The organism is Ruegeria sp. AM7 (genome assembly GCF_056535965.1).
In genome coordinates this window covers 507,675-732,755 of record NZ_JBQFJE010000003.1, presented here as the reverse complement: position 1 = coordinate 732,755, position 225,081 = coordinate 507,675, and the positions used below count along the sequence as shown (strand labels likewise).

The following is a 225,081-nucleotide window of genomic DNA, read 5'->3' as shown; positions in this document are numbered from 1 at the left end:
TTCATCACGCAACCTTATTGGCCCGACCGCCCGAAACTGCGCAACTGGCCAATGATCGCGGAATATATGCTGATTGTGCTGTGGGATATCGTTGTTGCCAACGTCACAGTGGCCATGATCATCCTGTTTAAACGTGACGCGGACCGGAAACCGAGCTGGATCAGTGTCCCGCTGGAGTTGCGCACACCCGAAGCGATCACTGTGCTGGCCAGCACCATCACGATGACGCCCGGAACCGTCAGCAGCGACCTGTCCGCTCAGGGTCACTGTCTTCTGGTTCACTGCCTGGATGCGCCAGACCCGGAAGCGGTTCGCGACCAGATCAAACAACGTTACGAGCGGCGGCTGAAGGAGATTTTCGAATGATCGACGCGGCGATACAATTTGCCTTTGTCTGTTTCGGGGCCGCAATCATGATGTGTCTTTGGCGGATCATCACTGCTGATGGCGTGGGTACCCGGGTTCTGGCCTTGGATACGATGGTGATCAATACGATCGCTTTGATTGTGCTGTACGGCCTGTATCTCGGCACCGAGATCTTTTTCGAGGCCGCCATGATCATCGCCATGCTCGGCTTTGTCTCAACCGTGGCCTACGCACGCTTTATGCTGCGCGGCAACATTATTGAATGAGGGCGGAATGACATTCATTTTCGAACTGTTGATCGCCTTCTTTCTGGTTATCTCGGGCATCTTTGGATTTGTCGGCTCGTTTGGGATGATCAAGTTAAAAGACCCGATGTCGCGCCTGCACGCACCGACCAAGGCGACCACTTTGGGGGTAGGCGGCGTTTTGCTGGCCTCAATCTGCCACTCGGTACTTCTGGAAGGCAAGCTGTCCCTTCATGAACTGCTGATCACTCTGTTTTTGTTCCTGACCGCCCCGATCACGGCCCTGTTCATTGCCAAATGGCATATTCACCGCCATGAAAAGCCTGACGATCTGCCGGATGCTGGCGAGGATGAGCTTTGGGCCACCCACGCGGTCGAACAGGTCGAAGACGTCCCGGACCACAGCAAGACCTGATAACCATGCACATGCCTCCGCTGCCCCTGACCCGTGATCTGGTTCTCATTGGCGGAGGCCACACGCATGCGCTGCTGCTGCGTATGTGGGGGATGAACCCCCTGCCCGGCGCGCGGATCACTGTGATCAACCCCGGCCCGACTGCGCCATATTCCGGCATGCTGCCGGGGTTTGTCGCCGGTCACTATGAGCGTTGGGAACTGGATATCGATCTTGTTAAACTGGCCCGTTTCGCAGGCGCGCGAGTTATATTGGGGGCCGTTCAGGGCATCGACAGCAAAAACCGTACCGTCCATGTCCCCGGACGTCCTCCGGTCGCGTTCGATGTGGCGTCGGTGAATGTAGGGATCACCTCTGACATGCCGGCACTGCCCGGTTTTGCCGAACACGCCATCCCCGCGAAACCGCTTGGCCCCTTTGCTGCACAATGGGCGGCCTATCTGGACGGCACCGGCCCTGCCGCTGTTACCGTGATCGGAGGCGGCGTCGCAGGGGTCGAACTGATCATGGCAATGGCCCACGCCCTAAAGGCCAAAGGTCGAACGGCGCAGGTCACCCTGATCGACAATGCGAAAGCTCTGACCGCGACTGGGGAAAAGGCAGCCGCCACTATCCGCCATACCATGGCTGAGCTTGGCGTCGACGTGATCGAAGACGCCGAAATCGACAGGATCGCAAACGATCATGTCGCACTGAAAGACGGGCGCACTGTTCCCGCAGGTTTCGTGACCGGCGCAGCAGGCGCACGCCCTTACAGCTGGATCGCCGACACAGAGCTTGATCTGCAAGACGGGTTCATTTCCGTAAACGGCCAGTTGCAATCCAGCGATCCCGCTATTTTTGCGGCCGGGGATTGCGCCCATTTGTCCGAAAACCCCCGCCCCAAGGCAGGTGTCTATGCAGTCCGCGAGGCACCAATCCTGTTCAACAACCTCCGAGCCGCGCTTGGGGCCGGAACAATGCGCCGCTATGCACCCCAAAAAGACTATTTGAAACTAATCTCGTTGGGCGGAAAATCCGCTCTGGGGGAGAGGTTGGGAACATCGTTCAGCGGCCCGTTGATGTGGCGTTGGAAAAACCACATCGACCAAACTTTCATGAACAAATTCCGCAACCTGCCTGAAATGGCAAAGACTGCTCTACCGGCACAGCACGCGGCTGGACTTGCCGAAGCCGCTGGTGACAAACCCATGTGCGGTGGCTGCGGAGCCAAGATGGGTCGTGGCGCATTGCGGTCTGCCCTGTCGGCGCTGCCCCGGTCAGAAAGGCCAGACGTCTTATCGCTGCCCGGCGACGACGCCGCAATTCTGACAACCGGTGGCACGCGCCAGGTGATGACCTCGGATCACCTGCGGGCTGTGACCGATGATCCGGTAATGATGACCCGTATCGCTGCGGTTCACGCGTTGGGGGATATCTGGGCGATGGGGGCCGCGCCGCAGGCTGCGACGGCAACGCTTATTCTGCCTCGTATGTCTGCTGACCTGCAGCACCGCACGATGGCCGAGATCATGGCGACCGCCGATGATGTGATGCGACAGGCCGGAGCCGAAATCGTTGGCGGACACAGCTCGATGGGGGATGAAATGACCATCGGCTTCACGTTGACAGGGCTGTGCGAGCGCGATCCGATCACTCTGTCCGGCGCCCGCGCGCAAGACGCCTTGATCCTGACCAAGCCACTGGGCAGCGGTGTCATCATGGCCGCGGAAATGGCGGGGTTGGCCAAAGGTGAATGGGTGGCGCAAGCCTTTGACCAAATGGTTCATCCGCAGGGTGAAGCCGCCCGACTGCTGGCCGACGCCCATGCAATGACCGATGTGACGGGGTTTGGGCTGGCCGGGCATCTGCTGGGTATGTGCGAGGCCTCGGAGTGTGGCGCGATACTGGATTTGGACGCAATTCCCTTGATGAAAGGCGCGCTGGAACTGTCCCGGACAGGCGTGCGCTCGACCCTGTTTGCAGATAATCGCGTCGCGACCCCTGATTTACCCGAAGGCGGCAAGGCCGACCTGCTTTTTGATCCGCAAACCGCCGGAGGCTTATTGGCCGCCGTCCCCGCCGACCATGCCCATGGAATTTGCGAGCGCCTGCGCGCAGCAGGGTATCCAGCTGTGGTGATCGGACAGATTACGGAAACGGCCGGCGTGCGGCTTTCATAGCTGGTCCAAAACCGCTTTGATCTGATCCGCTGCATCGCTCAGACCAACAGCGTCCAATGACGCAGCATCGATACTTGCGATCACATTCGACACCCGAGTACGGCTGGACTTGGTATAGGCCGGGTCATAGTGCTGCTGCATCAAAGCGCTGGTCAAAGCACGCTTGTCTCCGGCTTCGATCAGTTTGATCCAACCATCGACCACGTCATGGCCCCGGTGGAACCGCAATGGCGACAGGCGATCCTTGAGCCGTTCGGTATCTGCCAGGACATCCTCATAGGCGGACACAAGATAATCCGACCGGGCCGCGATCGTTGCCCGCACAAGTATGCGCGATGCGTTGCGCAATGCAGACCAGACCGAAGGCGGCAGGATCAGAGTTCCGATTTTGGACGATTCCGCCTCAACAACGACCGGGCGGCTTGGATCCAGATTGCACAGAGCACCGGCCAGCACGGATTCGAAGGCCTTTTGACTGGGTTGTCCTCCGGGCATCTCGCCCAGCAAAGATCCACGATGATTGGCCAAGCCTTCAAGGTCCAGCACTTGAACGCCCTGGGCCTTAAGAAGCGTAAGCAGCTCCGTCTTGGCAGTTCCGGTATATCCATCCAGCGCATATAGGCGGTGGGGCAACGGTTCATCATAGAGGTACCGCTTCACCAGCCTGCGATATGTCCGATAGCCGCCCTCAACCACCTCAGCCCGCCAACCGATCTGTTGCAACATCCAAGTAAACGACCCGGATCGTTGACCGCCGCGCCAGCAATAGACCAGCGGCTTCCAACCGCCTTCGTGATGCGACAGGCTGTTTTCGATATGATTTGCGGCATTTCGAAAGACCAGGGCCGCCCCCAGTTTACGCGCCAGAAATGGGCTTTGCTGCACGTAAATTGTACCGACGCGTGCGCGCTCTTCATTATCCAGAACCGGAAGACTGATGGCGCCCGGCAGGTGATCCTCGGCGAATTCAGCGGGGCTGCGCACGTCGATCACAGTGTCGAAGTCGTGCGCGTAGAGATCGGGCAAACTGTTAAATGTCAAAGCCATGCCAACGATCTATCTTGCGCAAGCGGGCTTGAAAAGGACAGCCGTCATTCGACCAGAGGCTCGATCAGTGAAGACCCGCTGGCCCGGTTCGAATTCACGACCGGGTCAACGCGGTGGTATGTCAGGACATCTTCGGCACCCGGCGTCATAAGTCGCGCGGCCCCTTTCCCGGTCTCACCCAGCCACAGTGGCCAGTCCTGTTGTTCAAGGATCAATGGCATACGGTGATGAATGGCCCCAAGACGCGTGTTGGCGGGCGTGGTCACGATGGCGCATGTCCCTTGTCGGTTCTCGTCAGAGCCCCAATTCTGCCAGACCCCCGCAAAAGCAATCGGCGCTTGATCCTGACGATGGATATACCATGGCAGGCGGTCACCGTTCGGAGTTTTCGTCCATTCGTAAAACCCTGTCGCCACAATCAGACACCGCCTCTCGCGGCAGGCTGCGCGAAAGGCAGGTTTTTCAGCCAGGGTTTCTGACCGGGCATTGATTAGCAACGGCCCGGCCGTTTCAGATTTGTACCAGTGCGGGATAAAACCCCAGCGCAAGGGATCAAGGGTGCGCCCGGCCTGATCAGAGCGGACCACATGCACTTGATTTGTCGGGCAAACGTTAAAGTTGGGCACTGCGGGCAACGTATTCGCGGGCCGCGCTGAAAACAGCTGCGCCATAGCGTCGTTTGGAAGAGTTATTGCAAACCGTCCGCACATAGGAGATGAACCATCAATATTCGTTTCGTTCGGGCAAAGGTTCTCACGGGGTCTCATGCAAAATCAAACAGCGAAAACCATAAAAGGCAAGGCTGTGGCCGCTTTAGAGGCTGGCAAGCTTCAACAGGCACTGAAAAAGGCGCAGTTGGGTCTGAAGAAATTTCCAGCTGACACAGATTTTCACGCCATTTCCGGGTTTGTCCTGACCGAGCTGAAACAGTATCGAAAATCCATTCCGCATTTCGTTGAGGCATCCAAACGAAAGCCAAACGATCCCCAGTTTGCGGAAAACCTTGCAAACGCTTTGATGCAGACCGGGCAAATTCCAAAAGCATTGGAGTATGCCGAGCAAAAACTGCAGAAATTTCCCAATAACAAGGAGCTGAGCCGGGTTATTGACGAAATTGAGCTTAAAGGCAGCAACTGGCGTGCCATCATCGACAACGCAACCAAGAAGTTAGAGAGCGACCCGGACAATGCCAGCCTGTTGTCGTCTCGCGCCAGAGCTTATGGGCGCATTGGCTTTGTTGAAGAAAATACGCGCGACATTGCCCGAGCTTTCGAGCTTGCTCCGGACAACGAGAGCATCGCGTTCCAAAAAGCAATCAATTTGCACCAGAGCGGCGACAAGGAAACCGCCGGTGAAATCCTGCGTAAGATTACAGCACAAAACCCCGAGCACGTTTTTTCACTTCTTCAGTTGTCGACAATGGCTAACAAGGACAGTGCGCCCGACTTAATCGAGAAGGTTGAGACAGCCATTGCAAATAGCGAACACAAGCTGTCCGAGCTTGAATTTGCGAAGGCACATTTGCTGTCCAAAACTCAGGGGCTTAACGCTGCGCTGCCTCAATTCGAGCGCGCGAACGCAATTCAACACGAAACAATCCCGTACGATTTCGCGGCAGAAGAGCAAAAGTTCGAAGTGATCACCGAGCAGTTCCGTGAAAACACCGATCTTCCGTCCTCTGATATAAGCGAAAGCCCTGTACCAATCTTCGTTCTGGGACAGCCTCGTTCGGGTACGACCTTGATGGAGATGATGCTCAGTTCTGCCCCCGGGGTTGCAGGATGTGGCGAGCTGACGGTGGCCGCCGATCTCTCGCGTGATTTTGAGCAGGCGTCTCATGCTTTCAGCTCGCAGAATGCAAGCGAGTTCGCACGGGACTTTCGCGCCCTAATGCCCCCAATCCCAGAAGGATCGGTCGCGTTTGTCGACAAGATGCCACACAATTTCCAGCGAATTGGATTCTTGCTGGCAGCATTTCCGAACGCAAAGATCATTAACATGCTTCGGGATCCGCGGGACGTCGGTTTGTCAAAATGGATCAGGCGCTTTCCAGCGGGTGGAATGCGGTATGCCTCGAACCAAAAGGCGATCGCGCATACCGCGAATATGTATCGACGCTACATGACGCATTGGAACACGGTGTTTGGCGACCGAATACTGACAGTCCAATACGAAAAACTGGTTGAAGACCCAAAGACTTACAGCCAACAGGTTGCTGCGTTCTGTGACCTCGAGTGGACCGAGACGATGATGCATCCGGAGGAAAACACCAAGCAGGTCAGGACGGCTAGCATCGATCAGGTGCGTAAGAAGATTTCAACTAAGTCGATCGGCGGCTGGCGCAGCGTATCCGACCACCTTCAGCCGATGTTGCAATGCCTCGATCCCGAGCTTTGGCCAGAATACGATTTTGACTGACCAAAAAAGGCCGCGCAGCATGGCGCGGCCTTTGCCAATAGAATAACGGGTTACTTCTGCTTGATGCGCCCGTCCAGGTACGGCGTGTAAGGCGCGTTTTCCGCAAGATATTCAGCAGTTACATCCGCCAGATCCGGGCCAAAATCATAGGCGTTCTTGTCGTCACCCTCGAACATTTTGTATCCGTCGCCGCCGTTGCGAACATAGTTGTTGGTCACCACAAGGTAAGTCGCTTCCGGATCAATCGGAATATAGCCGCCATCCTTGGCCACCATAACTTCGGTGATACGTCCCTCGTTAGGCGCAACCGATGGGTCCCACGTAAAGGTCATACCGGCCACCTGAGGGAAACGACCTTTGACCTCTTCGACCTGGCTCACACCGTTTTCCAGCGCATCGATGACACCCTGACCACTGATCTCGAAAGTCGAAAGAGTGTTCTGGAACGGAAGAACAGTCAGGACTTCGCCCATGGTCACTTCACCCTCGTCGATTGACGCGCGCAGGCCGCCTGAGTTTGCAATCGCAATCTGGGCACCCTGATCCGCGACGCGCGCCAGCATTGCATCTGCAACGAGGTTGCCCATTTCACACTCCTGAACCCGGCATACATCGCGATTGCCTTCGATCGACGCAGCTGAGTTGGCGACGACCCGTTTCTTCATCTCTTCAATCGGTGCGCCCATCTCGGAGACTCGTGCAGCGACGTCGGGATCGGGCGTCACAGACGCATCCAACAGGATCGGTTCGCCTTCTGCCGAAACCAGGTTTCCATCATCGTCAAAGGTCAGAGTAACCTCACCCAGATACTTGGAATAAGCGTAAGCCTGAACCACGGGCACATCACCTACCATCAGAGGATAAGATCCGGCGGCCCCTTCCTGCGTATTCGACAGCAACGTATGCGAGTGCCCGCCGATGACCAAATCAAGACCCGGGACCTTCTCGGCAATTTCGATGTCCTTGGCCAGACCGACGTGATTCAGCGCAATGACTATGTCGACACCTTCGGCCTGCAACGCCTCTACATCTGCTTTCAGGCTGTCGATTTCATCTTGGAACAGAACGTCCTTGCCGGGGCTGGATGTATCTACGGTATCGGTTGCCAAAGCGGATACTATACCAACCTTTTGCCCGCCGACATCCAGAACCAGATGCCCTTGTACGCGGTCTTTCAACTCTGCCGAAGATGACAGATCAAGGTTGCCGGAGATTACAGGAAAGCTCACCGCGTCAACGAAAGCCGCCAGACCTTCGGGGCCATCGTCGAATTCGTGGTTGCCGACCGCCATCGCGTCGTAGCCGATGGCCTCCATGAACTCTGCCTCGGCTGCACCTTTATAGGTAGTATAGAAAAGCGAGCCTTGAAACGGATCGCCTGCATCCAGCACCAGAACGTTTTGTCCGTCCAACGCATCGCGACGCCCGTCAATTGCCGTCTTCAACCGCGCCATACCGCCAAAGCACTTACCCTCGGCTTCGTCCTCGGCGTCACAGGTTGAATCGTATTTGTTGATCGATTCGATACGACTGTGGATATCATTGGTGTGAAGAATGGTCAGCTTGTACTCGGCCGCAGCCATGCCTGCGGTCAGGCCCAGAACGGCGGCCGATGTCAGCAAACGGGTGAACATATTCAAACTCCCTATTGTTATTTGCCGTGATGGTGCGCCGTGTTGCGGGAAGAGTCAAAGGGGGAAATCCGGCTTGATTCTACCTGCTGCGCGGGGCATCACGGCCCTATGCTGATTTATAAGATTTTCCGGTCCGACGAATGGGCCGCGTTGCAATCCAACGGGGCGACAGATGGCGCTCCGATTGATGTTTCCGACGGATATGTCCATTTCTCGACAGCGGAACAGGCGGCCGAGACGGCCGCCAAGCACTTCGCTGGGGTCGACGGTTTGACATTGCTGGCTTGTGACGCCGAGGCGATGGGGGACGACTTGAAGTGGGAGGTCTCGCGCGGGGGCGCGCTGTTCCCGCATCTCTACCGACAGATCAGGATGACAGATGTGCTTTGGGCTAAACCTTTGCCCTATGACGGGCAGGCCCACCAGTTCCCCGAGGAGATGGAATGACCCGCTACATCGACCCCGAGCGCGCTCAGTTCGAGGCGTTCAAGAATCTGGACCGTAATCATCCGATCGAAATGCTCAATCTGGTGAAATTCCGCGCCAAGGCCGCGTACCCGGATGACCATGATCTGGCCGATGCCGGTCTGACCGGCGCGCAGGCCTATCGCAACTACGGGGCCGAGACGGCCCCGATCATCGCTCGTATCGGCGCGCAAATTCTCTGGAGCGGCGCGTTTCAAACAACTCTGATCGGCCCGCAAAACGAAGTTTGGGACGCAGTCTTTATCGCCCGCTATCCCACCGCCCATGCGTTCATGGAAATGGTCACAGACCCGGATTACCAAAAAGCGGTCGTGCATCGTCAGGCGGCAGTTGAAACGTCGCGCCTGATCCGTTGCGCTCCGACCCAAGGCAGAGAGAGCTTCGGATGAAACTGACCGAGAAACTGGGCCTTGCCGCCCTGCACCGGATGGATCCGGAAGCCGCGCATGGGATGTCGATCAAGGCGTTGAAAGCGGGGCTGGCCCCCGCGCCAGGTCCTGTGACCTCGTCCCGGTTGCGCACACAGGTGGCTGGGCTTGACCTTCCCAACCCGGTCGGGCTGGCCGCTGGGTTCGACAAGAACGGCGAGGTTCTGACACCTCTGTCCCGCGTGGGTTTCGGGTTTATCGAGGTCGGCGCCGTGACCCCGCGCCCGCAGCCCGGCAACCCCAAACCGCGCCTGTTTCGCCTGAGCGAAGACAAGGCCGCCATCAACCGCTTTGGCTTCAACAACGAAGGCATGGCGGTCATGGCCCAACGTCTGGCGGATCGTCCCAAAGACGCGGTGATCGGCCTGAACCTGGGTGCAAACAAGGACAGCGACGACCGCCCCGGCGATTTTGCCAAAGTGCTGGCCCATTGCGCGGCACATCTGGATTTTGCGACTGTCAATGTTTCGTCCCCCAATACCGAGAAACTGCGCGACCTGCAGGGCAAGGCCGCGCTAAGCGCGTTGCTGGCGGGAGTGATCGAAACCCGCAACGCCCTGCCCCGTGCCCTGCCTGTCTTCCTGAAGATCGCCCCCGATCTGACCGAAGACGAATTGCAGGACATCGCCGAGGTCGCGCAGGAAACCGGTGTGGATGCGGTGATCGCCACCAATACCACCCTGTCCCGCGACGGTCTGCGCAGTGTTCACAAGGATCAAGCCGGAGGTCTGTCCGGAGCACCTCTGTTCGACAAATCCACCCGCGTATTGGCGAGATTGAGCCAGTTGACCGACGGCCAGATCCCCCTGATCGGTGTTGGCGGGATCAGCACGGCGGAACAGGCCTATGCCAAGATTTGCGCCGGAGCCTCTGCCGTGCAGTTCTACACGGCGATGGTTTATGGCGGCATTTCACTGGCCGCTGAGATCGCGCAAGGGTTGGACAAACTTCTGGCGCGCGACGGGTTCGACACGGTCGCACAGGCCGTGGGCAGCAAACGTGAGGACTGGCTATGATCGAATATTGGCACAACCCCCGCTGTTCCAAATCCCGCGCAGGGCTGGCGTTGCTTGAGGAAAACGGCGCTCAGGTCGAGGTGCGGAAATACCTTGAAAACGCGCCCTCGGCGGATGAGTTGCGTGCAACACTGACCCTTTTGAACGTACCCGCCATCGACATGATGCGGACGGGTGAGAAACAGTTCAAGGAACTCGGGCTGACCAAAACCACGTCCGAGCACGCACTGATCGCGGCGATGGCAGAACACCCGATTCTGATCGAGCGTCCTCTGGCGATCAATGGCGACAAGGCCGCCATCGGACGCCCGCCCGAGAACCTGCTGGACCTGCTTTAAGCGATCTGCGCCTCAAGCCGGGGATAGCGCCAGCCCAAGGTCAATCCCCGCGTGATGTTCAGAACCATCAACGCGGCCCAAAGGCCGTGGTTGCCCAGAGACGGCACCAGTAAGAACAGGGCAACCACGTAGATCGCAACCGACTGGATCATCGCGTTGCGCATATCCCGCGTCCAGGTTGCCCCGATATAGATGCCGTCGAACATCCAACTTGCCACCCCGATCACCGGGGCCAGCGCCGCCCAGATCAGGTATTCTCGCGCGGCCAGACGGACCTCGGGCGAGGTAGACATCAGGTCGATCAGCGCAGGCCCTGCAAAATAAAATACTGCGCCCAAGGCAAAGGCCCCGCCCACACCCCACTGCGACGCCATGACCGAAGCCCGCCGCACCTGATACCGGTTCCGCGCCCCCACTGCGCCGCCCACCAGTGCCTCGGCTGAAAAGGCAAAGCCGTCCAGCGCAAAGGCGGTGATCTCAAGAAACTGCAGAAGGACCTGATTGGCCGCCAGATTGACGTCGCCCAGATCGGAGCCCACGAACAGGAAAGTGGTGAATGAGCCCGTCAACAGGACCGACCGGATCATGATATCGGTATTCACCTGAACCATCCGACGCAAACGCACAGCGTTGAATATCCGGGGCCAGTCGCGCCACTGATTGCCACCGAACGCGCTGCGGCATAGCCACAGACCCAACGCCAGACCAGTCCACTCGGCGATCAAAGTGGCGATGGCGACACCTTCGACACCCCAGCCCAGCCCCAGAACGAACCAAAGGTCCAACAGGATGTTCAACCCGTTCATCCAGATCTGAAGAAGGAACACGCCGCGGGTGCGCTCGATAGCAATCAACCAGCCGGTCACGGCATAAAGCGCAATCGTCGCGGGCGCACCCCAGATACGAATTTCAAGGTATGCGCGGGTCAGGGACTCGACCTCGGGACTGGCCGGGGACAGCGCGAAGGCCCCCCAGAACACCCACACTTGCGTAACGATAAAGACAAGACCCGCCGCACCGCCCAGAAGCAGGCCGCGCATCAACAGCGCACCGGTCTCGGCCGTGTCGCCCGCCCCGCGCGCCTGCGCTGCAAGACCGGTGGTGCCCATGCGCAAAAACCCGAAGATCCAATAGATCGCAGACAAGAAGACTGCACCCATGCCGACGGCTCCGATGGGGGCCGCCTGCCCCATCTGGCCCACAACGCCGGTATCGACCGCGCCCAAAATCGGAACGGTTGCGTTTGACAACACGATAGGAAGGGCAATCTTCAGCACCCGTCCATGCGTTATAGGTGCCGAAGCGTCTTGCATGGTGTTCTAGCTGTCCTTGGCCTTAGGTTGCGGCATCAGGAAATGCCCCGATGCCTGCGCATAGGGACGCGCGTGGTTGTCCTGCCACGCTTCGACCCGAACCGATGCATAACGCCGCCCCGATCGGCTGACAAAAGCGCGGGCATAGGCGTCGCGTGGCAAACCCGATCGCAAATAGTCGACCGTGAAATCGACCGTTTTTGGAAACCGGATCGACTCGTCCTTGACGATTGCATCGGCGTCCAATTCACCGCTTTCGATACTGGGCAGGAAGTACTCCCAACTCAGCGTGATAACGGCCGTCACTTCGAGAAAAGCGGCGGTGACCCCGCCGTGCAGGGCTGGAAGTAGGGGATTTCCGATCAACTTTTCGTCAAAATTCAGCACTCCGGTCAGCTCGTCCCCGCGCCGGTCGAAGGCAATATTGAGGAACCGGATGTAGGGGACACCATCGACAATAGCGTTCAGCGCCGCATCCCGCCTGTGCTTGACCACCTGCATGGGTTCGGGACGTTGCCGCGCCATCACAAACCCTCCACCGTGAAAGACCCCGAGGCAGTGGCAACAGGCAACTCCTGATCCTCGTCCATCGCGGTCGCGCGCACAAAGGCGACATTGCGGGTCAAGTGGTAGCATGTGGCGTGGGTCGTGATGCTCTGACCCGGCGTCGCAGCCCTCATATAGTCTATTCTCAGGTCAATCGTAGCCGTACCGCCGGGGGCGGCAGGATGGCTCATGACGGCGGCTCCGCAGCACGTGTCTAGCACCGCAAAAACCGCACCTCCGTGAATGACACCAGTGCGCGGATCGCCGACCAGTTCGGCATTATACGGCATCGTAATTTCAGCCTCGCCATTCCCGATTTTGTTCAGCTTCATACCCAACGCGCGCGCATGCGGAATCGCTTCGATGAACTGGCGCGCAATAGCGGCTTTGTCGACCATCTGCTTGTGTCCTCTTGATTTATCCCTTTATGAGCGTGTGACCCGCAAAAGAGCAAGCCCGCCTGTTGCGCTTGAAGCCGACAGGTCATAGGCTGCCGCAGAGGAGATCAGGAATGTCCGACGACCGTTTGTCATTCAAAGAGATGTGTGCCGAGTTCGATGTGACCCCGCGCACCCTGCGTTACTATGAATATATCGAGCTTTTGCAGCCCGATCGTGAAGGCCGCTCGCGGTTTTACGGTCCGCGTGAATGTGCGCGTATGACGTTGATCATGCGGGGGCGCAAATACGGGTTCCCTCTGGAAGACATCCGGCAGTGGTTGCTGATCTACGAAGATCAGGGGAATCAGGCGCAGATGAAGACGTTTGTCGAGATGGCTGACCTTCAACTGATCGAGCTGAATTCACAGAAACAACAGCTTGACGATGCGATCGACGCCCTTCAACAGATGCGCGATCAGACTGCGAATTCTCTGAACTGATCGCGGCCACCCAGCCCTTCGATATAGTGCTATTCCTTTCGACCCTGCTGTCGCGCTGTTGACTGGCAGGGTTATTTTGTTGCGCCTCCACGCCCCAATCTGGTTGTTTCCGACACTATTCGTGACGTGACGTTACGGCCGTCCGACCTCAAATCCACTTGACGCAAACGGAAGTTACGTCAACTTATTTGTGACGTAGCGTTTGGATTACGCGAACGCCATCTCCGTGTTGTAAGTGGCGCACAAACTGCGCAACTGAACCACATCAACGCCAGTGAACAAGAGTGCTGAAGCCATGACCGAAGATCTGATGACCATTCGTGAAATGTGCGAGACTTATGATGTCACGCCGCGCACTTTGCGGTTTTACGAGGCCAAGGAACTGCTGTTCCCGATCCGTGAAGGACAGAAACGTCTGTTCACCAAACGTGACCGCGCCCGTCTGAAACTGATCTTGCGCGGTAAGCGTTTTGGATTCAGCCTTGAGGAAATCCGGCAGTTGCTGGACCTGTATCATGTGGGTGATCAGCAGATGACCCAGATGACCCGCACATTTGAGATCGCCCGTGAACGCTTAGCCGACATGGAAGCACGCCGGGAAGAACTGACCCAGGCGATAGACGATCTGAAGGAACAGTTGCGTTGGGGCGAGAAAGTGATCGCCTCGATGAAAAACGACAAAAAAGCCGCCGAGTAACTCCCGGCGGTCCCAATCACCGGACATTCGAATTTTAAAGGGAGCTTCAAATGCCCGTCTACAACGCGCCAACCAAAGACATGCAATTCATCCTGCACGAAGTGCTGAACGTATCGGGATCGGACATTCCCGGTTACGACGAACTGGACGCGGATTTCACCGCTGCCGTGCTGGAAGAGGCAGGCAAGATTTCATCAAACGTTCTGCATCCGCTGAACGTGGTTGGCGATACTGAAGGCGTTCGCCACGAAAATGGTGTCGTCTACACCCCTACAGGGTTCAAAGACGCTTTCGAGCAGGTCAAAGAAGGTGGCTGGACCGGGCTGGACATGCCCGAAGAGTTCGGCGGCCAGAACATGCCCTACGTGATCGGCAGTGCGGTGGGTGAGATGTTCTCATCCTCGAACCAGGCCTTCACCATGTATCAGGGTCTGACCCACGGTGCGGCCTCGGCCATTCTGGCGCACGGCACCGACGAGCAGAAAGCCACCTATCTGCCCAACATGGTCAGCTGTGAATGGACCGGCACCATGAACCTGACCGAGCCGCATTGCGGCACCGATCTGGGCCTGATGCGCACCAAAGCTGAACCGCAGGACGATGGCAGCTATAAGGTGTCGGGTCAGAAGATCTTTATCTCGGCCGGTGACCACGACATGGCCGACAACATCATCCACCTGGTTCTGGCCAAGATCCCTGGCGGCCCCGAGGGCATTAAGGGCGTGTCGCTGTTCATCGTGCCCAAGTTCATGGTCAACGAAGACGGCTCGCTGGGCGAACGCAACGGCGTTTCGGTCGGCAAGGTCGAAGAGAAAATGGGCATCCACGGCAACTCGACCTGTGTGATGAACTATGACGAAGCTACCGGCTTCTTGCTTGGCGACCTGCACAAAGGTATGCGCGCCATGTTCACCATGATGAACGAAGCGCGTCTGGGCGTGGGTATGCAGGGTTTGGCACAGGCCGAGGCTGCCTATCAGAACGCAGTAGAATATGCCAAGGACCGTCTGCAGGGTCGTGATGTAACCGGCGTCAAGAACCCCGACGGCCCGGCCGATCCGCTGATCGTCCACCCCGACATCCGCCGCAGCTTGATGGATCAGAAAAGCTTTACCGAAGGCGCGCGTGCGTTTGCCCTGTGGGGTGCCACGATGATCGACAAAGCGCACCGGTCGCATGACAAGGATGCGGACGGCCTGATCTCGCTGCTGACGCCGGTCATTAAGGGTTTCCTGACCGACGAAGGCTATGACATGACCGTCAAGGCACAGCAGGTCTACGGCGGCCACGGTTATATCGAGGAATGGGGCATGTCGCAGTATACCCGCGACGCTCGCATCGCGATGATCTACGAAGGTGCAAACGGCGTTCAGGCGCTGGACCTTGTGGGTCGTAAGCTGGCCACGGATGGCGGCAAGCACGTGATGGCCTTCTTTGAGATGGTCAAGAATTTCTGCAAGGAAAACGGTGGCCAGAACGAAGCGCTGGACAAGGCGTTCATCGAACCGCTCAAGGCGGCCTCGAAGGATCTGCAGGCAGCTGGCATGTACTTCATGCAGAACGGCGCAAAGAACCCCAACCATGCGCTGGCCGGTTCGAACGACTTCATGCACATGTTCGGCCATGTCTGCCTGGGCCTGATGTGGGCACAAATGGCAAAAGCGGCTTATACAGCCCTTGACGGCGGCACTTCGGATACCGAGTTCTACCAGACCAAGATTGCCACCGGTCAGTTCTACATGGCCCGTCGCCTGCCGGCTACTGCGCTGCACCTTGCACGCATTCAGACCGGTGCCGACACCGTCATGGCGCTCGAGGCGGCAAGCTTCTGATCTGAAACCGGCTGCGGGGCCGTTCCCGCAGCCGGGTTTTCGAAAGGATAGACATGCCGAAACGTTTTCGACTGACCCGCCGTTTCCCGGTTGCCATGACCGAAGACGGATATCGCCGCCTCAGGGCTTTTTCCCGCGAGGCCGGTCTGGACGAAGGTGAAGCACTGTCTTTCCTGTTTGAAAACTTCAACAGCGTCATTCACGAGGAGAACCTGACGCACCGCTTGCGTATCTTCAATTCGGAACTCGAAGCGCGCAAACGTTAAAGAACCGCAACCGCCCGACACAGGGCGGGCGAAAGCCATCGGCACCACTAGGTCGGGCATACGTCAAGGGAGGCTAAGGATGACCATCAAACTGCACTGTTTCAGCGTCAGCGGAAACTCGTACAAAGCTGCGCTGGCTTTGGAGATGTCCGGGTTGGACTGGGAGCCAATCGAAGTTGATTTCTTTAACGGCCAGACCCGCACACCGGAATACAGGGCAAATGTCAACGCGATGGGCGAAGCGCCCGTCTTGGTAGACGGTGATTTCAGCACCAGCCAGTCTGGTGCCATTCAAGCGTATGTGACCGAAAAGACCGGAAAGTTTGGTGGTAATTATCACGCTGAGCGGTACGAAGTTCTGCGCTGGGTTTTGTGGGACAATCACAAGCTCAGCTCAGGAGCTGGCATGACACGATTTTTGATGAATTTCCTCCCCGCAGAGCATCGGAATGCTGACGTCATTGCCTTTAATCAGGGCCGTTTGAAGTCGGCCTATCAAATTCTGAACGCACATCTGGATGGCCGCGACTGGATCGTGGGCGACGGCGTGACAAACGCCGATCTCAGCTGCTGCGGATACCTGTATTACCCCGAGCCCTTCGGCTTTGACCGTTCCGAATGGCCCAATATCGACAAATGGCTGACGCGGCTGTCTGAACAGCCGGGTTGGCAACACCCCTACGACCTGATGCCCGGCCAAGTGCCGGATCGAGCTTAAGGAGAGCATCATGACCGAAGCTTACATCTACGACGCCCTGCGCACACCGCGCGGAAAGGGCCGCAAGGATGGCAGCCTGCACGAGGTAACCTCGGTGCGACTGTCCGCCGTCGCCCTTAACGCCATGAAAGAGCGTAACAACCTGGAAGGCCACGCCGTCGAAGACGTGATCTGGGGCAACGTCACGCAGGTGATGGAACAGGGCGGCTGTCTGGCCCGTTCTGCAGTTCTGGCCTCGGATTTGGATGAATCGATCCCCGGTCTGGCCATCAACCGCTTCTGCGCCTCGGGCATGGAAGCTGTGAATTTGGCCGCCAACCAGATCAAAGGCGGTGCCGGTGACGGCTACATCGCCGGCGGCGTCGAGATGATGGGCCGCGTGGCCATGGGGTCGGACGGTGCGGCGATTGCCGTTGATCCCTCGCTTGCGATGGACACGTATTTCGTGCCGCAGGGGATTTCCTCGGACATCATCGCGACCGAATACGGCTTCAGCCGCGATCAGGCAGACCAGCTGGCGATGGAATCGCAGCGCCGCGCCGCGCAGGCGTGGGAAGAAGGCCGCTTCGCCAAGTCGATTGTCCCCGTCAAAGACCGCAACGGCCTGACCATTCTGGACCATGACGAATACATGCGCCCCGGCACTGACATGCAGAGCCTCGGCAGCCTGAACCCCGCCTTCCAGATGATGGGCGAGCAGATGCCTGGCTTCGACAAGGTCGCCCTGCTGAAATACCCGCACCTGGAAAAGATCAACCACATCCACCACGCGGGCAACAGCTCGGGCATCGTGGACGGGGCTGCGGCCGTTCTGATCGGCAACAAGGAATTTGGTGAAAAGCACGGCATCAAACCGCGCGCACGGATCAAGGCCACTGCCAAGATCGGTCTGGACCCGACCATCATGCTGACTGGCCCGGTTCCGGTGACCAAGAAAATTCTGGCCGACAATGGCATGCAGATTTCGGACTTCGACCTGTTCGAAGTGAACGAAGCCTTCGCTTCGGTCGTGTTGCGGTTCCAGCAGGCATTTGATGTGGACCCCGAGCTGGTCAACGTCAACGGCGGCTCGATCGCGATGGGTCACCCGCTGGGTGCAACCGGCGCGATGATCATCGGTACTCTGTTGGATGAACTGGAGCGTCAGGACAAAGAAACCGGTCTGGCCACGCTCTGCATTGCGTCGGGCATGGGTGCCGCGACCATCATCGAGCGGGTCTGATGCCCAAGCTGGATCTCTCTCAGATCCCGTTTATTGGGGGATCGTCCTATCCTGGTAAGCTGGCCGAGGCGACCGCAGGTCGTTTCGTTCAGCGGCTGGGGGATGCGGGCGGTCTGACCCAATATGGGGTCAACATCGTGCGGTTGGAGCCTGCGGGGATGTCCTCGCTGCGGCACTACCACATGGAGCAGGACGAGTTCGCCATTGTGCTTTCCGGCACCTGCACCCTGATCGACGACGATGGTGAGCATGAGATGCAGCCCGGTGATTGCGCGGCCTGGCCCGCAGGTGAGCCCAACGGCCACCACCTTGTAAACAAAACCGATGCGCCCGCGACCTTTCTGGTGGTGGGCACGCGGACCCCGACCGAGACCGGCTTTTATAGCGATATCGACATGATGGTGAAGGACGACGCAGATGGCGAATCCTTCACCCGGAAAGACGGCAGCCCGCTGACGGCTGACCAGATTGGAGACGACGGATGACAGAGTTTACCCTGACCAAAGACGCCGACGGCGTCGGCACGATCACCTGGGATGTTCCCGGCAAATCAATGAACGTGATGTCCTTTGACGGACTGACGCAACTGGACGCCTGTATCGATCAGGCGCTGGCCGATGACGAGATCAAAGGCATCATCATCACCTCGGGCAAGAAGGGTTCATTTGCCGGCGGCATGGACCTGAACCTGTTGGCCGTGATGAAGGAAGAGGCCGGTGACGATCCCGCCAAGGGCCTGTTCGAAGGCACGATGAAAATTCACGCCCTGCTGCGTAAGATTGAATTGGCAGGCATGGACTTCAAAACCAAGAAGGGCGGCAAGCCGATTGCAGCCGTTCTGCCCGGCACCGCCGCCGGGATCGGCATGGAACTGCCCCTGTCGACCCACCGCATCTTTGCCGGTGAAGATCCCAAAGCCAAATACGGCCTGCCGGAAATCATGGTCGGCATCTTCCCCGGCGCGGGCGGCACCACGCGCATGATCCGCAAGATGGGTACGATTGCTGCAGCTCCGCTGTTGCTGGAAGGCAAGATGCTGGACGTCAAAAAAGCCAAAGGTGCTGGCTATATCGACGAGATCGCCGCCGACCCCATGGCCGCCGCGAAAGAGTGGGTTCTGAACGCCAAGGAGACTGATCTGGTCAAACCTTGGGACGCCAAAGGGTACAAGATGCCCGGTGGTGCCCCCTACCACCCAGCCGGTTTCATGAACTTCGTCGGTGCCTCTGCGATGGTGCACGGCAAAACTCAGGGTGCTTACCCAGCAGCCAAGGCTTTGCTGAGCGCGGTTTATGAAGGCGCTCTGGTCGATTTCGACACCGCCCTGCGGATCGAGGCTCGCTGGTTCACCACTGTGCTGATGAACCCGTCATCTGGAGCAATGATCCGCTCGCTGTTCCTGAACAAAGAGGCGCTGGACAAAGGCGCCGTGCGCCCTGCCGGGATCCCCGATCAGTCGGTCAGGAAAGTCGGTGTTCTGGGTGCAGGCATGATGGGGGCCGGTATCGCGCTGGTCTCGATTCAAGCCGGTATGGAGGTTATCCTGATTGACCGCGATCAGGCTGCCGCGGACAAAGGGAAAGCGTATTCCGAGACCTATCTGGACAAGTCGGTCAAGCGGGGCAAGATCTCAGAAGACAAGAAAGACGTCATGCTGGGCCTGATCACTCCGACACCTGATCTGGAAAAGTTGAAAGGCTGCGATCTGATCATCGAAGCCGTGTTCGAAGACCCCGCCGTCAAAGCCGACATGACCAAAAAGGTCGAGGCGATTATCTCGGACGACTGCATCTTTGCCTCGAACACATCGACCCTGCCGATCACCGATCTGGCCAAGGCCAGCGTGCGCCCTGATCAGTTCATTGGTATCCACTTCTTTTCGCCGGTCGAGAAGATGCTGCTGGTCGAGATCATTAAGGGCAAGGAAACTGGTGATCGTGCGGTCGCCAAAGCGCTGGATTATGTGCGCCAGATCCGCAAAACGCCCATCGTGGTCAATGACGCGCGGTTCTTCTACTGCAACCGTTGCATCATCCCCTACCTGAACGAAGGCGCCCGTATGGTGACCGAAGGTGTTAGCCCCGTGCTGGTCGACAACGCCGCACGTCAGCTGGGCTTCCCGGTGGGACCAATTACCCTGACCGATGAAACCTCGATCGATCTGGGGGCCAAGATCGCCCGCGCCACCAAGGCCGCGATGGGCGATGCCTATCCGGCAAGCGCCGCAGATGATCTGATCTTCTGGATGGAGGAAGAGGGGCGTCTGGGTCGAAAGTCCAATGCCGGTTTCTTTGACTATGACGAAAAGGGCAAGCGTCAGGGATACTGGAAAGGTCTGCAGGACAAATTCCCGCTGGCCGAGGACCAGCCCGATCTGATCGAAGTTCAGGAACGCCTGATGTTCGCTCAGGTTCTGGAAGCCGTCCGTGCGCTGGAAGAAGGCGTAGTGGAAGACATCCGCGAGGCCGACGTTGGCGCGATCCTGGCTTGGGGCTTTGCGCCCTGGTCCGGTGGTCCGCTCAGCTGGGTCGACATCATCGGCGCACCTTATGCGGCCGAGCGTTGCGACCAACTGACGGCGAAATATGGTGATCGGTTCGCCTGCCCGCCGCTGCTGCGTGAGATGGCCGAGAAAGGCCAGACCTTCTACGGCCGCTTCGACCCCGAAGCGAAAGCAGCCTGAACTAAAAAACTGGCGCATGTTCTGCATGCGCCAGTTTTCCTGTCTGCGGGTTGGCGCAATGTTGACGTCAAATCAACCCCTGATCATATCCCGAAATCATCAAAGCCGTAGCCGAACCTTTCGATATCTTCGGCACACGCCGCAGCAACAGCAGCGCGCGTCTTTGGCGTGAAATAACCTCGGTAGTCTGCCACACGTTCGGAACGGTTTGATTGTGGCAGCGACAGCCTGAACCCGAGATGTTCGAACAAAGGCTCGGCGTCTTTCTCGAACTGTTCCAAACGGATATACGCGCTGCAATGCTCGACCCCGTTCGCCAGTGTCATATAGCGTCGCGCCGGGTTGGCTGCGAAAGACCGCGCTGTGTCAGCGTGCAGAACGAACTCTGTGAACGGCAGTTTGCGAGCCAGCCCGACCGCAGGGTGCTCGAAGGTTTGATCCCTTAACCAGTGATAGTAGCTGACCATCCGGTCCCAAGGATTCCGAACCAGAGTGAAGGTGAACATCGACCGAAGTTCGTCCGCGGATACTATCCCGTCGATATCAGACAAAACGCCGTGTTTCCTGAGACGTTCTGCGCCCGTCATCGCCTTTAACCGCTTGCGGCGTCGCAGCGCCTTGGGTGTATCGCCCACAAGGATGTCATCTTTCATAGCCCGGTCCTCCAAAGCCAAAGACAGCGATGTCCCTCCGCTTTTGGGGATATGAACAAACACGTATCGCCGACCCCTGGAAATGATCATGCGATGGCGTTCTCGGGGGATGTGCGCCCGGCTCTCCAGCCCAATACGGCGCCCGCCGTCGCGATCAGGGCAATCCCTGCGATCTGCATGACGCCGATCGACTGGCCAAAGGCAACCCAGGCGAACAGGGGGCCAAAAATCATGACCGAGTATTCGAATACCGCAACATAGGACGGCTCTCCGATCTGATAGGCTTTGATCAGCATGAAAACAGCGATAGTCGATCCAACGGCCTGAACGACGATCCAGGGGATCGCCGGTTGCATCTGCCAAACCCAACCGCGCGTGACGAACCCCGCAGGCCCCTCGGGCGATGCCAGCGGGAACACCGTCAAGGCGATCACACCCGTTGCCCCCGCCAACCCCAAAGTGACGACCATGGCCGCTAAAAGAGCGACGGTGCTTTCCCCTGCGCAATGACTGCGCGTGATGACAGCGCTCAGCGCGTAAAACAGCCCCCCGGCGACAGGTAGAAGGGTCTTTACATCGAATTCATACGGGTTCGGTTGCAGTACGCATAAAATGCCGGTGAACCCCAGAAAAACAGCAAAAATACGCCAGGGTCCGATCTTTTGCCCCAGCGCCAGCGTCGATATCAGAAGCACAAAGATCGGCGAGGTAAACAGCCCCGCCAAGGCCTGTGCAATGGGCATCAGGGCCAACGCGCCAAAATAGAACAACATCGCCAACGTGATCAGCACACTGCGTAACATCACAGGCCCCAGACGATTTGGGCGCAACTTCCCGAAACCCAATAGCGACAATCCTACGATCAACGGCAGCATCAACGCGGCGCGGCTTAGGTGGAACTGCCAAAGGCCGATCGTCTCGGCCAACAAGATCACCACATTATCCACCACCCCAATGATCGCCATCGAGCTTATCATCAGGATCGAGGCTAAAATCGGTGAGGTCTGCGTGTCGGGCGACATGATAAGCCTTGTTGTAAAATCAATAACGCCTTGCCCCCAAGGCCCTGCACCATCCAGCACATTTACAGAACCAGGCGCAACAGGTTTGCGCCACTGGATTTTTGCGTGCTAAACTGACCTCAATCAATAATGAGCAGTTCCCACCGTGATGACGGCCCTGAAACAGTACCAACGGATCGAGGCCACCGGTCTGTGGCGTCCTTCGCCCGACGTTCAACGGCGCGAGGTCGTGGTTTCCATCGGCGAAGCCACGCTGACGATCTCGGATTTCAATGACAAGGCGCTGACACATTGGTCCCTCGCGGCGCTGGAACGGCAGAACCCGGGTAGTTATCCGGCGGTCTTCAACCCCGATGGCGACCCGGACGAGACGCTGGAGCTGGAAGAAACCGAAACCACCATGATCGAGGCGATAGACCGTTTGCAACGCGCCATCGACCGCGCGCGCCCGCATCCCGGGCGTTTGCGGTGGTTCAGCGTTGCGGGTGTCGTTGTCGCTGTTCTGGTCTTGCTTTTGCTTTGGGTTCCGGTTGCGCTTCAGAACCACGTGGTCGCGGTTGTTCCCGAGATCAAACGGCATGATATTGGTGGCACAATCCTAGACCGGATCGAGCGCGTATCGGGGCGGGCCTGCACGTCCGAAGATGCGCAAGAAGCGTTAGATCAACTGGCCGCACGCACAGGTGTACGCGAAGTCGTCATCCTTCCGGCGGGCGTGCAAAGCAGTCTCAGCCTGCCGGGCGGGATCGTGTTGTTGAACCGAGCGCTGGTCGAAGATCACGAGGATCCTTCGGTTGCCGCAGGGTACATCATTGCAGAACGCGCACGAACGCAGGCGCAGGATCCGCTTGAGGATCTGCTGGACCGCACCGGAGCGGGCACTGCCTTTAGGCTGCTGACAACCGGCGAACTGACGCCCGACATCGTGGATGCCTATACCGAAGAGGTCCTGTCACAGCCCCGCCCTTCCCTGCCGGATGATGACCTGCTGGAGGTCTTTGCCCAAGCCGCTCTGCCCTCGACACCTTTTGCCTATGCCAAGGATGTAACCGGTGAGACGGTGTTGGGCCTGATCGAGGCTGACCCAATGGCAGGACGTCCCCAACAGCAAGTCCTGCCGGACCGCGATTGGGTCCGGCTGCAGAATATCTGCGGCGGATGATCCGACTTACTTGGTGCCGAACATCCGGTCGCCCGCGTCGCCGAGGCCGGGCATGATATAGCCTTTGGAATTCAGTTCTCGATCCAGTGACGCCGTGACGATGTGCACGTCCGGATGCGCCTCTTTCATCCGCGCAACGCCTTCGGGGGCAGCCAGCAGGCACAGGAACCGGATATCGGTGGCGCCTGCCTCTTTCAGCAGATCAATCGCCGCGGCCGAACTGTTCCCGGTGGCCAGCATCGGATCAACCGCGATGACCAGACGATCTTTCAGCCCCTCGGGCGCTTTGAAATAGTACTGAACAGGTTTCAGCGTTTCCTCATCGCGGTAGAGGCCGACAAAACCCACGCGGGCCGAGGGCACCAGCTCCAGCACCCCGTCCAGCATCCCGTTTCCGGCCCGCAGGATCGACACCAGCGCCAGTTTCTTACCAGCCAGAATGGGGGCGTCCATCTCCTCCATCGGGGTTTCGATGTGGCGGGTGGTCAGCGGCATCTCACGCGTGACTTCATAGGCCAGCAGCTGCGTGATCTCGCGCAGCAATTGCCGGAACGCCGCGGTCGAGGTGCCCTTGTCCCGCATGAGCGTCAGTTTGTGCTGCACCAGCGGGTGATCAACGACGGTCAGGTGTTCGCTCATGTTCTCTCCAGTCTTGTCCGGACCCGCGCGCGGGTCTTGTCATCGCAAAAGGCCGCCGTAAGGGCGGTTTCGTTCAGCGCGGCGAAATCCTCGGCCTGCCAGCCGAAGGCGTGCGCCAACATCTCATATTCGCGCCGCATTGTGGTGTGGAAAAACGGCGGATCGTCCGTGGAAATTGTGACCTTCACACCCGCATCGCGCAATTTGGCAATCGGATGCGCCGCGAAATCGGGGAAAAGCCCCAGTACCACGTTCGAGCCGGGGCAGACCTCAAGCGTGATGTCCCGGTCGATGATCTCGCGGATCAGATCGGGGTCTTCGATAGCACGCACGCCGTGGCCCACACGTTCGACGTCCAGATCGCGGATGGCATCGCGCACGCTTTCGGGGCCGCCGAACTCTCCGGCATGAGTGGTCAGGCGCAGACCGGCCTCGCGGGCGCAGTCAAAGGACCACTTATAGTCCCCCTGAGCTCCCATAGCCTCGTTCCCGCCCATGCCAAAGCCGGTGATCCAATCACCAGCGGTTTCCGCTGCGCAATGGGCGCTGAGCTTTGCTTGCTCCGGGCCGAAATGGCGCACACAGGTCACGACCCCACGCAGGGTAATGTCGTATTTGCGCTCGGCCTCATCCGCCGCGTCCTGAATGGCGGTCAGGTAGTCGCGCCAGGCGTGCAGGTCTCCGCCGCCGCAGAAATCGGGGCTGAGGAAGGTTTCCGAGTAGACCACCCCGTTCGCCGCGCTTTCTTCGAGGATGGCCAGTGTCAGGCGGCGGAAATCCTCGGGTGATTTGAGCACCTCACAGGCGGCCTCGTACACGCTGAGGAAATGCGCGAAATCGCGGAAATCATAGCTGCCGTCGGGCTTGAAAATCCCGCTCAGGTCGATGCGCTTTTCATGGGCCAACTGCCGGATAAAGGCGGGCGGGGCCGCGCCTTCATGGTGCAGGTGCAATTCGATTTTGGGAAGGTCTGCGACGCTCATAGAAAACTCCGCCCCGGCCCCTGCGCCGGGATGTTCAGGTGATGTGCGATGCTGGCTGAGACATCGGCGAAATTGACCGCGCCGATCTGGCCCGGACCTTGCCCGGCGATCAGAACGGGCACCTTTTCGCGCGTATGGTCGGTGCCGATCCAGCTGGGGTCATTGCCATGGTCGGCGGTCAGCAGCATCAGGTCTCCGGGCTGCAGGCGGGCGATAATCGCACCGATCTCACGATCGAACCATTCCAGCGCAAAGGCATAACCGCTGATGTCGCGGCGATGGCCGTAGAGGCTGTCAAATTCGACAAAATTGGCGAAGGTCAGGCTGCCCTCTTCCGCCTCATCGACCAGATCGGAGAGGTGCCGCATCAGGTCCGCGTCCGAGCCTTTGCGCAGCGTGTCGATCCCCTGCATCGAGAAGATATCACCGATCTTGCCCACCGCATGCACCCGCCGCCCGGCATCCTGCGCCCAGTTGGTCAGAACCGGGGCGGGTGGCAGAATCGCAAAATCCTTGCGGTTGGTAGTGCGGGTAAAACCCTGTTCCGGCGTGCCCACGAATGGTCGCGCGATGACCCGGCCCACTTTCATCTCGTGCAAGCGCGGGGCGAGCGTGCGGCACATTTCCAGCAAGCGGTCGAGGCCGAAATGCTCCTCATGCGCGGCAATCTGGAACACGCTGTCAGCCGAGGTATAGCAGATCGGCCAGCCGGTGCGCAGATGTTCGGCGCCCAGGTCTGCAATGATCGCCGTACCCGAGGCGTGGCAATCGCCCAATATGCCGTCGGTTCCTGCAGCCTCGGCGGCGGCCCGGCTGAGGTCGGCGGGAAAGGCTGGCTGCGTATCCGGGAAATAGTGCCAGTCCCAAGGCACCGGCAGCCCGGCCAGTTCCCAATGGCCTGAGGGCGTGTCCTTACCCGGCGAATGTTCCCGCGCGCAGCCCCACAGGCCTGTAGGTTCCGCCGCCAACCCCGGCGTGTCTGCGCCCGAGGCCAAACGGGCCGCCGCCCCCAGCCCCAACGCATCCAGATGAGGCAAGTGCAGCGGGCCCGAGCGCCCATCCTCGGCCCGCCCCTCGGCGCAGGCCTGCGCGATATGTGCCAGCGTGTTGGCCCCGGTATCGGGCCGATCGCCGTTGAAAAAGTGATCCGCATCCGGCGCGCCACCGATGCCGACCGAGTCCATCACGACCAGAAACGCGCGGGTCATGCGGTGATCCTTTCATGCACGATCCCCGGCAGCGAGGGGCTGTCCGGCCCAAGGCTGACCGCTTGCAGGACGGCCTGCGCCGCCTGTTGCGCCGCGTCCTCGCGGGCGGCGTGGATCACGGCCAACGGCGCACCCTTGTCCAGCTTGTCGCCCAGCCGGACGATATCGGAAATCCCCACGGCGGGGTCGATCACGTCGCTTTCAACTTGCCGCCCGCCGCCCAGAGCGACGACTGCCAAGCCCAGCGCCTCGCCATTCATCGCGGTGACATAGCCCGTGCTTGGCGCAGGAACTTCAAGAATCACGCTGGCCTCGGGCAAGTACCGCGACCAGTTGTCGACGAAATGCAGCGGCGCGCCGACGGCGGTCATCATGCGCCCGAACCTTTCGGCCGCGCGGCCAGAGCGGATAATTTCGGCCAGTTTCTCGCGCCCCTCATCCAAGGTTGCGCACATCCCGGCATCAACCAGCAAAACGCCGCCCAACTCGGCCGAAATCTCAGTCAAGGGCGAATTCTGCCCGCTGGTCATGGCTTTCATGACCTCGCAGATCTCTAACGCGTTGCCCAGCGCCGGGGCCAGAGGTTGGTTCATATCCGTGATCACCGCCGAGGTCCGACACCCCGCAGCATTCGCGGTCTGGGTCAGAGCCCGTGCCAGATTACGCGCATCTTCGTGGGTTTTCATGAACGCGCCGCTGCCCACCTTGACATCCAGCACCAGAGCATCAGGGCTGGCGGCCAGCTTCTTGGACAGGATCGACGCGGTGATCAGGTCCAGGCTTTCCACAGTCGCCGTCACATCGCGGATTGCATATAGCCGCTTGTCCGCAGGGGCGATCTGCCCCGTTGCGCCAACGATGGCGGCACCCGTTTCGCGCAAGATCTGCGCCAGACGATCTTCGCTGATCTGAGTGGTCACGCCCGGAATCGACTCGAGCTTGTCCAGCGTCCCGCCGGTATGGCCCAACCCACGACCCGAGATCATCGGGACATAAGCCCCCATCTCGGCCAGTGCAGGCGCAAGCACCAGACTGACACTGTCACCCACCCCTCCGGTCGAGTGCTTGTCGATCACCGGGCCATCCACGTCCCATGTCAAAACGTCGCCGCTGTCACGCATTGCAACCGTCAGATCAGCACGACCCTGCGCGCCCAGACCGCCCATACAGACGGCCATCGCGAAGGCCCCGGCCTGCGCGTCACTGACGCCACCATCAGCCAGACCTTGCGCGAACCAGCGCAGTTCCTCGGCCGTGGGCACCTGACCGCGGCGCAGCTTGGCGTTGATCGAACGGGCGTCCATGGCTCACTCCATATGCGAGGCGCCAAAGGCCCCCGGCAGCAGATCGCCGATGGTAGTTTCCATCTCAGACCCTTCGACCGAGGCCAGTGTTACCTTGACCTCGCGCTTGCCGAACTCGGCCAGTTTCTGACGGCAGCCCCCACAGGGCGGCACGGGCTGAGGCGATGAAGCAACCACATAAACCTCGGTCAGTTCCTGCTCACCTGCGGCGACCATGGCGGCAATCGCCCCGGCCTCGGCGCAGGTGCCTTCGGGATAGGCCACGTTTTCCACGTTGCAGCCGGAAAAGACGGTGCCGCTTGCGGACCGGACCGCCGCACCGACCTTGAAGTTTGAATAGGGTGCATAGGCGTTTTCGCGGACAGAGAGGGCTGCGTCTTTCAAGCTCATGGCGATTCCCCAATTTTTTATCATCTGGTCAGAAAAATACTGTTCTAGTGAAACGGCGCGCCAAGGTGAAGCCCCGCGCGCCGCAATTCTTACCCCAGCCGTGTGTTGAACCTGCCGGGCAGTGTGACCTCAAGCAGTTCCACATCATCCGACGGGTCCGACAGGCGCGTCCGCATCCCCGGAGGGATCACGAACGCGTCGCCCTGTTCCAGCGGGTATGGCTCGCGCCCTTCACCCTCTAACGTGACCGCGCCGTTCATTACAAAGGTGAAATGGATATCTGTGTCATGGGCAGCCCATTGCGGATCACCCTGCCCTTTGCGCACCACCTGCACCCCGGCCACGCCCTTGGTGTTTTCCGCAATCGTGGTGTCGCGGCAGATATATCCCGGCAGACGGAACGGCACCCAATCCGCACCCTCGGCCTGATTGAAGACGAACTTTTGACCCTGCCATTCCCGATCCGGGCGGTAGTGCGGGGTGGGCAGGTCCATGTCGTGGTCAATCTCGGTGACGTGTTCAGCAGGCACGCCGATCTCGATCACCTGCACATTGTCCGAGGCCTCAAGCACGCGGTGACGGATTTCGGGCGGTTGGATAAAGCAATCGCCAGCAGTCAGGCGCATCTTGTCGCCCTGATCCTCGTAGACCACATCCACCCAGCCGTAGATGCAGAAGATCAGTTGGAACCCGACCTTGTGGAAATGCACCATGTCCGGCACAGGCCCGCCATCAGGAATGCGGATATGGCTGGCGATGATCGACCCGCCCAGCCGGTCAGGCACCAGATCGCGGTAATGCATCCCGGCACGGCCAATGATCCATGGAGCCTGATCCTTGAGCCTGCGCACCACGAAGGAATGAACGGTCTCGGGCATGACCATGGGTGGATTCAGCTCATCAATCTCGACCTTTGTTCCGTTCGGGGCCACAAGACTGCGTTGCCCGTCGGCAAAACTGTCGGGGTCATCGGTCAGGATGCGCAACGTTCCGGGGCTTTCCGGCGCGTCCTTTTCGATACGCAACCGCAGCCCATGGCCGGAAAACACCGCCACCCGAGGGTCATCGGCGGGATAGATCATATCCATCCGCATCCCCAGCACCTTGGTAAAAAAGGGGATATCGTCGCGCAGCTCCTGCGTAGGCAGGCGGATCTCAGCTTGGGTCTGACTTTCGGTCATTCACTGTCTCTTCAGTATTGGCTTTCGGCCATCCGATCAGAACAGCGGCCAGAATGCCAATCGAAAAGAACATCTCAAGCGTTTCTTCCAGCACAAACAGGCGCAGTATCATGGTCTGAGACATATCCGCGCCGATCATCCCGGACACCTCTTCCAGCAGTTGCGCGACCACTGCCGACATCCCAGCTAGGAAAAACACCAGCAAAAACGGCGCGCGTGCCTTCAAAGCACGCCAACCCGTCGGGACACCGTGCCAGATCACCCCCCCCAACACGATAACCGCCAGCACAATGCGCACGGCAGTCATGTCCAGCATCACGTCCAAACCACTGAGGATCGTATGAGGAAAGGTTCCAACCGAGTAAACATCCGCTTCAAGCTCGCGCTCGGCCAACAGAAGACACACGACGCCGATATACAGGCGCTTGACGCCGGGAAAGCGGTAAAACGCTGCAAAGCCCGCCGCCAGCAAAGCAAAAGCCGAGCCGGTCTCGATCACGCCGCCCTCTTGGTTGAAACGCGATGCCTGTTCCGGCCAAATAGAGATAACGACCAACACAAGCGCCATTGCGGCCAGAGCAGCAGGAAGCCCGAAGTGAATATGCCCTTTGGAACCAGTCCGGAGATCTTCATTAAAGCTCATGTCTGGCCTTTGTTCTTGCGTCTGAAAGACAGGTTTTCGAAGATGCTCGAAACTAGTTACTTTGAATTGAAATGCAACTCACGCGCTCATGTCGCCGAAAACATGCTGCAAAATGACGTAACGTAGCCAAGCCGGAAAAAATGGTTTAACGGTCAATCAAATTTCAGAACGGAGATAAATCGCCAATGTCTGACACCCCCAGCCTGCGGCAGGCCGCGCTTGACTACCACGCCCATCCAAAGCCCGGAAAGCTAGAGGTCAAAGCCACCAAGCCGATGGCCAACGGTCGCGACTTGGCGCGCGCCTACTCACCCGGCGTGGCCGAAGCGAGCCTTGAGATTAAGGCCGACCCCCAAAATGCCGAGCTTTATACGGCGCGCGGCAACCTCGTGGCGGTAGTCTCGAACGGGACGGCAGTATTGGGGCTGGGCAACATCGGTGCGCTGGCCTCAAAACCAGTGATGGAAGGCAAGGCCGTCCTGTTCAAGAAATTTGCCAATATCGACTGTTTCGATATCGAGGTCGATCAGCCCGATCCCGAAAAGCTGGCTGATATCGTCTGCGCGTTAGAGCCCACTTTTGGTGCGATCAACCTTGAAGACATCAAAGCCCCTGACTGCTTCGTCGTTGAGAAAATCTGCCGCGAGCGGATGAATATCCCCGTTTTTCACGACGACCAGCACGGCACTGCCATCGTTGTAGGGGCGGCCGCCAAGAACGCGCTGCACGTTGCCGGCAAATCGTTCGAAGATATCAAAGTCGTCTCGACCGGCGGCGGGGCGGCGGGGATTGCTTGTCTGTCCATGTTGGTCAAGCTAGGCGTCAAGCGCGAGAATATCTGGCTGTGCGATATTCACGGTCTGGTCTACGAAGGCCGCGCCGAGGATATGAATCCGCACAAGGACCAGTTCGCACAGAAATCCGATCTGCGCACGCTGGATGACGTGATCGGGGATGCGGACCTGTTCCTTGGCCTAAGCGGGCCGAATGTGCTCAAGCCCGAGATGGTCGCGAAAATGGCCAGCCGCCCGATCATCTTTGCGCTGGCCAACCCGAACCCGGAAATTCTGCCCGATGCCGCGCGCGAAGTTGCGCCGGATGCAATCATCGCCACGGGCCGCAGCGACTTTCCCAATCAGGTGAACAACGTCCTGTGCTTTCCCTTCATCTTCCGCGGCGCGCTGGATGTTGGCGCAACCGAGATCAACGATGAGATGCAGATCGCCTGTGTCGACGGTATCGCCGAAATGGCCCGCGCCACCACCAGTGCCGAGGCCGCGGCCGCCTATAAGGGTGAACAACTGACCTTCGGTCCCGACTATCTGATCCCCAAACCCTTTGACCCGCGCCTTGTGGGCGTGGTGTCCTCCTCGGTGGCTAAGGCCGCTATGGCGAGCGGTGTGGCCAAACGCCCGATTGCCGATATCGAAGCGTATAAAGAACAGCTCAACCAAACCGTTTTCAAATCGGCGCTGATCATGCGACCGGTGTTCGAGGCCGCCTCGGCCGCGTCCCGCAAGATCGTCTTTGCCGAGGGCGAAGACGAGCGCGTCCTGCGCGCAGCCCAAGCTATTTTGGAAGAAACCACCGAGACCCCGATTCTGATCGGTCGTCCCGATGTAATCGATGCCCGATGCGAAAGGCTGGGTCTGACCGTCCGGCCGGGTGAGGATTTCCAGATCGTAAACCCGCAAGACGACCCGCGCTATTATGATTATTGGAATACATATCACGGACTGATGCAGCGCCGTGGCGTTACGCCTGATCTGGCCAAGGCGATCATGCGGACCAACAACACTGCGATTGCCTCGATTGCCGTGCATCGGGGCGATGCAGACAGTATGATCTGCGGAACCTTTGGGGAGTACCGCTGGCACTTGAACTATGTGCAACAAATCTTGAGCGACGGAGACTTACGTCCGCACGGGGCGCTGTCGCTGATGATCCTGGAAGACGGGCCGTTGTTTATTGCTGACACCCATGTACATCAGCTGCCCTCACCCGAGGAACTGGCCGAAAGCACAATCGGGGCAGCGCGTCACGTGCGCCGCTTTGGGCTTGAACCCAAAATCGCCTTTTGCTCGCAATCCCAGTTTGGCAATCAGGCGGAAGGGTCAGGCAAACGTCTGCGGGCAGCGCTGGATATTCTGGACTCGGAGCCACGTGACTTTACCTATGAAGGCGAGATGAATCTTGATCTTGCGCTAGACCCCGAGCTGCGCTCGCGCATCTTCCCGAATTCCCGCATGGAGGGTGCCGCGAATGTGTTGATCTTCGCGCATTCCGACGCGGCCAGCGGCGTGCGAAACATTCTGAAAATGAAAGCAGACGGGCTGGAGGTTGGGCCGATCCTGATGGGGATGGGCAACAAGGCCCATATCGTGACGCCATCAATCACCGCGCGCGGGTTGCTGAACATGGCCGCAATAGCGGGTACGCCCGTCACCCACTACGGGTAGGCGTGTAACCTGATCTCTCAATAATTCGAACCGGGCGCCAGCTAAGGCGCCCGGTATGATTCTGAGACTTGTTTGCTCAGCCCTCTTTGCAACTTTGCAAAAATTTCCTACGGCACCCACCATACTGCGTGTCAAAAGTGCATTTGCAAAAATTTGCACCTCAACTTCCAAAGATATGCAAATATTTTGCGATAAAGTGACGCTCCGACTTAAGCGTCGCTTGTCCGTTACCCTTCGGCCACTTTACACAAAGCGCACTGAACTATCGGAGGAGATCATCGTGGCTTACCAGGACGTTTTCGACAGCTGGAAATCCAACCCAGAAGAATTTTGGATGGAGGCCGCCAAAAGCATCGACTGGGTTCGTCCACCGACCAAAGCCCTGTTCGACGACAATGCTCCGATCTACGAATGGTTCTCGGACGCCCAAGTCAACACATGCTGGAACGCCGTGGATCGCCACGTGGAAAACGGCCGCGCCGAGCAGACGGCGATAATCTACGACAGCCCTATCACCCACACCAAGCGCGAGATCTCGTATGTCGAGCTGCGCAATCGCGTCGCGATGCTGGCAGGTGCATTGCGGGCCAAAGGCGTGGAAAAAGGTGACCGGGTCATAATCTACATGCCCATGATCCCCGAAGCGTTGGAGGCCATGCTGGCCTGCGCCCGTCTTGGGGCCGTACATTCGGTGGTCTTTGGAGGCTTTGCCAGCAACGAGTTGGCTGTTCGGATCGACGATGCGAAACCCAAAGCAATCATCGCCGCCTCGTGCGGGATGGAGCCCGGGCGCGTTGTCCACTACAAACCCCTATTGGACGGGGCCATCGATTTGGCCGAGCACAAACCCGATTTCTGCGTTATTTTCCAACGCGAGCAAGAGGTTGCACAACTGATTGAAGGTCGCGACTTCAACTGGCACGGCTTCCAATACGGTGTCGAACCCGCCGAGTGTGTTCCGGTCGCCGGTAACGACCCGGCCTATATCCTCTACACTTCGGGTACGACAGGCGCGCCCAAAGGTGTCGTTCGCCCCACCGCAGGCCATTTGGTGGCGCTGAACTGGACGATGAAGAATATCTACAATGTGGACCCCGGTGACGTGTTCTGGGCAGCATCCGACGTGGGATGGGTCGTGGGTCACTCTTACATTTGTTACGCGCCACTGATCCACGGAAACACCACGATCGTGTTCGAAGGCAAGCCGGTGGGCACACCTGACGCCGGTACGTTCTGGCGTGTTATTTCCGAACACAAGGTCAAAAGCTTTTTCACCGCACCAACAGCGATCCGTGCGGTCAAACGCGAGGACCCGCAAGGTGAACTGATCAACAATTACGATATGTCCCATTTGGGCGCGCTTTACCTGGCCGGTGAGCGGGCTGACCCGGACACGATCGTCTGGGCGCAAGATGCACTGAAAGTGCCGGTGATCGATCATTGGTGGCAAACTGAAACCGGCTGGCCCATCGCAGGAAACCCGCTTGGGATCGAGGAACTGCCGATCAAACTTGGGTCACCCGCCAAGCCAATGCCTGGATATGACGTGCAGATCCTGGATGAAGGCGGCCACCCCATGAAAGCCGGAGAGCTGGGCGCCATCGCAGTAAAGCTTCCCCTTCCCCCCGGTACTTTGCCGACACTGTGGAATGCTGAAGAACGGTTCAAAAGCGCATATCTTGAGCATTTCCCCGGCTACTATGAAACCGGCGACGCGGGCATGATCGATGAGGACGGGTACCTATACATCATGGCGCGCACCGATGACGTGATCAACGTCGCGGGTCACCGCCTGTCTACTGGCGGCATGGAAGAGGTTCTGGCCTCTCACCCCGACGTAGCGGAATGCGCCGTGATCGGCGTAACTGATCAGTTGAAGGGCCAGATGCCGGTTGGCTTCCTGTGCCTTAACGCAGGCTGTGATCGTGACCACGGTGAGGTCGTGCAGGATGTGGTCAAGCTGGTGCGCGACAAGATCGGCCCGGTCGCAGCCTTCAAACAGGCTGTTGTGGTGGATCGCCTGCCCAAAACGCGGTCGGGCAAGATCCTGCGCGGGACGATGGTGTCGATTGCCGACAGCAAAGACTACAAAACGCCCGCAACCATCGACGATCCGGCCATTCTGGATGAGATCACAGACGCCCTGCAAACACTCGGCTACGCCCAGAAATAGAGCACAGTGCAGCGCTGCTGCACCCCTGCCCTTGCAACCCGCCTTGGGGCCTCTACAGTCTGACCCAGACAGTGAGGCCCCATGACAATACGTGACTTATGGCGTCTGAACGCCACCGACCTGACAAACCTGACCCGCAAGGGTGAGATCAGCGCGGAAGACGCCATAAAATCCTCGATCGACAGGATGCATCAGGTCAATCCCGACCTGAATGCCGTCGTCGAAGACCTCAGCACCGAGGCCGTCAGCCATGCGCGTGAACTGGACAATGCAGTCGCCGGGGGTGCGGAACCCGGCCCACTGCACGGCGTGCCTGTCACCATCAAGATCAACGTCGATCAAGTAGGGCATGCAACCACGAACGGCGTCGTTGCTTTAAAGGATGTGATTGCACCCGATGATGCCCCGGTCGTCCGAAATCTGCAAAACGCAGGCGCTATTGTGATCGGCCGCACCAATACACCCGAGTTCTCGTTTCGGGCCGACACGGATAACGACCTACACGGCCGCACGCATAACCCTTGGGGACGGCATATCTCGCCGGGTGGATCTTCGGGTGGGGCCGGTGCGGCGGTGATGGCGGGGATCGGGGCCTTGGCGCATGGCAATGATATCGGTGGCAGCCTGCGCTTTCCAGCGGCCGCCAACGGAGCTGTGACCGTTAAGCCAGGCCTGGGCCGCGTACCCGCCTTTAACCCAAGTCAAAAGGTCGAGCGGGGTTTGCTGGCGCAATCCATGTCAGTGCAAGGGCTGATCACCCGTTCGGCTGCGGATTTGCACCTGTCGATGCCCAGCCTGATCGCGGCTGATCCCCGCGATCCGTTTCATGTTGCCATGTCGTGGCGCGGAGATAAGACCGACGGGCCCATCAAGGTTGCCTTCACCAAGGACACCTACGGCTATGATTTACACCCCGAGGTCGACAAAGCGCTGGACACCGCCCGTGACGCGCTGATGGACGCGGGGTATGACGTGCAAGAGGTGAACACACCCGACGTGTTCGAATGCGGGCGCAGTGGGTATCGCGCGTTGATGGGTGAAGTTCTGACCTTGTTGAAAACGGATATCGAGGCCGCCGGATCGCAAACCATCCGCGATATCTTTGAAGTATACTTCCAGGAATTTCCGCCCATCACCGGAACCGAGTTGATCGGTATGTTGGCCAAGCGAACACAGTACGCGCGTGAATGGGCATTATTCATGCTGGATTATCCGCTGATTCTGTCACCGTTTCTGCCGCAACCCTTTTTCGGCCCCGACCGTGACACCGAAGGCCCCGAGGGCGTCCACGAAGTTCTGGGCTGCGCGGTCTATTCCTACGCGATGAATTTCCTTGGCCTTCCCGCCGCCAGTGTTCCAGCGCGTCTGGCCGATCTACCAAACGGGCCACAACCGATAAACGTCCAGATTGCTGCAGCGCGCTGGCGCGAGGATATGGCTGTAGATGCTGCCGCCGCGATAGAGGCACGTGTGGGGCAAATGTGCCTACCGCTGTGGGAAAGGATGGATCAGGTCAACTGACCCTTGCCAAAGGAAATTGACCCCGGGGTTTTGTACCCGGGGCCCACTTTCTAAAATATGCCCGGAGATCCGATAACAAGCGTAGCACCACCTACCCTTGCCAGCGCGAAAACTGCGCGTTCATTTCGAAAACACCGTTGGCGGCCACTCACTCCCGCCGTTGATGTGTCTCCGGGCAAGTTCACATTAATCCATGGTTAATCAATCTCCTGTGAACTGGTTCACATAAGAGCGAAAAAAATGCCAACAGCCCGCAAAATCAGGTGAATTGTTCCGAGATCAGCCGCTCTTCCAGCCCATGGCCGGGGTCGAAAAGGATGCGATGCTGGATCGAAGGCTCGGACCTGATCTCGACCCAGTCGATATCCGGGAACGAGATCGAATCGGCGTCCGCCATGACCGGGCGTTTATCCGCGTCCAGCACATCGAACCGAACTTTGGCGATCTTGGGCAACAAAGCCCCCCGCCACCTGCGCGGGCGAAACGCGGCGATCGCGGTCAGGGCCAGAACATCGGACCCAATCGGCAGAATCGGACCATGGGCCGAGTAATTATAGGCCGTGGACCCCGCAGGCGTGGACAACAGCGCCCCGTCGCACACCAGTTCATCCATGCGAACCCGTCCGTCCACACTGATCTTGAGGCGTGCGGCCTGCGGACCGGCCCGCAGCAGGGATACCTCGTTTATCGCAAGCGCCTCATGCATCTTGCCGGACTGGTCCATCGCGCGCATGGCCAGTGGGTTGATGACCTCTTCTACCGCTACATCAAGGCGTTCCATCAGGTCAGTCTCATGGAACTCGTTCATCAGAAATCCGATGGTGCCACGGTTCATGCCGTAAACAGGCGTATCCAGATGCTGCATGTTGTGCAGCGTGTGCAGCATGAAGCCATCGCCGCCCAGCGCAACGACCACATCCGCATCACGCGGCGCTGCGTTGCCATAACGCCTGACCAGCGTGTCGCGCGCGGTTTGCGCCACTTTCGCGTCGCTGGCAAGAAAAGCGATTCTCTGAATCATCTGTTGCGGTTTCCGGTGCTGCACATTTGGTTCCGAAACAACCATACCTTTCCCCGATAGGCCAGTCTTGACGCCGCAGTTGGCCAAATCGTCGCTTTAAGCCTTTTGCCGCTGGTCAGTTTCCGATAGGAAATTCGCAAATTACCCCCCAGTATGTGGAGCCCCCATGAACGCCAATCTTCGTGATACCGGATTTTTCACCCAATCCCTCGCTGACCGTGATCCCGAGCTGTTCGGCTCGATTACATCCGAGCTGGGACGTCAGCGCGACGAGATCGAACTGATCGCATCCGAAAACATCGTCTCTGCCGCGGTGATGGAAGCGCAGGGTTCTGTGATGACCAACAAATATGCCGAAGGCTATCCGGGTCGTCGTTATTATGGCGGTTGTCAGTTCGTTGATGTCGCCGAAAATCTGGCCATCGATCGCGCCAAAGAACTGTTTGGTTGCGGATTTGCCAACGTTCAGCCGAACTCGGGCAGCCAAGCCAACCAGGGTGTGTTCCAGGCGCTGATCCAACCCGGCGACACCATTCTGGGCATGAGCCTGGACGCAGGTGGCCACCTGACCCACGGCGCGGCCCCGAACCAGTCCGGCAAGTGGTTCAAGGCTGTTCAATACGGTGTGCGCCAGCAGGACAACATGCTGGACTATGACCAGGTCGAGGCGCTTGCGAAAGAGCACCAGCCCAAGCTGATCATCGCAGGTGGCTCGGCCATCCCGCGCCAGATCGACTTTGCCCGCATGCGCGAGATTGCCGATATGGTCGGCGCTTACCTGCACGTGGATATGGCGCACTTTGCCGGTCTGGTTGCAGCAGGCGAGCATCCGAGCCCCTTCCCGCATGCGCATGTGGCCACCACCACCACCCACAAGACCCTGCGCGGTCCCCGCGGTGGCATGATCCTGACCAATGACGAGGCTATCGCCAAGAAAGTGAACTCGGCCATCTTCCCCGGCATTCAGGGCGGCCCGCTGATGCACGTGATCGCTGGTAAAGCTGTCGCCTTTGGTGAGGCGCTGCGCCCCGAGTTCAAAACCTACATCCAACAGGTCGTGACCAACGCGCAGGCGCTGTCGGACCAGCTGATCAAAGGCGGTCTGGACACGGTCACCCACGGCACCGATACCCATGTAGTTCTGGTCGACCTGCGCCCCAAAGGCGTTAAGGGCAACGCGACCGAAAAGGCCCTGGGCCGTGCGCACATCACCTGCAACAAGAACGGCGTGCCCTTCGACCCCGAAAAGCCAACCATCACGTCGGGCATTCGCTTGGGCTCGCCTGCAGGAACCACTCGTGGGTTTGGTGAGGTCGAGTTCCGCCAGATCGCGGATTGGATCATCGAAGTGGTCGACGGTCTGGCCGCTAATGGCGAAGAAGGTAACGGCGCGGTCGAAGCCAAGGTCAAGGCCGAAGTGGCCGAACTGTGCGCGCGCTTCCCGATTTATCCGAACCTGTAAAGTGTCAGGATATCAAATAGCTGAACGGCGCCCCAGCGGCGCCGTTTTTCATATGAAGCCCTGCCACCGCAGAAACACAAGCAGCAGAACCGACAGGGCCAACAAGTTGAAAGCCAACCCACCCAGCATTCCCAGAAACCAGCCCAGCCTGCGGTCGGCCAGATTTATGCCGGTCAGATGATCCTGCACCTCTTCTGACGCGCGGGCCAGTTTGGGCGTGTCCAGCACCAGCCTCAGCTTGGGATGGGCCGCCATCTGTTCGGCATCGGCCAAAAGCAGCGCCTGTTTGTAAATGCGTCGGGGCAATTGACGTTTGGCTTTTCTGACCGAGGCCGTCAGAGTCTTGTCCTGCACACCCAACTTGTCGCGCAACAACTGCACCGTCTGCGCGATTTGAGTTTGGATGTCGGGGTTTTGCGCCATATCGGGGCCTCCTGCCGCGGCACCATATCCGGGCCGGGCACGCGCCACAATGGGGCTGGCTGTTTGTCGGCACGACAGGTATCACACGGACATGCTGAACACGATCATCCATGGTGAACCGACTTCAAATCCGCCTTTGCTGATTGCCCATGGGCTATATGGCTCGGGCCGAAACTGGGGTGTCATTGCACGCAGGCTGTCTGATGAGCGACAGGTCGTGGCCGTCGACATGAGAAACCACTCCAACAGTAAGTGGACGACACAACATGACTACCCGAGCATGGCCGAGGATCTGGCAGAGGTGATTGACCATTTTGGTGGACAGGCGGATGTGCTCGGTCATTCGATGGGCGGCAAGGCAGCCATGACGCTGGCCTTGCTGCATGGCGAGAAACTGCGCAAGCTGGTGGTCGCTGACATCGCGCCCGTTACTTATACGCATAGCCAGATCCAGTTCATCGAGGCAATGCGCGCCGTTGACCTGTCATCTGTCACGCGTCGGTCAGATGCCGAACAGCAACTGGCCGAACAAGGTGTCGAGAAAGCCTTGCAAAGCTTTTTTACCCAGTCGCTGGACATCAAGGGTCAGCGGTGGTTGCTGAATCTGGATACTCTGTCTGCCGAGATGCCGAAAATCATGGGCTTTCCCGAGCTGACAGGCACATGGGACAGGCCGACCCTGTTTCTGTCCGGGGCTGAATCTGACTATGTGCTGCCCGAATACCGACCCGCGATCCGGGCGCTGTTTCCAACTGCGCGCTTCGCCAAAATACCCGGTGCGGGACATTGGCTGCACGCCGAAAAACCCCGTGAATTCGAGGCTTCGGTTCGGGCCTTCCTGAACGCTTAGGAGAAAGTCCGCAAAAGCGACCGGCGCGGCTGCTACCGCGTCGATCTTTTAACATTCAGCTTCAAGTCATTCGCTTCAGGAGCCCGCGACGTCGCCGCCACCTTCAACCCAGTCTTTGAATCCACCAAGATTATAAACCTGCGCGTATCCCATATCCTTTAGCAACTTGCCTGCCAGCGCCGCGCGCCCTCCGGCTGCGCAATATAGAACAATAGGACGATCCTTTCGCAGCTCGGGGTCATGAGATTGCATCGCATCGTCGGCATGAAACTCCAACATACCCCGTGAGATGTGATGCGCGCCTGCAGCCCGACCCGTTTTCTGCAATTCAGCCCCATCACGTACGTCCAGCAGTAACCCACCCTGCCCCAGAACCTCGGCCGCGCGGGCCATATCTATCCGTTCAACAGCGGCGTTCGCGGCTTCCATCATCTCTTTCACGGTTAAGGACATAGGCGTTTCTCCTGTTGGTGTTCGCAACAAGATAACATGCGAAAACTGGAAGGTGTAGGTTGAAGACCCTACACCCCTGATCAATGTTCGCGGAAGGCACGCGACATACTGTCCGTCACCGGTTTGGCGATATAAGCCGCAAAAGTGCGTTCTTCGGTTTGGATCATGATCTCGGCAGGCATACCCGGCGTCGGGATAAATCCCCGCACCCGGTCAATCTCGTCCGGCGCTAGCGAGACACGCGCCAAGTATACCTCTTGAGGGGCCCCTGATGATTCCTCAACTAAGGCGTCGGCTGATACATAAAAGACTTCCCCACTGAGAACCGGCGTCGTGCGTTGATTCAACCCAACCAGACGCACCGTCGCGTTCTGACCCGTCACGACGCTGTCAATTTCGGTCCGGGGAATCTGCGCCTCGATGATAAGGGGCGCATCGGCAGGTAGGATTTCAGCAATAGGCTCGCCAGTTTCGATCACGCCCCCAGGTGTGTGATAGTGAAGCCTTACAACAGTCCCAGTGACTGGTGCGCGAACAACGGCACGATCCAGAACACTACGCGCCTGACGTGCCTTTTCGCGGACACTTTCCAGGTCGGCTGCAATCACACCCAACTCATCCAACGCGGCTTCGCGATAGGCCGAACGTGTCCGCGTGATCTGTTCGTCATACTTCAGCAACATCTGGTTGATTTCCGCCGTCTCAGCCGCCAGCCTCGCCTGCTGTCCCTCCGCCTCAGCCTGCACGCGGCGGATCGTGTTCAGATCCCCCTTGCGAACCAAGCCTTTGTCAAACAGCGCCTTTTTGGTTTCAAATTCTTCCTGCAGGATTTCCGCGCGACGTTTCATACTGTCCAGTTGCGCCTCGAACCCGCTGGACCTGATCCTGAGGGCCTCCATGTTGCGTTCCAACAATGCGATATCATTCAGCAGGGTTTTGCGGGATACTTCGAAGCTGATCTGCTGGCCATCAAGAATGGTCATGACTTCGACATCGTCAGTGGCTGAAAGCAACTCGGCGGAAAACTCCAACTGATCCATCTCATTGTGTTCGGCCTCAAGACGTTCAGACATGGCTTGCAAGCGGATTTTGCGGATGAACAGTTCTCGTTCATTGGCCTCGGCCGAGGTTTGGTCCAGCGTCATCAGCACTTCCCCCGCCTGAACAGACTGGCCCTCGATAACTTTGATGTCTTCAATAATGCCGCCCTCAAGATGCTGGACGATCTTGTTGCGACCAGTGGCCACGAAACTTCCCTGCGCAATCACCGCGGCAGCCAGCGGTGCGCTGAAAGACCAGACGCCAAAGCCGCCGAAGCAAACGACCAACATGACTAAACCAATTGCGACCAACCGGTTGATCGAGCGCGGAACTTCAGCATACCAGACAGTTGGGTCTTTGGGGTCATTATTGACCGGCACGAGATCATTCATTACGCATCCCCTTTCTGCTGGCCTTCAAGCCCAGCCTGTTTGCGCGGGCCGTTCAATTGCTGCAGCACCTGTTCGCGCTGCCCGAACAAAGCAACACGTCCATCCGTCAGCAGCATGATCTTGTCGACCACGTTCAACAGCGTTGGCTTCTGCGTAATCACAACGACCGTAATCTTGTTTTCCTTGGCCTGCGCGATGGCCCGTGCCAGCGCCTGATCTCCGGCCACATCAAGGTTCGAGTTCGGCTCATCCAGAACCACAAGCCGCGGATTTCCAAAGAAGGCACGCGCAAGGGCAATCCGCTGCTTTTGACCGCCGGACAGTGGCGAACCATCGGCGGCCACAACGGTCTCATACCCTTGGGGCAACGTGGCGATCATGTTGTGGACATCGGCTAGAACGGCAGCATCGTGGATCTGTTCGTCCGTTGCATCTTCGCGCATACGGCCAATGTTGTCCTTGATGGTGCCCGGAAACAGCTGCACATCCTGCGGCAGATATCCGATGCTTTCGCCAAACTGGCGCGGGTCCCAGTTGCGGATATCCATCAGGTCCAGACGCACGCTGCCGGATGTCGGCAAAATCGATCCGACCAGTGTTTTGCCCAACGTGGTCTTACCCGCGCCCGAGTTTCCAATGATCGCCAGGGTCTCACCCGGATTCAGCGCAAAGCTGATCCCGTTCAATACAACGCGCTTGGTGCCGCCGGGGACAAAAAGCAACCGTTCCACATCCAACCGACCTTCTGGCCGCGGCAAGCGCAGTTTCTCGAACTGAAGCGCCGAGTTGGACAGCAAGTTCTTGATCCGCCCGTAAGCCCCACGTGTCAGCAGGAAGCCGTTCCAGCCTTCGATGGAGCCTTCGATGGGCGCAAAAGCCCGCCCGGCAATGATCGACGCCGCGATCACCATCCCGCCCGTGATTTCGCCCTGCAGGGCCAGGAATGCCCCCCACCCCAGAATGGCTATCTGTGTCAGCAAACGCACCGCTCGCGAAATAGCGGCGAAAATAACGTTCCGGTCCTGTGCCCGCACTTGCCACGTCAGTGACTGCGCTGTGTCTTGGCCCCAAATACGCACGGCCTCGGGGATCATGGCCAGAGCATTAATAATCTGGCTGTTGCGCGACATCGAATCCAGATGCTGGTTGGCCATGGATTGCGCCCGGTTGGCCTCGGCAAAGGGTCCGGCGGTCATACGTTGGTTGATAAGGGCAATGACCATCAACAACACCGCCGTGACGATCACGATCATACCCAGCTGGGGATGAACCAGAAAGATCATAAGGATGAACAACGGTGCAAATGGCACGTCCAGAAACGAGATCAAAGTCCCCGATACAAGAAAACCCCGTACCTGCTGAAGATCACCCAATGTCTGATATTCGCGCCCTGTGCCGTGCAACGAAGCATGGGCGGCTGCACTGAGGACCGGAGCACCCAGCCGTGCATTAACCTCGACCGCAGTTCGCATCAGCATGAAGCGACGCACCGCATCGAAGGCCGACTGAAAGATGACAGCGCCAGCCACGATCGCGGTCAGCATGATCAACGTATCCAGCGATCGACTGGTCAACACGCGGTCACTGATCTGGAACAGGTAAATCGGGATCGCCAGAATAAGGATGTTCGTCGCACAGGTCAGGACCAGAACAAAGGCAAGGTTGCGCAAAATAGCACGCAGCGAGACTTGCAAAGTACGCTGAAAATCCTCGGGCGGGGTGCGTTTGTGAAAGGTCTGGGGTGGCCCGCTACCATCTCCGCCGCCGCTTTTTTTCAACGGCAAAGGTTGGTTCGCCTTGGCCTCGATAGTGGTGCCAATACTCGCACCGCCTTTGGAGCGCGACAGGGGGGGGACCCGCGCGGTCTCCTTTCTGGCGGTTTCAGGACCGAGCCCTTCAGCATCGGCCACCCCAGCATCGCAGCCCTTAGTACCGTGACCTTGATCAGGCTGCGACGTAGCGCGCCGAAGGGAATATTCAGCGCGTTTCTGAATTTCGTCAGTTTCGGACCTTTGATCGGGGTCCACTCTGATTTTGTTTGCTTCCGGTTTTTCAGGCCCTTTTTTCAAAGGCCGCACACGCATGTCTTCGCTTAATCGTAACTCGGGCAATATGCCGGACGCCGTCGCCGTTCGTGCGGCAACTGATTTGACTGGATTGGCCCCACCCCCGCCGTCCATAGGACTGGCAAAGAGAGAGCGACGCGACGAAAACGTTCTCGACATACTCAGACTTTCGGTTCACTCGTAAAAAAACTGGGAAATTAGGCTAACATTGAGGACAGCGCATCATCCACGCTGGCCATTTCAGAGGGCGTCAGTTTGTTGTGCCCCGGGGCAAGGTCTGACTTACCCGGTCCAGATGTTTCCTGCATCAGGATCGCGATGGCTTCATTGGCCAGTTCTGTACCCAGATCTTCGTCTTGGGTGTCAATCAGGCTCGCCTGATGCAGAACGACGTCCGAATATTCGCCTTCCGATGCCATAACGACCGAGTCCACTCCGATGGTCGAGATACTCGCCGCATTCAGCACCGCATTTCCAGCACCCAGTGCTGAAGCGATGGCACCATTCCCTCCTTGTACGTGAATATCATCCTGGTCCTGCAGGGTAGTCACCTGTTCGACGACGTTGACCTGCACCAGATCACCTTCGATTTTCAGAACCCGCACCTGCTCCATCCCCGCAAATTGAGGATCATTCAGCAGTGCATCTTCCAAAGCGTCGGTGTCCATCTCTTGCAGAGGTAAGACTTCGGCCAGCGTTTCTGACAACTCTTCATGAGTGTCTTCCCCAATGGTCGTCAGTTCCACGTGGTTCATGACAAGGTTGTCATTGTCTTCCTCGGCGACCACCCCCGAGACCACATCGTCATCGACCAACGCAATCGTCTGATGGACAAAATCCACCGAAACCATGTCTCCGCCGATTAAAACCAGATCGTAATAGCTGCCGAGCTGAACGACGCTGACCTCATTCACCAGATCGTTGTCACCCAACACAAACAGGCTGGTCGTGGCGTCGATCTGGGTTTCAATATGGTCGATATCAGTGGCGTTGATTTCTTGTTTTACGAAATTTGTGACGAACAGATCACCCGAAATCCAAGTGATCGCGACAAGAGGATCTTGTCCCTCTTCCGAGACATTGTCATCAAGCCAGGACGCCTCATTGGATTCCACTGCAATACTGGACGACTGAACCACCGTGGTTTCGCTTTGACTATCCTCGGGCCCTTCGTCGACATCCGAGACAATTGCCACTTGGCTTACGACGGTTAGGTTTACCGACTGCCCACCGACCGCAATTACCGGAGCATCGACCCAACCGACGGTAATGGCGACCTCGTTTATCGCTAGGTTGCCCCCCGCGATAACGGTGTGACCATCGCCAAAATCGGCATCGTCTGACTGATCCCACTCAGTTGGCAACAAGTCAGGGTGGTCACTGTCGTCTTCTTCATCAGGAAGATGGTGACTTGGCACCAATTCCAGAAAATCCGGAAGTTCCTCGACATGTTCACCGTTCACAATCGTTCCCATGGCTTCTTCGCCTTGGAACTGGTGGACAGTCACATCCTCAGACGGGGCTTCGAATGGGGCCTGTATCTCGGCAACAATCGATTCGAGGTGCTCGATCGACTGATAATCGGAAATGCTAAAGGATGGGGACGATACCGCGTGTAGAGAAAGCGCAACATCAGCCAGTTCCTGACCTTGCTGCACCAATGAGTCCACATCGCGGAAATCCCCCTGACCGATGGTGTCGTTGTCGTTCAGGTCCAATGTCTGAATCGCATAGGTGACAGCCGAGCCGATCAGTTCGGGGATCAAAACCGGTTTCGCGACCAAGATCGGTATCGAGGTCGACGCGATCGCCGCATCGGGAAGCACTTGGTCGGGACCCGGGCCAGTTTGCAATGGACCATCGGGAATCGGCCCCAACGGTTGCGGGTTTGGAGCCAACGGAATGTCAGTATGACTAACCGATGGCGCATAGGGTAAAGCGTCGTATTTTCCGGGGTCAAGGTTAAGGTCTGCCCGCACTTTCACGGCAGCACCTTCTTCCAGCTCTTCCATCTCAGCCTTGCGCCTGAGAGCAGTAAATTCCTGATATTGATCTCGCAACCGAGCTTGCTCGGTCGTTAGATCAAAAGTTCCGATGAAATGGGCAATCGTCTCACTGATACTATCAAACGACATTTCAATTTCCTTTCCCGCGGCGTTCAAAATCAACTGCCTTGGGTTAAGTTGAGTCGGGGCCATCTGTCCTTGGCCCCGACAGTTTTTCAGAAGTGGTCAGAGCCTGGAAACCCAAGCTCTGACCCTGCCACCACGCAAGTTACGCGTCGGCGTCGTCGCTGGCGAAGCTGGAGGTCATCGAGCCACCGACCATGGTCGTGTCGACCGTGTTGCCAAGAACGTTGGCGCCCATGACAATCGACTGGTTGAACGCCGACGTGTCGACCACCGCTGCCGCCGAGGCATAGGACTCGCCGTTCACAATGCCGTCTCCGCCGTTGCCGGAGCCCCACTCGCCCGCATGGCCACCGGTCCCGCCAGCACCCGAATAGGCACCCGCAGCGTCACCGCCGTTGACCATTGCGCCGGTCGTCGCACCCGAGGTCGCAGAGCCGATCGCGTCGCCACTGGTTCCGCCGTTACCGGCACCAGCGCCGCCGCCGCCACCAAAGCCGGACATGGCCGACCCGGTCGCGCTGCCCGCGCCCGTCGAGGTTGCGTCATTGTCGGACATCGCGTCACCGCCATACCCTGCAATGGCACTTGCCAGACTGTCTGCAGACCCGTCCGTATCCGCGACCGAGAACAGACCAGAGTCGCCGCCCTCGCCTGCGGTGTTGGTTGCATCAGCAGACCCTGCACCTGTGCCGCTGGACATCGCATCCTGCTGGATCGCGCCGCCACCGCCACCGAAACCATCGGCAGTCGCGGTTCCGGTACCGGTACCTGTTGCCGACCCGTCGGTGGTGTTGCTACCGGCCGCGCCACCGTCACCGCTGTTGTTCTGCGGCAGGCTCGCGGTTCCGTTCACATCGCCGGGCGATTGGGTGACGTTCGGGCCAGTCGTGGTTTGATCACCAACGCCTTGCGCGCCAGAAGTCGCACCCGCGGTGCCTCCGGTTGCCATTCCGCCCGAGCCATCGCCGCCCGAACCAACGCCACCGGTCCCGTCACCGCCACCAGCGCCACCGCCAGTTCCGTCGCCACCCGAACCGAAGGCACCTGTGCCATCGCCGCCAGAGCCGACTGCGCCCGAACCAACGCCACCGGTGCCCGGATTACCGTGATTTGTGTCTCCGCCACCATTGCTGGCATCAGCATGACCAGCATTCAGTCCCAGCAGACCATTCTGCTGATTCAAAGCTGCCAGAGCTGCGTCAACCTGACCCGAGTCACCACCGGTACCCGCGCCGCCAGTTCCAGCACCGCCAGTTCCAGCTGCACCATTACCGCTGCCGCCCGTTCCGGTTGCACCGTTGCCGTTGCCGCCGGTACCACCACTGCCGTTACCGTTGCCACCAGTGCCACTTGCACCTGTGCCATTCCCGGTATCCGCATCGGCCGCACTGCCAGCCAGGCTTCCTGCAAGCCCAAGGCCCAGATTGCCGGCGTCTGCGTCATTGGCCTCGGTGTCGCTGCTTCCGGCGTTGATCGCGACACCATCGGTGTCGGCATAACCGTCGCCACCATTTGCACCGTTTGCGTCAGAGTCATTGGTCCCCTGACCAGCACCCAGCGCACCAGCGTGCGATACGTTATCTCCGCCGCTGGACAGACCGCCGTTCTCGGCACCCGAGAGACCCAGGCCCAGGCCCAAGCCGACGGATCCGGCATTACCGCCTTCTCCGGCTACGCTGGTGCCATCAGAAACCGAAGCGCCGCTGTTGTGCGCGGCCGAGTCACTGATAGCTTGACCACCTGCGCCTGCACTGCTGCTGCCGTTGGATTCCGCACCAGACAAGCCCACGCCCAAACCGACGTTAGACGCATCACCCGCGTTACCACCGTCACCACCGACACCGGTACCATCGGCATCACCGGTGTGACCACCCAGTGCGTATGCATCGCCGCCAGTCGTATTGCCCGAGGCATTCCCCGCATGGGTGCTGCCACCTTGGCCCGAGTTGCCGCCGTCGGAATGCGTGCTGATGCCCTCATCGGCTGTCGCTGAGCCGCCGCGCGCGTTGCCGTTCTGGTCAAAGCTACCGGTATTGGTTACCGCAGCCGATCCCAGATGATCATCGTCGCTGAGGTTGGCGTACTGGTGGTTGATCGCGGACATGTCGTTGCCCTCACCACTCAGATCGATATCCAGGTTCAAATCGTCGCCCGGATCGTAATCGAAATCGTTTCCAACAGTGATCACATCATCAATCGACGACCCGCCGGATACGTCGACGTCGACCAGATCGTCGTCACGGCCCAAAGGCTCGGCATCGCCAAAGTCGATGTTGACCCAGTTCGAATTGTCATTGTTGCCATTGGTCTGGCTTTGACCCTGGCCCTGGTCCTGACCTTGACCCTGGTCTTGACCTTGACCCTGATCCTGGCCCTGACCCTGATCCTGACCCTGTCCATTCTCGACCACGGTCGCCTGACCCTGGATTTGATCCTGGCCCTGACCCTGTTCATTTTCGACATTGGTGTCCTGATCAGTCAGATCAGCTTCAATATAGGCGTCATCTACGTGAACATCTGCGTCCACGGGAACATATGCCGTACCGATGTTAACTTCATCAATGTCTGTGATGCTGTTATGCGGTTGTTGACGTTTACTCATATCAAAAATTCCACTTACTGAGCGCACGGACCGTCATTCATCTCCAAAACGGTGACTGGCGCGTTGAAACAATGAGGCACGCAAGCGCAAACCGCGCATGGGTGCGTGTCTTTTCAGTGATTCCTCTCCCACCCTCCTTTCTCGGCCAAGCCGAAACTACGTCTGAAGAAAAGCGTCGCGAAAATGCGCGATGTGCAGACGCAATAGGAAATTCAACTCCGCAAATTGGAGTGCAATCATGGTTGCAGCAGTAAGGTGATCTGGATAGCTAGCCGTAAGCGCTAGAACGGGTAACTCTATATTTTATATAGTAAAAAATTCAACCTACCATCAGCGAGTGGTCGAGATGAAACAAAAAATTGGTTTAAAACCTGCAAGTTACTTCCTGCAAATATCCAGATTTAATTTGGAAAATCGCACCGAAGACGCCTAGCCGAAAGTTCTAGAACTCTTCACAATTGGACTACCGGACACGGAAGAAAATTCTACTTTCTTCTATGGTCATCCACCCAAGTGCATTAATATTCAGTTAATATTAATCTAATGTTCAGTTAATGATTTCGCCGCTTGTGTGGCGTGGTAGTGATAAGGGGGAGGTTATGAACATTCCGCTTCAGGATAATACCCTGAATAGTAAATATTTATTGGAAGAGTTCTCTATCAATTTCATCGGCAAGGAACTGTTTTATTCAGAGCAGACCATTGAAAGTGTTCAATCTGAATTTGGTGTCTCTACGCATCGCTTCGAATCGATTGCGTCCCTGCCAATTTACGAATCAGAAAACAATGGGCCAGGAAGAATTCTGATTGTTGACCAGATGTTGACAGAAGATTTTCTAGCCCGCCCGCAACATTATAAGGACAGTGCAGGGCTGGGTAGTCTCGTTTTTGCGTATCGCAAGGAAGATGCGGCTCGGTTTGTGTTTGACCGTTGGGATCCCGGTGCACACGGGGACATAGGTTACCTTCCGATGAATATTGCACCCGACGCGTGGCGGTCGATCCTTCGCCTTCTGTTACATGAAGAACTTTATCTTCCCAGTTTTCTCGCCAACTCAGTGTGCAACACAACCACTCCAACGCAGAAACATTCGGTTGAGTCGACAGACCCGCACCCGCTTTATTCCAAACTGACGCGAAGGGAAAAGCAGGTGTTGCGATTGGTCTCAAAAGGTCAAAGCAACAAGATTATTGCATCAAATCTTGGGATCACTGAACATACGGTGAAGTTACATATACACAATGTCGCGGGAAAAATCGGTGTCAGCAATCGAACTGCGGCGGCACAGTTCTTTTTTGAGGTCGCCCCGCAAGAGGCGCAGCACACGACAATTGACTGAAGATTTTGAAGCCCGTTTCGATCGTCTCATCCTGCTTGTCGGCAGGCTGAATTACATGTGGACCAACACCGAAAGCCTTTTGATCCATTTGATCGCCGGCCTGTCTGGCACGCCCAAAGACACGGCCGTCATCATCTTTTTAACCTTGAACACAACAAGGGCGCGCATCGACCTTGTAGAACGTCTGGCCAAGATGGAAGGGCGGCCTGCTGAAATACGGGACCCGATACTCGAGCACACACACCGCCTGTCTAAACTGTCTGGCATCCGGAATCGGTATAATCACTGCATCTATTCCTTCGATCCAGACAGCGGGAATCCGAAAACGATTCTTATGCGCATCGCTGACCGAAAAACCGACATCAGACTGGGACGTGAAGACACAGTCGATGACGAGGCCATGCGGGAAATTGAAAAAGTTGTCACCCAATTGTCCGAAGCCAACCGCGATATCTGGCGACTTATTGGGCAGCTTGGCTTTCCGGTATGATAAACAAATGGTGCGAATGGCTGGGATCGAACCTGAAAGCCTTAGGGCGATGGAATTTAAGTTACCGAGTCCGACATAATTTATGCAGCAACAGTACCTATTGAAGGTCCGCGAAATCCAAAAAAACAAGACCTAAAGAACAAGGCATCGTCGCCTCATAGCACGTCCTTAGACCTCTCAGGGCCCAATCGAAACATGGCCTACGCCGGAGATCAAAGATGACAACGAAAATCACTCAGACGGCAGTGCACCTACTAGCCGAGAACCATCCATCGGGCACCCAGATTTACGACAGCGAAGCGAAGTGCCTCAGGCTGGTCTCAGGCATGCGCAAATCTTGCTGTCGCCTAAGAAGTTGGTACCCGCGGCCGGACTCGAACCGGCACGGCCTTTCGGCCCAGAGATTTTAAGTCTCTTGTGTCTACCATTCCACCACGCGGGCGAGCGTGTCGGGCCTAACTCGGTCCTGAAAATCTCAATACGGCCACAAGGCTATGAGTACAATGCGCTTTCGGCGACCTGAAGTGTTAAAAGACGCACCCTCAAGAATATTGCTTCAAACATCTCGCAATCTGAATCGATTTGACCAGGCAAAGAATTTCAAGTTGCGCACTCGAACAGACCGCTCTCTTCGTTTGCTAATGCGCCGGGAAATCATGGCCGAGACGCGCATTCGGGGGATTGAGGCAGATACCGAGATCATCAACCAAGACCGCATGGACATCGCCATGACCTATGATTCCTTGGCGCGGCGGGTCGAAAAACTGATCACCAAGGCAGAGCAGAACGAAGATGACGAGTTTGCACTGGCCGCGATGGAGGGGTTGCGGAAAGTCCTGCGCGATATTGCGACCATGCAGGGCAAACTGGCCCAAAACCTGACGGTCAACGTATCTCTGGCCGAGTCCAAGGAATGGGTCACGCTCCGCACCATCCTGCAAGAGGTTTGTGACGAGGTGCCCGCCGCCCGCGAACCGCTGCTGCGCCGGATGCGCCACCATGTTCTTTCCGTCAGTCAGGAGAACGGCGATGCCATTTGATGCCTTTCATGACTGGTGCCTTGGCCTCGAACGTGATCTCGACCCGGCGGCGAAGATGGCGCATTTCCTGCAACAGGAAATCCCGAACGCCTTGCCGGACCCTTGGCAGGTCGAAGCGATCACATAAGCCGCTCAGACCGTTGCCCTGCTGGTTTGTCGTCAGGCAGGTAAATCCTGCGTTCTGGCAACGCGCGGTGTTCGTGAACTTGAGCGCGGCGGCACAACCATATGCCTCGCGCCCGCAGAACGTCAGACACGCGAGATAACGCGCAAAGTACAACTGTACCTGCGTGCGACCGATCTCGTCGTAGAGCGCGCAACACAGACAGAGATTGAGTGTAGCAATGGCGGGCGGTTCATCGCCGTGCCTGCATCCGGGGCGACGATCCGGGGTTACACCGCCGATCTGCTGCTTGTTGATGAGATGGCGTATCTGCCCGGTGCCAATGGTGGCGAGGATGTTGTTGTCGCCTTGCTGCCGATGCTCAAGGACAACGGGCAGACTTTCTACGCCAGCACACCCGCCGGGAAGAACAACCTGTTCGCCAGCCTGTTCCTCGAACTCAAAGACAGCGTGCATCGGATCAAGGTGCCCGGAACGTCGATCCCTCGCCTAGCGCCCCGTGTCGAACGTCTTCGATCCCAGCTATCGGCTACACGGTTCAGGCAGGAGGTCATGTGCGAATTCCTGTCAGACGGTATGTCCTATTTCGACCTGTTCATCATTGAAAACGCGACCAGCATGGAGGGCGCGGTATGCCCGAGGATTTGAACTTGATCTATCGCCCAATGGCGATGTGGTGAACGAAACGAACCAAGACCCTGCCATTCCCCGAGTGAAAGGCTATGTGCGCTATTGGATCGGGGCCGATCTTGGACAGGCCAATGACTTTAGCACCGTCTGCGTGATCAAGGATCAGCAATTGCCTAACTACGACGGGTGCCAAGTCACCCTAAGGCAGCGCGACCGCACGATTGTCTATGCCGACAAGTTTCGTGGTGTGTCTTACGTCGATGTGGTCGATCACCTGATCAAGCTGCGCAAGCTATTTTCCTTATGTGGCAGGACTTTGGCGCGAAGTTGGCAACAGTGAGTGAGTCGAGTGCCCGTTTAAACAAGGCGGCAAACAAATCACCGCCGCGTTTGAAAAACGTTTGAAAATTCGAATCGCACATCGCTGGCGATGCGAAATTATTTGTTTATTTTCACTTAGTTCAATTGGTGCCCCCACACGGACTCGAACCGCGGACCTACTGATTACAAATCAGTTGCTCTACCAGCTGAGCTATAGGGGCATTGCGTGTCGATTAATGGCTCTGGCGAGGGACTGCAAGCCTCAAATTTCATCCTTGCTTAAGGAAAGTCCGTTTTCTTCCTGTCCAATCGGGCGAGCGCTTTGTAATAGCCCGGGTTTGACTGTACCACGCTCAGACTGTAATCCGGCAGACAAGGCCAAAGACGTAAGGAAGTATACCAACGATGCAGGTTGCCATCCACGCCGGTGCTGCTTTTACCGATGAAGGCCGGCTACTTACGTCTTTACAGACCAACAATACGACTCTGTCCCAAACAGGAACCCGTTTTTTTGGCCCTAGAAGATTTCGGCAAGTTTTTAACCCGGTGTTTCAGGCGTTGCACTCGGGCTCTTTGACCCCAAAAGGCGAGGATCGGTTGCGACATGTGCTGCCCTCGGACGAAAACGCTCAACGCGCGATCTTCCTGAGCAACGAGTTCGCTGGTGATCGCAAAGCAACTCTTTTGGACGGGCAGCTTTACCCACGCGCGGGCGAAAGAATGGCCCTGCTCGAGCACGCATTTCATGGCCATCAGGTCGAGATCTTTTTGGCCCTAAAAAACCTTGGGAGCTTTATCCCCAAGTTGTTAATGTCATTGCCAGAAGCGGAACGCGCGGCGGTTATCGACAACACTGACCTGAGCTGTCTCAGTTGGATCGGTATGATTGACGATATTCGCGACCTTGCCCCCAACGTGAAAATAACGCTTTGGTGTAACGAAGACACGCCGTTCATTTGGGGCGACATTATCCGCGCGATTGCGGATCTGCCGGACGATACTCCGATCAACAAGGAATTCGATCTGCTTCTGTCTTTGCTGACGGACGAAGGAAAGCAGAAGGCAGCAGATTTAACGCAGCCAGATTCAAACCTGACTCGGGGCGAGATCACGGACGCCCTTGCACTGATTCTGACAGAGAATGCGCAGCCGGACAAAATCGAAGAAGAACTCGACCTTTCTGGCTGGAATTCGGATATTGTGGACGCGTTTTCAGAGCTTTACGAACAGGATATCGACCGGTTGGAGACCACAACCGGCGTCCGCTTTCTTCGACCGTAGACAAGAAAATCGATAAACGTATTCTTTGCACCTCAATGATCGAGATGCCACCTCTACTGCCCCTACAATTTCGGTCAAATAGGGACCTGTCGCCCGCTAAATTAGCCTGTAAGTTGCCCGGACTTACTCAGCTCATGCCCAGCGCTTCTTTGTACATTTCAAGTACAGCTTCTTCCTCGGCAATATCATCCTGGTCACGCTTGCGCAGAGCGATAACCTTACGCATGACCTTGGTGTCGTAGCCACGCGCCTTGGCCTCGGCCATGACCTCTTTTTGCTGCTCAGCAATGTCTTTTTTCTCGGCGTCCAATCGCTCGAAGCGTTCAATGAACTGGCGCAATTCACCCGCTGTCACACGATAGTTGGCGGTGGCCTGATCTTCGGTCATATCTTCCATTTTCGTCTCTCTCAGCGATTGCGGTTTGATGCTTTAACAGCGGCTTTCGCGGGATACCTTGCCTCTGCACCTACCGCAAGCGCACAATCCATGGTCAGGCTTGTCTGACGCAGCACGATCCGATAAGCGCTGAGGAAATCAGTGAACCGTTTGTGGGGAACCATGTTTCAAATCATCACATGGGGCGGTGCTGCCCTCTCGCTCGCAGGCCTTCTGGGATTGGTCTGGTGCATTTTACGGGTGATGAAGGCGCGCAAGTCCGGTTTGTCGGATGATGAGTTGCGCGCCGTTGTTCAGGGCGTTCTGCCTTGGAACCTGGGCTCACTTTTCCTGTCGGTTCTCGGGCTTATGCTTGTGATACTTGGAATTTCGTTCAGTTGAGAATGTGCCTTAGACTGGCAGATTATCAAACCGCGCTTCCATCGCGTCTTCGCACAACGCCGCATCCAAACGCCGCAACCGCGATGGGATGTGGACACCTTGCTGACGCATACGCTCGATGATTTTGGTCACGCTGGGTTGAAGAGCCAGCCGCGTCTCAAGACAGGCACCCTGCAACTTCGCTTCAAGCTGCTCAGCTTCGGAATACAAATTGCTTGTAGACATGTTCATCCTCCCAAATGCTGTCTGATTAACCTCATATAGGTAACCGTTTTAAGACTTACCGATCTTAGTCCGATTACGGGCGAAAACTCGCCTGCCAAGTACCCGGTCATCGCGTGGTTTTGCGGATTGTTTAAATTCTATGCCAATCCAGCCTAAGCTGCCTTGACAGACATCAAGTCACGAACTGTTGATTGCCTTATATTCCGCATTTAATATATGAATACTGAGGCACGGACGGAGAGCAAAATGACACCTAAGGTGAAAGCGTTTTTTGATACAGACACATTCACAGTGTCCTACCTGGTTCAGGAACCCGAAGGTCAAGCTTGTGCGATCGTCGACAGCGTTCTGGATTTCGACCATGCCTCGGGGCGGACAAACACGAACTCGGCCGATATGATCATAGACTTCGTCCGAAAGCACGACCTCAAGGTAGAATGGATCTTGGAAAGCCACGTGCACGCCGATCACCTTTCGGCTGCTCCATATTTGCAGCGGGAACTTGGTGGCAAAATCGGTATCGGCGACCAAATCGTGACCATTCAGGAAACCTTCGGCAAGATCTTCAACGAAGGGACCGAGTTTCAGCGCGATGGCAGCCAATTTGATGCCTTGTTCCGCGAAGGTGACAGCTTTCACGTTGGCCAGATGCGCGGAGATGTGTTGCACACACCCGGCCATACACCAGCCTGCCTGACCTATGTGATTGGAGACGCGGCCTTTGTCGGCGACACGCTGTTCATGCCGGATTTCGGTACTGCGCGGTGTGACTTCCCTGGGGGGTCTTCTGAGATGCTGTATGCATCGATCCAAAAAATATTGTCTCTGCCGGATGAAACCCGAGTGTTCGTCGGTCATGACTACAAAGCACCCGGTCGGGACGAATACGCGTGGGAGACAACAGTGGGCGAGCAAAAAGCTCTGAATGTGCATATCGGTCAGGGACGACCGGTCGAGGAATTCGTCGAGATGCGCGACGCGCGTGATGCGACCCTTGGTATGCCACGCCTGATCCTGCCGTCTCTGCAGGTCAACATGCGTGCAGGTCAGATGCCGCCTGCGGACGAAAAAGGTGATGTTTTTCTGAAGCTTCCCATCAACAAGCTTTAGCGTCGAAAGGGGGCGAACAATGCAAATCGCGTGGATTTGGGGATTGGCGGGGGGCCTACTGATCGGCTTGGGCGCCGCAGTTTACCTGCTTGGGAACGGTCGCATAATGGGGGCCAGCGGAATCCTCGGGGGGCTGGTCGACAGCACGGATCGCACCGCCGAGCGGCTGGCTTTTGTCGCGGGGCTGATCGGAATGCCCCTGGTGCTGTGGCTGTTCATGTCCCCTGCCCCGCAAACTCATCTGACCGGCAATCTGCCTGTCGTTATAATCGCAGGAATCTTGGTTGGTGTCGGAACCCGGATCGCGAATGGCTGCACCTCGGGGCACGGAGTTTGCGGTATTTCGCGGTTCTCGCTTCGCGGTATCGTGGCAACGCTCATCTATATCGGTTCAGGTGCTGTAACTCTGTTCCTGCTGCGACACATGTTGGGATGGGTTTGATGCGTGTTCTTATCTCTTTGCTGGCTGGGTCACTGTTCGGAGCGGGTTTGTTGATTTCGGGCATGACCGATACGACGAAGGTGCAGGGCTGGCTGGATGTGTTCGGCAACTGGGACCCGACGCTTGCCTTCGTAATGGGCGGAGCGATCCTGCCGATGTTGGTCGCCTGGAAAATCGCCGCGCGCGGTCAACCATTGACAGGGGGGCAGTACCCGCAAGCGTCCGCGCCCGAGCTGGATCGTCGACTGGTCGCAGGTTCCGTGATGTTCGGTATGGGATGGGGTCTGTCCGGCTTATGCCCCGGTCCCGCGATTGCCTCTGTCACCTATGGTGGCATCGGTGGAGTGGTGTTCCTGATCGCCATGATTGCCGGGATGTTCGCCGCACCCGTCGTCGGGGCGCAACTGGACAGATCCGCAAACCCGGCCTAATCAATTGTCATGGAGATTCGACCAATTACCCCCCGCTACGCTGTCTCGCCGCAAATTTCGGTCGAGGACGTTCAGACCATTGCTGATTTGGGCTTTGTGCGGGTTATCTGCAACCGACCCAACAGCGAAGTTCCCATGGACCTGCAATCTGACGCGATTGGACAGGCGGTTCGCGCGGCTGGAATGGAATACGAAGTGCTGGAACTGACCCACCAGACGATGACGCCGGAAAACGTCGCCCTTCAGCGCGAACTTGCCGAACGTTGCAGCGGCCCGGTTCTGGCCTATTGCGCTTCGGGCACGCGCTGTTCGGTTGTCTGGGCCCTTGGGCAATGTGACCGGATGAGCACGGATGACATTCTGGATGCAACCACCAAGGCCGGTTACGCGCTTGAGAACCTCAGATCGGCGCTGGATCAACTTCGCAGCGTGAGCGACTAGGCAGCATTAGTCAGGTTTGCCATCCAGCCCCGCAAGCTTTGAAATCTCGGCTGCAATTTGATCTGAGTCGCCCAGGGTCAACTCACCCTCAATCGTTTCCAGTGCCTTTGGGGTGATCGGAACAATATCTGTTTCAAGATCATGCTCGGGCTTGGATTGCGCCATTGGTGACCGGGCTTCAAGAAACTCATGTTCAGCCGCGTTTAGCGGGCTGGGTATAGTTTCGTGTTCGTTCAATCGCACCGCACGCATTCCGCCACATTGGCCCAAGCGACCCACAGCAGCCCGTGATCGGTCAATCGTCAAGACTTCGGCCTTGTCCACACGCGCCCCGACCAGCGGAAGAACATCACCTTCCGACAACCCAGACAATGACGCAAAGGGCAACGACATACGGCAGATCACCGTGTTCAGTTCCGCTCGCAATACGCCCGTCGACTGCTCGAGATTGGGGCCTGCGACCTGTTCGTCGGGGTCACCAAGGTCACCCTCTTTTTGTCGATCCGGCAGAAACAGGGAAATCTGTCCCTGTCGCACACCTCCGCCAAGCTCGACCGTCAGTTCGTATACGTCATAAATTTCTTCGACCATAGCCAGTGTCAGCGTGCGCTTGTCCGGCAAACGCGCCTTGTATTCATACCCCGTCAAACCGGCCTGATCGCCCGAGGATTCGACGATACGGGACGCGCGGGTAAGTACCTCTTCGATCAGAGGTGCGACCATAGCCGCATCCGTATCCGTGCACACGCGCGCGGAAGGCGGGTCCGACATGACCTGCCCAAATGTCTGCACCTGAACGATTGCAGACACTGCGCCAGGATCAAGGCACACGGCCGCTGAAACACCACCCCCATTTCCCAACAGCACGAAAAGCGAGTCATCCTTGGCAACTTCAGCCAATGTATCCGCCGGTCGACATGATTGTTTTGCGCCGATCACCGTCAGGGGCAGCTGCATCACATCCCCTGCCGCTCGTGCGAATGCCAATCGCAGAGCCCGCAGAACAGAGCGCGGTTTGTCACCCCGCTCCTCCTGACTTGCCGAGAGCTTGCGCGCCAACGCCGTGCCGACCGGTTGCGTCATTTCCAAAACCGCCCTTCGTTCCTGTGCCTGACATCCGGTCTAACCCAGCGGACGTTACGAATGTCTTTACGCACCCACTACTGAGCTGCCTGACGGTAGGCCAATGGAACACGAACCCGGAACGCAGCGCCGCCCTGACCGGGAAGATAGGTGATCTCGCCCCCCAGCCGCTGCATGATTTCGCGGCAAATCGCCAGGCCCAGGCCCGCGCCTCCGGCCTTTTCACCGCTCACACGGGCAAATTTCTCGAACACCATTGAACGAGCTTCCGGAGGAATGCCGCTGCCGTTATCGGCAAAATCAACAACCACTTGCCCACCAACGTCATGAGCCGAGATGGTCAGAACAGGTTCATCCGCGTCGCAGTATTTCTGCGCATTCGAGATAAGGTTGATAAAGACTTGCCCCAACCGATCCAGGTCGGTGTGAAGCGGAATACGTTCAGCCGCCTTGGATCGCCGCACCTCGATACCAGCGCTTGATCCTGCAAGGGCACTAGAGACGGCCCGGTCCAGAACCGAGCGCAGCGTATCGCCCCCCATGTTCAGGTTCACCCTGCCACTTTCCAGCACGCTCAGGTCCAGCAGATCATCCAACAGGCGAGTCAATCGAAGCGCCTCATCGTGGATGATCGCAGCATAGCGCGTCTGTTCCTCGGGACTTAATCCGTCAGTGTCGCGCATGATTTCGGAAAAAGCCCGGATTGAGGTCATGGGCGTGCGCAATTCATGGCTGACCTGGCCCAAAAAATTGTCTTTTTGCTCAGAGATTTGAGTCAGTTTTGTGTTCGCATCCCGCAACTGGCGCGCCGTGCGGGTCAGCTCGGCCGACTTTGTCTCCAACTGGCTGGAGTATTCCAACAGTTGCGCCGATTCATCGGCCACAGCCAGCAGGTCTTCGACCGAGACCGACGAGCCGCCCACAATCTGCCCAATCATCGCATGTGCCGTCGCCGCGCCGACAGAGCCGCTGAGCTCTCGCTCAAGCCGTTCCAGAAAGGCAGGTGTCGGCTCCGGCAGACTGGAACGTCCACCCTGCCGTTCCGACTCGGCCTGAAAGAAGTCCTGCGCCGGCCCCGGGCCCAGAATACGCTGGGTCATGATCATCAGATCTTCGCTCTGCGCCACAAAGCCGCTCCAACCGCGAGGCGCTACGGAATGGTCGAAAACGTTTACGAACTGCGCACCCTGCAAGCGCTCCAGCGGGCTGGGAAAACTCAGCAACGACGCCACGCAGAACGCCACCGTGTTCAGAGACAGTGACCACATGACCGAATGCACGATCGGGTCCATATCTTCGATCCCGAACAACGCCTGAGGACGCAGCCACTCCAAACCGAAAGGACCGTTCTGAATGATGGTACCGGACATGAACCCGCCACCCATCTCCGGCAGCAACAAGGTGTAGATCCACAACACAAACCCAACGGTCAACCCGACAAGAGCCCCTGTCCGGGTCGCCCCGCGCCAGAACAAACCACCCACAAGGGCCGGCAAAATCTGGGAAATTCCGGCAAAAGCTATAAAGCCAATAGACGCCAGGGCCGCTCCGCCACCGGACAAACGGTAGTAAAAAAAACCAAGCGCCATCACGACTGCAATGGATATCCGCCGCGCCATAAGAACAACATGCCGGACATCCCCCGATACCGATCCTGCCCCCCCTTGCGTGCTAAGCCAGATCGGCATGACAACATGGTTCGACACCATCGTCGACAACGCCATGGCGGTCACAATCACCATGGATGTAGCGGACGAGAACCCGCCGATGAACGAGAGCATCGCCAGCCACTCATTCCCTTGAGACAGAGGCACGGTGAGTACGAAAAGGTCAGGGTTGGATCCTTCGGGTAAAAGGTCCAACCCCACAACTGCGATGGGCACGACAAACAAACTCATCAGCAGCAGGTACAGAGGAAACGCCCATGCGGCTGTCCTCAGATGCGCCTCGTCCGAATTTTCGACCACCATGACCTGAAACATCCGAGGCAAGCAGACGAAACATGCGGCCGACAGAAACACAAAAGTAGTCCAGCGCCCCGCATCCACGTTCCATTGACCGATTTCGGACGAATCAATCTGATCCAACATGGGACCAAGCCCGCCCGCGACGCCCCAAACCACAAAGATCCCAACAGCCAGAAGGGCAAAGAGCTTGACCACCGACTCCAGCGCGATGGCGGTCACAACCCCGTGGTGCCGTTCATTGGCGTCAAGGTTCCGTGTTCCGAACAGAATCGCGAAGACTGCCAATCCGGCAGCGACCCAAAACACACTGGATCCTTCGCGATAAAGACCTGTCGGATCGGCCTCGGCAAAAATCGAGAAAGACAGGGTGATGGACTGAAGCTGCAAGGCGATGTAGGGTGTGCCCCCCAAAACGGCCAACACGGTCACACAAATAGCCAGGGTGTTGGATTTTCCGTAACGCGAAGAAATAAGGTCTGCGATCGAGGTCACCCTCTGGCTGCGCCCCACCCTTACCAGTTTGCGAAGGCCCCACCACCAGCTGATCATGACCAGCGTGGGACCAAGGTAGATCGTCACGAATTCCAACCCCGATCGCGCAGCGTTCCCGACCGCGCCATAGAATGTCCAGGCGGTGCAGTAGATCGACAGCGACAGCGTATAGAACAAGGGGGATCGCAGCCACGCCCCACGGCCTGCAGCTGCCAGCCTGTCGGCCGCAAAGGCCACACCGAACAACAGTACAACATAGCCCAAACACACCAGAATCAGGACGTTTAGCGTTGCCATCAGTCTGGTCTCTGATCGGTTTCGTCTTGAGTGGCCATACGTCTGGCTGCAAAACCAAAAACCAAACTGATGCCAATCAGAACGGCCCAGCATACGAAGATATAAAGGATGGCCGACGATAGCCGGATGCCGTCTCCTGCCTCATCAGACCCCGGCCACAGCAATGGGATGGCAAACAAAGCGGCGCCTAGAATCGGCAAAAAGCGGGCAGCATCCGACAGCCGGCGACGGCGATAGCTTTGACGTTCCAAAAACAGCGAAGGCCGAACACCCTGAGGCCGTCGATCTTCGCTAATGCTCATGACCGCGTAGCCTGAGCGTGCAAGTCCCGCACCGCGGTCAAAACCTCGGCATTCGAGAACGGTTTGGTCATGAAACGACTGACACCGGCATTTTCGGCCATCTCGCGATCCCGCAGCTGTCCGCGCGCGGTCAGCATCAGAACCGGCAACGTCTTCAGGTCTTCAAGCTCGCGCAGGTCGCGCAGGATTTCCATCCCGCTCTTGCCCGGCAACATAACATCCAGAATAACCAGATCAGGGTCGGCGCTTTGGATAACCCGCAATGCGTCCAACCCTTCGGCATGCGTTTCAACCTGCCAACCCTCGCGCGTCAGCAAAAACCGAATAGCCTCGGCAATGTTCGGCTCATCCTCAATTAACAGAACCTTACGGCTCATTTGTAGTATTCCTCCCCGTGACGGGCTACCCATCCGTAAACCTGTCTAGGCCAGCTTACGCCGTCTGTCAGGAAACTGTCAAAAACCTTCGCTCAGAATTGACGGTTCACGACGAGATTCACATTCAGCGTTCGGACACACGCGACAGCTGGGACCAACACGAGCCACATTCTGCGTATCCTGAGGGCCTTCATCCACTGATCGCACCAACATCACAGAACGATACACTGGTGCGTCGTCATAGCCCAAAGCCTGCTGAGGCCATGCATAGGCAAAACAGTCAAATTCGGCCGCTGAACGCCCCAACTGAACAATCCGCTTTCGGATGGGCACAAGAGGTCTGTTTAATGCCTGAAACAAGGGCCACAACGGGCACGCCTCGCCAAAGCGTGGCATCGCAAAGCCCGGCACCGCCTTGGTGAACAAAATACTGCCTGAGGCATCACATATCACCAACCCAGTCGGTCGCGACAGAACGCCCGGCGGCAAAGCAGCCAACCGGCGCAAGACAGTCGCGATATCCACCGAAAACTGCCGCGACAGCTGCAGCGGGTCAGGTTCAGACCCTTTAAGTGCAGCCTTTACAGCCTCCAACGGCATCGCCAGCGCATCCTGTGCATACACATCCAGAAACGCGCGGGTCACGCTTTTTACCGCGGCGGAATCAAGCGCCTCAAGATCGACTTCGCTGCTGCTGCCGCCGCTTTCGATTTCAGGAAAATGGTGACTGCGCGCCTCGAAAAAAGCCTCCGCCTCCTCCAATGGTACGCCGCGCCGGTCATCCGCCGAGTCAGCATCGTCCAGATAAGTCACCAACGATTTCGAACTGTCTGCGAGCCGTTCTGCATCCTGATGCAGGTTGCGGTGAAAACGGTCCTGCCATTCCGGCTCGATTTCCTGAGTTTCAGCCAGAATTGCAGCGGTCGAACGAATGGCGGCGGCGGTCGACAAGACCTCATGCATCGAAGCCGCAAGATGCGGATCATGGGTTAGACGGTCCGACAGCGTTTCGACGGTGCGCTCCAGCGAGACTACGCGCCGATGCATCTGTGCTAGCACACCTGCCCAACCGGAGAACCGCCCCGCGAACTCCTCAACCGCATCAATCTCGGCGTTTTGTCCGATTGATTCCGCCGCCGCTTCCCGCAATGCCGAGATCAAGGTGGCTTCGACCCCCTGCGTCAGCACCGAAGGTTCGACAGCAAGAGCCGATGCAATGTCAACAAGCAGCTTGCCCCCGATCCTTCGGCGATTATGCTCGATAAGGTTCAAATAAGACGCTGATATCCCGACCTTTCGGGCCAATTCCGCCTGCCGCAACCCCGCGATCAGACGCCGCTCGCGAATTCGGCTACCTGTGAGTGTATCGCGCATGTTTCGGCCCCTCCCCAAAGGCATGTTCCGCAACTAAACTACCTTCTGTTTTCAGAACTATTCAATAAATACTTTTACTTAAAGCCCAGTTTTCAAGCTCTATTTACATAGTTAACAATTCTGACAGAACGCACGCTCGCGCCCCAACCGTCAGTTTCTGAGCCCAACCCCTTCAATTCCGTGTCAATTCCCGGCACGATGCAAGAATGAGTGACCCTGCGTTCGAATACGCCCCCATTGGCCTTGTAGAGCTGGAGAACCGGATCATCCGGCGCTGCAACCTGCAATTCGCGCGCACGTTTGGCGGGGAAGAGACAGAGTACCGCAATATGCCGCTGCTGCACCTTTACCCATCAGTCGCGGATTGGGAGAGGATCGGCGCGCGCAGTCTGCAGGTGATGCGTGGGACAGGCTACTACACGGATGAACGAGTCATGCGTCGACGCAGTGGCGATCTGTTCTGGTGCCGCGCGCGTGGACGATCCTTGACCCCTGACGACCCGTTCCGCCACGGGATCTGGAGCTTTTCCGACATCTCCGAGGAACGCCCTCTGGTCGAGCTAACTCAGCGCGAACGCGAGGTTGCTATTCTTTCATGCCGCGGCTTATCCGCCAAGGAAATCGGCGTCGAACTGGGCCTGAGTTACCGCACTATAGAAGCCTACCGCGCTCGTCTGCTTGAGAAATTCGGCGCCCGCAAACTACCTGAACTTGTGGCGAAACTCTCTGGAATGCCGCTTTAGCGACTTTTTGCTTGAATTACTCGACCAAAACCGCACCGCGACAGGTCGAGACGCGCTTTTCATGGCAGTGCGCTTGGCTTATAACGCTGCGTAATCAGACCAAAGCCCGCAACGCACAGACGGGCCAAAGGGGAACCGTCGAGGACACTCATGACAGACACCAAACACGAAGCGGACGTGGCATTCATCAAAGCTCTGGCTGAACTGCTGCGCGAAAATGACCTGACCGAATTGCAGGTCAAACGCGAGTATGGCGAAGAAGACAGCCTGAACGTCCGCGTCAGCCGTATGACCCAGGCTGCGGCCGCGCCGGTTCAGATGGCCGTTCCCGCTGCTGCACCCGTAGCAGCCCCTGCAGCAGCAGCCCCTGCTGCACCCGAGGCCCCCGCAGCGCAGGAAGATCCGGCCAGCCATCCTGGCGCCGTGACCTCGCCCATGGTCGGTACGGTCTACTTGCAGCCCGAACCGGGCGCGCCTTCGTTCATCTCGGTCGGCGCATCGGTGTCAGAAGGCGACACGTTGCTGATCGTCGAAGCGATGAAAACCATGAACCACATCCACGCGCCCAAATCGGGCACCATCAAGCGTATTCTGGTCGGTGACGGCGACGCTGTGGAATTCGGCACCCCTCTGGTCATCGTTGAGTAAGGCGGGCCCATGTTCGACAAAATCCTGATTGCCAACCGAGGCGAAATCGCCCTGCGCGTCATCCGCGCCGCGCGCGAGATGGGGATTAAAACGGTCGCCGTGCATTCAACAGCCGACAGTGACGCGATGCATGTGCGCATGGCGGACGAATCGGTGTGCATCGGCCCTCCGCCCAGCCCGCAAAGCTATCTGTCCGTGCCCGCCATCATCTCGGCCTGCGAGATCACCGGCGCACAGGCGATCCACCCCGGCTATGGCTTTCTGTCCGAGAATGCCGAGTTCGTGCAGATCGTCGAAGACCACGGCATCACCTTCATCGGCCCCACCGCTGAACATATCCGTGTCATGGGTGACAAGATCACCGCCAAGGACACGATGAAAGCCCTTGGTGTTCCTTGTGTTCCCGGCTCCGACGGCGGCGTTCCGACGCTGGAAGACGCCAAGCGCATCGGTGAGGAATTCGGCTATCCCGTCATCATCAAAGCCACCGCCGGCGGCGGCGGGCGCGGTATGAAAGTCGCGCAAACCGCAGATGACATGGAAAGCGCCTTCATGACCGCGCGCGCCGAAGGCAAAGCCGCCTTTGGCAATGACGAGGTCTATATCGAAAAATACCTGACCACGCCGCGCCATATCGAGATTCAAGTATTTGGCGACGGTAAAGGCAAAGCCGTTCATCTGGGTGAGCGCGACTGCTCGCTGCAACGTCGCCATCAGAAGGTGTTCGAAGAGGCCCCCGGCCCCTGCATCACCTCCGAAGAACGCGCGAAGATCGGCAAGATCTGCGCCGACGCTGTGGCCAAAATCGACTATATCGGCGCGGGCACCATCGAGTTCCTATATGAAAACGGCGAGTTCTATTTCATCGAAATGAACACCCGTCTGCAGGTGGAACACCCGGTGACCGAAGGCATCTTCGGCGTCGATCTGGTGCGCGAACAAATCCGCGTTGCCGCTGGCGAGGACATGTCCTTCGGCCAAGACGATCTGGAAATCAACGGCCACGCCATCGAGGTACGGATCAACGCGGAAAAATTGCCCAACTTCTCACCCTGCCCCGGCAAGATCACGGCCTATCACGCGCCCGGCGGTCTGGGCGTGCGGATGGATTCGGCGCTCTATGACGGATACTCGATCCCGCCCTACTACGACTCACTTATTGCCAAGCTGATCGTACAGGGTCGCGACCGGGCCGAGGCGCTGGCGCGACTGGAACGTGCCTTGGGCGAGCTGATCGTGGACGGTATCGACACCACCGTGCCTCTGTTTCACGCCCTGCTGCAAGAGCCTGATCTTCACAGCGGTGACTACAACATCCATTGGCTGGAAAAGTGGCTTGCCGAGAACATGGCCGACTAACATACTAAGGGCGAAGGGTTTTTACCTTTCGCCCTTTGAGATTCCAGTATGAGCCTGACCCCCGACCTCTTACTACATGGCTACTCCATCGGCATTTTCCCGATGGCTGAGCACCGCGATGACCCCGAGTTGTTCTGGGTCGACCCCAAATTTCGCGGTGTGTTCCCGCTGGACGGATTCCACATTTCCCGCAGTTTGGCGCGGCGCATACGCAACTGCGGGTTTTCCATCACGATCAACCGGGACTTCGCTGGGGTCGTCGATGGCTGCGCAGACCGCGCCGACACGTGGATCAATGACGAATTGCGCAACCTGTACCAACACCTACATCACACGGGCCATGCACACTCGCTGGAAGTGTGGGAGAAATCGGCCCTGATAGGCGGCGTCTATGGCGTTTGCCTTGGGGCAGCGTTTTTCGGCGAAAGCATGTTTTCGCGACGTACGGATGCGTCAAAGATCGCATTGGCCTATCTGACAGACAGGCTTCGCAGAACAGGATTTCATCTGTTCGACACCCAATTTCTGACAGCGCATCTGGCCTCTTTGGGTGCGATAGAAATACCCCGCACGCAATATCGGCAAGAACTGGAAGAGGCGATCAGCGCCAGCGCGGATTTTACCGCCGACTTAACTCAATCGCCGGATGGCGTTATACAACGAATAACCCAAACGTCGTAGCGCGAATGGTCCAGCGCATTCAGCGCTGGTGACGTGGCGATCATCCAACCGTCAAACAGTTGGTCAGTCTTGCCATTTTCCCAAATCGTGAGATAGGCAAAAGCATCACCTGTCGGGTTCTCGGCCGGATAGCGGCAATCGCCCAACGCGACGTCCAGACCAAAAACGGGCTGTGTTTCACCGTTTCGCATCTCGACGTCAACGGTTTGGCCGCTGACCTTGTCCAACCCACGCAGCATCGCACCCGGCCCCGACTGGACTTTTTGCTGCGCCGATGCGCCCGTGGCGGCCAGCATGGCAAGCACAATGGCGAGACGCCGCATTAGCTGCCATCCCCGGCGACAAACTTGACCAGAAGCGAAATCAGGCTGACCGCGCCTTGTGTATCCGTGACCTCATCACCAGGCTCGAAATAGAAGGGCGAACCGCCCGGCATCACTTCAACGAAGTTACCGCCCAACAATCCCTCGGACGAAATTACAATCGCGCTGTCATCCGGAACCAGAATACCGTCCGAGATCGAAAACGTCGTATCCGCCCGGTAGGTTTCGGAGTTGAGCGTTACGTCCGTAACAGTGCCGATCTTGACCCCGGCCAATCGTACATCCGTTCCAACATCGACGCCTTCAAGCGACCGGAAAGATGCGCCCAGTTCATAACCCGTACCACCTTGCGACAGGCCGGTGGACTGGCTGGCATAGACCCCAAAAGCAATTGCACAGGCCAAAACGGCGCCGCCAACCAGGACTTCGGAAACATTGTAGCTCGACATAATTTGCCTCGTTTATTCGGGGCTCCAAGCCTCGTAATCGGAACGTTCAATCGGGTCCGGGCGACGCAGGGACCCGGCAGGAGTATAGGCAAGCGCCGAACCGGTCAGGTTTTCCTGATGTGGTTTTTCCCACGATTTGTGCGGCAATGGTTTGTCAGTCGGGGGCTCGTCCCATGTACGGTGCAGCCAACCATGCCAGTCAGGGTCGACGCGGCTCGCCTCGGCTTCGCCATTGAAAATGACCCAGCGCTTGCTGTCATCCGCATTGCGGTAGAAGACATTGCCTTGGTTATCTTCACCGACCTTTTCACCCTTGCGCGCAGTGTAAATCTGCGTGTTCAGAGTGGCCCCGTTCCACCAGGTCACGGCACGCAAAAGACTGTTCAGGATACCCATGGGCTGCCTCCGGCAATTCTGTTTCCGCAGATATGGACCAAAGGCGCGCCAAGGTCCAGTGTCACAAGGACCGCACCCCCTATTCCGGCAAATACGCGGTCACTTCTATTTCAATTCGGTATTTCGGGTCGATCAAATCGCATTCGATCATTGTTGCGGCCGGAGGATTCGCACCAAATGTCTCGCTCAAAATTGGCCAACATGGCTCGAACTCAGCCTTGTCGGGTAACATGTAAGTTACACGAACGACGTCTGAAAAGCCTGCACCAGCTTCGGTCAGCGCCTTTCCAATCACCGTCAGTGCCGAGCGGCACTGCTCGACCACGGTATCACCCTGCCCGACCGTACCAGAGACATGCACCCAACCTCCGGCAACAACGGCGCGGCAATAGCCTAGCTTAGGTTCAAATTCGCCACCTGATGAGATACGCTTGATCATTTCAGTATCCTCATAAGAAAACGGCGCGGAGAACCGCGCCGCATGGATCAGATCTGTTCGGGCTTAACCCGCCGAAGCAGATTCGGCTGCATCCGCATAAATGATTAGAGGCTGCGATTCCGATGTCACGGCCTCTTCGTTGACCACAACTTCGGTCACGTTTTTCAGACCCGGAAGCTCGAACATCGTATCCAGCAGGATGTCTTCCAGAATCGAGCGCAAACCACGTGCCCCGGTTTTCCGTTCGATGGCTTTCTTGGCAATCGCCTTGAGCGCGTCATCGGTAAAGGCCAGCTCGGCATCTTCCAGTTCAAACAGGCGCTGATATTGCTTGACCAGCGCGTTCTTGGGCTTGGTCAGGATCGTGACCAGAGCATCCTCGTCCAGATCCTCAAGCGTTGCCAGAACCGGCAGACGTCCAACAAATTCAGGGATCAGGCCAAATTTCAACAGATCCTCAGGTTCCAGATCCTTGAAAATCTCACCGACGCCACGCTCATCATTGTCACGCACGTCTGCCCCGAAACCCATGGCCGAGCCCTTGCCACGCTGCGCAATGATCCTATCCAGACCGGCAAATGCACCGCCGCAGATGAACAGGATGTTGGTCGTGTCCACCTGCAGGAACTCCTGCTGCGGATGCTTACGCCCGCCCTGCGGCGGAACGCTGGCCACGGTACCTTCCATCAGCTTCAGCAGCGCCTGCTGTACGCCCTCACCCGATACGTCGCGCGTGATCGACGGGTTTTCGGATTTGCGCGTGATCTTGTCGACCTCGTCGATATAGACGATGCCGCGCTGCGCACGTTCGACATTGTATTCGGACGCCTGCAGCAGTTTCAGAATGATGTTTTCGACGTCCTCACCCACGTATCCCGCTTCGGTCAGAGTCGTCGCATCCGCCATGGTGAACGGTACATCCAGAATCCGCGCCAGTGTCTGGGCCAGCAGCGTCTTGCCGCAACCCGTGGGGCCAATCAGCAGGATGTTGGACTTGGCAAGCTCAATATCGCTGCCCGCCTTCTGCGCGTGGTTCAGACGCTTGTAGTGGTTGTGCACGGCCACCGACAGGACCCGCTTGGCCGTGGCCTGACCGATCACGTAATCGTCCAGCACTTCGCAGATATCCTTGGGCGTCGGCACTCCGTCGCTGGATTTCAGGCCGCTGGCCTTTGTCTCTTCGCGGATGATGTCCATGCACAGTTCGACGCATTCGTCACAGATAAACACTGTGGGTCCGGCAATAAGCTTGCGCACCTCATGCTGGCTCTTGCCGCAGAAGCTACAGTAGAGCGTGTTTTTGCCGTCACCGCCTGAATTCGTCGCCATGTTCTACCTTTCGGGCTTCGTCCCTGCGGCCCCGCCCGGGGCCGCGCTTGCCGCATGTTGCTGCAGCTTAGGCCACCACTGAGGCGGCTACAATCTCAAAAATGTACCTCGCGCACGTGACGCGAGGACTTATTCTCAGCTCTCGTCGCCGTCCATTTTCGCACGGTTTTCGACGATTTCGTCGATATGACCCCAGTCTTTTGCTTCTTCCGGGCTCATGAAGTTGTCGCGATCCAATGCTTTCTCAACAGCCTTTTTTGTCTGCCCTGTATGACGCACATAGATGTCATACAGTCGATCTTTCAGCTTTTGCGTCTCGGCGGCGTGGATCATGATATCGCTTGCTTGTCCCTGATACCCACCGCTGGGCTGGTGAACCATAATGCGGCTATTGGGCAGCGAAAAGCGCATTCCTTTCTCGCCCCCGGCCAGCAGAACCGACCCCATCGAAGCCGCCTGACCGATCACCAATGTCGAACACTTAGGTTTAATATACTGCATTGTATCGTAAATCGACAAACCGCTTGTCACGACACCGCCAGGCGAATTGATGTAGATCGAGATTTCCTTGTTCGGGTTCTCGGCCTCAAGATGCAGCAATTGAGCCACCACCAGATGGCTCATTCCGTCATGGATCGGGCCATTGATGAAAATGATCCGCTCTTTCAACAGGCGCGAGAAAATATCATAAGCGCGCTCACCCCGGCTGGTCTGCTCAACGACCATGGGGACGAGCGTATTCATGTAGGTATCAACGGGATCAAACATTAGGAACCTGCCTGCTTTGCTATGGATCGGGACTTTACCCGAAGAAACGTTACCCGAGTCTTAGTGCTGCCATAGAGGGGCTGCAAGGGGGGCCGGAGACTTCTGATCAACACATTGCTTTTTGTCCGCCATCGGCAGTTGTTTCGGCGTGGCGCGACGTCGCCACTGCCCGTTTTCAACTAGGGGCCCCTTTTGTCTGCGGACGCTCTCTTTCCCATCACGTCATTTTGATTCATGCATATGGACATATTTGGTCAGTATGTGCACCTAAGCGGCTCGAGTAACCGAGTCCGGATTTTACGTAGACCATCGCCCGACTGGGCATAGAGGACAAGATAATGGCACTGGCGCAGGTTAAGCAGGACATACCAAACGATAACATCGAGCTCATTGCAGGAAGCGCGACGCGGGCTTCGAATTTTCTGAAGGCGATCAGCCACGAAGGACGGCTGATGATCCTGTGTCATCTTGTATCCGGCGAAAAATCTGTAACAGAGCTGGAAGAGTTGCTGTCAGCGCGTCAGGCTGCGGTGTCGCAACAGTTGTCGCGACTTCGCCTTGAAGGGCTTGTTATGCCGCGCCGCGAGGGCAAGGCGATCTACTACCGCCTTGCTGATGACCGCCCCAAACGTATGCTCGAAGTGGTCTATGAATTGTTTTGTGAAGAACAGACAGCCTGAGCCGAACTGTTAAATTCACGACCCGTTTGCGCAAACCAGAAAGCTCTGTGCCATAGCCTGCAGCAACGTGGGATAGAGCTTCGGACCTGGATCAACAGTGATTCCGACAGGGTCCAGATCAAGGATCGTGGCGCCTGACCCCTCAATCGCGGTCTCTATCAGCCGGGTGTCGTATTGAGGCTCGGCAAAAGCGCAGTCTATTTGATCTGCCGAGACTTTTTCCCGAAGCGTTGCCAAGCGCGCGGGACCGGGGTTGGCCGCGTCCCCCAAGCTGACAGAGCCTGATGTTTCCAACCCAAAATGCTTTTCGAAATACTGATAGGCGTCATGGAACGTGATGAAACGATGCGCCTTCATGTCGGCCAAATCTGCGTTGATCTGGTCACTAAGCAGAGCCAATTCATTGTCGAACGCCTTGGCATTGTCTTGGTATGCCTGCGCATTTTCGGCGTCGACCTCGGCAAGAGTATTGGCAATCGCAAAAGCCCATGTCCGCGCATTCTCCGGATCAAGCCACGCATGTGGGTCTACTCCGTCGTGGTCATGAGCATGATCATCATGACCATGGTCGTCGTGGTCCTTGTGACCAGCATGGTCATCATGATCCGCGTGGTCTTCATGATCATGGCCGTCATGCTCTTTGTGACCAGCATGGTCATCATGATCCGCGTGGTCGTCGTGACCACTCTCATCGACAACATCGCGGTATTCATGCAGGATCGTACCGTCGACATCTAGCAACGAGATCTTTTGTGATCCTGCCGACAAAGTGCTCAGCGGTTTGTCCATCCAAGGCGTCAATTCCTCACCAACCCAAAAGACAATGTCAGCAGATTGCAACGCGCGCGCCTCGGACGGGCGCATGGCGTGGCTGTGAGGCGATGCCCCAGGCGGCACGATCAGTACCGGCTCCGCGACACCATCCATAACGCGCGCAACAAGCGAATGAACCGGCGCAATATCAGCAACTACTTTGGGGGGTTCCGCAACAACCTGACTAGCCATAACAGCGCCAAGAACGCATACCGTGGAACGCAGCATAATGCCTCCTGAATGATATGTTATTACATTTACTGGTCGCTTGATATGCTTCACGTTATAACATATCAAGCCACAAAATGACGGAGCCCCTAATGAGTACAGTCGGTTTCAGGCAACATGATCACACGCATTGCGTTCAGACTGCCCTTGCGCAAGCCGAGGCCAAATGCAAAGCGAAACGCTTGCAATTTACGCCTGTCAGGCGGCGCGTCCTAGAGATCCTGCTAGAAGAACATAAGGCCATGGGAGCCTATGAAATCCTTGCAGTGCTATCCACCGAAGGGATGGGGTCGCAACCGCCTGTCGCGTATCGAGCCCTAGATTTTCTGGTTCAAAACGGGTTTGTCCACCGTATCGAACAACTTAATGCATATGCTGCCTGCGCACATCCGACACACGACCATGTACCGGCCTTCCTTATATGCCGGGCTTGCAAGGCCGTCGCGGAAACAGAAACTGAACTGACTCAGGGCAGGCTGGGCGCTGCCGCGAACACTTCGGGCTTCCAGATCGAACGCGTCGTTGTCGAAGCCGAAGGTCTGTGCCCCGAATGCATAGGATTGCAGGCGTGACAAGAACTCTGATTACGCTGAAAGACCTGTCGATCCGCGCGGACGGCAGAACTATCCTTGAACATGTGAACGCAACTGTTTCAGAAGGTGAGATCGTAACGATTGTCGGGCCAAACGGATCAGGTAAGTCCACGTTACTACGCGCGATGATCGGGGCGGCTTTGCCCGCACATGGGACTGTCAAACAGGCCAAAAACCTGCGGATTGGTTATGTTCCGCAAAAGCTGGCACTGGACGCGGCTTTGCCCATGACGGTTCAACGGTTCCTCAGCCTGCCCCGCCGCGTTTCCGCACGTGACGCCATAACCGCGTTGGACCATGCGGGTGTACCTGACTTGCGAAACCGTCAGATGACCAAGCTGTCCGGCGGCCAGTTCCAGCGTGTCCTTTTGGCGCGCGCGTTGCTGGAGAAGCCGCAATTGCTTCTTCTGGACGAGGCAACCCAGGGGCTAGACCAGCCGGGTGCCGCCGCATTTTATCAACGTATAGAACAGGTTAGACACGATCTGGGATGCGCGATCGTAATGGTCAGCCACGACTTGCATGTCGTTATGGCAGCCTCAGACCGGGTGTTGTGTCTGAACGGGCATATCTGCTGCGAGGGCTCTCCGCGATCGGTTGCAGACGCACCGGAATACCGCGCCTTGTTCGGGAGTGGGACCAAGGGAACAATGGCGCTTTACCAACACCAGCATAGTCATTCACACGACCATGATCACGGCTCGACACTCTCGCAGGAAAAGGCAGACTGATGCTGGATGATTTTATGGTGCGCGCGGCCCTCGCTGGTGTCGGAGTAGCCATCGCAGCCGCTCCGCTTGGATGTTTCGTGGTTTGGCGCCGCATGGCTTACTTGGGCGAAGCAACCGCGCACGCTTCTGTGTTGGGAATTGCTCTGGCCCTCGCATTTTCCCTGCCAATTTTGCCCGCGATCATCGTTGCGGCCCTTACAATGGGACTAACCGTAACGCTGCTGAGGGGAAAAGGCTTCGCGATGGATACTCTGTTAGGAGTCATCGCCCACACCGCACTGGCGGCCGGGCTGGTGAGCGTCGCACTTCTGTCGGACGTCCGGCTTGATCTGGATGCTTTTCTATTCGGCGACATTTTGGCCGTGGCAAAAACAGACTTGCTGACGATCTGGGTCGGTGGCGCTCTTATTCTGGCCGTGATGGTTCAGAGATGGTCTGCCCTGCTGGTTTCCACACTTAATCCAGACTTGGCCTATGCGTCTGGTATTGATCCCAAACGCGAGGAACTCTGGCTGACATTGGCTATGGCCCTGGCTGTGGCCGTGGCGATCAAAGTCGTGGGTATTCTGCTGATTGCGGCGCTTCTGGTCATCCCTGCAGCGGCTGCGCGATCTTTGGTCCGAACCCCCGAAGCCATGGCTGTCTGCGCTGCGATCCTAGGCTCTTTGGCGGCGTTGGGTGGGTTGGCGGGGGCTTATATGGCCGATACGCCCGCCGGTCCCAGCATTGTCTGCGCCGCGGCCCTGGTGTTTCTGGTAACCGGGGTCAGCGGCCCCTATCTTTACCGAAACTGAAACCGCCCAAACCGCTGGTTACATATGGGAAAAACTGCTACGACGCTCAGAGAACAAAACCTATGGAGCAAACGATGATCCGCACTCTACTGATTGGGGCCGCCCTATTGACTTTGACAGCGTGTGAAACGGCAAAAGGTGTCGGGAAAGACATCGGCAAAGCTGGCGACGCGATCAGCAACACTGCAAGTGACGTACAGCAGGCTATTTAACGACCGCGGCTTGTGACCTGAAGCCGGTGATACGGCAGCGCATTCTCTATACTCGGTGACGCGATTGCCGGGGCAACCAAAAATCTGGCGAACGCGCAGCCGCACCATTTTCAGGATTTTCAACAAGTTGGGTCGGACAGCGGCTTCGTTTCGCCACACGAGGCTGCGCTGAAGGTCCGCACGGGTTAGGAAACCGATGCCGGGAACACATTCCGACATCGGACCATCCTGCCCTTATCGCGAGCGATCCAGCCACCGCCCGACCCGTCTCCTCCCTGTGGAGACCAATTTGAGAAGCGCTCCGACCCGACCGGGATTACCTACTAAGCGCTGCAGATTAACTACAGCCAGTACCCCCTACAGCCCAACCGGGCCAGAGACGCTTCAGTTCACCTGACGTTCCAGAACGGTGCTGTAGGTCGTTCCGCGACGCAGGCTACGGAAATCCGCATAGATCTTTCCTTCCTCATACCGAGCATCGATCAGCGCATTCACACCGATCTCGGGATTGGCCGAGCTTTCGACGATGCTGATCCGGGTCGGGTCATCCAGACTGATGGTCCCGGTGGCATCCAGCATCCGCCAGTCACCGCTTGGAGTGGACCGCCACTTACTGGGCCCCCAGAACACATTGTCCTGCTGCTTTTGGATATCCAGCACCCACTCGGCGTTGTTGAACCGGGGCACATCGCCGGTCGTTGTCCGGTTTGGGCCGACGGCAGTATAGCTGCCCACCCACGTGCCGCGCAGGTCCGGCGTATCGGCTGCGGCTGCGGCGACAAGGCTGAGGCTCGTGGCCAGAGCGGCTGCTCCGGCAGTCATAAATCTGGTCATGGTCTCTTCCTCCGTTTGTGTCCGGGCCGGTGCTGGCCTGCTGAACAGATTGGGAGGGCGCAGACGCGTTACAACATTTGTGAAGGAAGCTTCATGAAGGGTTTAGATTGCGGTTAATCAGGCCCAGGCCAAGGCGGTTCCGGCGACAACCAACGCAATCCCGACCCCTTCGCGCATCGAGAAGTTTTCACCGAACAAGAAGAACGAGGCGATGGCGATCAGCACAACCTCGGCCCCCAGAATGCCGGTATAGATGATGCCCAACCGCTCCTCGCGCAGCGCGGCGAGTTCCAACGTTGCGGCTGCCAGCAGAGTTGCCACGATCAGCAAGCCAAGGCCGAGGCCGGGGATTTTCCACCAGAACTTCATCGAGATCATGGCAATGGAATAGAGACCCGCCGATCCGAGGGCGATGATAGGGACCATGGACATAGGGGCCTCCTGCCGAAGTTGCCGTAGGGTCAACACTAGCATTAGGGAGAAAGCGAGACTGTGAGTTGGGTCACAGTTATCCCATCAACAGAATGGAGGGCCGCGACCGACCCGAGGGGAGGCGCAAACGCGCCGCCCGTTTTGTCGAAGGCAAACCTTTGGTTTGACGGGGGCGGGTCATGCCGGAGGCATGCTTTCAGCATGACGCGGCCCGGCGGTGCCGCCGGGCGGGTGCGTTCCGCGCAAAGTAAATTGCAACCGCGCATCACTCTGTGTTTTCAAGCAAAGAAAAACCTACTATTGGCACAATTTCGTTTATCGTTCTGCAAACAGAAAAATGTGAGGGCACAATGAAGGAACTATATACCATCGGATATGAAGGTTCCTCAGTCGAGAACCTTATCGAAACGCTTGTCGCATTGCAGATAAAGGTTCTGGCAGACGTTCGTGAGTTGCCGATTTCGAGAAAAAAAGGGCTTTCGAAGAACAAGCTTGCAGAACGTTTGGGTGAAGTAGGCATTAAATACATACACTTCAGAGCATTGGGAGACCCCAAGGAAGGTCGTGAGGCAGCCAAATCCGGTAACTTTACTAAATTCGAATCCATTTTTCTTAACCATTTTGAAACTCAAAATGCGCAAGATGCATTCAGTGAGCTTCTCATGATTGCTGCCGACGAAAAAACTTGCATGATGTGCTTTGAAAGATGCGCAACCCATTGCCATCGCTCCTACATTGCGGATGCGGCTGCATGTGAAAACTTTGAAATATTTAATTTAGTCGCAGACAAACCAGAGCAGTATCAACAAGATGGAATTCAAATCCCGCGTTACCATCCTCGTCAAAGCCTCGCCGCAGCCGAGTAAGAAACACTCAGAAACAGTTTGCTGTGCGGGTTTGCGCGAAGATGGGACTTGGAAGAGGCTTTTTCCCATTCGCTTTAGGCGCCTAGCTGGCAGTCAAGCTTTTTCGCGGTGGGACATCGTGGATTTTACCTATAGCCCTCCAAGAGATGACAATCGGACCGAGAGTTGCAGGGTGCACGAAGAAAGCATCAAAATTGTAGGCAAGTGCAAACGATCAGAAGAAAAATCTAGTCTCATTGAAAGAGCTATTCAGCCTTCGGAAAAGTCGGCGATTGAGCGCGGCCATTCGTTAGCTCTCGTTCGGCCAACCGATGTTTCGCTATCTTGGGAGCGCCTATCCAAATCTGAAATTGAAGCTGACCGGCAGAAGTTTGCAGATCAAGCTAAGCAGCTATCGCTTTTAGAAGAAGAGCTTGCGTCCTACGAACCTTGCCCTTTCAAGTTTAAGCTTCGGTACAAAGATGCCGATGGTGAACATACCAAGACCTGTGCAGATTGGGAGACATCAGCCGCATATTTTAGCCTTCGCCACTTTTACTCTGAACTCGAAGTTCTCCAGCATCTACAACGAACCTATTGCGAAGAATATGTCGGCACCGGATTGGTGTTGGCGCTTGGGAACATGAAGAGACGCCCCCAAACGTGGCAACTTCTTGGAGTGTTTCCAGTTAAGGAACTAATTCAAAAAGACCTGTTTGACCTCTGAACACTCTCGCGGTCGGACAGCCCTAACTATCCATCTTCAACGCAGAGATGAATGCCTCCTGCGGGATATCCACCTTCCCGAACTGGCGCATCTTTTTCTTCCCCGCCTTCTGCTTGTCCAGCAGTTTGCGTTTCCGCGTGGCGTCGCCTCCGTAGCATTTGGCGGTCACGTCCTTGCGCAGCGCCGAAAGGGTCTCGCGGGCGATGACCTTGCCTCCGATGGCGGCCTGGATCGGGATTTTGAACATATGGCGCGGGATCAGGTCTTTGAGCTTTTCGCACATCGCCCGGCCCCGCATCTCGGCCCGGTCGCGGTGAACCATGGTTGACAGGGCGTCAACGGGTTCGTCATTCACCAGCACCGACATCTTGACCAGATTGTCCTCGGTATAGCCGGTCATCTGATAGTCGAACGAGGCATAGCCCTTGGTCACCGATTTCAGGCGGTCGTAGAAGTCAAAGACGACCTCGTTCAGCGGCAGGTCATAGACGACCATCGCGCGGCTACCTGCATAAGTCAGGTCCAGCTGAATGCCGCGGCGGTCCTGACACAGTTTCAGCACGTCGCCAAGGTATTCGTCCGGTACCAGAATGGTCGCCTTGATGCGCGGTTCCTCGATATGGTCGACCTTCGAGGGGTCGGGCATGTCGGCGGGGTTGTGCAGCTCGATCATTTCGCCGTCTTTCATGTAGACGTGATAGATCACCGACGGCGCAGTGGTGATGAGCTCGATATCATATTCGCGTTCGATGCGGTCGCGGATGACCTCAAGGTGCAAAAGGCCAAGGAAGCCGCAGCGGAAGCCAAAACCAAGTGCCGCCGAGGTTTCCATTTCAAACGAGAACGAGGCGTCGTTCAGCGCCAGTTTGTCGATCGCATCGCGCAGGTCTTCGAATTCGGAACTGTCGACGGGGAAGAGGCCACAAAACACCACCGGCTGCGCGGGTTTGAACCCGTCCAGCGCGTCTTCGGTGCCGTTGCGGTCATTGGTGATCGTGTCACCGACGCGGGTGTCGCGGACCTGTTTGATGGACGCCGTGAGAAAGCCGATTTCACCGGGGCCGAGCGAGTCCACCATCTCCATCTCGGGGCGGAAGACGCCGACGCGGTCGACATGGTGCAGGGTGTTGTTCGACATGAACTTGACACGCATCCCCTTTTTCAGCGTGCCGTCCATGATGCGGACCAGAACGATGACGCCCAGATAGGCGTCGTACCAAGAATCCACCAACATCGCCTTGAGCGGCGCGTCCAGATTGCCCTGCGGTGCGGGCAGTTGCTGTACGATAGCCTCGAGCGTCTCGTGGATGCCCTGCCCCGTCTTGGCGCTGACCTGAATGGCGTCGGTGGCGTCGATGCCGATCACATCCTCGATCTGTTCGGCCACGCGGTCACAGTCGGACGCGGGCAAGTCGATCTTGTTCAGCACCGGCACGATTTCGTGGTCGGCGTCGATGGCCTGATAGACGTTGGCCAGCGTCTGCGCCTCGACCCCTTGGGTCGAGTCCACGACCAGCAGCGACCCCTCGACCGCGCGCATGGACCGGCTGACCTCATAGGCAAAGTCCACGTGGCCGGGGGTGTCGATCAGGTTCAGCACATATGCCTCGCCATTCTCGGCGGTATAGTCGATGCGGACCGTGTTGGCCTTGATGGTGATGCCGCGCTCACGCTCGATATCCATGCTGTCGAGCAGCTGTTCCTTCATGTCGCGATCCTTGACCGTTCCGGTCTCTTGGATGAGCCGGTCAGCAAGGGTGGATTTGCCATGGTCGATATGCGCGACGATGGAGAAATTGCGGATATGAGCGAGGTCTGTCATGGGTTGGGGATATGTAGAGATTTTAGGGTTTGGTCAATGGATGAAAGTACACAGGGGGTGAACCCGTCAAGCGGATGCTGAATAAGTATTACTATAGGTGAGACACGGTCTCCGCATGAGAACGTAAACAGACTAAGTGGCTCTTTTCTTCGCCCGCGCGACAGCTTGACGGGAAATACAAGGCATGCATTCTGCCATAAGGTGATTTTGAGCGTTACGCTCACAAGCTAATTGGCCGATTGGCACAACCAAGGAAACGAAGATTTTGCTGCAAAGAATACCTAGCTTTATTGTTCGCATGGCGGCTATTTCCGTTGTGGGGCTAGCTGTTTTCTGGACCCTCCTCACTCAAAACCAGCGGGCAGAACAGACGCAAACTGCTAGCGCCTTTGAGCCGTGCATCAACCGCAAGCAGGACCCCAACCTGATAATTGATATTTGTTCGCGCATGATTGCCGAGGGCGTGAAGTCTTCAGATCTGCTCGCCACCCTTCATGTACGTCGGGGGTACGCACTGTACAGGTTGGACAAGTCTGGAGAAGCACTCATCGACTTTGATCGGGCTATCGAATTGAACCCCGAAGACTTTGAAGCATGGCAGGGCAAAAGCTTTGCCCTCGATGGGCTGGATGAAGACTTGGCTGCATTGGAAGCAGCCGAACAATCCTTGGCTCTAGCGCCGACCATGAGATACAGTGTGAACCGTAAATTCCGTCTGCTCACTAAGCTTAAACGATTTGAAGAAGCGGATGAGTATTATTCACAACTCATGGTTCAGTACCCGGCATTAAACGATTCCAGAAGGTACTGGATGCCGCAAGAGCTGGGGAGAATGAGGCTTGCTCTCGGCCACGCTGAAGCTGCGGCGGAGGTTTTGCGAATTGCAGTGTTGAGCAAGCCTAGTGATCAGAAAAGTCGAGAGTTGTTCTTTCGCGCGTGTATAGAGCTTGGCCCTGACTGCCCTAGACTTTTCCCAAACACTGACGCGGTCGTTTTAGAAAGAGACTGCGATGCAACAGTCAGCCAATTGGAAGCGAGGTTTCCTGAATTCTGGGAAACCGTCCGTTCGGATCCCCCTAAAGGCGATGCGGCCATTGAAAAGCAGACCAACAAGGCACGAATGACGCTGATAGAGACCGCGTACATCACTTATGCGGTCGGCCTCCAAATGGGGAAGGAAGGGGAAACCCCAGAGGAGAACTTTCTTTTGTTCGAAGAGGTGCTGTCTTGCGTTGAAACAGGCAACCTTTTCAGCCTCACGGAAACCGACGGACTTTCCCAAGACGCTGAGGCCTATTTTGGCGGTATTGTCCGGAAGAATATGATCGATATGGCCAATTACATGCAGACGAAAGCGGAATAATTGATACATCACAGGTGTTCTGTCGGTGCGCAATCACATTTTCGCCCCCCCGATTGATCCCGAATCCAGTTTGATTCATACTCTGTCAAAAGCCGAGAGGGGCGCAAGATCCCTCCGGGCAGGCAAAAACGAGGCATGAGCATGAAAAAGTTCTTCCTAATCGCATTCTGTGCTGCGTCCGTGGCAAGCTCTCCGTTGGCGGTTGAGGCCGCGCAAATCAAGCGGGCGTGTCTGGCGTCGGACCGGTCGGCAGCGACGCGGGATCGGTGCACCTGCATTCAGCGCGTGGCCGATCAGGCGCTGACGCGCAGCGACCAGAAGACCGTCTCGAAATGGTTCGCTGACCCACATCAGGCGCAAGAGCTGAAGATGTCGCGCACCGCGCGGGACGATGCGCTTTGGGATCGGTATCAGAATTTCGGCCAGATGGCGCAGGCGATCTGTAGCTAAACACCTCAGCATCCTTGACCTGACCCGTCCTGCGCCCCAGAAAAGGCGCAGCGAAAGGGATGTGCGATGGTGATGAAAGGGCTGACTTTGCGGGGCCTTGAAGTGTTCGAGGCCTTGGCGCGCACCGGTTCGGTGGCGCAGGCGGCCGAGATCACCGGGCTCAGCCAGCCATCGGTCAGCCAGCAATTGCGTAATCTGGAAAATGCGTTGGGCACCGAACTGGTCGACCACGGACGCCGCCCAATGCGGCTGACCCAGGCCGGGCGCAGCTTTCTGGCACGTGCCGAGACCGTTTTGGCCGAATTGCAAATTGCTCAGAGTGAGTTGACCGTGATGGACCTTGGCCATCTGACCACCCTGTCCATCGGTTTGATCGACGATTTCGACAATGACCTGACGCCCCGCCTGGCGACATTGCTGGCCGACAGCCTGACGCGTTCGAAATTCAAGCTGATCACCCTGCCCAGTCTTGACCTGTTCGCCGACCTAGAAGCCCAGCGCCTGCACATGGCCGTATCAGCCCATTCGGGTGAAGTGCTTGAAGGCGTTGCTGAATACCCTCTGGTGCAGGATCCGTTCATTCTGGTGACCCCTAAAGGAGCGCAGGATGCAGTGCAGACCCTACCCTTTCTGCGTTATGCCCGTGAACAGCTTATCAGCCGCCAGATCGAGGCACATCTGGCTCGCCAGAAATTAGAGTTCGAGGAACGGTTCGAGATCGGTTCGCACCTCGCTTTGATGGCGATGGTCGCGCGCGGCCTTGGCTGGGCCATCACCACGCCCTTAGGGTTCATGCGCGCCGCCCGGTTCCACGACGGGCTTGAGGCGCACCCTGCCCCATTTGGGGACTTTTCTCGAATGATCTCGCTGTTCACCCGCACCGACTGGTCCGATCAGGTTCCGCAAGAGGTGGCCGATATGATGCGCCGATTGATGCGCAGCCAGATCGTGGACCCGGCCTTGACGCAACTGCCTTGGCTGGACGGTCGGCTTAAGGTGATGCCCTAACCACGCAGATGAGCGGCGAGGCCTTCCACAGCGGCCTCGATCAAGTCCAAAGCTCCGTCAAAATCACGGGTGTAATAGGGGTCGGGCACATGGTCCGCGCCGGTTTCCGGGACAAAATCGGTCAGCAAGCGGACCGGAGTGTCGCTGCCCTCGGGGCGCAGATCCTCGATATTGGCGATGTTGTCGGCATCCATGCCAAGGATCAAATCAAACCGGTTGAAATCCTCGGCCAAGAACTGCCGGGCGCGCAAATCGCCCAGTGCTACCCCCCGTGCCATTGCTGCCTTCTGCATCGGCCCATAGGGCGGGTCGCCGACATGCCAGCCCGAGGTCCCCGCGCTGTCAGTCGCATAATGTGGTGCACGGGCGCGAAACACGCCCTCGGCAGCGGGTGAACGGCAGATATTGCCCAAACAGACAAACAGGATACGGTGGCTCATGCACCAAGGTGTAACGTGTGAGGTAGGAATGGAAAAGATTGTCATCCTGACCGGAGCCGGAATCTCGGCCGAAAGCGGGTTGGGCACATTTCGGGACGAAGGCGGGCTTTGGTCTCAGCATCGGATAGAAGATGTCGCCACCCCCGAAGGGTTTGCCCGCGACCCGGCCTTAGTACAGGGGTTTTACAATGCGCGCCGTATTCAGGCGGCGAACGCGCAACCCAATCCGGCCCATCAAGCGCTGGCTCGCCTTCAGCGCGACTGGCCCGGTGATGTTGTGATCGTGACCCAAAACGTAGATAGCCTGCACGAAGCCGGCGGGGCCAAAAACGTTCTTCATATGCACGGAACCCTTGCAGGGGCGCTTTGCGCCGCGTGCGACCACCGCTGGGTTGCCCCCCCGGAGATGTCCGTGGGTGAATCCTGTCCCGCATGTGCCGCACCGTCCGCCAGACCCGACGTAGTTTGGTTCGGAGAGATGCCTTATCACATGGAAACCATCTACGATCACCTTTCCGAGGCTGCGATCTTTGCTTCGATCGGCACTTCTGGGCAGGTCTATCCGGCCGCCGCTTTCGTGCACGAGGCTGCCAAAGCTGGTGCACGGACCGTCGAATTAAACCTTGAACCCTCGGATGGCGCGTCCAGCTTTGAAACGGTCATTCTCGGCCCGGCGTCGGAGACAGTGCCACGCTGGGTCGACGACCTGCTGGGGCAACAATAGACGCCAGATACAAAAGAGATTTATTGTATACTGAACCCGCGACCACAACCGGAGGCCCACATGACCGACCCTCATACGCCGCACGAAGAAATCCTTGATAGCCACAGCCTGGACGGTCGCGAAGCGATGGGAGAGCAGCTGGCCAATCTGTGGTGGACTTTTTTGTTGCGCGGCATTCTCGCCGGTGCGTTGGGGGTTGCAGCGTTGTTCTGGCCGACGGGCAGCATTTCGCTTCTGTTGCGTCTATTCGGTCTGCTACTGGTGCTTGACGGCAGCGTCACCCTGTTTGGGTTCGGCCGACGCGGCCTGATCGGAGGGTTCGGAATAGGCGCTTTGCTTATTGGGCTGGTCCTTCTGATCTGGCCCGAGGGCGTGGCGCGACTGACCTTCTTCCTTTTGGGTGCATGGGCCCTGATTGTTGGCGTCGGTTCGCTGGCGGCGTGGCGACAAATACCGGATCAGCATCCAGATTCGGCAACCTTTCGCAATTCAGGGATCGTTGCGTTGCTGATTGGGCTGGTTCTGATGTTCTGGCCAGGCAGCGGAATGGTGGCACTGGGCTGGGCCATTGCGTTTTCGGCGCTGGCCTTCTCGGGGGTCATGATCTTCCTCGCATTGCGTTTCAAATCCGCCCGCGACCGCGTTTCGATGCGCGTCGTCAACCGCTAGACTCGACGCAAGCAGGCCGGGCTCAGCCCGGCCTGACGCGTGGATGACCGCCGCAAAGCGGCGCGAAGACGCGCGTAGCCTCAGTGCGAATGCGACCCGTGCCCACCAGCGTCGTGACGCTTCAGATCAACCGGAATGTCAACCTCGACCTCGCCTGCCTTTTCGAAGATCAAAGTGACAGGGACAGTGGATCCTTCTTCGAAAGGCGCCGTCAGCCCCATGAACATGACGTGGTCCCCTCCGCGTTTCAGCGCACGAGCTTCACCCGCCGGGATCACGAACCCTTCCTCGACATGGATCATCTTGGCAACGCCGTTGGCATCAACCTCATGCGTGTGCAGTTCAACCCGCGCTGCAGCCTCAGATTCAACGGCGATCAACCGGTCATCTGCGTCACCGGTGTTTTCGATCATCATGAACGCCGCACCGGCTTTGGCAGTCTTGCCGGAGGAACGCGCATAAGCGTCTTCGACTGCAATCGAATCCTGTGCCACCGCAGCGGTTGCAATGGTGGCGGCGGCCAGAGTGGCCAATAGTTTGAATGAAAAGCGCATCTGGCTTCTCCTGCTTTAAGTGTCTGAGAATAAGTTGATTGTCAGAACACGACAGGAGGAGCCCGCGCAGGGTGATGTGGAATTGGTGCCGCAATCAGGTTGCGGCGTGTCCGTGCGGGTTGAACCTGATCGGGCTTTGGCGCTTCGGGCACGCGGGACGAAACATCAAGGACCGCCCCAAGCAACGTCATCGCATAGTCCGGACAGAAATGCGGAGGCTGCGTGGGTTGTCCATCCGCATCCGTATAGACGACCACAGGGCCGTCTCCGGTGCACAAGACCATCTGCCCAACGGCAGTTTCCATGCCCCTAGACGCGGCTACTCCTTGCCCGGTGAGCAAGACAAGCAGCGACAACACAAAAGGCAACGTCTTATGCAGAACAGCTTTCATTTCGCCTTTGATATAGGCCGGACGTTAAGAGGGCTTCAAGCGCAATCGAATATGCTTGAAGCCCGTGGGTCAGGAGGAAAGTATCAACCGTCCCGCTCGGTACGCTTGACAGACCCTTTGGTCAGGCTTGTATGCAACCTGTTCACCTGACGTTGCATCCGAAAACATGTCCCAAAGGTTTTGCCGAAAAAAGCGGCCAACAGGGAGAAAGATTCGAGAGATTTGAAAGACATGAGAATGATCTCCGTCGGATGAATATGCTTAAACATAACTTCATTCAGAGCGGAGGTATGTGAACAAAATCACTCCATATCCACGGATTGTCACCAAATCGCGCTTTTTGACTTTGATGCAATAGAAAAGGCCCTGCGCCATCATGGGTACAGGGCCGAATATTTAACATGTGAAAAAGGCTTAGGCCGAGGCTTGTGCCTTGGCGATTTCCTTTTTCACTTTCAGCGCGTTAGCCGACAGTTCGTCGTCCTTGGCTTTGGCCAGGAACGCGTCCAGACCACCGCGGTGGTCGACCGAGCGCAGAGCAGCCGCCGAGATGCGCAGCTTTACGCCACGACCCAAGGTTTCCGACTGCAGGGTAACGTCGTTCAGGTTCGGCAGGAAACGACGACGAGTTCTGTTTTTGGCGTGGCTGACATTGTTGCCAGTCATCGGGCCTTTTCCGGTCAGTTCGCAACGGCGCGACATGGTTTCTTCCTTCGTTTCTGGAGGCCCGGCATAACACCTCGGCCAAATCACAAGGGGCGCAACCCGAAGTCGCGCCCGAAAACTGGTTGGATGCGTGTAGTGGGAATCGCCGGAAGGGTCAAGACGGATCGCGCGGATTCTTTACGCCATCTTCGTTTGTTCATCCAGCAGGTCCCGCTTGCGACCACAAAAGCGGTTTAGCGTTTTTACGATGGCGTTCCAACAACCGGGCTTGCTGCCGTGCCTCAGGTATCAATCTGGCGGTTTCTCGCGTGGGAAGACCCTTGGCCAAGTCCGGGAAAATCTCGAAAATCTCACGCCGCGCATTGGGGTCCAACGCCCGCAACGCCTCAACACCGGTGAAAAGGCTTTCAGTCGGCGCTCCTCCGGCAAAAACAACTTGATGCTCATCAAACAGCAGGTGGAAATACTCTACCTCATCCACGTTCTCGTCAACGTAAATGCCGGGCGTATCAACAAGTCTGATTGCGGCAACAAGAACTTCGGGCGCACCAAACATCCGCTGCGCGATCCGGGACCGCACTAGCATTCGATGCTGTCGCGATACCAAAAGGTCTTCGTGCGGCAGGCCATCACCAAGCGCCCCTGCTGATATACGAACTGGTCGCAGACGAGGGTTGGCCTGTAAATCTGCCTTGAAAATGCTGCGTCGCCCAATCCATCTCAGCGCTTGCACGCCTTGTCCCAGGGTCAGAACTTCGTCCCCAACCCTCAGCGTCTGGATGCAACGGTCACCTTTGGTCGTCAAAATCTTGGTGTCTCGAGTAAAGCACGGCACGCCCGACCCGTTTTCGAAAGCACTGTATGTGACGGTTGCGCCCGACGGCAGCGTGAACGTGCCGCTGGACACCGAATAGGCAACCCCGGCCTCAACCGTGAACGTACCGAATGTGGCGTCGTTAACGACCGTGCCTTCCGGTAGGTTCAGCGTGTCTGTACCGCTTCCGCCGACGACGTCATCGCTGACGGTCGTACTGCTGAAATTGAGCGTGTCATTACCCGCCCCAAGCCTGATAGAGCCTACATTAGACCCGCTGACTGTTATCGTATCGGAATTTGCGCCGCCCGACACTCGTCCCACCACAGTACTATTGGAAATGACGATGTTGTCGTTACCCGTATTTCCAACCACGTTGTCGGAAATCGTGCTGTCCGTGACCGTGATATCGTCATCGCCGCCTCGACCGCGAATGTTATCAATAGGAGACCCTTGAGGAGTGCCGTTCAGCGTCCCGCTGTCGTTTGTGACGTCAATATCATCGCCACTGTTGGTCCCATTGATACGAGGCATAGTCTCAGGTCCTGCGATTTATACGATCAGGATACCATCTTTAGGCGCACTCGACAGCCCCCCGCACGCAGTGCGGGAAACTCGGTTTAACATAACGCAATTCTTGTCTTCAGGAGTATCCCTGGCCCGGCATCAGGTTCGATAACAGTGTTTCTGCCGCCACTGACGGGCTTAGTCCCTCTTCTCGAACCGCGTTGCCCAGCCGTTCCATCTCGGCGCGGGCCTGTGGGGTCGCAAGCCGCGACAAGAGCGCATTGCGCACTTCCTGTTCAAACCAGAACTGCGCCTGCTCCGCTCGGTTCGTGGACCAATACCCGCTTTCCTTGCGCCAATTTGTTAAAGAGCGCATTTCGTCCCAGGATTGCTCAAGCCCATGCTCTTCAACCGCAGAGACCGTCATGGCCTTCGGGAAACCTTCAGGGTCCTGCGGGCGCTTTCTCAGCAAACGCAGCGCTCCGGCATAGTCGGCACAGGTCCGTGTGGCCGTTGCCTTGAGATCTCCATCCGCCTTGTTGACAAGGATGATGTCGGCCATCTCCATAATACCGCGCTTGACCCCTTGCAGCTCGTCCCCACCTGCAGGGGCCAGCAGCAAAAGAAACAGGTCTGACATCTCGGACACCACGGTTTCCGACTGCCCTACCCCAACTGTTTCAATCAAAACCACGTCAAACCCAGCTGCTTCGCACAGGGCGATGGCTTCGCGCGTTCGACGCGCAACACCGCCCAAATGGCTTTGGCTGGGGGAAGGTCGGATAAAGGCGGCAGGTTCCCGGCTTAGGCGCTCCATCCGGGTCTTGTCGCCCAAAATCGAGCCCCCAGAACGGGTCGAACTGGGATCGACGGCCAGAACCGCCACGCGCAATCCTTGACCGATCAGCATCATGCCAAAGCTCTCGATGAACGTGGATTTACCGACGCCCGGCGTACCTGACAGCCCAATCCGCAATGCTTGTCTCCCTGCGCCTGCGAGACGCGCCAGTAATTCGCTGGCCTGCGCTCGATGATCGGCACGGCCGCTTTCTACCAAGGTTATTGCACGAGCCAGCGCGCGCCGATCCCCGTTTAAAATCCTGTCACTCAGGCTGTCTATTTCCATTTTAACCCCGATCTTTTGCGGCACGACTACTTGCCGTCGCTGAAGCCGATTTGTCCAGACCGGACTGCGCCGGAGTCCGTCTGGATGTAAGCAGGTCGTCACCTGCAAACCACAGAACTGGACGCCGCCCGATGCTTGGCGGATAAAGCCCGCATGACTCGCCTGCCCATTGAAGACGCCATCCCCGATCTGCTGGACGCCCTAAGAGCTTCGGGGCGCGCCGTGCTGCAAGCGCCTCCGGGTGCGGGCAAAACGACTCGTGTGCCTTTAGCAATGCTCGAGGCGGGCCTGTGCGCTGACAAGATCGTGATGCTGGAACCCCGTCGGCTGGCTGCCCGTGCCGCAGCGGAGCGCATGGCCGAAACGCGGGGCGAACGCGTGGGGGAGACTGTCGGCTACCGGGTGCGTGGCGAGGCAAAAGTTTCCAAATCCACCCGGATCGAGGTTGTGACCGAAGGCATTCTGACCCGGATGCTGCAATCCGACCCCGACCTGCCCGGCGTCAGCGCAGTGATCTTTGATGAATTCCACGAACGGTCCTTGAATGCCGATCTAGGGCTGGCGCTTTGCCTCGAAGTGATGGGCGCGCTGCGCGACGACCTGATCCTGCTGGCAATGTCCGCGACGTTGGACGCTGAACCGGTCGGACATTTGATGGGCGCTCCGCTAGTGACGTCTGCAGGCCGCAGTTTTCCGGTCGAGACACGCTGGCTGGACCGCCCGCTTGGTCCGCAAGCACGGCGGGTGGACGCGTTGGTCGATCTGGTGGTTCAGGCCGAGCGTGAAACGGCAGGTGGGATGCTTGTGTTCCTGCCCGGGGAAGGTGAAATACGCCGCGCCGAGACCGCTTTGGCCGGACGCTTGCCTAACGGATGCACGCTGCGCCCCTTGTTCGGCGCAATGCCCTTTGCAGCACAACGCAAGGCCATAGCTCCGATTGAGGACGGGCGTAAGATCGTTCTTGCCACGTCGATTGCCGAGACCTCTCTAACCATTCCAGATATTCGTGTTGTGGTCGATATGGGGCAGGCGCGACGCGCGCGGTTTGATCCGGGCTCGGGGATGTCCAGGTTGGTAACCGAACGCGTCACACGTGCCGAGGCCACCCAGCGCGCAGGCCGCGCGGGGCGCGTGGCAGAAGGGGTCTGCTATCGCCTTTGGTCCAAAGGGGAAGAGGGCGCGCTTGCCGCCTATCCCCCAGCCGAGATCGAAGCCGCCGACCTAACTGGTTTGGCGCTGGAGCTTGCGCTTTGGGGGGCTGAACCGAACGACCTCGCCTTTCTGACCCCTCCGCCCGAAGGCACCATGGCCGAAGCCCGCAGCTTGTTGACCATGTTGGGCGCTTTGGACGGTAAGGGGCGGATCACCGCTCACGGACGCGCCCTATCGGCCCTGCCCCTGCATCCCCGGCTAGGCCACATGCTAGAGCGTGCCGGGCCGGACGCATCCTCTCTGGCCGCGCTGATTGCCGAACGAGACCCGCTGCGCGGCGCGCCGACCGATATGTTGCTGCGGCTTGAAGCGCTGCGCGATCTGCGCGCTTTTCAACGCAATCGCATCTGGCAAGTGAATTCGGGAGCGATTGACCGCATAAAGGCCGAAGCCAAGCGGCTGCGTCGAAATGGAAAGCCATCTGATCTGAGCCCCGCAGCCATGGCTGCGCTGGCCTACCCCGACCGTATCGGCCAGCGTCGCAAGGGTGACGATCCGCGATATGTTTTGTCTGGCGGAAAAGGTGTGGTGTTGGACAGTGCCGACACTTTGGCAGCAAGCCCTTATCTGGTTGTCACAGACACCGACGGCAACCCACGTGAGGCGCGTGTTCGCATGGCCGCGCAAATATCCGAGCGCGAAATTCGCGATCTGTTTGCGGATCAGATCGACTGGGTAGATAGCTGCGTCTGGTCCAAACGGGACCGCCGCGTTGTTGCGCGTCAGCAAGAGCGGTTGGGTGCCATAACTCTGGACGACCGCATTTGGAAGGACGTGCCCGAAGACATCGTGGCAGAGGCGATGCTGGACGGAGTGCGCGATCTGGGTCTGCGGTTGAACGGCGCATCGGCGCGTCTGGCCGCGCGGGTCGAATTGGTCAGGGCCGAGGGCGTTGACCTGCCCGATTTCTCGCCTGACGGGCTGGCCGCGTCGTTAGAGGACTGGTTGCTGCCGATGCTCTCCGGCGTGCGATCGGCTGACGACTGGAAAAAGTTCGACCTGCTACCTGCATTGCGCGCCCGGTTGGATTGGAACCAGACACAGGAGCTGGACCGACGCGCGCCCGGATCATTCGAAACACCTTTGGGTCGGAAAGTGCCGATTGACTACGGCGGTGCGGCCCCCGAAATCTCGGTCCGGTTGCAAGAACTGTTCGGAGTAACCCGCCATCCGATGGTGGGCGGCGAGCCCCTCAAGATCACTCTGCTGTCCCCTGCCCAGCGCCCAATCCAGATCACACGGGACTTACCGGGGTTCTGGGCCGGCTCGTACGAAGACGTTCGCAAGGATATGCGCGCCCAGTATCCAAAACACCCGTGGCCAGAGGATCCAACCCAAGCTGATCCGACACTGCGCGCAAAACGCCGACGTTGATCCGCTGATGACAGTCTGATCATTTTCCGGGCACAAAGACCGCCAACACCTATCAAACCTTCACCCCTTCATTGAACATATACCATTTCGTTGTTATGTGCTGCTCTGAGGAGGCGCCCTGACCACAGGGCGTAAGAGCATGACAAAATGGCTGCACAATATTTGGGAAGAGGTCGCAAGACCTCTGATCCTGCGCCCGCGCAGGGTGCAATTTGCCGCGTTGTGCACTCGGAATACAAACGAGGGCGTGCAGGTTCTGCTGATTACAAGCCGCGATACCGGACGTTGGATCATACCAAAAGGTTGGCCGATTGACGGGCTCAATGGTGCGCAGACCGCAAGACAGGAAGCCTGGGAAGAAGCCGGGGTAAGGGCGCGAACCGTTCAGGAAAAACCCGTCGGGCAATTTGCATATGAGAAAGTCCTCAAGGATGGCTCGGCACAACCCGTTCTGACGACGGTTTTCCGCATCGAGGTTCAGGACCTGGCCGAAGACTTCCCAGAAAAAGATCAGCGCACACGCGAGTGGGTATCGCCCACGACCGCAGCCAAGAGGGTGCACGAGCCCGAGTTGCGTGACTTGCTGAGGCAATTGTAACAATTAAGCGACAAATTGATGACAACGGTGTTGTCCCTGAACCGGAAACCGGATAGCGGCATGCGTCGATCCGATTTTCGGTATGAAACACTATGTCAGACCAAAGCTCAAAAACCCGATGGCAGACGCTGGACAGCGATCTGAATCGTATCTCGCGCGTTGAAACCGCAAATGTCCACGTGGCACGCCCCATGCTGGCACCGGGGATTGCGTTGGCCTTTATTGCCCTTGCCGGTTTGTCGGCGGCAGTTCTGTTTGGCCAGGCAGATGGTGGACTAATCGTTATCGCAGCAGCCGCGTTCGGCGCTTATATGGCAATCAACATCGGCGCCAATGACGTGGCCAACAACATGGGCCCAGCCGTCGGCGCTAATGCGCTGTCCATGGGTGGCGCCATTGTTATCGCAGCAATTGCCGAAAGCGCGGGGGCATTGCTTGCCGGAGGAGACGTGGTTTCCACGATTTCCAAAGGCATCATCGACCCGGCCTCGGTTCAGACAAGCAACGTGTTTATCTGGGCTATGATGGCTGCGCTGATATCTTCTGCGATGTGGGTGAACCTTGCCACTTGGGTTGGCGCTCCGGTTTCGACCACACATTCGGTCGTTGGTGGGGTTATGGGCGCAGGTATTGCCGCAGCCGGTCTAAGCGCCGTCAACTGGGCAACCATGAGCGCCATCGCGGCAAGCTGGGTCATCTCTCCGGTATTGGGTGGGGTGATTGCTGCGGGTTTCCTTGCGTTGATCAAGGCCAAAATTCAATATCAGGATGACAAGATCGCTGCTGCACGGCGATGGGTTCCCATTCTGGTCGGCGTCATGGCCGGAGCATTCGCGACATATTTGGCCGTTAAAGGGCTGAAGCGGATCGTGAAAGTCGATCTGGAAATCGCACTGCTGGTTGGGCTGCTGTCGGGAATTTTGGCGTGGTCGGCAACTATTCCATGGGTGCGCCGCAAATCCGAAGGGCTGGAAAACCGGACCAAATCACTGAAATCCTTGTTCGGTTTGCCGCTGGTCATCTCGGCTACATTCCTGAGCTTCGCCCACGGCGCCAACGATGTCGCCAACGCAGTCGGCCCCTTGGCCGCAATCGTGCACGCGGCCGAGTTCGGTGACTTTGCCTCGAAAGTTGCGATTCCGGCATGGGTTATGGTGATTGGGGCCTTCGGGATATCTTTCGGCCTGTTCCTGTTCGGCCCCAAGCTGATCCGCATGGTTGGCAGCCAGATCACCAAACTGAACCCGATGCGTGCCTTTTGCGTGGCCCTATCGGCTGCGATTACCGTGATCGTGGCAAGCTGGCTGGGTCTGCCCGTCAGTTCGACACATATCGCTGTTGGCGCCGTGTTCGGCGTTGGTTTTTATCGTGAATGGCATTCAGATCGCCGTTGGAAAGCCTCGAACCAGCAGCGACCGCCCCAGCGTCGTTTGGCGCGAGAAGAGCATAAACGGCGCAAACTGGTGCGGCGTTCGCATTTCATGACCATTATCGCGGCATGGGTTGTTACGGTTCCGGCTGCTGCAGCTATGTCAGCCGTGATCTTCTGGATGCTGACAGCCTTTCAATAAAGTAATGCTCAACCCCTGATTTGCCGTGGGGTCATCGACGTTGTGGGTCGACCTTCGATAAGGTCGCGAACCTTCTGGCAAATCGGCGCAGCCCGGCCCTGGACAGCTGCGAGGCGAATGATCTCACCTTGCAGGCTGTCAATCTCGGTTGGTCTGCCGTCCATCAGATCATAGGCCATGGATGTGCGCGCCGAAGGGTCAATCGTCAACATCCGGGCGGCTATTCGACTAAACAGCGGGGTCGGCAGGCGCAGGATGTAAGGCGTCATCCAAGCTGGCAGCGGCGTGGTCGAGGCCACGGAAAGACCTGCTGATTTCAGCACCGCCTGGGCTTCGGCCATCTGATCGGCCATCAGCTTGCGCCATTCCCGATCCAAAAGCTGGTCCTTCAACGTCAGTCCCGACAAGGCATTCAGCGCATTATTGAGGTTGATCAGCAACTTGCCCCATTGCACCGCCTCGATCTGATCGCTTTCAACAACTGGCAGGTTCGGACTGCTCAGCTTTTGCCCCAGCGCGCCGGCACCACTCTCGATCACAATCTCTCCCGAAGTCGCCCGGTGGAAACTGCCGGGGTCGGTCGGGACCACATTGAACGGAACCATCCCGGCCCGCACATCCCGCCCCGGCAGGGCCGCGCGCAAAGTCCGGGTGTTTTCCATCCCATTCTGCCATGACAATATTGGCGCTGACGACGGTGCGTATCGCGCGATCAATTCAGCCATCTCGGCCGTCGCCGGGGTTTTGACAGTCACGATGACGGCTTCGGCATCTGCAAGGCAGGCTGGAACCTCGGAGAGGGTCAGGTCCGAGACATGTTGCTGCAGACCCGAGAAATCGGTGACCGTCAGACCTCGGTCCTTGATCGGGGCAAAGATGCGCGCACGTCCAAGCAGTGTGACATCGTGGCCGCCCTGAGACAGCAAAGCCCCGCAATAACACCCGATACTGCCCGCGCCAGCGATCACGATTTTCATGGCGACCCTCCCCTTTCGGTAAAGATCGCCGGGATCGGAGTCGTGGACAAGACCCCCTGACGCCTCGTCAGCGCGCAAGCCTTGGGCGGGTGCGTTCCAGCTCGACCGAGATCGGAATGTACTCTTGATCATCGCCGGGCGGCAGGTGGAACGCCCCGTTCGCCCAATCTGCCGTTTTCCATTCCCGTGTCGCGACCTCGATCTTTTCTTTCGAGGACGACACGAAGTTCCACCAGATGTAACGATCCTCGTTCAGCGTTGCGCCCCCCAGCAGCATCAGGCGCGCCCCTGCCGGCCCGGCCTTCACAGACAACCGGTCGCCGGGGCGGAACACCATCATGCGGCCCGCATCAAATGTATCGCCTGCGATCTCGACCGCGCCTTGGGTGACATAGACCCCTCGGTCCTCATGATAATCTGGCAAGGGAAACGACGCGCCCGGATCAAGCTGCACATCCAGATAAAACGTTTCGGACAGCATCGTCACAGGGCTGGTCTCGCCATAGGCCGAACCCAGAATCAAGCGGGCGGACACGCCGTGATCCTGGATATGGGGCAGCGCGCCTTGCTTGTGATGTTCAAAATCCGGGGCCATATCCTCGTGTTGTTCAGGCAAGGCGATCCAGGTCTGGATGCCGAACAGGCTGTGACGTGTACCGCGAGTCTGGTCGCTTGTCCGCTCGGAATGGGTCACGCCGCGCCCGGCCACCATCCAGTTGACCTCACCGGGATAGATCATCTGATGGGTGCCCAGACTGTCGCGATGTTCAAATTCGCCCTGATACAGATAGGTCACGGTGCCCAAACCGATATGAGGGTGCGGACGTACATCGATGCCGCCATCGGTTATGAACTCAGCCGGGCCCATCTGATCAAAGAATATGAACGGCCCCACAAGCTGCCGCTTGACCGAGGGCAAAGCCCGGCGCACCTCGAACCCGCCCAGATCACGCGCGCGAGGAATGATCAACGTCTCAAGAGAGGTGTTTTCGGACAGGCATTCGGGGCTGTGGGTCGGATTCCAACTCATGGCTATGCTCCTGCGATCTGTGTTTCGTGCATTTTTGCAATGTATGACACATTAACCGGCAATAATATCAACATATACGCACACCACCAGTGCGCTGGCCCCCAACCCAGTTGATGAGATCAGCTAACCTGACGAGGCCACAACTGCGGAAAAAACGGCCCCGCGATGCGATCACCCTCGCGATATCCTGCGGCCTCGAACTGTGCGCGTTCGCCTTTGGCCCAGTCCCCACGATACCGGATCACCCCGTCCGGTGCCGTCATTCGCAAAGTAAACCGCCGAACCGTCTGGGTTGGTGTGACCGAGGACAGCCCGCCATGCAGGGTTCGCATGTCAAAAAAGATACAATCCCCAAGCGCCATATCCCATTGCAACAGCTCAAAAGCATCTGGGTCCGCGTTTACGTCGGGCGGTGGATGGTATGTACGTCCAGCAACTTCGGTCGGTTCATAACTTGGGTGGCCGTCAGCAAAACGAACGCGCATGAACAGTTTGTCCCATAAATGCGAGCCTTTGACGAAGGCAATACCGTTTTCCTTGGTGACGGGTTCAAGCGGCAGCCACAAAACGCACATTGTCCCTTCGAAATCGAAATAGGACAAATCCTGATGAAACGGTGGGCGCGAGGTGGATCCCGCCTCTCGCAGGAACCAGTTGTCCATGACCAGATTGATCGCTTCGGCGTCCAAAAGCTGTGCAGCAAGCGACGCACAGGGCGAGTTATGGACGAAATCCCGGAATTGAGGAATCTTGTTCCAAGCCCAGTAATCCTCGAAATACGCGGGCGCGCGCAGGTCTTTGGTATGACGGGCAAAATTGTCGGTCGGGTTGGCCAGATCGGCATCGATCCCGGCGCGCAAAAGATCAAGCCAATTGGTCGAGAACTTGGATCTAAGAACAACTGCCCCATCGCGCTGAAAAGCGGCAATTTCGTCTGGGGTGATGCGATCTGTTTGGGTCATGTGGCGGGTCTCATGGGCAACAACGTCCTGTAGGTCAGGATTACAGCCGACTGGCCATCCGTCAAAGGAATTCACAATTCGCAAACACCCCTCGGAATGGATGGCAAGCGTGCTATCTATTACATGGTTGCAGGCTTCAGGAGGTTTCCATGACCCGTTCATCATTCACCCGTCGCTCTCTGATCGCGGGCGGAGGGGCCGTGTTGGCCTCGGGTCTGTTTGTGCCTGCTCGGGCAAAGGGCTTGGCGGCAACACCCTCCATGCGGGGCGGGTCCAACAACTATCGCGCGGGCGCGCCGATCGTTGAACTGATCGGAGGCGGTGGTTTCTGGATGACCGGAACTGTACGCCGCGCGGGCGATGGCGCGCCTTTACCCGGCCAGCGCATCCAGATCTGGGCCCACACAACCGAAGGCCATGAACGTGACCCTGAAAGCCACGGGGCCACGTTGACAGATGCCAACGGAGAGTTTCGGCTGGAGATGCCGCAGATTGTGCCTGCATTTGGCCAACCGCATGGCCATCTGGCCTATGACAGCGGTGAATTCAAAACGGTGTTCCTGCGCCCGGTGATGTCCAGTGCGAGGGACAAAACACTTGCCGCACATTTCGTACTTCAACCTGCCTGAAACATGCGTCAGATCACGGCGATTTGGGCGGTTCTGATCGCCGTCGTATTGATCCCGGTCATTGCCGCTGGGTTCAGCCCATACCTCGCGTGGCGGGATCCGGTCTATATCGCGGCAGGTTTTGCGGGTGTCGCCTGCCTGAGCCTTTTGTTGTTGCAGCCACTATTGGCCGCAAAAGACTTACCCGGTCTTACGCCTGTGTTCAGCCGCCATCTGCATCGCTGGGTTGGGATGGCATTGGTGGGCGCGATTGTGATCCACGTCGGAGGGTTATGGATCACCAGCCCGCCGGACGTCGTTGATGCCCTCACCTTCACGTCGCCCACGCCATTCTCGGCTTGGGGCGTGATCGCGATGTGGACAGCATTCGCGGCCGCTGCGCTGGGGATATTGCGTCAGCGCACAGCGCTTCGATTTCGGGTCTGGCGATTGACGCACACCACGCTGGCATCAGTAACTATCGCAGGCAGCATAATCCACGCTCTACTGATCGAAGGCACGATGGAGATCATGAGCAAGATCATACTATGCGTTTTGATCTTACTGACGAGCGCGCGAACGCTCGTCAGATTACGCGTCTGGGATGTTTCCATACGTTAAACGCCCAAACACCAGCGCATGACTGCCTTTTGCGCATGCAGGCGATTCTCGGCCTCGTCGAAAATCACCGAATTCGGGCCGTCCATGACCTCGGACGTGGCTTCTTCCTCACGGTGGGCCGGCAGGCAGTGCATGAAAAGCGCATCCGGCTTGGCATGAGACATCAGTTCGGGATTGATTTGATAGGGGCGTAGCAGATTGTGGCGACGCTCTTTGGCGGATTGGCTGTCATGCATCGAGACCCAAGTGTCAGCTACGACCAGATCGGCCCCCTCAACCGCTTTGAACGGATCACGTTCCACAACGATCCGCGACCCCTTCTGACGGGCAAATCCCATAAATTCTTCCTCGGGATCAAACTGCGCAGGGCCAGTGAAGGTCAGGTTGAAGCCGAATTGACCCGCCGCGTGCAGGAACGATGCGCAGACGTTATTGCCGTCGCCGGTCCAGACCACTTTTTTACCCGCGATGGGGCCACGGTGTTCCTCAAACGTCAGGACATCGGCCATGATCTGGCAGGGGTGGGTACGATCGGTCAGGCCGTTGATAACGGGCACGTCCGAATACTCGGCCATTTCGGTCAGGATCGTCTCGTCAAATGTACGGATCATGATCATGTCCACATAGCGCGACAACACGCGGGCGGTGTCGGCGATCGTTTCGCCATGGCCCAGCTGCATATCCTTTCCGGACAGCACCATTGTCTGCCCGCCCATCTGGCGCACGCCCACATCAAAGGACACACGTGTCCGGGTCGAAGGTTTTTCAAAGATCAGCGCAACCATCCGGTCTTTGAGCGGTTGTTCATCATCCAGCGCCGCCTTGGGTTGCCCAAGGCGCGCCTGTTTCATCGCGCTGGCCTGATCAATCATGCCACGCAGCGCGGCGGCGTCGGTTTTGTGGATATCAAGGAAGTGGTTCATATCATGTCACTTTTTATTCAATTATCTCTCAGGCCGAGGCCATGTTTGCAGCAACCTGCGCGGCCGCTTTTTCCAGACGGATCACGGCCTGCGCGATGTCGTCCTCGGTCAGGGTCAGCGGTGGCAGCAGACGGATCACATTGTCGGCGGCGGGGACGGTGATAACTTCGTTGTCGTAGCCTGCGTTGACCACATCGATATTGGTGGGCTTGCATTTTAGACCCAGCATCAGGCCAGCGCCACGCACCTCTTCGAATACATCAGGATGATCGGCGATCAGCCCTTCCAGCTTTTGCCGCAGCAGGCCCGCCTTGCGGTTCACACCCTCAAGGAATGCAGGCGTCGATACTTGATCAATCACCGCGCACCCCACGGCGCAGCCCAGCGGGTTACCGCCATAGGTCGACCCATGTGTGCCCGCAGTCATACCGTTGGCCGCAGCCTCGGTGGCCAGAACGGCACCCAAGGGGAAGCCTCCGCCAATGCCTTTGGCAACCATCATGATATCCGGCGTCACACCTGCCCATTCATGGGCGAACAGTTTGCCGGTGCGGCCGACGCCGCATTGTACCTCGTCAAAGATCAGCAACAGGCCGTTGTCGTTGCAAATCTGGCGCAGGGCTTTGAGTTCTGCATCTGGCACGGGACGAATACCGCCCTCACCCTGCACCGGCTCGATCATGATCGCAGCAGTTTGGGCGGTGATTGCGTTGGTCACACCGTCGAGATCGCCGAACGTGACATGTACGAAACCGGGCAGCAGAGGGCCAAAGCCCTTGGTCATCTTCTCGGACCCGGCCGCTGCGATCCCGGCCGAAGACCGACCGTGGAACGAGCCGTCAAAGGTGATGATCTCGACCCGCTCGGGCTGACCTTTGTCGTAGAAATGCTTGCGCGCCATTTTTACGGCCAACTCGCACGATTCCGTCCCGGAATTGGTGAAGAACACCGTATCGGCAAAGGTATGTTCAACAAGCTTGTCGGCCAGCGCCTGCTGTTGCGGGATGTTATAAAGGTTCGAAACATGCCACAGCGCGTGCGCCTGTTCCGTCAACGCATTGACCAGCGCCGGATGCGCGTGCCCCAGCGCATTCACCGCGATCCCGGCGCCCAAGTCCAGAAAACGTCGGCCATCCGCCTCGGTCAGCCAAGCGCCTTCGCCCTTCACAAAGGTCAGGGGCGCACGGTTATAGGTCGGCAGAACGGACGGGATCATCGGATCATCCTTTTCGATATGTTAAGCCCCGTGAGTGATACACGAAGGCCCTTGTCGTCAACTGATTTGGTGAGGTTTGCGCGGATTTACAGCGCAATAGATCAAACGGGCCGGTTACGCAGCGATGCGTCGGCGTCGGAGTTGCAGTATATGCGCGTTTTTGATCATGCCCGTCGTATAGCGGGGCGCGCCCGGTCAGGGAACCCCAAAATTGCGCACGACTCAAAATGCGATTGTTGTGTGAAATTGACACTTGTCATTTGACCAAGAGTGCCCCACCGCTTGACCATGACACCTGCGCGCCACAACCCGCCCCTTGCGGCCCTTCTGATCCTTGCCGCCAGTGCGCTGTTGGCAGGAACAACCCTGCTGGCCAAAGCCCTTGGAACCGACGAGCTTGGCCCGCCTCTGCACCCGATGCAGATCAGCCACGGCCGCTTTCTGTTCGCATTTCTGGTGATCGCCTGCACAGTTGGCGTTTTGCGTCCGCGCCTCAGTCGTCCACATTGGGGTCTACATATCGGGCGCACCAGCTTTGGGTGGGTCGGCATCACGCTGATGTTTGCTTCCGTTGCGTATATACCAATCTCGGATGCCACAGCGATCTCGTTCCTGAACCCGGTTTTTGCGATGATCCTGGCCATTCCACTCCTAAAAGAGAGCATTGGCCCCTGGCGCTGGCTCGCCGCCGCCGTCGCTCTGGCGGGGGCTCTCGTTCTGCTGCGCCCTACGCCCGACAGCTTTCAATCTGCAGCCTTGCTGGCGCTGGCAGCCGCGGCATCTATCGGGATGGAACTAATATTCATTAAAAAACTTGCGGGTCGCGAGGTGCCATTGCAGATCCTGCTGATCAACAACGCGATGGGACTAACGATCGCCTCAGTCGCAGTCAGTTTCGTTTTCCGAATGCCTACATCAGAACAATGGGCCGCATTGGCGGGAATCGGCGTGCTGATGGCCTGCGCGCAAGCGTGCTTTGTCAATGGCATGGCACGTGCCGATGCGTCGTTTGTGGCGCCGATCAGCTATGCCACCCTGGTGTTCGCTGCGCTTTACGATTTTACCGTGTTTCACGTAGTGCCGGATCATATCAGCCTGACCGGTTCTGCCATCATCCTGTCCGGTGGACTGGTGCTGGTCTGGCGCGAGGCGCGTACCACCCCCCCGATCACCTCAAGGAAAGATCCAAACCGCTGATATCCGTGGCGCGCGGGCTGAGCCAATGCGCGACCTTAGGTGGGTGGACCGGGTCAATTACATTGACAACAAACTGGCCAATCTGCGCATCCGGGAAATTGTTTCTTGCGTCTGAAAGAGCAACTTCGCGGTATTGGTCAGTCAAGACCTCAACAATTTTCAGGACTTGAGCGACAGAAATCGCACCATCTTTTCCAATCTTTGCCCAGAACAGATACTCGGGGCCATGCTCGGCCTCGGCCGCACGTGTATAGGCCTGCTCGATTTCGCCAATGGCGTCCTGTGCCGACATCCTTTGTTTCTCGGCGAGCTTGGCAGCCAAGGTCAGCAGCGTCCGGTCCGTCTCAAGCGTTATGGTGGTGCCGCCTTCGACAAGAGACGATGTGGTCATCGCGCAAGCTCCACCGCCGGTTTCTGGTTTTGCACAAGCCGCAGGCACATCTTTTCGATTAGCTTGCCGCGCGAGTGCAATGGGCGTGCAGGTGTCGGTTGGGTAACGGTCAGTTCCGGGAAAAGGAATGCCAGCTCTTCCAAAGCGTCAGGACCCAGCATCTTTAGCGCTTCGCTTCCGGTGTACAGCGACTCGGTGTAGGCGTGTTCAGCAATGACGATCGAATGCTCTTCCAGGACAAAATGAAAGTATTGGACTTCAGTGCAGTCCGCCTGAACGTCGATATCGGGCAGGTGAGTTAGCTTTTTGGCAGGAACCAGCGCTTCCGCGTCGCCCAAAACCCGTTGAGCCACCTTGGATCGCAACATCAACCGGTGCTGTGGTGACACCTTCAGATCATGATTGGGCATCCCCTGCCCCAGAGCGCCCTGGCGGATCAGAACCGGACGCATGTGCGGATTGGCCAAAAGATCAAACCGATCCAGGGTTCTGGAGCCAATCCACCGGATAGGTTTTGCTTCACCTTCCAACGTCGACACAAGATCACCGACCCGCAAATCTTCGACCCTTACATCACCGTGCGGCGTTTTGATCCGCGTGCCGGCGGCAAAACAGACCATAAGCGAAATATTATCGAGGATGCTGCCAAGGCTGTTGTCATCCCCCCCTTCGGTAAATCGCAAAGTATAGTCGCCTTCGGCACCAAAATCGAAATTGAACTCTACCCGTGTGAATGACCCATCAGAAGTGGGCGTCACGGTCTGCGTAAAAATAACGTTGTTATTGGAGTCGAGAACTTCGACCAACACAGGATCATCAAAAGGACCACCGCTGCCGGTTTGACGAGCTGCGATATCGAAGCTGAGTGTTGCAGATTTGTTGTCACCAGTGACTGTAAAGGTTTGTTCCGCGACAGAGGTTTCGTTTCGGTTACCATCAAGCTCCAGAACCAAGTTCGTCGTATCGCCTGTGTTCAGAAACAGGTTTTCGCGGCCAATCTCAATTTCCGTGCCTGTCCATGACCCATAGGATCCGAAAATCTGGAAATTGCTGGCATCCGAAATACCGGGGCTTTCAAAGTCGCCCCCAACAATCAATTCCTGCATGTTCAGCCTTTCAGACCGCGCCCTGTTATCTGCAACGACCGTCTAACACACAAGCCGTTAACATTTAACCAAATTTTCTCACTTTAAGGATTTTTCCGCTTCTACGATTTCAATCTGTAGCCTGTCCGCAGCATTGTCCACGCCGAACCGCCAATCACGAGCGTAGCCACACCGCAGATCACCACCCCTACCCATACTGGGCTGTCAGAAACCCCGATCATTCCAAAGCGCAATCCGTCGATCAGGTAGAAAATCGGGTTTGCATGGCTGAGGACATTCAGCACTGGTGGCAATGCCTGAACCGAGTAAAACGTGCCTGACAGGAAAGCCAAAGGCGTCACAATAAAGTTGGTAATTGCGGCCATCTGGTCGAACTTGTTGGCGAAAATCCCAGCCACTAAGCCCAAAGCACCCATCAATGCTCCACCGAAGACAACAAATACCAGCGCGATCAGAGGATATTTCGGCACGATTCCCAACACCAAAGCCAGCGCGACGGCCACGACCGATGCGATAAGCACCCCGCGCACGATGGCTCCGGCCAGATAGCCCAGAAGGATTTCAAACGGCGACAGAGGCGGCATGAGGGTGTCAACGATGTTGCCCTGTACTTTAGCAACCATCATCGAAGAGGACGTATTGGCAAACGCGTTCTGGATCACTGTCATCATCATGATCCCTGGCGCCAGAAAAGTTAAAAACGGAACCCCCATCACTGCTGCTCGACTGGGGCCGATGGCAATATTGAAGATCAGCAGAAACAATCCGGCAGTGACCAATGGGGCAAGTAAAGTCTGGGTCCAAACGGACATGAACCTCAGGGTCTCACGTCTGGACAGCGTGTAAAGACCCATCCAGTTGACCCTGCCAAAGCGACGTTCGGTGTGTTCTGCGGGAATCTGCATGCTCTGCCTCTGACCTGATTCGAAGACCGCTTGTAACTCGGGCGGCAGTGATTAAAATAGGGGGCTGAGACGATTTCCCAAGGCGGCCCGAATCCGGGGCCGCTTTCCGCTTTTGAAAGGCAAATGATGTCCTGGACTGACGAGCGTGTAGAGCTGCTTAAAAAGATGTGGGGCGAGGGCCAGTCGGCCAGCCAGATCGCCAAGGAACTGGGCGGTGTGACCCGCAATGCGGTTATTGGCAAGGTCCACCGTCTGGGTCTGTCGAACCGCGCCACCGGAGCCACCCCCGCCAAGGCCGAGCCCAAGGAAAAACCGGCCCCCGCAGCGCCCAAGGCCGAGGCCAAGCCGAAACCTGCACCAAAGACCGAACCCGCGCGCCCCGCACCTGCCCCAGCTGCTGAGGCGAAGCCCGCCGTGCCCGCCCGCCGCCAGATCATCCCCGCCGGTCAGCCACTTCCGCCGCAGCCCTCGGCAAACGAGATCAGCCCAGAGGCGCTGGCCAAGGTCAATGAGATCGAGAAGAAGGCCAAGAAGCTGACACTGATGGAACTGACCGAGAAAACCTGCAAATGGCCCGTCGGCGACCCCGCGACCGAGGATTTCTGGTTCTGCGGCCTGCCGGTTGAAGCAGGCAAACCCTATTGCGAGGCGCATGTGGGCGTGGCGTTCCAGCCCATGAGCTCACGTCGCGACCGGCGGCGGTGATTGGGAACGCCAGAGCCTAATTCATTATTGCAGGGGTCAAAAGAGCGCGGGCGTTTTGCGACGCCTGTTGCTGGAAGCGTTGCATAGTCAAGAACGACACAAGGCGTAACGAGCTCTGACAGAGAACATCCCTCGCGGAAAGCTGCGAGGGTGTTTTAGACCGGAGCGTTGGCTGTGCGGACAAAGCGAAACTTTGCCGTCTAAACTAAATCGACTACAAAGCACTGCAAATCACCGGATACAGAGGCTGGTTCGTGGCAGAAATTCCGATCAGATCGTTCCTTGCATCGCTCGTAGCTGTTCGAAAAACGGACGCACAGTACGAAGTTCTGCTCCTAAAGAGAACACAGTCACTGATAGGCGAGTGGTGTCAAGTTGCGGGCGGTATCGAAGATGGTGAAACGGCCTTTCAAACGGCTGTACGAGAGCTTTTCGAAGAGACTGGATTGAAACCCAATGATCTGTATTCAGCCGATATATGCGAGCAATTTTATGAACCAGATCGCGATGCGATTACTATAGCGCCCGTATTTGTCGCATTCGTGGATGCTTCCGCGACGGTAGTACTGAATCATGAACACAGTGACTACCGATGGGTTAGTTTCCACGAAGCTATTGAGATGGTGGCCTTTGGTGGCCAACGGCGCGTACTTCGCTGGATAGAAGACGAATTCGTCAAACGAACCCCAAGCAAACACCTTCTGATTGCAGGAGTCTAAAACATATTAGGTTCGGCTCAATGGCCTCAAACCTGACATTGAAGTTTCGGTGATCTTAAAGCCACTGGCACATGACAGCCATTCACTGCGCCGGATGTGACGGCAAATCCGGCATGGGCATCCAGCGGGGCAAATCCTCTGGCGAGACCGACACATGCAGCCGCTCGGACCGGTCACGCCCCACTTTTCGGTACTTACGCAGCAGGAAAATCTTGCCCCAGCCGCGCCATGTGCCCACTGACCGCGCCGATGTATCGGTCGGGAAGCGGTCGCGCCAGCCTTCGGGCAGGGGCAGGCCGTGCATCTCGGCCTTGTCCAGCATCCAGATCAGAGAGATGTTGCTCAGCGGACGCGCCTCTTCAAACCCGTTCAATTGACCGCCGACATCCCCATGCGTGCCCCGGAACCAGACTTGTTCCACATGACCCTTGAAACCCGGGGTACACTTCCAAAGCACCGGCTCGAACACTTCGCGGGTCTCGTCCAGTGCCATGGCGTGATAGCCGTGGCGCGTGGCGGGGCCGAGCTGATGGTTGTGAAAGGCGTGGCGTTCTTCGGCCCAGCGCCACAGCAGCGGCAAGCGCAGGCCCAGCGCTTTGACCGTGTCCCAGACGCCGACCATTTCGATCGCCACATCCTCGTGGCAGAAGGCTTGCCTAAATTCAGCCGCCGCCTTGCCGTTGGCGTTGCATTCATAGTGGCGATAGGCCTGTTTGATGTTCCGCTCGGTCGCGTGTTCAGCCTTGAGCAACCCGATCAAATCGATCACCCCGGCAAGGCTGCGCACGCCGTATGCCCCGCGCGAATAGCCGATGAAGTAAATCCGGTCGCCGGGCTTATAACGCGAGGCCAGATAGCCGTAAGCACGCCTGATCTGGCGGTTGATCCCCCGCCCCATCATCACGTCCAGCGAGGACTTCCAGCTTTCCCACTGAACCCCGGATTCGTAAAAGACAGAAACCTTGCTGCCCATTTCACAACACAGGCGCAAGGTCTGGCCTGCGTGGGTCTCATACCCCGGTTCCAGCGTCGACATGGTCCCGTCGAGGATAATCACATGGCTGATCGGTTCACGGTGGCGCGACTCGGCTGAGTGTTCGGACCGCAGTGGCCGTCCGAGCCATCCCAGTACCTTTCTACTCAGCCGCGACAGATCCATGCGTCAGCAACTCCCATACTCTTTGAGGTGTGAAAGGCATATCCGCCTGTCGCACCCCGTGATCCCAGAGCGCATCCTGAACCGCATTTGCCACTGCAGCCAGCGCGCCCACGGTGCCGGCCTCACCGCATCCCTTCATCCCCATCGGGTTTGAAGTTGACGGAACCGGCGCCGAGGTAAACTTAATCATGGGTATCTCGGCGGCGCGCGGCAAGGCATAGTCCATCAACGAAGCCGTGAGCAGTTGCCCCTGCGCATCATGCACAACACGCTCGGTCAGCGCCTGTCCGATCCCCTGAACCACACCGCCATGCACCTGCCCCTCGGCCAGCATCGGGTTGATAAGGTTACCAAAATCATCGACCACTGTATAGCGGTCAACCCAGGTTTCTCCGGTGTAAGAATCAATAACGATTTCGGCAACATGTGCGCCATTGGGATAACTGCGCGCATCCAGGTTGGCGCGGGCGTGATGTTGCAGCAGATCAGTGCGGCCATCGGCGCGCGCCATCTCCGCAGCCTCGGTCAGGGTGGGCGTCATGTTCGACCCCGGCGCGCGGAAGGTTTCGTGGTCAAAACGCACATCGCTTTCCTCCACCCCCATTTTATCGGCCAGATAGGGCGTGAATGCGGCGATCATGACGTCGATTGTCGCCAGTGTGGCCGTGCTTTGCACCGTAACGGACCGAGACCCCCCAGTACCGCCACCATGGGGCAGTTGATCGCTGTCGCCCTGCACCACATTGATCCGGCCCACCGGAATTCCGGTCTGATCGGACAGGAAATGGGCATAAACCGTCTCATGCCCCTGCCCGTTCGATTGGGTGCCGACATAGAGGTTCACGGTGCCATCCTCGCAGAACTCCACTTTCGCGTTCTCGGAAGGGTCCCCCAAAATACTTTCGATATAGTAACACAGGCCCTGCCCCCGGATCAGGCCGTGTTCGGCATCGGCGGCCTTACGGGCTGCAAACCCCTCAGTCTGTTCGCCCGCGCGGGACAGGATCATGTTGAAGTCGCCCACATCGTAGGTCTCGCCCGTGGCAGAAGTGTAGGGAAACGCCTCGGGGCGGATGAAATTCTTGCGGCGCAACTCCCACGGGTCCACGCCCAGTTCGCGCGCGGCACGGTCCATGACGCGCTCTAGCACATAAATCGCCTCGGGGCGGCCCGCGCCGCGATAGGCATCGACCTGTGTGGTGTTGGTAAAGAACCCTTCGACCCGCAGATAGGTCGTCTGGACGTCGTAGACGCCCATCAGCACCTTGCTGAACAGGCTGGTCTGAATCGCCTGCCCGAAATGGCTGTTATAGGCCCCCAGATTGATCTTGCTGTGAACGCGATAGGCGGTGATCCGGTGATCGGCATCAAAGGCCAGTTCAGCCAGAGAGGTCAGGTCGCGGCCATGATGATCGGACAGCATCGCCTCGGACCGGTCGGACATCCAGTGCACGGGTTTGCCCAGCGTCTTCGCTGCAACGGCCGTACAGAAGTATTCCGGGTAGGGCATCACCTTCATACCAAAGCCGCCGCCTACATCCGGAGTGGTGACGCGGATGTCTTCAGGCTCAACCCGCAGCTTTTGCGCCAGTTGAGCGCGCATGGCCCAAACCCCCTGCCCGCCATAGGCAAAATGCAGGCGGCCATCGACCCAGTTGGCCTGACAACCGCGCGGCTCGATCGAGGCAATTATGACCCGATTATCCACCACATTGAGCGATACAGTATGCGCCGCAGCCTGGAACGCGGCCTCGGTCGCGGCCTCGTCGCCCAGACCCCAGTCAAAGGCGCGATTGTCCGGCGCTTCGGGGTGCAAGGTCTCTCCGCCCGCATCCACGTCCAGCTTGGCGGGGCATTCGTCAATCTCGACCAAGACCAGTTCAGCGGCGTCGCGGGCCTGAGCTTGGGTGTCAGCGATAACCACCGCGATCGGTTCGCCAACAAAGCGCACGCGGTCGGTCGACAGCATGTGACGCGCAGGCGCCGCTGCGGGCGAGCCGTCCCGGTTCTTGACCGTCGCCGCATTGATCACGGTGTCAATCCCGGCCTCTTTCAGATCCTCCAGCGTCATCACCAGCCGAACCCCATCAGCCGCGCGCGCGGCGTCCAGATCAAGCGCCGTGATCACTCCGTTTGCCACCTGCGAGCGGACAAACACGGCGTGCAGGGCACCTTCTGGTACAACATCATCCATGTAGTGCCCCTGCCCGGTCAGAAACCTCTGATCCTCGGTCCGTTTGACGGGCTGGCTTCTGCCGAATTTTTCCATGGGGCGACCCTCCTGCGCGGTTCCGAAAGCGACCCTAGCCCGCGTGTGGGCGATGTCCAGAAAAAGACAGGGGTTTGGACTTTAAGTTCTGCGGGATTCCGATAGCCTCAGACCCCATGACCTGGACACATGATACCGTTTTCCCTTTCTCTGCCGCGATGACGAGCGGTAAGACCGCAACCCATGACGTTTATGCCGGGGGCGAGGGTCCACCCATCCTGATCCTGCAGGAATTGCCCGGGATCGGGCCGGAAACGCTGGATCTGGCCAAACGCCTGAACGGGGCGGGGTTTCGTGTCTACCTTCCGCATATGTTCGGCACCTATGGCAAAGTCACAATGGGCCGCAACATGGCCCGACTGTTCTGCGTCCGGCGCGAGTTCAACATGTTCCTCAAAGGCCGTCAGAGCCCCATTGCGGGCTGGATGCGATCGCTGGCGGCCGAAATCAAGTCCCGCGACAACGCAGCAGGCGTGGGTGTCATCGGTATGTGCCTGACCGGAAGCTTTGCCCTGACCATGATGGCTGAGGACGCGGTTCTGGGCGGCGTCGCCAGCCAGCCCGCTCTGCCGATCTTCGGCGGCGATGAACTGCACATGAGCCCCGATGATGTCGCGCAAGCCCGCGCGGGCATGGCTGCCAAAGGCCCGGGGCTTGCAATGCGTTATGCGGATGACAAGCTGGCCCCGAAACGGCTGATGTGTGGGCTACAAGACGCATTTGGTGACGACCTTGAAACGCAGGAATATGAGGGCAAGGATCACTCTCTGCTGACGCTGGATTTCCACGAACCGGCCTATCAGAGGGTGCAGGATTACTTCCGTGCCCGATTTGCACAGGCCGGATAGCACACGCACCCTTCCCCTTCCCGCCTCCATTCGCTATTGCAATCGCTGACCCAAGATTGATGACGCAGGACGCACCCCATGGCGATGGAAAAGACATTCAACGCGGCCGAGGCCGAGGCCCGCATCTACGAGGCCTGGGAACAGGCCGGAGCCTTCAAGGCAGGCGCGAACCGCTCGCGCGACGAAAGCTTTACCATCATGATCCCGCCGCCCAATGTGACGGGTGCGCTGCATGTAGGCCACGCGTTCAACAACACGCTGCAGGATATCCTGACCCGCTGGCACCGGATGCGCGGCTTCGACACGCTGTGGCAGCCCGGACAGGACCACGCCGGTATCGCCACCCAGATGCAGGTAGAAAAGATGCTGGCTTCTACCCAGCAACCCGGTCGCCGCGAACTGGGGCGCGAGGCGTTTCTGGACAAGGTCTGGGAATGGAAAGGCGAATATGGCGGCACGATCATTGAACAGTTAAAACGGCTGGGCTCCAGCTGCGACTGGTCGCGCAACGCCTTCACCATGGCGGGCGCACCGCGTGATCCGCGCACCGGCCACGAAAACTCTGCGAATTTTCACGACGCGGTGATCAAGGTTTTCGTCGATATGTACGAAAAGGGCCTGATCTATCGCGGCAAGCGGTTGGTCAACTGGGACCCGCATTTCGAGACTGCGATCTCGGATTTGGAAGTCGAGAATATCGAAACGCCCGGCCATATGTGGCACTTCAAATACCCGCTGGCCGGCGGCGAGACCTATACCTATGTCGAAAAGGATGAGGATGGGAATATCGTGCTTGAGGAAGAGCGCGACTATATCTCAATCGCCACCACGCGACCTGAAACCATGTTGGGCGACGGTGCAGTTGCAGTTCATCCATCGGATGAACGTTATGCGCCAATCGTCGGGAAACTCTGCGAAATACCTGTTGGTCCGAAAGAGCACCGCCGCCAGATCCCGATCATCACCGATGAGTATCCCGATCCCGATTTCGGCTCGGGCGCGGTGAAGATCACCGGCGCGCATGACTTCAACGACAACATGGTCGCCAAGCGCGGCGGCATCCCGATGTACCGCCTGATGGACACCAAAGGCGCGATGCGGGCCGATGGCGCGCCCTATGCCGAGGCAGCGGGTTTGGCGCGGGAATACGCCCGCGGCAAAGACTTCACCGAGAACGAAATCGACACGATCAACCTGATCCCCGATCACCTGCGCGGCCTCGACCGGTTCGAGGCGCGTGCGAAAGTCGTTGAGGAAATCACCGCCGACGGTCTGGCCGTGATGACCCGCGCCGATGACCCGCGTCTGGGCACCAAGCTGGGCGAGGATGACGACCCGGCGGCGCTGGTCCCGCTGGTCGAAAGCAAACCGATCATGCAGCCCTTTGGCGACCGCTCGAAGGTGGTGATCGAGCCGATGTTCACCGATCAGTGGTTCGTGGACGCCGAAAAGATCGTTGGCCCCGCGCTGGATGCGGTCAAGGACGGCACGGTCAAGATCATCCCGGAGTCGGGCGAGAAGACCTATTACCACTGGCTGGAAAACATCGAGCCCTGGTGCATCTCGCGCCAGTTGTGGTGGGGGCATCAGATTCCGGTTTGGTATGGTCCGGGCGTCAAATCAGACAAAGCGAATGAGATTGACGGAGTCGTTGTTCGCAAGACGGAATGGGATTTCGATAGCCCGGTGTCGTTCTGCGCCGCAAACTTCAAAACCGCGCAAAAATTGGCAACCGATTTCTATGGTACTGAGCGCGAAAACGGGGTCGGCAGTTTCGCCCTTCATCGAATCCATGAAGTAGATGATGCGGGCATCGCACAGAGGCAGCTTAAAAGGCTTGATCCCCATGGAAGCGAGGCGGACGATTTCTTTTTGTGGCGCGACCCCGACGTCCTCGACACGTGGTTCTCCTCCGGCCTTTGGCCTATCGGCACGCTGGGCTGGCCCGAACAGACCGAGGAGTTGGAGCGCTACTTCCCCACCGACGTTCTGATCACCGGTGCGGATATTCTGTTCTTCTGGGTCGCCCGGATGATGATGATGCAACTGGCCGTGGTGAACGAAATCCCGTTCCACACCGTCTACCTGCACTCGCTCGTCCGTGACGAGAAGGGCAAGAAGATGTCCAAGACCACTGGCAACGTGATCGACCCGTTGGAGATCGTGGACGAATTCGGCGCCGACGCGCTGCGGTTCACCAACGCCTCAATGGCGGCCATCGGTGGCGTGCTGAAACTGTCCAAGGAGCGCATCACCGGCTATCGCAACTTCGGCACCAAACTGTGGAACGCCGTCCGCTTTGCCGAGATGAACGAGGTCTTCACCGACGCCGTCCCGCAGCTGGACGTGGCCGACCTGAAGCCCAAAGCCGCCGTGAACCGCTGGATCATCGGCGAAACCGCCCGCGTGCGGGCCGAGGTTGACGCGGCGCTGGAAAGCTATCGTTTCAACGATGCGGCCAACGGGCTGTACGCCTTTGTCTGGGGCAAGGTCTGCGACTGGTATGTGGAGCTGTCGAAACCCCTGCTGCAAGGCGACGACGCCGAGGCGCAGGCCGAGACCCGCGCCACCATGCGCTGGGTTCTGGATCAGTGCATGGTCCTGCTGCACCCGATCATGCCGTTCATCACCGAAGAACTGTGGGGCCTGACCGGCGACCGCGCGAAAATGGCCGTCCACGCCGACTGGCCAACCTATGGCACCGAACTGGTCGACGCGGAAGCGGATCGTGAGATGAACTGGGTGATCTCGGTCATCGAAAACACCCGCTCGGCCCGTGCGCAGATGCGGGTTCCGGCGGGGCTGTATGTGCCGATGCTGGTGACAGAGATCGACGCCCATGGCCAAGCCGCATGGGACCGGAACGAGGCACTGATCAAACGACTGGCCCGCATCGACAGCCTGACCAAGGCCGATGAGCTGCCAAAAGGCACCATCTCGATCGCCGCTCCCGGCGCGTCCTTCGGTCTGCCCCTGGCCGATATCATCGACATTGGTGCCGAAAAGGAACGGCTGGAAAAAGCCAAGGGTAAACTGGCCAAGGAGTTGGGCGGCCTGCGCGGGCGTCTGAACAATCCCAAATTCGTGGCCTCGGCCCCGGAAGAGGTAGTTGAGGAAGCTAAAGCCAACCTCGCCGCCCGCGAGGAAGAAGAAGCCAAACTGAACGAGGCGCTGGCCCGGCTGGCCGAGATCGCCTGATCTTCAGGCATATACGCTCAAGCAGACCCCGCCCCTTTGGCGGGGTTTTCTTTTGCCATCAAAGGGCTTGCCGCGTGGTTCAAAGGCTTGTTAGCTCTGGCACAGGACAACGCCCGAGGCCCAGATGACACGCGCAGCCCCTCCGCTCCAGACCGTCTCGACCGGGTTGGTCGTCGCGATTGTCGGCTTTTTCAGTTCCTTCCCAATCGTGTTGCAAGGGCTAGCCGCGATGGGGGCATCAGCGGCGCAGTCGGCGTCCGGTTTGATGATGGCCGCGATTGCGATGGGGCTGACGGCAATCGGGTTGAGCCTATGGTACCGGCAGCCGATCAGCGTGGCATGGTCCACGCCGGGCGCTGCGCTGCTGGCCGTATCCGCCATGCCTGCCGCCGGGTTTGCCGAGGCCACGGGGGCCTTTCTTTGTGCAGGCGCGTTGACGGTACTGGCCGGACTGTGGAGACCCTTGGGCCGGCTCGCCGCCGCGATCCCCACAACACTGGCGCAGGCGATGCTGGGCGGTGTGTTGCTGCCGTTGTGTATCGTCCCGTTCAAAGCCGCTGTCGAGTTGCCCTGGCAGGCGCTGCCCGTAATCCTGACATGGTTCATCGCCGGTCGGATCAACCGCCTGTTTGCCGTGCCCGCAGCTGTGGTGGCCGCAGCGATCATGGTCATCTTGAGCGCGGGTGAGGCATCGGTGGCGCCAACGCAATGGGTGTCGGCCCCGGTGTGGACAATGCCCACAGTCTCGCTGGCCTCGGTCATCGGAATCGGCATCCCGCTGTTCATCGTCACCATGGCCACCCAGAACATCCCCGGTATCGCGGTGATGCGCAGCTTTGGCTATAAGCCCGCATCGGGTCGGTTGTTTTCGTCCGTTGGCGCGTCCAGCATCCTGTCGGCGCCGTTTGGCGCACCGGCCACCTGTCTGGCTGCGATCACCGCTGCGATGTGTTCGAACGAAGACAGTCACCCCGACCCTACCCAACGCTATTGGTCGGCAGTGATGGCGGGCGTGTTCTATTGCATCTTCGGCGTGTTCGCTGTGGCCATAACCGGCTTTGCCTTACACGCTGATCCGCTGCTGATGGGTACCCTGACCGGAATTGCGCTGATCGGAGTGCTGGCCAACGCCACCGCCGCCGCACTGGAGATTCCGGACGAGCGCGAGGCCGCTATTCTGACCTTTGCGATCACGGCCTCGGGTATCTCGGTCTTTGGTCTGGGGGCCGCGGTTTGGGGCTTGCTCGCAGGGGGGCTCGCCTATCTGGTGTCGAACCGCATCCGCTAGCGCTTAGCCTTGCTCTGACCTATAATCAGCCCATGTTTGGATCGTTTGGAAAACTCATTGAACGCCAGATCAGGAAGGCGCAAGCCGAAGGGCAATTGCGGGGCCTTGAAGGGGAAGGCAAACCTCTGCCTGATCGTTCGTCCGAGGCGCAGTGCGATCCAGCCGTCGCAGCTGGTCACAGGATTATGGCGCAGGCGGGTGTTCTGCCCCAGGAATTTGCGATCAAGAAAGACCTCGATACCGCCCGCAAGGACTATGCCAAGCTGACCGATCCGAATGCCCGCAAGCGGGCGATGGCGCGCATCGCTGATCTGGAAATGCGCTATAACATGGCCCGAGATGCGCGACGCACCTTCATGCGGTGATCACTTGAAGACCGGCTTGCGGCCTTGTATCTGGGCTGCGATGACCTCCATCTGCTCGGGCTTTCCGATCAACTCAACCTGTTCTGAAGATTCGGCCAAAAGCACCTCGGCACGTGGTTGAGTTTCGGCTAAGTCGATCAGGCGCTTTGCAGCGCGCACGGCTGAGGGGCTTTGCCCGGCTATGTTTTCAGCCAGCGCAATCGCTTCGGTCAGCGGGTCATCTGAAAGCTTGGTTACCAGTCCCCATTCCTCCGCCTGCGCCGCGCCGATGGGTCGCGCAGTATAGGTCAGCAGGCGCAGCACATCCGTGCGCACCAGTTTGGGCAGCAACACCATCCCCCCCATGTCGGGAATAATGCCCCATTTCATCTCCATCACCGCCAATTTGGTGTCGGGATGGGCAATCCGGATATCTGCGCCCAGCGCGATCTGCAAACCACCGCCATAGGCCACGCCGTGGACCGCACAGATCACCGGCATGGGCAAACGCCGCCAGATCAAAGCGAGTTCCTGCATCTCATTCGCGTCTTCATGGCTGCGTGTCATCAACCATTCCGACGGATCCATATGCGCCATCTTGGCAAAACTGGCCATGTCCAACCCGGCGCAAAAGCTTTTGCCTTCACCCGACAGGACTACCGCCCTCGCGTCCGAGGCGGCCACTTCCTGACCCGCGTTCAGGATGGCTTTGATCATCGCATCATCCAACGCATTCATCTTGTCGCCGCGCGTCAGCGTGACGTGGGCGATATGATCTTTGTATTCGACGGATACGCGTGACATGCGGGCCTCTCAATTCAGGTTTGCACAACAATGCCCCGAAGGATCGTCAAGTTCCAGATCAACGTGGGGGCAGGTCTGATGCAGACATCCGACCAAACCACGGCGAATCCAGCGTCATGACATAAAAATCTTCCCCCACGACCCGTCCACCGGTCGTGATACCCAGCCGCCCGCCCGGATCTTGCAGGTTCTGAAGGATGTTTCCTTCACCGTCGAACTGAATCAGCATTCCCCTGTGAATCGGTGCCGGCCTTACCATTGGCCCAAGTCGCCAGATCACCTTGCGCAGAAATGGATAAGGCATAAGCGCCTCGGTTGGCACGCGCGGGCTGGCGAACGCCATCCAGTAGGTCCCGTCGCCCTGCGCCTCGATATTGTCCGGATAGCCCGGCAGGTTATCCAACAGAACCTCGCGCTGGCCAGATTTCGGACCCTGTAGCCACAGCTTGTGGACGCGCGCGCGACCGGTTTCGGCGATCAGCAGAAAGTCTTCGTCCGGGGACAGGGCGACCCCGTTGGTATAGACAAACCCCTCAGCCACTTTCTCGGTGCTGCCGTCAGGATTGCGTCGGGCCACATAGCCTGTATCCGACTGCTCCCAAATGGTCAGTACCGAGGTTGGCTTGGTGCCGCCCATTGTCTCGGGGTCGAACCGATCGGTAGAATTCGAGAAATAGACCGTGCCGTCCTGCGCCACATCCAACTGATTGGCATAAACCACCGGCGCACCCGCAATCTCGGAAACCAGCGTTTCCAGCGTACCGGGGCCGGTCCAGCGCATCAGGCCACGGAAACTGTCGGCAATGTAAAGCGCCCCATCCGGTCCCGCCTTCAGCCCCAGCGGGCGACCGCCAAGATCATCCACTTTTTCCGGCGCATCCCCATCAATGCGGTACAGCGCACCGGACAACGCAGTCGTGTAGATCGCCCCATCTTCCGTGATTGCAAGGTCTTCAGGGCCTTCTGCATCTTCGGGCAGGCGGATCAGCTCCAGCTTATCCAGCGCGTTATTTTCCGCAAATTCGCCGGAAAATTCCGGGGCTTTTGGGGGCTCCCATGCGACGGGATCAACATCAACCGGCCAGAATACCAGATAGGCAAGCCCGATCAGAATCAGGCCGAATACGATGCGCATGAATGTTCCTCCCGCTGCCTTGCAAGCAGACTGCGCGGCGACAGCTTGGAACACAAGCTTGCCTGACGGGTGACCTTACGTTTATCTGCCCACATGACCCAACCTCGATACACTCCTCTTGCCCTGTCTTTGCCTGCCACAGTGCCGTTCGTCGGCCCCGAAACGCAGGAGCGGCAGCAGGGCGCAGCATTTGTGGCCCGATTGGGTGCGAATGAAAGCGTTTTCGGCCCCTCACCACGGGCGATCGAAGCGATGGCCGACACCGGCATCTGGATGTACGGCGATCCCGAGAACTATGATTTGCGGAACGCTTTGGCCGACCATCACGACGTCGCGCCTGAGAATATCGTCGTGGGGGAAGGAATTGACGGTCTTCTTGGATATCTTGTGCGCTTGTTCGTTGATCACGGCGATGCGGTGGTGACCTCGGACGGGGCGTATCCGACTTTTAACTATCACGTGGCCGGGTTCGGAGGGATCCTTCACAAGGTACCCTATTGTGGTGACCATGAAGACCTTGACGCGTTGTTTGCAAAGGCGGCAGAGGTTGACGCCAAGTTGGTTTACTTGGCCAATCCAGACAACCCGATGGGCAGTTGGCACATGGGCGCAGACATCGTTTCTGCAATGGAGAAACTTCCCGCAGGATGCTTATTGGTGCTGGATGAAGCCTACGTAGAATGCGCGCCAGAAGGTACTGCTGCGCCGATTGATGCCGGTGATCCTAGGGTGATCCGAATGCGCACATTTTCCAAAGTCTATGGCATGGCGGGTGCGCGGGTGGGATATGCGATTGCTGCGCCCGGTTTAATTTCGGCGTTCAACAAGGTTCGCAACCATTTCGGGATGAATCGCGCGGCGCAAGCCGGTGCGCTGGCGGCACTGCAGGATTCCGAATGGTTGGAACATGTTCAGGCGAAGATCACCGACGCGCGCGATCGGATTGGACAGATCGCGCGGGACAATGGGTTGAAAGCCTTGCCCTCGGCCACGAATTTCGTGGCAATCGATTGTGGCCGGGATGGGGCTTTTGCCAAAGCTGTGCTGGAGGCACTGGTCGCTCGGGGTATTTTTGTTCGAATGCCATTTGTGGCGCCCCAGAACCGTTGCATTCGGGTCTGTTGTGGCGCGGTTTCTGATCTGGATTTGTTTGCAGCCGCGCTGCCAGAGGCATTGGCCGTAGCGCGGGGCGGCTGATCGCATAGGGGGGCTGTCTGCCCCCCATCGCGCCTATGCGCGATTCCCCCCGAAGGTATTTTTGGCCAGATGAAGAGCGGACCCTCTGTTCACGCAGCCAAGATCGTAGCAGCAGCCTCCAGCGCGCCTGTGCCGCGAGGAATATTGAGGGCTGCCATGGCCGTTTCCATCCCGCCAAGCATCGCCATCACCATTTGGCCATTTACGTGACCCATATGGCCAAGGCGGAAGCAGCCGTCCCAATCCTCCATCCCCAACCCGATTCCAAGGGTGAGGCCAAGTTGGGTTTCGGTGAACTGACGCAGCGGGGTTCCCTGCCCGTCGCTCAGGCGCAACGCGGTGACGGCATGGCTGCGGTAAGTGCGGTCGGCGACGTTGAGGTGGAGGGTTCCACCATCGGCCCATGTCTCGCAGGCCGCCCAAATGGCTGTGGCGAGACGTTCGTGGCGGGCCCAGACATGTTCGATCCCTTCGGCGTGGATCAGATCGAGCGCCGCGCGTAGGCCATAAAGGTGGTGCGTCGGTGCCGTGCCATTGAAATACTGGTAGAACAATTCAGGCTGGGTGCGGGGTATCCAGTCCCAATATTGCGAAACACGGGGCATGGTGGCGCGTTTGGCGGCCGCTTTTTCATTGAAATAGACAAAGCCGATGCCAGCCGGGGTCATCAACCCTTTCTGGCAGGCGGTGACCATGACGTCGACACCCCATGCGTCCATCTCGAACCGGTCGCAGCCCAGCGAGGCGATGCAATCTGCCATCAGCAGCGCCGGGTGGTTCAGGTCATCCAAAAGGGCCCGCAGAGCCGGGATATCATTGCGGATCGAACTCGACGTATCCACATGCACCGCCAGTACGGCCTTGATCTCATGCGCTTTGTCGGCGCGCAGGGCCTCGGCAATCAGGTCGAAGTCCCACGCCGAGGATGTGCCGAAATTGATTACCTGCGCCGTGGCCCCGATCCCTTCGGCCATTTCTGCCCAGCCATAGGTGAACCGACCCGATGCAGGGGCCAGCACCGTTTCGCCGGGGGCGATCACGTTGGACAAGGCTGCCTCCCACGTACCGTGACCGTTGGCGATGTAAATCGCCACATGGTGGTCGGTTCGGGCCACACGTTTAAGGTCGGCGGTCAGGGCGGGCATCATCTCGATCAGTTCGCCATCGTAGATATTGGGCGAAGGCCGATGCATCGCTTGCAACACTGCGTCGGGCATTACTGAGGGGCCCGGAATGGCCAGATACTCGCGCCCCTGCGCGAGAGAGATGTGGTTTGTCATGGGGTCAACCTGTCTGAATTGACGCCCAATTTAGTGACGTCCGGCGCGGCGTCAATCCATCAGCTGCGACGCTTCACGTGCAAGTTTTTCGATGCCGGTCCAGTCGCCATCCATGACCATCTGTTTGGGTGCGACCCAGCTACCGCCTGCGCAGGCAACATTCGACAAGGACAGGTAGTCGCGTGCATTTGACGGAGACACGCCACCTGTTGGGCAGAATGTGATTTGCGGAAGGGGCGCGCCAATAGCCTTAAGCGCCGGGGCGCCCCCGGACGCTTCGGCCGGGAAGAATTTAAGCATGTCGTAGCCCTGTTCCAGCAGACGCATCGCCTCTGAGGCGGTGGCGGCACCAGGTAGTAGCGGCAAGCCCTCGGCCTCACACGCTGCGATCAACGCATCGGTTGCGCCCGGTGAGACACCGAATTGAGCACCTGCCTCTTTCGCGGCGCGGACGTCTTCGGGGGTGATCAGCGTGCCTGCGCCGACCACACCGCCCGGCACCTGCGCCATGGCGCGGATCGCACTGAGCGCCGAGGGGGTGCGCAATGTGACCTCCAGCGCGGGTAGGCCACCTGCGACAAGCGCCTCGGCCAGAGGCCGTGCTTGTGCAGCGTCATCGACGACCAGAACCGGGACGATCGGGGCCAGTGCGCAAATCTCGCGGGTGCGTTGGGTTTTGGACATGTTTTACACTCCGAAAATGCTGGCGCCGGTGTCGGCGGACCCGACATTCTGGCGGAAGGCTCCGAACAGGTCACGCCCGACGCCGTGCTGATTGGCGCTGAGGTCGGCGGTGGCGGGCGGGCGATCCAACACGCCGGGCGTCAGGATTTCCAAATCGCCTTTTACCGCATCAACGCGCAGGATATCGCCGTCTTGCAGGCAGGCAATGGGACCACCGTCCAGCGCCTCGGGAACCACATGGATCGCAGCGGGGACCTTGCCGGAAGCGCCCGACATGCGACCATCTGTGACAAGCGCGACCTTGTGCCCGCGGCCTTGCAGGATCGACAGCATGGGCGTCAGAGAATGCAGTTCGGGCATTCCGTTGGCCTTTGGCCCTTGAAAGCGAACGACTACGATGGTGTCGCCAGTGAAATCTCCTGCCTTGAAGGCGGCTTTGACAGCATCTTGGTCGTGGAACACGCGGACCGGGGCCTCGACCACCTGATGTTCCGGCGCGACAGCCGAGACCTTCATGACGCCCGTTCCCAGATTGCCCGTCAGGCGTGACAGGCCACCGGTGGGTTGGAACGGGTCGCTGGCCGGACGGAGAATTTTTTCGTTCAGACTTTGGCCCGCGCCTTCTTTCCAGACCAACTCGCCATCTTTCAGCTTGGGTTCCTTGGTGTAGTTATGCAGCCCCTGCCCTGCGACCGTCAGCGTATCGGGGTGCAGCAGGCCGTCCTCCAACAAAGTGCCGATGCAATAGCCAAGCCCGCCTGCGGCGTGGAAATGGTTCACATCAGCCAAACCGTTGGGATAGACCCGCGCGACCAAAGGCACCACGGCGGAAATGTCAGAGAAATCCTGCCAGTCCAGTACGATCCCGCCCGCACGTGCCATGGCGATCAGGTGGATCAGCAGGTTGGTAGACCCCCCTGTGGCCATCAGGCCGACAATCCCGTTCACAAAAGCGCGTTCGTCGAGGATCTGGCATACGGGGGTATAGTGATTGCCCAGCGCGTTGAGAGACAGGGCGCGGCGCGCGCCTTCCTCGGTCAGCGCGTCTCGCAGGGGGGTATTCGGGTTGACGAAGCTGGAACCCGGCAGGTGCAGGCCCATGAACTCCATCAGCATCTGATTGGTGTTTGCGGTGCCATAAAAGGTGCAGGTGCCGGGGCCGTGATAGGCGGCCATTTCGGCTTTCATCAGTTCGTCGCGGCCGACTTCTCCGGTCGCGAATTTTTGGCGGACCTTGGCCTTTTCATCATTCGGCAGACCGCTGGTCATGGGACCGGCGGGTAGGAAGACAGCGGGTAGATGGCCAAATGCCTGCGCGCCAATGATCAGGCCGGGGACAATCTTGTCGCAGACGCCGAGGAAAACGGCAGCGTCATAGGTGTTGTGGCTGAGCGCCACGCCGGTGGCCAGCGCGATCACATCGCGCGAGAACAGCGACAGTTCCATCCCCGCCTCGCCCTGTGTGACGCCATCGCACATGGCGGGAACGCCACCCGCGACCTGCGCCGTACCACCCGCTGCGCGGATCGCATCGCGGATCAGGGCCGGGTAGCGCTCGAACGGCTGATGGGCCGAGAGCATGTCATTGTAGGCGGTGACGATGCCCAGATTGCCAGCCGTGCCGGTAGCCATTGATTGTTGGTCTTCGCCCGCGCCCGCATAGGCATGGGCCTGACCGCTACAGGACAGGTGCGCGCGGGCCGGGCCTTTGGACTTGGCCTGTTCCATCCGTTCCAAGTGAGGGCCGCGCAGATCGGCGCTGCGGTCAATGATACGTTGGGTGACGTCGGTGACTACAGAATGAACCATGTTTATCCTCCGATCTGACGCCAACGGCGCCCGTCGCGATGCATTAGCATCAAGGCTTCTTCGGGGCCGGAACTGCCCTGATCATAGCGTGCAGGCCGGTCACCGCGATCTTCCCAACCCTGTATAATGGGATCAACCCAAGCCCAGGCGGCCTCGGCCTCGTCCCCACGCATGAACAGGGTCTGGTCGCCGCGAATGACGTCCATGACAAGCCGTTCATAGGCGTCCTGTGCCCGTGCATCCGCGCCCAGCGCCTCGGCAAAGCTCATGTCCAGCGCCACGTCGGACAGACGGAACCCACCCGGACCGGGATCCTTGATCGTGGTGCGCAGGGTGATGCCTTCGTCCGGTTGAAGGCGGATCACCAGCACGTTGCCGTGCAGAGGGCCAACATTCGGGAAAATCGTATGCGGCGGGTCGCGAAAGAACACCGCAATCTCGGATTCACGCGCGCGCAGGCGTTTGCCCGTGCGCAGGTAGAACGGCACGCCGGCCCAGCGCCAGTTGCCGATATGAACCTTCAACGCGATATAGCTTTCGGTGCGGCTGGCCGGATCGCCCACATGATCGACATAGCCGTTTTTACCATCCGAGGCGCGGTACTGACCGCGAGCGATGTCTTTGGGCTCGACCGGTTCCAGCGCCTCGATCACCTTGACCTTTTCGTCGCGCACCGCGTTGGGCGCGAATTTCGAGGGCGGTTCCATCGCGGTCAGACACAACAACTGAACCAAGTGGTTCTGGATCATGTCCCGCATTGCACCGGATTGGTCGTAATAGGCCCCCCGCCCCTCGACCCCCACGGTTTCGGCCACGGTGATCTGGACGTGGTCGACATGGGTGGCATTCCACAGCGGCTCGAACAGGGAATTGGCGAAACGCAAAGCCATCAGGTTCTGCACGGTCTCCTTGCCCAGATAGTGATCAATCCGGTAAATCTGATGCTCTTCAAAGCAAGCCCGCAACCCTTCGTTCAGCGCCCTGGCCGAGGCCAGATCATGCCCAAACGGCTTCTCGACCACGATACGGCTGTCCGGCGTCGCAAGTCCGTGATCGTTCAGGCGTTGCGCAATCCCGGAAAACAAGCTGGGCCCGACGGACAGGTAGAACGCGCGCACCACATCGGGGCGCAAGGTCTTGGCCAGATCCGACCACCCCGCATCACCCAACGCGTCCACCGGCACATATTCGACCTTTGCCAAAAATCGATCCAGAACATCCTTTTTGAACCCGGGTGCGAATTCCTGCATCGAGGCTCGAAGCTGTTCGCGGAACCCGTCACTGTCCATGTCAGACCGCGCTGTACCAATCACCCGTGCGTCAGGCGGCATCTGGCCAACCTCGAATCGATGGTAAAGTCCGGGCAGAATCTTGCGCTGCGCCAAATCCCCGGTCGCGCCAAAAAGCACCAGATCAAAGGGGTTAACGGGAATAACGCGTGAAACCATCGACGGGCTCCTTCAGATTCAATGGCATCGCCAGGCATGTTATCGCTAACATTTACCGTGGAACTAGTCAAAACCAGCGTCAAAATCAACACCGGATTTGAATTATGCCCCCTGCGGCGCTGCGATCACCCCTGATTACGCAGCCATTCCATCACTGCGGGTCGCACGGATTGTTCACCACGGTGCCGGGCATCCGCGATGATCTTGCGCAGCGATTGCAGATCGGCGCGTAGCAACACGCTTTTGACCGGACCAATCGAGGCCGGGCGCATCGACAACGACCTGATGCCCATAGCGGCCAGGCACAAAGCCTCGACCGGGCGACCGGCATCCTCACCGCAAAACGAAAGTGGCGTGTTCGAGATATTGCAGCGTTCGACGATACGCTCGATGAAGCTGAGGAAACTGACGTTCAGAGTATCATAGCGGCGGCGCACCAGCTCGTTTTCGCGGTCAGCGGCGAAGAAGAACTGTTTCAGGTCGTTGCCACCGATCGAGACGAAGTCCACCTCGTCAAAAAATTTCTGCGGCGCAAAAGCCAACGAGGGCGTTTCCAGCATCGCCCCGACTTCGATCTTTTCCGGCAGGACGTGACCCAGGCGCTTTTCGCGTTCGATGGTTTTGTTGACCTCCCAACGGGCTTCGCGGAACTCATCGGCCTGTGCAACGAAGGGGAACATGATCGACAACGGGCGGCCATTGGCGGCGCGCAGCAGCGCTTGCAACTGCATGCGCATCACGCCGCGCTTGTCCAACCCCACTCGGATCGCGCGCCAACCCAGCGCAGGATTGGGCTCGGCCACGTGTTTCATATAGGGCAACACCTTGTCCGAACCGATATCCAACGTTCGGAACACGACCCGCTTTTCGCCCGCCGCATCCAGTACGCGCTGATATTGCGTAACTAATTCGGATCGTTTGGGCATCTGCGTGCGGATCAGGAATTGCAGCTCGGTCCGGAACAGGCCCACACCCTCGGCCCCGGAATTGTTCAACGACGGCAAATCGGCCATCAGCCCCGCGTTCATCACCAGATTGATCCGCTCACCATCGCGGGTCACGCACGGGGTTTCGCGGATCGAGGCATAGCGTTCCTGCGCCTTCGCCTGCATCGCGATCTTATCGCGGAAGGCCGAGACCACCGTATCTTCGGGGCGCAGATGCACGGTGCCGTTGTCGCCGTCGACCAGGATATGATCCCCATTCAGCGCCTCGGTCGTGATGCGGCCTACATGCACCACAAGCGGAATCGCCAGCGCGCGGGCGACGATGGTGGCGTGACTGCCGACCGACCCTTCCTCAAGCACGATGCCCTTAAGTGACCGGCCATATTCCAACAGATCGCCGGGGCCGATATTGCGCGCAATCAGGATAGGATCAGGGGGCAGATCTGCGCCATTGGTATTGCCCTGCCCCGTCAGAATACGCAGCAGACGGTTCGACAGGTCATCCAGATCGGCCAGCCGTTCGCGCAAATAAGGGTCCGTCACTTGGCCCATGCGAGCGCGGGCCTGAGACTGCTCTTTCTCTACGGCGGCCTCGGCGCTGAGACCACGCGCGATGTCTTCCTCCATCCGGCGCATCCAGCCTTTGGAATTGGCAAACATCCGATAGGCTTCCAGAACCTGCAACTGCTCGGTATCGCCATCCTTGGAAATCTCGAGCATCTTATCGACGCCCACCCGCAATTCATCCACCGCTTCAATCAGGCGTTCACGTTCGCGGTGTGGATCTTCGGCGATCGGGTTGGTGACAACGACACGAGGCTCATGCAACCAGACATGACCCTCGGCAGATCCTTCCTGCGCCGGCCCTCCGGTCAACTGTACAGATTGCTGATGACGGGGCGACAAGGCCGCGCCTTCGCCCACAAAGGCGCCAAGCTCGGCCATTTCGGCCAGAACCATGGCCACCACTTCCAGCGCGTAGACCTCATCGGCTGAGTATTCCCGCGCGTCCCGCGACTGAACCACCAAAACGCCCAGCTTTTCGCCTAGGCGCTGGATCGGCACGCCTAGGAAGGACGAAAACCGCTCCTCGCCCGTCTCGGGCATGTACCGAAAGCCTTTGGCCGAAGGTGCATCCGCCGTATTGACGATCTGGCCGGATTTGGCGACCCGCCCAACCAGCCCCTCGCCCATGCGCATCCGGGTCTGGTGAACGGCTTCGGGTGCCAGCCCCTCGGTCGCGCACAGTTCAAGCGTGTCCTCATCGCGGAACAGGTAAATCGAGCACACCTCGGCCCTGATGCTATCCGCAATCAGGCTGGTGATCCGGTCAAGACGTTCCTGACCGGCGGCCTCGCTCGCCATCTCTTCGCGCAGCCGCCCCAGCAGCTTACGAGATTCTGTTTCGGTACCGTCCGCCATGGCCCACCCAAATTAGTGCGTCAGGCAAGACCCTTGGCTGAAACGCTCAGGCCGCCTTATCCAGTTCAAAGGCATCATGCAGTGCCTGAACCGCAAGTTCCATGTATTTCCTGTCTACAAGCACGGAAATTTTGATCTCGGAAGTTGTGATGACCTTAATGTTGATCCCCTCATCCGAGAGAATTTTGAACATCTTGGCTGCAACACCCGATTGCGACCGCATGCCAATGCCAACCACCGAAACCTTGCAGACGTCTTCGTCAGCGACCAGTTCGGCGTAGTTCAGCTCACCAGCATCCTTGATCGCCAGCAGGGCCTTTTCGGCGCGCGCCACCTGATCGGTGGGGCAGGAAAAGGTCATATCCGTGCGCCCCTCGTCCGAGATGTTCTGAACGATCATGTCCACATTCACGCCCTCTTCGCTGAGCGCGGTGAAGATGATCGAGGCGATGCCGGGACGGTCGGCCACGGACACGACGGTCATTTTGGCTTCGTCGCGGGAATAGGCCACACCGGCCACAACATTGGATTCCATGATATCCTCCTCATCGACGACCAGCGTGCCGGCCTCGTCGGATTGTTCTTCGAAACTTGAGAGAACGCGCAGTTTCACCTTGTAGCGCATCGCCAGCTCGACCGAGCGGGTCTGCAGAACCTTGGCCCCCAGCGAGGCCAGTTCGAGCATTTCCTCGAACGAAATCTTGTCCAGCTTGCGCGCCTTTTCACAGATGCGCGGGTCAGTGGTATAGACGCCGTCCACATCGGTGTAGATGTCGCACCGCTCGGCACCAAAAGCTGCGGCAAAGGCCACCGCCGTCGTGTCCGACCCACCGCGGCCCAGCGTGGTGATACGACCCTCGGGGCTGATGCCCTGGAACCCGGCGACCACGGCTACCCGCATGCCTTCGCCGAACTTCTGATTCAGATTGTCGGTCGGGATTTCCTCAATTCGGGCCTGGCTGTGGGCGCTGGTGGTCATCAGCGGCACCTGCCAGCCCTGCCAACTGCGTGCAGGGATATCCATCTCTTGCAGCGTCAACGCCATCAGACCAGCGGTCACATTCTCGCCCGAGGACACAACAGCATCATATTCGCGCGCATCGAACAACGGAGAGGTCTCGTTCACCCAGCCCACCAGCTCGTTGGTTTTGCCGGACATGGCCGAGACGATGACGATCACGTCATAGCCTTTTGCCACTTCAACGCCGATACGCTTGGCCGCGCGGCGGATACGGTCCAGGTTGGCGACGGATGTGCCGCCGAATTTCATCACGAGTAAGGGCATGGGGGCAGTCGTCTCCGCGCCTTGGAATTCAGATCCCGTGCGTCTTAAGTCAGGGGGGCGTTAAGGGCAAGTGTTCAAAACCTGTTCGGTCGCGTCGTACGGTCGCTTTACAACCGCTCCTAGCGGTGTCAGCTTGCTGTCATCCGTTATTCCAGGAAGTCCAACATGCCCCGTCTTGCTCTTGTCTTTGCTCTTTTGTCCACGCCAGCGCTGGCCCAGGTTTCAACACTGGCCGGAACGGACGGGAAAAATGCTTTGGGAACTGTCCCTTGCGCAACAAATGCCGGAGAACCGCTGCGCAGTTGCAATGCCGAGCTGCGCCGCCATGACGATGGGCAAATCACTCTGGCTGTTGGAATGGGCAACGGCGAAGTCCGCAACATCTATTTCACCGATGGCGTGCCGGATTCAACAAATTCAGCCGCGCGCCTTAGCTATGAGACGCAAGGCAATGTCATGGTGATCTTCGTCGATCCCGGAGAAGTTTATGAGATACCGACGGCTGCCCTGACCGCTCAGTAAGCATGGGCCTGGCCGTCAAAGGTGTCAAAGCAGCCCGTATTTTCCAAAGTTAGGTCTTTGAACCGAGCCATCAGGCCATCCACGGCCTGATCTACGGTGATCTCAGCGGCGGGCCCGCCCATATCTGTCTGTACCCAACCCGGATGATAGATTCCAACAGCAATGCCGTCATGACGAAGGTCCGTTGACAGGTTGCGACCCAAATTCAACACAGCCGCCTTTGAAGAGCGGTAAATATAGCTGCCACCCGGCGCCCGCGTGTGCGAGGCCATCTGCGAAGACAGGATGGCGATTTTCCCCTTGGCCTTGCGCAGATTGGGTAAAAGCGCCTGAACTGTCAGAAATACTCCGGTCACATTGGACGCAAATGTCTGGGCCCACATTTCAGCTGGGTAACCCGCGATGCTTTCCGACTTATCCAGATAGACACCAGCATTGCAGATCAGCAGATCGACGGCAGTGTCTCCAAGCTGTGACGCCATCTCACGCTGCTGATCAGGCTTTGTGACATCCAAAACGATCTCGGCACTGCCATCACGAGAGGTTCCGGTCACCCTATGCCCCTGCGCCCGATAACGATCCGCCAAAGTGCGTCCGATTCCTCGCCCTGCTCCGGTGATCACAATATGCATGGGTCAGTTGGTCTTTCGCGTTGGAACAAAGGGCAAAGGCGCCACCGGAACGCCGTCATCTATCAGGGCCTTTGCCTCTTCGGGTTTGGCCTCGCCGTAGATCGCCCGCTCGGGCGCATCACCCAAATGAATTTTGCGAGCCTCACTGGCAAAGTCCTTGCCGACATAATCCGAGTTCTCTTCGACCTTGCGACGTAGTTCGGCCAGCGCCTGCTCAACACCCGGTGTAGGTGTCGCCATATCCACCGACTTTTCCGAACGTTCAGAGGGTTCCGAGCGCGCCTCAATGGTTCGGGCTGACCGGACACGCGGCGTCATAATCGCTTTTTCGACCTCGCTGTTACCACAAACAGCACAGCACACCATCCCTGCAGCTGCCAGCTTGTCGTAAGCTGCAGCCGATTGAAACCAACTGTCAAAACTGTGACCGTTACTGCATTTAAGCGCGTATTGAATCATGATCCGTCCAGACTTCAGATGCGGAATAGATACCGCCCATCAGCGCAATATCAATACCTCTATGGCTGCAGGTAACCGTATGGGCACAGCTGTCGCATCACGGTTAAGCGATGCGCTGTCCAATATCCTACATTCGCGCAGAGAGCTTACGTAAAAGCTGATCGTGAGGAATGTCGGCGTCAACGGCAAGGCGGCGCAAGCCAAAGTGAACCCGAGCGATTTGTTGGTAATACCGGCTGTACACGAAGTTCGCCCCGCCGCCAGCCAACGCCCCTAGGACAGGAATAGATTGCGTCGCAAGCTTTTGCCCCAGAACCACTGACAGTTTCGGCGCGACCGCAGCAATCAGCTTTTGCATGGCCGGCCCTGTCAGAGTCAGGCGGACCGAGAAAAAGCCCAGATCGGCGCCGTCATCGTATGAAAGTGGCCCGGCAGCAGAAAGAACGCGAACACAATCAAACTTCACTCCGTCCTCTGAAGGATCGAACCCCTCATACGCGGCGGCACCCTGTATCGCACGAAGCAGCATTGTTGTGGTCGCTGGCAGCTCCATCAATGCGGACGACACACCGCCCATCCCACCTGCCGCGCCCATTACTGTGGTCACCGCTGTGTTTACCCAGGGCTTTTGATCCGGCACCGCACGCCGCGAACCTTCTGCCGCGTGCATAGCAACCCATAATGCCTGTTCAGTCGCGCCTGTCAGCCCCCGCCTGACCGGGTCTGGCAGCTGATCCAGCAAGGTTTCAGCCGATCCGCCAAGACTGTTGAGCAGTTTGACGCCAGCACCCCCTGCAGATTTGTAATGCGCGGCAAGCCGATCCAACTCGGCTTCTGTATCCAGTTTTTCTACAAGAGCGATGTCCTGCATGAAATCCTCCTGACAGAAACATCGGAACTTGTTGACTGATTTTCAATAGCTCAGCGAGACCATCGGGTCACCGAACCGGTGACTCCGAACCATGCCGCTTCAGTCAGCTCCGCGCCCAAAACCCTATCTGGGTTGGTTGGCGGAGGCATCTTGATGTGTTCCAAACGTGAGAACCCGAACCTTGCGTAGTAAGGCGCATCACCAACCAGCATTACGCGCTGCCACCCCTTTTCGCGCCCCGCTTGCAGGCCTTCGTGAATGAGGAATCCGCCCAAACCCTCGCCCTGGTGTGTTGGGTGCACGGCGACGGGTCCTAAAAGCAGGGCATCATGACCCCCGACATGCACGGGCCAGAACCGGATCGCACCTGCCAAAATCCCCTGCCCATCCCGTGCAACCAATGAAAGCCCGGAAACAGGTGGCACATCATCACGCAAACGGTACGAGGACAATGCCTCGCGCCCCGGCGCGAAACACAGGTCGTACAAAGCCTCGACCTCCCACCAATCGTCCGGTTCCTCCGGCTTGATCGCGAATTGCTGCACCCCTGCCCTCTTTTCCTTGCTGGAATTCGCCCTAGCACTTCGTTACGCCTTGGGCAAACGCTTGGAGTACATATGTTCTATCGCCCCGAAGACGGCCACGGTCTGCCGCATAACCCTTTCAACGCCATCATCACGCCACGCCCGATCGGCTGGATATCGTCCCGCGACATGGATGGAGTGAACAATCTGGCCCCGTATTCGTTTTTTAACGGCGTCGCATACACTCCTCCGCAGGTTATGTTCGCCACGACGGGCACGAAACCAGATCAGGACGGTGGCAAAGACAGTATCGCCAACATCGAAGCCACAGGTGTTTTTTGTGTGAATGTCGTGGCGCATGCGCATCGGGATGCAATGAACGCAAGTTCTGCGGGATTGCCGAAACACGTGGATGAATTCGACCATGCAGGTTTGACTGCAATAGAGTGTGAAACCATTCCTTGCGCCAGAATTAAAGGGGCGCCGGCAGCCCTTGAATGCAAGCTGACCCAGATCGTGAAGCTGCCCGGAGAAGCAAACCGCGTTGTCTTCGGAGAAGTAACTGGCGTGCATTTAAGAGACGACTGTTTGAAAGACGGTAAATTCGACGTCACCACATTCCAGCCACTGGCACGGCTAGGGTACCGCGACTACTCGGTGGTCACGGAACTGTTTTCCCTCAACCGTCCCGATGACTGATCGCAAAAGGGGCTCTGCCCCCGCCGCCCTGCGGGCGTCTCCCCCGAGGTATTTTTAGCCAGATGAAGCTAGGGAACCTATACCCATCTGGCTGCAATTATCCCGGAGCGCGAGGCAGAGCCTCCCTATAGCGTCAGTGGCCACCCAGAATGCCGGTGCGGACCGAGTAGTCCACCGCGATTTCATAATCCGGGTCATCATCACTATCGACCATCAGATGGCCCGCCTTGTTCAGCAGTTTGTGGCAATCGCGGCTCAGGTGGCGCAGCATGACCCGTTTGCCTGCGGCTTCGTATTTTCCAGCGATGTTCTCGATGGCCTGAAGTGCTGATTGATCAACCACACGGCTTTCGGCGAAATCCACAATGACGGTTTCAGGATCGTTCGAGACATCGAAGAGTTCGACAAACCCGTCGGACGACCCGAAGAACAGAGGGCCCTGGATTTCATATACCTTGGCACCTTTCTCGGTCGCCGAGTCCCGAGTAATCGCGTGGATGCGTTTTGCGTTGTTCCATGCGTAAGCCAGCGCCGAGACGATCACGCCAACTACGACTGCGACCGCGAGGTCCTCCATCACCGTCACAACCGTCACCAGCACAATGACGAACGCGTCCATCAGAGGCACTTTTCGCATGATGTTAAACGAATTCCAGGCGAAGGTGCCGATCACCACCATGAACATCACTCCGACGAGTGCAGCCAGAGGAATCTGTTCGATCAGTGGTGAGGCAAAAAGGATGAAGATAAGCAGGAATAGCGCAGCGGCGATCCCGGCGATGCGAGTCCGCCCCCCTGATTTCACGTTGATCATCGACTGTCCGATCATCGCACAGCCACCCATGCCGCCGAAGAAACCGGTTGCGACGTTGGACACGCCCTGCGCGATACATTCCTGCGATGCACCGCCGCGTTTGCCCGTGATCTCACCCACAAGGTTCAGGGTCAGCAGTGATTCAATCAGGCCGATAGCAGCCAGAATGACAGCGTAGGGAAGGATGATCTCGAAGGTTTCCCAAGTCAGCGGCACCATCGGGATGTGGAAGGGCGGCAGGCCACCTTCGATCGAGGCCAGATCACCGACGCGCGGCACGTCCAGACCAAAACCGATCACCAGCGCGGCAACGACGGCAATCCCGGCCAGCGGGGCTGGAACAACCCGCGTGATGCGCGGCATAACCCAGATCACCGCCATGGTCAGCGCAACCAGACCCAGCATGGTGTAAAGCTGCAGACCCGAGAGCCACTCACCTCCGCCCATGCCGTGGCCGGTGTTCTCCATGGTACCGGGCACCTTGAACTGGCCCAGCTGCGCCAGAAAGATCACGATAGCAAGACCGTTCACAAAGCCCAGCATCACCGGGTGCGGCACCAGACGGATGAACCGCCCCCAATGCATCGCCCCTGCGATCACCTGCAAAATTCCCATAAGAACGACGGTCGCAAACAGGTACTCGACCCCATGTTCTGCGACCAACGCCACCATTACCACCGCAAGCGCCCCGGTCGCGCCCGAGATCATACCCGGACGCCCCCCGATCAGCGCCGTGATCAAACCGACCATGAAAGCCGCGTACAACCCCACCAGCGGATGCACACCGGCAACAAAAGCAAAGGCCACAGCCTCGGGCACCAGCGCAAGGGCCACGGTCAGGCCGGACAAAAGCTCGATCCGCAAGCGCGAGGCGGTCAACCCCTCATCCGGCACCCAACGCAGGTCGGGTTTGGCGATACGGTTGGCAAAGCTTGCCAGCATGGCTCGGGGCATAAGATGTCCTGTCGGTTGGTGCGCGCGCGAAAGGGGCTTTCTACCCGTCATCGAACCTTGGAGCCACCGCATCAGGTGGGAGGCTGCTATGCAAAAATCGCATACCGAGCGATCGCAGAGTCGTGAGTTGAACCGGGCGTCACGGGTACGCACCTATTGGCCATGCGATGGTTGATCCTTTTCCTACTAGCCCCGATGGCTGCGTTCGCACAGGACCTGCAGGGCAATGACACGGCCAGCAATTGGCGCGTGACCCATTATGAAGCGTTCGGCGTGTGGAACTCGATCTGCGACGAGCGCGAGGAATACGGCGCGCTGAAGCAGCGCTGCTATATTCGCCGGGCCGAGGTCTTCTCGTACCGCCCCAAATTCGGCGCACAATACGTCTTCATTACCCCTGCCCCAACCGGAGTTCAGGTCGAATTCGGAATAGAACCCGGCACCTTGTTCTGGCCGTCCGGCTTCCGCATTGACGGCAGCGAGGGCGTTGTCTGGCGCACCCGCAGCCCTGGATGTCTGACCGGCCTTGGTTGCACCTTCGACGGAAGCGGCGCGGATGAGATCATCGCTGCCATGTTGGACGGAGACGCTTATCGCTTTGTTTTCCGTGACCGACATGGACAAGCACAGGACCTGACATGGCCATTGCAGCAATTTGATGCAGCGTGGAGCGATTTTCAGCAGCAGGCGCAAACCCGTAACCTTTTGACGCTGCAGTAACTCGTATTGACCCTTGTCAAACCCGAAACTGCGGCGCACAAATCCCGGATCAGGCACCACAACCCGGAGAGAACAAGTGACCCAGACCAAGATTGCGGTTATCGGCGGATCAGGCATCTACGACATTGACGGGCTAGAGAACGCTGAATGGGTTACGGTTGAAACACCATGGGGCGATCCGTCAGATCAAATCCTAACGGGATCACTGAACGGGGTCGAGATGGCGTTCCTGCCACGCCACGGGCGCGGCCACGTGCATTCCCCGACCGAGGTTCCATATCGCGCGAATATCGATGCGCTGAAGCGGCTGGGCGTGAGCGATATCATCTCGGTCTCGGCCTGCGGGTCATTTCGCGAGCATATGGCGCCGGGTGATTTCGTGATCGTGGATCAATTCATCGACCGGACTTTTGCCCGCGACAAAAGCTTTTTCGGTACCGGCTGTGTAGCCCATGTCAGCGTCGCCCACCCGACGTGCCCCCGCCTGTCGGACGCATGCGAAACCGCTGGCAAGGCGGCAGGGATAAACATCCACCGGGGCGGAACCTATCTTGCGATGGAGGGACCGCAATTCTCGACGCTGGCGGAATCCAAAATGTACCGCGAACACTGGGGCTGCGACGTGATTGGAATGACCAACATGCCCGAGGCCAAGCTCGCCCGTGAGGCCGAGCTGTGTTACGCCTCGATCGCGATGGTCACCGACTACGACAGCTGGCACCCGGACCATGGCGAAGTCGACGTGACCGCAATCATTGCAACTCTGACCGGGAATGCCGAGAAAGGGCGCGCACTGGTCAAGGGGCTGCCCGATCTGCTTGGGCCGGACCGAGCGCCTTGTCCGCACGGCTGCGACCGGGCGCTGGAATATGCGATCCTGACCGCGCCTGAAAAACGCGATCCGGCCCTGCTGGCCAAATTGGATGCTGTGGCTGGTCGGGTATTGTAATCCGGCCTACCGCAAAAGGGCTGTTTGCACCTCATCCCACAGGCCATGTGACCATAGGTCGTTATGCGTACCGCCCGTGATGACGAACAACTGAACGGTCTCGCCTGCCAGTGCGGCCAAAGCCTGACCGTGCGCAACCGGAATGGTCTCATCCAGAGTTCCGTGGAAGATCAGAGTTGGCACTGTAACACGCTCAATCAGGTCCCGAGTTCTAAACTGGTCTTTCATCAGGGCAGAGACAGGCAGAAAAGGATAGCGCTCGGCCGCGATGTCCACTGTCGCTGTGTAAGGAGCCTCAAGCACCAGCATTCGGGCATTCGGGCGTTCGGCTGCTACGGCGGCTGCAATTCCTGTCCCTAGGCTTTGACCATGCAAAATGACCGAGGCACCATCGGCCTCTAGCCGGTCATACATCAAAATCGCATCCGCGATCAGCGCCTCCTCTGAAGGTTCGCCTGCACTTCCGGGAAAACCACGGTAACTTGGGGCGAACAGGCCAAACCCACTGTTGAGAATTTCGCGCAACCTGTCGGATCGGTCGCTCAGGTTCCCGCTCTGACCATGAAAGAACAGCACCGTCGGCGCACCTTCTCGCACCGCAGGGGCTGACCATGCTGTGACCAAAGTGCCATCAGCCATGGGCAGTGACACAACCTCCATGTCCGCCAACCCGACTTCAGATGGTTTCAGCAATTCACCATCGGGTTTGAAAACCAATGATTGCTGGTTGAAATAGATGTACCCAAGCACGCCTGAATAGAGCACTCCGACCAACAGAAAAGCCACTACAAAGCACAGCTTCAGCCGTCCGAACCCGGACCGCGCAGAATTTGTGCGCGCGTTCGTATCGGTCGTATCGGTCACCATTTTCAACTCCTTTGCGCAGCACGTGGTTTCGTCTGAGGTCGTGAATCACGTGCCACGTTTCAAGGCGCAACTCGCGAGTTTAATCCATTCTTTATCTGCGGCGGTGGGGCAGGTCTCCTCTTGTGTACCGAACCCAAAATGAACCGTTGCCCGCGCTCGCGATTTGTTTATCCCGGCCGGGGATTTAAGCCGCAGTTGCGCCACAATGGCGTGTCAGACTGCGGTCGAGACCGCATCAGAGGGCAGTATGCAAAGATACGAGGCTTTGGACGCAGCCAGGTTTCTGGCCTATTGCGGCATGGTGTTGGTGAACTTCCGCATCGCAGCACAGGTCGTTCCGGGTCAGGATTGGGCCTCTGGTGTTGTAGACGCATTGGAAGGGCGCGCGGCGGCCTTGTTTGTCATTTTGGCAGGCATTGGGATCGGGTTGGCCCGGCTTTCGGTCAGCGTGTTGCTTCGACGCGCGGCGTTTCTGTTTGTGCTCGGCCTAATCAACATGACGGTGTTTGACGCCGATATCCTGCATTTCTACGCGTTGTATTTCCTGATTGGAGCCGCATTTCTGGCATCCTCTCCACGCGGTTTGTGGCTTGGGGCACTGGGAATCGTTGGGCTATCTGCTCTGGCGCACCTGATCTTCGATTATGATCGGGGTTGGGATTGGAGCACACTGACCTACACCGACCTTTGGACCCTGCCCGGCTTTCTGCGCAACGCTGTTTTCAATGGCTGGCACCCAGTGTTGCCATGGGCTGCTTTTCTTTTGATCGGCATGGCCATCGGGCGGTCGCAACTGCATACGATCTGCATTCAACACCGCCTGATCATGTGGGGATTTGGAGCCGCAGTGTTGGCCCTGTTTCCCAGGATACTGGTCTCGGACCCATATCTTGGGACCGCGCCGATACCACCCGGCCCGTTCTATATCCTGGCAGGAACCGGATCATCCTGCGTCGTGATCGGGTTGCTGCTGAAGCTTTGGCCCCGCATTCAGGGACTGGGAATTGCTGCAGCCCTAACAGCACCGGGACGCATCAGCCTGACGCTGTATGTGGCGCATATTCTGATTGGCATGGGTATTCTGGACGAAACCGGATTGCTGAACGGTTCCCTGAGCGCGGTTCAGATTTTAGGGTATGGCGTCGGGTTCTGTATCGCATCCTCCGGATTTGCATTGGTTTGGCGTCGGCGCTTCCATCGTGGTCCGCTTGAAGCGTTGATGCGCTTCGTGACGGATCGTTCGAGGACTTGACCTGACGCCAGCACACGGGCTTTGTGGTGCGAAACGTTTAACAGGATGCCCTATGTCCCTTGATCTCTGGCTTGCCTTTGTGGCTGCCTCGACCGCTTTGCTGCTGATCCCCGGCCCGACCGTTCTGCTGGTTCTCAGCTATGCGTTGTCCAAAGGGCGCAGCGTTGCTGTCGCCTCGGCCACGGGGGTCGCGTTAGGCGATCTGGTCGCGATGACAGCGTCATTGCTTGGGTTGGGGGCGTTGGTTCTGGCATCAGCAACCTTGTTTTCGGTGCTGAAATGGGCAGGCGCGGCTTATCTGATCTGGCTTGGAGTAAAGCTGTTACGCAGCGCGCCCGTGGGCGGCGTAGAGACGGTAGAGACCGGCCGCGATGTTACAACGCGCAGTGTCTTTGGGCACGCTGCAGCTGTCACGGCCCTGAACCCGAAATCCATTGCGTTCTTCATCGCATTTGTCCCGCAGTTCATTCGTCCAACAGACCCCCTGGGCCCGCAATTCGCCATCTTAATCGCGACATTTGTCGGCCTCGCATGGCTGAACGCTCTGGCCTATGCGTTGATGGCTGACAGGTTGCGCATGATGATCGGACGCGCAGGCGTCCTGAATGCCATGACAAAATTCGGAGGGTTGACCCTGATCGGAATGGGCGTGGCGACCGCAGTCCTGCGACGCCCGGCCTAATCCTCGGCGTTTTCCTTCATGAAACCGCGGATGAACCGCCGGATTTCCCGAGCGGCCGAGGTATCCAATTCTTTGCACAGCTCAACGAAAGCATCACGCTCGTCTTTGTCTAAACGCAGAACCAATTGACTGTTTTTCTTGGTAGAACCTTTACCGTCTTTCTTAGCCACGCGCCCTATCCCTGACAGACCCTTGATTCTCTTTGCGATGCAATGTATATACATAGCATAGAAATTGTAGTTATCGAGCACCTAACAATAAAAAAGGATTATGGCAATGAATCTGCATGCTGCTCAGGCATTTCTTTTGCGAGACCAACGCAATTGGCGCAAACCCCATTTGTCGTGGCTGCCTTCGTCTCTGTACCGATACAAGAGCTTGCCGAACGTTCTTTTGAAACGCCGCAAATAAGATCACACAATCAATCCTTGCATGACTGACCCCAATGGGCCAAACAGCCCAGCGTATTCTGACGCCAAAGGGGTCCGCCATGTCCAGAAACAAGTCGGTCAAGGATTACATCCGCACCATCGTCGACTTCCCACATGAAGGGATCATGTTCCGCGATGTGACCACCCTGTTCGCAGACCCGCGCGGGTTTCGCATGGCGATTGATCAGATGCTGCATCCCTATGCGGGCGAGCGCATCGACAAGGTCGTGGGCCTAGAGGCACGTGGCTTTATTCTGGGTGGCGCGATTGCTCATCAGCTTAGCGTTGGCTTCGTTCCAATCCGCAAGAAGGGCAAGTTGCCCGGCACCACGATCAGCCAAGACTACAAACTGGAATATGGTGAGGCCATCGTCGAAATCCACGATGACGCGATCCAGCCCGGCGAAAAGATTTTAGTCGTGGATGACTTGCTGGCCACAGGTGGCACCGCGGCGGCCGGCATCAAACTGATCGAACGATTGGGCGGAGAGATCGTGTCCTGCTCGTTCATCATCGACCTGCCCGAGCTAGGCGGCCGCAAAGTTCTGGAAGATCTGGACATGGATGTGCATGTTTTGTGTGAATTCGAAGGTCTTTGACGTCTCTTCGATCACAAAAACGTGAGTGGAAATTCCAACCCGCGTCGTCTTAGCGCAGATCACTGCACATTCAACAACAATTTATCGACATATTCAGTGATCTTGTTGTGATTGTGCGCCGTACCCCTTGTCGATGCCACTGACGGCATTCCAACAAGGGAATCTGTTACCATGTTTCGCAAACTCGCTATTGCCGGTGTGTCCGGCGCTCTGATCGCATCGGCTGCATTCGCCGGAGCCAAGAAAGACATCGTGGACACTGCTGTCGGCGCGGGCAGCTTTGAAACTCTGGTCGCCGCCGTTCAGGCCGCCGAACTGGTTGATACGCTGAAAGGCGAAGGCCCGTTCACTGTCTTCGCCCCGACCGACGAAGCCTTCGCAGCACTGCCCGAAGGTACCGTCGAGACACTGCTGAAGCCCGAGAACAAAGATCAGCTGATCGCCGTTCTGACCTATCATGTGGTACCGGGCAAGGTGATGTCGGGCGATCTGTCCGATGACATGACGGCTGCAACCGTTCAAGGCGGCGAAGTGACGATTGATCTGGACAATGGCGTGATGGTCAACGATGCGTCTGTCGTTCAGGCAGATATCGAAACAACGAATGGCGTTATCCACGTCATCGACAAAGTGATTTTGCCGGCCTCGTAAAACGGCCACAAGCGGCTCGGGGACACCCGAGCCGCATCTATGACTTCAGAACAGCCCCGGGGTTCATAATTCCCTTTGGATCAAGCGCTGACTTGATTGCCCGCATGGCGGTCAGCTTGGCCGGATCCCCATACCTTTCAAGATCATCCGTTTTCAGGCGGCCGACCCCATGCTCGGCGCTAACTGAACCGCCGAACTGATCCACCAGATCGTGGATCGCGCGTTTTATTTGTCCGCGCTGCGCATCATAGTCCGACCTTTGGCGCCCGGCCGGAGGGAACACGTTGTAGTGCAGATTCCCATCACCCAGATGCCCAAAGCAATTGATGCGGAACGGTCCAATACGCGCAATTTCGCCCGGACCCTGCCGGATGAACTCGGGAATATCCGAAATCGGCACTGAAATATCATGACTAGAAACCGAGCCGATCAGCCGGTTCGCCTCGGGGATACGCTCGCGTACTGCCCATAAGTCCGTCCGCTGAGCCTCGCTCTGTGCGATCACGGCATCCATCACAAGGCCCCGTGTGTCCGCAGCAGCGTAAAGCGTCTCTAGCGCTGTCTGAGGGTCCAATCCGCCGAACAAACCAACCTCGATCAGCACCGACCATTCGGGTGAAACCGCGAAAGGCTGGCGAAGGTCCGGCAACACCTCGGACAAAAACTGCAACCCCTGCCTGTGGATCAGTTCGAACGTGCTGACACCATCGCCCAACTGATCCCGCGCCAGAGCCAGCAGATCTATGGCCGCCTCGGGCGACGTAACCTGTACCATCGCCGTTCCGACCCCAGCCGGACGCGGGGACAGCTTGAGAGACGCCGCCGTGATGATGCCCAACGTCCCCTCGGACCCGATCAAAAGATTACGCAAATCATAGCCGGTATTGTCCTTGCGCAACCGGCTGAGCCCGTGCCAGACATCACCATTCGGCAAGACCGCCTCAAGCCCCAGGCACAGATCGCGCGCATTGCCATAGCGCAGCACATTGACCCCGCCCGCATTGGTCGCAAGATTGCCGCCTATCCGGCACGATCCTTCTGCAGCCAAGGATAAAGGAAACAGGCGGTTGCTACTCTGGGCGGCGGCCTGCACATCAGCAAGGACCGCGCCTGCCTCGGCAATCAGGATATTCTCCGTCGGATGAACAGCGCGGATCGCGGTCATCCGTTCCAGCGATATCAAAAGGGGCGCAGGTCCGGCGGACATGACTTGTCCTCCAACCAATCCAGTCCCGCCTCCATAGGGGACAACAGGCACCGACGCGGCAGAAGCCAGCTGCACCAGGGCCGCGACCTCTTCTGTTCTGCGTGGGGCCGCCAATAGACCGACCTGCCCTGAAAACCTGCGACGCGGCTCCTCAGCATAGCGCGGCTCGGGCTTGCGCAAGACCTCGTCGCCAAGGGCGTCACGGACGGAATGGGCAAAGGCGTCATCAGCGGGATTCAAAGTCATAGGCTTTCCTTGCCCAACTCCGGCAGACCCGACAAGCTTTATTCGATGTCAATCAGGTATTGAGGCTCCAAAACCACGACCGTTGGCCGGTCCGGAAGGGTGCGAAGCGAAACGACCAACTCAGAAACACCTTCCCGCTCGACTGGAAATTCGTCCCGGATATCGACGAGAAACCGATCCAACGAAAAGCCTGAGAACCAATGCATCGGAATAATGACCGAACTTTTCAACCGTTTCAGCACCTGCACCATCTCGGGCAAAGGCATGGTCGTCCCCCCATCCACGGCTGCCATGACCACATCCAACCGTCCCAAGGCCGCAAACTGCGCATCTGACGGGATATGGTGCAAATGCCCCAGATGGCCGATACACAGCCCTTCAATCTCGAACACAAAAATAGAATTGCCGCGCTCTTCGACCCCGCCATAGACAGATCGGATATCGGTCGAGACATTGCGCACCAGCATCTCACCCAGATCCAGATGATGCTCGATCCCTTGCCCGAACTCTCCCCAGCCTGGGAGCACATGGGGAATCGCCGGATCCGGGTTCGCGGTCCAATGGGTGCTGTGTGCATGGTTCATCGTGACCACATCCGGGATCAGGTCCGCACCGCCAATGAAACCCGTGAAGTCCGTAACCGCGTTCAGCCCCCCCTGCGTCTGGATCAGAAACGAAGCATGAGCGACATAGCTGATCCGGACCGAGAACTCAGGCACCGGATCCGTCCAAGCCGCCTTGTGAACATATTCAATGCCGGGCACCGCATCGGCAATAGCAATGCAATGGCTCGGCCGCCGCTCCTGCGCCGCAGCCCCGCCCGAGATCAAAACCAATACCGCAACAACCCAGCGCATGAGGAAAGTGTAGCGCAGCGTGTGCGTATGTCACGCCTTCAGATTCATTATTGGGAAAAACAGCGGGTTAGCCTTGGCAGGCGATCAAATCACGATGCACTTGCGCAGTTTGAATGCACGAGAGACCTTCTCGGCCCGCAACGCTTGGGTCAGCGCGTCACTCACAAAAAACGCGTCGCGCATTTGCGGGTCCATCCAAAGATCCGGCCCATCAAGTGCCGAGGCGCTGACCGCGATATCGTTGTCCTTCATTCCCCCTGGTGGCTGCCAGATATCGTATTTTGGATAAGGCTTATCAATGCGGGGCGATTGGTCCGTCAGAACGGCGGTTTTTTGTGCACCAAAGTTCAGGCAAAAGTAATTGCCTTCTACCGGTGTGGTGCGGTCATGTTGAAACAGTTTGACTGGATAGAGATTTCCTTCGCCGAGATCAAACTGACGCAAAACGGTGGCGCACTTTTCGGAAACAGTCCAGGTCCCTCCAGCATTAAACAGGTCAGGCTGTTTCTTTTCTTTTTTGTCTTTGTATTCCGCGTACATTTTCTTGGGAAAGCGATCCGCCGGCAAAGATTCTCCAACGTTGTTCCGTTTCATGGCATCGACAGCAAGCTCGTTGTTTTCAAGATAGTTGTCTTGGTCAAACCCCTTGATGTTTGAGACGCTCACCATCGCATAGCTGATCCAAACCATGGGCTTTTTTGTCCGCGCCATACCCCTACCCCGCGTCCGTTTTGCCGCGCCGGTCGGACCGCAGGCTGGCATACAGAACATGCGTCCGCCAACGCCCATTGATCTGCAAATAGGATTGCGCCACGCCCTCATATTTGAAGGCAGACCGCTCCAGCAACCCGCGCGACGGCTTGTTTTCAGGCAAACACGCCGCCTCGATCCGGCTCAGATCAAGTCGCGTGAAAGCATGGTGAACGACCGCCCCGATGGCCTCGCGCATATAGCCGTTGCGGGCATAGGCCTGCCCGGTCCAATACCCCAACGTTCCCGCCTGCGCCGGGCCGCGCCGGATATTGTCCAGCGTGATCGCGCCGACCAGCCGGTCATCCTCGCGCCGGAACAGGAACAAAGGGATCGCGGTACCACCTGCTACGGATCGTTGCGCCCAATAGACCCGGTTGGTGAAAGACTTGCGGCTTAGATGATCCTTAGCCCAGATCGGCTCCCACGGGGTGAGAAACTCTTTCGAGGCCCGCCGCAGCGCCGCCCAGTCGTTGAAATCCGAATGCACCGGCGGGCGCAGGCTGAGGCGCGCTGTCTCAAGTTTCAGCTTGCGTCGGCCCAGAAGCATCACGCCGCGCGCCTCTCCTGCAATTCCACCAAAGTGGGCGCGCCCGAGACCGGACCATACAGCGCCAGCGCCGCCGGGGCCTGCACCGCCATGGTTTCGGCAAAGGCGCGCACGTCCTCGGTGCTAACCGCGTCAATCTTGGCGACCGTATCCTCAAGCGAGGGCACCCGGCCCCAAATCTGCACCAGCCGCGCCAGACGTTCGGCCCGGTTCGATGGGCTCTCCAACCCCATCAGCATCCCGGCTTTCATCTGGGCACGGGCGCGGGCGACCTCTTCGGGGCTCATGTCCTCGGCAGCGCGCTTCATCTCGTCGATGGTGATCGTCGCCAGCTCGCCCACCTGATCGGCCGAGGTTCCTGCGTAGATCGTCGTCGTGCCGGTATCCGCATAGGCCCCGGTCTGAGCGAAGATTGTATAGCAAAGCCCGCGGCTTTCGCGCACCTCTTGGAACAGCCGCGAAGACATGCCCCCGCCCAAAGCCGTGGAATAAATCTGCGCCGTATAGATCGCATCATCACGATAGCCTGGGCTTTCGATTGCCAGCGCGAAATGCGCTTGCTCCAAATTCTTTTCCTGCCGCGCTTCGCCACCGGTGAACTTCGCGGCCTCGGCAATCAACCCTTTGCGCGGTTGCAGATGACCGAACATCTCTTCGGCCATTTTCATCAGCGCATCATGATCCACAGCACCAGCCGCCGACAGGATCATCTGCTCGGGGCCGTAGTGTTCAGACACGAAACCCGACAGGTCTTCGCGTGAAAACGCGCTGACCCGCTCGGTCGGACCCAGAATGGTGCGGCCCAGGGGCTGATCGTGATAGCTCTGTTCTTGCAGCCAGTCGAAAATCACATCGTCGGGCGTGTCATAAGCCTGACCGATTTCCTGAAGGATAACGCCGCGCTCGACCTCGATCTCGCGCGGGTCGAAGATGGGGTTCAGAACGATGTCGCCGATCACATCCATCGCCAGCGCTACGTCGTCCTTCAGAACACGCGCGTAATAGGCCGTCACCTCGCGCGAGGTATAGGCGTTGATATAGCCGCCCACATCCTCGATCGCCTCGGCAATTTGCAGCGCAGACCGCCGCTCAGTTCCCTTGAACGCCATGTGTTCAAGGAAATGCGCGATCCCGTTCTGTTCGATCCGCTCGTTCCGCGCACCCGCGGTCACCCAGATGCCGATGGCCGCAGATTGCAGCCCCGGCATGTTCTCACTGACGATCCGAAATCCGTTCTTCAGTTGGTCTTGTCTGACAGTCACTCGGCGATATGCCCTTTGATATGATCCTCAAGGGCACCCAGATCATTGGCAATCCGCGTCACCCGTTCCGGACGTTCATACAGATCAGACATGCGGGATGGAAGAGGCGGATGTTCCCCGCTCGCCTTCTCGACCGCCGCCGGGAATTTCGCTGGGTGGGCAGTGGCCAGCGTGATCATCGGTACATCCACCGTACGGTGATCTTCACCCACCTTGATGCCGATAGCCGAGTGTGGGCAAACCAGCTCAGCGCTATGGACCAGCGTGTGTTTGATCGTCTCTAGCGTTTCATCCTCGGAGACACGACCCGAGTCGAAGCTTTCGCGCAAGGCTTCCATTGCGCCCTGACTGACATTGAAGCCACCGCTTTTCAGCTCATCCATCAACTGCGCCACAGCGCTGCCATCCTCGCCATAGGCATAGTACAGCGCCCGTTCAAAGTTCGAGCTGACTTGAATATCCATCGACGGGCTGATCGAAGGGATGGTGTCGCCCTTGAAATACCCCTCACCCGACAGGCAGCGATGCAGAATGTCGTTCTGGTTGGTGGCCACAACCAGACGATCTATGGGCAAACCCATGCGCTTGGCCAGATAACCCGCGAAGATGTCGCCAAAGTTGCCGGTGGGCACAGTAAAGCTGACCTTGCGATGCGGCGCGCCAACACTGACAGCCGCCGAGAAGTAATAGACGATCTGAGCCAGCACCCGCGCAAAGTTGATCGAGTTCACACCGGCCAGTTTCACCCCGTCACGGAAATCGAAATCGTTGAACATATCTTTCAGCGCGGCCTGGCAATCGTCGAAATCACCATCCACGGCGAGCGCATGCACATTGCTGTCCGCAGGCGTCGTCATCTGGCGGCGCTGCACCTCGGACACGCGGCCATGCGGAAACAGGATGAACACATCCACCGCGTCCAGCCCGCGAAACGCCTCAATGGCTGCGGAACCCGTATCGCCACTGGTCGCACCCACGATGGTCACACGATCATTGCGCCGCTTCAGGGCCACCTGGAACAGCTGACCAATCAACTGCATGGCAAAGTCCTTAAAGGCCAGCGTGGGGCCGTGGAACAGTTCCAGCAGGAAGTGGTTCTCGTTCAGCTGCTTTATCGGCGCGCGGGCGTCATGACCGAAACCTTCGTAAGCGCGGGCAATGATGTTCTTGAACTCCTGCCCGGTGAACGAGCCGCTGACATAGGGCCACATCACGCGAAACGCGATCTCTTCATAGGGCAGACCGGCCAGTGCGGCGATCTCATCGTGGCTCATCACCGGGATCTCGGCCGGCAGGTACAGGCCGCCGTCACGGGCAAGGCCGGTCAGCATCGCCTCTTCAAAGGTCAGTTCCGGCGCTTGGCCACGGGTCGAGATATATTTCATTGCTCTTCACTCTGTGCAGGGGCGCGGTTGCGCCACAGGAAATAACCGGTCATTGCGGCCCAAACCAGAGCCAGACCAAACCATGTGATTGCATATTGTAGGTGATCGTTGGGAATGCCCGCCGTGTCCACCGGCAACGGTGTGATACCCGGGTCGGTTTTCGACCGGGCGATCAGCAGGATGGGTTCGGCGCCAAGCGCGGCGGCCAGATTGGGCACGTCCCGCGCGAACCAGATGTTGTCGTCGATATCGGGTTCGGGCGTATAACTGTCGATCTCATCCGGCCAATGCAGGTTGCCGGTCACGGTCATCGGCCCGGCAAGACGCTCGGCCTGTTTTGCCGTGGTCGGCACAAAGCCGCGATCCACCAGAATGGTGCGATCGTCAGTGCTGAAAGACTGGATGATCCGATAGCCCGCGCCAACCTGCTTGACCGAGACCAGAACATGGATTTCCCCCGGCTCCATATCGCCCGAAATTGTCACGGGAAGGTATTTGTCACCATCTTCCGATACGCTCTGGGGCAGGCTAACAGGTTCAGCCTCAATACGCGCGTCGATCTCGGCCAGAACACCTTCTTTCCAGGCCAGCCGCTGCACCTGCCATATACCCAGCGAGACCAGCACGCCCAGACCGGCAAAGCCAAAGATCAGCAGGAAAAGAATGCGGCGCATAGTCAGGTGAAACCTTGTTACAGAAACCGGCGTCTTGTTAAGGGCGGAGCGGTCCCGATTGCAACCGCGCAATTGTATCGGGCGCAATCTTGCGCCCCTGATAGAGAAAAAGCCGCCCCAACGGGCGGCTTTTGCAATTTACCTATCTGAGCGGATCAGAACAGCGGGGCCTGACCCCAGATGTAGACGGCAAAGAACAGGAACAGCCAGACAACATCGACAAAGTGCCAGTACCAGGCAGCCGCCTCAAAACCCACGTGTTTCTCGGGCGTGAAATCCCCGCGCAAGGCCCGGATCAGGCAAACCGTCAGGAAGATCGTCCCGATGATCACATGCGCGCCGTGGAACCCGGTTGCCATGAAGAAGTTCGAATAGAACTGGTCACCACCAAATTCCCAACCTTCATGGGCCAGCAGTTCATAGTATTCGTAGCCCTGCAGCGCAGTAAAGAGGATACCCAGCACAATACCGATGGCCAGACCGTTGATCAGCGCCTTGCGGTCATTGTCATGTACCAGAGCGTGGTGCGCCCAGGTGATCGCGCATCCCGACAGCAACAGAACGAGCGTGTTGATCAGCGGCAGGTGGAACGGGTCCACCGCGTGGATGTCGGGCTGGATGTACTCGGTGCCCGCATAGTCGTACATCGGATACATGCGATGTTTGAAGAACGACCAAAACCAGGCAAAGAAGAACATCACCTCGGACATGACGAACAGGATGAAGCCATAGCGCAGGCCGATGCGCACCACCGGCGTGTGGTCGCCCGCGCGGCTTTCGGCTACGACCTCGGACCACCAGGCGAACATGGTGTAAAGAACGGCGACCAGACCCATCCAGAACATGAACGATGTGACGCCGTGCATCCAAAGGACAGCACCGAACAGCATCACAAAGCCACCAATGGCCCCTATCAGCGGCCATACCGACGGCGGCAGAATATGATAATCGTGGTTTTTAGCGTGTGCCATCAGCGTCCCTCACCTAAAGGCGTTAGTTCGTGTTTGTATCAGCCTGCGCATCAAGGGCGGCATAGCCCTCGGGCAGGTCAATTTCGTAGAATGTATACGACAGAGTGATCGTATGCACATATTTCGCTTCCAGATCCTCGACCATTTCAGGGTCGACAAAAAAGCTTACCGGCATCTGAACCCGTTCGCCGGGTTGCAGCACCTGTTCTTCAAAGCAGAAACAGGCGATTTTCTGGAAATACCCACCCGCCGAATAAGGCGCGACATTGTACGACGCCTGCCCCGCAATCGGGCGGTCGGTCGGGTTGTACGCCTCGTAGAAAGCCAAGCCAGTTTCGCCGATGCGCACTTCCATTTCGCGCTCGACCGGTTTGAACTCCCACGCCATATCCTTGGCTTTTGACGCGTCAAAGCGGACTGTGACAGTGCGGTCCAGAATATCCTCGGGCGCAGTTTCGGCCACGCCAGTCGTGCCGCCGAATCCGGTGACGCGGCAGAACCAATCGTAAAACGGCACAGCCGCCCAGGCGAGGCTGCCCATCAGCACCACGACGCCCACGGTCTGCGCAACCGTCTTTTGAGGACCGGACAGAGCCATCAGTTCTGCACCTCCTGCGGCGCCATGTTGAAATCCGTGCCCGAGACTTTCACGATCGTCAGGCCGAAAATGATCACAATGAACGCAGCCAGCGTCAGGCCTACGCCCAGATTGCGACTAAAACGACGTTCGTGCAGTTCATGGCTTTTGCGCAAGCTCATGACCAACCTCCCAGCCCGTAGGGTTTCAGCAAAGCCTCGGCCAGAATCGCACCGAAATGCAGGAACAGATACAGCAGCGACAGCTTGAAGAACGACCGCTCGACCTTGAAGTTGTCCGCCTCGGAGTCTTCCTCGGTCCGGCGCGAGATCTGCCACGCGCCGCGCAGGAACAGCGCGTTCATCACCACGGCGACGGTCAGATAGATCGGACCGCCAATGCCCGAGAACGCGGTGCCCACGGCCAATGTGGCAAGCAGAGCCGTGTAGACCAGAATGTGCCAGCGCGTCGCGCGGCGGCCATGGGTCACGGTCAGCATGGGCACGCCCGCATCGTCATAGTCCGAGCGCATGAACAGAGCCAGCGCCCAGAAATGCGGCGGGGTCCACATGAAGGTCAGGGCGAACATCAGCCAGGGCTCGATCGACATCGTCCCAGTGGCCGCGACCCAACCGATCACCGGAGGGAAAGCCCCTGCCGCACCGCCGATTACGATGTTCTGCGGCGTCGAGCGTTTCAGCCACATCGTGTAGACGACGACGTAAAAGAAGATGGTGAACGCCAGAAACGCACCGGCAAACCAGTTGGTCGCCAGCCCCAGCATGATCACCGACAGGCCCGACAGCGCCAGCCCCAAAGACAGCGCCTCGCCTTCCTGCACTTTACCCGCCGGAATCGGTCGGCCCTTGGTGCGCTTCATCACCCGATCAATGTCCGCATCCCACCACATGTTCAGCGCACCCGACGCGCCGCCGCCGATGGCGATGAACAGAATGGCACAGAACCCGACAAAAGGGTGCACCGGCACCGGCGCGGCCAGCAGACCCACCAAGGCCGTGAACACGACCAGTGACATCACGCGCGGCTTCAGCAGGGCGAAATAATCGCCAAAGCTGGCCTCATCCGCGTGCGCCTTGGCAGTCACTTGGCTGGCATTGATGCTTGCGTCGCTCATGTTCGGTCCTTTGGGGGCAGAAGCTGCGCGCTCCCCGCGCAGCCTGCGTGTTTCAACCTAGGTCGCGAAGGGCTTAGTTCGAGGCAACTTGGTACGAGACAGGCTGGCCAGCATACTCTTCCAGAGCACCTTGCAGCCATTCCTCATACGCTTCTTCGCTGACCACTTTGACGGTGATCGGCATATAGGCGTGATCCTTGCCACACAGTTCGGAACACTGACCGAAATAGATGCCTTCTTTGTCGGCCTGGAACCACAGCTCGGCCAGACGACCCGGTACACCGTCCTGCTTCACACCGAACGAGGGAATGGTCCACGAGTGAATCACATCTGAGGCCGTAACCTGCATCACGATCACCTTGCCGACCGGGACGACAACGGCCGTGTCGGTTGCCAGCAGCCACTCGTCATCGCTGTAACCCGCGTCAGCCAGTTTGGCGCGCATGGCATCATCCAGAACGAACGGCGTCACATCAGCATCAGCCGGGCGCGCACCTTCGTCCAGTGTCGCAGGATGGCCCAACAGGTAGCTGTCGAAGGCGAAGTCGTGATCGACATACTCATAGGTCCAGTACCACTGGTTACCCACGACCTTGATGACCACATCGCCTTCGGGAATTTCCTGTTGTTTGAACAGAACCGGCAATGAAAACGCACCGATGAAAACCAGAATCAGGATCGGGCCAAGCGTCCAGGCGATCTCGACCGGAGTATAATGCGAGAACCGCGCCGGAGTCGGGTTGGCACGTTGATTGTAGCGCACGATGCAGTAGACCAGCAGGCCCGCAACAAAAATACAGATTGCGGTGATGATCACCAGAATCATCCCGTCCAGCCTTTGGATTCCTGTTGCCAAATCCGTCACAGCGGGCTGGAAGCCAACACCGCCTGCGACCGGTTTGCCAATAATCTCAAGCTCCTGAGCCATGGCGGGCAGGCTGGATAGGGCTGTCATAAAGCCCGAAAGCATCAAAGCATTCTTCATATTCTGTCCTGATCGTTTGATCTTTGCGTCCCTGGCGAAAAGGTGTGAATCAGTCGCACCTCTCCCGTTGTCTTTAGCCGCGTTAAAAACCATATTCCGGTGGGTAGATAAAGCAAAATGCTTGCGTCAAACAGACGCTATTTTTGATCTGGATCAAACCCGAAAGGTCCCAACCCATGCCCAACGACCCGTTTCGACCATTTGAAAGCGCTTTACCACACGACGAAGCGCTTGCGGTTTTGCGCTCTGCCACTGCCGGCGCCGAGGACGGAGAATTGTTTGTCGAACGCAGGAAATCCGAGTCTCTGGTCTTTGACGACGGGCGTTTGAAAACGGCATCCTACGACGCCTCCGAAGGATTCGGCCTGCGCGCCGTGCAGGGCGAAGTGGCCGGTTACGCCCATTCGACTGATGTCTCGATTGGTGCGTTGAAACGGGCCGCAGAAACGGCACGCCTGGCGGTTGGCGATGGCGGCGGCACCCTGGCAGATGCGCCTCGGGCCACCAACACGCGGCTTTATACGGACGAAGACCCGATCGAATCCGCCAGCTTTCCGGTCAAGATCGAAACGCTGCGCGAGATTGATGCTTTTTCCCGTGATTTGGACACGCGGGTCGTACAGGTCAGCGCCACTATCGCCGCTTCAGTACAGGAAGTCGAGATTCTACGCCCCGACGGCGTGATCGTTCGGGACGTGCGCCCTATGACCCGTCTGAATGTCTCGGTCATCGTGGAACAGAACGGACGGCGCGAAAGCGGCTCGTCGGGCGGAGGAGGTCGCGTGGGCCTGGACGGTCTGATAGACCCCGCCGACTGGCAGGACAAAGCACGCGAAGCGCTGCGGATCGCATTGGTCAATCTGGACGCCGTCCCTGCCCCGGCAGGTGTAATGGAAGTCGCGCTCGGCCCTGGCTGGCCAGGCATCCTGTTGCACGAGGCGATCGGCCATGGACTAGAGGGCGATTTCAACCGCAAGGGCAGCTCGGCTTTTGCCGGGCTGATGGGGCAGCAAATCGCCTCAAAAGGGGTCACGGTTGTGGATGACGGCACGATTGTGGATCGGCGCGGCTCGATCTCGGTTGATGATGAGGGCACGCCCAGTTCGCGCACCGTCCTCATCGAGGACGGCGTCCTGACCGGCTACATGCAAGACCGCCAGAACGCGCGCCTGATGGGGGTTTCGCCAACCGGCAATGGCCGCCGCCAAAGCTATGCACATAAACCCATGCCACGTATGACCAATACTGTGATGCTGGGCGGAAATGCCGACCCTGCATCACTGGTGGCCGAAATAAAAGACGGCATCTGGGCCGTCGGTTTTGGTGGTGGTCAGGTCGACATCACCAATGGTAAATTCGTGTTTTCCTGCACCGAGGCGTATCGGGTGGAAAACGGCAAAATCGGAGCGCCGGTAAAGGGCGCAACCCTGATCGGGGATGGACCATCCGCGCTGAACCGCATTCGAGGGTTGGGCAATGATATGGAATTGGACCCCGGCATGGGTACGTGCGGCAAAGACGGTCAGTGGGTGCCTGTAGGCGTTGGACAGCCGACTGTCTTGATGGATGGGCTAACCGTCGGCGGATCGGCGGCATAGGTCAGAATCAAAACGGTTTTGTCGGGATGCAGGGTTAACACTGCGCCCCGAAAACCGCTTATTGGCTCCAGAAAAACTTCGGTTCATCGCGCAGGGACACGAAATTTTTCCCCTTATTTTCATAGTACTATATCATATTCACGACTCAATTCGAAAAAATATTGGGAAAATTTGAAGCGATTCAGAAGCTGTTAACTCCTGCAGTCGTAAACCAGTTCTGCAATCAGGCGGAGCAACGGATGACCGAAGAGCAGCTTTCTTCCTATCACCCCACACTCCCACCCACCACGGAAGAGGATCGGTTTTCCTGGCTTCGTCTGTTGCGCTCTCGCAAGGTTGGTCCGGCGACGTTTCGTCGGCTGCTGCGGGAACATGGCTCAGCGCAGAATGCGCTGGCCGCGCTGCCCGAAATGGCACGCGCTGCCGGTATTGAAGGGTATGAAACGTGCCCGCCCGGCGTGATTGAGGCGGAACTCAAGGCCGCAAAAGCTGCCAAAGCGCAGCTTTTGTGCTTTGGGTCCGCTGATTTTCCTGACGCTTTGAACGATCTCAATGACGCCCCGCCGATGCTGTGGGCAATTGGCGACGTGTCGATCTTGCACCGGCCCTCGATAGCCATGGTAGGGGCGCGCAACTGTTCATCACTGGGCGCGCGGATGGCGCGCGGGTTGGCGACGGATCTGGGCAAAAAAGGACATGTCATCGTTTCTGGCCTGGCACGCGGGATCGACACTGCGGCGCATAAGGCCGCTTTGGATACAGGTACTGTTGCTGTTATGGCCGGTGGCGTCGATGTGATCTATCCCGCCGAGAATACTGATCTTGCCCATAAAATCGCCGAATCCGGGTTGCGTGTATCGGAGCAGCCCATGGGCGTGACACCGCAAGCCCGGCATTTTCCGCGCCGCAACCGGATCATCTCGGGTCTGGCGCAAGCGGTTGTGGTGGTCGAAGCCGCCGCAAAATCCGGCAGCCTGATCACCGCGCGCGACGCGCTGGATCAGGGGCGCGAGGTTCTGGCCGTCCCCGGCCACCCTTTTGATGCCCGCGCGGGTGGTTGCAACCTGTTGATACGCGATGGCGCAACTTTGGTGCGATCGGCTGAGGATGTGATAGAAGCTCTGCCAAAACGCGATCTTCTTTCCGACCACCAACCCAAAGAACCGCCTGTTCAATCGACAACCCCCACGACGGTTGCAGCGTTGCACGAGGCGATTCTAACATGCCTTGGCCCCTCGCCCATGGCCGAAGATCAACTTATCCGCGATATCGCCGCGACGGCGGGAGAGATCGGCCCCGCGCTTGTCGATCTGGAGTTGGATGGACGCATACAAAGACAACCCGGCGGGTTGTTGTCCCTCTCGGCCTGACCTGCCGGACGTACCGTTATTCTGTGCGTATCAATTTGAAATTCCCGCTAAATTCCTATGCCTCAAGGAACGCATTGACAATTCGCTCTTGCCCTCCACATTTTGCACCATCATAGAAGGCGCATAATCCGTCGAGCGAGGTTTCACCTTAAATGCCTGTAGTTGTTGTAGAATCCCCTGCCAAGGCCAAAACGATCAATAAATATCTTGGCCCCGACTACACGGTTCTGGCGTCTTATGGCCATGTGCGCGACCTTCCACCCAAGGATGGATCCGTCGATCCCGAACATGAATTCGAGATGAAATGGGAGGTCGGCAACGACAGCCGCAAGCATGTCAAAGCCATCGCCGACGCGCTGAAAGAAGACAACGCCCTGATCCTCGCCACTGACCCCGATCGCGAGGGCGAGGCGATCAGCTGGCACCTGCAAGAGGCGCTGACCAAGCGCCGCTCGATCAAGAAGGACACGCCGGTCAGTCGCGTGACCTTCAACGCCATCACCAAGGACGCCGTGACCGAAGCGATGCAGAACCCGCGTCAGGTCGACATGCCGCTGGTCGAGGCTTATCTCGCCCGCCGCGCGCTGGACTATCTGGTGGGCTTCAACCTGTCCCCCGTCCTGTGGCGCAAGCTGCCCGGCGCGAAATCGGCAGGCCGCGTGCAATCTGTCTGCCTGCGCCTGATCGTCGAGCGCGAGATGGAGATTGAGGCGTTCAAACCGGTTGAATACTGGTCGGTCAAAGCGCTGTTTGAAACCCCGCGCGGCCAGACTTACGAGGCGCGTCTGGTCACTCTGGCCGGAAACAAGCTGGACAAGCATGATCTGAAGAACGCCACTCAGGCCGAACTGGCCGTTCAGGCGATCACCAGCCGCGCGCTCAGCGTGACCTCGGTTGAGGCGAAACCGGCCGCGCGGAACCCCTCGGCCCCATTCATGACGTCGACCCTGCAACAGGAAGCCAGCCGTAAATTCGGCATGGGTGCCCGTCACGCGATGCAGGTGGCGCAGCGGCTGTATGAGGCTGGTTACATTACTTATATGCGGACCGATGGCATCGACATGGCTCCCGAGGCGGTGGCCGCCACCCGCGATACCATCACCGACCGGTACGGCACGGAATACGTACCAGACAGCCCGCGCATCTATAAAAACAAGGCCAAGAACGCGCAGGAAGCGCACGAATGTATCCGCCCTACGGATATGACCCGCGATGCCAGCGACTTGAAGGTCACGGATGAGGATCAGCGCAAGCTCTATGACCTGATCTGGAAACGCACCATTGCCTGTCAGATGGCCGCCGCACGGCTGGAACGCACCACGGTCGAGATCGGCAGCGATGACGGTCAGGTCGGCCTGCGTGCCACTGGCCAAGTGGTCATGTTCGACGGCTTCATGCGCGTCTATGAAGAAGGCCGCGACGACGTGGCCGATGACGACGACAAGCGCCTGCCGCAGATCACGCAAGGCGATCCGGCACGGTTCGCCAAGACCTTGCTGAAGGATCAATTCGTCAAGGCCACCAGCGACGACAAACAGGCCGTGCTGGCCGAAAACGAGGCCGTTCTGGCCCTGCAACACCACACACAGCCACCCCCGCGCTATACCGAGGCCACTTTGGTCAAACGGATGGAGGAGCTGGGGATCGGGCGCCCGTCCACCTATGCCAGCATCGTGACCACGATTCAGGACCGTGAATATGTACGCAAGGACAAGAACCGGCTGATCCCCGAAGAAAAGGGCCGGATTGTCACGATCTTTTTGCTGAATTTCTTCCGGCAGTATGTGGGCTATGAGTTCACCGCCAATCTGGAAGGTGAGCTGGACGATGTCAGCGCAGGCGACCGCGACTACAAAGACCTCTTGGGCAAATTCTGGCGCGACTTCTCTGCAGCGATCGGCGAGACTTCCGAACTGCGGATTTCCGAAGTGCTGGACAAGCTGGATGAGGCGCTGGCCCCTCAGCTGTATCCACCACGCGAGGATGGGTCAGACCCGCGCGTCTGCCCGAAATGCGGTGTGGGGCAGTTGCACCTGAAAACCTCGCGCACCGGCGGGTTTGTCGGCTGCGGCAACTACCCCGAATGCACCTATACCCGCCCCATCGCGGGCGAAGGGGCCGAAGGTGACGAGCGCCTGCTGGGCGAGGATGCGGGCGATGAAATCTGGCTGAAATCCGGCCGGTTCGGGCCTTACGTCCAACGCGGCGAGCCCACGCCCGAGAACAAGAAACCGCCCCGCGCCTCTCTGCCCCGTGGTTGGAGCAAGGATGACATGGATCTGGACAAGGCGCTGACCCTGCTCAGCCTGCCGCGCCAGATCGGTGATCACCCCGAAGGCGGCATGATCAGTACGAATTTCGGACGGTTCGGACCGTATATCATGCACCAGATGCCGGAAGAGGCGAAGCCGGTCTACGCGAACCTCAAAGACCCCAATGACGTGTTTGAAATCGGCATGAACCGCGCGGTTGAGATGCTGGCCGAAAAACGCGCCAATCCGGGGCGTGGGCGGCGGGCGGCGGCCAAACCGCTGAAAGAGCTGGGTGATCACCCCGATGGCGGCGTGATGCAGGTGCTGGACGGGCGCTATGGGCCTTATGTGAAATGGGAAAAGGTCAACGCGACCATTCCCAAGGACATCAAGCCCGAAGACGTGACGCAGGAAATGGCCATCGAACTGGTCAACGAACGCGCGGCCAAGAAGGGCACCAAAAAGAAGGCTGCCCCCAAGAAGAAAGCCGCGCCAAAGAAAACCGCAGCCGCTAAAAAGACGACCAAAAAGGCGGAATAGGTAGAAATACCACCACCCCCTTGGTTTCATTGACTTCCCCGTGACGTGGCGGCACAACTCGCCCAACACCATGTCATTGGGGGAGTTTTCCATGAAGAAAATCTATGCCAATGCCTCTGAGGCGCTCGACGGAGTGATCTCGGATGGCATGTTGATCGCGGCGGGCGGGTTTGGCCTGTGCGGTATTCCCGAACTGCTGCTTGAGGCGATCAAAGCCTCGGGCGCGAAGGATCTGACCTTTGCCTCGAACAATGCGGGCGTCGACGATTTCGGTATCGGCATTCTGCTGCAGACACGTCAGGTCAAGAAGATGATCAGCTCGTATGTCGGCGAAAATGCCGAGTTCATGCGTCAGTACCTGAGTGGCGAGTTGGAGCTGGAGTTCAACCCGCAGGGCACACTGGCCGAGCGGATGCGCGCAGGTGGCGCGGGCATTCCCGGCTTCTACACCAAGACAGGCGTAGGCACCGTGATCGCCGAGGGCAAAGAGCATAAAGACTTCAACGGCGAGACATATATCATGGAGGAAGGCATTTTCGCCGATCTCGCCATCGTCAAGGCATGGAAAGCCGACGAAACCGGCAATCTGGTGTTCCGCAAGACAGCGCGTAATTTCAACGTGCCAGCGGCCACCTGCGGCAAAGTCTGTGTGGTCGAAGTCGAAGAGATCGTGCCCACCGGGTCGTTGGACCCCGACAGCATCCACCTGCCCGGCATCTATGTGCACCGCATCATTCAGGGCAGCCACGAAAAGCGCATCGAACAGCGCACCACCCGCAAGAAGGAGGACGCATAATGCCTTGGGATCGTAATCAGATGGCCGCCCGCGCGGCGGACGAGCTGGAAGACGGCATGTATGTGAACCTCGGCATCGGTATCCCGACGCTGGTGGCAAACTATGTGGGTGACAAGGACATTACCCTGCAATCCGAGAACGGGATGCTGGGCATGGGCCCCTTCCCTTTTGAGGGCGAGGAAGACTCCGACCTTATCAATGCAGGTAAGCAGACGATCACCGAACTGTCTCGCACCGCTTATTTCGACAGTGCGACCTCATTCGCCATGATCCGCGGCGGCAAGATCGCAGCGGCCATTCTGGGCGCGATGGAGGTGGACGAGAAAGGCGATCTGGCCAACTGGATGATCCCCGGTAAGCTGGTCAAAGGAATGGGCGGCGCGATGGATCTGGTGGCTGGCGTAGGCCGCGTGATCGTCGTTATGGATCACACCAACAAACACGGCGACTCGAAAGTGCTGAAAGAATGCACCCTGCCCTTGACCGGTCAGGGTGTGGTCGATCGCATCATCACCAATCTGGGCGTGTTGGACGTGGTTGAAGGCGGCCTGCGGATCGTCGAACTGGCCGATGGCGTCAGCGAAGACGAGATGCGCGCTGCGACTGAGGCGACAATCGTCGCCTGAACCAAAGAAGGCCCACCAACCTGCGTGGGCCTTTTTTAGTTTGCCGTCTGGAAAACGCACCCATCCGAGATGAGCTGCGGAGGGGTCAGACACAAAGCCCGCGCGACCTGAAACGCAGCAAGTACTTTGGGCACGTAGTTGCGCGTCTCTTTATAGGGCGGTACGCCGCCATGTTTGCGGACGGCCCCTTCACCTGCATTGTAACCAGCCAACACAAGGATCGGGTCGTTTCCGAACTCTTCCATCAACCAGTTTAAATACTTCACCCCGCCCGAGATGTTCTGACCGGGCTGGAAGCTGTCCTCAACGCCAAACCGCCTTGCCGTTGCTGGCATCAATTGCATCAACCCCTGAGCGCCCGCGTGGCTGACCGCGTCAGCCCGGCCAGCAGACTCAACCGATATCACGGCCAACACCAGCGCGGGCGAAACATTCGTACCAACTGTCGAACGCAGGATATCGACCCCCTGCTGCTGAGCGATGTTCTGCAAAGTCTGCAATCGCGGAGAGGACACGTTGACGGCCGCCAATGCCTGTATCGCTTGATCAAGACGTCCTGCGCCGGCTTGCTCTAGCGCGGGCGACACTTCTTCCCAAAAAGCCGTATAGGATCCAGCGGGTTTGTCGGCCCCGCCCGGCAAACTCGGCGGCGCGACTCGTGTACGTGTAATAATCTCAGATTCCTGCAGGTCCGCACCAGTGCTGGGCGCCGAAGGTCGGGCTGCGTGTTCCTCTGGCGATATCTGCACGGTGATCTTGGGCCGCGACCCAGATTTCGGCGGCTTCACCCTTTTATAGACGCCGCGTGGTTCAATTGTCTGAGCAACAACAGAGCCCGGCCCTGTTAACAGCATTGCCACCGCACCGGCGCAGAGTATTGCGTCCCGCAGATTCATTTTGCCCGCCTCATGAATTTTATCTTTTGACTGATTTGAACCAAGAATCTGCGTTCAAAGCCATAAAAACAACGTGAATTGGGGCATTTTCGCCTCATTTGCCGTAAAATTACATCGGGACAGTGAGGTCGACCTACGTTTTTCTATTTTTTATTTGTTTATTTTCAATGTGTTACTAAAACTCCTGCGAAAAAGTTAAACTTCCGCGAAAAAAAATGTGATTTGGCCCAATTCCTGCCACGCCTGACCGTCAAACATAATGCCATACCGAGACGGTCGAGAGCGGACTGAGAGAGAAAGCTCTGAAAGACGCCAAGGTTTAATTGACTTTTTTGATCCTTTAGGAGGGACGTAACATGATCAAGTTCATCAAGAACTTCCGCAAAGACGAAGACGGCGCAGTAACAGTTGACTGGGTTGTTCTGACCGCAGCCATCGTTGGCCTGGCAGCAGTTGCTTACACCCAGGTTGGCGAAGGCACCAACCAGCTGGCAGACACCGTCGAAGGCGCGCTGTCGGGCACCGCAGTTTCGACTCCGGTAACGACAATCACGCCGGCAAGCTAAGTTTAGTACTTAACGTACTTGAAGGGGGCCACGGTTTAAGAGCGTGGCCCTTTTTTTTTAGACTTTCTTTATATGTTGGGTCTCTCATGATGCACAGAATTGCAAACTTTGCTGCAGACGAAGATGGGGCCGTTACCGTTGATTGGGTGGTTCTAACGGCCGGCTTGGTTGGTTTTGGATCAATCATTTTCCTGAACCTTTCAGATCCGATTCAACACGTTGATTCGGAAACAGGAACTGCGCTTTCTTCGATGGAAGTTCATCAACCTGAATTCAATATCAGCTACTGACTCATCAGTCGGTGACCAAATCCGTGATTTGGCATGGACGAAAAAAAAATCAAAGATTGTCCCCCTTTTCGACACAATTCGTCGATAGCTGTGATTGAGATTAGCTGCGCATGACGGCAGCAAAACCAAAACAGAAAAATACGAGGGTACGCAAATGCGCGCAGTATTTGGACTTGTCCTGATTGTCGGGGTCGCTTTGGCCGGTGGCGCTGTTTATCTGGCGCAAGACTACATCGCACAAACTCAAGCCCAGCTTGAACGAGAGAAAAAAGCCGCGCAAGACGCGATGGCAAATGCCACCAACATCGCCACCGTGGACGTTTTTGTATCGAACCGCCCGTTGAAATACGGAGAGCGCTTGGTTCAAGAGGATGTCCGACTTGTCAAATGGCCTGAAGACGCACTTCCAGAAGGTACCTTCCAGGAACTGGCCACATTGTTTCCCGAAGACGCAAAAGGCGACAGGTATATTCTGAGAGCCATGGAGAAAAATGAGGCTCTGCTGGAAGTCAAGGTCACCAAACCCGGAGAATCTGCTGGACTGACCTCGCGCCTTCAAAAGGGAATGCGGGCCTTTGCTATCAGAGTCGATGTTGCATCAGGAGTATCCGGCTTTTTGCGGCCAGGTGACAATGTCGATGTTTACTGGACAGGTTCAGTTTCAGGGGCCCTTACGGGTGAAGGTGGTGAAATTACGCGTCTGATCCAAACCAACGTCGAACTGATTGCCGTCGACCAAACGGCAGGGTCTGATCTGACGGGCGCAAGCATCGCGCGTACGGTGACCGTGGCCGCAACGCCTGAACAGATTGCGTCTCTGGCGCAGGCACAAAACACCGGGCGGATGTCTCTGGCCTTGGTGGGTGTTCAGGACGAAACGGTCGCCAGCGCGATTGAGGTTGATCAGCGGAAGCTATTGGGAATCAAGGAAGCCGCGCCTGTCGAGGCAAAGGTGGAAGAGCGCAAGTGCTACACTAATATCCGGCGTGGTGCAGAAATTGTTCAGAGTCAAATTCCCTGCACAAACTAACGTTAAATCAGGGCTTTACTGGCACAAGCCGCGCACCCAGCGCGGCTTGTTTCATTTTGGTTGTTGCGAATTGTCCACATAAGGAAAATTCCAGAAACCATTGATTATTGCAATAAATTAGCAATTGACGCAGTGTTATTGCACATAAGGCATTAGCCCTAAAACGAGGCGTGATCGGAGAGGCAGGTCACATGAAAATACATTCTTGGATTAGCGCAACCCTTCTGGGGTTGGCGCTTGTAGTGAGTTCCGTCGGCGATGCCGCCTGGGCTCAAAATCTTCGTGTGGTAAAGAAGGGCACAGCGGAAACGCTGGACGTCCCGATGAACCGCGCAATTGTTGTTGAGAGTGAGGAACCGTTTGCCGAACTCAGCATTGCCAACGCGGGAATCGCTGATATTTCGTCGCTTTCGGACCGTACCATTTATGTATTGGGCAAGGCGCCCGGTCTGACCACTCTGACATTGTTCGACGGTGCTGGCAATTTGCTGGCAAACGTGCGCGTTCGGGTTTCCCCGGATGTATCCGAATTCAAAGAGCGGCTGCGGCAGATCCTGCCGAATGAGCCGATCGAAGTGCGGACCGCAAATGATGGTATTGTACTGTCGGGCACCATCTCTAGCTCAGCTAAACTGGCGCGGGCATTGGAACTGGCCGAGCGCTACGCGCCCGAGCGTGTTTCCAACCTGATGTCAGTCGGCGGCGTCCAGCAAGTTATGCTGAAAGTGCGCTTTGCCGAAATGAGCCGATCAGTGGCAAAAAGCCTGACGGCGTCGCTTGGCTTTGCTGGAAGCGACGTAACCGGGGGCTTCAACACACTAAACTCTGCCGGTGCTTTGGCTAACGCGTTGAATAATAACATTCCTCTGCAACAAACCAACACAGGTGCGATTCTGTTCGGGTTTGGCGCAGGCTCCACACAGGTTCGCTTGTTGCTGGAGGCGCTCGAAGCTAAAGGTTTGGCGCGTAGCCTTGCGGAACCGAACCTGTCCGCGCTGTCGGGTCAGGAAGCAGAATTCCTTGCTGGTGGCGAAGTTCCGATCCCGGTTCCTGCGGATGACGGCAACATCGCGATTGAATACCGCGCATTTGGTGTTCAGATCCTGTTTGTTCCGCGCGTTGTGGACGGCGACTTGATCAACCTGGAAATGGGTACGTCAGTGTCGGCCATCGACAACAGCTCGGACTTCACGATTGCGGGGAACAACGTACCATCCTTCATCACTCGCCGAACCAGAACCACAGTTGAACTGCGGGATGGTGAAAGCTTTGCGATTGCTGGTCTTATTCAGGATGACTTTACTGACCTGAACAACCAGGTTCCGTGGCTCGGAGATGTTCCGGTGTTGGGTGCGTTGTTCCGCAGCGCCGAGTATCAGCGTCAGCAAACCGAGCTTGTTGTGATCGTGACCGCCCATCTGGTTTCGCCCACACGTGGTGAAGCGCTGGCTCTGCCGACGGACCGGGTGAAACCTCCTAGCGAGTTTGATCTGTTCATCAATGGCAAAACCGCGCGTACCGAGCGTGTTGGCTCGGGTGGTGCATCTGAAGTCGCCAAGCAGGACTTTGGTAGCTCATACGGCTACATCCTGGAATGATTAGGAGGATAGGACCAATGCAGAAGTGGATAATAGCACTGGGTCTTTCGGTCGCTGTCGCCGCCTGTACGCGAGAGGCAGGATACGAGATCGACCAAGGTGCTTTCGGAAACGCGACCCTCAATAACCAGCAGGTACTGACAGGTGAACTCACCTATGCTCAGATCCTGGGTCGGAGGTTCGCTGCCGAAGTACCAACACAGATCAACTTTGCGTTTGACAGCGCACAGCTTGACGCAAACGCACAGCGTGTACTGTTACGGCAGGCCGACTGGATCAAACAGTTCCCCGAAGCGCGCTTCCGCGTGTACGGCCACACGGACCGAGTCGGTTCTCAGTCGTATAACCAAAGCCTGGGCCAGCGTCGCGCCAATGCAGCGGTCGCGTTCCTGACACGGCAAGGTATTTCGCGGTCGCGACTAGAAGCTGTTGTTTCCTTTGGTAAAACGCAGCCTCTGATCGACACGCCGAACAGGGATCGCCGCAACCGCCGCACGATTACAGAAGTGTCTGGCTTTGTAGATCGCAAACCTCAGTTGCTTGACGGCAAGTACGCGGAAGTCATCTACCGCGAATACGTTGAGAGCGCCACAACTGAAAGCGCGATTCAAGATGCGGATGCTGCTGAGGCATCTGAACAATAATAACGCGAATTGGGCGACATCGTCGCCCAATTCCCAACAATTGGTTCTTTTGCGCCCCATTCTCGCCTAAGTTCCAAGCCAAATTCTCAACAATTGGGTGTAGTGCGGCAAAAAAAGCCGCAACCGGGCATCAGCTCGCCGAGGCAAACCTGAACGGTTCGTCGCGGTTTGCTGCCCTCTGGACGAGGATTTTGTTAATGACGAACGCCACGACAAACGAAGACAACAACGCCATTCTGGCCTGCACGATCAGTCGTGACGTCCAGAACTTTGATCTGCTGATTGAAGATATGGAAGCGGCACTGGGTGAGCGTTGGGGCGATCTGGGATTCGCAGAAGCTCTTGCGTTTTTCGGCCAACCTGAAGCCGAAAGTTTAGAATTCGTGGCCCTAGCTATTGATGGTGAGGACGAAGATGACCTGACCATGATGGGTGAAATCATCTCTCGCGCGAAGGAAAAGAGGATCAAAGTGGTCCTGATCGCCGAGGACGTGTCTCCTGCAGCGTTGCACCAACTCTTGCGGAAAGGCGCTGACGAATTCGTCCCCTACCCGCTTCCGGAAGGTGAGTTGCAGGAAGCCATTGCGCGTATGAACAAACCTGATCCCGCGGTTGTTACACAGGAAACGGCCGTGTCTCTGCCACAAGGGGCATCAAAGGAAGGTGCCTTGTTTGTGGTTCACGGATTGGCTGGTGGAGTCGGATCTACCACCATGGCCGTGAACCTGGCTTGGGAACTTGCGACCACGTCGGACAAGACTTCTCCCAAGGTATGCCTGATCGACCTGGATCTACAGTTTGGTACGGTCTCGACTTACCTGGATCTACCGCGCCGAGAAACAGTGTTCGAAATGCTGTCTGACACGGCGTCCATGGATGACGACATGTTCTCGCAGGCGCTGCAGTCCTACGAGGACAAGATGGAGGTGCTGACTGCGCCGTCTGACATGGTGCCGTTGGATCTGATCACTCCGGAAGATATCCAGCGTGTTATCGACACCGCGCGCAAGCATTTTGACTATGTGATTGTCGACATGCCGTCGACCTTGGTGCAATGGTCCGAGACCATCCTGCAAGCGGCCCATGTGTATTTTGCAGTCATCGAGCTCGACATGCGTTCGGCACAAAACGCCCTGCGTCTGAAGCGCGCTCTTCAGGCGGAAGAGCTACCGTTCAACAAACTGCGTTTCGCGTTGAACCGAGCTCCGAAGTTTACCGATTTGAACGGGAAAAGCCGCGTCAAGCGGATGGGTGAAAGCCTTGGAATATCCATCGACCTGCAATTGCCGGACGGGGGAAAACCCGTCATGCAAAGCGGTGACCATGGTTTACCGCTGGCAAGTTCAGCCGCCAAAAACCCGCTGCGCCGTGAAATCGCAAAGCTGGCAAAATCGCTCCATAGCCTTGGCAGCAGCGACGCAGAAGCTGCGTAAGACAGGTCCGAAAGGGGAACCGCCGTGTTTTCAAGATACAAAAAACAGCCCGAAGCGCAGCCTGTTCAGGCCGAGGTCAAGGCGGCAACGCCCACCTCTACAGCCCAACAGACACCCACAGCAAACGCGATGATCCGCAAGCCTGTGGCAAAAAAGGCCGCTGAGCCGACAGCATCCGATCGCGAGCGCAAGCGCAAAGAGCGGTTGAGCGAGATCAAGATCGAGTTGCACCGTGAACTACTTGAAAACCTGAACCTTGCTGCACTGGAAAACGCCAACGAATCCGACCTTCGTTCAGAAATCAGTGCCATTGCCAGTGAAGTCCTTGAGACCAAAAACATTGTTCTGAATCGGGACGATCGTTTCCAACTGAACAAAGAGCTTTATGACGAAGTTACCGGTCTTGGCCCGCTTGAGACCTTGCTGCAAGACGACACTGTCAACGATATCCTGGTGAACGGTCCGCAGCAGATTTTTGTGGAACGTGCCGGCAAGCTGGAAATCAGCGACATCACCTTCAAGGACGAAAAGCACCTGATGCGGATCATCGACAAGATCGTATCCGCTGTGGGTCGCCGTGTTGATGAATCCAACCCTTATGTTGACGCCCGCTTGGCCGATGGGTCGCGTTTCAACGCCATGGTGCCGCCGATTGCGGTTGATGGATCGTTGGTGTCCATTCGTAAGTTCAAAAAAGACAAACTGGGCATCGACGACCTGGTCAGTTTTGGTGCGTTCACCGAAGAAATGGCCGCCTATCTTCAGGCTGCCGTGTCGACCCGCCTGAACGTGATCGTCTCGGGCGGTACGGGTTCTGGTAAAACGACCACGCTGAACGCTCTGTCCAGCTTTATCGACGATGCCGAACGCATCCTGACCATCGAGGATACGGCGGAACTTCAGCTGCAGCAAACCCATGTGGGTCGGATGGAAAGCCGCCCACCAAACGTGGAAGGCAAAGGCGAAGTCAGCCCGCGCGACTGTCTGAAGAACGCCCTGCGTATGCGTCCCGACCGCATCATCGTGGGTGAGACGCGTGGCGCCGAGGTGATCGACATGTTGCAGGCCATGAACACTGGCCACGATGGTTCGATGACGACAATTCACGCCAACTCGGCCCGTGATGGCATTTCGCGATTGGAAAACATGATCGCAATGGCTGGTATCGAAATGCCGATCAAGGCGGTCCGCAGCCAGATCTCAAGCGCTGTGAACCTGATTGTACAGGCCAGCCGTCTGCAGGATGGTTCACGCCGAATGACCTCGATCACCGAGATCACAGGCATGGAAGGTGATGTTATCTCAATGCAAGAAATCTTTAGATTTCAGCGTGTTGGCCTTACACCCGACAACAAGATTATAGGCCATTTCACGGCCACCGGTGTGCGCAGCCACTATTCCGAACGCTTCCGGTTGTGGGGCTTTGACCTGCCCGCCGCCATCTATGAACCAACTACGATGTAAGGAGAACCTGAGATGCAACTGCCTATTGAGGCTCTCATATATGTCGTGATCTTCGTCGCCGTTCTGGCTCTGGTCGAAGGTATTTATCTGGTCGCATTCGGAAAATCCATTAGCCTGAACAGCCGTGTAAACCGGCGTTTGGACATGTTGGAAAAAGGCGTCGGTCGAGAACAAGTGCTTGAGCAGCTGCGCAAAGAAATGCAGCAGCATATGCAAACGCAGTCCATCCCGCTTTATTCACTGCTCGCGGATAAGGCGCAGAAGGCCGCGATTGCGTTCTCGCCGCGCCAATTGATCATGATAATGGTGCTGGTTTCTGCTTTCGCCTTTGTCGGGCTTAGTATCGGCACCGCAACTGCAACATTTCTGAGGATAGCAATCTCGATCGCTATCGGTGTTGGTGGCGTTTATGCGTGGGTCAATCACAAAGCCTCGAAGCGCATGGGTTTAATGGAAGAACAGCTGCCTGACGCTGTGGAACTGATGGTGCGTTCATTGCGGGTCGGGAACCCATTTGTCTCGACGATTCAAATCGTTGCCAATGAGGTACAAGACCCGTTGGGAACCGAGTTTGGCATCATCGCGGATGAATGCGCCTATGGTCGCGACGTGGGTGAAGCCCTGAAAGACCTAGCACAGCGGCTGGATATGCAGGACCTTCGCTTTTTGTCTGTTGCCGTCGGTATTCAACAGCAATCCGGTGGTAACCTTGCAGAAATTCTCGCCGGTCTGGCGCAGGTGATCCGCGCACGTTTCCGCCTGTTTCGCAGGGTCAAAGCCATCACTGCCGAGGCCAAATGGTCGGGCAAGTTCCTGTCCGGTTTCCCTGTCTTCTGCCTTGTCTTCATCCTTGTAAAAGACCCCGGCTATTATGACGAGGTGATTGACCATCCGTGGTTCATTCCGGCCTGCTTCTTTGTCGGCATCATGCTTACGTTGAACTTGATCGTCATGCGCATTTTGACAAACATTAAGGTCTGAGGGCAGCACCATGGAAATTTTGACCCAAATCAACACCTTACTGACTGAAAATCTTGGGCAGTTCGGTCCACTTATCGTCGTCGGTGTCCTCGGCCTGATCATGATCCTGGTCGCGGTTCCTTTGATGATGAACCAACCAGAAGATCCGCTGAAAAAGCTGCAGCGTTCGACAGCCGCTCCGAAAAAAACGAAAAAAGGCAAGCAGGATCGCCTTCGCAACGCCGGTCGTAACGAACAGCTTGAAAAGTTTTCTACGTTCCTGGAGCCGCAAAACCAGGAAGAACTGTCAGCGATGCAGCTCAAATTGAGGCAGGCTGGGTATCATTCCAAGGACGCGGTAAGGTTCTTTCATTTCGCCCAGTTTGCTTTGGGAATGATCGGCATTCTGATCGGTGTGATGTTGGTGACGGTCTTGGCCGGCGACAACGAATTTACCGGCCAACAGATGGCGATCCGCATTGGTTTCCCCGCCATCGCCTTGTATTTCCTTCCACGGTATTGGATCACGCGCCGTGTGGCAGAACGCGAAGAAGCCATCGTTGCCGGTTTTCCTGATACCCTTGACCTGATGCTGGTCTGCGTCGAAGCAGGTCAATCACTGGATCAGGCCATCGTGCGGGTGGCCACCGAGATGAAAGCGTCTTATCCAGACATTGCGCAGGAATTCGAAGTTGTCGCCCACGAAATGAAGGCTGGTAAGGACAAGGACACCGTTCTGCGAGATTTCGGAACACGGTGTGGCGTTCAGGATGTCAGTTCGTTTGTGACAGTTATGATCCAATCGGCCACGTTCGGCACATCGATTGCAGAAGCCCTACGTGTTTATGCCGGAGAAATGCGTGACAAACGCGTGATGCGTGCAGAAGAAGCTGCTAACAAGTTGCCAACGAAAATGACACTTGCCACAATGATGCTGACGGTGCCGCCGTTGCTGGTCATTCTGGTTGGACCTTCAGCAAAAGGTATCGCAGAGTTTGCAGGCGGTAATCCAGGGGGCTGATAGCCTTATGAATTCAAAGTTCAGGTGTGTCCGGCCTAGGATTCGCCACGTGATCGGGGCCGCCATGGTATTTGCTATGGTGGCCTCTTGCACAGAAACCCTGCCTGGTGATTTGGATGCTCCGGGCATTGATCCACAAGGCCAAGGTCAGGATCCTTTGGTGGTCGGGAACCGACTGCTGCGGGCCGGCGAGTATGACTTGGCACTGGATTCCTTTGCCCGCGCCGCGCTGAACCAGGGCATGACCGCCGAAATCATGGCTGCCATGGGCACTGCCAACCTGGGATTACGCCAGTTGAAGCCCGCCGAAACTCTGCTGCGTCGCGCCGTTTCCGAGGAACCCGACTGGCCGGTTGCATGGAACAATCTGGGCGTCATTCTGATGGAGAAAGGCGAGTATCCAGAGGCGGCTCAGGTGTTTCGACGGGCTTTTGCGTTAGACAATGGCGAAAGTGACGCAATTCGGGACAATCTGCGCTTAGCACTCGCAAAAATGGAAAATTCTGATAATACTGAGATCGAAGAACAAGAATACACGCTGGAGCAACAAGGCGACGGGCAATTCAAGCTTCGCAAGCTCCGGGAAAACAGGCAAGAGCAGTAAGGGACGCAAAATGCGCCAACAATTCTTGATTCCGGCAGTGCTGACATGTGGGTTGATCCTATCTGCCTGCGCGAAAGAGACCGAAGAAGAAAAAGTCGAAAAGACGTTTCAGGAAGTGAACGTCATCGACGAAACCAACCTGAACGAAGTGTTGCTAACGGCTGCCGATCCAAACGAGGCCGTCACCTATTTTCAGGGTGCTGCAGCCAAAAATCCCGGTCGCATAGACCTGCAAAGAGGGCTGGCGATTTCACTGGCACGGGCAAAGCGCACCACCGAGGCAGCAGCCGCCTGGAAAAAAGTGACCACCATGAAGGGCTCGGCCAGTGTTGATCGGGTCGAATACGCCGACGCACTGGTTCGCGCAGGAAACTGGACCGAGGCGAAAAAAGTACTGGATTCCGTTCCGCCGACTTTCGAGACCTTCAAAAGGTATCGGTTGGAGGCTGTTGTCGCCGACTCAAACCAGGATTGGAAACGGGCGGATCAATTCTATGAAACGGCGATTGGCCTGACCACGCGGCCTGGCGGCGTGATGAACAACTGGGGCTATTCCAAACTGACACGCGGTCAATATGAAGAAGCCGAGCGCTTGTTCGCTGAAGCCATTCGACAGGACAAGTCTCTGTTCACAGCCAAAAATAACCTCGTTCTTGCGCGCGCGGCGCAGGGTAATTACAGCATGCCGGTCGTGCCGCTGACTCAGGTCGAACGGGCCATGCTGTTGAATACTATGGGCATTTCCGCAGTCAAACAGGGCGATGTAACAACCGCCAAGAACCTGTTCCGCGAAGCAATCGCAACGCATCCGCAGCATTTCGAAGAAGCCGTCCGCTCGTTGCGCGCGCTCGAGGAAGCCTAAATTGATGCAAATTCCGGCAGCCGCGGCAGGGTGGTTTTTGCCTTTCGTTCTGCCGATCTGCTTCTATGTCGCGTTCACCGATATGCGCGACATGTTGATCAAGAACCACGCGGTCATTGCCTTGGCCGGAGTATTTGTGTTTGTAGGTCTGATCGTCATTCCGCCATGGACGACCGATTGGTCCGAAGGCTGGATCGGCCCCTTTGCGGTAACGCTTCCGCCCTACCTTTGGCAGTTGCTGCACATTCTTGTCGCTTTAGTAATAGGCATTCTTGCCAACGCCGCCGGGGTCATGGGAGCGGGCGACGCCAAATTTATTGCGGCTGCTTCCGCGTTCGTTTGGGGCGGCGACTATGTGACGATGATGTTCATTCTAATGTCCACAACGCTCGCAGCGTTTGTAACGCACAGGCTGGCCAAAAACACTGCTTTGCGCGCTATCGCACCTAATTGGGAAAGTTGGTCCCGCGACAAACAGTTTCCCATGGGATTTGCACTTGGCGGCAGCCTCGCCATCTACCTGATCCTTGGGACTGTTTACGGCTCGTAAACTATCATTACTCCGCCTTGTCCCTGCCTTGGTGATGCCACAAAGCGGGACCAGATTTTTCGCAAGCGGCCCGAATGGGCCAATGGCGTGAATACTGGATGGATGAGCACCCCTCATGAATATGCAGACGACCTCGGTAATGGCCCCCCCTGCCCCCAAAGGCTTGGGCGAAATGCAATTGCCCATCGTGATGATGCGGGACATTTTGTTGAAAACCATTTTTCGCAAGAACGTTGATACGGTCTCGGAAGTGGCGGAAGCGATCTGCCTGCCGGGCTCGGTGACTCAAGAACTGATCGATATCTCGCGCGAACAGAAACTGATCGAGGCGACAGGTACTCTGAACGCCAACAGCGGTAACGAGATGGGCTATCAGCTGACAGATGCAGGTAAAGCCCGAGCATTGGACGCGCTCAGCCAGTCGGAATATTTCGGTGCCATGCCAGTTCCACTGGATGTCTACCGCGAACAGGTCAAACGCCAATCCATCCGAAACATTCAGGTCACCCGCGACCAGCTAACCGGGGCAATGGGGCATCTGGTTCTGCCCGACAGTCTTTTGGATCACCTTGGTCCCGCAGTTAGCGCAGGCCGTTCGATCCTGATGTATGGTCCTCCGGGCAACGGTAAGTCGTCCATCTCAAACGGTATTCGTGACGCGCTTGGCGACAATGTCTATGTCCCGCGCGCAATTGAGTATGCCGGTCAGGTGATCACTGTTTATGATCCGATCGTTCACACAGCCATCGAGCAAGAGGCCGACGACCCCAACAGCATTCGCCGCCGCAAACGGTTCGATTCACGCTATGTGCAATGCGAACGCCCGACCGTTGTGACCGGGGGTGAACTGTCGCTCAGCATGCTGGACTTGGTCTACAACCCCACTGCGCGCACCTATCAGGCCCCACTGCAGCTGAAATCGACCGGCGGCATCTTTATCGTGGACGACCTTGGGCGCCAGGCCGAACCCCCTCAGGCCCTGATCAACCGCTGGATCGTTCCGCTGGAAGAGAGCAAGGATATCCTTGGCCTACAATCGGGTGAAAAGTTCGAGGTTCCGTTCGATACGCTGGTCATCTTCTCGACCAACTTCCACCCGAATGAGATTTTCGACCAAGCGGCCCTGCGCCGGATTTTCTTCAAGATCAAGATCGACGGGCCGAACCAGGAAAACTTCCTGAAGATCTTTGCAATGGTGGCGCGCAAACGCGGGATGCCGCTTGATGAGGCCGCGCTGGTGCATCTGCTGAAGGTCAAATACCCGACCATCAACAATATCTATGCGAACTACCAGCCGATCTTCCTGATCGACCAGATGATCTCGATCTGTGAATTCGAGGGCATCCCCTATCAAATGAGCCCCGACCTGATCGACCGCGCCTGGGCCAACATGTTCGTGCGCGAAGAAAAGATCGTTCACTAGGCCACTGTCATTTCGATGCCGGGCAGGTAGTCTGCGCCCATGACGCAGATTCCCGCCCGGATCACCGACTGGTTCACCGCCAAAGGTTGGTCGATCCACCCTCATCAGCGACAAATGTTCGACCGGGCTGCCGATCCGGCGACGCTGCTGATTGCGCCGACGGGTGGGGGTAAGACCATGGCCGGATTTCTGCCGTCTCTGGCGCAGCTGGCCGAAGGCGCGCATAGCGGCCTGCACACGATTTATGTTTCGCCCCTAAAAGCGCTGGCCGCCGATATCCGCCGCAACCTGCGCGGCCCTGCTGACGAAATGGGCCTGCCCATCCGGATCGAGGATCGCACTGGCGACACCTCGGCCACGCAGAAAAAACGGCAGCGGGTGGACCCGCCGCATATCCTGCTGACGACGCCGGAAAGCCTGGCCCTGTTGACCTCGTATGAAGACGCGCCACGCATGTTTGCAGGGGTGCAGCGGGTGATCATTGACGAAATTCACGCGCTGGCCGAAAGCAAGCGTGGCGATCAGTTGGTGCTGGCGCTTGCGCGTTTGCAATCCTTGTGCCCTGATCTGCGCCGGGTGGGTCTGTCGGCCACGGTCGAAGACCCGCAGGCCATCGCGCGCTTTCTGGCACGCCATCCCGACCTCTGCCAGATCGTGCAGGCTGATCCCGGCCCCGACCCCGACATTCGGATGCTGGAAACGCAGGAGCTGCCCCCTTGGGCCGGGGGCGGTGCCGCCTATGCCATCCCTGCCGTTCTGGAGCAGATCAAACAGCACAAGACTACGCTTATTTTTCACAACACCCGTGCGCAAGCCGAGATATTCTTTCACAATCTCTGGCTGGCCAATGACGATGCGTTGCCCATCGGTATCCATCACGGCAGCCTTGACCGGCAACAACGCGAGCGGGTCGAGGCCGCCATGGTGCGCGGCGATCTGAGCGCCATCGTCTGCACCGGCAGCCTTGATCTGGGCATCGATTGGGGCGACGTGGACCTTGTGATCCAGATCGGCGCACCCAAGAACGTCAAACGGCTGGTCCAGCGGATCGGGCGGGCCAATCACCGATACAACGCGCCCTCCAAGGCCCTGCTGGTGCCGGCCAACCGGTTCGAGGTGGTAGAATGCGTCGCAGCGCTTGAGGCCGCCCGCGCGCATGATCTGGACGGAGAGCCGCGCGGCGCTGGCCCCCGTGACGTACTGTGTCAGCACATCCTGATCGCAGCAGCGGCGGGGCCGTTCGATGCGGATGCGCTCTATTCGGAAATGACCGCAGCCGGGCCTTTCGCCGACCTTACACGCGCGCAATTCGATGATTGTCTGGAGTTTTGCGCAACCGGCGGCTACGCCCTGCGCGCCTATGACCGCTGGCAGCGGCTGCAACAACGCCCTGACGGTCTATGGCAACTGCGTGACCCCCGTGCCGCGCAGCGTATCCGCATGAACCTTGGCACCATTCAGGACACCGATACGCTGAAAGTGCGCCTGAAACGCAGCCGGGGCGGCAAACCTCTGGGCGAGGTCGAAGAGGCCTTTGCCGCCTCGCTCACCCCCGGCGACACCTTCCTGATCGGCGGTCAGATCGTGCGCTATGAGGGGCTGCGCGAGATGACGGTCGAGGTCAGCCGCCGCGCAGACAAAAAGCCTAAGATCGCCACCTTCTCGGGCACCAAATTTGCCACCTCAACCCAGTTGAGCGATCGTATTCTGCGCATGTTCGCGCAACCCAATTGGCCGCAACTGCCCGCGCATACGGCCGAATGGCTGACGCTCCAGCGGCAGGTCTCGCGCCTGCCCCGCCGTGACAGGCTACTGATCGAGAGCTTTCCCGATAATGGGCGCGAACATCTGTGCGTCTACGGTTTTGCGGGTCGCAACGCGCAGCAAACACTGGGCTTGTTGCTAACGAAACGAATGGAAGAAACCGGCCTTGCCCCTTTGGGCTTTGTCGCGACCGACTACGCAACGTTGATTTGGGGGTTGGATGCCGTAACGGACCCCCGCCCACTGTTTCAACTAGAGGCACTGCGCAATGGGCTTGAAACTTGGTTGGCCGGGAACGCCGTTATGAAGCGGACCTTCCGGGCCTCGGCCACCATTGCCGGGCTAATCGAGCGCAACACAGGCGGACAACGCAAAAACGGTCGTCAGGCAACGTTTTCTTCAGATATTTTGTACGACACATTGCTGAAATACGACCCCGATCACCTGCTGATGCAAATTACCCGTGAAGAAGCCATGCGGGGTCTGGTCGACTTCGGACGGATCGAAGCCATGATAGCGCGTATCGGCGACCAAATTGACTTGAAACGGCTGAACCGGGTGTCGCCCCTTGCGGCACCGCTGTTTCTTGAGGTTGGAAAGGTTCCAGTCAAAGGATCAGCCGAAGAGCGCCTGCTGGCCGAAGAGAGCGCGCGTTTGCTGCAAGAGGCGGGCTTGGAATCACTTGCCTCGGGCGCGTAAACAAGCAAAGAACGTACCATGAACGAATTGTCGTTTTCCTTCGCCGGTCATGACCTGCGCGCACTTGGAACCGGGGCTTTGTGGTGGCCGGAAGAAAGCCTTCTATGCGTGTCGGATTTGCATCTGGGAAAGGCAGAACGCATCGCACGGCGAGGAGGCGCTTCACTACCGCCCTACGACACGCTGGACACGCTGGTACGGTTAGCAAACGATGTAGAATACACCAAAGCAACCACAGTGATTTGCCTTGGTGACAGCTTTGACGACCTAGATGCGGCCTCGGCTCTTGGAAATCGGGAAAAACTGCAAATCGCGGCGTTGCAAGCCGGTCGGTCCTGGATTTGGATCGAAGGCAACCATGACCCCGGCCCGGTCGAATTGGGTGGCACCCATCTGGCTGAGCACAAGCTGCGATCGCTTGTGTTCCGGCACATAGCCCTACCGGACGGTCAAGCAGAGGTTTCAGGTCACTACCATCCCAAGGCACGGTTCCGGCTGCGCGGACGAACAATCACGCGTGCTGCGTTTCTGGTCGACGAAATGCGCCTACTGTTGCCCGCGTATGGTACATACACCGGCGGTCTATATAGCTCTGACGAAGCGCTAAAAGGACTAATGAGCGACCGCGCCATGGCGATTCTAACGGGCCAATCCCCGCAGATGATCCCGATGCCTCGCTGAGGCGTTTAGATCACGCCGTCTTTTTCAAGTATGGGTTTGTACTTGCGACTGACTGGGACCAGTTCGCCATTTGTCAGGCGTAGAAACGTTTTTCCGTGACTCTTTTCAATCCCGGTCACAGCAGCGTCGACCACCCAGTGCGAGCGGTGGGTGCAATGCCCACGCTCGGGCTCCATCTCGGCAATGGCATCGGTAAACCTTGATCGGATGGTGAAAAGTCCCTCGGTGGTGACGACGTCAACGGAATGATCCCGGACCGCCAAACGCAGAACCTGCCCCGTGAACTCTTGCGGCAATCGTCTGTAAAGTCGTGGCGCAAAGCGGTTGATGTCATGATCCGTAGGAGACTGAACCGGAGCCCGCCGGATGATCAACAACCCGGTCGTAAACAAAGCTCCGTAAGATACCACTGACAGAACGTCTGGTGCCTGCTGCCCACCAGCCGAGAAGACAAGCAAGGTCATCAACCACAGCGAAGGAACGAACAGCGCAAAAGCAACAAACGTAAAAGCAAGATCCCACCCCGTGAAAGAGGTTTCAGCGAACCATTTCTTCAGCAGTTGTCGCGCCGCCCATGTCACCCCCAAAGCCAAGGCTGTGACCCCGGTCCAAAATATCAGGCGCAAGGAAAAGCTCAGATCCATATTCTGGAACGGTTGAAATGCAATGGCCATTAAGGGCAGGAAAATCGCACCGGCAACCACCCGGCGCATCGTAAACTCGGCAACCAATGAGCTTAGTTTATTCGGCATGACAGCTCAGATACTCTCTCCTGTTTCCAGTCGAGCATGACACTGAAACGTCTAACTCGCTGAGATCATAGGTTTATCATCGTTCTCGCCATATTCAAACCCTGCCAGATTAAGTTTCGTTGATTGTTCCGTGAAACAATCGGGCCGGTAAGTGTTTCCACTCCCGGCCCGTCGTATTCTTTGGTTTGCGCGGATCGTACGTGCTAGACGGTCAGCCCTTCAGGTTCCGGTAGGCTGTTTGCACGGCAGCAGGCGGTCAGGGTGTTGGCCAGCAGGCAGGCGATAGTCATCGGACCGACACCGCCCGGAACCGGGGTGATTGCCCCTGCGCGCTCGGCCGCGCTGGCATAGTCCACGTCACCGACCAGCTTGTTCTTGCCGTCACGCTCGATCCGGTTGATGCCTACGTCGATTACCGTTGCGCCTTCTTTGATCCAGTCGCCCGGCACCATTTCGGGGCGGCCAACGGCGGCGACGACGATGTCGGCCCGGCGCACAACGTCTGGCAAGTCCTTGGTGCGCGAATGCGCGATGGTCACGGTACAGCTGTCACCCAGCAGCAGCTGCGCCATCGGCTTGCCCACGATATTCGAACGGCCAATAACCACCGCGTCCATCCCCGACAGCGACCCGTGGTAGTCACGCAGCATCATCAGGCAGCCCAGCGGGGTGCAGGGCACCATCGACTTTTGACCGGTGCCTAGCAAACCCACGTTCGAGATATGGAAGCCGTCCACATCCTTGGCCGGGTCGATCGAGTTGATCACAAGGTCTTCATTCAGGTGCTTGGGCAGCGGCAGCTGGACCAGAATACCGTGTACGGCCGGGTCGTTGTTCAGCTTGTCGATCAGCGCCAGCAGATCTTCTTCCGAGGTCTCGACATCCAGCTTATGCTCGTACGAGTTCATGCCGACCTCGACGGTCTGTTTGCCTTTCGAGCGGACATAGACCTGGCTGGCCGGGTCTTCACCAACCAGAACTACGGCTAGACCGGGCGTGATGCCACTTTGCTCTTTCAGCTTCGCAACCTGATCCGCCACCTGCGCGCGCACTTTCGCCGCAAAAGCTTTACCGTCGATAACCTCGGCTACCATCCTGTCATCCCTTCTATCAAAAACGGATCAGGCGCCTGAAACACCCGATCAGTCGGTGCCGAGCACACGTTCCTCGCGTGCGATCGACCAATCAATCAATATGCGCCACAGCCGTTCGGCCAGGTCCGGGTCCATACCCAGATCGTCCGAACTTGCGCGCACGCGCTGCACCACTTCCTCGACACGGTCCGGGATGCGGGCGGGCAGCCCCTCGGCAGGTTTCAACTGCGAGGCGCGGTCGATATATCCCGCACGCATCACCAACATCTCGATCAGTTGGCGGTCCAGCTTGTCGATCTGAACCCGCAGTTCCTGCATTGAATGACAGTCCTGCGGAGGTGTCAGAGTGGGCATGTTCGTCTCCTCATGGCCCGGGGATACCCCCGGACCACGAGATGTCTTATTTGCGGGCTTAGAACAAGCCCTCGATCTCGCCTGCGTCGTTAAGGCAGATGCTTTCCGCGGCCGGTTTGCGCGGCAGGCCAGGCATGGTCATGATCTCGCCGCAGACAACCACGATGAAGCCGGCACCTGCGGACAGGCGGACCTCACGCACCGGGACTGAGTGGCCGGTGGGCGCACCGCGCAGGGTCGGATCGGTCGAGAACGAGTACTGGGTTTTCGCCATGCAGACCGGCAGGTTGCCATAGCCCGCGTCTTCCCACTCGCGCAGCTGGTTGCGGATCTTGTTGTCGGCCAGAACTTCATCGGCGCGGTAGATGCGCTTGGCGATGGTTTCAACCTTCTCGAACAGCGGCATGTCATCGGGGTAGATCGGCGCGAAGTTAGCAGTGCCACCTTCGACGATTTCCACGACTTTTTCGGCCAGCGGTGCCGAGCCTTCCGAGCCCAGTTCCCAGTGGCGTGACAGAACCGCTTCGACTCCGTGATCGGCGCAGTATTTCTTGACCGCATCAACTTCGGCATCGGTGTCGGTGACAAAGTGGTTAATCGCGACGACAACAGGTACACCGAAGGATTTCACGTTCTCAATGTGGCGACCCAGGTTGGCGCAGCCGGACTGAACCGCATCGACGTTTTCTGCGCCCAAGTCAGCCTTGGCGACGCCGCCGTTCATCTTCATCGCGCGTACGGTGGCAACCAGCACCACTGCAGACGGGGCTATTCCCGCCTTGCGGCACTTGATGTTCATGAACTTCTCGGCACCCAGGTCGGCCCCAAAACCTGCTTCGGTGACGACATAGTCAGCCACCTTCAGCGCGGTCTTGGTCGCGATGACCGAGTTACAGCCGTGCGCGATGTTCGCGAAGGGGCCGCCATGGACGAAGGCCGGGTTGTTTTCCAGTGTCTGCACCAGGTTCGGCTGCATCGCGTCTTTCAGCAGAACGGTCATTGCGCCTTCGGCTTTGATGTCGCGGCAATAGACCGGGGACTTGTCGCGGCGGTAGGCGACGATGATGTCACCCAGACGCTTTTCCAGGTCTTTCAGGTCGTTTGCCAGGCAGAGGATCGCCATAACTTCGGACGCAACGGTGATGTCAAAGCCTGCTTCACGCGGGAAGCCGTTCGACACGCCACCCAGCGAGGCAGTGATCTGACGCAGCGCGCGGTCGTTCATGTCGACCACACGACGCCATGCAACGCGACGAATGTCGATGTCGCACTCGTTACCCCAATAGATGTGGTTGTCGATCATCGCCGACAGCAGCGAGTGGGCCGAGGTGATGGCATGGAAGTCACCGGTGAAGTGCAGGTTCATCTCTTCCATCGGAACAACCTGTGCGTAACCGCCACCCGCAGCGCCGCCCTTCATGCCGAAGTTCGGGCCCAGCGAGGCTTCGCGGATACAGATCATCGCGTTCTTGCCAATGCGGTTCAGACCGTCGCCCAGGCCAACGGTGGTGGTGGTCTTGCCTTCACCCGCAGGGGTCGGGTTGATCGCGGTGACAAGGATCAGCTTGCCGTCTTCGCGGTCTTGAACCGAGTTGATGAAGTCCTGGCTGACCTTCGCCTTGTCGTGGCCATAGGGCAGCAGATCGGCGGATTCGATGCCGATCTTGGCACCGATTTCCTGAATCGGCTTCTTATTCGCTTCGCGGGCGATTTCGATGTCGGATTTATAGCTCATTGGGCAGGGTCCCTGATTGAATGCCGTGCAAAACCGACGCAGGGCGTCGGCGCTGGTCAACCCATACCGTCGTGTACCGTGGCGATAGATGTGGATTCCGACATAATCATGTCTTGAAACGGCGTAGCGTCACTTACAGGGTGGCGTCACGTAACTTTGATCGTTTCGCATCGGAAAGCCTGTGTCTTAAGGTGCCCAAGCGCGCTGATCGGGAACAAACAACGTCAGGGAATCACCCAAGCTCAGAACACCGGGGCGTTCGACCCAAGCCGTCACACCGCGCCGTCCCTGCGCGGCAGGCTTGAAAGCGGCACCGTGACCCGGCAGATCGGCTTCGACCTCGCGTCCCGGTATCACACAGGGTCGGTTCTCCATGTCGATCGTGATCGTTACTCCATCCGGGCCTTGCAGGCGCGATGACGGAGGCACATGGGTGAAATCAGGGATGCCCTTCAACAGGATACTGACCCCAAGATAGGACGGATTAAGCGTGTCCAACCCCATCTCGGCCGCAGTTTCCTGCATTTCCTCTTGGGACAACACCGAGAGCTGCCGTACATTTCGGATTTCCGTGCCCTTCGGATAGATGTTTGTCATGCGCACACAGGACGCGCGGTTTTCCCCCTCGTGTCGCTCTCCTGCGACCCCCGCGAACCCAAGAGACAATGAGGCCGCGGCCTCGGCCCTGATGGAGGCCCCAGCCGGCACCTGACCAAGCCAGACAACTTCGGCCGTGAATTCTGTTTTGCGTAAGACCGGCATCGTCTCTCTCTCCTTCGCTCTGTTCCAGCCGCCACTAGAATGCAGGCACACGGGAAAGAAAAGAAAAACCCGGGTCTTAGCCCGGGTTTTTGAACTATGCCGTCGGTTCCGGCTCCATCCCGCCATCGGGTGGGGATTTTTTGACCTTCGTCTTTGGGATAGCCGTCACGCTGGGTGCGCTGCCTTCGTCCGGCTTGTCACTTTCGTCATCATCTTCGGTTGGCTTGTCACCGTTCATGACGCGCTTGATCTCATCGCCGGTCAGGGTCTCATACTCCAGCAGACCTTGGGCCAGACGCTCCCATTCCTCGTTCTTGTCGGTCAGGATTTGGTGAGCGCGCTCATAACCCTGTTGGATCAGGCGCTTAACCTCTTCCTCGATCAGCTCTTTGGTATGAGCCGAGACCGAGAACCCGGCGGTGTTGCCCGAGTACCCCTCATGCGCTTCGGCATAGTCGATATTGCCGACCTTGTCCGACATGCCCCAGCGCATCACCATCGCGCGCGCCAGCTGGCTGGCCTGCATTATGTCCCCGGCGGGGCCGTTCGAGACATGATCCTCACCGTATTTGATGACCTCGGCGGCCTTACCGGCCATGGTCATGGCCAGCTTTTGTTCGCACTCATCGCGGTGATAATTCAGGCGATCCATTTCCGGCAGCGACACAACCATACCCAGCGCACCACCGCGCGGAATGATCGTCGCCTTATAGACCGGATCGCAGAGCGGCAGCTCCAGACCAACCACAGCGTGACCGGATTCGTGATAGGCCGTCTTTTCCTTCTGGTCCTGCGTCAGCACCATGCTGCGACGCTCGGCGCCCATCATCACCTTGTCCTTGGCGTTCTCGAAGTCTTCCATGGTGACAAAGCGGCGGCCCACACGCGCGGCCATCAACGCGGCCTCGTTCACGAGGTTCGCCAGATCAGCACCCGAAAAGCCCGGCGTCCCGCGCGCGATAATGCGCAGATCGACATCGGGGCCCAAGGGGGTCTTGCGCGCGTGAACGCCCAAGATCTTCTCCCGGCCTTTGATGTCCGGGTTGCCGACGGTCACGTTGCGGTCAAATCGGCCCGGACGCAGCAGCGCGGGGTCCAGCACATCCTTGCGGTTGGTGGCCGCCAGAATGATCACGCCCTCATTTGCCTCAAACCCGTCCATCTCGACCAGCAACTGGTTGAGCGTTTGTTCACGCTCGTCATTGCCGCCGCCGTAACCGGCACCACGATGGCGGCCCACGGCGTCAATCTCGTCGATAAACACGATACAAGGTGCGTTTTTCTTGGCCTGCTCGAACATGTCGCGCACACGGGACGCACCAACACCCACGAACATCTCAACGAAATCCGAACCCGAGATGGTGAAGAACGGCACACCCGCCTCACCCGCAATCGCGCGGGCCAGAAGGGTCTTACCGGTGCCCGGAGGGCCAACCAGCAGTGCGCCTTTGGGGATCTTGCCGCCCAGACGGCTGAACTTCTGCGGGTTGCGCAGGAATTCAACGATCTCTTCCAGCTCTTCCTTGGCCTCGTCGATACCGGCCACGTCGTCAAAGGTCACGCGGCCATGCTTTTCGGTCAGCATCTTGGCCTTGGACTTGCCAAAGCCCATCGCGCCGCCTTTGCCGCCGCCTTGCATCCGGTTCATGAAATAGACCCAGACGCCGATCAACAGCAGGAACGGCAGCAGAGTGATCAGGAAGGACTGGAAACCAGACTGCTGCTGTTTGACCGCCTGCATAGGGATGTTTTCATCAATCAGCAGTTTTGTGACTTCGGCGTCAGCTGGCTTGATGGTCACATAATTTGCGCCGCTTTGCGTGGTATAGCGAATCTGTTCACCATCCAGCGTAACGTTTTTGACTTCACCGCTCTGCGCGGCGGCCACGAAATCGGAATAGGTTCTTTCATTGCTCTGAAGCGTTCCACCCGGTCCGCTGAACAAATTGAACAGTGCAAGGATCAGCAAAAACAGAACGACCCAGAAGGCGATGTTACGAGCGTTGCCCAAGGAAAATCTCCCAAAAGATTTCGGCGGATGCGTGTCCGCCGGGTTGCTTCTTAAAATAGAGAGGATTCAAGCAGGTTCAATGCGATAAAAACGAAGAGTGAAAGTCGGGCCATTTCGACACTATTTCTGCGCGCCATCCGTTGCCAAAACCGGCCAATGGGGCCGAAATTAACACATCTTTGTGCCAAATCGCGGGCGAGGCGACTAAAGCCGCACGTGGTTTTCCAAGATCACGCCAACCTGAAACCTGCGCGATACCCTCTTCACCAAGTGGTTTTACTTGCAAATCGCTTCCGGAGGGGCCGGACAGAATCCAGCGTTTATCCCAAGTCTGGTCCGGATCGCATGTTTCATCCGAAATCGCGTTTAGCTCTCGACAAATCCATGTTTTCTGCGCTTTTGTAACAAGTTCACAGCCCCCTAATGTTGCCCCGTTTCCCTGTTTGATCACATGAAGGGCAAAATTTACCGCTGATTGGCGCGGCGGGTAGTCACCGCCCGCAATCCATCGGATGCAGCCAACCAACAAACGACGCTGAATCTCTTGGGGCAGAGCATCAAAGCCCTCGCGATCCAAACAGACATCACCGGACACCGGAACCAACACCTTGGCAGCGGATTCCTGCGTAAAGTGATCCAAGGCATCACGGGCTTGTGCAAGATTATCAGAAACCCGTGCCAGAGACTCAACCGTTATGCCGATTTCACCAAGTCCGACCAACCCATCACGGGCTTTGACACGATCAAACCGGCGATCCTGATTCGAAGGGTCTTCGACCCACTCGACACCGATCTCGGTCAGGTATTCCCGCAGGGTTTGTCGGGTGATCTTCAGCATCGGACGCAACAGGACGAACCCGTCACGATCGCGAACAGTCGACATACCAGACAGACCGGTCACACCTGCCGCGCGACCCAAACGCATCAGAAAGGTCTCGGCCTGATCATCCGCAGTATGACCCAAAGCAACCGCACCGATCTGGTTTCGCCGCGCCCAGTCCGCCAGCAAATCGTACCGTGCGCGACGCGCCTGATCCTGAAGGTTTCCCGAGTTTTTCCAACCGTGCCACTCCAGAATGTCATGCGACAAACCCATAGACTGTGCGTGGTTCGAAACCCACAGCGCCTCGGTCGCCGCTTCCGCGCGCAGATGATGGTTTACCGTCGCCGCACGCAGTTCAATACCTTCGTCATGAGCGAGATCATTCATCAGATGCAACAAGGCGACCGAGTCGCCTCCGCCCGATACGGCAACACCTAATCGAGAAGGTAACCGGTCAGGCAACCCTGCACGAATCTCGGATCGTAACCTGTCGGCAAGTGCGCTCAAGGACAGCCCAGCGAGGTCATTTCCTGCGTTGCGCTAGTCGCTGCAGGAGAGGCGGGAAACCGCACGCCAACTTCCCCAAGCGTAATGCACGCCTGATCCTGCTGCCCAAGACGCCCAAGTGCCGAGCCCAACTCAAATAACGCTTCGGGTGCAAATGCGCCCTCGGAGTCGCCGGTAAAGCTGGCCAGGAAAGCACGCGCAGCTTCACGCGTGTCGCCCAGGCCCTCAAGCGCGTGCCCGCGCTTCAGATTGGCTTCAGGCGCCAGCGGGCTGCCCGGGTAAGAGACGTCAAAATTGGCAAACTGGTCGGCCGCTGCTTGGAAATTACCTTCAGCCAATGCTTGCGCCGCAGCATCAAAATCCGCCCGTTCGCCAATTGCCAGCTCTCCCTGATCAATCGTGGCCGGTGCGCTGGGCGAGGTCGGGGCCGCGGCAGCAATCTCGGTTTCACCACCCAAGGTCGAGGTCTCTCCTAGCGCGCTCAGGTCACCACCTTCCAGTTCGACCAGACGGAACTCCAGATCGCCGATGCGGTTGGTGCCGTCGGTAACGATATTCTGCACCCGCTGGTTCAACTGCTCGGTCTGGCGGGTCAGACGCTGAAGCTCAGCCTCAATCGCTCCAACACGTTCAAGAATCGAACTGCCGGACAGGTTCGGTGCCGGAGTGCCCGTTGTCGAAAACTCGCGCTTCAGACGCTGGATTTCCACATGCAGCACAGTCAGTTCCTGCCGGATATCCGCCAGAGTCTGCTGATCTTGCGCTTGCGCCATGCTGGCAGTGGTCAGAACCGCCGCCAGAACCCATCCTGCAACTTTCATCGCCTTACCCCAGTGTTGACCCGGTAAGCACCGTCACCGCACGGCGGTTCTTGGAATAGCATTCCTCGGTGCTGCAAATCTCGATCGGGCGTTCCTTGCCATAGCTGACAGTGGTCAAACGGTTGCCCGCCACCCCGCGCGAGATCAGGTATTCGCGAGCTTCATTGGCCCGACGTGCGCCCAGTGCAAGGTTGTATTCGCGGGTACCCTGTTCGTCTGCGTGGCCCTCGATGGTTGCCACGAAATCCGGGTTAGCCAGAAGCCAGTCCGCCTGACCTTGCAGGACGGTCTGCGCCTGCGGCGACAGGTTCGAATCATTGACCGAAAACAGCACACGGTCGCCGACGGTCTGCTGGAAATAAGCCGGTGAGCGCGGATCGCTGGGTGACCCAGCCGCCAATCCACCACCATTCGCGCCATTGCCAAAGCCCCCGCCCAAATCGGATGGATCGTTGCTAGTACAGGCAGCCAGAATGCCAAGTGCGCCCACTGCTACCACTTTGCCCAATACGTTCATTTCAAGTGCCTCGTTGTTTTATCTGTTTATTGCCGCCTGTGTATCACAGCGCGGGTTTCTTGTGAACTTTTCCGACCGCCCCCGCGATCAATTCTGCAAAGGCCCCCAGGACGGATCGCTGCCGCCGTCCGGCGTGCGCACCGGGCGCAGGTTCCGGCCCGAAATATCCACCGAATACAAAGTCGCCCGACCGCTTGCACCTTGGGTTTCTCGGGTGAACATGATCACCCGACCATTTGGCGACCAGGTTGGCCCTTCATCCAGGAAGGACGAGGTCAACAGGCGTTCCTCATCCCCGTTCGTCCGCATCACGCCGATATGGAACCGGCCTTTGTTCTGCTTGGTGAACGCGATCAGATCGCCGCGCGGAGACCAGACCGGCGTGCCATAGCGGCCTGCACCAAAGCTGATCCGCGTCGCCTCTCCGCCATTTGCGGGCATGATATACAGTTGCGGCGTGCCCGACCGGTCGCTTTCGAATACAATCTGCGATCCATCCGGCGAATAGCTGGGCGCGGTTTCGATCGCAGGTGTGTTGGTCAGACGAGTGCTTTGCCCCGAGGCCAGATCCATTTTCCAAAGATCCGTATTGCCGCCCTGTATCAGCGAATAGACAATCGAGCGCCCATCCGGCGAAAAGCGGGGCGAAAAGCTCATGGTGCCGCCGGGCGTGTTCAACTCGCTGCGTCGCACGCGGTCGACATCCAGCACATAAATGCGGGGCTGGCCCGTCTCATAGCTGGTATAGAGCAACCGATCCCCCGTCGGAGAAAAGCGCGGGGCCAGCACGATGGCGGCACTGTCGGTCAGGTACTGCACGTTTGCACCATCGTAGTCCATAATCGCCAGACGTTTCAGGCGTTGATCCTTGGGACCGCTTTCCGACACGAAGGCCACGCGGCTGTCAAAGTAACCGCCCTCGCCCGTCACGCGGCTATAGACCTGATCAGCAACCTTATGCGCCATGCGACGCCATCCATCCGTGGTGCCTGCGAATTGCAACCCGTTGCCAAGCTCCTGCCCGGAAAACACATCCCATACCCGGAAGCGGACCGTTAGCCGGTTGCCCGAGACATTCACTGCCCCAGTCACAAGCGCCTCGGCATTGATCGCCTTCCAGTCGGCAAATTGCAGCGGAGCTTCAAAGCTGCTGACCCGGCTGATAAACGCTTCAGACGAGATTTCGCGAAACAGCCCGGTGCCGGTGAGATCCGCTGCGACAACCCGCGTGATATCCTGCGCGTATTGAGCCGCAGCGGGACCGTCGGGCACGAAACTGGGCACTGCGAAGGGCAAGGGCTCAATGATCCCCTGATCCAGTTCCAAGCGCAGCGGTCCGTTCTGGGCATAAACCGGCGCTGTCAAAAGCATCAGGCCAAGCAACAGGCTGGTCAGAAATCTCATCATTTGATCCGCATCCTCTCGGGATTGAATGTAATCTCAATATCCTGCCAATGTTCATACTTGTCAGCAGGCAGGTCATATCCTCTGGCTCCACAGCGCAAGATTGCACGCCGGGCGGCTTCGTAGGCCTGTCTTGAAGCGCCGGAAGATCCGCCGGAACTCTCGATCAGGCGCAAGCTGCCGCCCACCACATTGCCATCCGGCGTGAGTGAAAACCCTACGACGACCACAGTCTGCAACGCGTCGGTCGATAGCGACCCTACATTCCAACACTTGGACACTGCCAAACGCATCGCATCTTTCTCACCGCTGGTCAGTGGCGGGCCCGAGGGTTCGTTGCCCTGCCCCAACGCTTCAGCCAACGCATCCTCGATGGCGCTTTCATCCGCAGGCTGAGGTGCAGGCGTCTCGGGCTCGGCTTCAGGCGCTTCCGCCACCTCGGGCTGCGCCGGAGGGGTTGGACGGTTTGGTCGAACCTGCGGACGCGGAGAACTGCGCGGGGCGTATTCCTTGGCTTCCTCGGCCTCGGTCACGATTTCATCTGTCGCCTCTTTGGGGGCGGTTTGATCCTGCTGTTCCTGTTGAACCTCGGCGCCTTCATCCAAAGACACAGCGGGTGTTTCGATATCATCCGGTGCGGCCTCGGGCGGAGGCGGCGCGACGGGCTCGGGCGCAACCCTGTCCGCAGGGCGCGGCTGTGCTTCGGGCCCCGGCGGTACTGGCAAGGCAACTACGTCCGGCTCGGGAGGCTCAAGCGTCGGGGGTTGTTCTATCACAACTGGTTCAGGAGGGGGCTCAACCGCTTCGGGAACCGTATCAGGCTCCGGCTCAGCCGGTTCCGATACCTCTGGCACCGGCTGCTCTTCTTCGACCTGTGCGGGGGGCGTTGCATCTTCGACCGGAGCTTCGGGTTGCTGCAAAGCGGCTGGGGTGGCCACTTCGGGCGCGTCCCGTTGGGCGGTCATTGCCGCAAATTGCTCAGCCGAAATCACAGAGACATCCTGTACGGCCATAGGCAAGGGTTCGGACCGGAACGTGCCGCCGAACAAGGCCCATCCGATCAGACTGACATGGGCAATAGCCGAGATCTTGGTGCCGGTATCCACCGTGCCGCCTCACTCTCCACCTTCGTCAAGCGTCGGACCGCCGGTGTCAGTCACAAGCCCGACATTGGAAAACCCGCCCGCATTCAACGCACCCATTACCTGCATCACCTGCGCATAAGGGATCGAGCCATCCGCCCGCAAGAACACGCGGTCACTGCTGCGCTCGGACGCGATGGCGCGCAGTCTTCCGATGAGTTCGTCACGCTGAATGTCAGTGGTTTGGATCTGCACTTGCCCATCAGCGGTCAGCGTCACGGTCAAGGGTTCCTCGTTGTCACCGGGCAATGCGCTTGCCGCCGTCTTGGGCAGATCCACCGGCACCCCAACCGTCAACAAAGGTGCGGCCACCATGAAGATGATCAGCAGCACCAGCATTACGTCCACAAACGGGGTCACGTTAATCTCGGCCATGGGCTGCGCACGACCGCGACGCCGTCCGCGTCTGCGCCCATTCCCGCCCGAGCTTTGCTGAACCGCCGCACCCATCTTAGCTGTCCAACTGGCGCGACAGTATGGTGGCGAACTCGTCGGCAAACGCCTCGTAGCCCCCCACGATCCGATCGCTATCCGCGCTGAGTTTGTTGTAGAAAATCACCGCCGGGATCGCGGCTAACAGGCCCAGGCCGGTCGCCAGCAAAGCCTCGGCGATACCGGGGGCCACAACCGCCAGATTGGTGTTTTGTTGTTCGGCAATCTCGATAAAGGCGTTCATGATGCCCCAAACAGTTCCAAACAGGCCGATAAAGGGTGCGGTCGAACCTACCGTTGCCAAGACAGGCAAGCCTTTTTGCAGCGTCTCGGCCTCTTTCGCGATGGCCACATCCATAGAACGGTCGATCCGGGCCGTTGCCCCGGCGATTAGCCCGCCATCTGTGCGGTGTGAGCGACGCCACTCGATCATACCCGAGGCGAAAATCTTTTCCGAACTGCCGTCAGGCTGTGTGCCGATCTGTTCGAACAACTCATCCAGGGGGTTTCCGGACCAGAACGCCTCATCAAACACCTGCGCCTCGCGCCGGGCGGCCCGATAGTTGATGATTTTCTGAATGATAATACCCCAAGACCAAACCGACGCACCGATCAGCATCAGCATCACCAATTTTACGATAAAGGTCGCGCGGGCATACAGCCCCCACATGGAGAAGTCGATCTCCTGCGCCAGCGCCAGCGTTTCAGCTTCCATGAACCTGCTCTTTAGTTTTTGCCTGACGGCCGTTTCTTTGGCCTTGTTTTGATGAACGCTAACGCAGTTGGGTGTGAAAAGCCAACAGAACCACCCGGGCGGCCGAAATTGTTACATCAATGCGCGAATCTCTGCCGGAAGACGCACCGGTTTGCCCTGTGCATTCATGCAAACTGCTGTGACCGAGGCAGTGAATACGTCGGTTTCCCCTCGCGTCACGCGCTGTGCCATCGTTAATCTGGCACCCGAAAGCGCCGTGATCCAGGTTTCGATCTGCAGCTCATCATCGAATTTAGCTGCGGCCAAGTATTCAGCTTCGATTTTACGCACGACCCAGACAATACCAGCATCCCGCATCGCGTTCTGGTCGTTACCAATATTGCGAACATAGTCTGACCGGGCACGTTCGATGTATTTCAGATAGTTCGCGTGGTAGACCACGCCGCCCATGTCGGTGTCTTCATAATAAACCCGGATCGGGAAAATGTGCTTGTTCAACGCGTCTGAATCTTGGGTCATGATCTGAATTCCGGCCACATAAGGACTTCTGAGCAAACGGGGCATCCCCTATTCCAAACAGATGCATGTCCGCCGTGCCACCTGCAATCCCCAAGACCTGTTAATTTTCGTGATCAGGTACAGACGCTCGTATTCAAACGCTCCTCCCGATACACTTTCACTCAAGAAACCGGCATCGCATAGGGGGCAACGTGGCAGGTAAAGGCCAAGAAAACAGGGCGCTACCGATTTTTCAGGGCATTCTGCCGCTGAACCTGCCCAGACTGCCGGCCGAGGTTCTGGCCGGGCTGACTTTTGCCTGCCTCGCGATCCCTGAGGTGATGGGATACACCAAAATCGCAGGCACTCCAGTCGTGACTGGCCTGTACACTATCCTCATACCGATGGCGCTGTTCGCAATCTTCGGATCTTCGCGGCATTTGGTCGTGGGCGCAGATTCGGCGACGGCGGCAATTACGGCTTCGGCGCTGGCGGGCATGGCGGTTTCGGGATCCAACGAATATCTGGCCCTTGCCTCCCTCCTGGCGTTGATGGCCGGGGTATTGCTGATAGTTGCCCGAGTTATCGGCTTAGGTTTTCTTGCGGATTTCTTGTCCAGAACGGTGCTTGTTGGGTTCCTTACCGGCATCGGTATCCAGGTCGCATGCGGTGAACTCCCCGGCTTATTTGGGATCGAGACTTCCGGACATGGCACAATCGCAAAGCTGGCAGATACCGTGCAACAGATTGATCAGATCAGTTCCGGTACGCTACTGGTATCCGCTGCCGTTTTAGTCATCGTCATCGGCTGCAAACGCTTGTCGAACAAAATTCCTGGGCCTTTGATCGCCATTATCGGCGTCATCCTGTGCAGTTGGGCGTTCCAACTCGGCGCGTCAGGAATTGCAGTGCTTGGCCCTGTCCCCAGCGGTATGCCCTCCCTGTCTTTTCCAAACGTCGACTGGAACTGGAACCTGTTCAAACAATTGCTGCCGACGGCCATTTCGATCTTTGTTGTCATCCTGGCACAAAGCGCAGCAACCTCGCGCGCCTACGCTGCCCGGTATGATGAGCGTTTCAACGAAAACACTGATTTGATCGGGTTGAGTCTGGCCAATATTGGCGCTGCGTTCAGCGGGACTTTTGTGGTTAACGGTAGCCCCACAAAAACCGAAATGGTCGCCAGCGCGGGTGGACGTAGTCAGATTGCACAGCTGACCACCGTGCTGATCGTGCTTATTGTCATTCTGTTCCTGACCGGTCCACTGGCGTATCTGCCTAACGCCGCCCTGTCTGCCATCGTGTTTCTGATCGGACTTAAACTGATCGACGTAAAGGGTCTGATTGCGATCTATCGCCAGGCACGGTCCGAATTCTGGATCGCAGTGGCAACCGCTGCAGTTGTGGTGCTGGTTGGAGTCGAACAAGGGATCATTCTGGCGATGGCCCTATCCCTGATCGACCATACGCGACGCGGCTATCACCCCAGAAACACCGTGATCGTGCGCAATGAAACAGGCGAAGGCTGGCGCGCCAAATCCATCGAGCGCCCCAACCAGTTTGACCCCGGACTGGTGATCTATCGTTTTTCCCACAGCCTGTATTATGCCAACACGCAACGGCTTGCAGATGAGATTCGGGCGATCACGTCGGACCCACAAAACGATATACGCTGGTTCTGCCTTGAAGCATCGGCCGTAGATGACGTGGACTTCTCTGCCGGTTTCACGTTGCGCGACATGTACCGGATACTGGACGCACAGGGCATTCGGTTGGTGTTCTTGCTTATCTCACCAAAGGTGCGCGCGGAACTGGACAGGTACGGCGTCACCGATCTGGTGGGAAAGGAAGCCTTTTACACCGACGAGGCTGCGTTGCTGTCAACGTTCCACAGCAAAAACCCCTGAGGTTCGACCTAGTGGCTTGCTTGCAGACGCGCGAACAATCGTAAAGCATGTGCGGAATCCTGCGTTGCCCCTGGCAACACGGGGTCGTAAGCGGCCCGGATCAACGCGGCGACATCGGGGCGCAACACTGTTGTTTCACCTGCCACAGCCAACGGTGATTGCGCCCGAAAAGCGGTGTCAGACCAAAGAAGTATTGTCTGCACCACCTGGCTAAGCGCCAGGGTTTCGGCCGGAACTTTCGACAGCTCATTGTCCATGCGCAGAAAGACAAACGCCGCCCGAATTGCACCATCCTCTTCGAACCGGAAAACGCGGTATTGATTAGCATCTTCCTCGACCAGTCGATCCACCAAAGGGGCAAGGTCGGGGATGAGGCGGTCCAGATCGGGAACCTCCAGCAACTCCTTCCAGTCGCGGAAAAAGAAGACCATGCAGTTTGCGCCCAACTCGGGGTCGGTTTCGGCCATCTTGTGCCCGGCCAGGGTTACAACCGCCTCAAACGCGCCTTTGACGGTGGCGAGCGTATCGTCCTGCACCCCAAAAACGATCGGAACTATTGGGCGCCCCCAGCGTGCGAACAGGAACTCTCCGCTTTCGCGGGTGAACAGTGTTTGTATGTCTTCAGGGGTCACACGCAATCCTCGACACTGGGTGGCTGCCATGGCGCACCCATAAAAGTTCTGGTCTCAGGCTTCAACCAAACAGATCGCTTTGCCCCTTGGGCGCGGCCATACCCAGATGCGTCCACGCCTTTTGCGCCAGCATCCGCCCACGGGGTGTGCGCTGGATCAGCCCTTGTTGCAGCAAATAGGGCTCGATCACCTCTTCCAGCGAGTCCCGACTTTCCGACAGCGCCGCCGACAGCGTTTCGATCCCCACCGGTCCCCCAGCGTAATTTTCGGCAATCAGCTTGAGATAGCGCCGATCCGCACCGTCCAGCCCCAGATTGTCCACGCCCAAACGTGTCAGCGCGCCGTCGGCCAGTTCCTGCGTGATCCGCCCGTCGCCTTCGACGATGGCGAAATCCACCACCCGACGCAGCAGCCGTCCCGCGATGCGCGGCGTGCCGCGCGACCGGCGCGCGATCTCACGCGCGCCTGCGTCATCCGCTGGGGCGCCCAGCTTGCGAGCATTACGGGTGACGATCTCGTGCAGTTCATCGACGGTGTAGAATTGCAGCCTTGTCGGAATGCCGAAACGGTCGCGCAAGGGCGTGGTCAGCAGACCCATTCGCGTGGTCGCTCCGACCAGAGTAAAGGGCTGCAACTCAATCCGAACGGTCCGAGCGGCGGGGCCTTCGCCGATCACCAGATCCAGCTCAAAATCCTCCATCGCCGGGTACAGCACCTCTTCGACGGCGGGGTTCAGGCGGTGAATTTCGTCGATGAACAGAACGTCGCGCGATTCCAGATTGGTCAGGATAGCCGCCAGATCGCCCGCTTTGGCCAGCACCGGGCCAGAGGTCATGCGAAAATTCACCCCCAGCTCGCGCGCCATGATCTGTGCCAGCGTCGTCTTGCCAAGGCCCGGAGGGCCATGGAACAGTGTATGGTCCATCGCCTCACCCCGCTGACGGGCCGATTGGATGAAGATGCGAAGGTTGGCGCGTGCTTCGGCCTGACCGATGAATTCATCCAATCCCTGAGGGCGCAGGGCGCGGTCATTGTCCTCGGGCAAAGGGTCAGGGCGCAGAGTGGGATCGGCGTCAGTCATTCATTCAGCCTTTTGGAGCCAGCAATTTCAAAGCCGCCCGGATTAACTCGGCCTCGCCCGCATCCGGCAGGCTGGCGGCCGCTTCAGCCACGGCCGAGGCCGCCTCGGACGGGCCGTACCCCAGATTGGACAGCGCCGACAATGCACCCGCCGAGGCCGCCGCATTGCCCGAGGCTGGTTTCGCCGCGCGTTTCGGCGCAGGCGTGGGCTCAACCAATTCGACCGTTTCCAACACAGGGCCATCCATCGCCTCGGTCACGGTCCCGCCCATGGCCATCACACCCGGCGCTTTGTCTTTCAGGTCCAGAACGATGCGCTGCGCCGTCTTCGGCCCCACACCCTTGGCCGCCTTGACCGCGCCCCAATCGCCCAAAGCAATCGCGCGGCTGACGCCATCCGGGCCCAGCGCCGACAAGATCGCCAAAGACACTTTGGCCCCTACGCCTTGAACGGAACACAGCAGCCGATGCCATTCCTTTTCGACCAAAGACAAGAACCCATACAATTGCATCAGGTCTTCACGCACGACCATGTCCGTATAGATCGAGACCGCCTCACCCACGCCCGGCAAGGCCGCCATGGTCCGGTCCGAGCAATAGACGATGTACCCAACCCCGCGCACGTCGATCAGGACGTGATCCGCCGCGCGGTAATCCAGCCGCCCTGTGAGTTTACCGATCATGCCCGCACCTCTTTCATCCGCGCCTGCGGCGCTGTGCCGTAATAGGAATGACAGATCGCAATCGCTAGCGCATCTGCCGCATCCGCGCCTTTGGGCTGACACCCGGGCAGCTGCAGTTTGACCATGTGCAAGACCTGCTCTTTCTCGGCGTGCCCGACACCTACCACTGTTTTCTTGACCCGGTTCGGCGCGTATTCCCCCACCGGCAACCCCGCCTGCGCCAGCGTCAGCAGCGCGACCCCGCGCGCCTGGCCCAGTTTCAGCGTGCCCGCACCGTCCTTGTTCACGAATGTCTGCTCGATCGCGGCTTGATCGGGTGCGTGTTCGGCGATCACCTCGACAATCTGGTTGTGCAGAGACAACAGCCGCTCACCCAAATCATCCCCATCCGATTTGCACAGCCCGTTGGCCACGTGGCTCAGGCGGCTGCCATGCGATTCGATGACGCCCCATCCCAGGGTTCGTAGCCCCGGATCAATGCCCAAAATCCGCATGTTGTGCCCCAGCCTGCTCGGGTTTTTGTGATCTTTCTTACGGGTTAGCACGAAGCGTGAACATTTTCCAAGCGAATTGACGGGCGGGCTAAAAACGACAGACCTGTTTCGCCACCGACATATCGGTCAATTTACGACAGCGGAAAGCCTGTTTTCGACATGTTTCATGACCGTAAAATGGCCTTAATATTAAGGGGTTTTCACATATTCCGAGACTTGCAAAAAACGCATAGGACACATGCGTTTTCATCACTTGCAGTGTCAGAACGACATCCCTAAATGCCCGTCAAATCGAATGACACTCATGGAACTCTAACCAGAAGGAAACAGGATATGGCTGCACTGGATACCACCCGCGCCACCACTGGCTCATTCGGCCCTGCTGGCCGTATCGGCGGAATTTTCGCATCGGTTGTAAACGCCGTTATCGAATGGAATGACGCCCGCATGACCCGTAATGCGCTGAGCGGTCTGACAGATCGCGAACTGGAAGATATCGGCCTGTGCCGTGGCGACATCGACGTCGTGGCAGAAGGCCGCCGGTAGGGATTAGCACACCCCCACCACTCACAAGCCCCTTTCTCCCTCGGGGGCAAAGAAGAACGCCGCGCATTCATCTATGCGCGGCGTTTTTCGTCAGAGCAGACGAAACTCAGGGCAAATATTTGGCGACCTGAGTTGAGAGAAACGAAGAAAGCGGATCAATCTGCATGATCCACGCACCAGCTTTTTCGACCTGAGTGCCTTCGGCAAGGCTGTCCACGCGATACTGATACCCGCCAGAACCTAAGCTCGTAAGCAAGAAAGTTTTGAATGCGATAAAGCCCAAAAAAGCCATCACAAGAACTTTGAACGGCACAGCCGACTGAACACGCTGCGGCCTCATAACGACAAGACCATCTTTGCGCATCGTCGCGCGATAGCCTCGGCTGAGTTTTGCGTGCTTTTTGTTCAGGCGATGAATGCGCTGATCAAATTCCAGTTGTTTTCCAGTCATGGCAGCCTCCACAAACCGCCCCCGATATCCATGCTTGAACGGTAAAAAGAGATTGCGCCAAAAAAGTGGCAGGAATCCACAAAACTCCTGTAAATGGCCCGAATTTAGCCCTGTTTGCTTAAGATTAGCGTCGTCCACTCGCCAATCTGGGATCTTTGGGTAAGATTGAACTCGTTTTGAGAATAAACCAAGACCACATCATCGGCCTGTTCGTTCAGGATTCCAGATAGAATCGCATACCCGCCAGCGTTCAGATTCGCCCCGATCTCGGGTGCCAACGCGACTAGAGGGCCTTTCAGGATGTTGGCAAAAATCAGATCGTAGGGCGCATGTGCTTTCAGGTCGGGATGGTCGAACCCCGCCGCCTCGACACACTGCACCTGTCCGGCCATGCCATTGGCTTTCAGGTTCGCCTCGGCCACATCGACGGCCACCTGGTCAATATCGCTGGCGATGATATCACCCTGCCAGACCCGCGCTGCGGCCATGGCCAGAACTGCGGTGCCGCAGCCGATATCGGCCACCTTCGTCGCCTCGAACCCCTCGTTCAACAGCTGATCCAGCGCCTTTAGACACCCCAGCGTTGTGCCGTGATGCCCGGTGCCAAAAGCCATCGCGGCCTCGATCAGCAGAGGAATGCGGCCTTCGGGCAGTTTGTCCGCGTCGTGGCCGCCATAGACAAAGAACCGCCCGGCCTCGACCGGGGCGAGTTCGCGGCGCACATGGGCGACCCAGTCGGTTTCGGGCAGTTCCGAGACGACAAAGGGCTTGGCCTCGAACGCGGCGGCCAGAACGGCCAGCGCGGTTTCATCCGGGGTTTCGGTGAAATAGCCGCCAACTTCCCAAAGGCCCGAGCCGTCCTCGACCTCGAACACACCAACGCCGGTGGGCTCTGGTTCCAGACGCTCCATTGCTTCGCCCAAGCCTTCGGCGGCTTTCTTGCCCGTCAGAGTGGTCAGCGCAGTGAATGTGGGCATGGGGGCCTCCTGTTTGGGTTTCCCCTGCGCCTAGGCCGCCGGGCAGGCAAGGTCAAGCGCTGGCTTATTCCGCAGGGGCCGGGGCGTATTTTGACAGGATAGTCTCATTGCCGGGTTCCGGGTGGCGCGGGATCAGCAGCGACAAGGCCAGCGAGATCATCGCCATCGCTGCCGCCAGCGTAAACACCGCGCCGGGCGAGACCACCCACAGCAAACCCAGCAACGCCGGCAGGAACACGGCGGCGATGTGGTTGATCGTGAACGCCACGGCTGCGGTTGGTGCGATATCGGCAGGGTCGGCGATTTTCTGGAAATAGGTTTTCAGCGCCAATGCCAGGGCGAACAGCACATGGTCAATCACATAAAGGATCGCGGCCAGCACCACGCCCCAGCCAAACCAATAGATGCCGCCATAGGCCGCGAACACGATGGCCAGACCGGCATATTCAAAGATCAGCGTGCGGCGCTCGCCGAACACGGATACGGCTTTCCCCAGCATCGGGGCGGCGGCCATGTTGATCACCAGATTGATCAGGTAGAGGCTGGTCAGCTCATGCACCTCGAACCCAAATTTCTCGACCATCATGAAGCCTGCGAAGACGACAAAGATCTGCCGCCGGGCACCGGCCATGAATTGCAGCGCGTAATACAGCCAATAGCGTTTGCGCAGGATCAGCTTTTTGGTCTGCGGCGTGGGCGCGTCGAATTGCGGATAGGCCAGCAGGCAGAACAGCGCCAACAGGGCCGTCACGCCGCCCGCCGCCATGAAGACGAGGTTATAGGATAGATCGAACCGGTCCCATGTCAGCACGATCAAACCGTAAACCACTGCTGTCGCCGCTGAACCCATGGCCACCAGCCAGCCCAACACCTGCGGTGCGCGATCCTTGGGCAACCATTGCAGCTGCAGCGACTGGTTCACTGTCTCGTAATAGTGAAACCCGATCTAGCTGAACAAGGTCACAAACAGCAGCCCGCCAAGGCTGGGGAACCACGCCGTGATCGCCGTCGCAACGCCCAGCATCATCAGCGAGATCATCGCCAGCACTTGCTCGCGAACAAAGATGATCACCGCAATCACACCAACGGCCAGAAAGCCCGGAATTTCGCGAACGGTGTGCAGCAGACCAATGTCTGCCCCGTCGAAATTCGCCACTTCGATGACGAAATTGTTCAGCAGCGCGCTCCATGCGTTGAACGCAATGGGCATCATCATCGCCATCATGAACAAGAGCGTTATGGGACGGCGCCAGAATGGAAGGCTCTGCGCGTCCGAGAGCGGCATGGGTTTCAGCATGATACCGCTCTACGCTCATTTTTTCGGTTTGGCGAGGGGGCAGACGCACAGGCGGTCTGCACCGGTGCAGAGATCAGTAAAAACTCTGTGGGTCGATATCCACAGTTAGGCGAATGTCGCCCTTCAGACGCAAGGGGGCGATCCAACGAGCAATTGCGTCCTGAATGGGCGCGCCTTTGGGGGCTTTGACCAGCAGGCGCACACGGTGCCGCCCGCGGATCCGTGCGATGGGCGCGGGCGCAGGTCCGAAGACTTGGGCATCTATGGCGCGTAGCGGCGCATCGTTGCGCGCCATCGCGTTGCCGATGTCGAAAACCGGACCAACCTCGGGGCCAGACAAGACGATCCCGGCCATGCGCCCATAGGGCGGGACGCCAGCGGCCTGACGCCCGGCGGCCTCGGCCTTCCAGAACCCTTCCTCATCGCCCGACAGAATGGCGCGTATCACCGGGTGTTCGGGCTGGAAGGTTTGCAACAGCGCCTGCCCCGGTTTGTCCGCCCGTCCGGCCCGGCCCGCAACCTGCCGCATCAGTTGGAACGTGCGTTCCGCCGCACGCAGGTCAGCACCATGCAACGACAGGTCGGCATCAATCACCCCGACCAAAGTCAGCTTCGGAAAGTTATGCCCCTTGGCCACCAGCTGCGTGCCGATGACGATATCCGCGTCGCCCTCGGCAATCTCCTCGATCTTGGCCTTCAACGCGCGGGCCGAGCCGAACAGGTCGGAACTCAGCATAGCGATCTTGGCCTCGGGGAATGTGGCCTCGGCCTCTTCGGCCAGCCGTTCGATCCCGGGGCCAACCGGGGCCAGCTTGCCCTCGACCTTGCACGAGGGGCAGGTGTCGGGCATCGGCTTGGTCTCGCCGCATTGGTGGCACATGAGACGTTTCAGAAACCGATGTTCGACCATTCGCGCATCGCAGTGATCGCAGGCAATCTGCTCGCCGCAAGCCCGGCACAGCGTCACCGGCGCATAGCCACGGCGGTTGATGAATAGCAGTGATTGCTCGCCGCGCTCGATCCGCTGCCGCACTGCCTGTCGCAGCGACGGCGAAATCCACGTCCCCGGCTGCATCTGCTCGGCCCGCATGTCGATGGGCTTCATCTCAGGCAGAACCGCCCCAAAGCGCGAGGTCAGGTCCAGCCTCTCGTACTTGCCAGCCTCGGCATTGGCCCAGCTTTCCAGCGAGGGCGTGGCGCTGGCCAGAACCACCCGCGCGCCGCAGATCGAGGCGCGCAGCACTGCCATATCCCGCGCGCTGTAATGCACGCCGTCTTCCTGTTTGTAGGATGTGTCGTGTTCCTCATCGACCACCACCAACCCCAGATCGCGGAACGGAAGAAACAGCGCCGAGCGCGCACCGACCACCAACTGCGCCTCACCCTGCCCGACCATACGCCAGACCCGGCGGCGCTCGGTCATGGTGGCGCCCGAGTGCCATTCCGCCGGTCGCGCGCCAAACCGCGCCTCGACCCGCGTCAGGAATTCGGCGGTCAGGGCGATCTCGGGCAGCAGAACCAGTGCTTGCCGCCCCATGCGCAGGGCTTCGGCCACGGCTTCCAGATAGACCTCGGTTTTGCCCGAGCCGGTGACGCCCTTCAGCAATGTCGTGCCATAGTCGCCGGTCCGCTGCCCGGCCTGCAGGCGCGCAACAGCGGCGGACTGATCGTCGGTCAACACCTTACCCGGCAAGTCCGGGTCTAGACGCGGATAGGGCAGATCACGCGGGCTGTCTTCCTCGCGCACCGCGCCTTGCTTGACCAAGCCTTTGACGACCGAGGACGTCACCCCCGCCTGCTCGGCCAGTTCCTTCAACGTGAACGCCAACCCGCCATAGTCGCGCAGCACCTCAAGCACACGGGTTCGCGCGTCGGTCACCCGGTCGGGTTCGGCATCCCCCAAACGGTAGATTTTCCGCATCGATGGCGGATCGCCCAGCCCCGGCGCGCGGGTCGCCAGCCGGAGCATCGCAGGCATCGGCGTCAGCGTGTAATCGGCCACTTTTCCCAGAAACAGGCGCATCTCTTCGCGCATTGGCGCAACCTCAAGCACCCGGATCACCGATCGCGCCTTGGCCAGATCAAAGCCCCCCTGCCCCGGCCCCCAGACGACACCCAGAACCTTGCGCGGCCCAAGCGGCACCTCGACAAATGCGCCCAGAAAACACCCGCCCTCGGGTGCCTTGTAATCCAGCGTCCGGTCCAGCGGCTGCGCGGTCAGCACCGCCACCAGTTCACCGTGGTCGAAATACTCCTGCGCGCTCACCGCATCTCCTCGGGTCGGGGGTTTCAGCATCGGTGTTATTGGGGTAAAGCCATCCGCGACCAAGGCCAACCCATCAAAGGACTGCCCTCATGAAATTCTTCGTAGACACAGCCGAGATCGACGCTATCGCCGAACTGAACGATCTGGGCATGGTGGACGGTGTGACCACCAACCCCTCGCTGATCCTGAAATCAGGCCGCGACATTCTGGAAGTCACCAAAGAGATCTGCGATCTGGTCGACGGCCCCGTATCCGCCGAAGTCGTCGCCACCGAAGCCGACGACATGATCGCCGAAGGCCGCAAGCTGGCCCAGATCGCGCCGAACATCGCCGTGAAAGTTCCGCTGACATGGGCAGGGCTGAAAACCTGTAAAACCCTGTCCGACGAAGGCCAGATGGTCAACGTGACGCTCTGCTTCTCGGCCAACCAGGCACTGCTGGCCGCCAAAGCGGGCGCAACTTTTATCTCGCCCTTTATCGGACGTCTGGACGATATCAACCTCGACGGCATGGACCTGATCGCCGATATCCGTCAGATCTATGACAATTACGGGTTCGAGACCGAAATTCTGGCCGCATCCATCCGCACCGTGAACCACGTAACAGACAGCGCCCGCATCGGCGCCGACGTGATCACCGCTCCGCCTGCCGTGATCAAGAAACTGGCCGATCACCCGCTGACCGACAAGGGGCTTGAAACCTTCCTGGCCGACTGGGCCAAGACCGGCCAGAAAATCCTCTGATCCCTGAAGCTGCCGCGCGGTGCCGCAAGGCACCGCGCCCGGCCCAACTGCCAGCCCTGATCGCAGATCAGGGTCTTGCAGGCGGGAGAGGCCCCCGTTGCGCAAAAGACGGGAAATCCTTCCGCAAGCTCACTTTTCCCAAGGCAAATCGGTCAAGCCGTGTTATAAGGCGGCAAAACATAAAAAAGACCGGACGGGACATGAGCAGCAATACCAAACTCAAGGACACTCTCCGTGAGGCTATTCTGGCCGAGCCTGATGCAGTTCTCGACGACAAGGACCTGATGCAGGCGCTTGTCGCCGCCAATGAACAGGCGCGCGGAGACAACATCATCGACCTGCGTGGCATCGCCATGCAACGTCTCGAAGCACGACTGGATCGGCTTGAAGACACGCACCGTTCGGTGATCGCCGCCGCTTACGAAAATCTTGCAGGCACCAATCAGGTCCACCGCGCAATCTTGCGCCTGCTGGAGCCCACAGGGTTCGAAGACTTCCTGCGCACGCTCGGTAAGGATGTGGCCGAGATATTGCGCGTTGATCGCATCACTCTTGTGCTGGAAACCACTGCCCTTCAGCAAGACCCTGCGATCGAGAAACTGGGCGGCGCACTGGCCGTTGTCGAACCCGGTTTTGTCGACAACTACCTGACATTCGACCGCAGCGGCCCCGCACGTGAGGTCGTGTTGCGTGAAGTCATTCATCCCACCCACCGCATATTCGGCGAGCAAGCCGACCACCTGCGGTCTGAGGCATGCATGAGACTGGATCTTGGCGAGGGTCGCCTACCGGGCATGATTATCATGAGCGCGAAGGACCCCAACCATTTCACTCCGCAATTGGGAACAGATCTGCTGACCTTTTTCGCCGGCGTGTTCGAACGTTCCATGCGCAACTGGCTGTCATGAGCCTGATCTCTCCGGCCTGCCGCGACGCGTTGCAGCATTGGCTTGAGGGACTTGTGGCCCTGTCCGGGCGCTCGGAAAATACGCAGGCTGCCTATCGCAGCGACGTGGCCGAATTTTTGTCGTTTATGACTCTGCACCACAGCGAACGCCAGGGGCTGGCCGCTTTGGCGCGAATTACGGTATCCGACATGCGCGCCTGGATGGCCGATCAGCGCAGTTCCGGCGTCGGCGCAAGGTCCTTGGCGCGCAAGCTATCTGCAGTCAAAACCTTTTATCGTTGGCTGGCGGAACGGGAAGGGTTCGAGCCGACAGCCGTTTTGTCAACGCGTGCTCCCAAATTCACCCAAAAGCTACCCCGCCCCGTGGCCGAAGACGCCGCCCGCGCCTTGATAGAAACAATCGAGCTGCAATCGACCAGCGATTGGATTTCGGCCCGCGATGCGGCCGTAGTCACCTTGCTTTATGGCTGCGGCCTACGGATTTCCGAAGCCCTTTCCCTGACTGGTGCCGACGCTCCTCTACCCCAATCGCTGCGAATCGTCGGCAAAGGCAACAAAGAACGGATCGTGCCGGTCTTGCCTGCCGCACGAGCGGCCGTCGATCGTTACGCGACACTGTGTCCGCATCCGTTGGCCAAAGACAAACCTCTTTTTCGCGGTGTGCGAGGTGGCGCGCTGAACCCTCGCGCCATTCAGGCGGTTATGGCAAAAGCCCGCCAGCAACTTGGGCTTCCTGCTACGGCGACCCCACACGCCATGCGGCACAGCTTTGCAACGCACCTTTTGTCCGCTGGAGGCGACCTGCGTGCGATACAAGAATTGCTGGGTCATGCCTCACTTTCAACCACACAGGCCTATACCGCCGTCGACACAACCCGTCTGATGGAGGTGTACGACCGTACCCACCCCAAAGCATGACGCAATGCATTTTCGCATGTCCCGGCTTTTTGCTTTGCATCTTGGGCACGCTTCGTACATGACACGCGAATGACACTCAGATTCAAAGCTCTATCCGTTCATCTTTTCACTGCAACCGGTGCAGTTTTCGCCATGCTCGCCATGCTGGCCGCCGTCGAGGAAAAGTGGAGCCTGATGTATCTGTGGCTGGTTGTGTCTTTCATCGTGGATGGAATCGACGGCCCTTTGGCGCGGCATTACCACGTCAAGCACAATGCGCCTGAATTCGATGGTGTTCTGCTGGATCTGATCATCGACTATCTGACCTATGTGTTCATTCCCGCCTTTGCCCTGTTCAAGTCAGGGCTAATGGATGGATGGACCGGCTGGTTCGCCATCATCGTCATCACCTTTGCCAGCGCCATGTATTTCGCGGATACGCGTATGAAGACCAAGGATAACTCGTTTTCAGGCTTTCCCGGCTGCTGGAACATGTTCGTCATCGTGATCTTCGCGCTCGAGCCGAATTTCTGGGTGATCCTGCTGCTGGTCTCGCTGCTGTCGCTGGCGATGTTCCTACCGCTGAAATTCGTACACCCCGTCCGCACCGAGCGCTGGCGCAATTTGACCCTGCCGATGGCGCTTGCCTGGACCTTCTTCGCAGGCTGGGCCGCCTGGGTCGATTTCCACCCCGAAAGCTGGGCACACTGGGGGCTCGTGATCACCAGCCTCTACCTGGTGTTTGCAGGGATCGCCCAGCAGGTGATCCCCCAGCGCAAGAGTTAAAGAACCTCCTGCACCTCGAACTCGGTGCCATTATGGGTGAAAACGTCGCCTTCTTGCAGCCCCGCCATCGCCAGATAAATCGGACTTTGGGTTGAGATGCCCATATAGGTCTTGCCTTCAACCTCGAACCGCGTGGTCGAGACGCAGACCACAAAGCGCCGGCTGTTGAACTTGACCACTGCGCCGGGCTTGACCGTATCGGTCACACTGAAATCGGTGTTCTCGATCACATCGATCTTGGCGTGATGCGCCTGAACCGGCGCATCAAACGCCGCAGCCAGATCTGCATTCTCGCGCGAGGCAGCCAGATCATCCTTGTCATGCCCTTCCCGGTCGTCTAGCTGAGAATCCTTCAGAAACGCATCATAATGCGCCTGCGCGGTTGCCAGCTCCTGCTCCTCCAACGACATCAGGCGGTCAATGATGGCCTTCTTGCGGGTGGCCGGGTCTGTGTGGGCGGTCATGAATTCTGGTCCCTTGAACTCTCTATCTGAGACAGATTGAGCCTCAAGCAGCGGGATTGCAACAGAAATCCGCCCTCAGATCAGCAATCCCGCCGCGCGTTCATGACGTAGCAAGGCGACCTTTGTCTCAACCCCGCCGTCGCCCGAAAACCCGCCCAGCCCGTTGGCGGCCAACACCCGATGGCACGGGATAATAACGGGAATTGGATTGGCCCCACAGGCTTGTCCTACGGGTTGCGGCGGCTGGCCCAGTTCCTTGGCGATCTCGCCATAGGTCCGCGTTTCACCCAGCGGAATGGCAAACATCAGGTCGCAAACCTGCCGCTGAAACTTCGATCCGGCGATGTGGTATGGCAGATCAAACCGGTCCAACTGCCCCCGGTCATAGGCCCGCAATTGCGCCGCAGCCTCACGCAACAAAGGCGTGACCGGCCCGTCATCCACCCCGTCCCAAACCAGACGCGTCAGCGCCCCATCGGTTTCCTCAACCCCAAGGCGGCCAAACTGAGTATCAACGGCAATCATCGGCATAGAAAAAGGGTTGCAGATGTTTCGCCAAACCCGCAACCCCAATCAGAGCGATCCGCCCCTTCATCTGGCCATAAATACCTCGGAGCGCGAGGCAGAGCCTCGCAAAACTCCAAAGCCGGACGTTAAGCCAACGCCTCGTCACAGCGCCCGCAGACACCGTCATGCGCATGACGCCCCACATCCGGCAGGATTTTCCAGCAGCGCTGACATTTTGCGCCCTCGGCCTTTTCGAACACCACCGCAACGCCCTCAATCTCGGGCACGCGGAAGGCCTCGGCGGGGGCGGGGTTGCCGCTGACGGTCAGGCCCGAGGTGATGCACATATCGTCCACATCGAAGGTGGTCAGCAGATCACGGGTTTCCTGATCCTCGACATACACAACCGGAGCAGCCTCAAGGCTGGACCCGATCACTTTGTCCTGACGCTGGATTTCCAACGCGGCGGTGACGGCACGGCGCACACGGCGCACCTTGGCCATGGCGGCCTCAAGCTCGGCATGTCGCCAATCGGCGGGCGTGTCCGGGAAATCCACAAGATGGACCGAACTGTCATCGCCCCCGAACCGCTCCAGCCAGACCTCTTCCATGGTGAAGACCAGAACCGGAGCCAGCCACGTGGTCAGGCGGTGGAAGAGGATATCCAGCACGGTCCGGGCGGCGCGGCGGCGCAGGTTGTCGCCATCGCAATAGAGCGCATCCTTGCGTACGTCGAAATAGAACGAGGACAAATCGACCGTGGCAAAGGTGAACACTGCGCTGAACACACCCTGGAAATCGAAGGCGGCATAGCCTTTGCGGACCTGTTCATCCAGATCGGCCAGACGGCTCAGCACCCAACGCTCAAGACGCGGCATATCTTCGGGCGCAACCCGGTCGGCCTCGGTGAAATCCGCCAGCGAGCCCAGCATGAACCGCATCGTGTTGCGCAGGCGGCGATAGCTGTCGGCGGTGCCTTTCAGGATCTCCGGCCCGATCCGCTGGTCGGCGGTGTAATCGGTCTGAGCCACCCAAAGACGCAGGATATCGGCACCGTATTGCTTGATGACCTCTTCCGGCACGATGGTATTGCCCAGCGATTTGGACATCTTGTTGCCCTTGGCATCCAGCGTAAAGCCATGAGTCACGACGTTGCGATACGGCGCACGGCCCTTGGTGCCACAAGCCTGCAGCATGGACGAATGGAACCACCCGCGGTGCTGGTCAGTGCCCTCCATATAGACGTCGGCAATGCCGTCCTCGGTCCCGTCCTCACGGTCCCGCAGAACGAAGGCGTGAGTCGAGCCAGAGTCGAACCAAACGTCCAGCACGTCGAACACCTGATCATAGTCATCCGGGTTGGCGATGCCGTCCAACATCTGTTCCTTGAACCCGTCCGTGTACCAGATATCCGCACCGTTTTCTTCGAACGCAGCCTTGATGCGCGCGTTCAGATCGGCGTTACGCAGCAGGTAGTCCGCGTCGGTGGGCAGGGCGCCCTTCTTGGTGAAACAGGTCAGCGGCACGCCCCAAGCGCGCTGGCGGGACAGAACCCAATCGGGGCGGGCTTCGATCATCGAATACAGGCGGTTGCGACCCGTCTGCGGCGTCCACTTCACTAACTCATCAATCGAGCGCAGGGCGCGTTCGCGGATCGTGTCGCCCATCTCGCCCATGCCATCGTCCAGCTTGCGGTCCACGGATGCAAACCACTGCGGCGTGTTGCGATAGATGATCGGAGCTTTTGACCTCCACGAATGCGGATAGCTGTGCTTGATCTTGCCGCGCGCCAGCAGCCCGCCAACCTCGGCGAGCTTGTCGATGACGGCTTTGTTGGCGTCACCCTCGCCGCCCTTGCGGGACAGAATGTACTTGCCGCCAAAAAACGGCAGATCAGCGCGGAACGAGCCATCGTCCATCACGTTATAGGTGATGACCTGCTCGAGCATGCCCAGATCGCGATAAAGCTCGAATTCCTCCATCCCGTGCGACGGCGCACAGTGGACGAAACCCGTCCCTTCGGTATCGGTCACGAACTCAGCTGCCCGGAAATCGCGGATGTCATCCCACTCGCCATTGCCGCCCTCGGCCCCGGCCAGCGGGTGGGTCAGCTGGACGCCCGCCAGCTCATCGGTGGTCACGTCGCGGACACGGGTCCATTGATCGTCGTTCAGACGGGCGCGGCCCAGTACGTCGGCGGCCAAATTGTCGGCCAGCAGGAACCTGTCGCCCACATTGGCCCAGCATTCATCCGGCGCACCGGTGACTTCGTAGAGGCCGTACGAAATGTCCTTGCCATACACGACCGCCTTGTTTGACGGCATGGTCCACGGGGTCGTGGTCCAGATAACAACGTAAGCATCCAGCAAGTCATGCGGAACAGCTTCAAGTTTTTCTGTCAACACTTCTGTCGCGTCAGTGTTCACGCGTACTTCATTGTTTTCGACATCTACAAGCGGCGCTGAACGATGCACCTTGTCTTTGTCTGTTCTCAAAACGGCTTCAATGTAGTCGTCTTTGTTGACCTTAACTACCTTGAACTTCACCCAGATGGTGAAGCTTTCCTTGTCGTGATACTCGACCTCAGCCTCGGCCAGAGCGGTCTTTTCAATGGGCGACCACATCACGGGCTTGGACCCCTGATAGAGCGTGCCGTTCATCAGGAACTTCATGAACTCATCCGCGATCACGGCCTCGGCGTGGTAGTCCATGGTGATATAGGGATCGGGCCAGTTGCCGGTGATGCCCAGACGCTTGAACTCCTCACGCTGGATGTCGATCCAGCCCTCGGCGAACTTGCGGCATTCCTGACGGAAGTCGACGATGTTCACCTCGTCCTTGTTCTTGCCCTTCTTGCGGTACTGCTCCTCGATCTTCCATTCGATCGGCAGGCCGTGACAATCCCAGCCGGGCACGTAACGCGCGTCGTGGCCCATCATCTGATGGCTCCGCACGATCATGTCCTTGATGGTCTTGTTCAGCGCGTGGCCGATATGCAGGTGACCGTTCGCGTAAGGAGGGCCATCGTGCAGCGTGAACGGCGTGCGCCCCTGTTTTTCCCGCAGGCGGTCATAGACGCCGATCTTCTCCCAACGCTCCAGCCATGCGGGCTCGCGCTTGGGCAGGCCGGCGCGCATGGGGAAATCGGTTTTGGGCAGGTTCAGCGTGTCTTTGTAATCGGGTGTTTCGGCGCACATTGGGGGCGTCCTTTGGATCATCTGGTCGTCGTATGGATCGAAGCGGTCGGTGCGAAGTCTCAAACACCTTTGCCCGGCGTCTCAGGATGTCAGAGCGCCGGGGATATAATTCGAATAATGATGGCCATCCGGTCATACATGGCCGCGCTTATAAGACGCCCACCCTCAATGGTCCAGAGGTTCCGGCCCATGCGGCGAATGGCGCAACTGCGCCCAGCGGTTAAGCCAAGCCAGACCCGCCAAAGCCAACCCCAAAGCCAGCAACGAGAACACCCGGATCAGTCCGCCCAGCCCGGCGATGTCGATCAGAAACACCTTGGCCACCGCCAGCCCAATCACCGCCAGCCCGGCTTTGCGCATCAGGTCGGATCGGCGCGCCAGCGACTGGTAGAAAACCACCGCCCCGATTACCAGAAGAGCAATGGTGTAAGTGTAAAGCTCGGGCTGGGTCACGCCGTTGCCCTCATACATGCCGGCCGCGCCCTGCCAAACATGACGGATCATCAGCCCCAACCAGACAGCCGTCAATCCACCGCTCAAGCCCCAACTGGCGCGCTTCAGCCACAGCGGAGTCGCATGAATCCTCCAGACCGACAGCCCGACTGCCAGTGCAGGCAACAAGTAAGCGACCGCAAGCGTGTTCAATAACGGCAGACCCAGAACCGGTGACGCAACCTTGTTAAGCAACGGGTTCGCATCAACCAACGTCTGAACCAATCGGAAAAGACCATGCCCGGCAAAAAACGCCGCAAGCAAATAGCGAGCATAGTTCAGCTTTCCGCCCAGTTCGAACCGCTGAACCTGCGCAAAGGCCAGAAGCAACCAGATGATCGCCAGTAAGCCCAGCCCCCAGTGGCTATTAGTGGCGTTGCCCTCGCCAAAACTCTGCAACCAGCGTTCCAGCAACAAAGACAGCAATATACCCCCGGTGGCCCAGGTGGCGCTCTCTAGCAATAGAGTTGCAACAGGCCGATTCAGTGAGCGGATCAGCAACCAACCCGACAGGAAACCAAGGGTTGCGACTGCGTAGACCAGCGTCATTTCAAGGATCGCGGCGGTACCGGCCCAGTCAAGCCCCGGGTTCAACACCAGCCGCACCGTGACTGTGAAGACACCAGCCCAGATGAACCAGCTCATCGGCGGCAGGTTGAATTTGCGATCCAGCGCGGCGGCCACGACTACCATCGCGACCAGAGCAATGGTCAGCGCCGCAGAACTCAGGACAATGACGCAGGCAAAGGTCAAACAGGATAAAGCCGAGAGCGTCGCCAGCGACGCGCGCATCCGTTGATCTCCGTCAACGCGCGAAAAACGCTCGGCAAAGATGACCATCAACGCACCCAATGCGATACTATGCAGTGCCCACGGGTAGGCTCCGATCACAGTCGCGGGGTGCCAGCCGACCTCAAGAGCGATGGCCAACGCGGGCGCAAAGACCGCAGCGGCGCCAGCCCACCCGGCCGCATATTTGTGTGCATGCATCGAGCGCCTGGCTGCAGTGACGGAAATCACCCCACCCAGAATGATCAGGACCGTGACCACCCAAGGGTAATCCGCTTCGGCGGTTTCGGCATAGGTCTCAACGAAGTGGCGCAGAACGATGCCGTTATCCCAGCCATGCATCAGAACGAACCAGACAAGGCCCAGCGCTGGCAATATAGTCGCATCCTGCAATGCCTCCGCCCGCCTGCCCCACAGCATCAATCCAAGCGCCAGCCCTGCCAGCAAGGTAACGCCCAGCCAGAACTCCGCCGGGCTATCAGCCCAATGCACCGAAAGAATCGCGGAACTAACGGCGACCGCGCCAAAGGCAACCCGCGTGGGAAATTCGGGCCATGCATCGCCCGTTTTGCGACTGATGATCTGGCTGATCATCGCGCCCTCATGATCGGGCCAGACACGCCGAATTGGTATCGCAATGGAAATCACGGCCAACGCTGTGACGCAGATCAGGTAATACGGTTCTGTCAGCGGTGAGGACAGCACCAGCAGCAGGCAAGCGGCATAGGCACCAAACAGAGTCAGGACGGATATCCACGCCCAGCGGCGCACTGTGTCGATCCCCAATCCCAAAACGGCGATCACAAAGAAATAGGCATATAGCCAGCCCGGATCCTTGGACGTACCGCCAACAACAAAGGGGGCTGCAAAGGCCCCGATCAGACCGACAGCAGCCAGCAAGGGGCCGTGGAACCAGCCAAGGATCAACCCCAACAGGGCAACAACGACCATTGCAATCAACGCGCTTTCGGGGCCGATCAAGTCGTAGAGCTGCCTAGCAGCCAGAATGCCTCCGAACAGGGTAACCAGACCGGCGCCCGAGAAAACCGAGGGCAAATATGCGGTGGCCGAGGCTTCATCATCTCCAAACCTGCGGCGGATCACTTCTCCGGCCACGATCAAAACCACACCGAAACTCAACGCGGCAATCACACGGGCGGACGGAGGCAATAACCCATTTTCGACACCGTATTGAACCAAGAATATCCCTGCCAACGCCAGTGAAAGGGCGGACACCACATAAAACCAGTTCTCTCGCAACCAGGTCGAAAGCGCAGTAAACCGGTCCTCACGAAACACTACGGCGGCAGGCGGTGTCTGCTCGGCGGCGGGTTGGGGTGTCTGCGCCTTGGACCACAGGGCGGGTTTCAGCGCCTTGTCCGGTTTTTCGGTCGGCTTGCGCGGTTCGGGTCGGCGTGGTGCAACGCTGGTTTTGGAAACATCCCCACCCAGCGCGCGAAGATCCTGCTCTAACTGTTCAACCCGACGGCGCAGGCGGGTGTGACTTACGATCAGAAAAACGATGCCTACCGGGATGGCCAGCACGATCAATCCAACAAGAACAAGAAAGGATTCCAATGGGTTCTCCGGTTGGTTTCACCGTCAGGCTACCCGAGACGCCCGTTGGGCAACAGTCAGAAAATCCGCCAGTTCGCAGGTATAACTCAGGTCTAAATGCAGCCAGACGTGAGGCGCGCGATGAACTGCCCTAAGATGATCTGCACCACCGCAATCGCCGGAAACCCGCAATTAGAGTAGTTGTTGGACAGGTAATGAAAGGCCCGAGTTTATGTCTGTTACCTTCAACAACCACCTGCGCCAAGCTGGATCAATCTAGCCCGTCAAGGATGAAACAGCGACCCCACTAGATACGCGATCAAGGCAGCAGCTCCACCGATCAACAACGTCTCGCCCCCGGATCGCCACCAAGGTGCCAGCGACCACCGGCTTTTGAGCGCACCGATGGCAAAAAACACGGCCATTGTCATCCAGGCGGAAATGGTAAAAGCCTGATCCACCCCGGCGAGGAAAGGCAACAGCGGCACCATCCCCGCGATCAGAAATGCCCAAAAGGTCGCCATCGCAGCCTTGAGAGGATGAGGGTCGACACTGCCCAGCCCGTATTCCCCTTCGATCATCAGATCGATCCAGTTGTCGTGGTTTGCAGTGATTGCGTCGGTCGCCTCGTCCAGCACTCGCCCCGACAGACCTTTCTGCGCCAAAATCTCGCGCACTTCCTCTCGCTCACCGTCGGGATACAGGTGAATATGCCGTTCCTCGATCGCGCGGATGCGGCGAATGTTGTCCAATTCAGCTTTTGTGCCAGAGTAATTGCCCGCCGCCATCGAGAAGCCATCTGCCAAAACATTGGCCAGCCCCAAGGCCACGATGATGAATGGCGAAAGGCCAGCCCCAGCAACCCCGGCCACGATCGCAAATGTGGTCACTGATCCGTCAATGCCCCCATAAACGACGTCGCGCAGCACGCCGCGGCCGGGTGGTGCGTTGATACGTTGGGCTATTTCTTGCTGGCTGTGTCCGTGCTCGGTCATGGCTGGCTCCGGGTCTGGTATGCCATCCAGTGGACGTCAGCACCTTGCGGCAGGTCAAGTTTTGGAAAACAAACCCGCCAAGGCCCGCTTGATCATTCCCCTTGTCGAGGGTTTGTGACGGTCAGAGAAGGGCAAAGGTCGACAAACCTCCATTGCGGCCACACCGACACGGGCACTGAGGGCCCCATTGACCAGACCTTCGCCGAATCTTCTGGACAGTTTGCTAAGAACCGAGCCGCCCAAAACGGGCTCCAGCAGGTCATCGCCAACCGCGACTGCTCCGGTTGCGACCAGATGAACAAAAACCGCACGGGTCAGCCGCCAACTCCCCAGAAACCCGGCGCGACCGCCATAGATTTCAGCAACGCGCCGGATCATCCGAAGCGACGCAGCCAAAGCGGTGGCGACATCTGCCAACGCCAAAGGCACCAGGGCCGTAACAGTGGCCACCTGACGGGCGGCCGCTTCGACCTCGCGGCTGGCGGCGGCGTCCAATGGGGCAAGCAATTCATCTTCGGCCAAGGTCAGCAGCCCAGAGGCGTCGAACTGTTCCCCCATACGTTCGGTCAGCTTGTCACGACCCCATTTGGTTTCATCCCGACCCTTGTAAAAAGCAATAAGCTTGGTCGTAACCGCGCGTGCCTGTGCCAGATCATCCTCGGCCAGCGCTGTGTCCGCCGCTTGCCTTATCCCGTCAACACGAGACAAACGTGCGATTGCCGCCAATTCACGCAGCGCGATGATCAGGGCGACCAACACCAGCGCTGCAAAAAGCCCCGTCACGACCCAACCCAAAACCGGCGCACGCAGCAAAAGCCCGTTCACAAAGTCCCACGCCGCGATGGACACAACAGCGCCAACAGCAGTTAAGGCCAGCCCCCAGAACCAACGCGCCAGCCGCGAGGGACTGCGAGCCGCAAGCCGGACCACGCCCTGCATCGCCTGCCCTTGAGGTTGCCCGATCTCAGGCACCGGAGGCGCCTTCGCCACGTCCACGGTAGGCGCGTCCGCTTCGAGGTCGATCAGCACGGGACCTTTAGCCATTTTCTGCCCCCTCTCTTATCCAGACATATTTAATGTCCGGCAGGTTTTCATCGTTATCGGCCCCATCGCTGCGCGCAACTTCGACAAAACCGTTATGTTCGTAGAACCGCCGCGCAGGCAGATTGGCTTGAAACGCGAACAACGAAAGCTGCGTGCGCCGGGATTTGGCATGGTCCAGCAGGTGTCGTCCGATGCCATGCCGTCGGGCAGAGGGTTTCAGGTATAAGGAATGGATTTCCGTCCCGTTCAAAGCCAGAAAACCCACCACGCGGGCGTCCAGTTCAGCCACTGTAACCCAATCCTGATCTATCATACGGTCACAGAACGCGATGGTCTCGGCCTGAGTGTGTAGCTCTGGCATCCAGTCGTTCTCGCGCGCGAAACCGTGCAGAATCTCTCCGGTCGCACCGGCATCGGTGCTGCGAGCCGGGCGCAGAGTTGCGATCACAGGCGATCTCCGATCAGAAACTGCGCTGCGCGATCCAGCCGTATATGGGGCGGTCCATCTCCGGGGCGCAGGGTCAATTTGGCGGGGGCGAAGGACATGAACCCGTATTCGGCGTCAAGCCAACCTTCGGCCCCATTGCGCGCCGCCCCCAACAGTTTCAAAGGGTCATCCGGCAATTCGCCCGGATAAAACGCCGCCTGCTTGCCATCCATCAACGTTCCTCGAACGCAGGGCAATTCTACCCCATCATGCAAACGCATTTCCTCGGTTGTCGCGCGCAATGAGGCCATCGATAAGGCCGTCGTGTCCGCCCCGGCAAAGCTGGCCCTGTCGCGGGCGTCACGAATTAGCGCCTCCATGATATGGGTCAGACGTTGATGTTGTTGGTGGTGCAAGTGGTCGGCCTTGGTGGCGGCAAACAGAATACGCTCGACCCGTTTTCCAAGCAGCAAACGGCTTAGCCAAGCGTTTCGGCCGGGACGGAATGCGGACAGGATATCAGCCATCGCGCGGCGCATATCTTCGACCGCTTGCGGACCCTTATGAATCGCGCCCAGCGCATCCACCAGAACCACCTGCCGGTCGATTCGCGCGAAGTGATCCCGAAAAAACGGCTTAACGACCTGCGACTTATACGCCTCGAACCGCCTCGCCATTTCGCGGTGCAGGCTGCGCCGGGGCGCAGGTCCATCAACCGGCAGCGGCGCGAATGTCAACACCGGGGAACCAGCCAGGTCACCGGGCAACAAAAAACGCCCCGGTGTGCAATCATAGAACCCCGCATCACGGGCCGCGTTCAGATACTCTGCAAACGCTTTCGCAAGCGCCTGAGCAGTGGGTTCGTCATGCGTGTCCGCCGGATCGGCAGCTTTAGCCTGAGTAAGAAACGTGGCAGCCTGTGGGCGCGCGGTAATGCGTTCGAGCGTCTCTGCCGACCAAGCCTCATAGGTTTTGTCCAACAAAGCCAGATCCAGCAGCCATTCACCCGGATAGTCGACAATATCCAGATGCACAGTGCGTGGTCCCTGCAAACCCGACAAAAGTCCGGACGGCCGTGCTTTGAAGGACAAGCGCAACTCGGACACGGCGCGGGTGCTGTCTGGCCAGTGTGGCTGAGGCCCGGTCAACGCCGCAAGGTGGTTTTCATAATCGAAACGAGGCACTGTATCGTCGGGCTGCGGCTGCAGGTAAACCGCATTGATCCGCCCTTCTTGCTGCGCCACCAATCCGGGCATTCGCCCACGGTCCAGCAGGTTTGCAACCAGTGACGTGATAAATACCGTTTTGCCGGACCGCGCCAAACCGGTCACGCCCAGCCGGATCACTGGTTCAAAAAAGGCTTCTGACACGGTATCGCCCACGGACTCGACGCCGCGCACCACACTGTCTGCCAGGGAAGAGATGACCAAACCGTCGCCCCGCTTTTATTGTTTCGCTCAAGATAGGTAGCCACCGCCTGACATGCCAGCGCTTTCCCGCTCTTGCCCGTGGCGGCGCGTCGCGCTACCAGCGGCCCATGCCAAGATACGCGTTGAAAGTTGAATACCAAGGAGAGCCGTTTGCCGGATGGCAGCGGCAAAAGGACCAGCCATCCGTGCAAGGGGCGATCGAAGAGGCCCTGTCGCGCATCCAACCCGGCGCGCATACCATCGCAGCTGCTGGCCGCACCGATGCAGGCGTTCACGCACTGGGACAGGTCGCCCATTGTGATCTGATCAAGGACTGGGATCCGTTCCGTCTATCCGAAGCATTGAATTACCACCTTAAACCCCACCCTGTGGCGATTGTGCAGGCGGCGCAGGTCGATGACGACTGGCACGCCCGGTTTTCGGCGGTCGAACGGCAGTACCTGTTCCGTATCCTGATGCGTCGTGCACCAGCCACACATGATGCTGGGCAGGTTTGGCAGATCAATCACCGCTTGGACGTGCAGGCGATGCAGGCCGGTGCGGATACGCTGATTGGGCGGCATGATTTTACCACCTTCCGGTCCTCGATCTGTCAGGCGGCCAGCCCGGTCAAAACACTGGATGAATTGCGGGTGGAACAAACCGACGGGTTCTCGGGCCCAGAGGTGCATTTCCACGTCCGCGCCCGCTCGTTTCTGCACAATCAGGTGCGCAGCTTTGTTGGCACATTAGAAAGGGTCGGCGCAGGCGCTTGGACACCTGAGGATGTCCAAGACGCGCTTGCGGCCCAGAACCGCGCCGCCTGCGGGCCAGTTTGTCCGCCGCAAGGTCTGTATCTGGCGCGGGTTGGATATCCTCAGCCGGTATTCGACTAAATCGCGCGCAGCAGCAGCCCGCTGGCAATAACGGCGATCACCAGACCCGCGATGAGTTCGATCGTCGGCGCCAGAACCTGCGCAAAGCGGGTGGCCGAGGCCGAGGCCAGCAACCCGCCGCGCAAACCAAGTGAGGTCCAACCGACCAGTGTTGTCACTGTCGCCGTGCCCAGTGCCATTGCAAAAGCACCGGCGATTCCAACCATCGCGATGCCCATTTGCCACGTCAGGATCAACACAAATAGCGCCCCGGTGCAGGGACGCGCAGCGATGCCCACAATCAGCAGGGCAGCCTCTTTCCAATTCCCGATCTGCGCAACTTCTTCCGCCGTCGGACCGTGCCGATGCCCGCAATCCGAACAAACCTCGTGGTCATGACCGTGATGATGATCGTGGCCGTCATGATGATGATGGTGATGATGCACCTGTGTCCGATCCGCCCGGTACCGCCTGGCGAAACTGCGTAACGCCCGGAACACCAGCCAAAGGCCAATTGCAGCGATGGCGCCATAGCTTACGGGCGCCATGACCTGCTCGGTTGTGCCAACCAAACTGTCCCGCGACATCTGGAACACCAGAACCCCGGCATACACCAGAACCACTGCAGTGACGGCCTGCCCCAAACTGGACAGCACGCTGATCGCGGACAAACGCCAAAAGGCCACCTTGCGCCCCAGCCCGTACCCTCCGATCAAGACTTTGCCGTGACCCGGGCCTATGGCGTGGAAAAATCCGTAAGCGAAACAAACAGTTAAAAGGGTCGCGACAGCCTCGGGTTGTTCCGCGCGGGCGGCGCGCAGGGATCGGGCGATCTGGTTCTGGAACTCGCGCTGTTCGCCAGCGGCCCAGGCAGCAAGGCTGTCAAACCCTCCGCTGCCCCAGAACCACAGCAGCAGGCCAAACGACAGGAGGACAGGGATAATCAGGTACTTGGACATGAAACGCGGATCTCGGTCGCAAAGCTTTCACCAACCAGCGGGATGTCATTCTCCTCAAGATCATAATTGGCATCAAGGGTCAGCAGGAACGCCCGCATCTGGGCGAGCTGGCCGTCAATATCGGGATCCGTCCGCTCTATCTGGCACGTCAGCTTACTGGACACTGTTACCGGGCGCGTAACCTCGTATGCTGTGTAGTAGGTTTCATCGAACGCCTTGGCTGACAAAGCCGCCGCTGCGACCGGTTCGCCCTCAACAGCCCTCAGATGGGTCGAGACAATGCGGCCGTTATCAGTGGTGGCCGTAGGTTCCATCGGACCCGACAGAGGGATGATCTGGCCATCTGCACGCACCACCAGATCGCCGTTATACCCTTCGATCCACTGCGCGTCGAACCCGGCCAGAAAAGCCTGTTCGCTCTCGCTCAGAATACCGTCGCCATCCTGATCAAGTTTTCTGTCCTCAAGCTCGAACAGCGAATACAGCTCATCATAGGCCCAGGTTACCCGCACATGTGTCAGATTGCCTGCGTCATCGACGATGAACTCCAGCCCCGTGTCGATGAACACATGGGGATGAGCAAAGACCGGGACTGGCAAGCAAAAGGTGAAAAGGGTCAATATCCAGCGCATGTGCGAAAGATAGGGTTTCGGCCCCGCAGCGACAACGCACTTTTGAGACAGCGCGCAGAATCCGGCCAACGGCTTAATCCGGCGGAAATAAGACAAGCGTTTGCAGCGCCGTCGCGACCGGACCTTTTGTGTCATAAAGTACGGACTGAGACATCCCGATGCCCGAGGGTTGCCAATGGCACAGTGACTCTGACGCCAACCAGTCCGAGACCGGTTCGCGGTGAACTTGCACTGTCAGGTCGGTGTTCATGAACCCCATCTCGGTGGTGGGCGCGTTCCACGAGATACCATTCCCGCAATCTGCCAGCGGACACAGTGCCTGTATCGGCGACTGTGCCTCATCGGCCAAAAGCGGCGGCGTGCGCATCCAAACGGTTTTTGGACCGGCTGCCTGATTTCCGCCTTTGGGATACAGAATGTCCGAATGGTTGGCGAAGCCCGGCAGATTGTGACGTGTTTCGCCAATCGGAAAAGGACCCGTGACCGCATCATCCAACCGAGGGGGCTGCATCGTCACGTTTGGCACTGGCCCAAGATCACGGCGCACCAGATGCATCGTCGTTGCAACAGCGCAAAGCGTGTCATCCAAATCGTGCACGGTCACCCGCGTTGTCGCCAATGTCTTTGTATGGCGCGTGGTTTCGGCAGCGACTCGCAATCCGGCCAAAGGCAATGGCCGCAATAAATCCACCGTCAGCCGGGTCAACATCTTCTCGGGCCCGACTTCGGTTTCCGCCGCACGCACGACCAACCCGCTGACCGGCCCGGCATGACAGTGCACGGCCGACCACGGGCCGCGCGCGGGATCGTTACCCACAAACGCACCGTCCTGTCGAATGTGGAAATAGGATTGCGCCTTCACGTCCGGATTGGAAACCATGGCCTTTCTCAGACTTTTTCCTGCGTGTGTTTCTTCAGCTCAGCCCGCGCGACCTGACGGCGGTGCACCGCATCGGGCCCATCGGCCAACCGCAACGTCCGCACATGGGTCCAGGCCGTGGCAAGCGGTGTGTCCTGACTGATCCCCTGCGCACCAAACATCTGCACCGCCTCGTCAATCACCTTCAAGGCTACGCGCGGGGCCACAACCTTGATCTGGCTGATCCACGGTGCTGCCGCGCGTGCATCGCCCTGATCCATGTACCACGCAGCCTTGAGGCACAGCAGGCGCGCCATCTCAATCTCCATCCTGCATTCGGCGATGATGTCGAAATTCGCCCCAAGCTGGGCCAGCTTCTTACCGAACGCCTCGCGTTGCAGGGACCGTTTGCACATCTGATCCAGCGCGCTTTCGGCCTGCCCGATGGCGCGCATGCAATGGTGAATACGCCCCGGCCCAAGACGACCCTGAGCAATCTCGAAGCCACGCCCTTCACCCAACAGTATATTTTCAGCCGGAACGCGCACGTTGGTGAACCGGATATGCATATGCCCATGCGGCGCGTCGTCATGGCCATAGACCTCCATCGGGCGCAGAATTTCGACACCCGGTGTGTCGGCCGGCACGACGATCATCGACTGCCGCTGGTGTTTAGGCTGCTCTTCCCCGGCGGTTTTGACCATCACGATATAGACCTTGCATCGCGGATCACCGGCCCCCGACGACCACCATTTTTCGCCGTTCAGGACATAGTCATCGCCGTCCCGCACGCAAGACATCGACACATTCGTCGCATCCGACGAGGCCACATCCGGTTCGGTCATAAGATAGGCCGAGCGGATTTCACCTTCGAGCAGCGGTTTCAGCCACTGCTCTTTCATCTTTTCGGTTCCGTAGCGTTCGAAGGCCTCCATGTTGCCGGTATCCGGGGCGGAACAATTGAAGACTTCGGCGCCCAATGGGGTCTTGCCCATCTCTTCGGCGAAATAGGCGTATTCCACAGTGGAAAGACCAAACCCTTTGTCGCTGTCGGTCAGCCAGAAATTCCAAAGCCCCGCAGCCTTGGCCTTGGCCTTCAGGCCCTCAAGGATTTCGGACTGACGTTCTGTATATTGCCAACGATCCCCTTTGCCGATCTCTGCGTGATATTCTGCCTCCAGCGGCATGATCTCATCGCGGATCATGTCCGCCACACGTTGTAACAGTTGAGCGTTCTCATCACGCAGGCCGAATGACATGTTCATGGGTTTTCCTCCTCCGACCCGGTGACCGGGCTTTACCTTCGGCCCGAGAATGACTTAGCTGCCGTCAAGATGTCCAGCTAGGACGGGACGTCAAGTCAATCAAACTGTTCGGGGGAGGTTAAAATGGCGTTGTTGATAGAGACAGGTCTGTCCGATTGGATGAGCGACAGCGATATCGCGCGGGACATTCAGGCACTGAAGCCCGGTCTGGACGTACGCACCCCTGCCACGATCGGAGACCCCAGCGACATTACAATGATCGCATTAGCTGGACTCAGCGATGATCAACTTGCCCGCCTGCCCAATCTGCAGCTTGTGCAAAAACTGGGCGCAGGCGTCGAAACGATTGTCGGCAACCCCAACCTGCCCGACCATGTGCGTGTTACGCGCCTGAAACCTGACGCGCCTGCGCAAGGCATCGCCGAGTGGTTCGTGGCCTATATCCTGCGTCAACAGCGCAACATGCCCTTCCACGAGGCGGCGCAGGACCGATCGGAATGGTCCCCGAAGGCGCCGCTCTATTCGCCGGACACTGTGGTCGGAGTGCTGGGTTTGGGTCATATTGGCGCCCGCAGCGCAAAGATGCTGCGCGCGGTTGGGTTTCAGGTCATGGGCTGGAGCCGCTCATCCAAGCAGATCGACGGTGTCACATGCCTGCATGGCGAGGACGCCCTGCCCGATCTGTTGTCTGCATGTGACCATGTCTGTGCCATACTGCCATCGACCCCGCAAACGGTCGGCTTGTTCGGACCCGATATGCTGGCGGCCATGAAACCCGGCAGCCAGTTGCTGAATGCCGGACGCGGAGATTTGATTGACGAGGCCGCGTTGATCACCGCTTTGGATCAGGGAACGCCCGGTCGTGCCGTTCTGGACGTCACCCGAACCGAACCTTTACCTGCAGACAGCCCTTTATGGACACATCCGGGTGTAACAATCACCCCGCACGTTTCTGGCTGGCATCTAGGCGATGCTCTGCGCGATGTGGCCGAGAATTTCGAGCGCCTCAACAGTGGCGCGCCCTTGTTGCACGAAGTGGACCGGGCGCGCGGATACTAGCGCTCTTTATGGCGTGACAATCCAATTGCCGCCCGCGTCGCGGCAACGTCGCGTTCTGACCTCACGTATCTGATCGGTATTGGCCGGTTCAATCAAGTGCTGCAAATGCACGCAATTGCCGCGCACATCCCGCACGGTGACGGTACCCTTTGCGTCGGTTTCCGTGCTGGCCCACGTAGCTTCTGAACCAACCTGCGGCGTACTGCCCTGAAACAATCCGTCTGCGGCGGTCGTCAGCAATGTGAAATCGTCCGGGCTCAACCCCGATTCTGCTATGATCCGCGACAATGGCTTGGCCTGCGCAGCAACGCTGAGGCCGATTATCACAGCGCCTGCTGCTGTAAGAGAGAAAAGAGAATTCATGGGGCCTCACACTTCTGAAATGCACTTTCATTCAAGGATAGACATGTGAACCCGCATGGCCAACCCCAAGAGGTTTCAACCTTCAAATATTCCCGAACAAACCTATTGCGATCGCGCCGCTATAAGCGCCTGTCCAATCACCCCATAGTGCGAGAAACCTGAACCAGAGGCATCAAATGGCACAGCCTACTTATTATGCGCCGTCAGGCGGACATCCCGGACAAGACCAGCTTTTGACTGACCGCGCCATGTTTACTGACGCCTATGCGGTGATCCCCAAAGGGACGATGCGTGACATCGTGACCAGTTACCTGCCTTTTTGGCAGGACACCCGGCTTTGGGTTCTGTCCCGCCCGCTGAGTGGTTTTGCCGAAACATTCTCGCAGTATATCATGGAGGTTCAGCCCGGTGGGGGCAGCGACCGCCCCGAAACCGACCCGCACGCGCAGGCCGTAGTGTTCGTGGTCGAAGGCTCGGTAACCGTGACGCTGAACGGCAATGTTCATGTGTTGGAGACAGGGGGTTATGCCTATATCCCAGCGGGGTCCGAATGGACCCTGCACAATCGCGGCGAAGATATTGCCCGGTTTCACTGGATCCGCAAAGCGTATGAAGCCGTTCCCGGCCTGCCCGCCCCTGATCCGATCATCACCAATGAACGCGACATCGCCCCGACCCCGATGCCCGGCACCGAGGGGCGTTGGGCCACAACCCGTTTCGCCGATCCGCAAGACCTGCGCCACGACATGCATGTCAACATCGTCACGTTCGAGCCGGGCGGCGTGATCCCGTTTGCCGAAACCCATGTGATGGAACACGGGCTTTACGTGCTTGAAGGTAAAGCCGTCTATCGGCTGAATCAGGACTGGGTCGAGGTCGAAGCCGGCGACTATATGTGGTTGCGCGCTTTCTGCCCGCAAGCCTGTTATGCTGGTGGACCGGGACGGTTTCGTTATCTTCTTTACAAGGATGTGAACCGTCACATGTCCCTAACCCTGTCTAAACGCTGAGTTTCCGGTGGGTTTCTTGGGCTCGGGGCTTCACAGGACCGGTTGAATCTGATGAAATACCCGCAGTTTTTAGCACTGGAGATTGTTCAATGGTACTGCGTGGATCAATGTTGGCGCTGGCCGCCGTCATCGGCCTTACGGCTATTAACGCGACCCCTGTGGTCGCCAAGGAACCGACCAAATCGGTTTCGGTCTTCAGCCGGACCTGGGCGATCACGCAGGTCTCGGATGCTCCGGTCGTGTATCGCGCGACGCGGGACAACAACAACCTCAACCCGTTTGGGCCGCCGCCGCGCCTGCGCACCCTGCAGGCCATCGCAGCGATCCAGCAGGCCACCGGGTGCACGCCCATCCGAGGCAGCATGTACCAGAATATCTCGGGCCAGTTCTTTTCGCAGGTCAGTTGCAACTGACCCCAAGGCGAAACGGGCATTGAGGTCAGCGCAACCCGCTGCCATAGCTTGCGCATGAAACTCGCGATTAACGGATTCGGCCGGATCGGCCGCACGATCCTGCGGCAGCTTCTGGCCATGCCGCAGGACAGTGGTATCCAGCTGGTGCTGATCAACGACATCGCGCCGCTTGAAACCTGCACCTACCTGTTCAAATACGACAGTACATTCGGTCCCTATGCGGGCGATGTTAAACACTCTGCTGACGAATTAATCGTCGACGGGATGGCGATACCGGTGACCCACAGTGCGGATCTGTCTCGTGTGGATCTGACCGGCGTCGATGTCCTGATGGACTGCACGGGCGTTGCACGCACATCAGATGTCGCCAGCCAGGGCCTGACGGCGGGTGCGGGGAAAGTGCTGATTTCCGGCCCGTCTCCGGCGACCGAGGTTACCGTTGTGCTCGGCGCAAACGAAGACCAGCTGGGCGATGCGCGCATCGTGTCGAACGCCTCGTGCACGACGAACGGTCTGGCGCCTTTGGTCAAGGTTCTGGATGGGATCGGTGGCCTGGTATCGGGCCACATGACGACCATCCACTGTTATACGAACAGCCAGCCAATGGTGGACGCACCGCGCGGGGATCTGGCCCGATCCCGCGCTGGCGCACTTTCGATGGTTCCAACCACCACCAGCGCCATGCACCTGATTGACGAGGTTTTGCCCCATCTGGCCGGTCGCGTCTCGGGTGCGGCGGTGCGGGTTCCCACGGCCAGCGTCTCGGCGGTTGACCTGATCGTGACGCTTGAACACCCAGTGTCCGCGGATTTGTTCGAGGCCAACCTGCGTCAGGCCGTTGCGCAATCACCTGTTCTGGGTTGGACGGACGAGCCCTTGGTGTCGTCCGATTTGCGGACCCGCCCCGAGTCGCTTGTCATCGCAGGCCCAGAGACGCGGCAGATCGGCGATCATCAGGTCCGCGTCTTTGGCTGGTACGACAACGAATGGGGCTTCTCGGCCCGGATGCTGGATGTCGCCCGACTGATGGTTGGCCGCTGATTGGCGACGTCAGCGGGCGACAATTTCATAGGGCGTGTCGAACCAGTGTTCTTCAAGGTTCGCCCCGGCACCGATGCGGTCAACAACCGCGAACAGACCCGGACCATGCAGCGGCGTTAAAACACCATGCCATGTGCCCCGATGATAGTTTACGGCCTGACCGGGTGACGTCAGGAAGGCAACGGGCTGGCCGGGCATTCCATTGGCATCTGGTGCGACCACGACCAGAAACGGTTGATGTGTCATCGGTATAAAGGCTTGACTACCTTCGGGATGCCGCTCGACCATATCCAACACATAGGGGAAAGCGCGCGGATTGGCGTTAAACAGGCTGATACCCGCGCGTCCGTCAGCGAAATCCATCTGGGCACGGTCATGGAAACGGCCGCATTGTTCTTGGTTTATGATTTTGTCTGGCTGACCCGCAGCCTCAATCACGTCTCCGTATGGCGCAAAGGCTTGAGCGGTCAGCGGACGGGCAACGATCTGCATCATGACGGAAGAATGTCCCGCAGCCGAAACTCGGCAATGCGTTCAACCTGACGGCAGGCTTCGCGGAATTCCGTTTCGCGATCCTGCTCAATCCGCCGCTGAAACGCCTGCAGGATCGAGGCTTTATCGTGATCTCGCACCGCGATGATGAAAGGGAACCCAAACCTCTCGGTGTAACGATTATTCAGGTCCGTGAACGCCGCGCGTTCGGCGTCTGTCAACGCATCCAACCCGGCTGATGCCTGTTCAGACGTGCTTTCCTGTGTCAGACGTTTCGCCTGCGCCAGTTTGCCGGCCAAATCCGGGTGCGCGGTCAGAACGCTCAGTCTTTCGTGATCCGAGGCAGACCGGAACATACGCGTCAGCGCATTGTGCAATCCACCCGCAGTGTCATGAGCAGGGCCAAGCTCTAGCTCGAACGCGCGCTCGGCAATCCAGGCCGAATGTTCAAAGATGCCGCCATAAGTGCCGACGAATGTTGCGCGGTCCATCTGGGACGGTTTCGGATGGCGGCTCGGCGGGTGATGTGCGGCCCAATGCTGTGCGATTTGCAAGCGGGTCGCGAACCATACGTCCTCAAAACCCTTCGCATAGTCGAGAAACCGTTTCAACGCCATAACCCGGCCGGGACGCCCGATCAGCCTGCAATGCAGCCCGATTGACAACATCTTGGGCGCGCCCTCTTGGCCTTCAGCATAGAGCGCGTCGAAACTGTCCTTGAGATAGGAATAAAACTGGTCGCCCGCGTTAAAACCCTGCGGGGTGGCAAAGCGCATGTCGTTGCAATCCAAAGTATATGGAACGATCAGCTGATCCCTTTCGCCTGCGTTGACCCAGTAGGGAAGATCATCCGCATAGGTGTCAGCGACATAGTCAAACCCGCCCTCTTCAGCGACCAATCGAACCGTATTCTCGGAACAGCGCCCCGTGTACCAACCGCGCGGGCGCTGACCTACGACTTCGGTATGCAGGCGGATCGCTTCGTTAATCTGGGCGCGTTCCTCTGCTTCGGGCATATCCTTGTGCTCAACCCATTTCAGACCGTGGCTGGCGATCTCCCATCCCGCAGACTTCATTGCGTTAACTTGGTCTGGGGACCGGGCCAGCGCGGTCGCGACACCATAGACCGTAATTGGCAGGTCTTTCATAAGCCGGTGCAACCGCCAGAACCCGGCGCGTGCGCCGTATTCGTAAATCGACTCCATGTTCCAATGCCGCTGACCCGGCCATTGCGCGGCCCCGACGATTTCAGACAGAAAAGCTTCGGAGGCCGCATCGCCGTGAAGTATGTTGTTTTCCCCGCCTTCTTCGTAATTCAGCACGATTTGAACCGCGATCTTGGCACCGCCGGGCCATTGAGCATCGGGCGGTGTCAAACCGTATCCGATCATGTCGCGAGGATAACGAGGGGGCTGCATATGGGTGTCCGTTCTTTTGTTTGTCCTCAGCCATAGCCCAGAAACAGCCGGATGATTATCAAACTAATCCGAACGCAGTTTCCGGTTCTTTTGGCATTTCCATATTTTAGAACTTTGCGCCAGACTGTGGCAAAGCAAATTGCAGATCACAGGAGAATGCCGTGGCAGGCTATCTGACAACGCATGTTCTGGACACCGCACGCGGCTGTCCGGCCCAAGGGTTGAACATCACGCTCTACAGCGTAGCGGGTGAGGCGCGCCATATCCTCGCCCAGATGACAACAAACGCCGATGGCCGAACGGATAGTCCCATTTTGCCAAAGGACGCCTTTGCGATCGGTACATACGAATTGGTGTTTGACGCTGGCGAATATCTGCGGACAACGGGACAATCGGCAGAAGATCCGCTGTTTCTGGACAATATCCCAATACGTTTCGGCATGTCAGACCCTGATGCGCACTATCACGTACCGCTGCTGCTTTCACCTTTTGGCTATTCGACCTATCGCGGCAGTTAACACAGATCCCCTCCCGCCCGTCGATCACCCTGCCGGGTTCCTCCGGTTGGGCCGGGCGCCGCACCTTTCAGGTACGGCGCGGTTTCTCCTGATTCAGGCGTTCCGCGTCTCGAGGGCGTTCCCACGCTGCGGCCGTGCCGCAGCGCCGGGCCCAACACTGTGCAGCGCCCGAAGGGTGCGAACAGTGGCGGGAGCCCCTATCAGCCCCCTTCGCCCAACGCGTTGACGATCTTGCCAATTCTCGCGATCATAAAATCCATAAACAGACGTGCCTTCGGGTCCTGATGGCGCCTATGCGTGTACAGGCAGGCCATTTGCACCGCGACCGGGGGCGTCTCGACCGCAACTGGAACAAGTTGACCTGTTTTCAGGTGTTCGGCGACTTCGAACACCGGTTTCATTGCAATACCCTGCCCAGACAAGGCCCAATCCGTCAGAACGTCGCCATCGTCGCATTCGAACCGTCCGGAAACCGCAAACCGCCGAGGACCGTCTGGCGTTTCCAGCAGCCACTGAAACTCGGTCGCGCCCGGGAACCGCAGGTTCAGGCATTCATGTTTGTCCGAAACAAGATCAGCACCGGTGCGCGGCATCCCCCGTCTAGAGACATATTCCGGCGCGGCGCACAGAACACGTGGGCAGTCTGCAATCTTGCGGATACGCAATGTGCTGTCTTCGGGCTGGCCAATAAAGAACGCCAGATCCAAGCCTTCAGTCGTCAGGTCAACCGATCGATCCGTTAAACGCAGCCGAACGTCAATCTCGGGGTATTCTGACAGGAAATCAGGCACATGCGGGGCCAACAATCGCCGCCCCACCCCTAACGGAGCAGCAACGAAAAGCGACCCGCGCGGTGCTTCAGTCAGATGCACCACCTGCGCCTCGGCTTCATCCACTGCGTCAAGAACGGCCACTGCGCCTGGATAGAACGCCCGGCCCTGCTCGGTTGGGGAAAGGTTGCGTGTGGTGCGCTGGAACAGGCGCACGCCCAGGTGATCTTCAAGTTGCGATATCCGCGCCGAAGTCACCGCTGGGGAAATGCGCAAATCCCGACCAGCTGCAGACATACTGCCTAAATCATAGACGCGGACGAAGGTTCGGATATTGTCGAGATAGGACATCTTATCGTTTTTTTTGATACAGTTTGGCAATATACGGGAATACCGAATAAAAAGCGGTTTGCCTAGTGTGGCCCTAACCAATCGGAGAGACCCCACATGTTCGAATTTGCCGTGTTCTGGGATTGGATGGCATTCGCCGTGCGCTGGTTGCACGTGATCACCGCCATTGCCTGGATCGGATCGTCTTTTTACTTCATTGCACTGGACCTTGGCCTGAACCGCGACATTTCAGGCCCGGCAGATGGTGAGGAATGGCAGGTGCATGGCGGCGGATTCTATCACATCCAGAAATATCTGGTCGCGCCCGAGCGGATGCCCGATCACCTGACGTGGTTCAAATGGGAAAGCTATGCCACCTGGCTGAGCGGTGCGGCGCTGCTGATGATCGTCTATTGGGTCGGCGGAGAGCTGTATCTGATTGATGCGCAAAAGGCCGATCTGGCGCTGTGGCAGGGCATTGCGATTTCGGCGGCTTCGCTGACTGTGGGTTGGCTGATCTATGACTTTTTATGCAAATCCAAGCTGGGGCAGCGTCCCACCCTGCTGATGGTGCTGTTGTTCGTGCTGCTGGTGGCGATGGGCTGGGCTTACAACCAGATTTTCACGGGCCGCGCGATGATGCTGCATCTGGGGGCGTTCACCGCAACGATCATGACAGCGAATGTGTTCTTCATCATCATGCCCAACCAGCGCATCGTGGTCGATGATCTGAAGAATGGCCGAACGCCGGACCCGAAATACGGCAAGATCGCCAAGCTGCGGTCGACGCACAACAACTACCTGACGCTTCCTGTTGTGTTTCTGATGCTGTCCAACCATTACCCGCTGGCCTTTGCGACTCAATACAACTGGATCATTGCGGCGTTGGTTTTCCTGATGGGCGTTACCATCCGGCACTATTTCAACACGCGCCACGCACGCGCCGGAAACCCGACGTGGACATGGCTGGCCACAGCACTGCTTTTCATTGGGATCATGTGGCTGTCGACTGCGCCAATGTACAAACCTGTGGAAGACGCCGAAGCGCAACCCCTTACGCGATATGAACAGAAATTCGCGGCGGCAGAGGGTTTTGAGGAGGCACATGACGTCGTTCTGGGAAGATGCTCGATGTGCCACGCGCGCGAACCGGTCTGGGAGGGTATCCAATGGGCACCGAAGGGCGTTTTGCTTGAAACCGAAGGCGACATTGCCCGCAACGCCAGGCAAATCTACTTGCAGGCAGGTGTCAGCCACGCCATGCCTCCGGCCAACGTCACTTATATGGAACCCGAAGATCGCGAAGCCATCATTCGCTGGTTCCGCAGTGTCGGGTCCTGATCCAGCGGCTCTCTGATCACACAACCCGCTAATTTCTGGTCTGTTTCGATTATTTTTCCCCCTGACCGGCGATGAATGCTCTAACATGAATGTCATGACGCGCCGCTTCTTCCCAGACGGCGAAAACTGATTTCAACTTGGGGCAGTTGAGGCCAATTGATGCAGAAGACCGGACCGCGCGCTTGTGTGAGAACTTGCCTGTTTGGCCTGCTGGCTGCCGTTCTGCCCACTTCGCTACTTGCGCTAGAGACAACTCTGACCGCTCCGGGTGCGCCCAAAGCTCTGATCGAGCGTCTTGAAGAGACCTCATCCGTTGCTACCGCCGAGTCGCGCGGACTGGGCACACCACTGGAAATTTTATCGGCCGCGTTGTCGGATTATCGGACCATTGTTCAGATTCTGTACGACGAGGGGTATTTCAGCCCGGTCGTCAGCATCAAGCTGGACGGTCAGGAAGCGGCCGAACTGAGTTCCCTGAGCGTACCGACGCAGATCAACCGCGCTGCCATCACCGTGCAGACCGGACCTAAGTTCCGGTTTGGCGAAGCGATCGTACAGCCTTTGGCCCCACAGACCGTCCTGCCCGAAGAATTCGCGATCGGCGAATTGGCCACCACCGGGGCGATCCAGCGCGCCGGTTCCGCAGGGGTCCAAGGCTGGCGCAATGCAGGCCATGCCAAAGCCGATATTCAAGGTCAAAGAGTCATCGCCCGACACGCGCAGGCCCAGTTGGACGCTCAGATTGATCTGGCTCCGGGGCCGCGCTTGACGTTCGGGAAAATGATCATCTCGGGCGATACGGATGTGAAACACTCGTCGATCGAAAAGATCGCGGGCTTCCCAGAGGGCAAGGTTTATTCCCCCGAAGACATCCAAAAAGTCGGGACACGTCTGCGCAGGACCGGAACTTTCAATGTTGTCGCCATTGAGGAACGTGAGAACCCGAACCCTGATGGCACGCTGGATTTCGACGCCTATTTCGAAGATCTGCCCAAACGCCGCCTGACTTTCGGATTCGAAATTGCCTCTCGGGATGGGATCGATCTGACGGCAACCTGGACCCATCGCAACGTGTTTCGGCGGGCAGAACGGCTGCGGTTCGAAGCAGCGCTGCGCAATATCGGCGGTGCCGAGGATCTGGACGGGCGCATCGGTCTTCGACTGGACCAGCCGGATCGGCTGGGACCGGATGACAACACGTTCTGGAACGCCCTGCTGGAACGCCGCAACACCGACAATTACAACGTTACTTTAACATCGCTGGCGTATGGTGCGCGACGTACTTTCTCGGATCGGCTATACGCCGAAGCCTCGGCCGGGTTTCAATGGTCCGACGCGGATGACGCGTTCGGCGATGGGCGCAAGTTCCGATACTTTATTGTCCCCACCCGCACCGAGTGGGATCAACGCGACAGCAAGGTCAGTGCGACGAAAGGGTTTTATCTGGACGCACAGATCATGCCCTTTCTGGGAATTTCAGAAACTGAAACCGGCATCAGGTTCTTTGCTGACGCGCGCACCTATACCAGCCTGGGAACTGGCGGGCGCATTGTACTAGCTGGGCGGGTGCAAGCGGGTTCAGTAGTGGGGCCATCACTGAACGCAGTTACCCCGGACTTCCTGTTCTATTCCGGTGGCGCCGGCACCGTACGTGGGCAACCGTTCGAAAGCCTCGGCATTCCGGTCGGAGACGAAATTGCCGGCGGCAAATCCTTCCTTGGACTCTCCGGAGAAGTCAGGGGCAAGATAAACGATGCGATATCGCTGGTGGGGTTCTATGATTACGGCGTGGTGGATTCGTCCTCATTCGTCACTAGCGCCGCAGCGTCCCATTCTGGCGCAGGTCTAGGCGTCAGATACGATCTAGGCGGCTTTGGACCCTTGCGCTTGGACCTCGCGGTTCCCGTGCAGGGCGACACAGGGAATGGTCTGCAATTCTATATCGGGATCGGACAGGCATTTTGATACGGCGATATTCATATACAGTCCTGACCGCCACGCTGGTCCTGTATGCGCCTCCTCTGGCCGCGCAGGAAGACAGCGGTGGCAGTATGCTTGAGAATTTCCTGCAGGATACGCTGTCAGGTGACAATCAGAACGTCACGGTCAAGGGTCTGCAAGGCGCTCTGAGCGCGCGCGCCACCATAGAGGAAATCACAGTCGCGGATGATGAAGGCGTCTGGTTGACCATCAAGGACGCTCAGCTGGACTGGAACCGCCTAGCGCTGATCCGAGGCAGATTCTCGGTTAACGCGTTGACAGCGCAGGAAATCGACATCGCCCGCGCGCCCGGCGCGACAACCGCACCGGACGAACCTGCACCTTCTGCCGAAACTCAGCCATTTCAACTTCCTGAACTGCCCGTTTCTATCGAGATCGGCGAAATTCGTATAGACGAGATTTCCCTGGGCGAGCCGTTGATAGGCGTGGCCGCAGACCTGTCGGTTACCGGCAATCTTTCCCTGGCCGACGGAACCTTGGACACCAATCTCGATATCACTCGGCTGGACCGCGCAGGCGACGAAATCACACTGACCGCCGAGTTCCAGAACGCCACCAGCGAAATTACCCTTGATCTGAATGTGACCGAAGCATCCGGCGGTCTGATTTCTACCGCCCTGAACATTCCCGATAGCCCGCCCATCGGATTATCCGCCAAAGGGTCCGGCCCGCTGACGGATTTCACCGCCGATATCGGCTTGAGCAGCGACAGCCAGCAACGCGTGACCGGTCAGGTTCGCCTGCGCGCGGCCACCGAGGGCGCGTCAGAGGGCATTGCGTTTACCACCGACCTCAGTGGTGATCTGACCCCATTTCTATCAGCCGATATCGATCCGTTCTTTGGCACTCAGACACGACTTTTCGTAAACGGCCAAACCAAACCCGAAGGGGCGCTGGATGT

227 protein-coding genes, 2 tRNA genes and 1 pseudogene (2 of these 230 running past the window's edge) are annotated in these 225,081 nt (G+C 58.2%); 107 read left to right on the top strand and 123 right to left on the bottom strand.

The annotated features are described in order from the left end of the window. The 4 genes in view from ACR3EG_RS07365 to selD are tightly spaced (at most 7 nt apart) and all read left to right on the top strand, a layout consistent with a single transcriptional unit that may run on beyond the window. Positions 1–366, top strand: the 3' portion of a protein-coding gene (locus ACR3EG_RS07365; protein ID WP_480494555.1) for a Na+/H+ antiporter subunit E. 135 nt of this gene lie to the left of the window's left edge; the window shows 366 of its 501 coding nt (coding positions 136–501); the start codon falls outside the window, past its left edge; it ends in the stop codon at positions 364–366. Further along, complete coding sequence (locus tag ACR3EG_RS07360; RefSeq protein WP_209194184.1) at positions 363–632, top strand: K+/H+ antiporter subunit F; 270 nt, start codon at positions 363–365, stop codon at positions 630–632. The genes ACR3EG_RS07365 and ACR3EG_RS07360 overlap by 4 nt, the downstream gene beginning before the upstream one ends. A 7-nt stretch (positions 633–639) precedes the next feature. Beyond that, a complete protein-coding gene (locus ACR3EG_RS07355) occupies positions 640–1,026 on the top strand; it encodes a Na+/H+ antiporter subunit G (RefSeq protein ID WP_170354691.1) in 387 nt (128 codons plus the stop codon). A 5-nt stretch (positions 1,027–1,031) separates the two neighbouring features. Beyond that, positions 1,032–3,188 (top strand): selenide, water dikinase SelD, encoded by a 2,157-nt coding sequence (gene selD / locus ACR3EG_RS07350; protein ID WP_480494553.1) that lies wholly within the window; start codon positions 1,032–1,034, stop codon positions 3,186–3,188. Here the strand turns inward: selD and mnmH are convergent. After that, complete coding sequence (gene mnmH, locus ACR3EG_RS07345) at positions 3,183–4,235, bottom strand: tRNA 2-selenouridine(34) synthase MnmH (protein WP_480494551.1); 1,053 nt, start codon at positions 4,233–4,235, stop codon at positions 3,183–3,185. The two genes, selD and mnmH, sit on opposite strands and share 6 nt — an antisense overlap. Positions 4,236–4,279: 44 nt before the next feature. Continuing rightward, positions 4,280–4,945, bottom strand: coding sequence for an SOS response-associated peptidase (locus ACR3EG_RS07340; RefSeq protein ID WP_480494549.1), 666 nt, complete (start codon positions 4,943–4,945; stop codon positions 4,280–4,282). Between the two features lie 55 nt (positions 4,946–5,000). Here ACR3EG_RS07340 and ACR3EG_RS07335 point away from each other — a divergent pair, with 55 nt between their 5' ends. Next, positions 5,001–6,653 carry a tetratricopeptide repeat-containing sulfotransferase family protein gene (locus tag ACR3EG_RS07335; RefSeq protein WP_480494547.1) on the top strand — a complete coding sequence of 551 codons (1,653 nt, stop codon included), beginning with the start codon at positions 5,001–5,003 and terminating at the stop codon, positions 6,651–6,653. 50 nt (positions 6,654–6,703) lie between these two features. On the opposite strand, the gene ACR3EG_RS07330 is transcribed toward ACR3EG_RS07335, so the two are convergent. Further along, positions 6,704–8,287: a bifunctional metallophosphatase/5'-nucleotidase gene (locus ACR3EG_RS07330; RefSeq protein ID WP_480494545.1), complete on the bottom strand. Its 1,584-nt coding sequence runs from the start codon at positions 8,285–8,287 to the stop codon at positions 6,704–6,706. 108 nt (positions 8,288–8,395) lie between these two features. On the opposite strand from ACR3EG_RS07330, the gene ACR3EG_RS07325 reads away from it, so the two are divergent. The 4 genes from ACR3EG_RS07325 to arsC are packed head-to-tail and all read left to right on the top strand — an operon-like array spanning position 8,396 to position 10,555. Beyond that, complete coding sequence (locus ACR3EG_RS07325) at positions 8,396–8,734, top strand: DUF952 domain-containing protein (protein WP_480494543.1); 339 nt, start codon at positions 8,396–8,398, stop codon at positions 8,732–8,734. After that, complete coding sequence (locus ACR3EG_RS07320) at positions 8,731–9,162, top strand: DUF1330 domain-containing protein (protein ID WP_480494541.1); 432 nt, start codon at positions 8,731–8,733, stop codon at positions 9,160–9,162. The genes ACR3EG_RS07325 and ACR3EG_RS07320 overlap by 4 nt, the downstream gene beginning before the upstream one ends. Next, positions 9,159–10,217: a quinone-dependent dihydroorotate dehydrogenase gene (locus ACR3EG_RS07315; RefSeq protein WP_480494539.1), complete on the top strand. Its 1,059-nt coding sequence runs from the start codon at positions 9,159–9,161 to the stop codon at positions 10,215–10,217. The genes ACR3EG_RS07320 and ACR3EG_RS07315 overlap by 4 nt, the downstream gene beginning before the upstream one ends. Continuing rightward, the gene (gene arsC / locus ACR3EG_RS07310) at positions 10,214–10,555 is read left to right on the top strand and encodes an arsenate reductase (glutaredoxin) (RefSeq protein WP_480494537.1); all 342 of its coding nucleotides are present in this window, start codon (positions 10,214–10,216) and stop codon (positions 10,553–10,555) included. The genes ACR3EG_RS07315 and arsC overlap by 4 nt, the downstream gene beginning before the upstream one ends. On the opposite strand, the gene ACR3EG_RS07305 is transcribed toward arsC, so the two are convergent. From ACR3EG_RS07305 to ACR3EG_RS07295, 3 genes are read right to left on the bottom strand one after another with little or no spacing between them, the layout of a single operon-like run. Continuing rightward, positions 10,552–11,868 (bottom strand): MATE family efflux transporter, encoded by a 1,317-nt coding sequence (locus tag ACR3EG_RS07305; RefSeq protein WP_480494535.1) that lies wholly within the window; start codon positions 11,866–11,868, stop codon positions 10,552–10,554. The two genes, arsC and ACR3EG_RS07305, sit on opposite strands and share 4 nt — an antisense overlap. A 6-nt stretch (positions 11,869–11,874) precedes the next feature. Next, positions 11,875–12,393: a PaaI family thioesterase gene (locus ACR3EG_RS07300; protein WP_480494534.1), complete on the bottom strand. Its 519-nt coding sequence runs from the start codon at positions 12,391–12,393 to the stop codon at positions 11,875–11,877. Further along, positions 12,393–12,812: a PaaI family thioesterase gene (locus tag ACR3EG_RS07295; protein WP_170354702.1), complete on the bottom strand. Its 420-nt coding sequence runs from the start codon at positions 12,810–12,812 to the stop codon at positions 12,393–12,395. The genes ACR3EG_RS07300 and ACR3EG_RS07295 overlap by 1 nt, the downstream gene beginning before the upstream one ends. Positions 12,813–12,925: 113 nt before the next feature. Here ACR3EG_RS07295 and ACR3EG_RS07290 point away from each other — a divergent pair, with 113 nt between their 5' ends. The 8 genes from ACR3EG_RS07290 (at position 12,926) to ACR3EG_RS07255 (ending at position 20,712) form a co-directional block, all read left to right on the top strand. Continuing rightward, entirely contained in the window at positions 12,926–13,294 is a 369-nt protein-coding gene (locus tag ACR3EG_RS07290; protein ID WP_480494532.1) for a MerR family transcriptional regulator, read from the top strand. Between the two features lie 295 nt (positions 13,295–13,589). Next, positions 13,590–13,991, top strand: coding sequence for a MerR family transcriptional regulator (locus ACR3EG_RS07285; protein WP_170354704.1), 402 nt, complete (start codon positions 13,590–13,592; stop codon positions 13,989–13,991). 50 nt (positions 13,992–14,041) lie between these two features. After that, positions 14,042–15,823, top strand: coding sequence for an acyl-CoA dehydrogenase C-terminal domain-containing protein (locus ACR3EG_RS07280; RefSeq protein WP_480494530.1), 1,782 nt, complete (start codon positions 14,042–14,044; stop codon positions 15,821–15,823). A gap of 53 nt (positions 15,824–15,876) precedes the next feature. Beyond that, a complete protein-coding gene (locus ACR3EG_RS07275; RefSeq protein WP_170354706.1) occupies positions 15,877–16,089 on the top strand; it encodes a hypothetical protein in 213 nt (70 codons plus the stop codon). 79 nt (positions 16,090–16,168) lie between these two features. Continuing rightward, positions 16,169–16,807: a glutathione S-transferase family protein gene (locus ACR3EG_RS07270; protein ID WP_480494528.1), complete on the top strand. Its 639-nt coding sequence runs from the start codon at positions 16,169–16,171 to the stop codon at positions 16,805–16,807. 10 nt (positions 16,808–16,817) lie between these two features. Further along, positions 16,818–18,029, top strand: a complete 1,212-nt coding sequence (locus ACR3EG_RS07265) for an acetyl-CoA C-acetyltransferase (protein WP_209194169.1) — start codon at positions 16,818–16,820, stop codon at positions 18,027–18,029. Further along, a complete protein-coding gene (locus ACR3EG_RS07260) occupies positions 18,029–18,514 on the top strand; it encodes a cupin domain-containing protein (RefSeq protein WP_480494525.1) in 486 nt (161 codons plus the stop codon). The genes ACR3EG_RS07265 and ACR3EG_RS07260 overlap by 1 nt, the downstream gene beginning before the upstream one ends. Then, entirely contained in the window at positions 18,511–20,712 is a 2,202-nt protein-coding gene (locus ACR3EG_RS07255; protein WP_480494524.1) for a 3-hydroxyacyl-CoA dehydrogenase NAD-binding domain-containing protein, read from the top strand. The genes ACR3EG_RS07260 and ACR3EG_RS07255 overlap by 4 nt, the downstream gene beginning before the upstream one ends. 83 nt (positions 20,713–20,795) lie before the next feature. On the opposite strand, the gene ACR3EG_RS07250 is transcribed toward ACR3EG_RS07255, so the two are convergent. Together ACR3EG_RS07250 and ACR3EG_RS07245 are read right to left on the bottom strand one after the other, a co-directional pair. Then, positions 20,796–21,455 carry a sulfotransferase family 2 domain-containing protein gene (locus ACR3EG_RS07250; protein WP_480494522.1) on the bottom strand — a complete coding sequence of 220 codons (660 nt, stop codon included), beginning with the start codon at positions 21,453–21,455 and terminating at the stop codon, positions 20,796–20,798. Further along, entirely contained in the window at positions 21,452–22,387 is a 936-nt protein-coding gene (locus ACR3EG_RS07245; RefSeq protein ID WP_480494520.1) for a DMT family transporter, read from the bottom strand. The genes ACR3EG_RS07250 and ACR3EG_RS07245 overlap by 4 nt, the downstream gene beginning before the upstream one ends. A gap of 148 nt (positions 22,388–22,535) precedes the next feature. Between ACR3EG_RS07245 and ACR3EG_RS07240 the strand changes: the two genes are divergently transcribed. Then, positions 22,536–23,549 (top strand): hypothetical protein, encoded by a 1,014-nt coding sequence (locus ACR3EG_RS07240; protein WP_480494518.1) that lies wholly within the window; start codon positions 22,536–22,538, stop codon positions 23,547–23,549. Positions 23,550–23,555: 6 nt separating this feature from the next. Here ACR3EG_RS07240 and upp read toward each other — a convergent pair whose 3' ends face one another. The 7 genes from upp to ACR3EG_RS07205 all read right to left on the bottom strand — a co-directional run bounded on the left by upp (position 23,556) and on the right by ACR3EG_RS07205 (position 29,897). Beyond that, complete coding sequence (gene upp, locus ACR3EG_RS07235) at positions 23,556–24,188, bottom strand: uracil phosphoribosyltransferase (protein ID WP_480494516.1); 633 nt, start codon at positions 24,186–24,188, stop codon at positions 23,556–23,558. Beyond that, complete coding sequence (locus tag ACR3EG_RS07230) at positions 24,185–25,171, bottom strand: adenosine deaminase (protein ID WP_480494514.1); 987 nt, start codon at positions 25,169–25,171, stop codon at positions 24,185–24,187. The genes upp and ACR3EG_RS07230 overlap by 4 nt, the downstream gene beginning before the upstream one ends. Continuing rightward, positions 25,168–26,379, bottom strand: coding sequence for a phosphopentomutase (locus ACR3EG_RS07225; protein WP_480494512.1), 1,212 nt, complete (start codon positions 26,377–26,379; stop codon positions 25,168–25,170). The genes ACR3EG_RS07230 and ACR3EG_RS07225 overlap by 4 nt, the downstream gene beginning before the upstream one ends. Next, positions 26,376–27,683, bottom strand: a complete 1,308-nt coding sequence (locus ACR3EG_RS07220; RefSeq protein WP_480494510.1) for a thymidine phosphorylase — start codon at positions 27,681–27,683, stop codon at positions 26,376–26,378. Before ACR3EG_RS07220 ends, ACR3EG_RS07225 begins: the two co-directional genes overlap by 4 nt. Positions 27,684–27,686: 3 nt before the next feature. Then, positions 27,687–28,073: a cytidine deaminase gene (locus tag ACR3EG_RS07215; protein WP_480494508.1), complete on the bottom strand. Its 387-nt coding sequence runs from the start codon at positions 28,071–28,073 to the stop codon at positions 27,687–27,689. Positions 28,074–28,162: 89 nt separating this feature from the next. Further along, entirely contained in the window at positions 28,163–29,254 is a 1,092-nt protein-coding gene (locus ACR3EG_RS07210; RefSeq protein ID WP_480494506.1) for a cupin domain-containing protein, read from the bottom strand. Beyond that, positions 29,229–29,897: a hypothetical protein gene (locus tag ACR3EG_RS07205; protein WP_480494504.1), complete on the bottom strand. Its 669-nt coding sequence runs from the start codon at positions 29,895–29,897 to the stop codon at positions 29,229–29,231. The genes ACR3EG_RS07210 and ACR3EG_RS07205 overlap by 26 nt, the downstream gene beginning before the upstream one ends. Before the next feature lie 185 nt (positions 29,898–30,082). Between ACR3EG_RS07205 and ACR3EG_RS07200 the strand changes: the two genes are divergently transcribed. The 3 genes from ACR3EG_RS07200 (at position 30,083) to ACR3EG_RS07190 (ending at position 36,050) form a co-directional block, all read left to right on the top strand. Continuing rightward, positions 30,083–32,356 (top strand): NADP-dependent malic enzyme, encoded by a 2,274-nt coding sequence (locus ACR3EG_RS07200; protein ID WP_480494502.1) that lies wholly within the window; start codon positions 30,083–30,085, stop codon positions 32,354–32,356. Positions 32,357–32,636: 280 nt separating this feature from the next. After that, the gene (prpE, locus tag ACR3EG_RS07195) at positions 32,637–34,529 is read left to right on the top strand and encodes a propionate-CoA ligase PrpE (RefSeq protein ID WP_480494500.1); all 1,893 of its coding nucleotides are present in this window, start codon (positions 32,637–32,639) and stop codon (positions 34,527–34,529) included. An 81-nt stretch (positions 34,530–34,610) separates the two neighbouring features. After that, positions 34,611–36,050 carry an amidase family protein gene (locus ACR3EG_RS07190; protein ID WP_480494499.1) on the top strand — a complete coding sequence of 480 codons (1,440 nt, stop codon included), beginning with the start codon at positions 34,611–34,613 and terminating at the stop codon, positions 36,048–36,050. 259 nt (positions 36,051–36,309) lie between these two features. Here the strand turns inward: ACR3EG_RS07190 and ACR3EG_RS07185 are convergent, their stop codons facing one another. Further along, a complete protein-coding gene (locus ACR3EG_RS07185) occupies positions 36,310–37,071 on the bottom strand; it encodes an NAD kinase (RefSeq protein ID WP_480494497.1) in 762 nt (253 codons plus the stop codon). A gap of 166 nt (positions 37,072–37,237) precedes the next feature. Here ACR3EG_RS07185 and glyA point away from each other — a divergent pair, with 166 nt between their 5' ends. Beyond that, the gene (glyA, locus tag ACR3EG_RS07180) at positions 37,238–38,533 is read left to right on the top strand and encodes a serine hydroxymethyltransferase (RefSeq protein ID WP_170354725.1); all 1,296 of its coding nucleotides are present in this window, start codon (positions 37,238–37,240) and stop codon (positions 38,531–38,533) included. A gap of 48 nt (positions 38,534–38,581) precedes the next feature. Here glyA and ACR3EG_RS07175 read toward each other — a convergent pair whose 3' ends face one another. Beyond that, entirely contained in the window at positions 38,582–38,956 is a 375-nt protein-coding gene (locus tag ACR3EG_RS07175; RefSeq protein ID WP_353390522.1) for a hypothetical protein, read from the bottom strand. 91 nt (positions 38,957–39,047) lie between these two features. Here ACR3EG_RS07175 and ACR3EG_RS07170 point away from each other — a divergent pair, with 91 nt between their 5' ends. Continuing rightward, a complete protein-coding gene (locus ACR3EG_RS07170) occupies positions 39,048–39,806 on the top strand; it encodes an alpha/beta fold hydrolase (RefSeq protein ID WP_480494494.1) in 759 nt (252 codons plus the stop codon). Between the two features lie 75 nt (positions 39,807–39,881). Here ACR3EG_RS07170 and ACR3EG_RS07165 read toward each other — a convergent pair whose 3' ends face one another. The 5 genes from ACR3EG_RS07165 to ACR3EG_RS07145 all read right to left on the bottom strand — a co-directional run bounded on the left by ACR3EG_RS07165 (position 39,882) and on the right by ACR3EG_RS07145 (position 48,492). Further along, positions 39,882–40,259, bottom strand: coding sequence for a rhodanese-like domain-containing protein (locus tag ACR3EG_RS07165; protein WP_480494492.1), 378 nt, complete (start codon positions 40,257–40,259; stop codon positions 39,882–39,884). A gap of 80 nt (positions 40,260–40,339) precedes the next feature. Continuing rightward, complete coding sequence (locus tag ACR3EG_RS07160) at positions 40,340–41,692, bottom strand: HlyD family type I secretion periplasmic adaptor subunit (protein WP_480494490.1); 1,353 nt, start codon at positions 41,690–41,692, stop codon at positions 40,340–40,342. Then, entirely contained in the window at positions 41,692–43,776 is a 2,085-nt protein-coding gene (locus ACR3EG_RS07155) for a type I secretion system permease/ATPase (protein ID WP_480495913.1), read from the bottom strand. The genes ACR3EG_RS07160 and ACR3EG_RS07155 overlap by 1 nt, the downstream gene beginning before the upstream one ends. Before the next feature lie 179 nt (positions 43,777–43,955). Further along, positions 43,956–45,893, bottom strand: a complete 1,938-nt coding sequence (locus tag ACR3EG_RS07150) for a type I secretion protein (RefSeq protein ID WP_480494488.1) — start codon at positions 45,891–45,893, stop codon at positions 43,956–43,958. 139 nt (positions 45,894–46,032) lie between these two features. Beyond that, a complete protein-coding gene (locus tag ACR3EG_RS07145; RefSeq protein ID WP_480494486.1) occupies positions 46,033–48,492 on the bottom strand; it encodes a beta strand repeat-containing protein in 2,460 nt (819 codons plus the stop codon). Between the two features lie 599 nt (positions 48,493–49,091). Here ACR3EG_RS07145 and ACR3EG_RS07140 point away from each other — a divergent pair. Continuing rightward, complete coding sequence (locus tag ACR3EG_RS07140) at positions 49,092–49,832, top strand: helix-turn-helix transcriptional regulator (protein WP_480494484.1); 741 nt, start codon at positions 49,092–49,094, stop codon at positions 49,830–49,832. Next, entirely contained in the window at positions 49,753–50,322 is a 570-nt protein-coding gene (locus ACR3EG_RS07135) for a hypothetical protein (RefSeq protein WP_480494482.1), read from the top strand. The genes ACR3EG_RS07140 and ACR3EG_RS07135 overlap by 80 nt, the downstream gene beginning before the upstream one ends. 356 nt (positions 50,323–50,678) lie before the next feature. Here the strand turns inward: ACR3EG_RS07135 and ACR3EG_RS07130 are convergent. Beyond that, a tRNA-Leu gene (locus ACR3EG_RS07130) sits at positions 50,679–50,764 on the bottom strand. Between the two features lie 199 nt (positions 50,765–50,963). Here ACR3EG_RS07130 and ACR3EG_RS07125 point away from each other — a divergent pair. From ACR3EG_RS07125 to ACR3EG_RS07110, 4 genes are read left to right on the top strand one after another with little or no spacing between them, the layout of a single operon-like run. After that, the gene (locus tag ACR3EG_RS07125) at positions 50,964–51,362 is read left to right on the top strand and encodes a hypothetical protein (RefSeq protein WP_480494480.1); all 399 of its coding nucleotides are present in this window, start codon (positions 50,964–50,966) and stop codon (positions 51,360–51,362) included. Beyond that, positions 51,352–51,489: a hypothetical protein gene (locus ACR3EG_RS07120; protein ID WP_480494478.1), complete on the top strand. Its 138-nt coding sequence runs from the start codon at positions 51,352–51,354 to the stop codon at positions 51,487–51,489. The genes ACR3EG_RS07125 and ACR3EG_RS07120 overlap by 11 nt, the downstream gene beginning before the upstream one ends. Positions 51,490–51,507: 18 nt before the next feature. Continuing rightward, positions 51,508–52,134, top strand: a complete 627-nt coding sequence (locus tag ACR3EG_RS07115) for a terminase large subunit domain-containing protein (protein WP_480495911.1) — start codon at positions 51,508–51,510, stop codon at positions 52,132–52,134. Between the two features lie 28 nt (positions 52,135–52,162). Beyond that, entirely contained in the window at positions 52,163–52,456 is a 294-nt protein-coding gene (locus ACR3EG_RS07110) for a hypothetical protein (protein WP_480494476.1), read from the top strand. Positions 52,457–52,582: 126 nt separating this feature from the next. Here ACR3EG_RS07110 and ACR3EG_RS07105 read toward each other — a convergent pair. Then, positions 52,583–52,658 (bottom strand) — tRNA-Thr (locus ACR3EG_RS07105). A gap of 325 nt (positions 52,659–52,983) precedes the next feature. Between ACR3EG_RS07105 and ACR3EG_RS07100 the strand changes: the two genes are divergently transcribed. Next, positions 52,984–53,718 carry a hypothetical protein gene (locus ACR3EG_RS07100; protein WP_480501697.1) on the top strand — a complete coding sequence of 245 codons (735 nt, stop codon included), beginning with the start codon at positions 52,984–52,986 and terminating at the stop codon, positions 53,716–53,718. A gap of 127 nt (positions 53,719–53,845) precedes the next feature. Here ACR3EG_RS07100 and ACR3EG_RS07095 read toward each other — a convergent pair whose 3' ends face one another. Further along, positions 53,846–54,115 carry a DUF2312 domain-containing protein gene (locus ACR3EG_RS07095; protein WP_480494472.1) on the bottom strand — a complete coding sequence of 90 codons (270 nt, stop codon included), beginning with the start codon at positions 54,113–54,115 and terminating at the stop codon, positions 53,846–53,848. Positions 54,116–54,277: 162 nt separating this feature from the next. Here ACR3EG_RS07095 and ACR3EG_RS07090 point away from each other — a divergent pair, with 162 nt between their 5' ends. Then, positions 54,278–54,496 carry a hypothetical protein gene (locus ACR3EG_RS07090; protein ID WP_170355036.1) on the top strand — a complete coding sequence of 73 codons (219 nt, stop codon included), beginning with the start codon at positions 54,278–54,280 and terminating at the stop codon, positions 54,494–54,496. A gap of 9 nt (positions 54,497–54,505) precedes the next feature. Here ACR3EG_RS07090 and ACR3EG_RS07085 read toward each other — a convergent pair whose 3' ends face one another. After that, complete coding sequence (locus ACR3EG_RS07085; protein ID WP_170355035.1) at positions 54,506–54,721, bottom strand: hypothetical protein; 216 nt, start codon at positions 54,719–54,721, stop codon at positions 54,506–54,508. Positions 54,722–54,967: 246 nt separating this feature from the next. Here ACR3EG_RS07085 and ACR3EG_RS07080 point away from each other — a divergent pair, with 246 nt between their 5' ends. The 4 genes from ACR3EG_RS07080 to ACR3EG_RS07065 are packed head-to-tail and all read left to right on the top strand — an operon-like array spanning position 54,968 to position 57,145. Continuing rightward, positions 54,968–55,831: an MBL fold metallo-hydrolase gene (locus tag ACR3EG_RS07080; RefSeq protein ID WP_209194145.1), complete on the top strand. Its 864-nt coding sequence runs from the start codon at positions 54,968–54,970 to the stop codon at positions 55,829–55,831. Between the two features lie 19 nt (positions 55,832–55,850). Next, positions 55,851–56,273 (top strand): YeeE/YedE family protein, encoded by a 423-nt coding sequence (locus tag ACR3EG_RS07075; protein WP_480494469.1) that lies wholly within the window; start codon positions 55,851–55,853, stop codon positions 56,271–56,273. Next, positions 56,273–56,704: a DUF6691 family protein gene (locus ACR3EG_RS07070; RefSeq protein ID WP_480494467.1), complete on the top strand. Its 432-nt coding sequence runs from the start codon at positions 56,273–56,275 to the stop codon at positions 56,702–56,704. The genes ACR3EG_RS07075 and ACR3EG_RS07070 overlap by 1 nt, the downstream gene beginning before the upstream one ends. 9 nt (positions 56,705–56,713) lie before the next feature. Beyond that, positions 56,714–57,145 carry a protein tyrosine phosphatase family protein gene (locus ACR3EG_RS07065; RefSeq protein WP_480494466.1) on the top strand — a complete coding sequence of 144 codons (432 nt, stop codon included), beginning with the start codon at positions 56,714–56,716 and terminating at the stop codon, positions 57,143–57,145. Between the two features lie 6 nt (positions 57,146–57,151). On the opposite strand, the gene ACR3EG_RS07060 is transcribed toward ACR3EG_RS07065, so the two are convergent. The 5 genes from ACR3EG_RS07060 to ACR3EG_RS07040 form a co-directional block, all read right to left on the bottom strand. Then, complete coding sequence (locus ACR3EG_RS07060) at positions 57,152–58,228, bottom strand: FliM/FliN family flagellar motor C-terminal domain-containing protein (protein WP_480494464.1); 1,077 nt, start codon at positions 58,226–58,228, stop codon at positions 57,152–57,154. 77 nt (positions 58,229–58,305) lie between these two features. Beyond that, positions 58,306–60,984 (bottom strand): ATP-binding protein, encoded by a 2,679-nt coding sequence (locus tag ACR3EG_RS07055; protein ID WP_480494463.1) that lies wholly within the window; start codon positions 60,982–60,984, stop codon positions 58,306–58,308. Beyond that, complete coding sequence (locus ACR3EG_RS07050; RefSeq protein WP_170355028.1) at positions 60,984–61,286, bottom strand: hypothetical protein; 303 nt, start codon at positions 61,284–61,286, stop codon at positions 60,984–60,986. Before ACR3EG_RS07050 ends, ACR3EG_RS07055 begins: the two co-directional genes overlap by 1 nt. Next, entirely contained in the window at positions 61,283–61,663 is a 381-nt protein-coding gene (locus ACR3EG_RS07045; protein WP_170355027.1) for a response regulator transcription factor, read from the bottom strand. Before ACR3EG_RS07045 ends, ACR3EG_RS07050 begins: the two co-directional genes overlap by 4 nt. Before the next feature lie 78 nt (positions 61,664–61,741). After that, on the bottom strand, positions 61,742–63,037 hold the full coding sequence (locus tag ACR3EG_RS07040) for a helix-turn-helix domain-containing protein (RefSeq protein ID WP_480494461.1): 1,296 nt from the start codon (positions 63,035–63,037) through the stop codon (positions 61,742–61,744). Between the two features lie 206 nt (positions 63,038–63,243). Between ACR3EG_RS07040 and ACR3EG_RS07035 the strand changes: the two genes are divergently transcribed. The 4 genes from ACR3EG_RS07035 to aat all read left to right on the top strand — a co-directional run bounded on the left by ACR3EG_RS07035 (position 63,244) and on the right by aat (position 66,468). Then, positions 63,244–63,780: a LuxR C-terminal-related transcriptional regulator gene (locus ACR3EG_RS07035; protein ID WP_209194139.1), complete on the top strand. Its 537-nt coding sequence runs from the start codon at positions 63,244–63,246 to the stop codon at positions 63,778–63,780. Between the two features lie 150 nt (positions 63,781–63,930). Continuing rightward, complete coding sequence (gene accB / locus ACR3EG_RS07030) at positions 63,931–64,428, top strand: acetyl-CoA carboxylase biotin carboxyl carrier protein (protein ID WP_480494459.1); 498 nt, start codon at positions 63,931–63,933, stop codon at positions 64,426–64,428. 9 nt (positions 64,429–64,437) lie between these two features. Continuing rightward, the gene (gene accC, locus ACR3EG_RS07025; RefSeq protein WP_480494457.1) at positions 64,438–65,787 is read left to right on the top strand and encodes an acetyl-CoA carboxylase biotin carboxylase subunit; all 1,350 of its coding nucleotides are present in this window, start codon (positions 64,438–64,440) and stop codon (positions 65,785–65,787) included. A 48-nt stretch (positions 65,788–65,835) separates the two neighbouring features. Beyond that, complete coding sequence (gene aat, locus ACR3EG_RS07020; protein ID WP_480494456.1) at positions 65,836–66,468, top strand: leucyl/phenylalanyl-tRNA--protein transferase; 633 nt, start codon at positions 65,836–65,838, stop codon at positions 66,466–66,468. Here the strand turns inward: aat and ACR3EG_RS07015 are convergent. The 6 genes from ACR3EG_RS07015 to ACR3EG_RS06990 all read right to left on the bottom strand — a co-directional run bounded on the left by ACR3EG_RS07015 (position 66,423) and on the right by ACR3EG_RS06990 (position 70,172). Then, complete coding sequence (locus ACR3EG_RS07015) at positions 66,423–66,791, bottom strand: DUF2155 domain-containing protein (protein ID WP_170753893.1); 369 nt, start codon at positions 66,789–66,791, stop codon at positions 66,423–66,425. The genes aat and ACR3EG_RS07015 overlap by 46 nt on opposite strands. Continuing rightward, the gene (mlaD, locus tag ACR3EG_RS07010) at positions 66,791–67,240 is read right to left on the bottom strand and encodes an outer membrane lipid asymmetry maintenance protein MlaD (RefSeq protein ID WP_480494453.1); all 450 of its coding nucleotides are present in this window, start codon (positions 67,238–67,240) and stop codon (positions 66,791–66,793) included. Before mlaD ends, ACR3EG_RS07015 begins: the two co-directional genes overlap by 1 nt. Before the next feature lie 12 nt (positions 67,241–67,252). Further along, on the bottom strand, positions 67,253–67,636 hold the full coding sequence (locus tag ACR3EG_RS07005) for an NADH:ubiquinone oxidoreductase subunit NDUFA12 (protein WP_170355019.1): 384 nt from the start codon (positions 67,634–67,636) through the stop codon (positions 67,253–67,255). Positions 67,637–67,715: 79 nt separating this feature from the next. Then, positions 67,716–68,075 (bottom strand): RidA family protein, encoded by a 360-nt coding sequence (locus ACR3EG_RS07000; protein WP_480494451.1) that lies wholly within the window; start codon positions 68,073–68,075, stop codon positions 67,716–67,718. A gap of 63 nt (positions 68,076–68,138) precedes the next feature. Continuing rightward, entirely contained in the window at positions 68,139–69,404 is a 1,266-nt protein-coding gene (gene clpX, locus ACR3EG_RS06995) for an ATP-dependent Clp protease ATP-binding subunit ClpX (RefSeq protein ID WP_170355017.1), read from the bottom strand. Positions 69,405–69,539: 135 nt separating this feature from the next. Continuing rightward, positions 69,540–70,172, bottom strand: a complete 633-nt coding sequence (locus ACR3EG_RS06990; RefSeq protein WP_209194132.1) for an ATP-dependent Clp protease proteolytic subunit — start codon at positions 70,170–70,172, stop codon at positions 69,540–69,542. A 338-nt stretch (positions 70,173–70,510) separates the two neighbouring features. Here ACR3EG_RS06990 and ACR3EG_RS06985 point away from each other — a divergent pair, with 338 nt between their 5' ends. Beyond that, positions 70,511–70,852 (top strand): ArsR/SmtB family transcription factor, encoded by a 342-nt coding sequence (locus tag ACR3EG_RS06985; RefSeq protein WP_209194131.1) that lies wholly within the window; start codon positions 70,511–70,513, stop codon positions 70,850–70,852. Between the two features lie 15 nt (positions 70,853–70,867). Here the strand turns inward: ACR3EG_RS06985 and ACR3EG_RS06980 are convergent, their stop codons facing one another. Beyond that, positions 70,868–71,893, bottom strand: a complete 1,026-nt coding sequence (locus ACR3EG_RS06980) for a zinc ABC transporter substrate-binding protein (protein WP_480494449.1) — start codon at positions 71,891–71,893, stop codon at positions 70,868–70,870. Positions 71,894–71,985: 92 nt separating this feature from the next. Between ACR3EG_RS06980 and ACR3EG_RS06975 the strand changes: the two genes are divergently transcribed. From ACR3EG_RS06975 to ACR3EG_RS06960, 4 genes are all read left to right on the top strand, one after another. After that, on the top strand, positions 71,986–72,465 hold the full coding sequence (locus ACR3EG_RS06975; RefSeq protein ID WP_480494447.1) for a Fur family transcriptional regulator: 480 nt from the start codon (positions 71,986–71,988) through the stop codon (positions 72,463–72,465). Further along, complete coding sequence (locus tag ACR3EG_RS06970) at positions 72,462–73,217, top strand: ATP-binding cassette domain-containing protein (RefSeq protein ID WP_480494445.1); 756 nt, start codon at positions 72,462–72,464, stop codon at positions 73,215–73,217. The genes ACR3EG_RS06975 and ACR3EG_RS06970 overlap by 4 nt, the downstream gene beginning before the upstream one ends. Continuing rightward, positions 73,217–74,011, top strand: a complete 795-nt coding sequence (locus ACR3EG_RS06965; RefSeq protein ID WP_209194129.1) for a metal ABC transporter permease — start codon at positions 73,217–73,219, stop codon at positions 74,009–74,011. The genes ACR3EG_RS06970 and ACR3EG_RS06965 overlap by 1 nt, the downstream gene beginning before the upstream one ends. A 74-nt stretch (positions 74,012–74,085) precedes the next feature. Next, positions 74,086–74,223: an entericidin A/B family lipoprotein gene (locus ACR3EG_RS06960; protein WP_209194128.1), complete on the top strand. Its 138-nt coding sequence runs from the start codon at positions 74,086–74,088 to the stop codon at positions 74,221–74,223. Positions 74,224–74,607: 384 nt separating this feature from the next. Here ACR3EG_RS06960 and ACR3EG_RS06955 read toward each other — a convergent pair whose 3' ends face one another. Both ACR3EG_RS06955 and ACR3EG_RS06950 read right to left on the bottom strand, forming a co-directional pair. Next, the gene (locus ACR3EG_RS06955) at positions 74,608–75,057 is read right to left on the bottom strand and encodes a hypothetical protein (protein WP_480494443.1); all 450 of its coding nucleotides are present in this window, start codon (positions 75,055–75,057) and stop codon (positions 74,608–74,610) included. Between the two features lie 117 nt (positions 75,058–75,174). Continuing rightward, entirely contained in the window at positions 75,175–75,489 is a 315-nt protein-coding gene (locus ACR3EG_RS06950) for a hypothetical protein (protein WP_480494441.1), read from the bottom strand. A 272-nt stretch (positions 75,490–75,761) separates the two neighbouring features. Between ACR3EG_RS06950 and ACR3EG_RS06945 the strand changes: the two genes are divergently transcribed. Then, entirely contained in the window at positions 75,762–76,355 is a 594-nt protein-coding gene (locus tag ACR3EG_RS06945; protein WP_480598579.1) for a DUF488 domain-containing protein, read from the top strand. A gap of 118 nt (positions 76,356–76,473) precedes the next feature. Further along, positions 76,474–77,061: a hypothetical protein gene (locus tag ACR3EG_RS06940; protein ID WP_480494439.1), complete on the top strand. Its 588-nt coding sequence runs from the start codon at positions 76,474–76,476 to the stop codon at positions 77,059–77,061. 22 nt (positions 77,062–77,083) lie between these two features. Here ACR3EG_RS06940 and lepA read toward each other — a convergent pair whose 3' ends face one another. Then, entirely contained in the window at positions 77,084–78,883 is a 1,800-nt protein-coding gene (gene lepA / locus ACR3EG_RS06935; RefSeq protein WP_480494437.1) for a translation elongation factor 4, read from the bottom strand. 298 nt (positions 78,884–79,181) lie between these two features. Here lepA and ACR3EG_RS06930 point away from each other — a divergent pair, with 298 nt between their 5' ends. From ACR3EG_RS06930 to ACR3EG_RS06920, 3 genes are all read left to right on the top strand, one after another. Then, a complete protein-coding gene (locus ACR3EG_RS06930; protein ID WP_480494435.1) occupies positions 79,182–80,246 on the top strand; it encodes a tetratricopeptide repeat protein in 1,065 nt (354 codons plus the stop codon). A gap of 141 nt (positions 80,247–80,387) precedes the next feature. Continuing rightward, a complete protein-coding gene (locus tag ACR3EG_RS06925; RefSeq protein ID WP_480494433.1) occupies positions 80,388–80,696 on the top strand; it encodes a hypothetical protein in 309 nt (102 codons plus the stop codon). A 66-nt stretch (positions 80,697–80,762) separates the two neighbouring features. Next, a complete protein-coding gene (locus tag ACR3EG_RS06920) occupies positions 80,763–81,704 on the top strand; it encodes a LysR family transcriptional regulator (protein WP_480494431.1) in 942 nt (313 codons plus the stop codon). Here the strand turns inward: ACR3EG_RS06920 and ACR3EG_RS06915 are convergent. After that, positions 81,701–82,144, bottom strand: coding sequence for a low molecular weight protein-tyrosine-phosphatase (locus tag ACR3EG_RS06915; protein WP_480494429.1), 444 nt, complete (start codon positions 82,142–82,144; stop codon positions 81,701–81,703). The two genes, ACR3EG_RS06920 and ACR3EG_RS06915, sit on opposite strands and share 4 nt — an antisense overlap. 28 nt (positions 82,145–82,172) lie before the next feature. Between ACR3EG_RS06915 and ACR3EG_RS06910 the strand changes: the two genes are divergently transcribed. Both ACR3EG_RS06910 and ACR3EG_RS06905 read left to right on the top strand, forming a co-directional pair. Then, the gene (locus ACR3EG_RS06910; protein WP_480494427.1) at positions 82,173–82,868 is read left to right on the top strand and encodes an NAD-dependent deacylase; all 696 of its coding nucleotides are present in this window, start codon (positions 82,173–82,175) and stop codon (positions 82,866–82,868) included. A gap of 60 nt (positions 82,869–82,928) precedes the next feature. After that, positions 82,929–83,537, top strand: coding sequence for an HdeD family acid-resistance protein (locus ACR3EG_RS06905; RefSeq protein WP_480494425.1), 609 nt, complete (start codon positions 82,929–82,931; stop codon positions 83,535–83,537). A gap of 80 nt (positions 83,538–83,617) precedes the next feature. On the opposite strand, the gene ACR3EG_RS06900 is transcribed toward ACR3EG_RS06905, so the two are convergent. From ACR3EG_RS06900 to meaB, 5 genes are all read right to left on the bottom strand, one after another. Further along, positions 83,618–84,091, bottom strand: a complete 474-nt coding sequence (locus ACR3EG_RS06900; protein ID WP_170355002.1) for a copper chaperone PCu(A)C — start codon at positions 84,089–84,091, stop codon at positions 83,618–83,620. A 41-nt stretch (positions 84,092–84,132) separates the two neighbouring features. Then, positions 84,133–84,396, bottom strand: a complete 264-nt coding sequence (locus ACR3EG_RS06895) for a hypothetical protein (RefSeq protein ID WP_234900781.1) — start codon at positions 84,394–84,396, stop codon at positions 84,133–84,135. Positions 84,397–84,897: 501 nt separating this feature from the next. Further along, positions 84,898–85,185 carry a 50S ribosomal protein L28 gene (gene rpmB / locus ACR3EG_RS06890; protein ID WP_008756960.1) on the bottom strand — a complete coding sequence of 96 codons (288 nt, stop codon included), beginning with the start codon at positions 85,183–85,185 and terminating at the stop codon, positions 84,898–84,900. Positions 85,186–85,345: 160 nt separating this feature from the next. Further along, positions 85,346–86,497: a Hint domain-containing protein gene (locus tag ACR3EG_RS06885; RefSeq protein WP_480494423.1), complete on the bottom strand. Its 1,152-nt coding sequence runs from the start codon at positions 86,495–86,497 to the stop codon at positions 85,346–85,348. A 109-nt stretch (positions 86,498–86,606) separates the two neighbouring features. After that, positions 86,607–87,596, bottom strand: coding sequence for a methylmalonyl Co-A mutase-associated GTPase MeaB (gene meaB, locus ACR3EG_RS06880; protein WP_480494421.1), 990 nt, complete (start codon positions 87,594–87,596; stop codon positions 86,607–86,609). 153 nt (positions 87,597–87,749) lie between these two features. Here meaB and hrpB point away from each other — a divergent pair, with 153 nt between their 5' ends. From hrpB to ACR3EG_RS06865, 3 genes are all read left to right on the top strand, one after another. Further along, complete coding sequence (gene hrpB, locus ACR3EG_RS06875) at positions 87,750–90,182, top strand: ATP-dependent helicase HrpB (RefSeq protein WP_480494419.1); 2,433 nt, start codon at positions 87,750–87,752, stop codon at positions 90,180–90,182. Between the two features lie 139 nt (positions 90,183–90,321). After that, positions 90,322–90,780, top strand: coding sequence for an NUDIX hydrolase (locus ACR3EG_RS06870; RefSeq protein ID WP_170753857.1), 459 nt, complete (start codon positions 90,322–90,324; stop codon positions 90,778–90,780). A 92-nt stretch (positions 90,781–90,872) separates the two neighbouring features. Next, positions 90,873–92,351, top strand: coding sequence for an inorganic phosphate transporter (locus tag ACR3EG_RS06865; protein ID WP_480494417.1), 1,479 nt, complete (start codon positions 90,873–90,875; stop codon positions 92,349–92,351). Positions 92,352–92,359: 8 nt separating this feature from the next. Here ACR3EG_RS06865 and ACR3EG_RS06860 read toward each other — a convergent pair whose 3' ends face one another. From ACR3EG_RS06860 to ACR3EG_RS06850, 3 genes are all read right to left on the bottom strand, one after another. After that, positions 92,360–93,328, bottom strand: coding sequence for a 2-dehydropantoate 2-reductase (locus ACR3EG_RS06860; protein ID WP_480494415.1), 969 nt, complete (start codon positions 93,326–93,328; stop codon positions 92,360–92,362). 67 nt (positions 93,329–93,395) lie between these two features. Continuing rightward, on the bottom strand, positions 93,396–94,358 hold the full coding sequence (locus tag ACR3EG_RS06855; RefSeq protein WP_480494413.1) for a pirin family protein: 963 nt from the start codon (positions 94,356–94,358) through the stop codon (positions 93,396–93,398). A 119-nt stretch (positions 94,359–94,477) separates the two neighbouring features. Continuing rightward, a complete protein-coding gene (locus ACR3EG_RS06850; protein ID WP_480494411.1) occupies positions 94,478–95,320 on the bottom strand; it encodes a phytanoyl-CoA dioxygenase family protein in 843 nt (280 codons plus the stop codon). A 149-nt stretch (positions 95,321–95,469) separates the two neighbouring features. Between ACR3EG_RS06850 and ACR3EG_RS06845 the strand changes: the two genes are divergently transcribed. Then, positions 95,470–95,949, top strand: coding sequence for a twin-arginine translocation pathway signal (locus tag ACR3EG_RS06845; protein WP_480494409.1), 480 nt, complete (start codon positions 95,470–95,472; stop codon positions 95,947–95,949). Between the two features lie 3 nt (positions 95,950–95,952). Further along, positions 95,953–96,549, top strand: coding sequence for a ferric reductase-like transmembrane domain-containing protein (locus tag ACR3EG_RS06840; protein ID WP_480494407.1), 597 nt, complete (start codon positions 95,953–95,955; stop codon positions 96,547–96,549). Here ACR3EG_RS06840 and argF read toward each other — a convergent pair. Together argF and ACR3EG_RS06830 are read right to left on the bottom strand one after the other, a co-directional pair. Continuing rightward, on the bottom strand, positions 96,546–97,472 hold the full coding sequence (argF, locus tag ACR3EG_RS06835) for an ornithine carbamoyltransferase (protein WP_480494405.1): 927 nt from the start codon (positions 97,470–97,472) through the stop codon (positions 96,546–96,548). The genes ACR3EG_RS06840 and argF overlap by 4 nt on opposite strands. 28 nt (positions 97,473–97,500) lie before the next feature. After that, positions 97,501–98,688, bottom strand: a complete 1,188-nt coding sequence (locus ACR3EG_RS06830) for an acetylornithine transaminase (RefSeq protein ID WP_480494403.1) — start codon at positions 98,686–98,688, stop codon at positions 97,501–97,503. Between the two features lie 288 nt (positions 98,689–98,976). On the opposite strand from ACR3EG_RS06830, the gene ACR3EG_RS06825 reads away from it, so the two are divergent. After that, on the top strand, positions 98,977–99,885 hold the full coding sequence (locus ACR3EG_RS06825) for a DMT family transporter (protein ID WP_480495909.1): 909 nt from the start codon (positions 98,977–98,979) through the stop codon (positions 99,883–99,885). Here ACR3EG_RS06825 and ACR3EG_RS06820 read toward each other — a convergent pair. From ACR3EG_RS06820 to ACR3EG_RS06810, 3 genes are all read right to left on the bottom strand, one after another. Further along, positions 99,857–100,276 carry a NusA N-terminal domain-containing protein gene (locus ACR3EG_RS06820; RefSeq protein ID WP_480494401.1) on the bottom strand — a complete coding sequence of 140 codons (420 nt, stop codon included), beginning with the start codon at positions 100,274–100,276 and terminating at the stop codon, positions 99,857–99,859. The two genes, ACR3EG_RS06825 and ACR3EG_RS06820, sit on opposite strands and share 29 nt — an antisense overlap. Next, positions 100,273–101,382 carry a Hint domain-containing protein gene (locus ACR3EG_RS06815; RefSeq protein WP_480494399.1) on the bottom strand — a complete coding sequence of 370 codons (1,110 nt, stop codon included), beginning with the start codon at positions 101,380–101,382 and terminating at the stop codon, positions 100,273–100,275. Before ACR3EG_RS06815 ends, ACR3EG_RS06820 begins: the two co-directional genes overlap by 4 nt. 101 nt (positions 101,383–101,483) lie before the next feature. After that, entirely contained in the window at positions 101,484–102,287 is an 804-nt protein-coding gene (locus ACR3EG_RS06810; RefSeq protein ID WP_480494397.1) for an ABC transporter permease, read from the bottom strand. A gap of 126 nt (positions 102,288–102,413) precedes the next feature. Between ACR3EG_RS06810 and ACR3EG_RS06805 the strand changes: the two genes are divergently transcribed. Beyond that, the gene (locus tag ACR3EG_RS06805; protein ID WP_480494395.1) at positions 102,414–102,992 is read left to right on the top strand and encodes a GcrA family cell cycle regulator; all 579 of its coding nucleotides are present in this window, start codon (positions 102,414–102,416) and stop codon (positions 102,990–102,992) included. A gap of 254 nt (positions 102,993–103,246) precedes the next feature. Beyond that, complete coding sequence (locus ACR3EG_RS06800) at positions 103,247–103,711, top strand: NUDIX hydrolase (protein ID WP_480494393.1); 465 nt, start codon at positions 103,247–103,249, stop codon at positions 103,709–103,711. Between the two features lie 82 nt (positions 103,712–103,793). On the opposite strand, the gene ACR3EG_RS06795 is transcribed toward ACR3EG_RS06800, so the two are convergent. Both ACR3EG_RS06795 and ACR3EG_RS06790 read right to left on the bottom strand, forming a co-directional pair. Next, positions 103,794–104,870, bottom strand: coding sequence for a DUF2235 domain-containing protein (locus ACR3EG_RS06795; RefSeq protein WP_480494391.1), 1,077 nt, complete (start codon positions 104,868–104,870; stop codon positions 103,794–103,796). Beyond that, positions 104,848–107,139, bottom strand: coding sequence for a xanthine dehydrogenase family protein molybdopterin-binding subunit (locus ACR3EG_RS06790; protein ID WP_480494389.1), 2,292 nt, complete (start codon positions 107,137–107,139; stop codon positions 104,848–104,850). The genes ACR3EG_RS06795 and ACR3EG_RS06790 overlap by 23 nt, the downstream gene beginning before the upstream one ends. Positions 107,140–107,255: 116 nt before the next feature. Here ACR3EG_RS06790 and ACR3EG_RS06785 point away from each other — a divergent pair, with 116 nt between their 5' ends. From ACR3EG_RS06785 to ACR3EG_RS06770, 4 genes are all read left to right on the top strand, one after another. Beyond that, positions 107,256–107,987, top strand: coding sequence for a dienelactone hydrolase family protein (locus tag ACR3EG_RS06785; protein WP_480494387.1), 732 nt, complete (start codon positions 107,256–107,258; stop codon positions 107,985–107,987). A gap of 78 nt (positions 107,988–108,065) precedes the next feature. Next, positions 108,066–111,185: a valine--tRNA ligase gene (locus ACR3EG_RS06780; protein WP_480494386.1), complete on the top strand. Its 3,120-nt coding sequence runs from the start codon at positions 108,066–108,068 to the stop codon at positions 111,183–111,185. Between the two features lie 124 nt (positions 111,186–111,309). Then, complete coding sequence (locus ACR3EG_RS06775; protein ID WP_480494384.1) at positions 111,310–112,473, top strand: benzoate/H(+) symporter BenE family transporter; 1,164 nt, start codon at positions 111,310–111,312, stop codon at positions 112,471–112,473. Positions 112,474–112,505: 32 nt separating this feature from the next. Then, positions 112,506–112,838, top strand: a complete 333-nt coding sequence (locus ACR3EG_RS06770) for a DnaJ family domain-containing protein (protein WP_480494382.1) — start codon at positions 112,506–112,508, stop codon at positions 112,836–112,838. On the opposite strand, the gene ACR3EG_RS06765 is transcribed toward ACR3EG_RS06770, so the two are convergent. Together ACR3EG_RS06765 and ACR3EG_RS06760 are read right to left on the bottom strand one after the other, a co-directional pair. Beyond that, entirely contained in the window at positions 112,839–113,621 is a 783-nt protein-coding gene (locus ACR3EG_RS06765) for a crotonase/enoyl-CoA hydratase family protein (protein ID WP_480494380.1), read from the bottom strand. Positions 113,622–113,679: 58 nt separating this feature from the next. Beyond that, on the bottom strand, positions 113,680–114,756 hold the full coding sequence (locus ACR3EG_RS06760; protein WP_480494378.1) for an SMP-30/gluconolactonase/LRE family protein: 1,077 nt from the start codon (positions 114,754–114,756) through the stop codon (positions 113,680–113,682). Between the two features lie 93 nt (positions 114,757–114,849). Here ACR3EG_RS06760 and ACR3EG_RS06755 point away from each other — a divergent pair, with 93 nt between their 5' ends. Continuing rightward, positions 114,850–115,953: a pyridoxal phosphate-dependent aminotransferase gene (locus tag ACR3EG_RS06755; RefSeq protein ID WP_480494376.1), complete on the top strand. Its 1,104-nt coding sequence runs from the start codon at positions 114,850–114,852 to the stop codon at positions 115,951–115,953. An 89-nt stretch (positions 115,954–116,042) separates the two neighbouring features. Here ACR3EG_RS06755 and ACR3EG_RS06750 read toward each other — a convergent pair whose 3' ends face one another. The 6 genes from ACR3EG_RS06750 to ACR3EG_RS06725 form a co-directional block, all read right to left on the bottom strand. Beyond that, positions 116,043–117,233 carry a pyridoxal-phosphate-dependent aminotransferase family protein gene (locus ACR3EG_RS06750; RefSeq protein ID WP_480494374.1) on the bottom strand — a complete coding sequence of 397 codons (1,191 nt, stop codon included), beginning with the start codon at positions 117,231–117,233 and terminating at the stop codon, positions 116,043–116,045. 51 nt (positions 117,234–117,284) lie between these two features. Beyond that, a complete protein-coding gene (locus ACR3EG_RS06745) occupies positions 117,285–117,917 on the bottom strand; it encodes a bifunctional 4-hydroxy-2-oxoglutarate aldolase/2-dehydro-3-deoxy-phosphogluconate aldolase (protein ID WP_170753812.1) in 633 nt (210 codons plus the stop codon). 3 nt (positions 117,918–117,920) lie between these two features. Further along, positions 117,921–119,726 (bottom strand): phosphogluconate dehydratase, encoded by a 1,806-nt coding sequence (gene edd, locus ACR3EG_RS06740; protein ID WP_480494372.1) that lies wholly within the window; start codon positions 119,724–119,726, stop codon positions 117,921–117,923. Positions 119,727–119,728: 2 nt separating this feature from the next. After that, a complete protein-coding gene (gene zwf / locus ACR3EG_RS06735; protein ID WP_480494370.1) occupies positions 119,729–121,174 on the bottom strand; it encodes a glucose-6-phosphate dehydrogenase in 1,446 nt (481 codons plus the stop codon). Between the two features lie 125 nt (positions 121,175–121,299). Continuing rightward, positions 121,300–123,543: a phosphoenolpyruvate--protein phosphotransferase gene (ptsP, locus tag ACR3EG_RS06730; RefSeq protein WP_170354974.1), complete on the bottom strand. Its 2,244-nt coding sequence runs from the start codon at positions 123,541–123,543 to the stop codon at positions 121,300–121,302. A gap of 46 nt (positions 123,544–123,589) precedes the next feature. After that, positions 123,590–124,828 (bottom strand): aspartate kinase, encoded by a 1,239-nt coding sequence (locus ACR3EG_RS06725; protein ID WP_209194089.1) that lies wholly within the window; start codon positions 124,826–124,828, stop codon positions 123,590–123,592. A gap of 165 nt (positions 124,829–124,993) precedes the next feature. Between ACR3EG_RS06725 and ACR3EG_RS06720 the strand changes: the two genes are divergently transcribed. Beyond that, positions 124,994–125,350, top strand: coding sequence for a hypothetical protein (locus ACR3EG_RS06720; protein WP_170354972.1), 357 nt, complete (start codon positions 124,994–124,996; stop codon positions 125,348–125,350). On the opposite strand, the gene ACR3EG_RS06715 is transcribed toward ACR3EG_RS06720, so the two are convergent. From ACR3EG_RS06715 to ACR3EG_RS06700, 4 genes are all read right to left on the bottom strand, one after another. Further along, positions 125,344–125,982 carry an SDR family NAD(P)-dependent oxidoreductase gene (locus tag ACR3EG_RS06715; protein WP_480494368.1) on the bottom strand — a complete coding sequence of 213 codons (639 nt, stop codon included), beginning with the start codon at positions 125,980–125,982 and terminating at the stop codon, positions 125,344–125,346. The two genes, ACR3EG_RS06720 and ACR3EG_RS06715, sit on opposite strands and share 7 nt — an antisense overlap. A 3-nt stretch (positions 125,983–125,985) precedes the next feature. Then, a complete protein-coding gene (locus tag ACR3EG_RS06710; RefSeq protein WP_480494366.1) occupies positions 125,986–126,441 on the bottom strand; it encodes a DUF1178 family protein in 456 nt (151 codons plus the stop codon). 127 nt (positions 126,442–126,568) lie between these two features. Beyond that, a complete protein-coding gene (locus ACR3EG_RS06705; RefSeq protein WP_480494364.1) occupies positions 126,569–127,312 on the bottom strand; it encodes an EcsC family protein in 744 nt (247 codons plus the stop codon). 50 nt (positions 127,313–127,362) lie between these two features. Continuing rightward, entirely contained in the window at positions 127,363–127,857 is a 495-nt protein-coding gene (locus ACR3EG_RS06700) for a GNAT family N-acetyltransferase (RefSeq protein ID WP_170354968.1), read from the bottom strand. Between the two features lie 72 nt (positions 127,858–127,929). Between ACR3EG_RS06700 and ACR3EG_RS06695 the strand changes: the two genes are divergently transcribed. Further along, positions 127,930–128,535: a flavin reductase family protein gene (locus ACR3EG_RS06695; RefSeq protein ID WP_209194083.1), complete on the top strand. Its 606-nt coding sequence runs from the start codon at positions 127,930–127,932 to the stop codon at positions 128,533–128,535. 133 nt (positions 128,536–128,668) lie between these two features. Here ACR3EG_RS06695 and ACR3EG_RS06690 read toward each other — a convergent pair whose 3' ends face one another. Then, positions 128,669–130,303: a SulP family inorganic anion transporter gene (locus tag ACR3EG_RS06690; protein WP_480494362.1), complete on the bottom strand. Its 1,635-nt coding sequence runs from the start codon at positions 130,301–130,303 to the stop codon at positions 128,669–128,671. 162 nt (positions 130,304–130,465) lie between these two features. Here ACR3EG_RS06690 and ACR3EG_RS06685 point away from each other — a divergent pair, with 162 nt between their 5' ends. Then, positions 130,466–131,023, top strand: a complete 558-nt coding sequence (locus tag ACR3EG_RS06685; RefSeq protein ID WP_480494360.1) for a hypothetical protein — start codon at positions 130,466–130,468, stop codon at positions 131,021–131,023. 76 nt (positions 131,024–131,099) lie between these two features. Further along, complete coding sequence (locus tag ACR3EG_RS06680) at positions 131,100–131,972, top strand: S-methyl-5'-thioadenosine phosphorylase (RefSeq protein ID WP_209194081.1); 873 nt, start codon at positions 131,100–131,102, stop codon at positions 131,970–131,972. 6 nt (positions 131,973–131,978) lie between these two features. On the opposite strand, the gene ACR3EG_RS06675 is transcribed toward ACR3EG_RS06680, so the two are convergent. Beyond that, complete coding sequence (locus tag ACR3EG_RS06675) at positions 131,979–132,836, bottom strand: alpha/beta hydrolase (RefSeq protein ID WP_480494358.1); 858 nt, start codon at positions 132,834–132,836, stop codon at positions 131,979–131,981. Positions 132,837–133,086: 250 nt separating this feature from the next. On the opposite strand from ACR3EG_RS06675, the gene ACR3EG_RS06670 reads away from it, so the two are divergent. Beyond that, a complete protein-coding gene (locus ACR3EG_RS06670; protein WP_480494356.1) occupies positions 133,087–134,091 on the top strand; it encodes a DUF418 domain-containing protein in 1,005 nt (334 codons plus the stop codon). 52 nt (positions 134,092–134,143) lie between these two features. Then, the gene (locus tag ACR3EG_RS06665; protein ID WP_480494355.1) at positions 134,144–134,773 is read left to right on the top strand and encodes a LysE family translocator; all 630 of its coding nucleotides are present in this window, start codon (positions 134,144–134,146) and stop codon (positions 134,771–134,773) included. Here ACR3EG_RS06665 and ACR3EG_RS06660 read toward each other — a convergent pair. After that, on the bottom strand, positions 134,770–134,943 hold the full coding sequence (locus ACR3EG_RS06660) for a hypothetical protein (protein WP_170354960.1): 174 nt from the start codon (positions 134,941–134,943) through the stop codon (positions 134,770–134,772). The two genes, ACR3EG_RS06665 and ACR3EG_RS06660, sit on opposite strands and share 4 nt — an antisense overlap. A 320-nt stretch (positions 134,944–135,263) precedes the next feature. Here ACR3EG_RS06660 and ACR3EG_RS06655 point away from each other — a divergent pair, with 320 nt between their 5' ends. Together ACR3EG_RS06655 and ACR3EG_RS06650 are read left to right on the top strand one after the other, a co-directional pair. Then, positions 135,264–135,803 (top strand): adenine phosphoribosyltransferase, encoded by a 540-nt coding sequence (locus tag ACR3EG_RS06655; RefSeq protein ID WP_170354959.1) that lies wholly within the window; start codon positions 135,264–135,266, stop codon positions 135,801–135,803. A 171-nt stretch (positions 135,804–135,974) separates the two neighbouring features. Continuing rightward, the gene (locus ACR3EG_RS06650) at positions 135,975–136,454 is read left to right on the top strand and encodes a fasciclin domain-containing protein (protein WP_480494352.1); all 480 of its coding nucleotides are present in this window, start codon (positions 135,975–135,977) and stop codon (positions 136,452–136,454) included. Between the two features lie 37 nt (positions 136,455–136,491). On the opposite strand, the gene ACR3EG_RS06645 is transcribed toward ACR3EG_RS06650, so the two are convergent. The 12 genes from ACR3EG_RS06645 to coxB all read right to left on the bottom strand — a co-directional run bounded on the left by ACR3EG_RS06645 (position 136,492) and on the right by coxB (position 147,053). Then, positions 136,492–137,907: an FAD-binding oxidoreductase gene (locus ACR3EG_RS06645; protein WP_480494350.1), complete on the bottom strand. Its 1,416-nt coding sequence runs from the start codon at positions 137,905–137,907 to the stop codon at positions 136,492–136,494. Between the two features lie 38 nt (positions 137,908–137,945). After that, positions 137,946–138,764 carry an MBL fold metallo-hydrolase gene (locus ACR3EG_RS06640; RefSeq protein ID WP_480494348.1) on the bottom strand — a complete coding sequence of 273 codons (819 nt, stop codon included), beginning with the start codon at positions 138,762–138,764 and terminating at the stop codon, positions 137,946–137,948. An 84-nt stretch (positions 138,765–138,848) separates the two neighbouring features. After that, positions 138,849–139,475, bottom strand: coding sequence for an imm11 family protein (locus ACR3EG_RS06635; protein WP_480494346.1), 627 nt, complete (start codon positions 139,473–139,475; stop codon positions 138,849–138,851). A 4-nt stretch (positions 139,476–139,479) separates the two neighbouring features. Further along, positions 139,480–140,064, bottom strand: a complete 585-nt coding sequence (locus tag ACR3EG_RS06630; RefSeq protein ID WP_480494344.1) for a GNAT family N-acetyltransferase — start codon at positions 140,062–140,064, stop codon at positions 139,480–139,482. After that, on the bottom strand, positions 140,064–141,326 hold the full coding sequence (locus ACR3EG_RS06625) for a M16 family metallopeptidase (RefSeq protein WP_480494342.1): 1,263 nt from the start codon (positions 141,324–141,326) through the stop codon (positions 140,064–140,066). The genes ACR3EG_RS06630 and ACR3EG_RS06625 overlap by 1 nt, the downstream gene beginning before the upstream one ends. Next, on the bottom strand, positions 141,323–142,711 hold the full coding sequence (gene thrC / locus ACR3EG_RS06620; RefSeq protein ID WP_170354952.1) for a threonine synthase: 1,389 nt from the start codon (positions 142,709–142,711) through the stop codon (positions 141,323–141,325). The genes ACR3EG_RS06625 and thrC overlap by 4 nt, the downstream gene beginning before the upstream one ends. After that, a complete protein-coding gene (locus tag ACR3EG_RS06615) occupies positions 142,708–143,385 on the bottom strand; it encodes an SURF1 family protein (RefSeq protein ID WP_480494340.1) in 678 nt (225 codons plus the stop codon). The genes thrC and ACR3EG_RS06615 overlap by 4 nt, the downstream gene beginning before the upstream one ends. Positions 143,386–143,540: 155 nt before the next feature. Beyond that, a complete protein-coding gene (locus tag ACR3EG_RS06610; protein ID WP_170354950.1) occupies positions 143,541–144,356 on the bottom strand; it encodes a cytochrome c oxidase subunit 3 in 816 nt (271 codons plus the stop codon). Positions 144,357–144,378: 22 nt separating this feature from the next. Continuing rightward, positions 144,379–144,954, bottom strand: a complete 576-nt coding sequence (locus ACR3EG_RS06605; protein WP_170753776.1) for a cytochrome c oxidase assembly protein — start codon at positions 144,952–144,954, stop codon at positions 144,379–144,381. Beyond that, positions 144,954–145,115: a hypothetical protein gene (locus ACR3EG_RS06600; RefSeq protein ID WP_209194069.1), complete on the bottom strand. Its 162-nt coding sequence runs from the start codon at positions 145,113–145,115 to the stop codon at positions 144,954–144,956. The genes ACR3EG_RS06605 and ACR3EG_RS06600 overlap by 1 nt, the downstream gene beginning before the upstream one ends. Next, positions 145,112–146,068: a heme o synthase gene (cyoE, locus tag ACR3EG_RS06595; RefSeq protein ID WP_480494337.1), complete on the bottom strand. Its 957-nt coding sequence runs from the start codon at positions 146,066–146,068 to the stop codon at positions 145,112–145,114. The genes ACR3EG_RS06600 and cyoE overlap by 4 nt, the downstream gene beginning before the upstream one ends. 73 nt (positions 146,069–146,141) lie before the next feature. After that, positions 146,142–147,053, bottom strand: coding sequence for a cytochrome c oxidase subunit II (gene coxB, locus ACR3EG_RS06590; protein WP_170354946.1), 912 nt, complete (start codon positions 147,051–147,053; stop codon positions 146,142–146,144). A 176-nt stretch (positions 147,054–147,229) separates the two neighbouring features. Here coxB and tldD point away from each other — a divergent pair, with 176 nt between their 5' ends. The 5 genes from tldD (at position 147,230) to ACR3EG_RS06565 (ending at position 154,235) form a co-directional block, all read left to right on the top strand. Next, entirely contained in the window at positions 147,230–148,651 is a 1,422-nt protein-coding gene (tldD, locus tag ACR3EG_RS06585; protein ID WP_480494335.1) for a metalloprotease TldD, read from the top strand. A gap of 239 nt (positions 148,652–148,890) precedes the next feature. Then, entirely contained in the window at positions 148,891–150,021 is a 1,131-nt protein-coding gene (dprA, locus tag ACR3EG_RS06580; protein WP_480494333.1) for a DNA-processing protein DprA, read from the top strand. A 152-nt stretch (positions 150,022–150,173) separates the two neighbouring features. Then, the gene (topA, locus tag ACR3EG_RS06575; RefSeq protein WP_480494331.1) at positions 150,174–152,813 is read left to right on the top strand and encodes a type I DNA topoisomerase; all 2,640 of its coding nucleotides are present in this window, start codon (positions 150,174–150,176) and stop codon (positions 152,811–152,813) included. A gap of 91 nt (positions 152,814–152,904) precedes the next feature. Next, positions 152,905–153,609, top strand: a complete 705-nt coding sequence (locus tag ACR3EG_RS06570; protein WP_170354942.1) for a CoA transferase subunit A — start codon at positions 152,905–152,907, stop codon at positions 153,607–153,609. Continuing rightward, on the top strand, positions 153,609–154,235 hold the full coding sequence (locus ACR3EG_RS06565) for a 3-oxoacid CoA-transferase subunit B (RefSeq protein WP_480494329.1): 627 nt from the start codon (positions 153,609–153,611) through the stop codon (positions 154,233–154,235). Before ACR3EG_RS06570 ends, ACR3EG_RS06565 begins: the two co-directional genes overlap by 1 nt. A gap of 35 nt (positions 154,236–154,270) precedes the next feature. Here ACR3EG_RS06565 and ACR3EG_RS06560 read toward each other — a convergent pair whose 3' ends face one another. Next, entirely contained in the window at positions 154,271–155,131 is an 861-nt protein-coding gene (locus ACR3EG_RS06560) for a lytic transglycosylase domain-containing protein (protein ID WP_480494327.1), read from the bottom strand. 356 nt (positions 155,132–155,487) lie between these two features. Between ACR3EG_RS06560 and ACR3EG_RS06555 the strand changes: the two genes are divergently transcribed. The 15 genes from ACR3EG_RS06555 to pdeM all read left to right on the top strand — a co-directional run bounded on the left by ACR3EG_RS06555 (position 155,488) and on the right by pdeM (position 170,720). Continuing rightward, entirely contained in the window at positions 155,488–155,697 is a 210-nt protein-coding gene (locus ACR3EG_RS06555; RefSeq protein WP_480494325.1) for a Flp family type IVb pilin, read from the top strand. A gap of 89 nt (positions 155,698–155,786) precedes the next feature. Continuing rightward, positions 155,787–155,987 carry a hypothetical protein gene (locus ACR3EG_RS06550; protein WP_480494323.1) on the top strand — a complete coding sequence of 67 codons (201 nt, stop codon included), beginning with the start codon at positions 155,787–155,789 and terminating at the stop codon, positions 155,985–155,987. Between the two features lie 154 nt (positions 155,988–156,141). After that, positions 156,142–157,017: a Flp pilus assembly protein CpaB gene (gene cpaB / locus ACR3EG_RS06545; protein ID WP_170354937.1), complete on the top strand. Its 876-nt coding sequence runs from the start codon at positions 156,142–156,144 to the stop codon at positions 157,015–157,017. 191 nt (positions 157,018–157,208) lie between these two features. Further along, on the top strand, positions 157,209–158,615 hold the full coding sequence (locus ACR3EG_RS06540) for a type II and III secretion system protein family protein (protein ID WP_480494321.1): 1,407 nt from the start codon (positions 157,209–157,211) through the stop codon (positions 158,613–158,615). Positions 158,616–158,632: 17 nt separating this feature from the next. Next, entirely contained in the window at positions 158,633–159,259 is a 627-nt protein-coding gene (locus ACR3EG_RS06535; RefSeq protein WP_480494319.1) for an OmpA family protein, read from the top strand. A gap of 197 nt (positions 159,260–159,456) precedes the next feature. Further along, a complete protein-coding gene (locus tag ACR3EG_RS06530; protein WP_480494317.1) occupies positions 159,457–160,692 on the top strand; it encodes a CpaE/TadZ family protein in 1,236 nt (411 codons plus the stop codon). 24 nt (positions 160,693–160,716) lie between these two features. Continuing rightward, positions 160,717–162,156 carry a TadA family conjugal transfer-associated ATPase gene (locus ACR3EG_RS06525; protein WP_480494315.1) on the top strand — a complete coding sequence of 480 codons (1,440 nt, stop codon included), beginning with the start codon at positions 160,717–160,719 and terminating at the stop codon, positions 162,154–162,156. A 12-nt stretch (positions 162,157–162,168) separates the two neighbouring features. Continuing rightward, positions 162,169–163,137, top strand: a complete 969-nt coding sequence (locus ACR3EG_RS06520) for a type II secretion system F family protein (RefSeq protein WP_480494313.1) — start codon at positions 162,169–162,171, stop codon at positions 163,135–163,137. 10 nt (positions 163,138–163,147) lie between these two features. Continuing rightward, positions 163,148–164,137, top strand: coding sequence for a type II secretion system F family protein (locus tag ACR3EG_RS06515; protein WP_480494311.1), 990 nt, complete (start codon positions 163,148–163,150; stop codon positions 164,135–164,137). A gap of 64 nt (positions 164,138–164,201) precedes the next feature. Continuing rightward, on the top strand, positions 164,202–164,741 hold the full coding sequence (locus tag ACR3EG_RS06510; RefSeq protein ID WP_209194053.1) for a tetratricopeptide repeat protein: 540 nt from the start codon (positions 164,202–164,204) through the stop codon (positions 164,739–164,741). A 10-nt stretch (positions 164,742–164,751) separates the two neighbouring features. Further along, a complete protein-coding gene (locus ACR3EG_RS06505) occupies positions 164,752–165,603 on the top strand; it encodes a tetratricopeptide repeat protein (protein WP_480494309.1) in 852 nt (283 codons plus the stop codon). 4 nt (positions 165,604–165,607) lie between these two features. Continuing rightward, entirely contained in the window at positions 165,608–166,153 is a 546-nt protein-coding gene (locus tag ACR3EG_RS06500; RefSeq protein WP_480494307.1) for a prepilin peptidase, read from the top strand. A 115-nt stretch (positions 166,154–166,268) separates the two neighbouring features. After that, on the top strand, positions 166,269–167,576 hold the full coding sequence (locus tag ACR3EG_RS06495; RefSeq protein ID WP_480494305.1) for an ATPase: 1,308 nt from the start codon (positions 166,269–166,271) through the stop codon (positions 167,574–167,576). A 39-nt stretch (positions 167,577–167,615) separates the two neighbouring features. Then, positions 167,616–170,039, top strand: a complete 2,424-nt coding sequence (locus ACR3EG_RS06490) for a ligase-associated DNA damage response DEXH box helicase (protein ID WP_480494303.1) — start codon at positions 167,616–167,618, stop codon at positions 170,037–170,039. An 18-nt stretch (positions 170,040–170,057) separates the two neighbouring features. Further along, a complete protein-coding gene (pdeM, locus tag ACR3EG_RS06485) occupies positions 170,058–170,720 on the top strand; it encodes a ligase-associated DNA damage response endonuclease PdeM (RefSeq protein WP_480494301.1) in 663 nt (220 codons plus the stop codon). A gap of 5 nt (positions 170,721–170,725) precedes the next feature. On the opposite strand, the gene ACR3EG_RS06480 is transcribed toward pdeM, so the two are convergent. From ACR3EG_RS06480 to ybgC, 14 genes are all read right to left on the bottom strand, one after another. Continuing rightward, positions 170,726–171,472: a LytTR family DNA-binding domain-containing protein gene (locus ACR3EG_RS06480; RefSeq protein ID WP_480494299.1), complete on the bottom strand. Its 747-nt coding sequence runs from the start codon at positions 171,470–171,472 to the stop codon at positions 170,726–170,728. A 203-nt stretch (positions 171,473–171,675) separates the two neighbouring features. Further along, a complete protein-coding gene (gene folD, locus ACR3EG_RS06475) occupies positions 171,676–172,566 on the bottom strand; it encodes a bifunctional methylenetetrahydrofolate dehydrogenase/methenyltetrahydrofolate cyclohydrolase FolD (protein WP_480494297.1) in 891 nt (296 codons plus the stop codon). A gap of 48 nt (positions 172,567–172,614) precedes the next feature. Then, positions 172,615–172,920 carry a chorismate mutase gene (locus ACR3EG_RS06470; protein WP_480494295.1) on the bottom strand — a complete coding sequence of 102 codons (306 nt, stop codon included), beginning with the start codon at positions 172,918–172,920 and terminating at the stop codon, positions 172,615–172,617. Between the two features lie 58 nt (positions 172,921–172,978). Next, entirely contained in the window at positions 172,979–174,655 is a 1,677-nt protein-coding gene (locus tag ACR3EG_RS06465; RefSeq protein WP_480494293.1) for a formate--tetrahydrofolate ligase, read from the bottom strand. A 186-nt stretch (positions 174,656–174,841) separates the two neighbouring features. Then, the gene (locus ACR3EG_RS06460; protein WP_480494291.1) at positions 174,842–175,417 is read right to left on the bottom strand and encodes an MOSC domain-containing protein; all 576 of its coding nucleotides are present in this window, start codon (positions 175,415–175,417) and stop codon (positions 174,842–174,844) included. Positions 175,418–175,511: 94 nt separating this feature from the next. Next, positions 175,512–177,428 (bottom strand): ATP-dependent zinc metalloprotease FtsH, encoded by a 1,917-nt coding sequence (ftsH, locus tag ACR3EG_RS06455; RefSeq protein WP_480494289.1) that lies wholly within the window; start codon positions 177,426–177,428, stop codon positions 175,512–175,514. Between the two features lie 76 nt (positions 177,429–177,504). Beyond that, positions 177,505–178,713, bottom strand: a complete 1,209-nt coding sequence (tilS, locus tag ACR3EG_RS06450; protein WP_480501715.1) for a tRNA lysidine(34) synthetase TilS — start codon at positions 178,711–178,713, stop codon at positions 177,505–177,507. Positions 178,714–178,754: 41 nt separating this feature from the next. Continuing rightward, the gene (gene ybgF / locus ACR3EG_RS06445) at positions 178,755–179,579 is read right to left on the bottom strand and encodes a tol-pal system protein YbgF (protein ID WP_480494285.1); all 825 of its coding nucleotides are present in this window, start codon (positions 179,577–179,579) and stop codon (positions 178,755–178,757) included. 4 nt (positions 179,580–179,583) lie between these two features. Further along, positions 179,584–180,096, bottom strand: a complete 513-nt coding sequence (pal, locus tag ACR3EG_RS06440) for a peptidoglycan-associated lipoprotein Pal (protein ID WP_480494283.1) — start codon at positions 180,094–180,096, stop codon at positions 179,584–179,586. Positions 180,097–180,183: 87 nt separating this feature from the next. Continuing rightward, positions 180,184–181,503, bottom strand: coding sequence for a Tol-Pal system beta propeller repeat protein TolB (tolB, locus tag ACR3EG_RS06435; RefSeq protein WP_480494281.1), 1,320 nt, complete (start codon positions 181,501–181,503; stop codon positions 180,184–180,186). Next, positions 181,500–182,606, bottom strand: a complete 1,107-nt coding sequence (locus ACR3EG_RS06430) for an energy transducer TonB (protein WP_480494279.1) — start codon at positions 182,604–182,606, stop codon at positions 181,500–181,502. Before ACR3EG_RS06430 ends, tolB begins: the two co-directional genes overlap by 4 nt. Positions 182,607–182,615: 9 nt before the next feature. Beyond that, a complete protein-coding gene (gene tolR, locus ACR3EG_RS06425) occupies positions 182,616–183,092 on the bottom strand; it encodes a protein TolR (RefSeq protein ID WP_170354914.1) in 477 nt (158 codons plus the stop codon). A gap of 1 nt (position 183,093) precedes the next feature. After that, complete coding sequence (gene tolQ / locus ACR3EG_RS06420; RefSeq protein ID WP_170354913.1) at positions 183,094–183,789, bottom strand: protein TolQ; 696 nt, start codon at positions 183,787–183,789, stop codon at positions 183,094–183,096. 111 nt (positions 183,790–183,900) lie between these two features. Then, complete coding sequence (gene ybgC, locus ACR3EG_RS06415) at positions 183,901–184,308, bottom strand: tol-pal system-associated acyl-CoA thioesterase (RefSeq protein WP_480494276.1); 408 nt, start codon at positions 184,306–184,308, stop codon at positions 183,901–183,903. 191 nt (positions 184,309–184,499) lie between these two features. On the opposite strand from ybgC, the gene ACR3EG_RS06410 reads away from it, so the two are divergent. After that, on the top strand, positions 184,500–186,194 hold the full coding sequence (locus ACR3EG_RS06410) for a SulP family inorganic anion transporter (protein ID WP_480494274.1): 1,695 nt from the start codon (positions 184,500–184,502) through the stop codon (positions 186,192–186,194). Positions 186,195–186,202: 8 nt separating this feature from the next. Here the strand turns inward: ACR3EG_RS06410 and ACR3EG_RS06405 are convergent, their stop codons facing one another. The 4 genes from ACR3EG_RS06405 to ruvC are packed head-to-tail and all read right to left on the bottom strand — an operon-like array spanning position 186,203 to position 189,083. Then, complete coding sequence (locus ACR3EG_RS06405; RefSeq protein ID WP_480494272.1) at positions 186,203–186,856, bottom strand: hypothetical protein; 654 nt, start codon at positions 186,854–186,856, stop codon at positions 186,203–186,205. Between the two features lie 31 nt (positions 186,857–186,887). Then, a complete protein-coding gene (gene ruvB, locus ACR3EG_RS06400) occupies positions 186,888–187,907 on the bottom strand; it encodes a Holliday junction branch migration DNA helicase RuvB (protein ID WP_170354911.1) in 1,020 nt (339 codons plus the stop codon). Positions 187,908–187,911: 4 nt separating this feature from the next. Then, on the bottom strand, positions 187,912–188,589 hold the full coding sequence (ruvA, locus tag ACR3EG_RS06395) for a Holliday junction branch migration protein RuvA (RefSeq protein WP_480494270.1): 678 nt from the start codon (positions 188,587–188,589) through the stop codon (positions 187,912–187,914). Further along, the gene (ruvC, locus tag ACR3EG_RS06390) at positions 188,586–189,083 is read right to left on the bottom strand and encodes a crossover junction endodeoxyribonuclease RuvC (protein ID WP_170354909.1); all 498 of its coding nucleotides are present in this window, start codon (positions 189,081–189,083) and stop codon (positions 188,586–188,588) included. Before ruvC ends, ruvA begins: the two co-directional genes overlap by 4 nt. Before the next feature lie 333 nt (positions 189,084–189,416). Between ruvC and ACR3EG_RS06385 the strand changes: the two genes are divergently transcribed. After that, a complete protein-coding gene (locus ACR3EG_RS06385) occupies positions 189,417–189,629 on the top strand; it encodes a DUF1127 domain-containing protein (RefSeq protein WP_480494268.1) in 213 nt (70 codons plus the stop codon). Positions 189,630–189,735: 106 nt separating this feature from the next. Here ACR3EG_RS06385 and ACR3EG_RS06380 read toward each other — a convergent pair whose 3' ends face one another. The 4 genes and pseudogenes from ACR3EG_RS06380 to ACR3EG_RS06365 all read right to left on the bottom strand — a co-directional run bounded on the left by ACR3EG_RS06380 (position 189,736) and on the right by ACR3EG_RS06365 (position 194,650). Next, complete coding sequence (locus ACR3EG_RS06380) at positions 189,736–190,080, bottom strand: hypothetical protein (RefSeq protein ID WP_170355063.1); 345 nt, start codon at positions 190,078–190,080, stop codon at positions 189,736–189,738. Positions 190,081–190,184: 104 nt separating this feature from the next. Further along, complete coding sequence (locus ACR3EG_RS06375) at positions 190,185–191,057, bottom strand: 50S ribosomal protein L11 methyltransferase (protein WP_480494266.1); 873 nt, start codon at positions 191,055–191,057, stop codon at positions 190,185–190,187. A 64-nt stretch (positions 191,058–191,121) separates the two neighbouring features. Further along, a pseudogene (locus ACR3EG_RS06370) lies at positions 191,122–192,354 on the bottom strand (MFS transporter). Between the two features lie 73 nt (positions 192,355–192,427). Further along, positions 192,428–194,650: a primosomal protein N' gene (locus tag ACR3EG_RS06365; RefSeq protein WP_480494264.1), complete on the bottom strand. Its 2,223-nt coding sequence runs from the start codon at positions 194,648–194,650 to the stop codon at positions 192,428–192,430. A gap of 59 nt (positions 194,651–194,709) precedes the next feature. Here ACR3EG_RS06365 and fsa point away from each other — a divergent pair, with 59 nt between their 5' ends. From fsa to ACR3EG_RS06345, 4 genes are all read left to right on the top strand, one after another. Then, positions 194,710–195,363: a fructose-6-phosphate aldolase gene (gene fsa / locus ACR3EG_RS06360; RefSeq protein WP_170354905.1), complete on the top strand. Its 654-nt coding sequence runs from the start codon at positions 194,710–194,712 to the stop codon at positions 195,361–195,363. A 200-nt stretch (positions 195,364–195,563) separates the two neighbouring features. Next, the gene (locus ACR3EG_RS06355) at positions 195,564–196,271 is read left to right on the top strand and encodes a DUF484 family protein (RefSeq protein ID WP_480494263.1); all 708 of its coding nucleotides are present in this window, start codon (positions 195,564–195,566) and stop codon (positions 196,269–196,271) included. Beyond that, entirely contained in the window at positions 196,268–197,188 is a 921-nt protein-coding gene (locus ACR3EG_RS06350; protein ID WP_480494261.1) for a tyrosine recombinase XerC, read from the top strand. The genes ACR3EG_RS06355 and ACR3EG_RS06350 overlap by 4 nt, the downstream gene beginning before the upstream one ends. Before the next feature lie 69 nt (positions 197,189–197,257). Continuing rightward, entirely contained in the window at positions 197,258–197,953 is a 696-nt protein-coding gene (locus ACR3EG_RS06345; RefSeq protein WP_170354902.1) for a CDP-alcohol phosphatidyltransferase family protein, read from the top strand. On the opposite strand, the gene ACR3EG_RS06340 is transcribed toward ACR3EG_RS06345, so the two are convergent. The 8 genes from ACR3EG_RS06340 to ACR3EG_RS06305 form a co-directional block, all read right to left on the bottom strand. Then, positions 197,950–198,417, bottom strand: coding sequence for a hypothetical protein (locus ACR3EG_RS06340; protein WP_480494259.1), 468 nt, complete (start codon positions 198,415–198,417; stop codon positions 197,950–197,952). The genes ACR3EG_RS06345 and ACR3EG_RS06340 overlap by 4 nt on opposite strands. Before the next feature lie 75 nt (positions 198,418–198,492). Continuing rightward, positions 198,493–198,948, bottom strand: a complete 456-nt coding sequence (locus ACR3EG_RS06335) for a methylated-DNA--[protein]-cysteine S-methyltransferase (protein WP_480494257.1) — start codon at positions 198,946–198,948, stop codon at positions 198,493–198,495. A 122-nt stretch (positions 198,949–199,070) separates the two neighbouring features. After that, the gene (gene ileS, locus ACR3EG_RS06330; RefSeq protein ID WP_480494255.1) at positions 199,071–202,121 is read right to left on the bottom strand and encodes an isoleucine--tRNA ligase; all 3,051 of its coding nucleotides are present in this window, start codon (positions 202,119–202,121) and stop codon (positions 199,071–199,073) included. A gap of 165 nt (positions 202,122–202,286) precedes the next feature. Then, positions 202,287–204,980, bottom strand: a complete 2,694-nt coding sequence (locus tag ACR3EG_RS06325; RefSeq protein ID WP_480494253.1) for a DUF2339 domain-containing protein — start codon at positions 204,978–204,980, stop codon at positions 202,287–202,289. 263 nt (positions 204,981–205,243) lie between these two features. After that, complete coding sequence (locus tag ACR3EG_RS06320) at positions 205,244–205,954, bottom strand: VIT1/CCC1 transporter family protein (RefSeq protein ID WP_480494251.1); 711 nt, start codon at positions 205,952–205,954, stop codon at positions 205,244–205,246. 54 nt (positions 205,955–206,008) lie between these two features. Then, a complete protein-coding gene (locus ACR3EG_RS06315; protein WP_480494250.1) occupies positions 206,009–206,998 on the bottom strand; it encodes a YcjF family protein in 990 nt (329 codons plus the stop codon). Beyond that, positions 206,991–207,446 (bottom strand): N-acetyltransferase family protein, encoded by a 456-nt coding sequence (locus ACR3EG_RS06310; protein ID WP_480494248.1) that lies wholly within the window; start codon positions 207,444–207,446, stop codon positions 206,991–206,993. The genes ACR3EG_RS06315 and ACR3EG_RS06310 overlap by 8 nt, the downstream gene beginning before the upstream one ends. Next, positions 207,443–208,855, bottom strand: a complete 1,413-nt coding sequence (locus ACR3EG_RS06305) for a YcjX family GTP-binding protein (RefSeq protein WP_480494246.1) — start codon at positions 208,853–208,855, stop codon at positions 207,443–207,445. Before ACR3EG_RS06305 ends, ACR3EG_RS06310 begins: the two co-directional genes overlap by 4 nt. Positions 208,856–208,962: 107 nt before the next feature. Between ACR3EG_RS06305 and truA the strand changes: the two genes are divergently transcribed. After that, complete coding sequence (gene truA / locus ACR3EG_RS06300; RefSeq protein WP_480494244.1) at positions 208,963–209,730, top strand: tRNA pseudouridine(38-40) synthase TruA; 768 nt, start codon at positions 208,963–208,965, stop codon at positions 209,728–209,730. On the opposite strand, the gene ACR3EG_RS06295 is transcribed toward truA, so the two are convergent. From ACR3EG_RS06295 to ACR3EG_RS06280, 4 genes are all read right to left on the bottom strand, one after another. Further along, positions 209,727–210,668 carry a nickel/cobalt transporter gene (locus ACR3EG_RS06295; RefSeq protein ID WP_480494242.1) on the bottom strand — a complete coding sequence of 314 codons (942 nt, stop codon included), beginning with the start codon at positions 210,666–210,668 and terminating at the stop codon, positions 209,727–209,729. The genes truA and ACR3EG_RS06295 overlap by 4 nt on opposite strands. Further along, a complete protein-coding gene (locus tag ACR3EG_RS06290; RefSeq protein ID WP_480494240.1) occupies positions 210,653–211,300 on the bottom strand; it encodes a DUF1007 family protein in 648 nt (215 codons plus the stop codon). The genes ACR3EG_RS06295 and ACR3EG_RS06290 overlap by 16 nt, the downstream gene beginning before the upstream one ends. 73 nt (positions 211,301–211,373) lie before the next feature. Beyond that, positions 211,374–212,180 carry a thioesterase family protein gene (locus tag ACR3EG_RS06285; protein ID WP_480494238.1) on the bottom strand — a complete coding sequence of 269 codons (807 nt, stop codon included), beginning with the start codon at positions 212,178–212,180 and terminating at the stop codon, positions 211,374–211,376. Between the two features lie 8 nt (positions 212,181–212,188). Continuing rightward, complete coding sequence (locus ACR3EG_RS06280) at positions 212,189–213,424, bottom strand: acyl-CoA dehydrogenase family protein (RefSeq protein ID WP_480494236.1); 1,236 nt, start codon at positions 213,422–213,424, stop codon at positions 212,189–212,191. Positions 213,425–213,547: 123 nt separating this feature from the next. Between ACR3EG_RS06280 and ACR3EG_RS06275 the strand changes: the two genes are divergently transcribed. Next, positions 213,548–214,483 (top strand): 2-hydroxyacid dehydrogenase, encoded by a 936-nt coding sequence (locus ACR3EG_RS06275; protein WP_480494234.1) that lies wholly within the window; start codon positions 213,548–213,550, stop codon positions 214,481–214,483. Between the two features lie 6 nt (positions 214,484–214,489). On the opposite strand, the gene ACR3EG_RS06270 is transcribed toward ACR3EG_RS06275, so the two are convergent. Continuing rightward, on the bottom strand, positions 214,490–214,846 hold the full coding sequence (locus tag ACR3EG_RS06270; protein WP_480494232.1) for a hypothetical protein: 357 nt from the start codon (positions 214,844–214,846) through the stop codon (positions 214,490–214,492). A gap of 176 nt (positions 214,847–215,022) precedes the next feature. Between ACR3EG_RS06270 and ACR3EG_RS06265 the strand changes: the two genes are divergently transcribed. The 3 genes from ACR3EG_RS06265 to ACR3EG_RS06255 all read left to right on the top strand — a co-directional run bounded on the left by ACR3EG_RS06265 (position 215,023) and on the right by ACR3EG_RS06255 (position 217,310). Continuing rightward, a complete protein-coding gene (locus ACR3EG_RS06265; protein ID WP_480494230.1) occupies positions 215,023–215,856 on the top strand; it encodes a bifunctional allantoicase/(S)-ureidoglycine aminohydrolase in 834 nt (277 codons plus the stop codon). Between the two features lie 89 nt (positions 215,857–215,945). After that, entirely contained in the window at positions 215,946–216,269 is a 324-nt protein-coding gene (locus ACR3EG_RS06260) for a hypothetical protein (protein WP_170354885.1), read from the top strand. A gap of 54 nt (positions 216,270–216,323) precedes the next feature. Then, a complete protein-coding gene (locus tag ACR3EG_RS06255; RefSeq protein WP_480494228.1) occupies positions 216,324–217,310 on the top strand; it encodes a type I glyceraldehyde-3-phosphate dehydrogenase in 987 nt (328 codons plus the stop codon). Between the two features lie 9 nt (positions 217,311–217,319). Here ACR3EG_RS06255 and ACR3EG_RS06250 read toward each other — a convergent pair whose 3' ends face one another. Together ACR3EG_RS06250 and puuE are read right to left on the bottom strand one after the other, a co-directional pair. Beyond that, positions 217,320–217,805 (bottom strand): ureidoglycolate lyase, encoded by a 486-nt coding sequence (locus ACR3EG_RS06250; protein ID WP_480494226.1) that lies wholly within the window; start codon positions 217,803–217,805, stop codon positions 217,320–217,322. Then, entirely contained in the window at positions 217,802–219,220 is a 1,419-nt protein-coding gene (gene puuE, locus ACR3EG_RS06245; RefSeq protein WP_480494224.1) for an allantoinase PuuE, read from the bottom strand. Before puuE ends, ACR3EG_RS06250 begins: the two co-directional genes overlap by 4 nt. Positions 219,221–219,381: 161 nt before the next feature. Here puuE and uraH point away from each other — a divergent pair, with 161 nt between their 5' ends. Then, positions 219,382–219,738 carry a hydroxyisourate hydrolase gene (uraH, locus tag ACR3EG_RS06240; protein WP_480494222.1) on the top strand — a complete coding sequence of 119 codons (357 nt, stop codon included), beginning with the start codon at positions 219,382–219,384 and terminating at the stop codon, positions 219,736–219,738. A 200-nt stretch (positions 219,739–219,938) separates the two neighbouring features. On the opposite strand, the gene ACR3EG_RS06235 is transcribed toward uraH, so the two are convergent. Next, a complete protein-coding gene (locus tag ACR3EG_RS06235; protein WP_480494221.1) occupies positions 219,939–220,859 on the bottom strand; it encodes a LysR family transcriptional regulator in 921 nt (306 codons plus the stop codon). A 96-nt stretch (positions 220,860–220,955) separates the two neighbouring features. Between ACR3EG_RS06235 and ACR3EG_RS06230 the strand changes: the two genes are divergently transcribed. From ACR3EG_RS06230 to ACR3EG_RS06220, 3 genes are all read left to right on the top strand, one after another. Next, positions 220,956–222,179 (top strand): urate hydroxylase PuuD, encoded by a 1,224-nt coding sequence (locus ACR3EG_RS06230; protein WP_480494219.1) that lies wholly within the window; start codon positions 220,956–220,958, stop codon positions 222,177–222,179. Between the two features lie 159 nt (positions 222,180–222,338). After that, positions 222,339–224,144 (top strand): autotransporter assembly complex protein TamA, encoded by a 1,806-nt coding sequence (locus ACR3EG_RS06225; protein ID WP_480494217.1) that lies wholly within the window; start codon positions 222,339–222,341, stop codon positions 224,142–224,144. Continuing rightward, positions 224,141–225,081, top strand: the 5' portion of a protein-coding gene (locus ACR3EG_RS06220) for a translocation/assembly module TamB domain-containing protein (RefSeq protein WP_480494215.1). The gene runs 3,142 nt beyond the window's last position; 941 of the gene's 4,083 nt are visible here — the first part of the coding sequence; it begins with the start codon at positions 224,141–224,143; its stop codon lies beyond the right edge, outside the window. The genes ACR3EG_RS06225 and ACR3EG_RS06220 overlap by 4 nt, the downstream gene beginning before the upstream one ends.

Excerpts from the sequence above, each read along its gene's own strand:
- ACR3EG_RS07360 (WP_209194184.1), top strand. The coding sequence starts at position 363 with ATGATCGACGCGGCGATACAATTTGCCTTTGTCTGTTTCGGGGCCGCA.
- ACR3EG_RS07355 (WP_170354691.1), top strand. The coding sequence starts at position 640 with ATGACATTCATTTTCGAACTGTTGATCGCCTTCTTTCTGGTTATCTCG.
- selD (WP_480494553.1), top strand. The coding sequence starts at position 1,032 with ATGCACATGCCTCCGCTGCCCCTGACCCGTGATCTGGTTCTCATTGGC.
- mnmH (WP_480494551.1), bottom strand. The coding sequence starts at position 4,235 with ATGGCTTTGACATTTAACAGTTTGCCCGATCTCTACGCGCACGACTTC.
- ACR3EG_RS07340 (WP_480494549.1), bottom strand. The coding sequence starts at position 4,945 with ATGTGCGGACGGTTTGCAATAACTCTTCCAAACGACGCTATGGCGCAG.
- ACR3EG_RS07335 (WP_480494547.1), top strand. The coding sequence starts at position 5,001 with ATGCAAAATCAAACAGCGAAAACCATAAAAGGCAAGGCTGTGGCCGCT.
- ACR3EG_RS07330 (WP_480494545.1), bottom strand. The coding sequence starts at position 8,287 with ATGTTCACCCGTTTGCTGACATCGGCCGCCGTTCTGGGCCTGACCGCA.
- ACR3EG_RS07325 (WP_480494543.1), top strand. The coding sequence starts at position 8,396 with ATGCTGATTTATAAGATTTTCCGGTCCGACGAATGGGCCGCGTTGCAA.
- ACR3EG_RS07320 (WP_480494541.1), top strand. The coding sequence starts at position 8,731 with ATGACCCGCTACATCGACCCCGAGCGCGCTCAGTTCGAGGCGTTCAAG.
- ACR3EG_RS07315 (WP_480494539.1), top strand. The coding sequence starts at position 9,159 with ATGAAACTGACCGAGAAACTGGGCCTTGCCGCCCTGCACCGGATGGAT.
- arsC (WP_480494537.1), top strand. The coding sequence starts at position 10,214 with ATGATCGAATATTGGCACAACCCCCGCTGTTCCAAATCCCGCGCAGGG.
- ACR3EG_RS07305 (WP_480494535.1), bottom strand. The coding sequence starts at position 11,868 with ATGCAAGACGCTTCGGCACCTATAACGCATGGACGGGTGCTGAAGATT.
- ACR3EG_RS07300 (WP_480494534.1), bottom strand. The coding sequence starts at position 12,393 with ATGGCGCGGCAACGTCCCGAACCCATGCAGGTGGTCAAGCACAGGCGG.
- ACR3EG_RS07295 (WP_170354702.1), bottom strand. The coding sequence starts at position 12,812 with ATGGTCGACAAAGCCGCTATTGCGCGCCAGTTCATCGAAGCGATTCCG.
- ACR3EG_RS07290 (WP_480494532.1), top strand. The coding sequence starts at position 12,926 with ATGTCCGACGACCGTTTGTCATTCAAAGAGATGTGTGCCGAGTTCGAT.
- ACR3EG_RS07285 (WP_170354704.1), top strand. The coding sequence starts at position 13,590 with ATGACCGAAGATCTGATGACCATTCGTGAAATGTGCGAGACTTATGAT.
- ACR3EG_RS07280 (WP_480494530.1), top strand. The coding sequence starts at position 14,042 with ATGCCCGTCTACAACGCGCCAACCAAAGACATGCAATTCATCCTGCAC.
- ACR3EG_RS07275 (WP_170354706.1), top strand. The coding sequence starts at position 15,877 with ATGCCGAAACGTTTTCGACTGACCCGCCGTTTCCCGGTTGCCATGACC.
- ACR3EG_RS07270 (WP_480494528.1), top strand. The coding sequence starts at position 16,169 with ATGACCATCAAACTGCACTGTTTCAGCGTCAGCGGAAACTCGTACAAA.
- ACR3EG_RS07265 (WP_209194169.1), top strand. The coding sequence starts at position 16,818 with ATGACCGAAGCTTACATCTACGACGCCCTGCGCACACCGCGCGGAAAG.
- ACR3EG_RS07260 (WP_480494525.1), top strand. The coding sequence starts at position 18,029 with ATGCCCAAGCTGGATCTCTCTCAGATCCCGTTTATTGGGGGATCGTCC.
- ACR3EG_RS07255 (WP_480494524.1), top strand. The coding sequence starts at position 18,511 with ATGACAGAGTTTACCCTGACCAAAGACGCCGACGGCGTCGGCACGATC.
- ACR3EG_RS07250 (WP_480494522.1), bottom strand. The coding sequence starts at position 21,455 with ATGATCATTTCCAGGGGTCGGCGATACGTGTTTGTTCATATCCCCAAA.
- ACR3EG_RS07245 (WP_480494520.1), bottom strand. The coding sequence starts at position 22,387 with ATGTCGCCCGACACGCAGACCTCACCGATTTTAGCCTCGATCCTGATG.
- ACR3EG_RS07240 (WP_480494518.1), top strand. The coding sequence starts at position 22,536 with ATGACGGCCCTGAAACAGTACCAACGGATCGAGGCCACCGGTCTGTGG.
- upp (WP_480494516.1), bottom strand. The coding sequence starts at position 24,188 with ATGAGCGAACACCTGACCGTCGTTGATCACCCGCTGGTGCAGCACAAA.
- ACR3EG_RS07230 (WP_480494514.1), bottom strand. The coding sequence starts at position 25,171 with ATGAGCGTCGCAGACCTTCCCAAAATCGAATTGCACCTGCACCATGAA.
- ACR3EG_RS07225 (WP_480494512.1), bottom strand. The coding sequence starts at position 26,379 with ATGACCCGCGCGTTTCTGGTCGTGATGGACTCGGTCGGCATCGGTGGC.
- ACR3EG_RS07220 (WP_480494510.1), bottom strand. The coding sequence starts at position 27,683 with ATGGACGCCCGTTCGATCAACGCCAAGCTGCGCCGCGGTCAGGTGCCC.
- ACR3EG_RS07215 (WP_480494508.1), bottom strand. The coding sequence starts at position 28,073 with ATGAGCTTGAAAGACGCAGCCCTCTCTGTCCGCGAAAACGCCTATGCA.
- ACR3EG_RS07210 (WP_480494506.1), bottom strand. The coding sequence starts at position 29,254 with ATGACCGAAAGTCAGACCCAAGCTGAGATCCGCCTGCCTACGCAGGAG.
- ACR3EG_RS07205 (WP_480494504.1), bottom strand. The coding sequence starts at position 29,897 with ATGAGCTTTAATGAAGATCTCCGGACTGGTTCCAAAGGGCATATTCAC.
- ACR3EG_RS07200 (WP_480494502.1), top strand. The coding sequence starts at position 30,083 with ATGTCTGACACCCCCAGCCTGCGGCAGGCCGCGCTTGACTACCACGCC.
- ACR3EG_RS07190 (WP_480494499.1), top strand. The coding sequence starts at position 34,611 with ATGACAATACGTGACTTATGGCGTCTGAACGCCACCGACCTGACAAAC.
- ACR3EG_RS07185 (WP_480494497.1), bottom strand. The coding sequence starts at position 37,071 with ATGATTCAGAGAATCGCTTTTCTTGCCAGCGACGCGAAAGTGGCGCAA.
- glyA (WP_170354725.1), top strand. The coding sequence starts at position 37,238 with ATGAACGCCAATCTTCGTGATACCGGATTTTTCACCCAATCCCTCGCT.
- ACR3EG_RS07175 (WP_353390522.1), bottom strand. The coding sequence starts at position 38,956 with ATGGCGCAAAACCCCGACATCCAAACTCAAATCGCGCAGACGGTGCAG.
- ACR3EG_RS07170 (WP_480494494.1), top strand. The coding sequence starts at position 39,048 with ATGCTGAACACGATCATCCATGGTGAACCGACTTCAAATCCGCCTTTG.
- ACR3EG_RS07165 (WP_480494492.1), bottom strand. The coding sequence starts at position 40,259 with ATGTCCTTAACCGTGAAAGAGATGATGGAAGCCGCGAACGCCGCTGTT.
- ACR3EG_RS07160 (WP_480494490.1), bottom strand. The coding sequence starts at position 41,692 with ATGAATGATCTCGTGCCGGTCAATAATGACCCCAAAGACCCAACTGTC.
- ACR3EG_RS07155 (WP_480495913.1), bottom strand. The coding sequence starts at position 43,776 with ATGCGTGTGCGGCCTTTGAAAAAAGGGCCTGAAAAACCGGAAGCAAAC.
- ACR3EG_RS07150 (WP_480494488.1), bottom strand. The coding sequence starts at position 45,893 with ATGTCGTTTGATAGTATCAGTGAGACGATTGCCCATTTCATCGGAACT.
- ACR3EG_RS07145 (WP_480494486.1), bottom strand. The coding sequence starts at position 48,492 with ATGAGTAAACGTCAACAACCGCATAACAGCATCACAGACATTGATGAA.
- ACR3EG_RS07140 (WP_480494484.1), top strand. The coding sequence starts at position 49,092 with ATGAACATTCCGCTTCAGGATAATACCCTGAATAGTAAATATTTATTG.
- ACR3EG_RS07125 (WP_480494480.1), top strand. The coding sequence starts at position 50,964 with ATGCGCCGGGAAATCATGGCCGAGACGCGCATTCGGGGGATTGAGGCA.
- ACR3EG_RS07120 (WP_480494478.1), top strand. The coding sequence starts at position 51,352 with ATGCCATTTGATGCCTTTCATGACTGGTGCCTTGGCCTCGAACGTGAT.
- ACR3EG_RS07095 (WP_480494472.1), bottom strand. The coding sequence starts at position 54,115 with ATGGAAGATATGACCGAAGATCAGGCCACCGCCAACTATCGTGTGACA.
- ACR3EG_RS07090 (WP_170355036.1), top strand. The coding sequence starts at position 54,278 with ATGTTTCAAATCATCACATGGGGCGGTGCTGCCCTCTCGCTCGCAGGC.
- ACR3EG_RS07085 (WP_170355035.1), bottom strand. The coding sequence starts at position 54,721 with ATGTCTACAAGCAATTTGTATTCCGAAGCTGAGCAGCTTGAAGCGAAG.
- ACR3EG_RS07080 (WP_209194145.1), top strand. The coding sequence starts at position 54,968 with ATGACACCTAAGGTGAAAGCGTTTTTTGATACAGACACATTCACAGTG.
- ACR3EG_RS07075 (WP_480494469.1), top strand. The coding sequence starts at position 55,851 with ATGCAAATCGCGTGGATTTGGGGATTGGCGGGGGGCCTACTGATCGGC.
- ACR3EG_RS07070 (WP_480494467.1), top strand. The coding sequence starts at position 56,273 with ATGCGTGTTCTTATCTCTTTGCTGGCTGGGTCACTGTTCGGAGCGGGT.
- ACR3EG_RS07065 (WP_480494466.1), top strand. The coding sequence starts at position 56,714 with ATGGAGATTCGACCAATTACCCCCCGCTACGCTGTCTCGCCGCAAATT.
- ACR3EG_RS07060 (WP_480494464.1), bottom strand. The coding sequence starts at position 58,228 with ATGACGCAACCGGTCGGCACGGCGTTGGCGCGCAAGCTCTCGGCAAGT.
- ACR3EG_RS07055 (WP_480494463.1), bottom strand. The coding sequence starts at position 60,984 with ATGGCAACGCTAAACGTCCTGATTCTGGTGTGTTTGGGCTATGTTGTA.
- ACR3EG_RS07050 (WP_170355028.1), bottom strand. The coding sequence starts at position 61,286 with ATGAGCATTAGCGAAGATCGACGGCCTCAGGGTGTTCGGCCTTCGCTG.
- ACR3EG_RS07045 (WP_170355027.1), bottom strand. The coding sequence starts at position 61,663 with ATGAGCCGTAAGGTTCTGTTAATTGAGGATGAGCCGAACATTGCCGAG.
- ACR3EG_RS07040 (WP_480494461.1), bottom strand. The coding sequence starts at position 63,037 with ATGCGCGATACACTCACAGGTAGCCGAATTCGCGAGCGGCGTCTGATC.
- ACR3EG_RS07035 (WP_209194139.1), top strand. The coding sequence starts at position 63,244 with ATGAGTGACCCTGCGTTCGAATACGCCCCCATTGGCCTTGTAGAGCTG.
- accB (WP_480494459.1), top strand. The coding sequence starts at position 63,931 with ATGACAGACACCAAACACGAAGCGGACGTGGCATTCATCAAAGCTCTG.
- accC (WP_480494457.1), top strand. The coding sequence starts at position 64,438 with ATGTTCGACAAAATCCTGATTGCCAACCGAGGCGAAATCGCCCTGCGC.
- aat (WP_480494456.1), top strand. The coding sequence starts at position 65,836 with ATGAGCCTGACCCCCGACCTCTTACTACATGGCTACTCCATCGGCATT.
- ACR3EG_RS07015 (WP_170753893.1), bottom strand. The coding sequence starts at position 66,791 with ATGCGGCGTCTCGCCATTGTGCTTGCCATGCTGGCCGCCACGGGCGCA.
- mlaD (WP_480494453.1), bottom strand. The coding sequence starts at position 67,240 with ATGTCGAGCTACAATGTTTCCGAAGTCCTGGTTGGCGGCGCCGTTTTG.
- ACR3EG_RS07005 (WP_170355019.1), bottom strand. The coding sequence starts at position 67,636 with ATGGGTATCCTGAACAGTCTTTTGCGTGCCGTGACCTGGTGGAACGGG.
- ACR3EG_RS07000 (WP_480494451.1), bottom strand. The coding sequence starts at position 68,075 with ATGATCAAGCGTATCTCATCAGGTGGCGAATTTGAACCTAAGCTAGGC.
- clpX (WP_170355017.1), bottom strand. The coding sequence starts at position 69,404 with ATGGCGACGAATTCAGGCGGTGACGGCAAAAACACGCTCTACTGTAGC.
- ACR3EG_RS06990 (WP_209194132.1), bottom strand. The coding sequence starts at position 70,172 with ATGTTTGATCCCGTTGATACCTACATGAATACGCTCGTCCCCATGGTC.
- ACR3EG_RS06985 (WP_209194131.1), top strand. The coding sequence starts at position 70,511 with ATGGCACTGGCGCAGGTTAAGCAGGACATACCAAACGATAACATCGAG.
- ACR3EG_RS06980 (WP_480494449.1), bottom strand. The coding sequence starts at position 71,893 with ATGCTGCGTTCCACGGTATGCGTTCTTGGCGCTGTTATGGCTAGTCAG.
- ACR3EG_RS06975 (WP_480494447.1), top strand. The coding sequence starts at position 71,986 with ATGAGTACAGTCGGTTTCAGGCAACATGATCACACGCATTGCGTTCAG.
- ACR3EG_RS06965 (WP_209194129.1), top strand. The coding sequence starts at position 73,217 with ATGCTGGATGATTTTATGGTGCGCGCGGCCCTCGCTGGTGTCGGAGTA.
- ACR3EG_RS06960 (WP_209194128.1), top strand. The coding sequence starts at position 74,086 with ATGATCCGCACTCTACTGATTGGGGCCGCCCTATTGACTTTGACAGCG.
- ACR3EG_RS06955 (WP_480494443.1), bottom strand. The coding sequence starts at position 75,057 with ATGACCAGATTTATGACTGCCGGAGCAGCCGCTCTGGCCACGAGCCTC.
- ACR3EG_RS06950 (WP_480494441.1), bottom strand. The coding sequence starts at position 75,489 with ATGTCCATGGTCCCTATCATCGCCCTCGGATCGGCGGGTCTCTATTCC.
- lepA (WP_480494437.1), bottom strand. The coding sequence starts at position 78,883 with ATGACAGACCTCGCTCATATCCGCAATTTCTCCATCGTCGCGCATATC.
- ACR3EG_RS06930 (WP_480494435.1), top strand. The coding sequence starts at position 79,182 with ATGGCGGCTATTTCCGTTGTGGGGCTAGCTGTTTTCTGGACCCTCCTC.
- ACR3EG_RS06925 (WP_480494433.1), top strand. The coding sequence starts at position 80,388 with ATGAAAAAGTTCTTCCTAATCGCATTCTGTGCTGCGTCCGTGGCAAGC.
- ACR3EG_RS06920 (WP_480494431.1), top strand. The coding sequence starts at position 80,763 with ATGGTGATGAAAGGGCTGACTTTGCGGGGCCTTGAAGTGTTCGAGGCC.
- ACR3EG_RS06915 (WP_480494429.1), bottom strand. The coding sequence starts at position 82,144 with ATGAGCCACCGTATCCTGTTTGTCTGTTTGGGCAATATCTGCCGTTCA.
- ACR3EG_RS06910 (WP_480494427.1), top strand. The coding sequence starts at position 82,173 with ATGGAAAAGATTGTCATCCTGACCGGAGCCGGAATCTCGGCCGAAAGC.
- ACR3EG_RS06905 (WP_480494425.1), top strand. The coding sequence starts at position 82,929 with ATGACCGACCCTCATACGCCGCACGAAGAAATCCTTGATAGCCACAGC.
- ACR3EG_RS06900 (WP_170355002.1), bottom strand. The coding sequence starts at position 84,091 with ATGCGCTTTTCATTCAAACTATTGGCCACTCTGGCCGCCGCCACCATT.
- ACR3EG_RS06895 (WP_234900781.1), bottom strand. The coding sequence starts at position 84,396 with ATGGAAACTGCCGTTGGGCAGATGGTCTTGTGCACCGGAGACGGCCCT.
- rpmB (WP_008756960.1), bottom strand. The coding sequence starts at position 85,185 with ATGTCGCGCCGTTGCGAACTGACCGGAAAAGGCCCGATGACTGGCAAC.
- ACR3EG_RS06885 (WP_480494423.1), bottom strand. The coding sequence starts at position 86,497 with ATGCCTCGTATCAATGGGACCAACAGTGGCGATGATATTGACGTCACA.
- meaB (WP_480494421.1), bottom strand. The coding sequence starts at position 87,596 with ATGGAAATAGACAGCCTGAGTGACAGGATTTTAAACGGGGATCGGCGC.
- hrpB (WP_480494419.1), top strand. The coding sequence starts at position 87,750 with ATGACTCGCCTGCCCATTGAAGACGCCATCCCCGATCTGCTGGACGCC.
- ACR3EG_RS06870 (WP_170753857.1), top strand. The coding sequence starts at position 90,322 with ATGACAAAATGGCTGCACAATATTTGGGAAGAGGTCGCAAGACCTCTG.
- ACR3EG_RS06865 (WP_480494417.1), top strand. The coding sequence starts at position 90,873 with ATGTCAGACCAAAGCTCAAAAACCCGATGGCAGACGCTGGACAGCGAT.
- ACR3EG_RS06860 (WP_480494415.1), bottom strand. The coding sequence starts at position 93,328 with ATGAAAATCGTGATCGCTGGCGCGGGCAGTATCGGGTGTTATTGCGGG.
- ACR3EG_RS06855 (WP_480494413.1), bottom strand. The coding sequence starts at position 94,358 with ATGAGTTGGAATCCGACCCACAGCCCCGAATGCCTGTCCGAAAACACC.
- ACR3EG_RS06850 (WP_480494411.1), bottom strand. The coding sequence starts at position 95,320 with ATGACCCAAACAGATCGCATCACCCCAGACGAAATTGCCGCTTTTCAG.
- ACR3EG_RS06845 (WP_480494409.1), top strand. The coding sequence starts at position 95,470 with ATGACCCGTTCATCATTCACCCGTCGCTCTCTGATCGCGGGCGGAGGG.
- ACR3EG_RS06840 (WP_480494407.1), top strand. The coding sequence starts at position 95,953 with ATGCGTCAGATCACGGCGATTTGGGCGGTTCTGATCGCCGTCGTATTG.
- argF (WP_480494405.1), bottom strand. The coding sequence starts at position 97,472 with ATGAACCACTTCCTTGATATCCACAAAACCGACGCCGCCGCGCTGCGT.
- ACR3EG_RS06830 (WP_480494403.1), bottom strand. The coding sequence starts at position 98,688 with ATGATCCCGTCCGTTCTGCCGACCTATAACCGTGCGCCCCTGACCTTT.
- ACR3EG_RS06825 (WP_480495909.1), top strand. The coding sequence starts at position 98,977 with ATGACACCTGCGCGCCACAACCCGCCCCTTGCGGCCCTTCTGATCCTT.
- ACR3EG_RS06820 (WP_480494401.1), bottom strand. The coding sequence starts at position 100,276 with ATGACCACATCGTCTCTTGTCGAAGGCGGCACCACCATAACGCTTGAG.
- ACR3EG_RS06815 (WP_480494399.1), bottom strand. The coding sequence starts at position 101,382 with ATGCAGGAATTGATTGTTGGGGGCGACTTTGAAAGCCCCGGTATTTCG.
- ACR3EG_RS06810 (WP_480494397.1), bottom strand. The coding sequence starts at position 102,287 with ATGCAGATTCCCGCAGAACACACCGAACGTCGCTTTGGCAGGGTCAAC.
- ACR3EG_RS06805 (WP_480494395.1), top strand. The coding sequence starts at position 102,414 with ATGTCCTGGACTGACGAGCGTGTAGAGCTGCTTAAAAAGATGTGGGGC.
- ACR3EG_RS06795 (WP_480494391.1), bottom strand. The coding sequence starts at position 104,870 with ATGGATCTGTCGCGGCTGAGTAGAAAGGTACTGGGATGGCTCGGACGG.
- ACR3EG_RS06790 (WP_480494389.1), bottom strand. The coding sequence starts at position 107,139 with ATGGAAAAATTCGGCAGAAGCCAGCCCGTCAAACGGACCGAGGATCAG.
- ACR3EG_RS06785 (WP_480494387.1), top strand. The coding sequence starts at position 107,256 with ATGACCTGGACACATGATACCGTTTTCCCTTTCTCTGCCGCGATGACG.
- ACR3EG_RS06780 (WP_480494386.1), top strand. The coding sequence starts at position 108,066 with ATGGCGATGGAAAAGACATTCAACGCGGCCGAGGCCGAGGCCCGCATC.
- ACR3EG_RS06775 (WP_480494384.1), top strand. The coding sequence starts at position 111,310 with ATGACACGCGCAGCCCCTCCGCTCCAGACCGTCTCGACCGGGTTGGTC.
- ACR3EG_RS06770 (WP_480494382.1), top strand. The coding sequence starts at position 112,506 with ATGTTTGGATCGTTTGGAAAACTCATTGAACGCCAGATCAGGAAGGCG.
- ACR3EG_RS06765 (WP_480494380.1), bottom strand. The coding sequence starts at position 113,621 with ATGTCACGCGTATCCGTCGAATACAAAGATCATATCGCCCACGTCACG.
- ACR3EG_RS06760 (WP_480494378.1), bottom strand. The coding sequence starts at position 114,756 with ATGCGCATCGTATTCGGCCTGATTCTGATCGGGCTTGCCTATCTGGTA.
- ACR3EG_RS06755 (WP_480494376.1), top strand. The coding sequence starts at position 114,850 with ATGACCCAACCTCGATACACTCCTCTTGCCCTGTCTTTGCCTGCCACA.
- ACR3EG_RS06750 (WP_480494374.1), bottom strand. The coding sequence starts at position 117,233 with ATGACAAACCACATCTCTCTCGCGCAGGGGCGCGAGTATCTGGCCATT.
- ACR3EG_RS06745 (WP_170753812.1), bottom strand. The coding sequence starts at position 117,917 with ATGTCCAAAACCCAACGCACCCGCGAGATTTGCGCACTGGCCCCGATC.
- edd (WP_480494372.1), bottom strand. The coding sequence starts at position 119,726 with ATGGTTCATTCTGTAGTCACCGACGTCACCCAACGTATCATTGACCGC.
- zwf (WP_480494370.1), bottom strand. The coding sequence starts at position 121,174 with ATGGTTTCACGCGTTATTCCCGTTAACCCCTTTGATCTGGTGCTTTTT.
- ptsP (WP_170354974.1), bottom strand. The coding sequence starts at position 123,543 with ATGGCGGACGGTACCGAAACAGAATCTCGTAAGCTGCTGGGGCGGCTG.
- ACR3EG_RS06725 (WP_209194089.1), bottom strand. The coding sequence starts at position 124,828 with ATGCCCTTACTCGTGATGAAATTCGGCGGCACATCCGTCGCCAACCTG.
- ACR3EG_RS06720 (WP_170354972.1), top strand. The coding sequence starts at position 124,994 with ATGCCCCGTCTTGCTCTTGTCTTTGCTCTTTTGTCCACGCCAGCGCTG.
- ACR3EG_RS06715 (WP_480494368.1), bottom strand. The coding sequence starts at position 125,982 with ATGCATATTGTGATCACCGGAGCAGGGCGAGGAATCGGACGCACTTTG.
- ACR3EG_RS06710 (WP_480494366.1), bottom strand. The coding sequence starts at position 126,441 with ATGATTCAATACGCGCTTAAATGCAGTAACGGTCACAGTTTTGACAGT.
- ACR3EG_RS06705 (WP_480494364.1), bottom strand. The coding sequence starts at position 127,312 with ATGCAGGACATCGCTCTTGTAGAAAAACTGGATACAGAAGCCGAGTTG.
- ACR3EG_RS06695 (WP_209194083.1), top strand. The coding sequence starts at position 127,930 with ATGTTCTATCGCCCCGAAGACGGCCACGGTCTGCCGCATAACCCTTTC.
- ACR3EG_RS06690 (WP_480494362.1), bottom strand. The coding sequence starts at position 130,303 with ATGCCCCGAGCCATGCTGGCAAGCTTTGCCAACCGTATCGCCAAACCC.
- ACR3EG_RS06685 (WP_480494360.1), top strand. The coding sequence starts at position 130,466 with ATGCGATGGTTGATCCTTTTCCTACTAGCCCCGATGGCTGCGTTCGCA.
- ACR3EG_RS06670 (WP_480494356.1), top strand. The coding sequence starts at position 133,087 with ATGCAAAGATACGAGGCTTTGGACGCAGCCAGGTTTCTGGCCTATTGC.
- ACR3EG_RS06665 (WP_480494355.1), top strand. The coding sequence starts at position 134,144 with ATGTCCCTTGATCTCTGGCTTGCCTTTGTGGCTGCCTCGACCGCTTTG.
- ACR3EG_RS06655 (WP_170354959.1), top strand. The coding sequence starts at position 135,264 with ATGTCCAGAAACAAGTCGGTCAAGGATTACATCCGCACCATCGTCGAC.
- ACR3EG_RS06650 (WP_480494352.1), top strand. The coding sequence starts at position 135,975 with ATGTTTCGCAAACTCGCTATTGCCGGTGTGTCCGGCGCTCTGATCGCA.
- ACR3EG_RS06645 (WP_480494350.1), bottom strand. The coding sequence starts at position 137,907 with ATGACTTTGAATCCCGCTGATGACGCCTTTGCCCATTCCGTCCGTGAC.
- ACR3EG_RS06640 (WP_480494348.1), bottom strand. The coding sequence starts at position 138,764 with ATGCGCTGGGTTGTTGCGGTATTGGTTTTGATCTCGGGCGGGGCTGCG.
- ACR3EG_RS06635 (WP_480494346.1), bottom strand. The coding sequence starts at position 139,475 with ATGGCGCGGACAAAAAAGCCCATGGTTTGGATCAGCTATGCGATGGTG.
- ACR3EG_RS06630 (WP_480494344.1), bottom strand. The coding sequence starts at position 140,064 with ATGCTTCTGGGCCGACGCAAGCTGAAACTTGAGACAGCGCGCCTCAGC.
- thrC (WP_170354952.1), bottom strand. The coding sequence starts at position 142,711 with ATGAAATATATCTCGACCCGTGGCCAAGCGCCGGAACTGACCTTTGAA.
- ACR3EG_RS06615 (WP_480494340.1), bottom strand. The coding sequence starts at position 143,385 with ATGCGCCGCATTCTTTTCCTGCTGATCTTTGGCTTTGCCGGTCTGGGC.
- ACR3EG_RS06610 (WP_170354950.1), bottom strand. The coding sequence starts at position 144,356 with ATGGCACACGCTAAAAACCACGATTATCATATTCTGCCGCCGTCGGTA.
- ACR3EG_RS06605 (WP_170753776.1), bottom strand. The coding sequence starts at position 144,954 with ATGGCTCTGTCCGGTCCTCAAAAGACGGTTGCGCAGACCGTGGGCGTC.
- ACR3EG_RS06600 (WP_209194069.1), bottom strand. The coding sequence starts at position 145,115 with ATGAGCTTGCGCAAAAGCCATGAACTGCACGAACGTCGTTTTAGTCGC.
- cyoE (WP_480494337.1), bottom strand. The coding sequence starts at position 146,068 with ATGAGCGACGCAAGCATCAATGCCAGCCAAGTGACTGCCAAGGCGCAC.
- coxB (WP_170354946.1), bottom strand. The coding sequence starts at position 147,053 with ATGAAGAATGCTTTGATGCTTTCGGGCTTTATGACAGCCCTATCCAGC.
- tldD (WP_480494335.1), top strand. The coding sequence starts at position 147,230 with ATGCCCAACGACCCGTTTCGACCATTTGAAAGCGCTTTACCACACGAC.
- dprA (WP_480494333.1), top strand. The coding sequence starts at position 148,891 with ATGACCGAAGAGCAGCTTTCTTCCTATCACCCCACACTCCCACCCACC.
- topA (WP_480494331.1), top strand. The coding sequence starts at position 150,174 with ATGCCTGTAGTTGTTGTAGAATCCCCTGCCAAGGCCAAAACGATCAAT.
- ACR3EG_RS06570 (WP_170354942.1), top strand. The coding sequence starts at position 152,905 with ATGAAGAAAATCTATGCCAATGCCTCTGAGGCGCTCGACGGAGTGATC.
- ACR3EG_RS06565 (WP_480494329.1), top strand. The coding sequence starts at position 153,609 with ATGCCTTGGGATCGTAATCAGATGGCCGCCCGCGCGGCGGACGAGCTG.
- ACR3EG_RS06560 (WP_480494327.1), bottom strand. The coding sequence starts at position 155,131 with ATGAATCTGCGGGACGCAATACTCTGCGCCGGTGCGGTGGCAATGCTG.
- ACR3EG_RS06555 (WP_480494325.1), top strand. The coding sequence starts at position 155,488 with ATGATCAAGTTCATCAAGAACTTCCGCAAAGACGAAGACGGCGCAGTA.
- ACR3EG_RS06550 (WP_480494323.1), top strand. The coding sequence starts at position 155,787 with ATGCACAGAATTGCAAACTTTGCTGCAGACGAAGATGGGGCCGTTACC.
- cpaB (WP_170354937.1), top strand. The coding sequence starts at position 156,142 with ATGCGCGCAGTATTTGGACTTGTCCTGATTGTCGGGGTCGCTTTGGCC.
- ACR3EG_RS06540 (WP_480494321.1), top strand. The coding sequence starts at position 157,209 with ATGAAAATACATTCTTGGATTAGCGCAACCCTTCTGGGGTTGGCGCTT.
- ACR3EG_RS06535 (WP_480494319.1), top strand. The coding sequence starts at position 158,633 with ATGCAGAAGTGGATAATAGCACTGGGTCTTTCGGTCGCTGTCGCCGCC.
- ACR3EG_RS06530 (WP_480494317.1), top strand. The coding sequence starts at position 159,457 with ATGACGAACGCCACGACAAACGAAGACAACAACGCCATTCTGGCCTGC.
- ACR3EG_RS06520 (WP_480494313.1), top strand. The coding sequence starts at position 162,169 with ATGCAACTGCCTATTGAGGCTCTCATATATGTCGTGATCTTCGTCGCC.
- ACR3EG_RS06515 (WP_480494311.1), top strand. The coding sequence starts at position 163,148 with ATGGAAATTTTGACCCAAATCAACACCTTACTGACTGAAAATCTTGGG.
- ACR3EG_RS06510 (WP_209194053.1), top strand. The coding sequence starts at position 164,202 with ATGGTATTTGCTATGGTGGCCTCTTGCACAGAAACCCTGCCTGGTGAT.
- ACR3EG_RS06505 (WP_480494309.1), top strand. The coding sequence starts at position 164,752 with ATGCGCCAACAATTCTTGATTCCGGCAGTGCTGACATGTGGGTTGATC.
- ACR3EG_RS06500 (WP_480494307.1), top strand. The coding sequence starts at position 165,608 with ATGCAAATTCCGGCAGCCGCGGCAGGGTGGTTTTTGCCTTTCGTTCTG.
- ACR3EG_RS06495 (WP_480494305.1), top strand. The coding sequence starts at position 166,269 with ATGAATATGCAGACGACCTCGGTAATGGCCCCCCCTGCCCCCAAAGGC.
- ACR3EG_RS06490 (WP_480494303.1), top strand. The coding sequence starts at position 167,616 with ATGACGCAGATTCCCGCCCGGATCACCGACTGGTTCACCGCCAAAGGT.
- pdeM (WP_480494301.1), top strand. The coding sequence starts at position 170,058 with ATGAACGAATTGTCGTTTTCCTTCGCCGGTCATGACCTGCGCGCACTT.
- ACR3EG_RS06480 (WP_480494299.1), bottom strand. The coding sequence starts at position 171,472 with ATGCCGAATAAACTAAGCTCATTGGTTGCCGAGTTTACGATGCGCCGG.
- folD (WP_480494297.1), bottom strand. The coding sequence starts at position 172,566 with ATGGTAGCCGAGGTTATCGACGGTAAAGCTTTTGCGGCGAAAGTGCGC.
- ACR3EG_RS06470 (WP_480494295.1), bottom strand. The coding sequence starts at position 172,920 with ATGCCCACTCTGACACCTCCGCAGGACTGTCATTCAATGCAGGAACTG.
- ACR3EG_RS06465 (WP_480494293.1), bottom strand. The coding sequence starts at position 174,655 with ATGAGCTATAAATCCGACATCGAAATCGCCCGCGAAGCGAATAAGAAG.
- ACR3EG_RS06460 (WP_480494291.1), bottom strand. The coding sequence starts at position 175,417 with ATGCCGGTCTTACGCAAAACAGAATTCACGGCCGAAGTTGTCTGGCTT.
- ybgF (WP_480494285.1), bottom strand. The coding sequence starts at position 179,579 with ATGAAAGTTGCAGGATGGGTTCTGGCGGCGGTTCTGACCACTGCCAGC.
- pal (WP_480494283.1), bottom strand. The coding sequence starts at position 180,096 with ATGAACGTATTGGGCAAAGTGGTAGCAGTGGGCGCACTTGGCATTCTG.
- tolB (WP_480494281.1), bottom strand. The coding sequence starts at position 181,503 with ATGATGAGATTTCTGACCAGCCTGTTGCTTGGCCTGATGCTTTTGACA.
- tolR (WP_170354914.1), bottom strand. The coding sequence starts at position 183,092 with ATGGGTGCGGCGGTTCAGCAAAGCTCGGGCGGGAATGGGCGCAGACGC.
- tolQ (WP_170354913.1), bottom strand. The coding sequence starts at position 183,789 with ATGGAAGCTGAAACGCTGGCGCTGGCGCAGGAGATCGACTTCTCCATG.
- ybgC (WP_480494276.1), bottom strand. The coding sequence starts at position 184,308 with ATGACCCAAGATTCAGACGCGTTGAACAAGCACATTTTCCCGATCCGG.
- ACR3EG_RS06405 (WP_480494272.1), bottom strand. The coding sequence starts at position 186,856 with ATGGCAGCCACCCAGTGTCGAGGATTGCGTGTGACCCCTGAAGACATA.
- ruvB (WP_170354911.1), bottom strand. The coding sequence starts at position 187,907 with ATGACTGACGCCGATCCCACTCTGCGCCCTGACCCTTTGCCCGAGGAC.
- ruvA (WP_480494270.1), bottom strand. The coding sequence starts at position 188,589 with ATGATCGGTAAACTCACAGGGCGGCTGGATTACCGCGCGGCGGATCAC.
- ruvC (WP_170354909.1), bottom strand. The coding sequence starts at position 189,083 with ATGCGGATTTTGGGCATTGATCCGGGGCTACGAACCCTGGGATGGGGC.
- ACR3EG_RS06385 (WP_480494268.1), top strand. The coding sequence starts at position 189,417 with ATGGCTGCACTGGATACCACCCGCGCCACCACTGGCTCATTCGGCCCT.
- ACR3EG_RS06380 (WP_170355063.1), bottom strand. The coding sequence starts at position 190,080 with ATGACTGGAAAACAACTGGAATTTGATCAGCGCATTCATCGCCTGAAC.
- ACR3EG_RS06375 (WP_480494266.1), bottom strand. The coding sequence starts at position 191,057 with ATGCCCACATTCACTGCGCTGACCACTCTGACGGGCAAGAAAGCCGCC.
- ACR3EG_RS06365 (WP_480494264.1), bottom strand. The coding sequence starts at position 194,650 with ATGCTGAAACCCCCGACCCGAGGAGATGCGGTGAGCGCGCAGGAGTAT.
- fsa (WP_170354905.1), top strand. The coding sequence starts at position 194,710 with ATGAAATTCTTCGTAGACACAGCCGAGATCGACGCTATCGCCGAACTG.
- ACR3EG_RS06355 (WP_480494263.1), top strand. The coding sequence starts at position 195,564 with ATGAGCAGCAATACCAAACTCAAGGACACTCTCCGTGAGGCTATTCTG.
- ACR3EG_RS06350 (WP_480494261.1), top strand. The coding sequence starts at position 196,268 with ATGAGCCTGATCTCTCCGGCCTGCCGCGACGCGTTGCAGCATTGGCTT.
- ACR3EG_RS06345 (WP_170354902.1), top strand. The coding sequence starts at position 197,258 with ATGACACTCAGATTCAAAGCTCTATCCGTTCATCTTTTCACTGCAACC.
- ACR3EG_RS06340 (WP_480494259.1), bottom strand. The coding sequence starts at position 198,417 with ATGACCGCCCACACAGACCCGGCCACCCGCAAGAAGGCCATCATTGAC.
- ACR3EG_RS06335 (WP_480494257.1), bottom strand. The coding sequence starts at position 198,948 with ATGCCGATGATTGCCGTTGATACTCAGTTTGGCCGCCTTGGGGTTGAG.
- ileS (WP_480494255.1), bottom strand. The coding sequence starts at position 202,121 with ATGTGCGCCGAAACACCCGATTACAAAGACACGCTGAACCTGCCCAAA.
- ACR3EG_RS06320 (WP_480494251.1), bottom strand. The coding sequence starts at position 205,954 with ATGACCGAGCACGGACACAGCCAGCAAGAAATAGCCCAACGTATCAAC.
- ACR3EG_RS06315 (WP_480494250.1), bottom strand. The coding sequence starts at position 206,998 with ATGGCTAAAGGTCCCGTGCTGATCGACCTCGAAGCGGACGCGCCTACC.
- truA (WP_480494244.1), top strand. The coding sequence starts at position 208,963 with ATGCCAAGATACGCGTTGAAAGTTGAATACCAAGGAGAGCCGTTTGCC.
- ACR3EG_RS06295 (WP_480494242.1), bottom strand. The coding sequence starts at position 210,668 with ATGTCCAAGTACCTGATTATCCCTGTCCTCCTGTCGTTTGGCCTGCTG.
- ACR3EG_RS06290 (WP_480494240.1), bottom strand. The coding sequence starts at position 211,300 with ATGCGCTGGATATTGACCCTTTTCACCTTTTGCTTGCCAGTCCCGGTC.
- ACR3EG_RS06285 (WP_480494238.1), bottom strand. The coding sequence starts at position 212,180 with ATGGTTTCCAATCCGGACGTGAAGGCGCAATCCTATTTCCACATTCGA.
- ACR3EG_RS06280 (WP_480494236.1), bottom strand. The coding sequence starts at position 213,424 with ATGAACATGTCATTCGGCCTGCGTGATGAGAACGCTCAACTGTTACAA.
- ACR3EG_RS06275 (WP_480494234.1), top strand. The coding sequence starts at position 213,548 with ATGGCGTTGTTGATAGAGACAGGTCTGTCCGATTGGATGAGCGACAGC.
- ACR3EG_RS06270 (WP_480494232.1), bottom strand. The coding sequence starts at position 214,846 with ATGAATTCTCTTTTCTCTCTTACAGCAGCAGGCGCTGTGATAATCGGC.
- ACR3EG_RS06265 (WP_480494230.1), top strand. The coding sequence starts at position 215,023 with ATGGCACAGCCTACTTATTATGCGCCGTCAGGCGGACATCCCGGACAA.
- ACR3EG_RS06260 (WP_170354885.1), top strand. The coding sequence starts at position 215,946 with ATGGTACTGCGTGGATCAATGTTGGCGCTGGCCGCCGTCATCGGCCTT.
- ACR3EG_RS06255 (WP_480494228.1), top strand. The coding sequence starts at position 216,324 with ATGAAACTCGCGATTAACGGATTCGGCCGGATCGGCCGCACGATCCTG.
- ACR3EG_RS06250 (WP_480494226.1), bottom strand. The coding sequence starts at position 217,805 with ATGATGCAGATCGTTGCCCGTCCGCTGACCGCTCAAGCCTTTGCGCCA.
- puuE (WP_480494224.1), bottom strand. The coding sequence starts at position 219,220 with ATGCAGCCCCCTCGTTATCCTCGCGACATGATCGGATACGGTTTGACA.
- ACR3EG_RS06235 (WP_480494221.1), bottom strand. The coding sequence starts at position 220,859 with ATGTCCTATCTCGACAATATCCGAACCTTCGTCCGCGTCTATGATTTA.
- ACR3EG_RS06230 (WP_480494219.1), top strand. The coding sequence starts at position 220,956 with ATGTTCGAATTTGCCGTGTTCTGGGATTGGATGGCATTCGCCGTGCGC.
- ACR3EG_RS06225 (WP_480494217.1), top strand. The coding sequence starts at position 222,339 with ATGCAGAAGACCGGACCGCGCGCTTGTGTGAGAACTTGCCTGTTTGGC.